The sequence below is a fragment of the Sphingobacterium sp. SYP-B4668 genome (genome assembly GCF_027627455.1).
Lineage (GTDB): Bacteria > Bacteroidota > Bacteroidia > Sphingobacteriales > Sphingobacteriaceae > Sphingobacterium.
Window position 1 is genome coordinate 3,575,630 of record NZ_CP115483.1, and the last position, 230,686, is coordinate 3,806,315.

The 230,686-nt window shown below is 42.7% G+C and carries 179 protein-coding genes and 1 pseudogene (2 of these 180 cut by a window edge); 71 read left to right on the forward strand and 109 right to left on the reverse strand.

The genetic code is table 11. From position 1 onward, the window contains the following. Positions 1-515 carry the beginning of a LuxR C-terminal-related transcriptional regulator gene (locus tag OQ289_RS14755; protein ID WP_270087624.1) on the reverse strand. It extends 898 nt beyond the left edge of the window, so the window shows 515 of its 1,413 coding nt (coding positions 1-515); it begins with the start codon at positions 513-515; its stop codon lies beyond the left edge, outside the window. A 170-nt stretch (positions 516-685) separates the two neighbouring features. Then, positions 686-3,628 carry a M16 family metallopeptidase gene (locus tag OQ289_RS14760; protein ID WP_270087625.1) on the reverse strand — a complete coding sequence of 981 codons (2,943 nt, stop codon included), beginning with the start codon at positions 3,626-3,628 and terminating at the stop codon, positions 686-688. Positions 3,629-4,021: 393 nt separating this feature from the next. On the opposite strand from OQ289_RS14760, the gene OQ289_RS14765 reads away from it, so the two are divergent. Further along, positions 4,022-5,878, forward strand: coding sequence for an OmpA family protein (locus tag OQ289_RS14765; protein ID WP_270087626.1), 1,857 nt, complete (start codon positions 4,022-4,024; stop codon positions 5,876-5,878). Positions 5,879-5,895: 17 nt separating this feature from the next. Here the strand turns inward: OQ289_RS14765 and OQ289_RS14770 are convergent, their stop codons facing one another. From OQ289_RS14770 to OQ289_RS14785, 4 genes are all read right to left on the reverse strand, one after another. Further along, positions 5,896-7,194 (reverse strand): WG repeat-containing protein, encoded by a 1,299-nt coding sequence (locus tag OQ289_RS14770; RefSeq protein WP_270087627.1) that lies wholly within the window; start codon positions 7,192-7,194, stop codon positions 5,896-5,898. 64 nt (positions 7,195-7,258) lie between these two features. Beyond that, positions 7,259-8,953 (reverse strand): GMC oxidoreductase, encoded by a 1,695-nt coding sequence (locus tag OQ289_RS14775; RefSeq protein WP_270087628.1) that lies wholly within the window; start codon positions 8,951-8,953, stop codon positions 7,259-7,261. 53 nt (positions 8,954-9,006) lie between these two features. Next, a complete protein-coding gene (locus OQ289_RS14780; protein ID WP_270087629.1) occupies positions 9,007-10,077 on the reverse strand; it encodes a Gfo/Idh/MocA family protein in 1,071 nt (356 codons plus the stop codon). An 18-nt stretch (positions 10,078-10,095) separates the two neighbouring features. Continuing rightward, the gene (locus OQ289_RS14785; RefSeq protein WP_270087630.1) at positions 10,096-11,367 is read right to left on the reverse strand and encodes a Gfo/Idh/MocA family protein; all 1,272 of its coding nucleotides are present in this window, start codon (positions 11,365-11,367) and stop codon (positions 10,096-10,098) included. A 190-nt stretch (positions 11,368-11,557) separates the two neighbouring features. On the opposite strand from OQ289_RS14785, the gene OQ289_RS14790 reads away from it, so the two are divergent. Together OQ289_RS14790 and OQ289_RS14795 are read left to right on the forward strand one after the other, a co-directional pair. Then, positions 11,558-12,829, forward strand: a complete 1,272-nt coding sequence (locus OQ289_RS14790; RefSeq protein WP_270087631.1) for a DUF819 family protein — start codon at positions 11,558-11,560, stop codon at positions 12,827-12,829. A gap of 333 nt (positions 12,830-13,162) precedes the next feature. Next, the gene (locus tag OQ289_RS14795; protein WP_270087632.1) at positions 13,163-14,419 is read left to right on the forward strand and encodes a DEAD/DEAH box helicase; all 1,257 of its coding nucleotides are present in this window, start codon (positions 13,163-13,165) and stop codon (positions 14,417-14,419) included. Positions 14,420-14,475: 56 nt separating this feature from the next. Here OQ289_RS14795 and OQ289_RS14800 read toward each other — a convergent pair whose 3' ends face one another. Continuing rightward, positions 14,476-15,117, reverse strand: a complete 642-nt coding sequence (locus OQ289_RS14800) for a hypothetical protein (protein WP_270087633.1) — start codon at positions 15,115-15,117, stop codon at positions 14,476-14,478. Continuing rightward, on the reverse strand, positions 15,107-15,577 hold the full coding sequence (locus OQ289_RS14805) for an RNA polymerase sigma factor (protein WP_270087634.1): 471 nt from the start codon (positions 15,575-15,577) through the stop codon (positions 15,107-15,109). Before OQ289_RS14805 ends, OQ289_RS14800 begins: the two co-directional genes overlap by 11 nt. A gap of 259 nt (positions 15,578-15,836) precedes the next feature. Here OQ289_RS14805 and OQ289_RS14810 point away from each other — a divergent pair, with 259 nt between their 5' ends. The 3 genes from OQ289_RS14810 (at position 15,837) to OQ289_RS14820 (ending at position 17,038) form a co-directional block, all read left to right on the forward strand. Beyond that, complete coding sequence (locus OQ289_RS14810) at positions 15,837-16,274, forward strand: acyl-CoA thioesterase (RefSeq protein ID WP_033563258.1); 438 nt, start codon at positions 15,837-15,839, stop codon at positions 16,272-16,274. A 113-nt stretch (positions 16,275-16,387) separates the two neighbouring features. Continuing rightward, positions 16,388-16,741, forward strand: coding sequence for a DUF2085 domain-containing protein (locus OQ289_RS14815; protein ID WP_033562993.1), 354 nt, complete (start codon positions 16,388-16,390; stop codon positions 16,739-16,741). 9 nt (positions 16,742-16,750) lie between these two features. Next, positions 16,751-17,038 carry a hypothetical protein gene (locus OQ289_RS14820; protein WP_033562994.1) on the forward strand — a complete coding sequence of 96 codons (288 nt, stop codon included), beginning with the start codon at positions 16,751-16,753 and terminating at the stop codon, positions 17,036-17,038. 124 nt (positions 17,039-17,162) lie between these two features. On the opposite strand, the gene OQ289_RS14825 is transcribed toward OQ289_RS14820, so the two are convergent. Together OQ289_RS14825 and OQ289_RS14830 are read right to left on the reverse strand one after the other, a co-directional pair. After that, the gene (locus OQ289_RS14825; protein ID WP_270087635.1) at positions 17,163-17,606 is read right to left on the reverse strand and encodes an Hsp20/alpha crystallin family protein; all 444 of its coding nucleotides are present in this window, start codon (positions 17,604-17,606) and stop codon (positions 17,163-17,165) included. 313 nt (positions 17,607-17,919) lie between these two features. After that, positions 17,920-18,288, reverse strand: coding sequence for a dihydroneopterin aldolase (locus tag OQ289_RS14830; protein WP_270087636.1), 369 nt, complete (start codon positions 18,286-18,288; stop codon positions 17,920-17,922). A 79-nt stretch (positions 18,289-18,367) separates the two neighbouring features. On the opposite strand from OQ289_RS14830, the gene OQ289_RS14835 reads away from it, so the two are divergent. Together OQ289_RS14835 and OQ289_RS14840 are read left to right on the forward strand one after the other, a co-directional pair. Continuing rightward, positions 18,368-19,108 (forward strand): 3-keto-disaccharide hydrolase, encoded by a 741-nt coding sequence (locus OQ289_RS14835; protein WP_270087637.1) that lies wholly within the window; start codon positions 18,368-18,370, stop codon positions 19,106-19,108. An 82-nt stretch (positions 19,109-19,190) separates the two neighbouring features. Next, positions 19,191-21,377, forward strand: coding sequence for a S9 family peptidase (locus OQ289_RS14840; protein WP_270087638.1), 2,187 nt, complete (start codon positions 19,191-19,193; stop codon positions 21,375-21,377). A 114-nt stretch (positions 21,378-21,491) separates the two neighbouring features. Here OQ289_RS14840 and asnB read toward each other — a convergent pair whose 3' ends face one another. Continuing rightward, positions 21,492-23,183: an asparagine synthase B gene (gene asnB, locus OQ289_RS14845; RefSeq protein ID WP_270087639.1), complete on the reverse strand. Its 1,692-nt coding sequence runs from the start codon at positions 23,181-23,183 to the stop codon at positions 21,492-21,494. A gap of 315 nt (positions 23,184-23,498) precedes the next feature. Between asnB and OQ289_RS14850 the strand changes: the two genes are divergently transcribed. The 7 genes from OQ289_RS14850 (at position 23,499) to OQ289_RS14880 (ending at position 28,427) form a co-directional block, all read left to right on the forward strand. Then, positions 23,499-24,068: a Crp/Fnr family transcriptional regulator gene (locus OQ289_RS14850; protein WP_033563000.1), complete on the forward strand. Its 570-nt coding sequence runs from the start codon at positions 23,499-23,501 to the stop codon at positions 24,066-24,068. 295 nt (positions 24,069-24,363) lie between these two features. Then, the gene (locus OQ289_RS14855) at positions 24,364-24,807 is read left to right on the forward strand and encodes a VOC family protein (protein WP_270087640.1); all 444 of its coding nucleotides are present in this window, start codon (positions 24,364-24,366) and stop codon (positions 24,805-24,807) included. 131 nt (positions 24,808-24,938) lie between these two features. After that, entirely contained in the window at positions 24,939-25,304 is a 366-nt protein-coding gene (locus OQ289_RS14860; protein WP_270087641.1) for a VOC family protein, read from the forward strand. 76 nt (positions 25,305-25,380) lie between these two features. Then, positions 25,381-26,217: a VOC family protein gene (locus OQ289_RS14865; RefSeq protein WP_270087642.1), complete on the forward strand. Its 837-nt coding sequence runs from the start codon at positions 25,381-25,383 to the stop codon at positions 26,215-26,217. Positions 26,218-26,466: 249 nt separating this feature from the next. After that, positions 26,467-27,000, forward strand: a complete 534-nt coding sequence (idi, locus tag OQ289_RS14870; protein WP_270090878.1) for an isopentenyl-diphosphate Delta-isomerase — start codon at positions 26,467-26,469, stop codon at positions 26,998-27,000. 51 nt (positions 27,001-27,051) lie between these two features. After that, the gene (locus OQ289_RS14875) at positions 27,052-27,609 is read left to right on the forward strand and encodes an RNA polymerase sigma factor (RefSeq protein ID WP_270087643.1); all 558 of its coding nucleotides are present in this window, start codon (positions 27,052-27,054) and stop codon (positions 27,607-27,609) included. A gap of 2 nt (positions 27,610-27,611) precedes the next feature. Then, positions 27,612-28,427, forward strand: a complete 816-nt coding sequence (locus tag OQ289_RS14880) for an anti-sigma factor (protein WP_270087644.1) — start codon at positions 27,612-27,614, stop codon at positions 28,425-28,427. Here the strand turns inward: OQ289_RS14880 and OQ289_RS14885 are convergent. The 3 genes from OQ289_RS14885 to metA form a co-directional block, all read right to left on the reverse strand. Then, a complete protein-coding gene (locus OQ289_RS14885) occupies positions 28,424-29,719 on the reverse strand; it encodes a DUF389 domain-containing protein (RefSeq protein ID WP_270087645.1) in 1,296 nt (431 codons plus the stop codon). The genes OQ289_RS14880 and OQ289_RS14885 overlap by 4 nt on opposite strands. Before the next feature lie 217 nt (positions 29,720-29,936). Continuing rightward, positions 29,937-31,241, reverse strand: a complete 1,305-nt coding sequence (locus tag OQ289_RS14890) for a mechanosensitive ion channel family protein (protein WP_270087646.1) — start codon at positions 31,239-31,241, stop codon at positions 29,937-29,939. Positions 31,242-31,736: 495 nt separating this feature from the next. Then, the gene (metA, locus tag OQ289_RS14895; protein ID WP_270087647.1) at positions 31,737-32,678 is read right to left on the reverse strand and encodes a homoserine O-acetyltransferase MetA; all 942 of its coding nucleotides are present in this window, start codon (positions 32,676-32,678) and stop codon (positions 31,737-31,739) included. Between the two features lie 275 nt (positions 32,679-32,953). Here metA and OQ289_RS14900 point away from each other — a divergent pair, with 275 nt between their 5' ends. After that, positions 32,954-33,619 (forward strand): class I SAM-dependent methyltransferase, encoded by a 666-nt coding sequence (locus OQ289_RS14900; protein ID WP_270087648.1) that lies wholly within the window; start codon positions 32,954-32,956, stop codon positions 33,617-33,619. 129 nt (positions 33,620-33,748) lie between these two features. On the opposite strand, the gene OQ289_RS14905 is transcribed toward OQ289_RS14900, so the two are convergent. Continuing rightward, positions 33,749-34,171 (reverse strand): hypothetical protein, encoded by a 423-nt coding sequence (locus tag OQ289_RS14905; RefSeq protein WP_270087649.1) that lies wholly within the window; start codon positions 34,169-34,171, stop codon positions 33,749-33,751. Positions 34,172-34,232: 61 nt separating this feature from the next. Further along, complete coding sequence (locus tag OQ289_RS14910) at positions 34,233-34,601, reverse strand: DUF1304 domain-containing protein (RefSeq protein ID WP_270087650.1); 369 nt, start codon at positions 34,599-34,601, stop codon at positions 34,233-34,235. Positions 34,602-34,741: 140 nt separating this feature from the next. Here OQ289_RS14910 and OQ289_RS14915 point away from each other — a divergent pair, with 140 nt between their 5' ends. Next, complete coding sequence (locus tag OQ289_RS14915; RefSeq protein WP_270087651.1) at positions 34,742-35,356, forward strand: hypothetical protein; 615 nt, start codon at positions 34,742-34,744, stop codon at positions 35,354-35,356. 79 nt (positions 35,357-35,435) lie between these two features. Here OQ289_RS14915 and OQ289_RS14920 read toward each other — a convergent pair whose 3' ends face one another. After that, entirely contained in the window at positions 35,436-35,894 is a 459-nt protein-coding gene (locus OQ289_RS14920; protein WP_270087652.1) for a MaoC family dehydratase, read from the reverse strand. Between the two features lie 318 nt (positions 35,895-36,212). On the opposite strand from OQ289_RS14920, the gene OQ289_RS14925 reads away from it, so the two are divergent. Continuing rightward, the gene (locus OQ289_RS14925; RefSeq protein WP_270087653.1) at positions 36,213-37,280 is read left to right on the forward strand and encodes a hypothetical protein; all 1,068 of its coding nucleotides are present in this window, start codon (positions 36,213-36,215) and stop codon (positions 37,278-37,280) included. 213 nt (positions 37,281-37,493) lie between these two features. On the opposite strand, the gene OQ289_RS14930 is transcribed toward OQ289_RS14925, so the two are convergent. Genes OQ289_RS14930 through OQ289_RS14940 form a run of 3 tightly spaced genes read right to left on the reverse strand, consistent with a single transcriptional unit; the run spans position 37,494 to position 42,978 of the window. Then, positions 37,494-40,733 carry an error-prone DNA polymerase gene (locus tag OQ289_RS14930; protein WP_270087654.1) on the reverse strand — a complete coding sequence of 1,080 codons (3,240 nt, stop codon included), beginning with the start codon at positions 40,731-40,733 and terminating at the stop codon, positions 37,494-37,496. Positions 40,734-40,736: 3 nt separating this feature from the next. Then, on the reverse strand, positions 40,737-42,242 hold the full coding sequence (locus tag OQ289_RS14935) for a Y-family DNA polymerase (RefSeq protein WP_270087655.1): 1,506 nt from the start codon (positions 42,240-42,242) through the stop codon (positions 40,737-40,739). A gap of 1 nt (position 42,243) precedes the next feature. Beyond that, the gene (locus tag OQ289_RS14940) at positions 42,244-42,978 is read right to left on the reverse strand and encodes an ImuA family protein (protein WP_270087656.1); all 735 of its coding nucleotides are present in this window, start codon (positions 42,976-42,978) and stop codon (positions 42,244-42,246) included. 67 nt (positions 42,979-43,045) lie between these two features. On the opposite strand from OQ289_RS14940, the gene OQ289_RS14945 reads away from it, so the two are divergent. Continuing rightward, a complete protein-coding gene (locus OQ289_RS14945) occupies positions 43,046-43,861 on the forward strand; it encodes an XRE family transcriptional regulator (protein WP_270087657.1) in 816 nt (271 codons plus the stop codon). A gap of 11 nt (positions 43,862-43,872) precedes the next feature. Here the strand turns inward: OQ289_RS14945 and OQ289_RS14950 are convergent, their stop codons facing one another. The 18 genes from OQ289_RS14950 to OQ289_RS15035 all read right to left on the reverse strand — a co-directional run bounded on the left by OQ289_RS14950 (position 43,873) and on the right by OQ289_RS15035 (position 66,498). Next, entirely contained in the window at positions 43,873-44,421 is a 549-nt protein-coding gene (locus OQ289_RS14950) for a chromate transporter (protein ID WP_033563021.1), read from the reverse strand. A gap of 3 nt (positions 44,422-44,424) precedes the next feature. Then, positions 44,425-44,970, reverse strand: coding sequence for a chromate transporter (locus OQ289_RS14955; protein WP_270087658.1), 546 nt, complete (start codon positions 44,968-44,970; stop codon positions 44,425-44,427). 112 nt (positions 44,971-45,082) lie between these two features. Next, complete coding sequence (locus OQ289_RS14960; protein WP_270087659.1) at positions 45,083-45,661, reverse strand: DUF1003 domain-containing protein; 579 nt, start codon at positions 45,659-45,661, stop codon at positions 45,083-45,085. Positions 45,662-45,993: 332 nt separating this feature from the next. After that, a complete protein-coding gene (locus tag OQ289_RS14965) occupies positions 45,994-46,824 on the reverse strand; it encodes a ferritin-like domain-containing protein (RefSeq protein WP_270087660.1) in 831 nt (276 codons plus the stop codon). Positions 46,825-46,835: 11 nt separating this feature from the next. Further along, positions 46,836-47,546 carry a ferritin-like domain-containing protein gene (locus OQ289_RS14970; RefSeq protein WP_270087661.1) on the reverse strand — a complete coding sequence of 237 codons (711 nt, stop codon included), beginning with the start codon at positions 47,544-47,546 and terminating at the stop codon, positions 46,836-46,838. Positions 47,547-47,900: 354 nt separating this feature from the next. Next, positions 47,901-48,431: a hypothetical protein gene (locus OQ289_RS14975; protein WP_270087662.1), complete on the reverse strand. Its 531-nt coding sequence runs from the start codon at positions 48,429-48,431 to the stop codon at positions 47,901-47,903. 32 nt (positions 48,432-48,463) lie between these two features. Then, positions 48,464-51,178: a GH116 family glycosyl hydrolase gene (locus OQ289_RS14980; RefSeq protein WP_270087663.1), complete on the reverse strand. Its 2,715-nt coding sequence runs from the start codon at positions 51,176-51,178 to the stop codon at positions 48,464-48,466. 87 nt (positions 51,179-51,265) lie between these two features. Next, the gene (locus tag OQ289_RS14985) at positions 51,266-51,433 is read right to left on the reverse strand and encodes a hypothetical protein (protein ID WP_270087664.1); all 168 of its coding nucleotides are present in this window, start codon (positions 51,431-51,433) and stop codon (positions 51,266-51,268) included. A 483-nt stretch (positions 51,434-51,916) separates the two neighbouring features. Continuing rightward, positions 51,917-52,558, reverse strand: coding sequence for a hydrolase (locus OQ289_RS14990; RefSeq protein ID WP_270087665.1), 642 nt, complete (start codon positions 52,556-52,558; stop codon positions 51,917-51,919). A gap of 64 nt (positions 52,559-52,622) precedes the next feature. Then, entirely contained in the window at positions 52,623-53,189 is a 567-nt protein-coding gene (locus tag OQ289_RS14995) for an NADPH-dependent FMN reductase (RefSeq protein WP_270087666.1), read from the reverse strand. Continuing rightward, entirely contained in the window at positions 53,186-54,277 is a 1,092-nt protein-coding gene (locus tag OQ289_RS15000) for an LLM class flavin-dependent oxidoreductase (RefSeq protein ID WP_270087667.1), read from the reverse strand. The genes OQ289_RS14995 and OQ289_RS15000 overlap by 4 nt, the downstream gene beginning before the upstream one ends. Positions 54,278-54,582: 305 nt before the next feature. Beyond that, a complete protein-coding gene (locus tag OQ289_RS15005) occupies positions 54,583-56,709 on the reverse strand; it encodes a catalase (RefSeq protein WP_270087668.1) in 2,127 nt (708 codons plus the stop codon). 257 nt (positions 56,710-56,966) lie between these two features. Beyond that, a complete protein-coding gene (locus OQ289_RS15010) occupies positions 56,967-58,103 on the reverse strand; it encodes a LamG-like jellyroll fold domain-containing protein (protein ID WP_270087669.1) in 1,137 nt (378 codons plus the stop codon). Positions 58,104-58,114: 11 nt separating this feature from the next. After that, positions 58,115-59,272: a glycoside hydrolase family 76 protein gene (locus OQ289_RS15015; protein ID WP_270087670.1), complete on the reverse strand. Its 1,158-nt coding sequence runs from the start codon at positions 59,270-59,272 to the stop codon at positions 58,115-58,117. Between the two features lie 29 nt (positions 59,273-59,301). Then, positions 59,302-61,218: a RagB/SusD family nutrient uptake outer membrane protein gene (locus OQ289_RS15020; protein ID WP_270087671.1), complete on the reverse strand. Its 1,917-nt coding sequence runs from the start codon at positions 61,216-61,218 to the stop codon at positions 59,302-59,304. Positions 61,219-61,228: 10 nt separating this feature from the next. Next, a complete protein-coding gene (locus OQ289_RS15025; RefSeq protein ID WP_270087672.1) occupies positions 61,229-64,621 on the reverse strand; it encodes a SusC/RagA family TonB-linked outer membrane protein in 3,393 nt (1,130 codons plus the stop codon). Positions 64,622-64,672: 51 nt separating this feature from the next. Next, entirely contained in the window at positions 64,673-65,875 is a 1,203-nt protein-coding gene (locus tag OQ289_RS15030) for a FecR family protein (protein ID WP_270087673.1), read from the reverse strand. 77 nt (positions 65,876-65,952) lie between these two features. Beyond that, positions 65,953-66,498, reverse strand: a complete 546-nt coding sequence (locus OQ289_RS15035; RefSeq protein WP_270087674.1) for an RNA polymerase sigma factor — start codon at positions 66,496-66,498, stop codon at positions 65,953-65,955. A 170-nt stretch (positions 66,499-66,668) separates the two neighbouring features. On the opposite strand from OQ289_RS15035, the gene OQ289_RS15040 reads away from it, so the two are divergent. From OQ289_RS15040 to OQ289_RS15050, 3 genes are all read left to right on the forward strand, one after another. Further along, a complete protein-coding gene (locus OQ289_RS15040) occupies positions 66,669-66,911 on the forward strand; it encodes a hypothetical protein (protein WP_270087675.1) in 243 nt (80 codons plus the stop codon). Positions 66,912-67,148: 237 nt separating this feature from the next. Beyond that, entirely contained in the window at positions 67,149-70,418 is a 3,270-nt protein-coding gene (locus OQ289_RS15045; RefSeq protein ID WP_270087676.1) for a SusC/RagA family TonB-linked outer membrane protein, read from the forward strand. 19 nt (positions 70,419-70,437) lie between these two features. Further along, the gene (locus OQ289_RS15050) at positions 70,438-72,447 is read left to right on the forward strand and encodes a RagB/SusD family nutrient uptake outer membrane protein (RefSeq protein WP_270087677.1); all 2,010 of its coding nucleotides are present in this window, start codon (positions 70,438-70,440) and stop codon (positions 72,445-72,447) included. A gap of 125 nt (positions 72,448-72,572) precedes the next feature. Here OQ289_RS15050 and OQ289_RS15055 read toward each other — a convergent pair whose 3' ends face one another. The 3 genes from OQ289_RS15055 to OQ289_RS15065 all read right to left on the reverse strand — a co-directional run bounded on the left by OQ289_RS15055 (position 72,573) and on the right by OQ289_RS15065 (position 78,968). Further along, positions 72,573-75,254 carry a DUF7133 domain-containing protein gene (locus tag OQ289_RS15055; protein ID WP_270087678.1) on the reverse strand — a complete coding sequence of 894 codons (2,682 nt, stop codon included), beginning with the start codon at positions 75,252-75,254 and terminating at the stop codon, positions 72,573-72,575. A 249-nt stretch (positions 75,255-75,503) separates the two neighbouring features. Further along, positions 75,504-77,990, reverse strand: coding sequence for a ThuA domain-containing protein (locus OQ289_RS15060; RefSeq protein WP_270087679.1), 2,487 nt, complete (start codon positions 77,988-77,990; stop codon positions 75,504-75,506). Positions 77,991-78,365: 375 nt separating this feature from the next. Next, complete coding sequence (locus OQ289_RS15065; RefSeq protein WP_270087680.1) at positions 78,366-78,968, reverse strand: GrpB family protein; 603 nt, start codon at positions 78,966-78,968, stop codon at positions 78,366-78,368. Between the two features lie 397 nt (positions 78,969-79,365). Between OQ289_RS15065 and OQ289_RS15070 the strand changes: the two genes are divergently transcribed. Beyond that, positions 79,366-80,676, forward strand: a complete 1,311-nt coding sequence (locus tag OQ289_RS15070; RefSeq protein WP_270087681.1) for a hypothetical protein — start codon at positions 79,366-79,368, stop codon at positions 80,674-80,676. Positions 80,677-80,938: 262 nt separating this feature from the next. Here OQ289_RS15070 and OQ289_RS15075 read toward each other — a convergent pair whose 3' ends face one another. From OQ289_RS15075 to OQ289_RS15085, 3 genes are read right to left on the reverse strand one after another with little or no spacing between them, the layout of a single operon-like run. Then, complete coding sequence (locus OQ289_RS15075) at positions 80,939-81,895, reverse strand: LamG domain-containing protein (protein ID WP_270087682.1); 957 nt, start codon at positions 81,893-81,895, stop codon at positions 80,939-80,941. A gap of 25 nt (positions 81,896-81,920) precedes the next feature. Further along, positions 81,921-83,555: a RagB/SusD family nutrient uptake outer membrane protein gene (locus OQ289_RS15080; protein WP_270087683.1), complete on the reverse strand. Its 1,635-nt coding sequence runs from the start codon at positions 83,553-83,555 to the stop codon at positions 81,921-81,923. A gap of 10 nt (positions 83,556-83,565) precedes the next feature. Further along, positions 83,566-86,604 (reverse strand): SusC/RagA family TonB-linked outer membrane protein, encoded by a 3,039-nt coding sequence (locus tag OQ289_RS15085; protein WP_270087684.1) that lies wholly within the window; start codon positions 86,602-86,604, stop codon positions 83,566-83,568. A gap of 235 nt (positions 86,605-86,839) precedes the next feature. Between OQ289_RS15085 and OQ289_RS15090 the strand changes: the two genes are divergently transcribed. Both OQ289_RS15090 and OQ289_RS15095 read left to right on the forward strand, forming a co-directional pair. Beyond that, positions 86,840-89,152 (forward strand): GH92 family glycosyl hydrolase, encoded by a 2,313-nt coding sequence (locus OQ289_RS15090; RefSeq protein ID WP_270087685.1) that lies wholly within the window; start codon positions 86,840-86,842, stop codon positions 89,150-89,152. An 86-nt stretch (positions 89,153-89,238) separates the two neighbouring features. After that, positions 89,239-89,550: a hypothetical protein gene (locus tag OQ289_RS15095; protein WP_270087686.1), complete on the forward strand. Its 312-nt coding sequence runs from the start codon at positions 89,239-89,241 to the stop codon at positions 89,548-89,550. Positions 89,551-89,664: 114 nt separating this feature from the next. On the opposite strand, the gene OQ289_RS15100 is transcribed toward OQ289_RS15095, so the two are convergent. The 7 genes from OQ289_RS15100 to OQ289_RS15130 all read right to left on the reverse strand — a co-directional run bounded on the left by OQ289_RS15100 (position 89,665) and on the right by OQ289_RS15130 (position 98,823). After that, positions 89,665-90,474: an endonuclease/exonuclease/phosphatase family protein gene (locus OQ289_RS15100; RefSeq protein WP_270087687.1), complete on the reverse strand. Its 810-nt coding sequence runs from the start codon at positions 90,472-90,474 to the stop codon at positions 89,665-89,667. 168 nt (positions 90,475-90,642) lie between these two features. Further along, complete coding sequence (locus OQ289_RS15105) at positions 90,643-91,479, reverse strand: endonuclease/exonuclease/phosphatase family protein (RefSeq protein WP_270087689.1); 837 nt, start codon at positions 91,477-91,479, stop codon at positions 90,643-90,645. Between the two features lie 2 nt (positions 91,480-91,481). Continuing rightward, positions 91,482-93,077 carry a RagB/SusD family nutrient uptake outer membrane protein gene (locus tag OQ289_RS15110; RefSeq protein WP_270087690.1) on the reverse strand — a complete coding sequence of 532 codons (1,596 nt, stop codon included), beginning with the start codon at positions 93,075-93,077 and terminating at the stop codon, positions 91,482-91,484. Positions 93,078-93,087: 10 nt separating this feature from the next. Then, positions 93,088-96,375 carry a SusC/RagA family TonB-linked outer membrane protein gene (locus tag OQ289_RS15115; protein ID WP_270087692.1) on the reverse strand — a complete coding sequence of 1,096 codons (3,288 nt, stop codon included), beginning with the start codon at positions 96,373-96,375 and terminating at the stop codon, positions 93,088-93,090. Between the two features lie 89 nt (positions 96,376-96,464). Beyond that, positions 96,465-97,508 carry a FecR family protein gene (locus OQ289_RS15120; RefSeq protein WP_270087693.1) on the reverse strand — a complete coding sequence of 348 codons (1,044 nt, stop codon included), beginning with the start codon at positions 97,506-97,508 and terminating at the stop codon, positions 96,465-96,467. A 52-nt stretch (positions 97,509-97,560) separates the two neighbouring features. Next, complete coding sequence (locus OQ289_RS15125) at positions 97,561-98,118, reverse strand: RNA polymerase sigma factor (protein ID WP_270087694.1); 558 nt, start codon at positions 98,116-98,118, stop codon at positions 97,561-97,563. 246 nt (positions 98,119-98,364) lie between these two features. Next, positions 98,365-98,823: an SgcJ/EcaC family oxidoreductase gene (locus tag OQ289_RS15130; protein ID WP_270087695.1), complete on the reverse strand. Its 459-nt coding sequence runs from the start codon at positions 98,821-98,823 to the stop codon at positions 98,365-98,367. Positions 98,824-99,094: 271 nt separating this feature from the next. On the opposite strand from OQ289_RS15130, the gene OQ289_RS15135 reads away from it, so the two are divergent. The 5 genes from OQ289_RS15135 (at position 99,095) to OQ289_RS15155 (ending at position 103,068) form a co-directional block, all read left to right on the forward strand. Further along, on the forward strand, positions 99,095-99,445 hold the full coding sequence (locus tag OQ289_RS15135; protein WP_270087696.1) for a DUF2200 domain-containing protein: 351 nt from the start codon (positions 99,095-99,097) through the stop codon (positions 99,443-99,445). A 187-nt stretch (positions 99,446-99,632) separates the two neighbouring features. Further along, positions 99,633-100,538, forward strand: a complete 906-nt coding sequence (locus tag OQ289_RS15140; RefSeq protein WP_270087697.1) for a helix-turn-helix domain-containing protein — start codon at positions 99,633-99,635, stop codon at positions 100,536-100,538. A gap of 72 nt (positions 100,539-100,610) precedes the next feature. Beyond that, on the forward strand, positions 100,611-101,462 hold the full coding sequence (locus tag OQ289_RS15145; protein WP_270087698.1) for an alpha/beta fold hydrolase: 852 nt from the start codon (positions 100,611-100,613) through the stop codon (positions 101,460-101,462). A 4-nt stretch (positions 101,463-101,466) separates the two neighbouring features. Then, positions 101,467-102,603: an alkene reductase gene (locus tag OQ289_RS15150; protein ID WP_270087699.1), complete on the forward strand. Its 1,137-nt coding sequence runs from the start codon at positions 101,467-101,469 to the stop codon at positions 102,601-102,603. Positions 102,604-102,624: 21 nt separating this feature from the next. Further along, the gene (locus OQ289_RS15155; protein ID WP_270087700.1) at positions 102,625-103,068 is read left to right on the forward strand and encodes a DMT family transporter; all 444 of its coding nucleotides are present in this window, start codon (positions 102,625-102,627) and stop codon (positions 103,066-103,068) included. Between the two features lie 208 nt (positions 103,069-103,276). Here OQ289_RS15155 and OQ289_RS15160 read toward each other — a convergent pair whose 3' ends face one another. The 10 genes from OQ289_RS15160 to OQ289_RS15205 form a co-directional block, all read right to left on the reverse strand. After that, positions 103,277-105,106 (reverse strand): FAD-dependent oxidoreductase, encoded by a 1,830-nt coding sequence (locus OQ289_RS15160; protein WP_270087701.1) that lies wholly within the window; start codon positions 105,104-105,106, stop codon positions 103,277-103,279. Between the two features lie 41 nt (positions 105,107-105,147). Next, positions 105,148-106,629 (reverse strand): calcineurin-like phosphoesterase C-terminal domain-containing protein, encoded by a 1,482-nt coding sequence (locus OQ289_RS15165; protein WP_270087702.1) that lies wholly within the window; start codon positions 106,627-106,629, stop codon positions 105,148-105,150. Between the two features lie 154 nt (positions 106,630-106,783). Further along, on the reverse strand, positions 106,784-108,088 hold the full coding sequence (locus OQ289_RS15170) for a family 10 glycosylhydrolase (protein WP_270087703.1): 1,305 nt from the start codon (positions 108,086-108,088) through the stop codon (positions 106,784-106,786). A 141-nt stretch (positions 108,089-108,229) separates the two neighbouring features. Further along, the gene (locus tag OQ289_RS15175; protein ID WP_270087704.1) at positions 108,230-109,504 is read right to left on the reverse strand and encodes a family 10 glycosylhydrolase; all 1,275 of its coding nucleotides are present in this window, start codon (positions 109,502-109,504) and stop codon (positions 108,230-108,232) included. 9 nt (positions 109,505-109,513) lie between these two features. Continuing rightward, positions 109,514-110,971: a DUF5018 domain-containing protein gene (locus tag OQ289_RS15180; protein WP_270087705.1), complete on the reverse strand. Its 1,458-nt coding sequence runs from the start codon at positions 110,969-110,971 to the stop codon at positions 109,514-109,516. A 28-nt stretch (positions 110,972-110,999) separates the two neighbouring features. After that, on the reverse strand, positions 111,000-111,446 hold the full coding sequence (locus tag OQ289_RS15185; RefSeq protein ID WP_033563061.1) for a hypothetical protein: 447 nt from the start codon (positions 111,444-111,446) through the stop codon (positions 111,000-111,002). 22 nt (positions 111,447-111,468) lie between these two features. Beyond that, positions 111,469-113,169: a RagB/SusD family nutrient uptake outer membrane protein gene (locus OQ289_RS15190; protein WP_270087706.1), complete on the reverse strand. Its 1,701-nt coding sequence runs from the start codon at positions 113,167-113,169 to the stop codon at positions 111,469-111,471. A gap of 12 nt (positions 113,170-113,181) precedes the next feature. Beyond that, on the reverse strand, positions 113,182-116,541 hold the full coding sequence (locus OQ289_RS15195; RefSeq protein WP_270087707.1) for a TonB-dependent receptor: 3,360 nt from the start codon (positions 116,539-116,541) through the stop codon (positions 113,182-113,184). 186 nt (positions 116,542-116,727) lie between these two features. Next, positions 116,728-117,903, reverse strand: coding sequence for a FecR family protein (locus tag OQ289_RS15200; RefSeq protein WP_270087708.1), 1,176 nt, complete (start codon positions 117,901-117,903; stop codon positions 116,728-116,730). A 237-nt stretch (positions 117,904-118,140) separates the two neighbouring features. Next, the gene (locus OQ289_RS15205) at positions 118,141-118,776 is read right to left on the reverse strand and encodes an RNA polymerase sigma factor (protein WP_270087709.1); all 636 of its coding nucleotides are present in this window, start codon (positions 118,774-118,776) and stop codon (positions 118,141-118,143) included. 431 nt (positions 118,777-119,207) lie between these two features. Between OQ289_RS15205 and OQ289_RS15210 the strand changes: the two genes are divergently transcribed. Further along, positions 119,208-119,636 (forward strand): DUF1801 domain-containing protein, encoded by a 429-nt coding sequence (locus tag OQ289_RS15210; RefSeq protein ID WP_270087710.1) that lies wholly within the window; start codon positions 119,208-119,210, stop codon positions 119,634-119,636. A gap of 232 nt (positions 119,637-119,868) precedes the next feature. Here the strand turns inward: OQ289_RS15210 and OQ289_RS15215 are convergent, their stop codons facing one another. The 5 genes from OQ289_RS15215 to OQ289_RS15235 form a co-directional block, all read right to left on the reverse strand. Beyond that, complete coding sequence (locus tag OQ289_RS15215) at positions 119,869-120,648, reverse strand: hypothetical protein (protein WP_270087711.1); 780 nt, start codon at positions 120,646-120,648, stop codon at positions 119,869-119,871. A gap of 450 nt (positions 120,649-121,098) precedes the next feature. Further along, entirely contained in the window at positions 121,099-122,361 is a 1,263-nt protein-coding gene (locus tag OQ289_RS15220; RefSeq protein WP_270087712.1) for an erythromycin esterase family protein, read from the reverse strand. Between the two features lie 19 nt (positions 122,362-122,380). Then, positions 122,381-122,584, reverse strand: coding sequence for a hypothetical protein (locus OQ289_RS15225; RefSeq protein ID WP_270087713.1), 204 nt, complete (start codon positions 122,582-122,584; stop codon positions 122,381-122,383). A gap of 463 nt (positions 122,585-123,047) precedes the next feature. Continuing rightward, the gene (locus tag OQ289_RS15230) at positions 123,048-123,941 is read right to left on the reverse strand and encodes an SPL family radical SAM protein (RefSeq protein ID WP_270087714.1); all 894 of its coding nucleotides are present in this window, start codon (positions 123,939-123,941) and stop codon (positions 123,048-123,050) included. Further along, positions 123,925-124,647 (reverse strand): DNA alkylation repair protein, encoded by a 723-nt coding sequence (locus OQ289_RS15235; protein ID WP_270087715.1) that lies wholly within the window; start codon positions 124,645-124,647, stop codon positions 123,925-123,927. The genes OQ289_RS15230 and OQ289_RS15235 overlap by 17 nt, the downstream gene beginning before the upstream one ends. 158 nt (positions 124,648-124,805) lie before the next feature. On the opposite strand from OQ289_RS15235, the gene OQ289_RS15240 reads away from it, so the two are divergent. The 10 genes from OQ289_RS15240 to OQ289_RS15285 all read left to right on the forward strand — a co-directional run bounded on the left by OQ289_RS15240 (position 124,806) and on the right by OQ289_RS15285 (position 137,775). Beyond that, positions 124,806-125,363: a hypothetical protein gene (locus tag OQ289_RS15240; protein WP_270087716.1), complete on the forward strand. Its 558-nt coding sequence runs from the start codon at positions 124,806-124,808 to the stop codon at positions 125,361-125,363. A gap of 450 nt (positions 125,364-125,813) precedes the next feature. Further along, the gene (locus OQ289_RS15245; protein WP_270087717.1) at positions 125,814-128,228 is read left to right on the forward strand and encodes a TonB-dependent receptor; all 2,415 of its coding nucleotides are present in this window, start codon (positions 125,814-125,816) and stop codon (positions 128,226-128,228) included. Between the two features lie 10 nt (positions 128,229-128,238). Further along, entirely contained in the window at positions 128,239-128,625 is a 387-nt protein-coding gene (locus OQ289_RS15250) for a transmembrane 220 family protein (protein WP_270087718.1), read from the forward strand. Positions 128,626-128,695: 70 nt separating this feature from the next. Continuing rightward, entirely contained in the window at positions 128,696-131,920 is a 3,225-nt protein-coding gene (locus OQ289_RS15255) for a PVC-type heme-binding CxxCH protein (RefSeq protein WP_270087719.1), read from the forward strand. A gap of 27 nt (positions 131,921-131,947) precedes the next feature. Continuing rightward, entirely contained in the window at positions 131,948-132,823 is an 876-nt protein-coding gene (locus tag OQ289_RS15260) for a ThuA domain-containing protein (protein ID WP_270087720.1), read from the forward strand. Positions 132,824-132,854: 31 nt separating this feature from the next. Beyond that, complete coding sequence (locus OQ289_RS15265; RefSeq protein ID WP_270087721.1) at positions 132,855-133,739, forward strand: sugar phosphate isomerase/epimerase family protein; 885 nt, start codon at positions 132,855-132,857, stop codon at positions 133,737-133,739. A 37-nt stretch (positions 133,740-133,776) separates the two neighbouring features. Further along, on the forward strand, positions 133,777-134,946 hold the full coding sequence (locus tag OQ289_RS15270; RefSeq protein ID WP_270087722.1) for a mandelate racemase/muconate lactonizing enzyme family protein: 1,170 nt from the start codon (positions 133,777-133,779) through the stop codon (positions 134,944-134,946). Position 134,947: 1 nt separating this feature from the next. Then, positions 134,948-135,433, forward strand: coding sequence for a VOC family protein (locus OQ289_RS15275; protein ID WP_270087723.1), 486 nt, complete (start codon positions 134,948-134,950; stop codon positions 135,431-135,433). A gap of 3 nt (positions 135,434-135,436) precedes the next feature. Further along, positions 135,437-136,384: a 2-hydroxyacid dehydrogenase gene (locus OQ289_RS15280; RefSeq protein WP_270087724.1), complete on the forward strand. Its 948-nt coding sequence runs from the start codon at positions 135,437-135,439 to the stop codon at positions 136,382-136,384. A gap of 374 nt (positions 136,385-136,758) precedes the next feature. Then, positions 136,759-137,775, forward strand: coding sequence for an SMP-30/gluconolactonase/LRE family protein (locus tag OQ289_RS15285; protein ID WP_270087725.1), 1,017 nt, complete (start codon positions 136,759-136,761; stop codon positions 137,773-137,775). 37 nt (positions 137,776-137,812) lie between these two features. On the opposite strand, the gene OQ289_RS15290 is transcribed toward OQ289_RS15285, so the two are convergent. From OQ289_RS15290 to OQ289_RS15325, 8 genes are all read right to left on the reverse strand, one after another. After that, positions 137,813-139,342: an AMP-binding protein gene (locus OQ289_RS15290; protein WP_270087726.1), complete on the reverse strand. Its 1,530-nt coding sequence runs from the start codon at positions 139,340-139,342 to the stop codon at positions 137,813-137,815. Beyond that, complete coding sequence (locus OQ289_RS15295) at positions 139,326-140,294, reverse strand: hypothetical protein (RefSeq protein ID WP_270087727.1); 969 nt, start codon at positions 140,292-140,294, stop codon at positions 139,326-139,328. Before OQ289_RS15295 ends, OQ289_RS15290 begins: the two co-directional genes overlap by 17 nt. Next, complete coding sequence (locus tag OQ289_RS15300; protein ID WP_270087728.1) at positions 140,291-140,971, reverse strand: phosphatidate cytidylyltransferase; 681 nt, start codon at positions 140,969-140,971, stop codon at positions 140,291-140,293. Before OQ289_RS15300 ends, OQ289_RS15295 begins: the two co-directional genes overlap by 4 nt. After that, positions 140,968-142,074 carry a DUF3419 family protein gene (locus OQ289_RS15305; protein WP_270087729.1) on the reverse strand — a complete coding sequence of 369 codons (1,107 nt, stop codon included), beginning with the start codon at positions 142,072-142,074 and terminating at the stop codon, positions 140,968-140,970. Before OQ289_RS15305 ends, OQ289_RS15300 begins: the two co-directional genes overlap by 4 nt. Beyond that, positions 142,061-144,673, reverse strand: a complete 2,613-nt coding sequence (locus OQ289_RS15310; protein WP_270087730.1) for a PEP/pyruvate-binding domain-containing protein — start codon at positions 144,671-144,673, stop codon at positions 142,061-142,063. Before OQ289_RS15310 ends, OQ289_RS15305 begins: the two co-directional genes overlap by 14 nt. Positions 144,674-144,781: 108 nt before the next feature. After that, positions 144,782-145,738: a UbiA family prenyltransferase gene (locus OQ289_RS15315; protein ID WP_270087731.1), complete on the reverse strand. Its 957-nt coding sequence runs from the start codon at positions 145,736-145,738 to the stop codon at positions 144,782-144,784. A 31-nt stretch (positions 145,739-145,769) separates the two neighbouring features. Beyond that, positions 145,770-147,050 carry a hydroxymethylglutaryl-CoA reductase gene (locus OQ289_RS15320; RefSeq protein ID WP_270087732.1) on the reverse strand — a complete coding sequence of 427 codons (1,281 nt, stop codon included), beginning with the start codon at positions 147,048-147,050 and terminating at the stop codon, positions 145,770-145,772. Positions 147,051-147,272: 222 nt separating this feature from the next. Next, a complete protein-coding gene (locus tag OQ289_RS15325; protein ID WP_270087733.1) occupies positions 147,273-147,518 on the reverse strand; it encodes a PLDc N-terminal domain-containing protein in 246 nt (81 codons plus the stop codon). 74 nt (positions 147,519-147,592) lie between these two features. Here OQ289_RS15325 and OQ289_RS15330 point away from each other — a divergent pair, with 74 nt between their 5' ends. Continuing rightward, positions 147,593-147,838, forward strand: coding sequence for a hypothetical protein (locus tag OQ289_RS15330; protein WP_270087734.1), 246 nt, complete (start codon positions 147,593-147,595; stop codon positions 147,836-147,838). On the opposite strand, the gene OQ289_RS15335 is transcribed toward OQ289_RS15330, so the two are convergent. The 4 genes from OQ289_RS15335 to OQ289_RS15350 form a co-directional block, all read right to left on the reverse strand. Continuing rightward, positions 147,835-149,325, reverse strand: coding sequence for an acyl-CoA dehydrogenase (locus OQ289_RS15335; RefSeq protein WP_270087735.1), 1,491 nt, complete (start codon positions 149,323-149,325; stop codon positions 147,835-147,837). The two genes, OQ289_RS15330 and OQ289_RS15335, sit on opposite strands and share 4 nt — an antisense overlap. A 216-nt stretch (positions 149,326-149,541) precedes the next feature. Then, entirely contained in the window at positions 149,542-150,504 is a 963-nt protein-coding gene (locus OQ289_RS15340) for a SphA family protein (protein ID WP_270087736.1), read from the reverse strand. 103 nt (positions 150,505-150,607) lie between these two features. Beyond that, the gene (locus tag OQ289_RS15345; RefSeq protein WP_270087737.1) at positions 150,608-152,332 is read right to left on the reverse strand and encodes an amidohydrolase; all 1,725 of its coding nucleotides are present in this window, start codon (positions 152,330-152,332) and stop codon (positions 150,608-150,610) included. Positions 152,333-152,483: 151 nt separating this feature from the next. Further along, complete coding sequence (locus OQ289_RS15350) at positions 152,484-152,969, reverse strand: Lrp/AsnC family transcriptional regulator (protein ID WP_270087738.1); 486 nt, start codon at positions 152,967-152,969, stop codon at positions 152,484-152,486. Positions 152,970-153,100: 131 nt separating this feature from the next. On the opposite strand from OQ289_RS15350, the gene OQ289_RS15355 reads away from it, so the two are divergent. The 7 genes from OQ289_RS15355 to bglX all read left to right on the forward strand — a co-directional run bounded on the left by OQ289_RS15355 (position 153,101) and on the right by bglX (position 166,893). Then, positions 153,101-154,489 carry an MFS transporter gene (locus OQ289_RS15355; protein WP_270087740.1) on the forward strand — a complete coding sequence of 463 codons (1,389 nt, stop codon included), beginning with the start codon at positions 153,101-153,103 and terminating at the stop codon, positions 154,487-154,489. A 128-nt stretch (positions 154,490-154,617) separates the two neighbouring features. Then, positions 154,618-154,908 carry an HU family DNA-binding protein gene (locus OQ289_RS15360; RefSeq protein ID WP_033563088.1) on the forward strand — a complete coding sequence of 97 codons (291 nt, stop codon included), beginning with the start codon at positions 154,618-154,620 and terminating at the stop codon, positions 154,906-154,908. 366 nt (positions 154,909-155,274) lie between these two features. Further along, positions 155,275-158,094, forward strand: coding sequence for a transcriptional regulator (locus OQ289_RS15365; protein WP_270087741.1), 2,820 nt, complete (start codon positions 155,275-155,277; stop codon positions 158,092-158,094). 368 nt (positions 158,095-158,462) lie between these two features. Continuing rightward, positions 158,463-161,480 (forward strand): SusC/RagA family TonB-linked outer membrane protein, encoded by a 3,018-nt coding sequence (locus tag OQ289_RS15370; protein WP_270087742.1) that lies wholly within the window; start codon positions 158,463-158,465, stop codon positions 161,478-161,480. A 12-nt stretch (positions 161,481-161,492) separates the two neighbouring features. Further along, positions 161,493-162,986: a RagB/SusD family nutrient uptake outer membrane protein gene (locus tag OQ289_RS15375; protein ID WP_270087743.1), complete on the forward strand. Its 1,494-nt coding sequence runs from the start codon at positions 161,493-161,495 to the stop codon at positions 162,984-162,986. A gap of 81 nt (positions 162,987-163,067) precedes the next feature. After that, positions 163,068-164,426, forward strand: a complete 1,359-nt coding sequence (locus OQ289_RS15380; RefSeq protein ID WP_270087744.1) for a glucoamylase family protein — start codon at positions 163,068-163,070, stop codon at positions 164,424-164,426. A gap of 172 nt (positions 164,427-164,598) precedes the next feature. Next, positions 164,599-166,893, forward strand: coding sequence for a beta-glucosidase BglX (bglX, locus tag OQ289_RS15385; protein WP_270087745.1), 2,295 nt, complete (start codon positions 164,599-164,601; stop codon positions 166,891-166,893). A 181-nt stretch (positions 166,894-167,074) separates the two neighbouring features. Here bglX and OQ289_RS15390 read toward each other — a convergent pair whose 3' ends face one another. Both OQ289_RS15390 and radC read right to left on the reverse strand, forming a co-directional pair. Then, positions 167,075-167,821, reverse strand: a complete 747-nt coding sequence (locus OQ289_RS15390) for a class I SAM-dependent methyltransferase (RefSeq protein WP_270087746.1) — start codon at positions 167,819-167,821, stop codon at positions 167,075-167,077. Positions 167,822-167,834: 13 nt separating this feature from the next. Next, positions 167,835-168,524, reverse strand: coding sequence for a RadC family protein (radC, locus tag OQ289_RS15395; RefSeq protein WP_270087747.1), 690 nt, complete (start codon positions 168,522-168,524; stop codon positions 167,835-167,837). A 153-nt stretch (positions 168,525-168,677) separates the two neighbouring features. Here radC and OQ289_RS15400 point away from each other — a divergent pair, with 153 nt between their 5' ends. The 3 genes from OQ289_RS15400 (at position 168,678) to OQ289_RS15410 (ending at position 170,306) form a co-directional block, all read left to right on the forward strand. Then, positions 168,678-169,136: a peptidylprolyl isomerase gene (locus OQ289_RS15400; RefSeq protein WP_033563095.1), complete on the forward strand. Its 459-nt coding sequence runs from the start codon at positions 168,678-168,680 to the stop codon at positions 169,134-169,136. Positions 169,137-169,160: 24 nt separating this feature from the next. Next, a complete protein-coding gene (locus OQ289_RS15405; RefSeq protein WP_033563096.1) occupies positions 169,161-169,565 on the forward strand; it encodes a DUF5606 family protein in 405 nt (134 codons plus the stop codon). 303 nt (positions 169,566-169,868) lie between these two features. Next, positions 169,869-170,306 (forward strand): nuclear transport factor 2 family protein, encoded by a 438-nt coding sequence (locus OQ289_RS15410; RefSeq protein ID WP_270087748.1) that lies wholly within the window; start codon positions 169,869-169,871, stop codon positions 170,304-170,306. A 117-nt stretch (positions 170,307-170,423) separates the two neighbouring features. Here the strand turns inward: OQ289_RS15410 and OQ289_RS15415 are convergent, their stop codons facing one another. Together OQ289_RS15415 and OQ289_RS15420 are read right to left on the reverse strand one after the other, a co-directional pair. Next, complete coding sequence (locus OQ289_RS15415) at positions 170,424-171,515, reverse strand: PA0069 family radical SAM protein (RefSeq protein WP_270087749.1); 1,092 nt, start codon at positions 171,513-171,515, stop codon at positions 170,424-170,426. 10 nt (positions 171,516-171,525) lie between these two features. Next, a complete protein-coding gene (locus OQ289_RS15420; protein WP_270087750.1) occupies positions 171,526-172,221 on the reverse strand; it encodes a prolyl oligopeptidase family serine peptidase in 696 nt (231 codons plus the stop codon). Positions 172,222-172,356: 135 nt separating this feature from the next. On the opposite strand from OQ289_RS15420, the gene OQ289_RS15425 reads away from it, so the two are divergent. Beyond that, entirely contained in the window at positions 172,357-172,770 is a 414-nt protein-coding gene (locus tag OQ289_RS15425; protein WP_270087751.1) for a c-type cytochrome, read from the forward strand. A gap of 110 nt (positions 172,771-172,880) precedes the next feature. Here OQ289_RS15425 and OQ289_RS15430 read toward each other — a convergent pair whose 3' ends face one another. After that, complete coding sequence (locus OQ289_RS15430; protein ID WP_270087752.1) at positions 172,881-173,699, reverse strand: alpha/beta hydrolase; 819 nt, start codon at positions 173,697-173,699, stop codon at positions 172,881-172,883. Between the two features lie 99 nt (positions 173,700-173,798). Between OQ289_RS15430 and OQ289_RS15435 the strand changes: the two genes are divergently transcribed. Next, positions 173,799-174,110, forward strand: coding sequence for a SelT/SelW/SelH family protein (locus OQ289_RS15435; RefSeq protein ID WP_270087753.1), 312 nt, complete (start codon positions 173,799-173,801; stop codon positions 174,108-174,110). 106 nt (positions 174,111-174,216) lie between these two features. On the opposite strand, the gene OQ289_RS15440 is transcribed toward OQ289_RS15435, so the two are convergent. Then, a complete protein-coding gene (locus OQ289_RS15440) occupies positions 174,217-174,948 on the reverse strand; it encodes a hypothetical protein (protein ID WP_270087754.1) in 732 nt (243 codons plus the stop codon). Positions 174,949-175,261: 313 nt separating this feature from the next. Here OQ289_RS15440 and OQ289_RS15445 point away from each other — a divergent pair, with 313 nt between their 5' ends. The 4 genes from OQ289_RS15445 to OQ289_RS15460 all read left to right on the forward strand — a co-directional run bounded on the left by OQ289_RS15445 (position 175,262) and on the right by OQ289_RS15460 (position 182,842). Further along, positions 175,262-176,488 carry a metallophosphoesterase family protein gene (locus tag OQ289_RS15445; protein WP_270087755.1) on the forward strand — a complete coding sequence of 409 codons (1,227 nt, stop codon included), beginning with the start codon at positions 175,262-175,264 and terminating at the stop codon, positions 176,486-176,488. A 3-nt stretch (positions 176,489-176,491) separates the two neighbouring features. Then, on the forward strand, positions 176,492-179,530 hold the full coding sequence (locus tag OQ289_RS15450) for an SbcC/MukB-like Walker B domain-containing protein (RefSeq protein WP_270087756.1): 3,039 nt from the start codon (positions 176,492-176,494) through the stop codon (positions 179,528-179,530). Between the two features lie 104 nt (positions 179,531-179,634). Then, the gene (locus tag OQ289_RS15455; RefSeq protein WP_270087757.1) at positions 179,635-180,699 is read left to right on the forward strand and encodes a lipase family protein; all 1,065 of its coding nucleotides are present in this window, start codon (positions 179,635-179,637) and stop codon (positions 180,697-180,699) included. 517 nt (positions 180,700-181,216) lie between these two features. Beyond that, the gene (locus tag OQ289_RS15460) at positions 181,217-182,842 is read left to right on the forward strand and encodes an ABC-F family ATP-binding cassette domain-containing protein (protein WP_033563105.1); all 1,626 of its coding nucleotides are present in this window, start codon (positions 181,217-181,219) and stop codon (positions 182,840-182,842) included. A gap of 324 nt (positions 182,843-183,166) precedes the next feature. Here OQ289_RS15460 and OQ289_RS15465 read toward each other — a convergent pair whose 3' ends face one another. From OQ289_RS15465 to holA, 6 genes are all read right to left on the reverse strand, one after another. Next, complete coding sequence (locus OQ289_RS15465) at positions 183,167-184,747, reverse strand: MDR family MFS transporter (RefSeq protein ID WP_270087758.1); 1,581 nt, start codon at positions 184,745-184,747, stop codon at positions 183,167-183,169. Positions 184,748-184,749: 2 nt separating this feature from the next. Further along, the gene (locus OQ289_RS15470) at positions 184,750-185,841 is read right to left on the reverse strand and encodes an HlyD family secretion protein (RefSeq protein ID WP_270087759.1); all 1,092 of its coding nucleotides are present in this window, start codon (positions 185,839-185,841) and stop codon (positions 184,750-184,752) included. A gap of 5 nt (positions 185,842-185,846) precedes the next feature. Next, positions 185,847-187,151, reverse strand: a complete 1,305-nt coding sequence (locus OQ289_RS15475) for a TolC family protein (RefSeq protein WP_270087760.1) — start codon at positions 187,149-187,151, stop codon at positions 185,847-185,849. Positions 187,152-187,236: 85 nt separating this feature from the next. Further along, positions 187,237-187,869, reverse strand: a complete 633-nt coding sequence (locus tag OQ289_RS15480; RefSeq protein WP_270087761.1) for a TetR family transcriptional regulator — start codon at positions 187,867-187,869, stop codon at positions 187,237-187,239. Between the two features lie 149 nt (positions 187,870-188,018). Beyond that, the gene (locus OQ289_RS15485; RefSeq protein ID WP_270087762.1) at positions 188,019-188,582 is read right to left on the reverse strand and encodes a hypothetical protein; all 564 of its coding nucleotides are present in this window, start codon (positions 188,580-188,582) and stop codon (positions 188,019-188,021) included. 1 nt (position 188,583) lies between these two features. After that, positions 188,584-189,588, reverse strand: a complete 1,005-nt coding sequence (holA, locus tag OQ289_RS15490) for a DNA polymerase III subunit delta (protein ID WP_270087763.1) — start codon at positions 189,586-189,588, stop codon at positions 188,584-188,586. A gap of 88 nt (positions 189,589-189,676) precedes the next feature. Here holA and OQ289_RS15495 point away from each other — a divergent pair, with 88 nt between their 5' ends. The 5 genes from OQ289_RS15495 to OQ289_RS15515 all read left to right on the forward strand — a co-directional run bounded on the left by OQ289_RS15495 (position 189,677) and on the right by OQ289_RS15515 (position 194,933). Continuing rightward, positions 189,677-190,135, forward strand: coding sequence for a type I restriction enzyme HsdR N-terminal domain-containing protein (locus OQ289_RS15495; RefSeq protein ID WP_270087764.1), 459 nt, complete (start codon positions 189,677-189,679; stop codon positions 190,133-190,135). Between the two features lie 92 nt (positions 190,136-190,227). Continuing rightward, positions 190,228-190,926 (forward strand): ATP-dependent Clp endopeptidase proteolytic subunit ClpP, encoded by a 699-nt coding sequence (clpP, locus tag OQ289_RS15500; protein ID WP_033563113.1) that lies wholly within the window; start codon positions 190,228-190,230, stop codon positions 190,924-190,926. Beyond that, positions 190,927-192,177, forward strand: coding sequence for an ATP-dependent Clp protease ATP-binding subunit ClpX (gene clpX / locus OQ289_RS15505; protein ID WP_270087765.1), 1,251 nt, complete (start codon positions 190,927-190,929; stop codon positions 192,175-192,177). A 529-nt stretch (positions 192,178-192,706) separates the two neighbouring features. Further along, positions 192,707-193,522, forward strand: coding sequence for an AMP nucleosidase (locus OQ289_RS15510; protein WP_270087766.1), 816 nt, complete (start codon positions 192,707-192,709; stop codon positions 193,520-193,522). Positions 193,523-193,568: 46 nt separating this feature from the next. Further along, complete coding sequence (locus OQ289_RS15515; RefSeq protein WP_270087767.1) at positions 193,569-194,933, forward strand: pyridoxal-phosphate dependent enzyme; 1,365 nt, start codon at positions 193,569-193,571, stop codon at positions 194,931-194,933. A 276-nt stretch (positions 194,934-195,209) separates the two neighbouring features. On the opposite strand, the gene OQ289_RS15520 is transcribed toward OQ289_RS15515, so the two are convergent. From OQ289_RS15520 to OQ289_RS15565, 10 genes are all read right to left on the reverse strand, one after another. After that, positions 195,210-195,512, reverse strand: a complete 303-nt coding sequence (locus OQ289_RS15520; RefSeq protein WP_270087768.1) for a septum formation initiator family protein — start codon at positions 195,510-195,512, stop codon at positions 195,210-195,212. A 264-nt stretch (positions 195,513-195,776) separates the two neighbouring features. Next, entirely contained in the window at positions 195,777-197,078 is a 1,302-nt protein-coding gene (gene eno, locus OQ289_RS15525) for a phosphopyruvate hydratase (protein ID WP_270087769.1), read from the reverse strand. 339 nt (positions 197,079-197,417) lie between these two features. Then, on the reverse strand, positions 197,418-198,335 hold the full coding sequence (locus tag OQ289_RS15530) for a hypothetical protein (protein ID WP_270087770.1): 918 nt from the start codon (positions 198,333-198,335) through the stop codon (positions 197,418-197,420). Between the two features lie 136 nt (positions 198,336-198,471). Then, positions 198,472-199,569 carry a glutamine-hydrolyzing carbamoyl-phosphate synthase small subunit gene (carA, locus tag OQ289_RS15535; RefSeq protein WP_033563120.1) on the reverse strand — a complete coding sequence of 366 codons (1,098 nt, stop codon included), beginning with the start codon at positions 199,567-199,569 and terminating at the stop codon, positions 198,472-198,474. 248 nt (positions 199,570-199,817) lie between these two features. Then, positions 199,818-200,018: a YwbE family protein gene (locus OQ289_RS15540; RefSeq protein ID WP_033563121.1), complete on the reverse strand. Its 201-nt coding sequence runs from the start codon at positions 200,016-200,018 to the stop codon at positions 199,818-199,820. Between the two features lie 181 nt (positions 200,019-200,199). Beyond that, positions 200,200-201,525: an RIP metalloprotease RseP gene (gene rseP / locus OQ289_RS15545; RefSeq protein WP_033563122.1), complete on the reverse strand. Its 1,326-nt coding sequence runs from the start codon at positions 201,523-201,525 to the stop codon at positions 200,200-200,202. 30 nt (positions 201,526-201,555) lie between these two features. Then, the gene (locus OQ289_RS15550) at positions 201,556-202,707 is read right to left on the reverse strand and encodes a 1-deoxy-D-xylulose-5-phosphate reductoisomerase (protein WP_270087771.1); all 1,152 of its coding nucleotides are present in this window, start codon (positions 202,705-202,707) and stop codon (positions 201,556-201,558) included. 15 nt (positions 202,708-202,722) lie between these two features. Next, a complete protein-coding gene (locus OQ289_RS15555) occupies positions 202,723-203,508 on the reverse strand; it encodes a beta-carotene 15,15'-monooxygenase (RefSeq protein WP_270087772.1) in 786 nt (261 codons plus the stop codon). A 160-nt stretch (positions 203,509-203,668) separates the two neighbouring features. Further along, complete coding sequence (locus tag OQ289_RS15560; RefSeq protein WP_270087773.1) at positions 203,669-205,801, reverse strand: S9 family peptidase; 2,133 nt, start codon at positions 205,799-205,801, stop codon at positions 203,669-203,671. A 231-nt stretch (positions 205,802-206,032) separates the two neighbouring features. Next, positions 206,033-206,371: a DUF3276 family protein gene (locus OQ289_RS15565; RefSeq protein WP_033563126.1), complete on the reverse strand. Its 339-nt coding sequence runs from the start codon at positions 206,369-206,371 to the stop codon at positions 206,033-206,035. A gap of 274 nt (positions 206,372-206,645) precedes the next feature. On the opposite strand from OQ289_RS15565, the gene OQ289_RS15570 reads away from it, so the two are divergent. The 4 genes from OQ289_RS15570 (at position 206,646) to OQ289_RS15585 (ending at position 210,917) form a co-directional block, all read left to right on the forward strand. Continuing rightward, a complete protein-coding gene (locus OQ289_RS15570; RefSeq protein ID WP_270087774.1) occupies positions 206,646-207,521 on the forward strand; it encodes a LiaF transmembrane domain-containing protein in 876 nt (291 codons plus the stop codon). An 11-nt stretch (positions 207,522-207,532) separates the two neighbouring features. After that, on the forward strand, positions 207,533-208,576 hold the full coding sequence (locus OQ289_RS15575; protein ID WP_033563127.1) for a sensor histidine kinase: 1,044 nt from the start codon (positions 207,533-207,535) through the stop codon (positions 208,574-208,576). Beyond that, positions 208,569-209,312, forward strand: a complete 744-nt coding sequence (locus OQ289_RS15580) for a LytR/AlgR family response regulator transcription factor (protein ID WP_270087775.1) — start codon at positions 208,569-208,571, stop codon at positions 209,310-209,312. Before OQ289_RS15575 ends, OQ289_RS15580 begins: the two co-directional genes overlap by 8 nt. A 135-nt stretch (positions 209,313-209,447) precedes the next feature. Further along, on the forward strand, positions 209,448-210,917 hold the full coding sequence (locus OQ289_RS15585; protein WP_270087776.1) for a serine hydrolase: 1,470 nt from the start codon (positions 209,448-209,450) through the stop codon (positions 210,915-210,917). 1 nt (position 210,918) lies between these two features. On the opposite strand, the gene OQ289_RS15590 is transcribed toward OQ289_RS15585, so the two are convergent. Then, the gene (locus OQ289_RS15590) at positions 210,919-211,401 is read right to left on the reverse strand and encodes a TlpA family protein disulfide reductase (RefSeq protein WP_270087777.1); all 483 of its coding nucleotides are present in this window, start codon (positions 211,399-211,401) and stop codon (positions 210,919-210,921) included. 267 nt (positions 211,402-211,668) lie between these two features. Between OQ289_RS15590 and purN the strand changes: the two genes are divergently transcribed. Both purN and purH read left to right on the forward strand, forming a co-directional pair. Beyond that, positions 211,669-212,244, forward strand: a complete 576-nt coding sequence (purN, locus tag OQ289_RS15595) for a phosphoribosylglycinamide formyltransferase (protein WP_033563131.1) — start codon at positions 211,669-211,671, stop codon at positions 212,242-212,244. A 70-nt stretch (positions 212,245-212,314) separates the two neighbouring features. Then, positions 212,315-213,841: a bifunctional phosphoribosylaminoimidazolecarboxamide formyltransferase/IMP cyclohydrolase gene (purH, locus tag OQ289_RS15600; RefSeq protein ID WP_270087778.1), complete on the forward strand. Its 1,527-nt coding sequence runs from the start codon at positions 212,315-212,317 to the stop codon at positions 213,839-213,841. 89 nt (positions 213,842-213,930) lie between these two features. Here the strand turns inward: purH and OQ289_RS15605 are convergent, their stop codons facing one another. Both OQ289_RS15605 and OQ289_RS15610 read right to left on the reverse strand, forming a co-directional pair. Next, positions 213,931-215,334, reverse strand: a complete 1,404-nt coding sequence (locus OQ289_RS15605) for a Gfo/Idh/MocA family protein (RefSeq protein WP_270087779.1) — start codon at positions 215,332-215,334, stop codon at positions 213,931-213,933. A 283-nt stretch (positions 215,335-215,617) separates the two neighbouring features. After that, positions 215,618-217,129, reverse strand: a complete 1,512-nt coding sequence (locus OQ289_RS15610) for a sulfatase family protein (RefSeq protein WP_270087780.1) — start codon at positions 217,127-217,129, stop codon at positions 215,618-215,620. 659 nt (positions 217,130-217,788) lie between these two features. On the opposite strand from OQ289_RS15610, the gene OQ289_RS15615 reads away from it, so the two are divergent. Both OQ289_RS15615 and OQ289_RS15620 read left to right on the forward strand, forming a co-directional pair. Beyond that, complete coding sequence (locus tag OQ289_RS15615) at positions 217,789-218,787, forward strand: beta-ketoacyl-ACP synthase III (RefSeq protein WP_270087781.1); 999 nt, start codon at positions 217,789-217,791, stop codon at positions 218,785-218,787. Positions 218,788-219,246: 459 nt separating this feature from the next. After that, positions 219,247-220,941: a GMC oxidoreductase gene (locus OQ289_RS15620; protein WP_270087782.1), complete on the forward strand. Its 1,695-nt coding sequence runs from the start codon at positions 219,247-219,249 to the stop codon at positions 220,939-220,941. A 69-nt stretch (positions 220,942-221,010) separates the two neighbouring features. Here OQ289_RS15620 and OQ289_RS15625 read toward each other — a convergent pair whose 3' ends face one another. From OQ289_RS15625 to OQ289_RS15650, 6 genes and pseudogenes are all read right to left on the reverse strand, one after another. Next, the gene (locus OQ289_RS15625; RefSeq protein WP_270087783.1) at positions 221,011-222,525 is read right to left on the reverse strand and encodes a RagB/SusD family nutrient uptake outer membrane protein; all 1,515 of its coding nucleotides are present in this window, start codon (positions 222,523-222,525) and stop codon (positions 221,011-221,013) included. A gap of 16 nt (positions 222,526-222,541) precedes the next feature. Further along, complete coding sequence (locus OQ289_RS15630; protein ID WP_270087784.1) at positions 222,542-225,655, reverse strand: SusC/RagA family TonB-linked outer membrane protein; 3,114 nt, start codon at positions 225,653-225,655, stop codon at positions 222,542-222,544. A 33-nt stretch (positions 225,656-225,688) separates the two neighbouring features. Continuing rightward, entirely contained in the window at positions 225,689-226,813 is a 1,125-nt protein-coding gene (locus tag OQ289_RS15635; protein WP_270087785.1) for a sialidase, read from the reverse strand. An 11-nt stretch (positions 226,814-226,824) separates the two neighbouring features. After that, positions 226,825-228,132, reverse strand: a complete 1,308-nt coding sequence (locus OQ289_RS15640; protein WP_333485603.1) for a putative oxidoreductase C-terminal domain-containing protein — start codon at positions 228,130-228,132, stop codon at positions 226,825-226,827. A 63-nt stretch (positions 228,133-228,195) separates the two neighbouring features. After that, a pseudogene (locus OQ289_RS15645) lies at positions 228,196-229,506 on the reverse strand (sugar MFS transporter); the annotation flags it as partial. A gap of 4 nt (positions 229,507-229,510) precedes the next feature. Continuing rightward, positions 229,511-230,686: the 3' portion of a Gfo/Idh/MocA family protein gene (locus OQ289_RS15650; protein ID WP_270087786.1), read on the reverse strand. The gene runs 180 nt beyond the window's last position; only the last 1,176 of its 1,356 coding nucleotides appear in the window; its start codon lies beyond the right edge, outside the window; it ends in the stop codon at positions 229,511-229,513.

Sequence of the window (230,686 nt, forward strand, 5' to 3'; positions counted from 1 at the left end):
ATAGACATCAGACCAAGCCCATAATAAAGTCCTATCCGGAGTAATTTGGTACTTTCCTGTTGATAGAACGTATCCTTGGGGGCCACGATAATCTCCAGTCCCTCAAACATTGAATTTTTGCTTTTTATATAAAATTGGGTACTGTCGGTATCAAACTGAAATTGGTTATACCGCACAAATGACTTTCCTTCGGAATCTTTATTTGCATCAGAAATAGAGATAAGCTTTCCCTCTCGGTACACATATAGCTCCATATCTTGCAAATGTGGAGAGGGGATCTGCATCACCAATGATTGCCCTAGCTGATCCAACGAAAATTGTCCTTTCAACCAGAAAAAACGATGGTCAGAAGATTCCGAATAGTATAGGTTTTCATTTTTATCAAACAACTGGAACTCCAATCCTGCAATCTCCCCCTCGACTTGGCTTGCATTTGCATTTGATAAAAAAATCGAAATAAAAAAGATGTAATATATCAGTTTAACAACAATTGAAGATACGCCCTTTTCTTTCATACTTTTCCTAACAGGTTGATGGATCGATAATCGAAACCAAAAGTAGCATTTTCAAATCGGCTATCCACACATCACGGACAATTTATTATTCCACAGTCCTCTTCACAGTATATTTTTTAAAAATAAGATGGGCGGCCATTAGCCGCCCATTCCTACAGGCTGATGTGGATCTAATAGCCGAAAATCTCTTCTAATGAAAGTTTTTTCACCTCGCCCAACTTCTGTAAGTCTTCGGATTTGAGATTTTCCGTTTGCGCTACAATACAGTATACATACGGTTTGTTGCTCATTTCCTTTGCATGAAAAGCTTTCAAATCCCCGTAGGTTAATCTCGGTGCCTTTTCATAAACATCTTTTCTTATATCTGTTTTATTCCCTAAACGTTCCGCTGCAAGATAGCTACTCAATATCGCAGAGTTAGTGATACGTTCACTCGCTATTGATTTAATCAAACTTACTTTTGCAGTCTCTAGTGCCTGACTTGATTCGGGCAAGTCATTCAACAATTCATTCATTCCAACTACAGCGTCATTGAATTTGTCCGCTTGGGTCCCAATATAGGCACCCACCGAATAATGATTCCCCTTCTTAAACGGCTGTCCAAAAAATGCATAGGTAGAATAGGCGAGTGCTTTCGATTCACGGATAGTCTGGAACACAATACTTCCCATACCTCCTCCAAAGTAGTTATTAAACAAGGATATAGTAGGTGCATAGGCAGAATTGTAGGTTTCCGAATTTCTGAACCAAAAAACCTCGGCCTGTTTCATATTAAAGTTTGCCAACAATACCTTGTTCGCTATTGTCGGAGACTCCTTGAAAGGTTGTGCTTTTTGGATTTCCAGATATACCCCCTCACCGGTTTTCAACGGTTGTAAACTCGTTACCAAGTCCGTTGTGGACTTAGGTCCAAAATACAGTATAGTATGCTTCATGTTCGCAAAATCATGCAACAATTTGACTAAATCCTCCGCCCTTACGGCATCCAATTCTGTGTCCGACAACGTATAGTTGAATGGATTACTTGCGCCATACTTAGCATAAGACTTGAGCCCGTCCATGATAGTCGCTTTATTTTCCTTGGCATTGATTCGTGATTTCTTCAATCGCCCGATATAAGCTTCGAAAGCCGCTTGATCCACCACACAATTCTTAATCAAATCATGAATCAATGTCACTGTATTCGCAAAATTACTACTCAAACCAGAAACGGCAATATTCGTTTCTTCGTTTCCGGAAGAGACACTAAAATCAGAGGCCAATTTATAAAACTCCTTGCTAAAGGCTTCGCTTGATTTATCTTTCGTACCCAAGAATTCTAGATAATTGGCTGCCAGAGACAGTAGTTTATTATTCCATTTGCCAATTTTATATTGATACACCAAGCTAAATAACTCATTATCCTTATTCTGTACTGCAATTATGTCAATATCCTTCAACTTAGCCTTCTCTACATCTTTGCTATAATCGATCCATACAGGCTTGATAGCATTCTCTGGCAGAGCATCTATCCTTTTTAAAAAATCAGATTGATCTTCTCTATTGACAGTGATTGGTGTAATGGACGGTTTAATCACCTTTACTACATTCTCATCTATGCCCTGACGTTTGTACACAGCCACATAATTACGATCGTTTAAATATTTATTGGCAAATTCTATGATATCCTGTTTTGTAATTTTGGATAGATTATCAGAATAACTCAATTCTGATGACCAATCCACTCCAGAAGTAAAGGCATCCATTAGTCCCTCGGCCCGCGCCTTATAGCTGTCATTTCGAGATATTTCACTTTTCTTCTCGTTATTGACGATAGAGGTGATTAAATCCTCTGAAAACTCACCCTTCCTCAACTTGTTCAATTCGGCCAATATCAAATTCTTAACATCATCCAAGGATTGGCCCTGGGTCGGATTACCCTGGAGTATCAACATGGAGTAATCCTTCAAAACATAGGGAAAAGCACCCGCGCCCAATAGTTTTTGGGATTTCACCAAATTCAAATCGATTAGACCTGCTGACCCGTTTGTCAACATATTCGCCAATAGATTGAGCATTTGTGCGTCCTTAGTCGCTGCTCCTGGAAAACGAAATCCCAAAAATAGATATTCAGCATTTGGGCCTTTCACCTCTCGTAGTATAGGTTCTTCGATTACCTTTTCCGGTTCGATTACGTACGGAGGTAATGATTGCTCCTTCATATATCCAAAAGTAGCATCTATTTTTTTTACCATCTCTGTCGGGTCGAAATCACCTGACATGATTACTCCCATATTATTCGGCACATAATAGGTTTCAAAATACTCCCTAATCGCTTTAAGAGAGGGGTTTTTTAAATGCTCTACTGTTCCAATCACCGTTTGTCTCCCATAATTATTATTAGGAAACATCGCTTCAAACATGGCTTCAATAGATTTCCTATTATCATTATCCAATCCTATATTTTTCTCTTCATAAACAGCCTCTAGCTCGGTATGGAATAGTCTGAATATAGGATTGCGGAACCGCTCTCCCTGCACAGCCAAATACTTATCTACCACATTATTCGGTATGTCTTCAATATATACTGTCTGCTCGAATGATGTAAATGCATTGGTACCATCTGCCCCCATACCACTCATCAACTTGTCGTATTCATTAGCAATAGCGTACTTCGCGGCTTCACCCGACACCCGATCTATTTCCTCATAAATTTGCTTACGTTGATTTTCATCCGATGTCGAATTATATTTTTCATAAAGGGCATCGATTTGATCCAATAGTGGCTTTTCCTTGGCCCAATCTTTAGTACCAAACTTGTCCGTACCTTTAAACAATAGATGTTCCAAATAGTGCGCCAGTCCCGTATGATCTTTAGGATCTGTCTTGCTTCCGGCCTTAGTAGCAATATATGTTTGGATACGAGGTTCCTTCTTGCTTGGGCTCAAAATGACTGTCAAGCCATTTTTTAGTGTATAGAAACGGGCTTGCGTCGGGTCATTCGTGACATACTTATAGGTATACCCTCCTTCTGATGATTCCTTCCAGTCGTAGTTTTTCACTTGAGCAACAGTTATTGAAGTTAAAAAAGCAACAAAATATACGACAAAAATCGATTTTAAAAACTTATTCATATGAGTTTGTTTTATTTCTTTCCAAAGAATATAGATGTCATTTTATATGTTAAGACTATTAAATCAGAAACAGTATTCATCAAACCCCACTAATAGACAACCTTCTAAACTGCAACTACTTATAAAAACATAAAGTACTTAAGAATACATCGGAATTACAAACATTACATTTCATTCCGAAAATTTTACTGAAAACATTCTCATAATTGATAATTTTTATCGTACCACGTCTTTCGTAAGTCACTTTTTTAAAAATCGTAAAGCTTCAAAGCCTGGCAATACATTTAATCATGTCCATATTCCATTCCATCTAAAAAACTGATACCTTTAGCTATTAATTATATGGATTGACAAATGACAATACGCTATATTATACTATTACTCATGTGTGCTATGCTAAATCCTGCATCAGGCCAAAAACCTTCTGCTAATTCCAAGGCGCAGCAACAGTACACTGCTGCCAATAGACTGATACAAAAAGGCGAACAGCGCAATGCCATCCCCTTATTATTAGAGGCAATCAGATATGACAAAACATTTGCCTCTGCCTATCAGACTTTAGGTGACGTATATCGCAAATCTGGCAGGTACGAAGACGCCAGACAAGCCTATCAGCAGGTACTTCTCCATGATCCAAATTTAACACCACTCACTTACTTCGGCATAGGTGAGTCAAGTTTATTCACCGGACATTATCCAGAAGCACTTAGTTACCTTACCCAATACAAGGATCAGAGTCGATTATCCGAAAAAAGCATACTGCTTGTCAACAAATACATCGCCGACTGTCAGTTTAGCATTACCTATAGACCAGACCACCAGTTTGTACTGCACAAATTATCCGCAGCTATCAACTCGGTTGATGACGAATATTTCCCAAAACTTACTGCAGATAATAAAACGATCATCTTCACGCGAAAGACCAATAATCAAGAGAACTTTTTTGAAAGCAGCTATATCGACAGCGCATGGACTGAAGCTACAAAACTAGTAGGTTACATCAATTCCGAGGCATTCAATGAAGGTGCCCATTGCATCTCTCCTGACGGTAAGTACCTGTTTTTCACAGGATGTAACTGGCCGAATGGGCTTGGAAGTTGCGACATTTACGTGTCAAAGAAAGAGAATGGGATCTGGAGTGAGCCCTCCAATTTAGGCCATCCCATCAACACTAAAGGCTGGGAATCACAGCCGGCTATTAGTGCCGATGGAAAAACACTATATTTTGTCAGCAATAGAGCTGGTGGCGTAGGTGGGTATGACATATGGAAAAGCACCCTCAATGCCGACAACAAATGGACCACTGCCATCAATCTAGGTACGCAAATCAACACCACATTTGATGAAAGTGCGCCTTATATCCATGCAGACAATAAAAGCCTCTATTTTGCTTCTAACGGATGGCCTGGGTTTGGACGAAAAGATATCTTTATCAGCGAAAGTGACTCAGTCGGTGCTTGGTCCACTCCCCAAAATCTCGGCTCGCCCATCAACAATTGTTACGAGCAGAATGCACTACATGTAAGTATGAATGGTAAAATGGGGTTCCTTTCGACCGAATTGGGTGAAGATGCACAATTAGACCTATATAGCTTTCAGATGCCAGTAGGGACACGTCCCCAGCCCGTCGCTTTTATTAAAGGTCTGGTGTTAAATGCCAATACCAAGCAACCACTCTCCGCAACGATAAGTGTTACCAACACATTGACGAATAAGGTCGTATTTGAAGATGTAAGCGATATTCAAGATGGTTCATTTCTGGCCACTCTACCGATTGGACATCATTATGCAGTACATATCCAAGAAAAAGGTTACCTCTTCGAATCTAAACAATATGCCCTTGATAAACTCCAATATACCAACGAAGAATTTGAAGCCCATATCCTCTTAAAACCGATTGAGACTGGCAAGAATGCAACGCTCAATAACATTTTCTTTGAAGTAAACAAGCATGAACTACTTCCATCCTCCACAAGCGAGCTCAACACTTTGGTCAAATTTCTCACTGACAATCCCAATGTACGAATTGAAATCAGTGGACATACCGACAATACCGGAAATTCACAGCTCAACCAAGCATTATCAACGAGTCGAGCACTCGCCGTTGTAAACTATCTGATTAAGAACGGAGTGACAAGCACAAGATTGATATCTAAAGGATATGGATCGTCTAAACCCATAGCTGACAATCAATCCGAAGAAGGGAAAGCAATGAACCGAAGGACCGAATTTCAAATAATAGGAATTTAATACCCGAGTTGCTACAATTACTTATGGATTTCTTTGAGAAATTCACTTGCGCTGACAGTTTTCATTTCCGCATCTCCATTCTTTTCCAGGAGGTTTAGCTCTCCATTCGAATTCCATTTCACCTTATGATAGGTAGGTGCCAAGACGAAATTTCCTTTGAGATCCATGACCCCATACTGTCCTCCCTTTTTGGCAAATACATAGGTCGAATTAAGCGGTTGTATATCTTCCAGTTGTCCCACTAAGATTTTTCCATCAAGATTTGCCAATCCACATTCAGCATCTGTCTGGTAAGAATAGATAGCATCATCAATAGGCAGAAAATGATTGTATGCCACTTTATTTAACAATTGGCCAGCAGCATTCATCAACCAATAGCGTTGTTCGATGTCAGTGACTGCCACTACATTTTCATTTATTCGTTCGGCACTTTGATAGACTGCAGGGAGCAATATGTCTCCATTTTCGTTCCTTACGCCCACCACACTTAACCCCGCTCGTACATCTTGAAACCACTGGATACCGTCCTCTAATGAAAATGCACTATGAAAACTATTGACCAAAGACTCGTCCCCCTGTCCTGTACCATCACTATCCAAAGGGGTCAATTCTACAACTTCGACTTCATTTGGCAATTCAAAATAGGATCCTAGGGCGGGAAGCTTTTCAGCTTTAGTTACGAAAAAACCGAGGGTACTATCCTCTTTACTGAAATCCAATTGGAAGATGGCTCCTGGAAGATGCCGACCAAAAGGCAATACTTCTGTAGAATAAGCCGGTAATGCTGCAGCACACCATACCGTATACTGGTTCTCTCCCAACCCCATCTCTCCAAATGTGAGCGTATGTTTATTACAAGTATACCCCCGCAACTCCTTGGTTCCTTCTACTGTCCCTATGATTAAATAGGCCTCACCATCCTTCAAATCCGAGATAGCAGAAGGAGCTGTAACCTTATAAATATCTGACAACTGATCTTTCATAATCATATCATCGCCCTCCAAAAAAGAAAAGACAAGCTTCTCTGGATACTGGTAATATGTAAAAGATTTGGTATAAAAATTACTAGCCTTTGTTCTATCTTTCGATAAAATAAGCTGTTCTTGCAACTCTATTTTCTTCCCATTAGGTTGAAACGTCTCCATCACAGCCTGCTCAAAATCTGCGATATAGCCAGATTTACGTTTATTCCACCATTCTACAGGTTTTTCACCACTTGCTTCGAGCTCCAATTGCCACACACCTTCTTGGGCATATAGATAAGAAACAGGACCAAATACACATACACACAGGACCAAGCAAATTTTCAATTTCATAGACAAAGACTTAATGACTTCTAGAAGTCACAAAATAAAGACCAATTGTCGACAATAAGGAAATTTATTTGATATTTTTCTTCTTAATCTCCTCCACAGCATAATTAACAGCTCTTGCCGTTAGCGCCATATAAGTAATAGAAGGGTTTTGAGTGCCCGTAGAAGTCATACATGCACCATCTGTTACAAAAACATTAGGACAGCTGTGAACTTGGTTCCATTTGTTCAGTACCGAGCTTTTAGAATCCCTTCCCATTCTCGCTCCGCCCATCTCGTGAATATCAAGACCAGGATTCTGTTTACTATCATGTTTTACGATGTTTTTGACTCCAGCTACCGTTAGCATCTCCTCCCCTTGGCTCCAAAAATCCGCTTTCGATTTATGATCGTTTTCATCGTAAGAAATGGAGGTCACTAACAGCGGCATACCATATTTATCTCTTTGATCTGCACTCAGCCTCACATGATTGGATTCCTTTGGAATGGTTTCCCCCTGCATCATCATTCCTACACCCCATCCTCCAACCTGCATCAGGCTATCTTTATAAGCCCCGCCTAAAGAATCGCTCTCATTCGCCACTCCTCTTCCTCGCGAAGCGCCAAAGAAAGATGCATATCCTCTCAAAAAATTGGTTTCTTGTTTTTTTACATTTCGAAAATTAGGGATGATGGGTTGCGTAGGACGTCGTCCATAGTAATATTTATCCTCAAATCCCTCCAAAGTCCCCCCCATAGAACCCAAATAATTGTGAAAAGCGATATATTTCCCTAACACACCACTATCATTTCCAAGACCATTGGGAAAACGGCTAGATACCGAATTCATCAAAATCATATTCGAAGCCAATGCAGAAGCATTCAGAAAAATCACGGTTGCAAAAAAATCATGAATCTCCATACTTTCGGCATCTACTACCCGTACACCTGTAGCTTTCCCTGAAGCATCGTCATAAATAATAGATTGCACAACACTATGTGGCCTGACAGTCAAATTACCCGTTTTCATAGCCCATGGAAGGGTTGATGCATTCGAGCTAAAATAGCCCCCAAATGGACAGCCCCTTTGACACAATGAGCGCGCCTGACACTGTGTACGTCCCTGTGCTATATGCACCGGTTGTGGTTTCGTAATATGCGCACATCTTCCCGCAATCACGCGACGATCGGTGTAGTGTGAATGGATTTTATCTTGGATACTCAATTCTACAGCATTCATATCCCAAGCCGGTAAAAATTCACCATCTGGCATTGCCGCCACTCCATCCCTATTTCCAGAGACTCCTATAAATCGTTCGACATGGCTATACCAAGGCGCAATATCCGCGTACCGGATTGGCCAATCTACAGCAAAACCATCGCGCGCCGGCCCTTCAAAATCATACTCACTCCACCGTTGCACTTGTCTAGCCCATATCAACGACTTCCCCCCCACTTGATATCCTCGAATCCAGTCAAAAGGCTGCTCTTGGATATAAGGCTGCTCCTCATCCTTTGTAAAAAAATGAAGCGCATCCTCTTTAAAAGCATAGCATTTCGATGCAATAGGATTTTCGGTTTTCACTTGAAGAGGCAATTGTCCTCGATGATCGAAGCCCCAAGGGTCAACATTTGCTGTAGGATAGTCCTTGATGTGCTTGACATCACGACCACGTTCCAACACTAGTGTTTTGAGCCCTTTTTCACACAGCTCCTTCGCTGCCCATCCTCCAGAAATACCGGAACCGATGACAATCGCGTCAAAATGTATATTTTTTTTCATGAATAATTTAGGTTGGTTAGGGTTAGCAACTTGGTAGAATTGGTCAATTGGGCTTATAATTTAATAATTTGCCCACTCTTGACAGATTCGTCACAAGCTACTGCTATTCGCAGACTATTGATAGCATCCTGCATTTGCTTAGACAAGTCCAAGTCCTCATGTATGGCCTTCAAAAAAAAGCGTTGTTCTCTATTGCACAATTCTTGATGATCGGGCTCATCCTTCAAATTTAACCATTCATCCTGCTTCACAAATCTATTGGCACTATCTATCGTCGCATGATGTATACGAATTGATTCCGTTTGAGTATGCGCAGCTACACTATCCGAATGTCCGGATTTGGAGGCGTCGTCAGCTACGATAGAAACCGAGCCCTTCGGTCCGATTACATCCTTGACAAAAAAAGCAGTCTCGCTAATCATAGGGCCCCACCCTGCTTCATACCAGCCTACACTTCCATCCTCAAATCGTATTTGCAATTGTCCATAATTATAATTGTCCTCAGGAATATCAGCAGTCAATCTAGCTCCAATTGCCGAGACCTGTACCGGTCTAGCATCAGTTAGTTGACACATCACATCAATATAATGAACACCACAATCTACAATAGGACTCAAGCTCTTCATCAAATTACGATGCACATCCCACATATAGCCATGGCTTTGTTGATTCAAGTTCATACGCATCACCAATGGAGAGCCCATCTCTCTTCCTTTTTCAATGAATTTGACCCAAGAAGGATGATAGCGCAGTATATATCCGACAACAAGCTTTCGTTGAGCTAGCACAGCAGCGTCGATCACGCGTTGCGCACCCAAGACAGTATCTGCAAGCGGTTTTTCAATAAACACATGTGCCCCCGCCTCAAATGCCATTATTGCATAGGATTCATGGGTGTCGGGATAGGTAGAAATACAAACAGCATCAGGTCTCGAGATTAGCAATGCTTCCGCATAATCGTCGAATAAAGGATATTGTGCGGCCAATTTCTCATTTAGCACATGCTTACTATTCCCTCTAGACACCAAGCCTACAATTTCAAATCCTTCTAAATCGTGATAGGCCTGCGCATGGGAAGCCCCCATATTGCCGCAGCCAACCACAAGTATTTTTATATTTTGCATGAATCTTACTACCGAAATCTAACCAAAGTTTGTCAATCCTGGACGCGGAATCGGCGATTGATCACCTTGCATATCCCAGCTAAATTCATCCGAATGTGGCCCCAATACCACCTGAGAATTAATAATCTCCTCATAACTTATCGCCTTACCGGTATAGGCCGCTGTACGTCCCCATATACCTAACAAAGTCGATTTGGTCATCGAATCGCCATCGTTGATGACTTGTCCATTCCGGATAGCCGCAAATAATTCATCGTGCTGGGTTTGGTACATATTATTTAAACGTTCAGCATATTTCCAAGGATGTTGGCCTAATATTTCATAGCTTGACATCAGCTTCACGTCAACTTGCCCCTGCGTCCCCATCACATCGACACTGTTACGCGAAGCAGTTCCATTCTGTTGTCGACTAAAATGATAGGATTTTAAGCCTTCAGGATAAGCATACTCCAGCGCATAATGATCATAACCATTTCCAAACTTATCCCATGGTTTGCTCTGGCGCCCGCCAGTACCCGTCACAGTTTTGGGAAGCTCATCATTCATCACCCACGACATAAAATCTACGCTATGGATGGCCTGCTCCACCAACATATCACCCGAATAACGAGTATAGAACACCCAATTACGTAATTGGAATTCCATATCGCTCCAATTCGGCTGTCTTTCCTTAAAGGTCAATTCGCCTCCATATCGTGTAGTAGACAAGCCCTTGATATCACCAATATTTCCAGCTCGAACCTGTTTAATGACTTCTCGATTCGGTAGTGAATAGCGGAAACAAAATCCACACACAATATTCAGTTTCTTCTGTTTAGCTAGCTCCACCGCCTTGCTGACACGGTGAATACCAGGAATATCTACCGCAACAGGTTTTTCACAAAAAATATGCTTTCCGGCCCTAACAGCCTCCTCTAGATGATCAGGCCTAAAATTAGGCGGCGAGCAAAGCAGCACCACGTCCACGCCTGAGTTGATTAACTTCTTATAAGCGTCGAAGCCTACAAATCTATTTTTCTCCTCGACATTTACTCGTTTTGGATCAATTTCCTTCAGAGAGGTCAATGCATTTTCTAGCTGATCTGCAAAAACATCAGCCAATGCCGTGATTTCTACTTGAGGATCAGCAGCCAAAGCCTGAGAAGCCGCACCGGTGCCCCTCCCCCCACATCCAATCAGGCCTACCTTAATCTTTTTCGCTGCCGCACCATACCCAATAGTGGGGATAGCTGCTAGAGAAGCTGCAAAAACTGCGCTTTGTTTCAGAAAAGTTCTTCTATTTTGGTTCATGTCTATATAACTGTAACCATAAAATTAGACTTTTTCATTGACATTCAAAACATAACACTCCATTTGATAAATAGCATCACTAGATTTTTACAATCAATAGTGCGTTTTTATGCACTTTTCAAAATCAATCACTCGATAAGTTACAAATATTACATAACTTCACCCCACCAATCATCAATTTTAAACACAAATGGAAGAAAAGCTACCCATCATCTCCCCCCTTATTACCAACGACGCAGTCGTCTTTGGATTACTAATGGGCATACTCGGTTTTATTTTTTACACTTCTAGTAAAAAAGATGGCTTCTGGGCAAAGTTTTACAAATATTGCCCCTCGCTGGTACTTTGTTATTTTGTACCCGCCATTCTGAATTCATTCAACATCATCAACGGCGAGGTATCACAATTGGATGAAATGGCCTCGACATACCTCCTGCCTACCAGTTTGATATTCTTCACACTTGGCATTGATATACAAGGGCTCAAGCAATTGGGAAGCAAATCGCTTATCATGTTTTTCACAGGCGCTATCGGTATCGTAATTGGCGGCCCCATAGCACTAGCCTTACTAGGTAGCATTTTCCCCTCTATCTTAACCTTTAATGGCGAGGATACCTGGCGAGGGTTTGCCGCTATTGCTGGCAGTTGGATCGGAGGCAGCGCCAATCAAGCAGCCATGTTCAAAGTATTCGGATCATCAGAAGCATTATTTGGACAAATGGTAGCCGTAGATGTGCTGATTTCCAGTATCTGGATGGGACTTCTCATCTATGGGGCACAGAAAGCGGATAAAATTGATAAATTTTTCAAGGCTGACAGTAATGCCCTTTATGATTTACAACGACGGTTAGAATCCGTTCATCTGGCTCAACGAGTCAAAGATGTCTCCGTAGCCCAGTGGTTTACAGTACTTGGAGTCGGATTTGCCGGAACCGGACTCTCCCACCTCCTGGGCAATGAGATAGGCCCATGGTTCAAAGAGGTATGGCCAGGTGCGGAGCAATATTCCTTGACCAGCATTACCTTTTGGGTCATTATCATTGCGACCACCATCGGAATGGTGCTTTCTTTTACCCCTGCACGCAAATTAGAAAATTATGGCGCATCCAATATGGGATCCATACTGCTTTATATTCTTGTAGCAACTATCGGTATGAAAATGGATATCAAAGCCTTATTGGATAATCCCATTTTCTTCCTGGTAGGGGCCGTCTGGATTTTGATTCACATTATCCTCATGTTAGGAGTGGCCAAAATCATAAAAGCCCCCTTTTTCTACGTTGCCGTAGCGAGCCAAGCCAACATTGGTGGAGCTGCATCGGCACCAGTAGTCGCAGCCGCTTTTAACAAATACCTGGCCCCCGTAGGCGTATTGATGGCCGTATTAGGATACGCGGTCGGTACCTATGGAGGTTACATTTGCGGCCTCTTGATGCAATACATCTCCGGGCTCATTAGCTAAGTACAACGGATTGAACAGGTAGATGCAGTATGGATGCACCATATTGCACCTACCCTACTCCACATCCATGTCCCAAATCACAGTAAAATAATCCTTTCCAAAAAAATATCACCTATAGACTTCGACATCCAATTCAACGCGCAAATATGATAGAAATAGAGCTCAGAACACTATCAGCGGTCATCTAGAGTAGATTCAGAGGTTTTGGTAAATGTCAACTTCACAATAGTTTTAGCTAAATAGTTTTCAAAACAAAAAAAACGCTATTCTTTTGACTACCTTTGCGAAAGTTTGACTCAGACATAGAGTCGAATATGATTAAATTTCAACAATTTGCAATTCAAAGATTTAAAACTTATAGCTCCTATCCTCAAGGCTTTAGATGCTTCAGGATACGAAACCCCTACACCTATACAGGAACAGGCTATTCCCATTATTTTTCAAAAAAGGGATTTATTAGGTTGTGCACAGACAGGCACCGGAAAAACAGCTGCATTTGCCATACCTATCTTACAGATGCTGTCCTATTCAAAAGAAAAGACAGCAAAAAAACAGATTCGAGCACTCGTGTTGACTCCAACACGTGAATTGGCCATCCAAATCCACGAAAATTTCAATACCTATTCCAAGGATTTACAAATCCGCAACCTAGTCATATACGGTGGGGTTGGACAGCAACCGCAGCGCGATGCGTTAAAAAAAGGAATTGATGTGCTCATCGCTACTCCAGGAAGACTATTGGATCTTTACAACCAAGGATACATAGACCTTAAGAGTCTAGAATTTTTCGTTCTAGACGAAGCAGATCGTATGCTAGACATGGGTTTTATCCACGATGTAAAGAAGATTATCAATATTATCCCAACAAAAAGGCAAACATTGCTATTCTCGGCAACAATGCCCTCCGAAATTCAAAAATTATCTTCTCACATTCTTAATGACCCTAGCAAAGTAGAGGTGACCCCTGAGTCTACTACCGCTGAAAAAATACAGCAATCAGTATACTTTGTCAGCAAGAACGACAAACGTCATCTGTTGACCCATCTCCTTGAAGTAGAAAACATTGACCACGCACTCGTCTTTTCCAGAACTAAACATGGAGCCGATCGTATCGTGAAAGATTTACAAAAAAAGGGAATCCAAGCAGCCGCCATTCACGGTAATAAGTCCCAATCTGCTAGACAGAATGCACTAAGAAACTTCAAAGATCGCTCCCTAAAGCTACTAGTCGCAACAGATATAGCAGCCAGAGGTATAGATATCGACGAATTGGCAAATGTCATCAACTTTGACCTCCCCAATATACCCGAGTCATATGTACATCGAATAGGTCGTACTGGCCGTGCAGGGAGAGACGGAAGAGCAATATCTTTCTGTGATGACGAAGAATATGCATACTTGATGGATATTGAAAAATCTATCCGCATGGAAATTCCGGTTATAGAAAATCATCCATATTCCTTGAAAATCGTTCCAAAGAAAAATGGGAACACAGCCGGAAAAGCGAAAAACGAACAACAAAAAACAGGCTCCAAATCAAGTCACAACAAGTCTTTCCAGAGAAGACCAAAACCCAAACGAAGAGATTAGTTCCATCTAGCATAGACTAAAAGTCCCGCTATCGTGAAGGTAGCGGGACTTTTAGTCTATGATTCTTCTAGTTGATCCAAGGTTCCCTTTATCTGTTTCAAATATTTACCATAATACTGATAAGCCATCATCTCGATGAAAAACACGACTAGGATGACACTCACTATGGCCGTAGCGACAATCCAAAGCACAAAGTTAGGCTCTTGCGCCAACGTATCCTTCAAATGATACAATTTCTCAAACCATTTATCTGCTTTGCCCACTGAAAACATAATCCCATACATAATAAGTCCCTGAGGAATCATCACGTAGGAAATAGTCTTATAGGAATCTATCGAAAACTTCAGATCATAATACAGCTTCAACAGATTTTCACGTGAATTCAACACCTCAAACTGTTGCGTGCTTTTATAAAAATAGTAGAACCGCCTATAGTATACAAAACTGGCCAATAGCATTTGCACCAGCACAAGATAATAGGCAAATCGGGCAATCCCTTCTATCCGGTACAATCCCACAAGCGGCACTATTGTTAGAAAAATCATCGCGCCAACCCATAGCAAAAATTCATTCCTGATGTTGCGCCTGACCCTATCAAGTACACCATCCACCTGCTGATATCTTTCCAAGTTGGGATCTATCTTCATCTGATCATCAGCTTGATTGTCCCATTGCTTTTGTAATTCATCAAAATTCATGTTCGTATTTTTTAATGATGTGTTGTATTTTTTCTTTTGTACGGTTCAATTTGACCCGTGCATTCACTTCGCTGATTCCAAGATTCTCAGCAATCTCACGATGACTCTGCCCTTCTAAAAAAAGAAATATCAAAGCCTTCTCCACCTGATTCAACTCTTGGACGGCCCTATAAAATATCGCCAATTGTTCCTCTTTCTGTCCTGAGTCGTTATCTTCAGCAACATCATGATAGGCTTCTAAGGACACCTGTTCTCCATACCTCTTCCCCTTTTTTAAATATACGAGCGCGGTGTTAATAGCCACGCGATACATCCACGTAGAAAACTGACTTGCATTCCTAAATGATTCGTAGGACTTCCACAATTGAAAAATAATCTCCTGACAAAGGTCCGCCCTATCATCCGGATCATCCATATACATTTTGGAGACCTTAAAGATGATACCTTTATTTTTTTTCATTAGGTCCAGAAATTCAGTCTCTCTTTCTTTCACTTATTTAGTATTTTATGATACAGCCCTTAATCTGCGCGCAATTGTAATCAATTAGTAACGTAAAGTAAAAAACGTTACAGCCTTTACGAAAAAAAAACTTTTTTTTAACCCCATGCATTACTGACTATGCAACTATTATGTGTAATTTAAATACTCGAACCTTCTACCTCCGTGAGGCAGATAGCGTCGCCGACAAACAAAAAAAACGACAAACAAGAAAAGATACATGGAAAATACATTTTACGAAGGCCAAGTACTATGGTCGCAAATAGATGCCAATCGTCATCTCCGTCACTCCGCCTATGCTGATTTATGCGCACAAGCAAGAAGCAACATGTTAAAAAAAATGGGACTATCGCTTGACGAATTTGCAAAGATGGGAATTGGCCCCATCTTATTTAGGGAAGAGCTCATCTATCACCGCGAAATCAGATTGGACGAATATGTTCACGTAGATATCGAGTTAACCAAATTCAACCTCGCCAATGCTAGATTCTCATTTCGCCATGAAGTATTCAAAGAAGACGGCATTAAGGCTGCCACTGTAATAGTCGATGGCGCATGGCTAGATATACGTCAACGCAAGTTGGTCAACATCCCCGATGAGTGGTATAGCTACATGGCGAAAGTACCCCGTTCAGTAGATTATGAGGAATCCAAGTAATGCACACGCCTACTTTTTTTCCACATTTTAAAACTTTCTGTATCGTGATTGAATAATTTTATTACTTTTAATATAGAAAACACACATTAACAATAGATTCACCCATAATAAGAATGAAAACCAAGCTAGAGTTCACCTTTTGCCACCGCAAGCCCGAGCGTTCTTTTTTTTGGAAAGGAAAGCAGTTTCCAGTTTGCGCACGCTGTACAGGCATCCATCTTGGATATCTCTCGACTTTTCTTTTCATCTTCGGAATCCTGACCATGAATTGGTGGATCGCACTTTTATTCACCCTGCCTACCATAATTGATGGCCTCACACAGGCTTATTGGAATCGAGAAAGCAATAATATACTACGCTTTATTACGGGAATCATGGCCGGTATTGGGATGATGGCCATATGCGCCATAATAGGTAGAGCGATCGGTTCGCTCATACTAGACGGAATCCAATTGATCATTAAATAAATATTAAATATGGAAGAGCAAAACACACCAAACTTTGACCCCAATCAGGGACAAAACCAAAATCAGTTTAACAATCCTTTTAATCAACAAAATCAAGATGACTTATCAACACCTTTAAAAGTCTTGTCATTTTGTATCCCGTTATTTGGAGCAATCTACTACTTCATCAAAAAAGATGAAGCACCTAAGCAAGCAAAGTCGGCCTGTACTTTTGCTATCTATGGAGTAGTTGTTTCCATCGTCCTTAACATCATCGCCGCAATCTTTGGTGGACTGGGCTCCCTAATGGGCAGTTAAAATGTTTACAAAGGGGCAGTAATCCTAAGCAGATACCTGTCCCTTTATTTTTTATTAAAAAAACCGCCATACACTAAAGTATGACGGTTCTCACATAACCTCACCTAAAAAAACTATCTTTTCCTTATTTTACTTCTATAAGTCGTTTAGCTACGATTGACTCTTCCTTCTTACCCACCTTCACGACCAATATACCATTTTCATAAGCCGCATCAATACTGTTGTAATCTACCGTATCAGGCAACGTGAATGATCGGGTAAACGATGTATAGTTAAACTCACGTTTACTGAACAACTTACTAGCTGTCTCTCCCTCATTTACCTTTTCCGCAGAGATAGTCATCATGTTCTTATCCACATTGATCTTAAAATCTGCTTTCTCAAGTCCTGGTGCAGCCAACTCAATCTTGTACGAATCTTCGGCTTCAGAAATATTCACAGCAGGAATACGAGTCACCAAACGATCCGTGATGAATGAATCATTAAATAAGTTGTCAAACACTGAATTCACAAATGGGTTAACTGCATCTGTATTAACCGCTTTAGTTGGAAATTTTAATAATGCCATAATACTGTCCTCCGTTATTTTTTGTTCAATTTTATTTTCAGATATATAATCAATCGGCGTACCAACTCAAAAAAAGAAATAAAACAAGACAAAAAGTCATCACAAAAGCACTCAAAGTGACAATATGTCATTTTAAATATGCGACATCTATGTAAAAAAGACAATCCTCGTACCGGTTCGTTTGCAATATCTCAAATGAAGAAACTAAAAGAAAAATAAAAGGGGACAGAAAAGGCATCCATCCGCCATACCCAATGAGATATCCACCCTTTCAAAAAAAAGATAAAAAAAAGAAACAAACTAGATAGAATCTCTAGCTCCTTTGATAGACCAATCTGATCTTGGATTTGGCATGATCCCCTCCAAAAAGGGGATTCAATTTGACAACTGTAATATCCACATGCTCCAAAAAGTCAAATCTATCCAACACCTTATCCATCATTTCCTCCACTGCAGACTCAATCAAGGCCCTTTTCTGATGCATTACATCTGCTATCACGGCATACAATTGCTCATAGTTAAGCGTATTAGCCAGATCATCCCCAGAGACTTTTTGGTAGATATAGCTCACCTCTACACTCACATAGAATTCATTCCCAACCACCTGCTCTTCCAAGTAATAACCAACTGGAGCATAAAATCTCGCATCATTTATCGCGATAGTCTGCCTAAGGATTGCCATACCGCAAACCTAGAAATATTTATCCGTTTCAAAAAATATCTTTATTATTGTCTTATAAAAAAACCATAACCCCTCAAATATGACACCTCATTTAAGATATCCCTTGGGATTGCTACTAAGTCTTTTGACATGCTCACTATTCGCCCAATCTCACTTCAAACCCGAAGACACCGAATTCTACACCCCTAAACCACCTGTCGTTACAGTCACCAACACCATCCCAAGTGACGCCATAATATTATTTAACGGAGTCGACCTCAGTAAATGGGAATCATCTACAACTCCAGGGGCTGCTGCCCCATGGACAGTAAACAATAACATACTCACTGTAAAACCTAGCTCCGGAAATATTCAGACCAAAGACAAATTCGACGATTTCCAACTCCACATCGAGTGGCAGAGCCCCTTAGTAGTAAAGGGCAACGGACAAGGACGTGGCAACAGCGGAATATTCTTACAAGGTCTCTACGAGTTGCAGGTATTGGACAATCAGGACAACCCCACCTATACCAATGGTCAAGCCGGAAGCATCTACAAACAGCGTCCCCCATTGGTGGAAGCCAGAGTCGCCCCACAAGGATGGCATACCTATGACATCTTATACACCGCGCCACGGTTCAATAAAGACGGGATGTTGATCAGCAAAGCGAGGGTCACAGTGTTACACAATGGCATAGTTGTACAACTCAATACCGAAATCGAAGGAACGACAGAGTACATTGGCCTCCCTCAGCTCAAAGCGCACGGTGCAGGCCCTATTATTCTTCAAGACCACGGCGACCTCGTCAACTACCGCAACATTTGGCTTCGCAGACTCTAGACGAGAACCCCCGCAATAATTCTATTTGTTTTTAGGTTTTTAGGAGGTGAATCTATAATTTTACCTCATTTAACAGATAGAAATGAGAAGAATTGCACTTTTGTTCCTCTTGGCCAGCACAACTGCCTACGGTCAGCGGAATCTGAATCTTGAAGAGACTGTTTTCGGCTCCCGCACCTACGCCCCCACCTCACTTGTCAGTCCAAATTGGATCCCTACGCTAAATAACATCAGCTATTTAGACGCCAGCTACCAAAACCTGGTCAGCAAAGGAGCCGACAAAAATGGACAAGAAGAGATACTGGTCAGTAAGCAGGACCTTGAAAATGCCCTAAAAACCCAATGGCCGCAAGAGACTTTCTCACTACGCATGTTTCCATATGATTACAAATGGAAAGACGACAAGACCATTTTACTTGAAATCGATGGCAAATCAAAAGCTTACACCTTTGATTTTGACACCCGACTCAAGACAATATCCAATGCCATTCTCAGCGACCTCAATGGCAAAAACAAAGAGATATCACCTGACAGGACCAAAGTAGCTTACCTGATAGACAACAATATCTTCCTAGTAGACAGCAATGGCAAGACAATAGCCGTCACCAACGATAAGGACCCCGGCATTGTCAATGGCAGTGACTACACCCACCGCCAAGAGTTCGGGATTAACAAAGGCCTTTGGTGGAGCCCTCAGAATGACCAACTCATATACTATCGTAAAGATGAGACAATGGTTACCAAGTATCCCCTAGTACAATGGTCCACCCGGGTTGCGGAGACTAAGGACATTTACTACCCAATGGCAGGGATGAAATCCGAGGAAGTAACATTAGTCATATACAACCCATCTACTGGTTCCAAAGTCACACTGCTAACAGGCGAACCCAAAGAGCAGTTCCTTACTAGCGTCACTTGGGACCCTAGCGGAGCATTTGTATATGTGGGTGTATTGAATCGGGGTCAGGACCATCTCAAAATGAATAAATATGATGCCAAATCCGGCGCATTGATCAAGACTCTTTTCGAAGAGACCGCCACGACATGGGTTGAACCCCAAAATCCACTAACATTCACCCCCAACAACCCCCAGCACTTCCTCTATCAATCTGACAAAGATGGCTTCAACCAACTTTACCTATATGATACTGACGGCAAGCTCATTCGCAAACTTGGACATAAAGAACTTATTGTCAAGGACCTATTAACCTTTTCATCAAAAGGCGACAAGGTATCTTACATCGGCGTCACAAACGACGGACTAGATAGACAACTCTTCGAAGTAGAACTAAAATCAGGAAAGACCACCCAGTTGACCACCGAATCAGGTACCCACACAGCAAGCCTGAATAGCAATGGAACCTACATTTTGGATCAATACAGTGATTTATCTACCCCCAATGTGATTCAGATCAAAGAAATCAAATCAGGTAAAAAGAATATACTTATCCAAGCCCAAAATCCATTCCAAGGCAAAATAAATACGCCAAAAATCGATTTCGTCCAATTAACTACCGCTGATGGCCAGACACCACTTACCGGGCGCATTATCTATCCAAATGATTTCGACCCAAACAAGAAGTATCCCGTGATGTATTACCTCTATGGAGGCTCGCATTCTCAACTGGTTACCAATAGATGGCTTGGAGGCGCAGGCTATTTCGACATATACATGGCTCAGCAAGGGTATATTGTCTTCACCATGGACAATCGAGGTACAGACGCTCGCGGCCGCGCATTCGCTACTGCCACCCATCGTCAACTCGGACAAGCGGAGATGGCCGATCAAATGAAGGGTATTGAGTTCCTTAAATCCAAGCCCTATGTTGACAAAGAACGAATGGGAATTTTTGGTTGGAGCTTTGGAGGCTTTATGACGACATCTTTCATGCTCCACCACAACGAAATCTTTAAAGCGGCAGTCGCCGGAGGGCCAGTAATAGACTGGAAATACTACGAAGTCATGTATGGCGAACGTTACATGGACACTCCACAAGACAATCCTCAAGGATACAAATTGACATCACTCCTTGATAAAGCCGATCGCCTCAAGGGAGATTTATTAATCATCCACGGCGCCCAAGACCCCGTTGTGGTCCAACAGCACAGCATGGAATTTATTGAGGCCTGCATCAAAGCAGGCAAACAGGTCGACTACTTCTTATATCCAACCCATGAGCACAATGTAATGGGTAAAGACCGTATTCATATGTACGAGAAGATTGCCAAATACTTTGATTTACATCTTCATAGCTCATCCACTAATTAATGCAATGTAGCGACGACACGCTACCAAGATGATGCAGAGAAACAAAGAAATGGCCAGTAACAATCGTTACTGGCCTCTCTATTATATACGTTTTTTTTAGTTAGTGCAAAATCTTTACAATTCAACCGCCGTCTTCGCCTTTTCATAGCTTTCCAAATGCACCGCTGCTACTGCCCGCCCCGAAGGGTCGTTAAGATTTTGGAAGGAAGCATCCCACGCCAGAGCTTCCGGTGTACTGCATGCCACTGATTTTACAGAAGGTACAGTCTGCGCCGCGGCCTCCGATGGAAAATGCGATTCAAAGATAGTCCTATACAAGAATTCCTCTTTGTTCTTAGGTGTATTCACTGGAAATCGCTCCGCCGCTCCCGCAAACTCTGTATCCGACACTTTCTGCTCCGCCTGCTCCTTCAGCGTATCGATCCAGCTATACCCTACACCATCAGAAAATTGCTCTTTCTGCCTCCAGGCGATACTCTCGGGCAGGTAATCTTCAAAAGCCTTGCGCACCACCCATTTCTCCATTCGCCCATCTTTTATCATCTTATCCTTGGGATTGATAGTCATCGCAATATCCATAAATTCCTTATCCAAGAAGGGCACCCTTCCCTCTACACCCCAGGCCGCTAATGACTTGTTGGCACGTAGGCAATCATACAAATACAACTTCTTCAATTTCCGAACAGTCTCCTCGTGAAATTCCTGCGCATTCGGCGCCTTATGGAAATACAGATATCCACCAAACAACTCATCCGATCCCTCTCCAGATAACACCATCTTTATTCCCATTGATTTAATCACACGGGCCAATAAATACATGGGAGTGGATGCCCGTATTGTAGTGACATCATAGGTCTCCAAGTGGTAGATCACATCACGGATGGCATCTATCCCCTCCTGTATAGTAAAGTTGATTTCATGATGGATTGTGCCGATATGATCCGCCGCCTTCTGCGCAGCAATCAAATCCGGAGCCCCTTTTAATCCGACCGCAAATGAATGCAACTGTGGATACCACGCTTCTTCCTTATCACCTGACTCAATACGCTTAGAAGCAAATTTTTTCGTAATCGCGGCAATCACTGATGAATCCAGTCCACCCGAGAGCAACACGCCATACGGTACATCTGACATTAATTGGCGGTGCACAGCATCTTCTAAGCCCTGACGTAGTTTCTCGATATCCGTTTCGGCTTCCTTGACGGCATCAAAAGATTCCCACTCCCGACTATACCATCTTTGGGGGGTTACCCCCTCTCCGCTGTAAACAAAATGCCCTGGAGGAAACTGCTCGATCCGGCCACAAAATCCCTCTAAGGATTTCAATTCAGATGAAACGTAAAACTGCCCAATTTCATCAGTACCATAGTACAACGGGATGATTCCCATATGATCGCGTGCTACTAAAAAAACATCTTTCGTTGCATCATAAAGAGCAAAAGCAAATATTCCATTAAGATCTTCTAAAAAAGAAGCCCCCTTTTTTTGATACAATGCCAATATCACTTCCGAATCGCTATTTGTGGCAAAGTCATAGTCAGCAAGCTGCGCTCTCAACTCTTCATGATTATAAATTTCACCATTTACAGCCAAGACAATCTGGCCATCGGGACTGTACAACGGTTGGCTTCCGGACTTCGGATCCACAATAGCCAATCTTTCATGAGCAAGAATTGCCCTACTCGAGGTAAAAATACCTGACCAATCTGGTCCTCTGTGTCGAATACGCTTTGACATCTCTAATATCTGAGGCCTTAGCTGCTCAGAAGAATACTTCAAATCGAATGCTCCTATAATTCCGCACATATGTTTTTTTATTAATTTCTCAATTACTATTTCAATACTGTCACAAAGTAAAACATTAAAAAACAAAAATCATAACATTTTTTATTTTTTATTGAAAAATTAACAATAATATGGTTGTAATGATAAAATAAAAACAATCAAATAAGCATATTTATAAAAATAACATCAATCACAATATACCATATATTGAATCACCTAAATGCATATTAGAAATTAATTCCCCCCCTACCCATCGCCTTTACCTCTTATAGCACATAGTTTTATCCTTTAAATTCACAGATTTTTATTAACTTCAACGCAAAGAAAAAAACCGATATGTCCGACCCATTCCAAATCTACCGGAAATCCGCCATCAGCCCATCAGATTTAGAGATCATTATTTCGAGACATCAACCGCTTAGCTTTAACAAGGGAGATGTCATCTTGAAAGAAGGCAAACTCGCACATGAGTACTATCTATTAGAAAGCGGATTGATACGATCCTATGTCTACGACTATGAAGGCCAAGAAATCACAACCGAATTTTTTGGCAGCAATGAGGTGGTGATTGAAGTCACTTCTCTGTTTTTAAAAATCCCTTCCCAAGAGAATATGCAATGCCTTACAGACTGCAAGGTTTGGAAATTTGAATACAACGATTTTCAAGAACTTTATCATGCCATCCCCGCCTTCAATGAATGGGGACGTGCCTGGATGACCTACGCACTACATCTAATGAAGAAGCGATCCATTGATATGGTGTCTTTATCAGCTTCGCAGCGATACAATCAATTGATTGCCAACAAACCCCAGATTTTTCAGTTTGCACCGCTTAAGCATATCGCCTCATATCTAGGAGTCACCGACACCTCCCTGAGCCGAATCAGAAAAGAAGCTCTTCAATAAAATAAAAACTTGCCATAAGGCAAGTTTTTTTACTTTACTAGCCCCTAACTTTGACCCTTACGAAAGGAATACAAAGCGTCACATACACCTTTCATTAAAAAAACAATATGCGAGAGAACATTTCACCCTATCGATCTGTTTTTCAACATGCATGCGCAACGACAGATTGCAATTCAAAAAAGAGTTAGGAGTAACGCGTACCAATATTATGCAACACACTCCAAAAAAGCTACTGACAGACTGTTGTCATTCGCTTCTCATACATTTGAACCAATAAACTAAAATATATACCATCATGGCACTATTACACGCTTATTTAAATTTCAATGGCAATTGCGAAGAAGCATTTGATTTCTACAAAACTGTATTCAACAGCCCACTCACAGGAGTATACCGTTTCGGCGATATGCCAGCAGATCCTGAGCACCCAGTTGCTGACGCTGATAAAAACAAAGTCATGCATACCTCACTCAAAATCAACGATTCCGTCATGCTTATGGGGTCGGATTGTTTAGAGAGTTTTGGTCAAAAAGCAACCTATGGCACAGGTAGCTACCTCATGTTAGACACACAGACAGCTGCAGAAGCGCAGGATCTATACAACAAACTATCGGTAGATGCACTGAACATCGAGATGCCACTAGGCGAGCAGTTCTTCGCTGAAATATTCGCATCATTCCAAGACAAATATGGTGTGGCTTGGATGATTCATTTCGAAGGCAATAAAAAAATGGGCTAATGTCACCTGTGGTCTATATCTTGTGATATAGACCACCTCTTGACAAAATTGCTTGCTAGACTACCGCATCCAACATCCCCTTGCAACAAATTATATAAATTCGATTACTACAACTTTTAAAAAACTAAAAAATGAACATCAACGGCGGCAAAAATATAGCACTCAAACTATCCCCCTCCAAATATGAAGAAACCGTAAGATTCTACACTCAAATATTGGGACTACCTGCATCTGAAGTCGAGTCCCCAGACCACCCCACGGTCAAAAAAAGTACAAAAATTCAATTTGGCGAGAACACGCTATGGCTCGACCTCATGATTGCCGAAACACCTCCTCAAGCCTGGCTTGAGCTATTGACCGATGACATGGCCGCTACCGAAGAGCACCTACAGCAGCACGGTATTGAATTTGAAGACCATCTCGAACAAATTCCTGCACACATGCACTGGATTCGCGACCCTGCAGGCAATGTATTCATCTTAAAAGAAGCCAAATAATCCAATTATCATGTCATTCTTTATCACCAATCTCATATTATCTGCTCGCATAAATGAAATATTAAATCCAAGAATCATGACCAAGAATATTTATCCCAGTATCTGGTTTGACAACCAAGCCAAAGAAGCCGCTGAATTTTACATCTCGACTTTCGGTCAAGGGCATATCCTACAGGAGAATCCAATCGTTGTCAGTACCCAATTGTACAACTTTAAATTTATCGGAATCAATGGTGGAGATCAGTTTAGACCCAATGCCTCGATTTCATTTATGCTGATCGGCGAGACCAAGGAAGAGATTGACTCAATTTGGAAACAATTCTCCACCGATGGGTCCATCATGATGCCCCTTGACAGCTATCCTTGGAGTGAATATTACGGTTGGGTTGCCGACCGCTACGGCGTCAATTGGCAGTTATATCTGGGCAAGTTAGATGATGTCAACAATCAAAAAATCGTTCCGACATTGATGTTTGGCCAAAGTCAACAAGGACGTTGCGAAGAGGCCATAAGCTTTTATAAAACCGTATTCCCAGACTTTCAGGGCTACGACTTCCTGAGATACACCGAAGGCCCCTTTTCAGGTCAAATACAACATACCCAGTTCAACATCAAAGAAATGTTACTGATGGCAATGGACAGCGGGGTCCCTCAAGATTTTTCATTTACAGAAGGCGTCTCCTTTGTGTTGGAATGTGCAGATCAAAGCGAAATCGATTACTACTGGGATGCATTTACCAAAGATGGTCAAGAAAGCATGTGCGGTTGGTGCAAAGATCCATTCGGAGTAAGCTGGCAAGTAGTCCCCCACAACTTGAAGGAATTACTATTCGAAGCCAGCAATGCCGCAAATGCCACAAATGCACTGCGACAGATGAAAAAAATCGACCTCGACACCTTAAGAAACGCCTGATTACCACCTGATTTACACACACCAGCATCGACCATAGCTACAAAAATACGCCGTACCCGTTTGTACGTACAGCCGATTCTTCTCAAATAGATCAATACCGCGCCTCTCAGTCGAGGCCCTCCTTCCCCCTATATCACACGACCAAAAAGGCCTCAAATATATTTAATGTAGAGACAGCATCTGGCACAATATTTATCTACCCCTATCTCATGACATTGCGCATTCACCCAAATTTGCCTAAGTTTGAATATGACACCCGCTCAACACGATATTATCCTCGTAACTCCCGAAGATGTTGCTATCGGCACCGCATCCAAGTCCCACACCCACCGTACAGGACTATTGCACCGCGCATTTTCAATCTTGATATTTGATACCCAAGGACGCATGCTGTTACAACAAAGAGCAAAGCACAAGTATCACAGTGGAGGCCTCTGGACCAATGCATGCTGTAGCCACCCACGGCCCGAAGAGCTGGTATCCGATGCCGCACATAGGCGCTTACAGGAAGAGCTAGCTTTTGACTGTCCATTAGCGTACCAATACAAGTTCATTTATAAAGCTGAGTTAGACAATGGTTTGATTGAACATGAGCTAGACTATGTCTTTACTGGATTGTACGAAGGCATCATCACCCCCAATCCAGACGAAGTCCAAGCCTATCAATACATGGACATATCACAAATTGCAGAGCAACTCCACACCCATCCCGAACACTATACAGCTTGGTTTCGAATCATCTTCGAGCAATACAACACTCATACTGAAGAGAATATAAAATAATTACAAAACTTTAGTTCCTAATCTATATCTTTGGTTTCAAAGACCAACTGATTGAGCCCGATACACTACCTCGACGAAGACACCCTAATATCCTTATTACAAAAAAAGGATCAACGGGCCTTTAATTATCTATACGATAATTATGCCGGGGCACTTTATGGAGTAGTGATTCGTATCGTCACCGTCAAAGAATATGCAGACGAGGTGCTCCAAAATGTATTCGTCAAAGTATGGAACCACATCGACGCTTTCGATTCTGAGCGCGGCAAGCTCTACACATGGATGATCAATATAGCCCGTAATACCTCAATTGATTATATCAAGTCCAAGAGCGTTCAAAATGAACAAAAAAACCAATCTCTTCCGAATATCGTAGATGCTAAAGAAAACCATAACTTTACGGTATCCGGACACGTGGATCATATCGGTTTTAAAAATGTATTAAATGATTTAAAAGCCGAATGGAAAGAGCTAATTGAATTGGCTTACTACGAAGGATACACTCAACAAGAAATTGCAGTAAAATTAGACATCCCCTTAGGGACGGTCAAGACACGTACGCGTGGAGCTTTATTAGAGTTAAAAAAAATACTTAAAGATTACCAATAACAGTGGACATTAAAGAATACATATCGTCAGGCATTATAGAAGCTTATGTCATGGGGCTTGCTACCGAAGAAGAGGTCAGCATCCTGATGTGCATACGCAAGCATAATACTGAAGTGGAGCAAGCTATCGTTGAGGCCCAAAAGACCTTGGAGGATTTTGCTACTGTCCATGCTGTACCCCCATCTTCCGACCTCAAAGCAGCTATTTGGAATACATTGAGCGAGCAAAGCATCACTACTGGCTCTGGTATTCCTGAGACCCATGATTCTACCCAAGCCAGTCCGCCGACGACTAGCGCAGCACCTATACGCTCGCTAGCTACACGCAATATCGCCATTGCCGCCTCCATATTATTAGCGCTAAGCTTAGGAGCCAATGCTTTCTTACATTATAAGAACGAAGCCAATCAAGAAGTTCTCGCCCGTACCTTGGCCGAGCAACAGTCTACCCAACTAACATTGGAGACCTTGAAAGAAAAATGGAGTATGTTACAGAATCCCGCAATCAAGACTATCACCTTAGCTGGAGTAGCACAACATCCTGACCTCAAAGCCCATGTCTTCTGGAACACCCAGACGACAGACGTATACCTCAGCCTCGAAAATCTCCCGGCCGCGCCAGAAGGAATGCAATACCAATTATGGGCGATTGTAGATGGCAAACCTGTGGATGCAGGTGTATTTCCATTAGACCAGACTGATCGCATCAACAATATGCGTCAGATACCGAAGGCACAAGCTTTCGCCGTCACACTAGAGACAAAGGGAGGCAACCCAACGCCCAATTTAGCTCAACTCTATGTAATGGGTAATATCTAATCGCCTTTTAGTACCCTCACCTCAGCCCCGCCTAATTTCATCGTCAGCCACCCCTTCAATTTTAGGAGCTCCTTTGCATCGATTTTCGCCGATTCATGGTAATACAAGACCGTCTCCAACTTGGTACTGTCTACCCCGCTCACAGCCACTTGCTTACCGATAGAGAATGGTGTCAATGTTGGAAATAGCAGCGTGATTTCCTGGATAAGCTCGGGATTGTCAAATCTATATTTCGACAATTCGTTTCTTAGGTTTTGGATCGTAATATCTTTCTCCGAAACATTTTCTGAATATTTTGTTATCTCCGCCAAAATATCTTTTTTAATATCAGTACTATCTTGATGAATCAAAAGTTCAGTCTGCCGGATACCATAGTACGCCATCCTCTCCTTTAGACCAGCAATCTCTCCAGCCGTAAATTTCTTATCCAAAAATGCCAGTTCAATCTTCTTAGGTCTCCTATTAAATTGTGTATTCTCGTAGATCAGTGTATATCCCTTTTCAACAAGCTCTGTCTGTATAAAGGCATTCACCTGCTGCGTATATTTCTTCTGTTGCAGCAGTACATAAGCCAGATAAAAACTAGGCACTATCATAATTAGGATCATTAGCGTGATTGTTCTGGTAATCCGCTTCCTCTTTCCCTCATCCAAAAATTCAACACTTGGGTATTTCAGGAATTTGACTATCAAAAATGTTGAAATACAGATAAAGAAGCAATTGATCGTATACAAGTACATCGCTCCACCAAAATAGGATATATTCCCGATAGCCAGTCCATACCCTGCAGTACACAACGGTGGCATTAGCGCTGTCGCTATTGCTACACCCGGTATAGGATTCCCTTTCTCCACCCGCGTGATCGCGATGACCCCTACCAGACCACCGAAGAAAGCAATCAACACATCGTATATATTGGGAGCTGTTCGCGCCAATAACTCCGATTGAGCCTCTTTGAAAGGACTAAGTGAAAAATAGATAAATGACACCAAGAGACTCACCATCGTCGCAATCAGCAAGTTCTTTAATGATTTCTTCAACAAACCAAAGTCATAGGTACCCAACGCAAATCCTGCCCCCACAATAGGACCCATCAAAGGAGATATCAACATCGCTCCAATAATCACCGCCGTCGAATTGACATTTAAGCCTACCGACGCGACCACTATCGCACAGGCCAATATCCAAAGGTTAGCCCCTCGAAAAGAGATATTCGAAATGACATTCTCCAACACTTTTTCCTTTTTATCCTCACCCAGATGAAGGTTAAAAAAATCGCTGATCTTGCCCATAATATTTATATTTGGTGTAATGCCTTCCTTCAACAAAGGAAATAAAATTCCTCAACAAAAAAGCTTATTAATCGACAATTTAATTTAAATACTCCTTCCATTCGATTAGTCCATCCCCCCTTTTTTGATAGCAGGCCGTTCTGCCGGGCAGGACATCAATCTTGATGAGATAAAAAAGTTCACCTTAAAATTCGACTCATCAACCTATTCACATCTACTATGCTGATCGACCCTCCAAAAGGAGACGGACATCATCAGAAGCCGGCAATTCAAATATCTCTAGGTCAAAGTATTTAATAGCGGCAAACAAATGGTCGAAAACATCCGACATCGTATCTTCAAAAAATGCCCACTGTGTTCCCTTTGTGAACATATAGAGCTCCAATGGAAGTCCATGCTCACCAGGAGCCAATTGACGGACCAATAGCGTCAGGCCCTTATGTATATCCGGATTATGAAGCGCATAAGCTTTGATATACGCTCTGAATAGACCAACATTGGTCATCCTACGCCCATTGACAAGCACTTCGGGATCGACCTTGTTCTGTTCATTGTATTCCCGAATTTCCTTTTCGCGTTGCTCGATATACGGTTTCAAAAGTGCAATCTTCCGCAGTTCGTCGATTTCCTCTTTAGTCAAATATCGAATAGTGGATATCTTAATATTAATAGAACGCTTGATTCGTCTACCGCCACTCTCCTGCATACCCCTATAGTTTTTAAAAGAATCACTCAATAACGTATATGTAGGTATCGTAACGATAGTCTTGTCCCAATTCTGGACGCGTACATTATTAAGATTGATTTGAAGGATATCTCCGTCAACACCATACTTAGGCATTTCTATCCAATCACCAACGCGAACGGAATCATTGGCCGACACTTGGATACTCGCCACAAAACCGAGGATTGTATCCTTAAATACCAACATCAGAATGGCCGAAGCAGCCCCCAACGAAACCAGAAATGACCATGGAGAATTTCCAGTCAATATCGAAACAATGAGAGTACCGACTACAAAAATCAAGAATATCTGCAAAACTTGAAGATAGCTATCCACCGGTTTGTCTACAAATGCTTTAGAGGAACGAAGTATGTCCCTACCAGTCTTTAATAAACCATTGGCAACACCATAGACCGCAAAAATCATGAAAATATCCAACACCTTGATCAATACAGCTGTGAAAGATGGAAAACCCATAAATACATCTGGAAGCAACAATTGCGAAATAGCAACCAGGATCAATCGGCTCAGGTGAACCTGCACTTTATTATCAAGTAGATGATTGTCCCAATTGGTCTTGGTTTTCTTTATCAAGCCCGTAACAACAGAATTGAAAAAAAATCGCAAGAGATAGTCGATTAAGACCAAGAGAATGAATGCGGAGATAAGGAGACAGGCCGATGTCAGAATGTGGGCAATACGATCATGAATCCCGATAGTTTCGGCAAGGTTGAATGTCCACTGGTAGATGGAGCTGGTAGTCTGTGCGCTGATGTTAATAATGTTCGTTTTTTCCATATTAACAAGCAAATATACGAAAAACAAATAACTGTCTTTTTAGCGTCTCCACTCCTCATCACCCCATATATAAACACAGCGTTGACACAAATGCTACGGCATACATGTGGCACAAATTGTCACAAAAACGTTAAATCCTGTTAAAAAGTCAAAATTGTCTTGGAAAAATATCCAGTACACCTTATCTTTGACTCATCATAATTTAGGTTTATAATTGGTTATAAAGGTTTCCATTCTCCCCGTTTGGAAACCTTTTCTTTTTACAAACCATTGCCATCCAATATTACTTCCGAGCTCCTATCGTCCGTACTTCCACCTTTGCGCAATAAATAAAATGAGTAGTAAAATAAAATTTGCAATAGTGTACATTATACACTATATTTGTATCATCATAATTTAGGTTTATAATTGGTTATAAAGGATTCCACTCTCCCCGTTTGGAATCCTTTTCTTTTTTACAGTATGCCTAGTTTTTTCACGTTCGTTATCAACTGTCTAGCTCGTCTTGATTTCTCCCAGCTGCTCCACTTCTTTCACATCATATGGTGTCTCTTGATATACAAAATAATTCAACCAGTTATTGAATAACAAGTTGGCATGCCCTGTCCAACGCACCACAGGCGGATTATCCGGGTTATTATCTGTATAATAATTGTGGGGTACCTCTATTGACAGCCCTTTTTCTCGATCTCTTTTATACTCATCATTAAGGGTTAGAGCTGCATATTCAGAGTGGCCGGTCAAATAAAACTCACGACCACCTCTTGAAGAGGCTATAGCAACTCCCGCCTCCGCAGATTCTGACAATATGGATATCTCCTCTTTACGCTCCAGATCCTCCTTCAAAATAGTAGTATGTCTACTGTGCGGGATAAAAAACTCATCATCAAAGCCTCTAAATAATGGATTTGTCTTTTCTGTAGCCGTATGTTTAAAGACACCAAATAGCTTGCCATCCAATGGGACTTTCTCTACTCCATAAAAATGGTACAGCGCCGCTTGCGAGGCCCAGCAGATATAGAGAGAGGAGGTCACATGCTTTCTCGCCCAATCAAAGATCATCGTCACTTCATTCCAATACGTCACTTCTTCAAACTTCATCATCTCCACTGGGGCCCCTGTGATGATCATCCCATCATAAAAATTTTCCCTTATCTCGCCGAAGCCTTTGTAGAACATTTCCAAATGCTCCTCGGGGGTGTTTTTAGATGTATGGGAGTCCAATCGCAAAAACTCAACTTCCACCTGCAAGGGGTTGTTAGACAGCAACCTTACAAAATCAGTCTCAGTAGAAATCTTAAGAGGCATCAGGTTGAGGATAAGCACACGCATGGGTCGAATATCCTGTGTACTGGCCCGAAGGTCGTTCATCACAAATATATTCTCTTTCTTCAACAGTTCTATCGCTGGCAAATTATTGGGTATTTTGACTGGCATATCCTATTTTCCTTATTATTCTTTGTGTATACAAAAATATAAAGAATAAATCGGAACTTAAACATGCGTCACCATACACTTCAACATCAAAGACCTCCATAACCACCTTACCCTAGCGATCTTTTCACTACCGATATCTCCTTCAACGTATCCTTGCGCGCTTCAAAAACCAAAATATTACTTTATTGTGATATCCAAAATACCTACATTGTCTACATCAACCTAGTAATTGTCAATGGCAATAAATCCCTTGAAGCATTAAAAAACTATAGCATATGGCCAGTAATGAAGAATTAAAAGCATTGGCATCACAACTCAAAGACCCCAAAGGAGCCAAAGGTATCGAGATTGCGGAAATGATGGATGCCACCAATATCAAAATGACCCTACACGCCATCGATTACCTTCAGATACAAGCCAATCAGCACATCCTCGAATTGGGACATGGCAATTGTGGTCACTTGCACAATCTCCTTGCTCGACAACAAGGTCTCCGCTATTCTGGTCTTGAGACTTCCGAACTCATGTATACCGAAGCCCAGCGAAAGAATAAAGCCTATACAGACGCAAAACAAGCTGCCTTTTTCCTATATGACGGACTCCACATTCCTTTTCCCGAGCACACATTCGACCGCATATTTACCGTCAACACCATCTATTTCTGGTCCGAACCACATCAACTTCTATCCGAATTGGCCCGTATCCTCCAACCGGAAGGCGTTTTGAATATTACCTTTGCGCAGGAAAGATTTATGCAACAACTGCCCTTTACTACATTTGGCTTTAATCTTTACGATGAAAACAAAGCTGCCGATCTCATCAACGGAACCACATTCTATATCCAACAATCCAATACCCAGACAGAAACCATAGAAAGCAAGACAGGTGAGCTTGTCAATCGGGAATTTACGACCCTGACATTGAAAAAAAGAGGTCATTAGAATTTTTCATAAAGAAAGAATATGCATGTAGCGCTATTCACAATAATGAATAGCGCTACATGTTCGGTATTAGGAATTTTTCGAAAACGCATAAAATAGCTGAATCCCTTTAAGCAATACAGATTGCCATCACTTCACTTCGTTCGGCAAGAATTTTAAAATCACTCCTTTAAACCGAGCAATTATATCCCAGAATTTGCGATTGCTATCAATCTCACTTTCACCACAGTCAATAATATCACTTCTTTTGAGAACGAAATCAGCAACGTTATCGACCATATTCAACTGAATAAGGTTCTTTACCCCTTTAGCAAGGTAACTTGCATACACATGTCCCCATATTTCGACAATCATCGAATCATCCGTAATATCCAACTCTTGCTTCATCAAGTGGGCATAATCCATCTTAATATGCTTTACAAGATTTTCCGACCGGTTTACAAGGTCGGTAGACAAGTACCTTTCCAAAGCTTCCGGTTCATGTATACGGATAAGTTTATCCATAAAATCAACCCCAATTCGACAATCACTCCATTCATATATCTTCTTCATCTACCCATTTTCTTATTGTTCGCAAGTGTCTCCCCCATCCATAGCAAAGAGATTCCCAAGCCTACCGACATAGCCATATTAGCACAATACCGATTATAGCAGGCAATGCTTGCACAAAAAATATTTTCTTACTAGCTGTCCAAGCTCCATAGCTTCCCGCTACAGCTACACATATCAAAAAAAATAGTGCTACATTGGCCTGCCAAATAGGGTCCTGAATAAACAACGACCAAATCAGACCCGAAGCCAGAAAACCGTTATACAGCCCTTGGTTGGCGGCAAGTCCTTTCGTAGGCGTAAATAATTCAGAAGGCAATGCTCCCTTAAATATCTTCCTTCCTTTGGTTTCCCAGGCAAACATCTCAAACCAAAGGATATACAGATGCTCCACCGCTACTAGACCGACGACAATTTTAGCTAACATTTCCATATAATCTTATTTTATCTAGTCCAACCATCCATCCTATCCACAACACTATCCCTCTAATTTATAAAAAAAACAGGATTATAATGACAGCAATTATTCCCCTTTAATCATCCAAATCTTCTACAGCACCTTAGAGCATGCCAATGATTCTTATAATTTTCGTAATTTGTACTATGTTGTTCAAAGAGAAACATTTACATGGCATCAAAGCTGGCACTGTCCAATACGCATTCCGCAAGTGGGACAAAGCTGCCGTAAAAGAGGGTAGTGAAATCAATACCACGATAGGCCTACTGCGTATTGATAGCATCACAGAAGTCTCTGCAGATTCAATCACAACAGCAGATAGTCTAAAAGCAGGATTTACCAACAAACAAGATTTGCTCGACTCCTTTCGACCAATAGCCTCGGGAAAGATATTCAAGATGGAAATTCGTTACCTATCCGAAGATCCTCGAATCAAGCTTCGTGAACGCGTCCATCTACACGAAGAAGAACTACACCAATTAAGCAAACGTTTAGCTAATTTAGACCTGCACGGTGCTCAAGGTCCCTGGACACGAAAGATACTATCCACTATAGCAGCACATCCGCACTTGCGGGCTGTAGACCTAGCATCACTCACCGGCTTTGAAAAAGAATGGTTAAAGCTCCATATCCGAAAACTGAAAAATCTTGGATTGACCATCAGCCATCCTGTCGGATATGAAATCTCCCCATTGGGCAAGCACTATTTACAAGGGGAGAGCAACAGCTAAATATCGTCAAGCTGCTCCAATAAACAAAAAAAACAGCAAACTACCCCGACCAGAGCAGATTGCTGTTTTTTGAAAAGACTTATATAAAATGATATAGAAAGACTACATCACCCACATAAGCAGGTTTTGGCTGGTCCTTGATGACAAGGGTTGCCTCTATTATGACCTTGGTAGTACCTCTCAGATTGACGATAGATTTAAGTTTGGCCTGCAGTTGGACTTCATTATCGACCAACACTGCCTGTCCAAATTTCAAACTTTCAATCCCGTAGTTTATTTCCATCTTAAGGTTCCGGACATCCGCAATCTGTTTCCATAAATATGGAATCAGCGATAGGGTCAAATAACCATGGGCAATCGTCGATTTAAATGGACCCTCACGTTCAGCCCTTTCTGTATCGACATGTATCCATTGATGGTCCAATGTCGCGTCCGCAAATGCATTGATTTGCTTTTGATCGATTTTATGCCATTCCGATACACCTAATTCTTTGCCCAAATGCGAATGAAACTCTTCAAAATTGTTTATTACTACCATATATTTTTATTTAACCATTTAAAATAGCGATAACCACCTCACTTTCTTTCCATTACATCAAATCCCGCATCAACCATTTTATCCCCTCCTGAACGTGATTAATCCAAATTAATAAATTTCCATCTAAACTCCGGGAAAAATATTTTAATATACGCTAAATACCCCGATATTCCCCCTATACAGAAGCAACTATTCCCCCATGGCAAGACCTTTCCAAGGATACAAATCCCTGCTTTCAGGGACGGCCGCTACACTTCAAAATTTGTAAATTGCAAACGCAAAATGAACAAGAAATAAACATCTGTCAATAGCCCATACATGAAATCCATATTCTTTTTCTGCATATCCGTCCTATTCCTTAACAGCTGCCACCAGCAAGTAAACAATCAAACACCAACATTCATAAACGACTCCCTCCCCGAAGGCAGCTTGGCAGATATATCCGATTTTGACAGCACCGCACCAGTTGACAATGTCAATGACGTCCACTTTTTTGTCTATACTAAATTAGACAGTGTCACTTTATATACCCAGCCACAAGCTCAGGCCAAAAGCCTAAGAATCGTCAACGATAGATTCAACAATTACTATGGTTTTGAAGATTTAGGAGATTTTTTCAAACTGCATTATCAAATAAAAAACAATCCTCCGACAACAATTGTTGCCTATGTCTCGAAACAGGAATTTACCAAAGATTCCCAACTATCCCTACAAGGTATAGATTTGAATGTCATTCGTTCCAGCGCTCAAAATGGAGTTGACGATCACACAACCAAATCATTCTCCAAGTTAGGGACTATTTCCCTCATTGATGAAGCCACTTACCTCCAAGCAAAAAAACAGACCAACACAGAGCCCCTCATTCCCAATCCCGAAATGAAATTTGATGGGTCCGCTTGGTCGCTTTCTTCAAGCGGCGCTAAAGATTTTCAAGTGGTGAAACATTTGGTCGGTGCAGAGGAAAATACAGAGTACACTTACAGAGGGCGCTCCTCCACTATCAATAGAGAGATTTTCCTAGAGCAAGACCATATGTCTGGCATGGACCACTACGTCGGTTATGATCCCGATGCTCCTGATGAGACACCAACCTATTTCAGTAGCCCACCCATCATCCTTCCTACCCACGGACTAGTCGCTACAATCCGTACCAATACCGATCAAATGACCGATTTTGTACTCACAGGCTACGACCATCAGGCCAATACCCTTACCATCTTGTTGTATGCCAACTTTACTAATTTTAAAGTTCCAGATACAAGTTCTCTCTTTTGGGTGGATTCGCGGACGCTATATTTTAAAGCTACCCATTCCAATACACGCACATCCGATCCTACTTACAAATCCGAATATCTCAAATTACAACTTTCAACAGCAATCGACTGATAGGACATCCATTATCCAGTCTTTCCATCACCCCTCACCTCCATACTTGTTTTTTTTATCCATCGGTATTCCAATCCCGCAAGGATAAGGTAGAATCTCGAAAAGAACAGTCATTTTCCATATAAAATAGGGGGTATTAGGCATGGAAAGTTTGGAATTTATCATATTAGTTTATGCCGCTAAAGATAATAAAATCAACACCTCCAATAGCATCTATTTAAAATCACGCGCAGCAGGAAAGATTTCGCCCTGTATACCTACAGTCCTTTTATTTCTTTTCGGCTTTGCCGCCCCTATCACCTCCTCTTTTTCAATAGCTTTTGGGGGCTCTTGTTCCGTCGACCTTTCTTCCCCTATAGCCGTCAACCCCTGCAACAGTCCAGACATATCATGACAAGCCGCTGCAATGACATGCGTCACTTCCCCTTCCCGCTGGATCTTTCCCTCCACCATCAATAATTTAGCCCGCACAATATCCCTTCTGGACTTATCAAATAGTTTTTTGAAAACCACCAAGTTGGCAGTCCCCGTCTCATCCTCTATCGTTATGAAGCATATGCCCGTAGCCGTCCCCGGACGTTGCCTTACCAGTACCAACCCCGCCACCCTTACTAGTGTACCGTCCGGCCACAGGTTCAATTCGCGTATCGCCAAGATGCGGGCAGCGAATAGCTTTCGGCGCACAAAGAGTACTGGATGCGCCTTTAAGGAAAGAGAAGTCGCACTATAGTCATGCAATACATGTTCAGCGGCCGTCATCTTTGGGAGAGCGACCGATGGTTCGAGGGCACTTTCGGATACCTCCCCTTCAAAGAGACCTATTGGTCGATCGGCCAATGCCGAGATTTCCCACAAAGCCTGCCTCCTATCCATACCCATCGACCGAAAAGCATCCGCATCTGCCAGTCGTTCCAAAGCAGCCATAGAGATGCCTACATCCAATAGCATAGCCATACTCGTATACCCCTTCCCTCTTCCAGCGACCAGGACCTGCATCTCCTCCTCCTTCAATCCTTTGACCTGCCTAAAGCCTAGACGGATTTTACAATACCCACCCTGAGGTCCGATCGATCCGACTAATGTATTGTTCCATTCCGATCGGTTTACATCTACAGGAAGGACTTTCACCCCATGTTTTTGGGCATCGATGATCAATTGTGCCGGTTGATAGAATCCCATCGGCATACTATTGAGCAAAGCCGTGGCAAATACATCCGGATAATGATATTTGATCCATGAAGATACATATACCAATAGCGCAAAGCTTGCCGCATGGCTTTCCGGAAAGCCATAGCTTCCAAACCCCTCCAATTGCTTAAATATCCTTTGCGCAAATTCTTCCGTATAGCCATTTTGCACCATCCCCCCCACCAACTTCTGTTTATACTGGCTGACCAAGCCCTTCGATTTGAAGGTCGCCATACTCCGTCGTAGTCCATCCGCCTCCGCCGGGGTAAACCCTGCAGCTACGATCGCAATCTCCATCGCCTGCTCTTGAAATAAGGGTACACCACAAGTTCGTTCCAAGATCTCTCTCAATTCTTCAGAGGGATATTCTATTGGCTCCTCTCCATTACGCCTTCTTAGATAGGGGTGCACCATATCCCCTTGAATCGGACCGGGTCGTACGATTGCCACTTCGATTACCAAATCATAAAATTTCTCGGGCCTCAACCGTGGGAGCATGGACATTTGTGCACGGCTCTCCACCTGAAAAACCCCAATCGTATCCGCATGGCTGATCATCTCATAGACCTCTGGTTCATCTTGTGGGACATTCGCTAACGTCATCTCGCGCCCATGGTACTCCTTGATCAGATCGAAAGCTTTACGAATACACGTTAGCATCCCTAAGGCCAATACATCCACTTTCAAAAATCCTAAAGCTTCGATATCATCCTTATTCCATTCAATATTGGTCCGATCGGCCATACGGGCATGGAGGATTGGGCATAAATCCGAAAGTTGGCCCTGAGTAATCACGAAGCCTCCCGTATGCTGCCCCAATTGTCTCGGAAATCCCCTATATTCTTCCGTCAGCTGCAACACCTTGATCAGATGCTTATCGTTCGGATCAAATCCCTCACTCATTCCCGACTTGCCTTCCAACCACTCAGGCGTCAGCTCAAACTTAGACTTCGACAGCTTGTCTACTGTATCTACCGACAGTCCCATGGCTTTACCCACATCCCGGATTGCGCCCTTCCAATGTACCTGTGTCACCGTAGCCACCACACCTGCTCGATTCCGTCCGTACTTATTATAAATATATTGCATCACCTCCTCCCTTCTTTCATGTTCAAAGTCCACATCAATATCCGGTGGCTCATCCCTAGCATCCGACATAAATCGGGCAAATAGCAGCTTTACTTTCGTCGGGTCTACAGCCGTGATCCCCAAACAATAGCAGACCACCGAATTCGCCGCAGACCCCCGACCTTGGCAAAGGATATTTTGTTCCTTGGCAAAGCGTACATAATCATATACCGTTAGAAAATAGGATGCATAGTTCTTGCGTTCCATAAATTCCAATTCCATTTCAATCGTCTTCCGGATATGATTGGGAATATGACCATCGAAGCGCTCCTCAGCACCGGCCCAAGTCAATCTGCTCAGCTCCTCCTGTGGCGTACGTCCGCCAGTCGTAATCTCTTCCGGATATACATACGCCAGACTGTCCAAGTTAAATCGACATGCTTCAGCAATCTCTTCTGCATGCAAAATAGCCGTCGGATAGCCCCTAAACAACCGATGCATTTCAGCAATGGGCTTCATATATCGTTCTGCATTTTGAAAAAGACGAAAACCCGCCTCTTGGATGGTACATTTCTCCCGTATGCAAGTCAGGATATCCTGTAGCTCACGCCTATCCCGATCATGATAATATACATCATTCACGGCCACCATCCCCATATCAAGTGCAGTAGCCAACTGTTCTATTCTAAATAAACGCTTACCGTCATCCCCTTGATAAGAACGCATAGCCCCGATATAAAGTTCCTTTCCAAGCTTCTGTCTATATTCCTTGACCGCCGCTTTAAAAAGCTCATCAAAGTCATAATCAGCATTTAACCCATCAGGAGGCAGTACGACCAGCTTCAATCCCTCCGCATGTGCATACACATCCGTTTTATACAAGTGACACTGCCCCTTCTCCGCGCGCATATTACCTTTCGTCAACAGTCCAGATAAGCGAGCATAAGCCGCTATATCGGTAGGATAGGCCAACAAACTCGGCCCATCCAACAATTCCAATCGACAAGCCGGTATCAACCTTATCCCACTCGTCTTTGCCGCTACATGTGCCCGTACGATACCCGCCAATGTATTCCGATCGGCAATAGCCAAGGCGGTATAGCCCAATGCTGCAGCCTGTTCGACCATTTCTTCCGGATGGGATCCCCCCCGTAGAAAACTGAAATTCGTCGTCACCTGTAATTCTGAATATGTCATCCCCTACGCAAAAAATCCGTGAATAAACCATTGAGGGTCATCTTCCCCATAATTCCCCAACCTAAAGATCCAATAACGAGCCCCCCGCTCATCCTCCACACAATAATAATCCCTATGCAGTCCCTGCTCTTGCCACCATTCCTGTTCGATGCGTTCGGGACCATCAGCCTTACGGACTTGATGGATATGCCCTTTATATCGAAACACCATAGGCGGATAGTCAGGTATGGGCGCCGTCACTTCGATCCGGTGTGGTGTCCCCAAAAGATTGACCGGTCGTTTCAGATCATTTCGCCAAGCCGTAGTCGCTTTCTCTTCAAAAGAACAAGCTCTTTTGATAGACCGTTCGGGCCAATAATGCTCCGCCGGTAAGTATCGATGTATTGCCCCCATCCCCACTCTCACCCCTACTCGATCCAATAAATTCAGGATGGCTTTATGATCTGCCCCCTGTGCCATATTCCACAGAGTCTCCTGCGTGGGTGACAGGTCCTCGACCACAGGCACCTCCAATATAAACAGTTCAATCCCCAATCCAGGCCTCATGGTCGCTATCTTCAATTCAAACAGTTTAAATAGATGTTTGACATGCCGTACCGGTTGATTCGTTCCGATAGCTATCTCCTGTTTTTTGCCATCTATACGGTACCCCCTAAAAATAGCGTTACGCAACCCCTTTCCCTCTTTCGATAGGCGCTGGCAGACCATCTCCAACAGCTTCTCCAATGCCATTCCTATTCCCACAGCCGTACGGATAGGCTCTAAGCAGGGCAAGCGCTCTTGGTAAGGCTGAGGGGGCTGTATGGGCACAAGAGCCTCCTCTACCTCACCTAGGGCCTGTGCCATCCGGTCCAATAAGGGTTGGCCAAAGCGTCTTCGCAATACCGATCGAGGTATCTGCACAAAATCCTTGATTTGATAGAAACCTAGCTTCTGCATCCGGTCCAGCACCACCGGATCAAGTCGGAGCGCCGCAGGTGGCCAGCTCAACAAAGCCTCTAACTGCCCCCCTGGCTTGACAATATCAGCATCCTTCCCAAAATGGGCACTAGCCCAAGCCGTACCCACCGTGTCAGCAATTGCTGCACGAACGTGGTAGCCCGCTTTTTTGAACTTGCTCAACACCTCGATCAAGTATTTCCCTTCACCTCCCCACAAGTGTGCGCAGCCACTAATATCCAGTATCAGACCATCTGTAGCAATAGCATCAATAGCCACTAACGGACTATAGCGGATACACCATTCAGCTATGGCTTTCAACAGCATTGCCCCCCGTCCTGCTTCTTCCTCCAAAACCTCCATATCTGGAAAAAGTGCCCGCACATCTGCCACTACCATACCCTGCTCCACCCCCATCCGGTGCGCATCGATACTGACCGACTTAATGCACATCCTTCCACGTTCGGGAGCTGCCAACACAAAAGGAATCCCCCTTAAAGTCGGCTTCCGTATTGCCAACCAATCCGTCAGCAGATGACAGAACCATATACTCATAAATCGCTTTCCCATACTATCCCGTGTATGACAATATCCCTCCCTGGGGTTGTTTCACTTTATCCATATGGCAAAACTGCCCGCTCTTCCATTGCAGCTGCCAGCTACCTAATCGACCATTTCGTACCTTGAGGAGCTCCACGTTCCAACAAGGAGGCCCTACACCTGGCAGCCCTGCTTCAAGCACGCTGGCTATCGGCGAGATTTTCCATCGCGCCACACTCGTCGTATTTCCGACTTTATGAGGTTGATAACAATGCATCAGTCCCGTCACCCCACTTTGCTCCACTGCAAGTTGGAGACGCCGCGATTGCATAAAACTGATTTCCTTCAATTCTGCCACCACCACCGTAAGTGCCTCACATTTGAGAGCTTCCTCTACCGTCCACAACACATCTTTCTCCTGTACCAAATCAATAAAAATAATACGGTCCGGATCGATGCCAAAGATTTTCAAACCTGCCGGGAACAACGTCCTTCTAGTCCCGATCCAGAGACACATCCCGCCCTGAGGAATCAAATTCCCCAACAGGCCCGCAACAAAGCCGCCTGTTGCCGCAGCCTCCTCTGCGTCATGGCTCATAAACTCATGAATGACCCCCGTAGGGAAGATTCCATTTGGGAATACCTGCTCCAATGACCCCAATCCAACAGTGCAATGCTGTGATGAAGGTTCCTTAAACCCTTCCAAAGAAAGAATCTCCTTTTGGAGTCTTTCCACAATCTCACTTTTCGAACCTCCATGATACATGATAATTAAAATTAAATTCGTATTATTGTCACTAATAATAACAAAATAGTGTTACCAATAATAACAAATGAAAACTGAATCCCCAAAAATATTTTTCGGTCCGAATATTAAATTCCTGCGCGAGCGCAGAAAGATAAGTCAAGAAAGCCTCGCCGAAAAACTCCATGTAACAAGGGCCAAGCTTGCCGCTCTTGAGATTGGACAGACCAAGGCACCTCAGCCTGAGGATTACATTCGTTTCTCAGACTTCTTTACCATCAGCATAGATAGCCTGATAAAAGCTGATCTATCCAAGCTCGGCGAATTAAAGTTACGGGAATTGGAAGCCGGCAATGATGTCTATATTATGGGAGGCAAGATTAGGGTACTGGCTATCACAGTAGACAAAGCACAAAAAGAAAATACCGAATATGTGCCCGTACATGCTAAAGCTGGATATACCTCAGGCTACAATGACCCGCAGTTCATTGCCCAATTACCCAAATTTTCTTTACCTAATCTTCCTACAGACAAAAGCTTCCGCATGTTTCCCATTGCCGGCGACTCTATGCTCCCCATTGTTCAAGGAAGCGAAATCATTGCCGAGTATGTAGAAGATTGGAAGAATTTAAAGCCACAGACGCCCTGTGTTGTCATCTTGAACGGACAGCAGGATTTTGTATTCAAAATGGTCACTTTACAACAACGGACATTTTTATTAGAATCCCTTAATACGGCCTACAAACCTTATGAGGTCGGGATTGCAGATGTATTGGAAATTTGGCAATTTTATAGCTATCATTCCCGTCACATGCCCGATGGCCCCACCGAAATGAAAGAAGTAAAAGTCTTGATCGATCAAATATTGGCCGATATGCAAATATTGAAGAAGAAAAAACAGTAGATATGCCCGCCTCAATACACCAACAATCCTACGGCAGCCGAGATAAAAATAATATATACCGGATGCATTTTATACTTGATAGACAATAGCAGTGCCCCAACAAAAAAAACGGGACTCAAATAGTCAATAAAATTATCACTATTCATTAAAGAAAGGGCGGCTATTCCAATAAGCGCTATACTCAACGGTTTGATTCCCGCAAGCGCAGCTGCAAAGTATGTATTTGTCCTAAATTTGGTGTAGAAATAAGAAATCAGGACAATCAATATAAACGAAGGGAGACATAGTGAAAGCGTAGCCACCACCGACCCTAGGACAGCCACGGAGGACGAATAACCAGCATGCACTAGCGCAGTGTAACCCGCATAGGTAGCCGTATTAATGCCAATGGGGCCAGGTGTCATCTGCGAAATAGCGATAAGGTCCGTAAATTCCTGAGCCGTCATCCATCCATTCTGTACCACCACCTCGTCCTGAATCAACGACAGCATAGCATATCCACCACCAAAGCCCAATGTTCCTATCTTAATAAATACCCAAAATAATTTCAAAAATATCATATCTTACCCCAATCGTTGCACCATCAATTTTTTCACTGCATAATAAAGCACTCCCCCTATACAACCGCCCAATACAATATATACCGGCGAGACATGACACCACCACATCAGCACCAATGCACCCACAGGTATCATCGCCGTCTTATAGGTCAGTTTATTAGCTTTTATAGCCGTATAGCAAGGAGCCACAATCAGTGCAACCACAGTAGGGCGGAGTGCTTTAAAAGCCTTCGCCACCCACACATTCTCTTGAAAACGATTGAAAAAAGAAGCTATTAACACAATAATCAAGAACGGTGCAACAATTGTCCCCAATGCAGCGACTATCCCACCCTTTAATCCGTAGATTTTGTATCCCACAAGGGCTGCAATATTAGTCGCAAATACGCCTGGCAGCGACTCGGTAATAGCCAGCAGTTCGTAAAATTCGTCCTGGCTGAGCCAGCCTCGAGAAATAATCTCCTGTTCAATAAGAGGGATAACAGCATAACCACCGCCAATAGTAAATACACCTATCTTTGTAAAAAGATAAAATAATTTAAAAAACATATAACATCATTAAATGCCTTTGAACAAAAAGCAGTAAAGAACCTAAGCCTTAAATATACCAAAAATATGCCTTCAAATCTAAGATAAAAGCAAATTTAACACCCCTATTTCATCAATCCTTAGCCTGTCTTTTCTCCAGATTATCTATCTTAACCGCCAGTCTCTTCAATAGTTCGATTTGCATTTCCTGCGATTCGTACAATTCTTTGATCTGCTCCTCCAATAAAATATCCAGTTTCTGGTGTAAGCTTCTAATTTCCAATTCCGCTTTCAGATTGACCAAGTAATCATTCTCCCCCCTTTTACGATCCTTTTCCTCTTGTCGATTCTGGCTCATCATAATAATAGGTGCTTGAAATGCCGCGATACAAGAAAGCACAAGATTCATCAGTATAAAAGGAAACGGATCAAATTGATCGCCCTTTGGCGTCAACACATTAAAAGCAATCCAGGCCAACAATATAACACTAAAGAGGATGATGAACTTCCAGCTCCCCCCAAATCGAGCAACCTTATCCGATATCCGTTGACCCCGACTCAGCATCTCCTTTGGCGGATTGAGCAGATTATTCACGATCAGGGCCTCTTCCGCTATCGCCTTTTTCACGATATCGTGTAGTTTACGAATATGTGCATTGCTTTGCTCTAGCATCGCAATATGCTCATCTTGGACAGGTGTTTTCTTTTTCATAAGAGACAGGGTTTATTAACCACACAAGGCATTATACACATCCCAATGTAAGCAAAATTCATTCCCGTTCAAAGTGACAAATAAGGCGACAGCTTACAGCGTCTCTGCGACTACTATATAGACATACCCATTGTCCATATCCCATGCGCCCAACATATCCATCCCGCCCAAAGAACAATCAACAACAAAAAAAATAGCGAGACCCAATAATCTCGCTATTAAAACCGTGTTAACTCATACAGTAAGCCCATTTGGGATGCACTTACTATATACTATGTTAGAATATTCCTATACCAAAAGGTTTAATAAAAATAGTTAGTGCACATCCAGTATTACGATTTGATGAATAACTTGGCAATATCCAATACCGCTGTCGCTGTAAGAGGTTCATCAAAAGATTGGGTTGCTGCATTCGCAGATATTTTTCCCCCTATACCATTGAGCGTCGTAATATCTACCGTCGCTTGCATTTTATTATCCTCACCTGCATATACCGGATCTACCACCGCTCCTATTCCACTGTCGTTGGCTCCCGTAATCCAAGGTTTCTGATTAGCAGCACCTCCACCTCTAGCCCTTCTCATCTGCCGAATATGGGAAGCGTGTCTAGCCTCCACCGAATGGATCTGCAATGCCGCTGTCAAGACCACCTTATTCCCTTTCAATAGTGCAGCCTGCCCTTTATAGGCCCTCACCCCCGTATCTTCAAAAGCCTGTGCCAAAGCCAGGAAGGTATCATAGTCACTGAATACATTGCCAAATGTACCCCCCGCCGTGAAATCAAACGTAGGTTTGGATACAGCCTTATCTCCCAATACCTGCTTCAAAAATTGGACATGCGCCACCTCGTGATCTCGGATCGTCGTGATAGCACCCATCGGCTTGCCTGCAGGTACCAAGCCAGCTGCCGCTGCTCCCAAGGTATAGTATTCAGCCTCTAGATATTCCAATGTCAAGGCATAGTTGAGCACACTATTGACATCTGTAGGAGTCTGCCCATACGCTTTCTTGAAAAGATCGCCCAATACAAATGGCATCGCCGCAATCGTGACTTTCTTTCCAAAAGATGCCATATTCTTAATGGCCTCCCGGCGTGGACTTACGCGTTCGTTGAACTCTGGGTCAACCTGCGTGATTGTTTCGAAAATATTAAATAGATTCATGGCTTTAGAGATTAATAGGTAGGCAAATCTGTTACATTAATTTTGGACTTGATGAAAGGTGCTGCAGCCTGCAAGACCTGTGTAGGGCTTTTCGATACATCCAGCCCGTTACTATCCACGACTTCCTGATTGGCAAATGTGCCATTATCGATCAAATCACGGACCAGTGCCGCATGTCTGGCCTCTACCGAGACAATCTTGCCCGCCAATAGCAGGTATGCTGGCTCCTTAATCAACCAACCGGCACCGTTATAGGCCGATACTCCCAAATCCTCGAAAGCCTTTGCCGTAGATAGCACGCTATCCCGATTTGAAAAATTAATTCCTGAAAAGTTAAACTCCAGGTTGCTGATTGCCTTCGCACCTAGCGCTGCCTTAAAAAATTCACGGTGTGCTATTTCATGATCTCGAATATCTGTAAAGAGTGTTTTCTCCCAATCGGATATACCACCATAAGGCGTGTTGGCTACCTGTATATAGAATGCAGCCTCCAATTGTTCCAGCGCATAAGCATAGTTGAGTATCGCAATATCGCCACTTCCGAAATAGAAGTCCTTCCCACCCATATCGATGGGATCGTCATCATCATCGTTGCAGCTGCTCATGCCGAGGACTGCTAGACCTGCTGCACTGGCGCCAGCAAACTTTAAGAAGTCACGTCTTCTCAACCGACCATCAGCCTGTACAGCTATATCCGGATTTTTAGGGGTTAGATTTTTCATAGCAAAAAGTATTTATCGTTTATAATTTAATTGCCGTTTTACATCATATACGACAAAACCTTCTCGCTGGATTTCATATTTTTACTTTTTTTTCAAAACCTCCAAATCCATAGATATAAAAACAAGGAGGCGCAGAAAATCTGACTAAAATTTCCCTACTATCGAGCTACGCTAGCTAAAAAAAAACACCCAGAGTGGGGAACTCTGAGTGTTTTATACTAACCAATTATTAACCTAAATTATGAAAATTACTGATATAACGCCATAAAGTACACCAATGTTATATCCAGTTTAAAAATTACCCCCTTTATCCACACAAATGTTACACAATAAGGGAATAATGCTCCTTTACCACTACTTATTGAGCCGCGAACGCAGGGTCTCCTCCCGTTTCGCATCCCAATACCCACAGTCCAATTCCAGGAACACCGAGGTATACGGCAGCAGTGATTCCGTCTTCAGCACCACCACCTTGAAGAGCTGCGATGCCTCATCTATCTTCTTAAAAATCTCCCCGTGCGGAATTTCCTGGACAGTCCGTCCCCCCCATAGGGCTTTGATATCTTTTCGGTATGCTTCGATCCCGCCGACCAGCCCTTCGTCCAGATAGTTAAACTCGGCATCCTGATAGACGATCGGTCGGATATGGGATTGCCCCCGTAGCATGCTGTCTACCCCTCGTACCACATCGATCATCGATGCGCCGGTATTGATCACGGTAATATCCGGGTTGTTTGGTGCCGGATAGGCCTTATCCACGATCAGGATCCAATTGCGGTGCCCCAAAAGCGGAAGCTCCGCTCGTATCTCCTCCTGCCAGCCTTCATTATCAGATCCTACCGGGCCTTGCCCGCTAGGTTGTGCACATGCTGCCAACATCCCCATTAGCAGCAGTATGATATACCTTATCCCCCTTCTCATGACCACGAAATCCGTAATGTATCCCCCTTTTTCATCTTCAGGTCCTGCTCGAAAGAGACCGATACCTTTCCATCGATGTCTGCGACCCTTGCTATCTCCACTGCACGACCGTTCAACTCGGCCTTCACCCGATCCTCTTTCACCGTGTTACCCTCGGCCTTCCCAACGGCAAACTCCCGCAATTGCAGACTACCGTATACCACCGACAGGTTGCTTTCTTGGGCCTTACCTTTCTGTTCCTGCTCATAGCTACCCCAGGCACCGGCCGTCGTATACGGGGCCTTGAAACGTGCTGGACTTAGTTTCGGAGAGAAAGCCAGATATTTGTTCGGGCCATGGTGTTCATAGCCACAGGCATTCACAAAGGTGCCGTAGCTGGCCATAGCGCGCGCATAGTGATCGCTGCATTCGATCTCGTTGAAGGGGTTCCGCTTGGCCGCATGGTACCGATCGTGGATCGCACGGGTCAGGACCAGGCTTTCATCGATCATCCCCTCGGCCATCATATGCGCCGCCACCTGGTGTTCAAATCCGCTCATGCATTCATGGAAATAGCCCAATTGCCAGGTCTCGTTATCCCCGTATGCCTTTGCCTCGTTCTTGGGGTTGGTATTCATCACCATCCCCCCTTCACCAGCTAATGCATAGGGCCGCCCGTTGAGATGGGTCTTGATATAAGGCCCCACGTCCATCGTAAAGTTGTATTTCCACAGGGCCTTCAGTGCCGCCAAGGTCTGCGCACGATCGTTGACCCGAGGCATCCCCACTTGGAATGTCCAAGCCTGCCCATACACTTGATCGATATGGCAGGTATTGTAGGAGCCCAGTTTTTTACGCCCGGACGCTTTGTTGGGCCGATGGATATAATATTCACCGTTGAACAGCTCCTTGTCCATGTTCGTCTTTCCCTTGTGGACATAGTCCGCACACAGCTTCTGGAAGGCCTTATCCCCTACCTCACCTGCCATTGCTCCCCCGGCCTGCACCGCTGCTAGGCATAGCCCCACTATCCACGCTATCTCTCCCTCCCATACCGCATCCAGTGTGTTTTCCATCGGTGTGTCCGTCATGCCATCTCCGTTCTTGTCCTGGTCGATGACAAACTGTATCGCTTTTTTAAGATTAATCCAGTTCTTCTTCAGGAATGCCCCATCCGCAGACATCTGATGGTCCCGGTAAAACCGAAGGATTACTCCCGCCTGACCATCTATCGCCGGGCGTCCTTCATATTCCGCGCGGAAGATGATCGCGCCTGTATCCGGTTTAAAGGCGATGTCCAAGTCGGTCACCTCCCGAAGGTTGCGTTCCAGCTCCGGAAAGATACGGCCCATGGCCTGCCCATACTGCCATACGTGCGTACAGGTCCCCGCGCAGGCCCCTATACCTTCCCAGCCCCAGAAGCGTCCCGTCGCAAATCGATAGGTATTGGCCGTGGCCAGCGTCCCAATGTTCACGAAGGTACGGTCCAGGAACCAATATGGCAGCGTCGAGTCATTCCATGTTGCGGCCCATTGGAGGGTCTCCCTATCCAGGTAGTCCCTCTTCTGGTTATAATAGGCCAATACCTCATGGGCATTCGCAAATTTGGTCCCGTACCAATAGCCATTCTGGGCATCTTTGAGGTGCTCCCGGAGTTTGGGATGGGGATTATTGAAGTGCCAGCCGATCGCATAAGATACCTGGGCCTGCCCGCGGGCAGCTATCGTCCTTTGTACGCTGAGGCTACCTACCTGTAGCTCGCCAAAGCCGATATCGCTCCCAGATATGTCAGCCATCAAATCTACGGGGCTTATGGGCCAACCTTTCACTTGCGCTACTGCTACAGCTGTCGCATCCTGGCAGGAGATGGCCATGGAGCCATGGTCACTGGCCTTGAGATCTTGATCGGGAACCTGTCCACACTCAAAAAAGATCGCCTTTGCACCGACAAGGTCCTTGCTGCTGGCCACTTTACGCACCGCACCGAAGTCTTTCCTGTTTTTGTGCACCCCATTCTCCATCCACCCACTGACCAATACCTCCTGCGGTTGGTTGGTCTTGTTGACGATTTCCAGGTGCAGGCTGGTCATGGGCAGTGAGGAGCTCTCCGCATCCAGTGGGATGAACGGCGAGTAGGCCGTCAATATCATTTCGACGGGATAGTCGGCACTGCTATAGGTGACCTTACAAGTCGGATATGACGGTTCGAATACGACCTCATCCCAATGATTTTCGCGAAGTTCCTTCACCCACGGTGTTCCCTGATGGGACACCGACACGGCAAATCCCTGCTCCAGCACCCGTAGATTGTCCGCGATTGCCGGCTCGATATAAGCCGCACCGTCCCTTACCCGGATCCGTACCTGCTCTTTACCGTTGTTCCATTGCACGACTTTGGGTTCCACCCCTTCCATGGCACCATCATAGGAGTTGTTGTAGACCTGCCAGAGCCATAGCCGCCCATCTCCGCCAATATACACCGTCCCAGCATGCAAGCCGCCCACAGGCATACCGATGTACCGCAGCTCGTTTCGGCTCTTGCGGTACTGGATCTTGTCACCTCGCTCGTACAGCGAGGCCAGCCATTTGGCATCGATAGCCTTGTCCACGGGAATATTGTGCAAAGGTTGCTCCCAAGCAAAGATACTTCGGGACCAAGCCGGGAATTGGGTAGCCAATACCCCTAGACTTATCAGACTCGAATTCTTTAAAAAATTTCTTCTGTTCATCATTAACAGGTTATAACTTTACAATTTAATAATTAATCGGTTACAATTCCCCCTTACTGGAAAGAATAAATAACGTAATCTTTCGATTATTTATTCTTCATCTATAGGTAACCAATAGGTATATCCTGACTGTCTGACATGTTCCCAATTATGAGGACCAGATTGTGTATTAGCATCTCGGATATTCAGATTATCATCCACGAAGGTCAATACGTCTGTATAATCCGAGCCAATGATATTTTTATACTGAAGCGTCAATGTCTTAGTCTTGGGGTATCACAGTCAAGGGCAGCTATAAGCTACATCAACGGGCTCTTCATATCTTGCGTCAACAGCTTGGCGATAGGAGTAATTTTCTATTTTAGCTGATTGCCCTATACTTTCATTTCGAGAAATGACCTCAGGTCCTGGTATGCTGCATATATCCCAATAGCCGCGAGCTGCTGGACAACTGCCTGGCTAATATCTACATGTTCCACCGGCCGCAGCACCTAATCCTCATCATCACTATCGATTGTATAGCTATACAATCCGGGCACCTCCCGCATAATAGAATGTGCTTGCTCCCGCCTCTCCTCTGATATATTTGATGTAAAATACTGCAATTTTCATCTGCATACTACATTTACATACCTCCAAAACTACTATCTCCGAACTATGAAGAAAGTAAAATAGGTTGTAACCTGACGTCACAACCTATTCTAGATTATCGAAATCTACAATTCCTTCCTCCACGATAGCCTATTCAGCATCATCATAGGAGAATTGAATACCCGCTGTGCCACCTGTCTCGACAAACAGTTTCATAAACCCTTGTGCAGTATCCGAGCGGTTCCAGTCGCGCTGCAGCTCGCAGAATAGTTGGGCAACACTGATCGACACCGCACCAGCTTGTTCCATTCGACGGATTGCTGCATCATGGGCCGCCAAGGAAGTACCTCCCACCGCATCTACAACGATATACACTTCATAGCCTTCCTTCAGCGCATCCAATACTGGGAATGTGAGACATGCTTCGGTCCACAGAGCGGTCATAATCAATTTTTTCCGTCTAGTAACCTTCACCGCTTGTACAAACTCTTTGTCTTCCCATGAATTGATCGTCGTCCGATCATAAGAAGGCAAATGTTTCAATACGGACTTCAGTTGAGGAATCGTCTCCTTATTAAAGCCCGTCTGCACATTCACCGTAGACAGTACAGTAGGTATTTGATACAATTGGGCAGCCTTGGCCACACCTACGATATTATTAATCAATAGCTGCCTATCCATAGAGGCAATCGAATTGACTTGCACAGGTTGATAGTCGATGACGATCAATGCTGAATTTCCAGGCGTAAGCAAGTGATCCTCCACTTGGTTACGAATCGGTAATGAACTCATTTTTTTTCAATTAAATGTAAATGGATATATGTAGTAAACACGTTGTATGCTATTCGCGACAAGGTTAAAAATCATACGCATCGTCCTTAGCCTTCAGGAGCAATTCTGTTGCTTGCATGGTATCCAAGGTATCCTGTGCTAATCTGTCCAATCGATAAGCAATATCATCTGCCACAATTTCGCCATTGTGAAAATGCTTCTCCTCTACAAACACATATTTCTGGACTACGACAGCCTTCATGTACTGCAAAATAGGCTTCAACTGATATTCAGCAACCAAATAGTGCTTTTCCGACCCCGCAGTAGATACGATCCCGATGACCTTATCCTTAAAACTATCCACCGGAAGTAGGTCGAATACATTCTTCAAGACCCCAGGTATAGACGATTGGTAGGTCGGACTCCCTATGATATAGGCATCCGCCGTCATTATCTTCTCAATAAGCGTCCGTGTATCACCATTATAGTCCCTAAAATCCCTTCCATCACTAAATTCGACCTGGAATGCAGCCAAGTCCACCAGCTCCACCTCTACATCCGGCAACTTTTCCTTTATTTTTGACAAGGTATACATCACCGCAACTCTTGTCCTGGATCCGACTATAGATCCTGATATACCGATTATTTTCATGATTTATCTTCCTTATTCTGTTGTGATGTCTCTTTTGGTTGTGTTGCTTTTTTCACCACAGGCAATACCTCCGTAGCCAATAATTCAATGGTATTGGCGACCATTTCATAAGGCACCCCTCCAAAGTCGATTTGTAAAAGCACGCGATCATGCCGATAAAGCTCATGTTGGTACAGCATTTTGTCTATAATCTGCTGCGGGCTGCCCACCATCATCGCATTTTGGGTACTTGCCGTCTCCGCAAAGGCAGATTTTGGATACGCTCCCCCCCGGATATTTTGCCATGCATGGTTGAGATAAGGATAGTACTCCCGCATTGCCTGCTGCGAGTCCTTGCTGATATGCGCCAGCGTAGTCGTACCTACCGGCAATCCAGCAGGGTCAAATCCCGACTCTTTGGCCACTTGTCTGTAGATATCCACCGACTCCTTGAATACTGCCGAGTGGCCTCCCAAGGTTGTCAGCATCATAGGCACGCCTTGATAACCGGCTTTGATAGCACTTGTGGGCGGCCCTCCCACTCCTCGCCATATGGGGAGCGAGCCATTGAGTGGTTTTGGAAATATTTCCGCATTTTCCAAAGCCGGACGATATTTGCCCTTCCAATTGACAATACGTTCAGAATTGAGTTTGATCAAGAGTTCCATCTTCTCTTCAAACAATTCCTCATAATCCCTGACATTGTAGCCCAATAGCTCAAATGCGCCTAAGCGAGAAGCTCGACCAGCGACGATTTCGGCCCGCCCACCCGACAAGAGGTCGATAGTCGCATACTCTTCGTACACGCGTACAGGATCGGCCGTACTCAATACGGTCACGGAGCTAGCAATCTTGATTTTTTCGGTCGCCTGTGCTATTGCCCCCAAGACGACTTGATTGGCCGATGTAATAAAGTATTCTTGATGGCTCTCGCCCACACCAATTACGTCCAATCCCGCTTGCTCTGCCAATATAGCTGCATCCACGATTTCCTTTAGCCGTTGTCCTTCACTGACATTCTTATCAGACTGTGCATGTGGAAAATGATCGCCCAATGAATACAATCCAATTTCAATTCCTTTACTTTTATCTATTCTAAATTTTTCCATGTTATATTTTCCTTTCTTTGAATATCTACCCCCGATACCCTGTTTATACATACAAATGTAGAGCACCCAAATCCGCTGTGCATTGACCTATGGTAAGAACCGCCAGATGCTTTAAAGACCCACTTAATCAGGTGAGTATAGCGACCGGTGGCCATATAGTTGTTTGCACTGCAATATCCAAGCCCCATTTCTATTCACTACCCATCATTTATATGCTATGGGGCTCGCCCCACGAAAACAAAAAAAGGAGACACTCACATGAGCGACTCCCTTTTCTTATTATTTATTTCTCTAAATAAATGACCTTACGAGGGCACTTTTCGTGCCTTCTCTCTATCCCATATTCGGTGACCCTTCATAGCTGTGACGAAATCGGCTGTCAACTGGTCCTGTGATTCGAAGACCACCCCTTCGTCTTTTTCATGCTTGGCAATGTACGACTGCTCTACGAGTTTTTCGGCACCTTTTGCAAATGCCAATGCCTTACAGTGTCTATACCCCTCATTGATAAAATGGAAGTAATCCGGCTCATCTTCCAGCTTTGCTATCGAATTGCCCTCTGGTGTATAGAAAGCATCATAACATACCGACGCCTCCGTGAGATAGGTATGTTGGATAGCTGCCTCATCGCCCTCCTTGAATTTAACTTTACCCACATGGGTCGATATCAATACAGCAGTTGCTCCCTCCGCCTCCAACGCTTTTTTCATCACATCCACCGAGGCCTTGCTCACACCATCAGCGACCAAGAAGGCCACTTTTCGCGTTGCGATAGTGCCTTCCCCCGGAGCAGTTTGCATGCTCAGCGCTGCTGATTTCTCTACTTCTGGCTTAGGGGCTTGGATAGGGTATTCCGGGTGATTTTGGCGGGCAAACTGCAAAGTCAATTCATCCAATTGCTCAGGTGGTGTTAGTCCTAGATTGTCCCCTACCCGTGCTGCCAGCTCCTTATCGATTTGATGGAGTATCGCCAGCTCTCTTCTACGTACATCTACCGAATTGACTTTAGACAGCTCAAAGCTGTAACCATTGATGATGTGTTCCTGCTCTGCTGTAGATTGTGAATTGAAAAACAGGCGCGCCTGCGTAAAGTGATCGGCAAATGATGTTGACCGCCGCCTGACTTTGTATCCATCCACTTTTTCTTCATGGCTTTTGAATCCCGTTTCGCCTTTGAGCATCGCATGATACGGGCAGCCACCCCCCAAGCTGTTTGGAAAATAACTAACATTACCTTTCAAGATATCCTGCCTTCCAAAGCCATCTTTTTGATTGTTGAACTTCCCATTAATCGGCCTATTGATTGGGAGTTCATGAAAATTAGGGCCGCCCAAGCGATAGTTTTGTGTATCAGCATATGAGAATATCCGTCCCTGCAACAAAGGGTCGTTGGTCAAATCTATACCAGGTACTAGACGTCCGGGATCAAATGCCACCTGCTCCGTCTCCGCAAAGAAATTTTCTGGATTACGATTAAGTGTCATTGTACCAATGATGGTAACCGGCACCACCTCCTCCGGAATGATTTTCGTGGCATCCAATAGGTCAAACGAATACTTAAGTTCATCCTCCTCCGGTACAAGTTGCACCCCCAAGTCCCATTGCGGAAAATTACCTTGCTCTATATTCTCCCACAAATCCCTCCTATGGAAATCCGAATCAAATCCCGATATCTTTTGTGCCTCGTTCCACGCGACTGAGTGCACGCCCAATTTGGGCTTCCAGTGGAATTTTACAAATGTACCCTTACCGGCTGCATTCACAAACTTGAATGTGTGCACACCAAAGCCCTCCATCATCCTAAACGACCGCGGAATAGCCCGATCCGACATTGCCCACATCAGCATATGAGCAGATTCCGGCATCAGCGATATGAAATCCCAGAAGGTGTCATGCGCCGAGGCCGCCTGTGGCATCTCATTATTGGGTTCGGGCTTTACCGCATGTACCAAGTCCGGAAAATTCATCGCATCTTGGATAAAGAATACCGGGATATTATTACCTACCAAGTCATAGTTCCCCTCTTGGGTAAAAAATTTGACCGAAAATCCCCGTACATCACGGGCCAGATCGGTAGACCCCTTAAATCCCGCCACCGTTGAAAATCGTATAAAAAGCGGCGTCACTGTTCCTTTCTTCAAAAAAGCGGCACTTGTATATTCAGATACATCGGCCGTCGCTTCAAATACACCATGTGCACCAGAACCCCTTGCATGTACTACACGTTCGGGTATACGCTCCCGATCGAAGTGGGCCAGCTTATCCTGATAAATGAAATCCTCGATCAGTGCCGGCCCTCGTTCGCCGGCTTTCAACATATTATTGTTGTCATTGACCGGTACCCCATCATTCGTAGTCAACACCTTGTTGGCATTGTCTATCGTATGATCCTGGATCTGTTGCACTTTTTTGTTTGCTTCTTGCTTAGCCATGTTTATACTGATTAGTGGTTACTTCCACCCGCCTTCTATTGAGACTCGATGATCAGGTGTACCCTTATCAACAATCCAATCGCTATTTTGTTTACACCAGTGGCATTATTTAAGGATGTAACGCGTGGATATCCAATTACCACCCGTGTTGCCGTCTGTATGTAAAAAAACACCAATCAGCTCTCAAATGTCAAAAAAACAAGCCCCATCGGGTATACCGATAGGGCTTTGCTGTACACGTCATGGACGGCTTATACCTAGTTGATCAGATCCCAACGATAAGCTCCTTTCAGCTTAGCCGTGTGGCGTCCTGTCAGATCCGGGATCTGCTGGTCATCTTTTACCGTCATGCTAAAGTCCCATGCCGCAGCAAGATCGGCCTCATCCCCCTTGACGACTTTAGCCTTGGTCATCAACGCCGTAATTTCTTGCTGGTCCTTGATCGATTTCCAAATCCGCAAGTCTTTCATATATCCCGATATCCGTCGATCTAGACTACCATTGCTCTTTATTTCGGCAAAGGCCGTCATGCTCAACTTGATGGCACTGGCCGAGTAGACATCCCCACTGTTGCGCTTGGTAAACGTAGACTCCAGGACCCCATTTTTATACACCTTACCGACGATCAATGTCCCATTGCCATCCTTTTCCCCGTTAAAACCATCGTCGCTATATACCGTCGCAAAATGCACCCATGTATTAGCGCTCTGCGGCATATCCACCCGTACTCCAGGCTCTAGCATGTTATGATACGAACTCATCGAATACGACATCCGTAGGTTTCGATTGTCAAAGTGATTGATCATCCAGCCTTGTCTTATATTTTGGCCACCATCCTCATGAAAGGTCGTCAACACCGCCCCAAATCCGTTGATTTGCGTCAGCTTTATCCAAGTTTCTACCGTAAATCGCTGCTTTCCTCTCTCGCCAAACGAAGCATATTCCGGACTTGATCCGAAATCAATGTAACCATCCCGTAGCCCGTCCACAAAGAGCTCGGCGGGCATCTGCAGATCTTCTGTCAATCGCGAGGCCAAAAACTGTGTTTTGGCATTATCCATTTCCTGGTAAGCAGCTGCGACGCTTTGGTCTTCCGGTATTGGACCATATTTAAATAGCAAGTAGTACTTATTGCCCAGACTGATGGCCTTCTTCAATATTTCCTTACTGCCCGTCGGGTACATCCCCGCTCGGGTACCATATGTCGCCTCTTTGTCCAGCGTCACCAACTGTTGTACCACTTGATCCACCTCCAGCATCCGCCCATCATTGATCGGTGGTTCCAATTTGATGGGTTCGTTGTCCGAGCAGGCCGTAAGCAACAGCACGAAGCAACCGATAACGAGGTTCAAATATCCCCGTGTTATTTTCTCTAGATTTAATGTATGTATCATGATTATGTCTATTATTGGTCGGCAATGGATGGAATCAACAACATCAAGGCCGGGATACCGCTCGCATCATAGCAGGAGACGACCTCGTCCGTACCCACTTTCTTAAGATAATTTTTCGACGTCAGCTTACGCGCTTGATCCCGGTTGCTCCAACCATAGTCTATCGTTCGTCTCAACCAAGGCAAGTACTCCGTCTTGCCACCCACTTCTATCAATCGGATCATATACTGCGCAAATATGGCCGTATAGATTCCTTTCTCCTCGCTCGGCTCCGAGGGGAGGATAGCATAGGGGGCCGACATGACATCCCGTGTATAATTGGCCATCAGTACCGCTTGGTCCAAATATTTGGCATCCTTCGTAATCGCATACAATTCCGTTGCTGCACCTATGGCACTCCCTTGATTGTAAACATGGAGGGTCCAATTGGGGCTCCCATTTCCATGTTTTGAATCCGCGATACGTCCCGTAAGCGGATCGTAGATATTGTCAGAAGACCACTGGTAGATCTCCTTTGCCTTGTTGAGGTAATCTTCCTTCTTGGTGATATTATACAGCGTCGCTGCCGCTACTACTGTTGGGTAGTTGATGCAGGACATCTTGCCCACACGACCAAAAGTCCAATCCCAAAACATACCACCATGCTCGGTATCATAAGAGCCGGGATCCAATCCCGGTACCCCATACCATACCCGGTCAAAACCCGATTCAGCATGCGCCAGGTACTTCGGGTCACCCGTCACCTCATACGCGCGAGCCATCGAGATGACCCACCACATGATGTCATCATAGATAAACCATTCTTTGTCATTCGTCCAATCGTAGTTGGCATACTGCTTTCCATTGCCCTCATACAGGTCTTCGATACGTTTGAGGTTTTCAGGGGTTTTATTCCGCTTATAGGCATTCATGGCCATATCCCAATACACCGCTTGTGTCCATATGGCACCTACCGCCTGTGGCTTATTCGAGTCGCGGAGGTAGATCTTGCGAACAGGGTCGTACAGATGCTCGTTAAAAGCCTTGTAGGCCTCGTCGATATCCGTATTCGTATATTTCGGAACGACGTCATAATCCGGCACAAAATTTCCGTCGTCAAACTCCTTGTTGCACGATATGTTGACCAAGGCTCCTAACAAGAAGAAGCCATGGAGGATATATGAGGTCATATTTTTAAATAAATGCATATTCTTAAGTGTTAATATCCAGGATTTTGTTGCAATGCTTTGTCTATATCAATCTCCTTTTGTGGAATCGGGAAGAAGTACTGTCGCTTCGCGAATACCCGATCCTCAACTTTGGTCCGTTGTAGAAAAGCCGTACCATCAGCTTCTACATTCATACCGTAGATGGCTTTATTTTGATTTTGCTCGGCTGTACCCCATCTTCTCACATCAAAGAACCGGCTATTCTCAAACGAGAGCTCCACCCTCCGCTCTGCGCGGATAGCGGCAGTCATCTCGGCCTCCGAACTGGGCACCGGTAGCGCGTCCACACCCGCTCCATACAAAGGTATCCCCGCACGCTGCCTGATCAGGTTGAGATATTTCACCACCTCCGAATTTCCGGGATCTGATTCATGCAATGCCTCTGCATAGTTGAGGTATACCTGCGCCAGACGCAATAATATGCAGACCCTATCTTCGGTATTACGAGGTCCTTCTGGTGCAGATTTGCGCACCACATAGCCCGTCTTGGAGTAATCGTTGACCCCTTGCAATTTACCGGCATTGCCCGAATAGCTCAAATCCGTGTAGATAGCGCCATCCCGATCAAACAACCACTTTTGGCCACTAAAGGTGATATCCGAGTAAAATCGGGGTTCCCTATTCACGTACATCATGCCCACATTGGCAGGTGCGAAGATGCGGCTATTGTTGGCCGGATCTCTATAATCCGAGGGATTTAAGCCCGTTTCGGCATAATTGGCCGCTGCCTGCACGATAGGGGTCTTCCCATCCGCCTGATAGCCTGTGATCGGCAATCGTCCATTTTTCATGAAATATGCGTCCACCATTTCTTGGGTAGCTCCTAAAGCCCCACCTCCCTTATATTGATCGGTGGTCCCTTTATGATTGGGGGTACGGTCGTACTGCATCGTCCCGGCCGAGGTGCTTATCCTATAAAATACAAGCTCCTTATAGGAGGAAAGCTCCGAAAAGGCTCCCCGAGTCGCACGCCTAATAGAGGCATAGGGATCCAGCACGCCATTTGTCATACTGCGCTCCAGATCGTAGAAACGGGGGACAAAATCTTGTATAAATGCGCGTGTCTCATCAGCAGCAGCCTTCCACTTTGCTTTTATTTCAGCAGCATTTGCTGTTGGAAATAGTTTCTTACCGTCTGCATTGACCAGACCAGCATAATAGCTGTTGCTTCCGTTGAAAAGGTGGCTGGCACGCAGCATCATGGCCTCGATTATAAATGCCCGTGCGATCGTTTGATCGATGCGTCCATACCCGTCGCTACTCGGATTGCTCTCCAAGGATACATGTAGTATCAAACCCGTATTGACCGCCGCACGCAGCTCGGCGATGATGTAATCAAAGCACTCGTCTACCGAGTTCCTAGGTATCTGCAATTGATCCAAAGGTGTATCTTGGCCCACAATCTTTTCAATGATCGGCACCGGACCATACGCACGGACCAAGTAGAAGTAATACATTGCCCGCAGTGCTCGAGCCTCTGCCGCCCATTGGGCCTTCAGATTGGCCGGCACTTCTGGGTTGCCATTGACCCGCTCCATAAAAATCGTGGCTTCGTGTATCCCTACATACCAGCTTTTCCAACGGCGGGCGATCAAGCCATCATTGGCATTGATGGTATTGTTGTTCCACATGTGGGATTGCACATGTGCCCAGGTGTATTCGGCCTCATCACTTGCCGCCGTCCAAGGTCCATAGGTTTTATAAAGCTCGCCCTCGTGCAATTGACGTTGATTGTACTCGTCCGGAATATAGGTGTATATCCCGGCCAGATACTTTTGCGTATCCTCCCGATTGGTAAATATCTTATCCAGTGACAATCGATCTTGCGGCACCTGCTCCAGATATTTTGAACATCCCGTCAACATCCACACACAGGCCAGCATCCATATTAATGTATTGCAGTTCATATCGTTTATTTTAAAAAGAGAAATTAATACCGAATGAATAAGACTTCATATTCGGATAGCTTGTTCCATTATTCGTATTGAGCTCTGGGTCCCACAGTTTGAATTTGCTCCAAGTCAATAGATTGGTCCCCATCAGATAGAGATCGACCTTATCTATCCCCACCCGTGCAAACCATTCTTTGGGCAGGTTGTAGTTGACCTGCAAGGTCTTCAAGCGTAGAAAGCTCACATCTTTTTGCCACCACGTACTGCTTTGAAAATTGTTGATATTACTCGTTTGGTCCGATCCATAGGCCAAGCGTGGGTAAAATGCATCTTGCCGAGGGTTGTCGGCAGTCCATCTATCCGTAATATTGGAAAAAAGGTTGCCACCACCGCCATCACCCACAAACGGATGGATACTGGTCCCTTGGAGCATACGATCGGCCCCCTCTATCCCTTGAAAGAGCACCCCCAATGAGAGTCTTTTGTAGGTGGTATTAATCCCAAATCCATAAACCATCCGAGGCACATCTCCACGACCAATATAGACTTGATCGTAGGCATCGATGACACCGTCACCATTTTGGTCTTTATACTTAATATCTCCAGCCTTTACCTCGCCAAATTGGGTCGGAAAAGGGCGATTTACCCCTTCTTTATCAACAGCCGAAAGGGATTCATAACGTTGTATATCTAGGATTTCGTCCTGGGTATACAGCCCTGCGGCCTCATAGCCCCTTCTGGCGTTGACATTCGTACCTCTCTTGTTCATCCAGGCATAGCGCTGATCGGGCTGGTCGCTATCCACCCACTTATCCTTATTAAAGGTCAGATTACCCCGAAGGTAGATTTGCCAATCCTCATTGATACGCTTGTTGTATTCCAATGTCCCATCGATACCCTTGTTTTCGATCACCCCCACATTGCCATACGGATCGGACATGTAGCCCAAGAAGGAGGGGATGGACTCGTTGCGCTGCAACAAGATACCCGAGCGGCGCTCTTTAAACAAGTCTACGATGACCGAAAGGCTGCTGTTCAGTACTTTAAACTCGATTCCCAAATCTTGCTTATGCGATTCCTCCCAACCGATATTCACGGCATTGTTGTTCACTTTCACGCCAGGTCTACGTCCGCCTGCACTCCCCCAATTGTATCCAAATCCATTGTCAAATTGCATCTGTTCGAGGTACATAAATCTTCTACCCGACACATTCGAGTTGCCGATGATACCATTGGTGTAGCGCAATTTGAGGAAATTGATTGTCGACGCCAATGGCTGCCAGAAGCGCTCATTGGACGGTACCCATCCTATCCCAAATGCCGGGAATACCCCAAATCTGCGCTCCGGGGTAAAGTTTTCCGAACCATTGTATCCAACATTGAATTCGGCAAAATACCGGTCGTCATATGAATAAATCGCCCGTCCCGCTACACCTAGCGTGCGATAAGGGATAGCATCTTCCAAGCTCCCTACCGGATACAACAAGCGACTCTGTTGATTATACAGGAATAATCCCCCTACACGATGTTTGCCAAAAGCCCGGTCATAGTTCAAGGAAGCCTCCAAGTAGGTCTTCTTCTCGTTACCATCCGAGCGCTGCTCAAATCCGAGCACATCCGATCCGGCGTAGGTCTGCACCAGAATAGGGCGACCATCCATATCATAGGGCACATCCCTATTGGCAAAGTAATAGGTCGATTCGCGCTTGCTCTGCATGATGTTCACACTGTTGTACACATCATAGGCAAACATACCCGAGAGCTTCAACCCTTCGGTCAGCATGCCCAGATCCTGATTCACCCGTAGATTGGAATAGACCTGGTTGCGCGTCTGGTTACTGTAGCCCCTACGGGTAGCGTCAGCATACGGATTGCGAAATCCGCCATTGGGATTGATCCCGGGGACATAGGCTTTGCCATCCACAAAAAACATGCGCGGATAGTCTACAGGCGTTATTTCCATCGAAGCCGAATAAATCGACGAAGAGCTGATCGCTGGATAATTCCCCTCGCCCAGATAGCCCTGCGCTCCGATTTCAACGGTGGTGGTTGGTGTCACCTTCAAGTTTAGATTCGTTGTAAAATTGTATCGATTGAAACTCATCTTCGAATTGTACGATTCAAGAGACTCCGTCCGCATCAATCCCTTTTCGTTGAAATAACTCACCGAAGCGTAGTAATTGGCTGATTCACTCCCACCACGTACATTGACATTCGCACGTCTATTCTGACCGAAATCATTAAAAATACTCGATAGCCAATCGACATTCGGGTACAGATAAGGGTCGAAGTTGGCACGTGTACGTTCGATATATTGTTCGGAGTACTTCGGCTGTTGATTTCCATTTGCTAGCGCTTCGTTGGCCGTGGCCATATAATCCAACCCGTCGATCAATTCGGCCCGTTGCGTAAATTGGGTAATGGTCTCATAATAATCCACACTTACCACGGGCTTTCCGATCCTCCCGGGCTTGGTCTTCACGATAATGACCCCATTGGCCCCACGCACCCCGTATACCGCTGTAGCCGAAGCATCTTTCAGGACGGTCAGAGACTCTACATCTTCCGGATCGATATCGTTAAAAGACCGTTCGACCCCATCGACCAGCACCAGCGGGCGCGATGCATTGGGCGTCGCAATACCCCGTATCCAGATATCCGCGGCATCACGCCCCGGCTCACCGGTGCGTTGCACAGCCACTACCCCCGCCAGTCGACCGGCCAGCACTGTAGACAGACTGGACGAAGGCGTCTTGATATCGGTCATCTTCAGATTGGATTGCGCACCGATATTGCTGATACGCCGCTGCTGTCCAAATCCCACAATGACGAGCTCATCCAGCTCGTTCACGATCGGTGTCAGCACCACATCCAAGATGTTGCTCCCCGATGTGAACTTTTCTTCACGCGCCACATAGCCCACCTTGCTAAAGACCAGTTGGTCATCTGCCTGACCGAGCATGATTTCGTAGCGCCCGTCATCATCCGTCTGGGTGACGGTATTGGATTTGCTTGCCGTGACCGTAGCCCCAGCTACGGCTCCCCCCTGTTCGTCCCGCACCACGCCCGTCACTTTACGTTGCTGCAGGCGCGCACCCGGTGTAGCCGCCCTCCGGGATGCCTGCTGTGCGATCAGCACCTGACTCCCCTCAATGGAATACGAAAAATTGGCCTCATCTGACAATTCGCCGAGCACCTCCGGAAGGCGCTTATTTTTTGCGGCAATGTTCACGCGTTTTTGCTCCAGTTCAGTTCCCGTAGGATAAAAAAAGACATATGGACTTTGTTTTTCAATCTCTTGAAAAACCTGTTTCAATGTCCCATTATGAACCTGTACAGAAAGCATGGGCTGTGGATATGCGGAATAGGCCAGCAATAATCCTCCCCCAATAAGCATTGATCTTTTTAAGAAATTCATGAAATGGTTTAGTTAGTATATTCGGTATGTAAGTTGATTGGTATAGCGCGGTTAAATCGGTTTTTTAGAAATATGGATTTCATTTCCCTGGATCTGGTGACGGAATGCGACCGAAAACGAGAGACCTTTCAGGAGTTTATCCAAATTCTCTTCCAGATGGAGCTTACCACTGAATGTCCGCGTAGACACTTCCGGATCGCAGTTGATTTTCACCCCGTAGTAGCGGGACAGCTGCTCCGCTATCTCCCCAAATGGGGTAGCCTCGAATGAGTAGTAGCCATGTATCCAGCTGGTCAGCCTTGTGGCATCTACCTGGGTCTTGCGGGCTTGGCCATTGGCCTGTTCAAACATTTGGTTAGGCGCTAGATAAGCCATTTTTAGACCCGCATTGACCTGCACCTTGCCCGACTGCAGGATCACTTGCTGCACTTTTACATCCGCGTAGCCCGACACCGAAAAACGTGTCCCTAAGACCTGTACCGAGAGGTCGCGAGTGGTCACGATAAATGGGCGTTCCGGTTGATGTGCAACATCTAAGAACACCTCCCCATCGACATATATCTCCCTTTTGTCTTTCGCAAATACCACCGGATAGGTAATGGTTGTCCCCGAGTTGACCCACACTTTGGTCCCGTCTTCCAACTCCAGCATCGAGCGTTTGCCGTGCGGGGTAATCAGCTGATTGAAAGGCGTGAGCACCTGCTGTGCTTCTTTGTCATTCGAGGTCAGTACATGGCCATCCTTGTAAACAATCTCTGGATTCTTGCCTTCCAAATACGTCTTCTCCGTACCCGAAAGCACCAAGGAGACCTGCTCCGGCTTTTCATCGCTAACCACTTGGCTACGTTGCACAAATTGAGCGAGGGACATATTTTCGGTATCCGGGAGGGCATCCCGCTGTGCGACTCGCACCCCTACAAATAACAGGACGATAGCGGCCACGGCGGCAGCATACCATAGCTGGGGCCGCAGGCGGCGTATATGTTGGGTTGGCGCCACAGGCTGTGCAGCAGTGATGGCCTGCCAAAGGTCTTCTTCCTCCACCGTAGACAAATGGGGCTGGTTATCGTGTAGCAGATCCATATATTGACAGGCCTGCTTATAGTCGTCCGATACCGCGCCTTGGCTATATGCGTCCCAAAATAGACGTATTTCCGACGTGGGACTCGTCCACTTTGCGATGAAGTAGTCGTCCTGAAGAAAATCTTCAAATGTAAATGCATTGTACTGTTCAACAGTCCTTCCTAAAGACATAGATTTATTGGTTATTTAAGGAAGGACAATCTTGCGGAAATTATATACTCACTATTTTCACTTTTTTTGAAAAAAAATCACTTAAGCTCCATTTTCAACCGTGACAGCGAGCGATACAGCACATTCGAGACCGATTGCGGATTCATGTCCATCAAAATGCCAATATCGGGGATAGACATCCCCTCTACAAAACGGCAATGCACGATTTCGCGCTGCCGGGCGGTGAGCAATGCCGTTAGCCTATCAAAACGTTGGGACGATGCCAATGCTTCCTCTGCTCGCTCCAGCGTATTCTCTTCCACAGAGGTCTCCGATGCCTTGTACAAGTTGTCCACATGCCGAGCATAGTTTATCTTGCGCTTCTCCTGGTTCAGGAGCGCATTTTTGAGGGATATGAAGAGATAGATCTTGATATTGTCCACCTGTCTTAAGGAATGGCTATGCTGGTGTAATCGCAGAAACAAATCCTGGATGCAGTCCTTAATAAGCTCCTCGTCCGTCGAAAACTGACGGCCATAACGGAACAATGACTGTAAGTGGCTTTGATAGATGTATTTGAATACCATCTCATCCCCCATCTTCAATCGCTCCCATAATTCCTTATCAGATCTTTCAGCAGACATTACTTCATGGCTTGTATTATTGGTTCGTTTCGTTACCCAGAAACCTCAAATCACGTGCTCCTAGTATAGGTTTGTATATACAAAAAACGTTTTAGCAACGATAATCGGCTAAATTAAAAAAAAGACACAACATTTTATGTTTTTCTATAATTATCTCATAACCGGCGAATATGGAGGGGATTTGCGCGGGTTATGCGGTAATTGATGCCTCTGGCGATATGAGCCCATTATCTACCCAGGTCACCATTGCGAGACTACAGCTTGCGGGTGTGACCCCAATTACCACCACGGCCGTCATCAGCGAAATCCTAAAAAGTTGGGGACATCAAAATGCATTGACCTATGCTCAAGCGCTATCAGCCGTCATGCCCAACTATCAAACGCTAATCGAAAGCTATAACAAGGCAAGATAGCAGACCTCCTTTTTCTAAAAAACCGGTTTTCCAGTTTTAGCAAGAGCCGTTTACCCCTATACGTTAAATGCCACTGACAATGTTCAAGTATTTACGCAAAAGAGAGGAAGGGTATCGCGGTGGAGATTTGCCAGTTGCATAGCAGATAAACAAAAACCAATCAGCTCACCTTCTGATTATTGGTTTTTAACCAAAAGTAAATAAAACAACTAGATTAGACATCCAAAATTTAAATCTATGGTAATCAATAACTATCTCCATTCACTTATTGATAAAATACTGGGCAAACCAGCATTTATCTTATTGTTGTGGACCCTAGTAGCACCATTGCTGGTATTAGGACAACAGAAATCCATCACGGGTACCGTGACGGATGCCACGACCAACCAACCTATCCAAGGTGTAGCGGTACAGCTGCAAAATAGCTCCTCAGGTACAAGTACAAAGGCCGATGGAACCTTCTCGCTCCAAGTGCCCGCGAACGCTGTATTGCAAATTTCGTCTGTGGGGTATACATCACAGACCATTACAGTTGGAAACAAAAACGAATTTCGAATTCAACTGACGTCAACCAACGAGTCTTTAGAAGAGGTTGTCGTGGTGGGATACGGTACTATGCGGAAAAAGGACCTTACCGGCTCCATCATTCAAATCCGCCCAGACCGAATCGCAAATGAAAACCCGCGTACCGTACAGGATATCTTGCGGGGTACACCAGGCTTGAACGTAGGCTTCAGCTCGTCGGCAAAGGGAGGCGGCTCGCTGCAAATCCGCGGACAGCGCTCAGTATATACTGATGGAAATCACAATAGCCCACTGATCGTGATGGATGGCATGTTTTTCTATGGCGAGCTATCCGAGATCAATCCTGACGATATCGAACAGATAGATGTACTAAAAGATGCATCGGCAGCTGCTGTCTATGGCTCGAAAGCGGCCAATGGCGTCATCATTATCTCAACCAAGAAGGGTAAAGTGGGCAAACCGGTCATCAACGTGACGGCAAATTTTGGAGCTACTGGCCCCAGTGATTTTCGCAAAAGATGGGACAAGGATGCCTATATGCAACATCGCCAGGATTGGTTTACCAAGAGTACCTATGGCGTGAATCAAGAGACGGGTGCATATGAAGCGTATCAAACGGGTCTGCATAGTCAGCAACCTGGATTTTTTATGCGACCAGATCAATTGCCCGCTAACATTTCTCTCGACAGCTGGCGCGCGTACAGCGCCAATAGTGCCAACGAATCAGATCTGAGCATCTGGGCACGACGACTGGGATTCACCGGGAATGCTCTACAAAATTTTGTCAATGGAAAAACTGTTGATTGGACAGACAAAACCTTTAGAACAGGCTTTGACCAAGACTATAATGCCAGTATAAGTGGTGCGAGCGATCGGACGAATTACTACCTCTCGATGGGCTATCTGAAGAACCAAGGCGCGGTGGTGAGCGACAATTACCGGGCAGTGCGTGCCAACATGAAAGTGAATTCGAAGGTAACTGACTGGTTTGAAATCGGTGCCAACGTCAACTTCCAGGATCGCTCCGATGGCAATGTAGACATCGATATGGATCAAATGATGCGCAACAGCCCCTACGCCGACTATGCGGACGAAATGGGCAACCCGCTGCAATTCCCATTGAATGATGAATTCAGCCAACGCGGATACAACTACGATTTCCAACGGAAGTATTTGGAACTGGACAAGGGATTCACGGTGTTCAACACGATATTGCAGGCTAAGCTTAAACTGCCTTTCAATATCACGTACTCCTTCAATGCATCACCGCGCTATCAGTTCTTCTACGACCGCTATTTTATGTCTGCAAATCTACCCGGATCTGACCCGAAAGTACGTGGTGCTAACCGGGAGTCGGCCAAACGCTTTGATTGGTCTTTGAACAATACCATCACTTGGGAACACACCTTTGCCGAGAAGCACCGCCTGAATGTGACCCTTGTCCAAGAAGCGGAACAGCTGCGATCCTGGCAAGAACGGATCGAGGCACGCAATATTTTGCCCTCCGATGTACTGGGATACCACAACGTAGGAATGGGAAATAAAGAAGAAAGTAATTATTCCAGTAGCGATACACATGAAACAGCGGATGCGCTAATGGCCCGCTTGTTTTACAATTACGATGATCGCTATATGGTGACGGGGACCATCCGACGGGATGGATACTCGGCCTTCGGCTCGACTGATCCGTACGGCATATTTCCGTCCCTGGGCGGCGCGTGGACATTTACCAACGAAAAATTCTTCAAATGGAAAGACATCATGAGCTCCGGTAAACTGCGGGTCTCTTATGGTAAAAATGGTAATCGATCACTGGGTTCGCCCTATTTGGCATTAGCCAACCTTTCTAGGGGTGGTGGAAAGATGCAAGGCTATCTTAACGCCACAGGCCAGCTGCAACTGTACCGTTACCTGATGATGGACCGATTGGCAAGTCCTAATCTGGAGTGGGAAAAGACAGCTGCATGGAACGTGGGATTGGATTTTGGATTTCTGAACGACCGCATATCAGGTACCATTGAATATTACAATATGCAGACCCACGACATGATCATGGATCAACGTATAGCCGGCTTCTCAGGTTTTAAAAGTATTACAACCAATCTCGGTCTGGTAGAAAATAAGGGTATCGAAGTTGCATTGAATACCCAAAATTTTGACCGTGAAAATTTCCGCTGGTCCACGACATTTGGATTTTCCTACAATAAGAATCGGATTAAACACCTGTACTATGATTATGAAAACGTGCTCGATGCAGCGGGTAACATAACGGGACAAAAAGAGAAAGACGACACTACAAACAAATGGTTTATTGGGCAATCCATCAATACTATCTGGGATTACCAGGTGACGGGCATATGGCAAACACATGAAATTGACGAAGCGGACCAATACGGCCAAGAACCGGGCGACCCTAAGGTAACCAATCATTATACAGGTGATGATGTCGTGAATGCGGACGGCTCGGTCACACATGTCTATAATAATCAGGATAAAGTATTTCTCGGAGAGAGCGTCGCGCCTTACCATTGGTCTTTGCGTAACGAATTTGTGCTTTGGAAAGACTTGAGCGTATCCTTCCAAATCTATTCGTACATGGGACACAAAAGCTTGTCGGGTAATTACCTCAACAACGACGATGATGGAGGACGTGTGCAATATGCACTGGCCAACTTGCCACAAAAAGAATACTGGACCCCGGATAACCCCACAAATAAATTTGGTCGGATAGAAGCTAAGGGACCACAAGGTGCAAATGGCGCCCAAAAATTGTATAACCGGTCCTTCATCCGATTGGATAATATCTCCGCCGGATATACACTACCGCAGCGATGGACATCCATGTACAATATAAACCGGGTCAAGGTATTTGGCGCCGTGCGGAATACCGCGACTTGGGCACAGGAATGGATCTACGGGGACCCAGAGACTGGATCGTGGGCTTCACGGACATTTACCCTAGGATTGAATTTAACTTTTTAGACGACTAAGAACCGACAAGATGAAGAATATAACACGACAACTAAACCGTACAGCATTTGCCTTGCTGATGGGTGCCACCTTATTGGGCAGCAGCTGTTCGCGGGATTTTTTAAATCCGGATCCCCTATCATTCTATGAGCCCGGGTCCACTTTCAACACCAAATCTGGATTGGAGGCAGCTATGGCGATCAACGATCGTCACCTCAAATTGTATTGGATGACCGATCATAATGAAATGCTCTCATTGGGTACAGAATATATCTTTTCCGAATTGATGGTGGCTTCGGCGACAGATAAGCGGACTATGCTTGCCGATGTGGCCAATATGCTGACGCCTACCAGCGATGACGGTACGGCTAACAATCTGGACAGGACCAACAGCCTGTGGTATTTTTGGGACGAAACCTACAACGGTATTCGAAATGCAAATACCATCCTCCACTATGTGGACCAGGTGCAGGGTCTGGACGAGGTGACCAAAAATAGATTTAAGGGACAGGCCTATTTCCATCGCTCATTTCGCTATTTGGCCTTAGTCTTTCAATATGGTGATGTCCCACTAGTCACCAAATTACTGGAAGTACCTAAGCAAAATTACCGCACGACCGAACGGGAGGCTATTCTAAAAATGATCACTCGTGATATGGAGCTTGCCGTAGAATGGGTTCCAAATCAAAGTGAAATAGGCCTGATCGGAATGGTGAATAAGGGAGCCTGTCGTATGTTGCTCGCAAAATGTTATCTAGCGACTGGCGAATATGAAAAAGCGAAGGAACAAACCGACATCTTGATCAATCAGTCTGGCTATGCACTGATGCAGAATACCTTCGGTACCTTTAACGACGGTGGTGAGCCGCAAACTTGGCCGATTACTAGAAATGTAATCTGGGATTTGCATCGCGCCGAGAATAAATTGATCTCGACAAATAAAGAAGTGATTATGGGGATGCCCAACAGGGGGTCGGATGCGGAATCTTTTGTCAAAATGCTGACGATGCGCGTCCTGTATCCCTTCGTTTTTGACAATAGGCTGCAGGCGAAAGATGGAAGGCAGGCCTTGCTCAATATCCGTCGTAATACGACAGACTACAATGCCAAATACGATTATATGCGGGCTTTCGGACGGGGAATAGCGACCTTTCGCCCCACTCGTTTTCATATGACCAACTTATGGCGTGTCAATGGGGTAATGGATGAAACCGACTTGCGCCATAGCTCTTCGACGGGCAACTGGATCCGTATGGAAGACTACAAGGTGAACAACAAGGCATCGACCGAATTTGGCAAACCGCTCGCGCTTTTCAATCCTGACAATGGAAACTTACTGTGCAGCGACACCATTCGCCGTTGGTTTGATGTACCGCATTACAAACTGTATATGGATGACCCCATCGCGGAAGCCAATATAGTGGGTTCTGACGGACATCGTGGTGCTACAAACGGAGGGAATGCAGACTGGTACCTCTACCGCCTGGCAGAAGCATACCTTTTAAGGGCGGAAGCAAAATTTTACATCAACCCTAGCGATCCTACGATTAAAGATGACCTGAATGCCATAAGGCAGCGCGCGCAATGTAGCCAGCTGTACCAAGGTGCTGTCACGATTGGAGATATCATGAACGAGCGGGCCCGCGAGCTGTATTGGGAAGAATGGCGCAATGTGGAATTGAAACGCGTATCGTTGTGCTTAGCCCGTAGTGGCAGACCTGATGAATGGGGAAATACCTACTCGTTGGCAACTTTTGACAAACAAACGGGTACAGACCCAGCTGGTGGAAGCTATTGGTACCAACGTATCGTACATTACAGCATGTACAACAAAGGGCCGGTCGAAATCAATGCTCCAGGGATCAGTAAACCCAACTACACAATGGATAAAAAGAATATGTACTGGCCTATCCCCAATGCTGCCATTACCTCTAACATAAACGGACAACTCAGTCAAAACTACGGCTATACGGGCTATAATGCTGCTACTCCAAAATGGGATAACTGGGAGGATGCTGTCGCTGATGAAAGCACATTTTAGAGAACAGGAACAGCTGGATGAAGCTTCCTAAAAATACCTATTCAAAAATAGCCGCTTGGGGACACCAAGCGGCTATTCTTTTATTGATGGGTCTCCTACCCATCTATTATGGAGCATTCAGCTTCTTACTTTTGCTTCTCTAAAAAGGCGACGAGGGCTGCAAATTCATCAATGGACAATGAATTGGCCAAGCCAGTAGGCATCATAGAGTTGGGCATCTCTTTTCGAGACGCAATATTACTTTTTTTGATGGTCGTGACCGATCCCGCAATATCTCTCATGACCACCTTGTCTGCCGTCTCTTGTGTGATAAAGCCCATATAGCTTTTCTTGTCTTTCGTTCCGATATATACGGTCGAAAAGCCTTGCGAAATGGACGCATTCGGTTTTAAGATAGACTCGGCAATCTGTTCGCGATTCATGATTGCACCAATCTGCCCCATAAAAGGTCCTTTCATTTCTTCACCTTTCTTGATGCTATGGCAAGCATAACATCCCTGCTTGGTAAAGAGTGCCTTTCCTTTGACGGGGTCGCCTTTGATTTTGGCGAGTGCTAACATGATATCCTCTATTGACGTCTTGCCGACTTGGCCTTTTTGATTGGTAATCTTGGCCAAATCCACTTTTTTCTCTTTCCCCTCATTTACGGGTGTTTCTTTTTTCACCACATCGAAAGCTGTAATTTCCATCCGGAACTTGGCATTCAAATCGGTAAAGAACTGCCTTTTGGCGGCTCCAGCTTTTGCGCTCTCGGCTTTCAGGAATTTTTCGATAACCGGGGAAGATTCCCACACAACGCCTTTATAATAGGGGCCATGCGAATCTGGACGGGTGCCCCACCACCATGAAGCATCATAGGCCGCCTCCTGCTTGTACAAACGAGCTAGAGTCACCAATATCTTATCTTTCATTTTTTGGTCCTTTGTCTTGGTATAGGCGGCAATAAGCCCATCAACAGCGCGAGTATCATGCATGTAGCGCATGGCCCACAGCGCGAGATCGGGATTTTCGGTCCCTAAAAACCCGACGCTTGCATTCACGGCGTTCAATCGAACCAAAGCTTTGACCGCCAAATGAGCTGGGATAATAGCCGAATTGGGTACATGATGCGGGCCTTCGACCCCTTTGGCAGGTGCCACAAAAGAAACTGGCACCTTGGTCTGCAACAGTGCATTGGCTGCTTCAACGCGACCTAAACGCCCCAAGCCTACCATAGAAACGGTCTGCACACGTACTGCGGGATCCTTTAATCCATCGATAAAGGGGTCGATAGGAACCTGATCCAGACTGCCCATTCGATCGGTCAAGGCGCGCAAGGCAAACTCGCGAAGCAGATCTTCTTTGGCGAGCTCGACCAACGCTGGTATCGCCTTTGCCCCCTCGACTTGCGCATAGGTGTAGAGGGCGGCTACGCGGACAGTCAAGTCCAAATTCTTGTCCTTGGCAATACTTAATGCAGCACTGGCGGCTTCTTCAACAGGTCTGGCCAAAAGCTCTTGTGATGCATAGAGCCTAGCGGTCGCACTGCCGGATTTCAATAATTTTGTTAGTTCGGAGATGGATGCTTTCTTGGTATTCGGGAATGCCTTATACTGCCAGCCTTTAGGGACAGCACGTACCACGTAGCCCTTATCTGGATTGCCTGAATAACCGGCGCCATCCCAAGCAGCCAAATACAACCTACCGGAACCATCTACATCCAAGTCGGTAATCTGAGGCAATTTGATAAACTCTTCTTCTTTCTGCAGAAAACTTGGTCCATCTGGAGTGACATGATGTAGATATAAGTAGCTACGTCCCCAATCGGCCATCATCGGCACCTTATTATACTTTGCAGGCCAGGTATCTTCATCCATATACAAAGATCCTGTACCAGATCCCCCTCCTAGCATGGCCAAGGCAGGGATGATCTCTTCTGTGAAATTTTGGAACAATAGTGGGTAGCCATATTCCCCAGATTGAATCTGATGGGAGAATCGGATATCCCAACCGCCACCGTCATTGGTATTGTCGCGAGTGAATATGTTCATATAGGGATCGATGGCTACGTCATAGATATTGCGCAAACCGTGGGTATAGACCTCCAGCTCTTTGCCATCCGGACGCACCCGCAGGATCCCCCCTCCTAGCATGGTCAATTTCTTACCATCCGTACCGGAGGCATTGTGAAACCCGAAATCGCCGACAGCAATGTAGATCCACCCATCAATCCCCATTCTAATGCCATTGGTAGCATGGTCTGTGCCTCGTTCTTGGATGTACTTGGTATTGCTCAACCCAACAACAAGTGGCTTGGCCGCGCCATCAGCAATGCCGTCTTGATTCTTATCCTCAAAAACGACCAAATCCATCCCCGTCGCTTTTCCGCTGGTAGCATCGAATGTGGTATGTAAGACAAAGACTTGATCGCCCAGGACGAAAATACCGCGAGGATTGTCCACACGCGCGAAATCGGTATGTGTATCCATTTTTCCATCATTGTCGGTATCGACAAATCGGCGAATAAACCCTTTGCCCATATCCTTGCCTAATGATCCGATCATATCTACACCAACATACACTTCGCCAGTGGGTGCTACCGCCAGACAGGCGGGACTCGGAGTAAGGTCAGGCCCGGTGAAGGACGTCATCAGGAGGTCTGCCGGAGCTCCAGGCAAGGTCTTTAGACTATCCTGAACGTGCAATACCGCCGTGGGGGAATAAAGTTTATTGTGTGTTGGTACATGATGTTGTGCTGGCTTTTCTATATTATTGGCAAATCCTAATAATACAGGAAAGAGAAACAATAGGTTGAGTGTCCTCTTCATACTATGGTGTTAAACTGATTAGATTTATCGATTGTACAGCAAATTACAACTATTAAGCTAAATTCTTACAACAATAGCAAGATTATTACGTATGCTGGGCGAGCATTTATTTTTAGAGATCTACTTGTGTTGAAAACAGGGCAACTCATCGCCAACAATCGACTTATTACACCGAAGGTTAAATAAAAAAGAGATCATACGTTGACGTATGATCTCTTTTACAAGGGATTTGCATGATTGGGTGATCATCTATAAGGACAATATCCAATTGACCATCTCATGTGCATCTTCCTTCTTTAAAGAGGGGTGTGCAGGCATGGCTACCTCGCCCCATACACCACTGCCGCCCTTGATGATTTTCTCGGACAATAGCGATACTGCATCTTTTTTGTCTTTATAGCGCTTGGCTACTTCCTTATAACTCGGGCCGACGGACTTTGCTTCTGCTGCGTGGCAGGCCTTACAGTCTGATGCGAGTATCAAAGCTTCACCCTTTGGGGTGTCGGTCCCTTCTTTATGTCCCAACGATCCATCAGCCTTGTCCATGTCTTTGTAATCGGTATCACCAGATGCCTTTTTTGCTGCTGTAGCCTTACGAGCACGTTGTGAAGCAAGTTCGCCGCCATTATAGTCAATCCGGGATAAAGCAGCATCGGGATTTTTACTGAACCAACCGCTACCATACTCTAATACATATAACTTGCCATCAGGTCCCAATTCCATATCAATCGGTGAGGCCCATTTGACATGTGGCATAAAAGGTTCCATTTTATCAAAATCACCATTAGGCAACATCGTCACCGCTTTGATCCATCCTCGGATCCAATCATAGATAAATAGCTTGCCATCATAGTAATCCGAGTAGCCGGTTTCCTTGGGCACCATATCCGAATGATATACAGGGCCGGTCATCGCATTGCGTCCACCCGAACCTACTTGTGGAAAGTCTGGGGAATCGCCATATGGATACCAAATAAAGGCCGGCTGTGCTGGCGGAAGGGTGCTAATACCGGTATTATTGCGAGAGCTGTTGATTGGCTTTTGGGCATCAAAAGCCTGCCCACTCTCCCCTGTCTGATAATTGTAGGGGTGGTAAGCATAATTGTTGCCAACGAAAAATGGCCATCCAAAAAAACCTGCCACACGGGCTTGATTCACCTCATCATAGCCTTTGGGGCCTCTGCCCAAACTATCTATATTGGCATCAGGGCCGACCTCTCCCCAATATAGAAAATCGGTCTTCTTGTCAATGGAGATACGATATGGATTTCGATTGCCCATGACATAGATCTCGGGCTTGGTATTCGCCTGACCCTTTGCAAATAAATTACCTTTTGGAATCGTATAAGAACCATCCTTATTCATTTTGATCCGCAATATTTTACCCCGTAAGTCATTCGTATTCCCAGCACTCCGAGCGGCGTCATACTGCTCATGTCCGGGACGATCGTCCCGAGGAGAGTAGCCATTGCTCACGAATTGCTGGCCTTTTTCGTCGAATGGTGTCGAATTGTCGCCTGTCGATACATACAGATTCCTGTCTTTACCAAAAGTGAGGGAACCACCTGTGTGGCAACAAATATTACGTTGGGAATAAAATTCAAGCACAATCTTCTCGGATGCGAGATTCAGCTTATTGTCGGTAAACTCAAACCGGGATAAGCGATTAACAGAGGTATCTTTAGGGCTATAAAAAGCATAGATGTAATGATTTTTCTCGAAATCAGGATCTAGGGTAAGCCCCATAAATCCTTCCTCTGCATTCACATTGGGTACTTCCGTTTTATGATAGACATCCAAAAGGCCTACCTGCTCTACTTTTTTTGTCGTTTGATTATATAACAACAACTCGCCGCGACGTTGTGCAACCAAAATATCCAGATTGGGCAGGATAGCCATTTCTGTGGGTTCAGAGAATTCGCCTACACCAAGCGACACTTTCGTAAATCTTTCTTCTTCAGGAACTCGTTTTGTTTTAGCTTTATTGTAGTCCAATTCGTAGTTGCTTCCAATGGCATATTCGATGCCACCCAATAGGTGTTTCAGAAATAGCGAATCGGTATAATCCTCTTCTTGGTGTCCTAATCCAGTATAAAAAGAACGGCCTCCGTCAAAATCATGGTACCAAGCCATAGGCGTTTCGGTCATTTGCTCGGGGTTGGCATAGACATTCTTATCGATAGTCATCAGGACACGGATAGGTTGGTACAATTTTTTAAAGACATACCATTCATCGGTATGTAACCAAGTATCCGGTAAGGGCTTTGTCGCAGGGTGCTTTTTGTCCACTATCGTCAATTCGCCTTCCTTGACCTCCGGATGGGTAGCAAAATATCCACCCACCAGTCGTCCATACCATCCCCAATCGTATTCGGCGTCGGCCGCCCCATGTATCCCGACAAAACCTCCTCCGGCTTGGATATAACGCTCAAAATCGGCTTCCTGATAATGATTCAACAAATCGCCCGTGGTATTGAGGAAAACGACCGCTGAGTAGTGCTTTAAGGAATCCTCGGTAATCCAATCTGCATTGGTCGTCGTATCTACATCAAAATTGTTTTCGAGTCCCAATTTCTGAAGAGCGGTATTCCCTTTTTCAATGGAACTGTGATGGAAACCTGCGGTTTTACTAAAAACCAAGACACGAGGTTTGCCTGATCGCTTTTTATTGCAAGAACTTAGAACCGATACCAAAATCAGTAAAAGAAAAAGCTTTGATAAAATTGCTTTATTCATAATTTTTATACTCTTATCGTTGTACTATTTAGGTTGTAATTTTGGATTTAAAGATGCCATTATAATTCCATCCAAACTAATTCTATTTTACCCAAAATGTATATTCTCTTGATAGCTCATTTTTAGGACAAGGAGATATGGAAATCGTAAGCAGAACCGTCGTGACGAAAGCATAAAAAACACGGCCTAAAACTTGTAACAGCTTCGTTATACAGCACAACGCTTCCTTTAGGAGAATATACGACTACTTATTGCATCCTTACTGGCGTATATGAATCGAGTGTGTAGAGGCTTTTGGAAAACATGGGATAGGTAGCCTGTGGTCGAGTGTGTGCTGGATATGAGTGGAATGGATAATGCAGCCAAACATGCCTGTCACAGGTGCTGTTGCTCCTTATACCAATCAATGGCATGCTGTTCCTCCGTCTTGATAAACTCGTTCTTCGAGGCGTTGTATTCGTTTCCGTCGCTCCATTCCTGCCTGCTCAATTGCGCCTTCAATGCCTGATACTGCGCTGTAACGACCGGATGCACGCGAAGGTAGTCCCTAAAGGCAATATGCCTGATCCAATGTTCGGAATTGTAGGGTAGGATGTGTATGTGTGCTAAGCGATGATTGTGTTCCTCGGTACTTTTTGGAATCTGGACTTCTTCCGAAATGATAGGTGCTATCGAAAGATGCTCCGGTGATACACGATGCTTTACAAAAAATCGTCTGTAGGGCATCATGCTGTTGTATATCGGATAATAGACGTAGCCATTATTGACAAGGGGAACGATTATCTTCTCCAATGCCTCTTCATCTCGCACTCCGATCAATATATCGATGATAGGTTTGGCGGATAGGCCTTCGACAGCTGTACTACCGATGTGTTCGATGACTGGATCCACTGCCCCTATCGTATCCAAGAGCGCAATCTTTATTGCTTCAAAATCCGTTGACCAGCTCGGATTATAATCTTCAAATTTGAGTTTCATCTCTTTGACTGCTATTGCTATTCATCTCTAAACTTATATAAACCCTAGCCCCGAATATAGAAAATAAAAAGACCTCCGCGCAACCGAAAACAAAAAAAACGCAATCATGCCCTACCACAGCATCTAATATCATCTTGGATATCATCTCCGAAATCCTATCCTTATCGATCTTAATGAACAGAATTTGGATAGTTAAATTCTAATAGGGACTATTGGCCTATCGCCTCTGATTTTCATCTGCAAAAACACTGGGATTAAACGATATCGTTAAATGATTATACCACCCTTTCAACCAAGCGTTTACTCCTAGAAATATCCTAGTCAAAATTTTGCTATTTATCATGAGTTTAGTACATTTGTATGAATGTATATACATATAAATGTAAACCCAAACACTATGATTAAATTAAAACATGCATTAAGCTGTGCAATAGCCCTATCGCTATTGTCATGCGCTAGTAACAAAAGTACAATCGACAAGCAGCTAGCTGATCGAATAAGTAAAGACGATCGTCTTCAAAAAATAGAAAAAATGGCTGAGGACTTGGTTTCCACTGGACTGACTGCCGGGGACGGCTATGGTGAAGTATGGATACGTGATTTAAATTCATTTATTGAATTAGCGACCAAGGTTAATGGTAAAAAAGCTACTTCCGATGCACTGGTAATGTTCTTTAACTTTCAGGGGAAAGATGGAAACATCCCTGATGGATACATACCCAAAGATAAGGCGAACATTGGATACAAATATCAAAATTCGGAATTGGCTCCCACGCTACTGGCTCACAAAAACACGGTAGAAACAGACCAAGAATCATCATTGATACAAGCGATAAGTCGCTACGTCAAGTATACTGGAGAGAGAGAATTGCTAGACCGAGTTGTCGATGGAAAAACGGTTATGAATCGCATGCATGACGCACTACAATATTTACTTGACCACCGCTATAATAAACAATATGGTCTACTTTGGGGAGCTACCACTGTAGATTGGGGAGATGTACAACCTGAACATCCATGGGGAGTCGAATTAGACAGCTCGTCCCACCCTGCAATTGACATATACGACAATGCAATGTTTGTAATCGCCATCAACGACTACCTCTCCCTTTTGGATGAAAGTGATAAAACAGCGTACTGGACGACAATAAAGGAAGATATTACAAAAAACACAAAGAAACACTTATGGGACGTGCAACGAAAAAAATATAAACCGCATGTCTATCTGGATAAGGGATCTCCATTTCCGGCAAGCCTAGATGAAGATGCAATCTACTATCATGGTGGAACATTTACAGCCATAGAGGCGGGCTTTTTGACAAAAGAAGAGATAAAAGAAGCTTATGCAACTATGCAAGAAAATGTCAAAAAATCAGGTGCTCCATCAATAGGGCTCACGGTATACCCTCCATATCCGAATGGAACATTCCTCAACAAAGGTCTGGGAGAATATAGTTACCAAAATGGTGGGGACTGGACGTGGTTCGGAGCTCGAATGGTACAACAATTGATCAAAAACGAAATGTATCAAGAGGCATATGAATCGCTGGAGCCGATGATGGATTTAGTCTTAAAACATAATGGATTCTATGAGTGGTGGAAAATAGATGGGGAACCTGCAGGATCTGGCATGTTTAGGGGGGCAGCGGGGGTCCTATGGAAGAGCGTCAAAATGTTTGAACAGCAAATCAAAGACGATAAAAAATAAAAGGCCACAATCTCTTGACATGTAAATGGACAAGCAGCACAGATATACATCGACGCTGCTTGTCTTCATAAGGTCGACATCATCACCTCGTAACGAAAATTCCCCTCTTCCAAAGCATCGACTTGACAAGTGGTTAGTCCAAAAAACAAGGACAAATCCTTGTAAGGAACAACACGGGGGCTGCCCCTTTGCCTTTGAAGTATAGGCACAAAAAAATAGAGACCGAATTTCTCCTGTCTCTATTTCAAATCAAAAGCACCAATTACTTATCTTGCCAATTGATAGCAGTACCCTTTGCCGTATATTTCCCAGTGCGATCAAGAATGGAGTTTCCGAGATTCACGTCTAGGGGCCAATGCGCAACCAGACCTTCACTCCCTAACTCAACCCCATTTTCGAAATCTCCTTGAACTTGCATAGGCGACCTAACCACATTCCAAATACTAACATCAATAATATTGCCCAACATAAATCGGGAGGGATAACCGGGATTAACACCACTCTGAACGAAGAAATTAGAAGCTACGGCCAGGGGGTTACCATTACCCTTCAGATTCAGGACGATATCTCCATCCAAATAGGCTACCAAATCCTTGCCACTGTAGGTTAAGGACAAATGATACCACTTATCAAGCTGAAGAGGAGCACTATCTAATCCTCCTCCCAACCAACCTCCGTTGTTTATATACGCTTCAATTTTCCCGTCTTTGGTATATCTTAGGATAACCGCTTCAGCTCCATCCAAACCGACCACAAAGATATTACCCAGAGCGTCTGAACCAAAGCTACTAAAGCGCACCCTACAAGAAATACTAAACTGTCCCGTAATGTTAAAATCACCAAAGGTTCCATAACGGAAATAGGCTCCCTTACCATATAACGGTACACCGCTTTTGACAACATTGGTATGGAATGTTTCAATAGCCTTGGCCAATATCTCTTCTGCATTGACAATAGCCTCTTCACGAACAGCAGTGGTCAAGATCATCCGAGCCCAGTCAACTCTGTCTTTCAGAATCTGTTTTGCTCCTGGCGCAAAATCCCCTTCCTCGACACCTTCCTCTGAAGTTGACAAGATCAACTCCGCATCAACGATACGCTCCTCCAAGCGTGTGCCATCTACTATACCTTCTTTATCTTTGGAACAAGATAATAGTGTCAAAACGAAAAACATCAACACATATCTAGACATCGTTCTATTCAAAAAAATCGTTTTCATATATTCAGTTTGTAAAAATAAAAAACTAATATCCAGGGTTTTGACCCAACGTGCTTGGATCGGGCATTCCATCAAACTGCTCTTGTGGAATAGGACGGTACTGGTGAAAATCCTTGATAAAGGCCGAAGCGTCTGGATTGGCCATCTTAACTCGCTCAAGCAATTTACCTGTACGACGGAGGTCAAACCAACGCTGAAACTCTCCTGTGAGCTCTCTACCACGTTCATCCAATAAAAAATCAATATCCATATTTGCAGCTTGTACCTTCATTCTGTCTTCAAAACCTGGTTTTACTATTCGCCTACGCAAAAAATTGATATCATCCGCTGCTGCCTGGCGATCTGGAGCTGCCTTGCGCATATTTGCTTCGGCACGGATTAAATAAAGCTCAGCAAGTCTGATAACGGGATAATTTCGACTGGAGAGTGTCGACATTGAACTTGGTCGAGTATGATCGTCAAACTTACTGACCCCCACAAAAGTAAACCGATCTTTAGGGACGCCCCTCTCGTCGTATTGATCCGAAATATCAAATGCCGTATACCTTTTTTTGGTATATTCTCGTTGTTCTGGCGTAAAAACCCCATTATACAGGAACAAGGCTGTATCGCTGTACATTGTTTTCATCAATGGAAATTCAGAAGTATTGTCATTGGGATCATTATAGTACCAAACCCACTGATGCCCTTGCTCCCACCTCAAATCAGCCTCCTTGTCAAAAAGATCAAGATAGAACTTGCTGGGTAACATCCGACATCCACCATAGCCCGTCCACCCCAACTCAGTCTGTACTCCGGCGAATCTATCAATAAACATTTGACTGGCCTGCCACCAAACACCACTGCCACCACCAAAAGCTTCATCAGATGAAAATTCGGAAGTCCAGATAAACTCCGAATTGGTTTTGGAAGCATCCCAAAGATCTTTCCAATTCGGAGATAATACGTACCCCCCATTCAAAATAACATCGGATGATGCATCGATAGCCTTTTGCCAATCCTCTGCATATAGGTACATTCGAGCTAGAAATGATTTAATCACCCAATAATCGACACGCCCTCGCTCCACGGCCTTGTCTACCGAGACCAATGTAAGGGCGGTTTCCAAATTGCCTATTATGCGTTCATAAAATGCCTGTCTATCGGAACGCCTTGCTGCCAAACCCTCCTCTACCGCGGTAGTCTGCGGAAGATATGCTCCACCCCATGTCTCGGTAATAATCCACAAAAACATGGCTTGTAAGGTCAACACTTCGGCCTTGCGGTATTTTTTTGTAGCCTCGTTCTCATACGGGACATTGTCTATTGTCTCTAAAAACAAATTGCTATTCCAAACCGCTTTATAACAATGGTTCCATAACCAGGCTAAATTTCCTTCATAGCCATCCAGACCCTTATAATCTGTTAATTCAATTGCTCCATTATTATTGCCCCGTAACCAAATATCAGTACCGCTCTCTGACAAAATACCGAAAGTAAACCCGCCCCCATATAAATTGTTTATTTTTGAATACAATAGATGTACTAGGGCATCACTCCCCTCCTCGGTATCGAATACTCCTACCGTAGCTCCGTAGGACTCTTCTTCCAAATAACTGCATCGAACCAATCCTATGACAAGAACTGCTATCAGACAGATTTTTATTAGTATGCTTTTCATAAAAAACTATTTAAAATTGAATATTTGCTCCGACCAAAAAGACGCGTTCGCCAAAAGAGATGCCACGCTGACGGCTAAATTGCATGTATCGATAGGGATCATTAGACGTTAAATAAAATCGTGCACGTTTGACAAACTTACCCATAGCTTGAGTCCCAAGCGTATACCCTACGGTAACATTGCGCAGGGTCACAAAATCATTGTCCTTGTAACCAATCGCATTTATATAGCGAGCACCTTGGCCCGCAATTGGACGAGGATGTAGATTTTCGGGATTCTCCGGTGTCCAATAGTCCACTTTCACCGTATTCCAACGCCCCATCTGATTGGCCCAGGTCGACGTACTAAGGTTGTCAAAAACCATGGCTCCAAACTCTCCATATAAATCCATTGCGATATCGAACCCCTTCCAATGGCCAGTGAGTTGTACTGAACCAGACCATTCGGGACGATCCGTACCTAAAATAACTCGGTCTTCGCCATCGATGACACCGTTGCCATCCCTATCTCGAACACGAATCTCACCGGGACGTTGCCCATAAAGCTCCGCAACGCCAGCCTCACTCTCTTGCCAGATTCCTAAGTATTCTAAATCATAGTGTACACCATTGATCGGATAACCTATCCACCACCTATTTTGAATATCCGCCACCAACTTAGGGTCGTAAAGCTCGACAAGCTTTTCTTTATTCCGATAAGCGGTAAAATTCAGTCCTAATTCATAGTCGTCCTTCTGAAGTGGCTTGGTATTCAGGGTCAATTCGAATCCCTGATTCTGTGTCTTGCCAATATTTTCCCATGCATAATTAAATCCACTCGTATAGGGGAGTTTGCGTTGGTTCAATAAATTGTCCGTCTTGGACATATAATAATCAAATACCCCTGAAATACGTCCTTTTAGGAAGGCATAATCCAAACCTATGTTCAACATTCGGTTCCTTTCCCATTTGAGACCAGGAGTAGGCCTAACACTGGCCTCCAATCCGACATAATGCACCTCACCAGTAGGATTGTAAAAGGTAGCATAGCTGCTGTGAAGACTTCCTAAGGTAGCATAAGGCGCAATGGAGTGATTGCCCGTGGTTCCATAACTGACCCGGAGCTTCAGGTTGTCGACAAAAGAGAGCTCTTTGAATAATTCTTCGTCGGATATTCGCCATCCAAGAGCATAGGAATCGAACAGTTGCCACTTATTTTCGTCCGATAGTTGGGACGCCCCGTCCTGTCTAACAGATACTGTAGCAAGATAACGACCCAAGAAGCTATATTGAGCTCGTCCTACATATGACAGCATCTGAGATCGACTAAACCCGGAAGAAAGCGTTTTACTATCCATAAGCCGTCCCATATTATGCCAAAGGTAAAGCGGAAGCTCTTGGTCTTTGCCTGACATCAAAGCACTATTGCGCGTATTATTTTGCAATTCGAATACTGCTGTCAAGTCAAGTTCGTGCTTATCTGAAAAGCTTCGCTTATAGTTTAGAATATTGTTCCAGACAAGCCCCATCTGCCTACGATTTTCATTCCCAGCTACATTGCGGACATCGTGATAACCCGTAGACCTATTATCATAGTAGTAGCCTCTAGCAGAAAATGTCGGATTATATGAAAAGTTGGTTTTAAACGTCAACCCCTCTGCTATATTGACGTTTGCGTAAAAACGGAGAAATGCTTTCCATTCTTCTGATTTGTCGAGATAGAAATCATCATTCTCATTTAGAAAGGGATTTTTAACAAAAGGATCTCCTGTAGGGGTAATATTCAACATACCGTCCTCTCCATAAATAGGCACCAGAGGAGACATGTTTATCAGACCGCCTAGGGGATCTGGCTTGTTGTATCCCTTATAGTAGAATAACCTGGTAGAAAGACCAATTTTCAATTTATCAAAAACCTGATGATCAACATCCGCTGTCAATGTAAAATTGTCACGATTGGTACCTTTCAGTCTACCATTGTCATTTTTGTAATTAAATGAAATTTTGTGTTGCGTTTTTTCTTTTCCAGCAGATAAAGTAAGGGTTTGACTGGTCCAGAACCTATTCTTTCCTAAATATCGACCGACCCAGTCCTCGTCAACAGTTCCCATATTGGCTATCTCATTGCCTAAAAAAATCTTACTGTCGTCGGCTTCGGTCTTCCAAGTTCCAGCCGCACGGTAAGCTTCACGCAAGAAACGAGTATATTCATCGGCGTTCATGACCTCAAAATTTCTCCAATCTGTAACAGCAAATCCAGCAAATGCATCATAATAAATATCTGTGGCTCCAACTTTCCCTTTTTTGGTATTGACAACTATGACACCATTAGCGCCTTGAGATCCATACAGCGCCGTAGAGGACGCATCTTTGAGGATCTCCATTGACTCGATATCATTAAGATCGATAGTCTGTATTCCCTCGTAATATGGTATACCATCAAGGATAATCAAGGGTTCATTAGAAGCATGAACAGAACGGTTGCCTCGGATGCGTATCTGTCCATTACTCACCCTCACCCCCGGAACGGAAACTAAGGCCGACCGAAGATCATTGGCAGGAATGCGAGTAATCTGCTCTTTTGAAAGCGACGATACCGCCCCTGTCATATCCTTCTTTTTCAAACTGACATAGCCAATGGCCGTTACCTCTTCCAAACCGACCACATCATCCTCAAGCAAAATTTGAATTTTACCTTGCCCTTTCACCATGAGCTCTTTTGGCTTTTTTCCAGAAAAACTAACCGATAGCACTGCATCATCAGCGATATCATTTAATAAAAATTCTCCATTTGCATCTGTCGCAACCCTAATTTGAGTCCCTTTGACGTGAACAGTAGCCCCTTGAAGGGGACGCTGCTGACTATCAACGACCTTACCGCTGACTGATACTCGGGGGAATAAGGTGAATTTCGAGGTGCGCGTTTCCACACTTAACGTGCGCATGTGGGCGTGAACTTCGCTACTTTGTAGTAAAGTCCCCACAATCGTCGTCATTAGCACCTGTCGACCGTAATGACCATTCAATAGGGCACAAAGTTTTCGTTTCCATAGCTTTTTTTCCGTGTTCATAATATCATTAGTTATTTAGATTTTATATATACATACAGATGCATGTACACACATTAGTTATATTCCAAATATATAAAAAATGATTAAATAGTGTAATAATATTTTTATTACACCAAAAAAGTCTAATAATCAAACGGAAACGAAATTAAAAAAAATTATAAGCAGTTCTTAAATAACTAAACAATGTTCGTACATTTAACAAAATTATTAAAGTTAAATACCTAAACTGAAACCAATGCATCGTTATTTAAACGTTCCTGTGCTATTCTTCATGCTATTACACCTGGTATATTTTGTTGGACCGTCATTAGCACAAACCAAACCGCCCACAGCCTATGTGGATTGCTTCATTGGAACTTCTAATTCGAGATGGATGTTAGGACCATATGCGCAGGCTCCCTTTGGAATGGTACAAATTGGCCCTGACAATCAAGGGAATCATTGGATGGGCGGGTACGAATATGCGATCAACAGCGTATCTGGATTCAGTCACATTCATGCATGGACCATGGGTGGCTTGATGATGATGCCTACAACTGCAGACTTAGCACTTTCAAATCCTGGCCCAGATGCGCCCTACAAAGGTGCAAATGCAGGATATCACTCCAGAATCCTAAAGGAGACCGAAAAAGCTTTCCCAGGTTATTATGAGGTTGAGCTCTTTGACCATAAAGTGAAAGCGGCCATGACTGCAACAACGCGTTGTAGTTTTCAAAAATATACCTATCCAAAATCTACAGAAGCTAGAATACTCTTTGACCTTCATTTTCCCACTGAATGGGATTATGGTTTTTCGGTCGAAGACGCAACAATCACGAACGTAAACACCAGAAATATAGAGGGATATGTCAAGAGCAAATCAGGTCCCTGGAGTCAATGGAATGATTGGACACTCTACTTTGTCATCAAGCTTAGCAAAGATTTTGAGCATTTCAATGGATGGCAAAACGAAAACACGTACTCCAATATAGATACGATAAAAGGCAAAGGTGATATCGGAGCCTACATCACCTTTTCGACCACAGCGGGTGAAAGCGTTTATATTCAGACTGGTCTATCGTTAGTCAGTATCGAAGGGGCTCGCAAAAATTTAAACGAGGAAATTGAAAAACCCTTCGGTTGGGATTTCGACAAAACTGTGGCACACAATAAAAAGCAGTGGAATGATTTACTGGAAAAAATCCAAGTAGAAGGTGGGACAGAAGATGACAAAACCAAATTCTACACCAACTTATACCGTTCATTCACAGGAAAGCAAACTTGGAATGACATCGACGGCAAGTACAGAGATGCTTGTGAAAATATACAACAATTACCTCCAGAGAGTGATATATATGGTGGTGATGCACTCTGGAATACGTATTGGAATCTGAATGGACTCTGGTCGTTAATAAGTCCTAAAACAGTAGATAATTGGGTAACCACCCAGTTGGAAATGTTCCATCATACTGGTTGGACATCTAAAGGGCCAGCAGGTATTGAATATTCGGGTATCATGGAGGGTTCGCATGAAATTGCACTGATGGTCGCAGCTTTTCAGAAAGGGATCCGAAAAGATGGTGAAGAAATCTATCGAGCCATCAGAAAAATGGTGACCGAACCAGGTGGTAATCATCCTTGTGGGGGTTCATACGGTCAAACCAACTTACAGCAATATATTAAATTTGGTTATATGCCGAGTGAATATGGTGTGGTTTCAAAAACCCTTGACTATGCATATGATGACTATTGCGTAGGTCAGATGGCAAAGGCTTTAAATAAAAAATCTGACGCTAAATTATTTGAAGACAGATCAAAAAATTACAAAAATGTATTCAATCCGGTTCACAAATTTGTAAGTAGTAGAGATTCTTCTGGAAATTGGGACCCTAATTTTGATGAGTTTTCCAATCGAGGATTCATCGAAGGGAACTCATGGCAATATTCTTGGTATGTGCCACATGACATAAACGGAATGTTGGGTATACTGGGGAAAGAATTGGCTACAGAAAGACTAACGCAGGGCTTCGAGCGTTCACGTCAGCATAATTTTGCTGCACATGCTTTTGACCGAACAATGGGGCAACGAGCTGAATTCTACATCAATCAAGGTAATGAAGTAAACATGAGTGCTGCCTTTTTGTTCAATTACCTAGAAAAGCCCTCACTTACACAGAAATATAGCCGAGAAATAATGGATTACTATTACGGAACATCTCCTTACCACGGTTGGGAAGGAGATGAAGATGAAGGGCAAATGGGAGCATGGCTTGTCATGTCTGCCTTGGGACTTTTTGAAATGAATGGCGGGACAAGTCAAAATCCAGAATTGGAACTATCATCTCCACTATTCAACCGTATTACAATCCACTTAGACAACCGCTATTATTGCGGAAAAAGCTTTACGATCGAAGCGAAGGGAAATAGTAAAGAAAACATCTATATTCAATCCGCAGAATTGAATGGCAAAAAATTAAAAAAGCCAAGAATCTCCTTTTCAGAAGTTGTGAATGGCGGCACCCTAGTACTAAAAATGGGCAGCACGCCCAATGATAGGGCCTTTAATTAAACGCTGATTACCTCGTTACAAAAGTCTTTCGAGTCATGAAAAAAACAGAACGATGCGATCGTTTGTTATCATATAAATGAAAGATTATGGAGACTAAGCATCATTACGAAACAGCAGACGTAGCACTGACGAAACTACAGGAAATGGGATATACCATTGACTTCAACATCGCATTCGAAGAAATATTCTCTCAAGCAGAGAATTATCAGATTGACTATCTCTACCGCTATGAGGGACCTTCCAATCCGGATGATGAGTCGACCGTATACGGCATATCCAATCAAAGTAACGGAAAAAAGGGGGTATTCGTGGCTGGAAATCTATCTCTCATAGAAGGGAAGAAACGTGACATACTCCTAAACTTGGAAATGAAGCATAAGAACAGGGATAAAAGATAGGGATTGAATTGCTCGGACAACATGGGGACAAAACAACAGGAGATTGGTACATATACCGCAAGGGGAATCGTCCAATCTCCTGTTAAAGAGCGCACCAATAAGAATGTCTCCCGACTAATAGTTATATACAACCAGTACAGGTAAATGATCGGAAGCATAGCTACCGGTCAATGCTACAGCTGACATCAGTCCAAAGGTATCACTTGATTTTTTATTAGAAGCAACCAAGTCAATGGCTTTCGTAGGATTACGGACCGGGAACGAGTTAGGACAACCATTCTTACACGAAAACGAAAATACTTTTTGCATCTCTTGGAGTTCGGAAGTATTAACCTCGGCATTGTAATCTGCAGCTATCATCATCGGCTTATTAGCCTCCATCCCCAGAGCATTGAGTTGTATGGCCTGCGCGGTACGATTAGGCACATTGAGGTCGAGATGCGTGGAGCCAAACTCCAACGAAACTCCTTCTCCCAGATTGACAGACACTAGTGCGACAGAGCGCTTCTCACCTGAAGTAGGCATCGGCAATTCAATCCTTCTCTTGTTTGAAATTGGGAATTTACTCAACACAGCAACGCCATACTCCCCTCCTTGATAATCTATTGATTTGGAGAAAAAATACTCCATCCCTAAGAGCTCTGCTAGCTTCTGCGCTTGATTCACCTTACCCGATCGAGGCACATTGACATCGACCTCTTGCAGGGCAATCAGATCGGGATTCTTGGCCTTAAGTGTATTGGCTATATTTTCTAAATTCACAACTTCCGAACCCTCGGGAGCGCCGTGATGGATGTTGTAGGTCATCACGGTCAGTTTCTTTTTTTCAACCTGCAATGTAGGCACTTCTTTGCCCTTACCATCACAAGCAAATACCGTACTGCAGAGACAAAGGATGAGTAAGAGTATTTGATTTTTTTTCATTTGTAACATGGCTATTTGTTTATTTTATATTTATCGTTAAGGCATTGATATTACCTTTGGCAATATTCGTATTCTTCGATATCACGAACGCGTAAGATTTGCTTCATCTTGATTATTGGTAATAAATGGATCCTACTAGCTCATCACCAAGTAGGATCTATTGTGCAGTTACTGCTTGAGCTTCAGCCGCACCTCGGCTACCATAGGCAGGAATGTGTTTTGGGATTTAGGATAAGCTGCGTACTTATCTAAAATAAACTCATCAACAGCTTTATATGTGATATAGTCATATACCTTACCACCACTATTGGTTGGACAACCTGTCCCTAAGCATCCAAATGTAAATACGTCTTTGATATAGTTGATCACTACACCCCCTTCTTGTTCATTAAAATTGCCCACCAATAACTGGGGGGCTTGGAACTTGGCCGTTTCATTCAAAATATCGATGACCTGCAGATTGCGGTTGTTGGCGGCAGGATCGAGCTCGGTACCCGTAAAATGGATTTCGTTCTTATCATCGATTTTGGCCTTTAAAGAAGCTAAACTACGAAGTTCGGCCGTGTTTCCCTCCTCCCGACTTAGAATCTTGGCCTTTGTTTCCAATATTGGAAACTTGGATAATACAGCATTGCCAAATCCGCCAGTCTGATAATCAAAGTTTTTGACAAAAAAGCTTTTCATACCTAATCGTTGGGCAATGACACCTGGTCTATCAACTTTTTCAGCTCTTGTAGTAGCACTATCTACCTGACGAAGGAAGAGGAAATCAGGATTGTATTCTTCGATAATCTTTACCGTCTCTTCAAAACTCGTCAACCTATTCATATTGATCGACATGATCTTGAGCGACTTGGTAGGTCCTTTATATTCTTGATCTGGGGGAGTAGGCAAGTCGGGTTTAACATCCCAATCTCCTGGAGAATAGGACTTGCGACATCCTCCTAACAGTACCAACATGAGTACTATCAGTGTTATTATAGGCAATAATTTTACGCTTTTCATTTCTAATAATTTGGATTTTGTGTCATATTTGGATTGGCCAACAACTCGGTTTCGGGAATAGGCCACCAGCCTTCTCTATCTTTGTTAAAACTACGCGTCTGAACCCTTACCTTTTCGCCAGTAGTGGGGTTGGTTGCTCCAAAAACCTCTCCATTCATCACTATCACGTCAATACCCCATCTACGGATATCATGGTAACGTCCGCCCTCAAAAGCCAGTTCTGCCTGCCGCTCACGGCGCAGCAAAGTCCGAACACGATCTTGAGAATTGTACTTATCAGCCGAGGCTGCTGGCATATTGGCGCGCGAACGAAGTTGATTGATCGAAAGCAATACATCTGGATTATTCCAATCTCCAGATTCGATCAGTGCTTCAGCATAATTCAATAAAATCTCGGCATAGCGGATAATCATAAAATCCAAGGTTCCGCTTTTCGATTGCCTATCACGTGCATCGACGTATTTCTTTATCCAATAGCCAGTTGCTGTAGATTTGGTAAGCCCAATCTTGTCACTAGGATTGTAGAATGGATCTAGGGTATATTGCCCTTGGAACTTCTCATAGGGAATGAATACAGAAGCGGCCAATCGCGGATCCCTGTTATTATTATAATTGGGATTTTTCTGATAAATCAAAGTAGAATCTGACCCCAATTCTTGCAATGTCTTTCCCTGACGGGTCTCAAAGTTATCAACGACAAGATTGGTCGGTGACAAGTAGGTCTCTCCTCCAATACCGAATGGTGCAAATGTAGTCCAGGCATTGCTACAACCATTTTCCTTGAAAAATATACGTTCATCGTTCAATTCACCTGCATAACTAAATAATTCGCTGTAGCTAGCTTCTTTGGTCTTGGTATTGACCCATAGCTTGTATACTCCGGAGTCTATTATTTTTTTAGAAGAGGATTTGACCAAATCAAAATCCTTTTTATACAACCCCAATCTAGATAGTAAGGCCTGACACACGCCGCTCGTCACCCGCCACCTATCGGCATTGACATAAGTAGCTGGCAGACCCTCGGCGCAGGCTTTCAACTCATCGACGATAAAAGCATACACTTCGTCCTTATTTGTCCTAGGTTGATTGTTCTCCAGAGGGGTCAAAGATTTGGTCAACAAGGGTATATCTCCAAAAAGCATCATTAGCTCCATGTGATAGTAAGCGCGTAAGGCTCTTGCTTCCAATTTCATCCGTGTTTTCAGCTCGGCGTCCACGAAAGTCCGGTCTACATTTTCCAAAAAACGATTGGATCGGCGAATACAGGTATAATCATCTTGCCATATCGAATTGGAAACTCCCCACCTACTAGTGGCGAGGCCCCTCGTAAAACCATCATAGTCACCTTTGAAATCACCACGATGTACAGACTCATCCGTAAGTCCGGAATAGTACATGATATTACGTCCACTAGAGCCGCCAGGGATTCCCACATACACAGATGCCAATGCATTGTAGGCATCGGTCTCAGTCTTCCACCACTGCTCATCGGAAACTCCTGTGGGGCTATCAATGGTCAGAAATTTTTCACAAGATGTTTGCAACATAAGCGTTGCTGCCAACGCGTTGAATATATAAAATTTGATGTTTCTTATCATGGTAATAATATTAAAAATTAGCAGTAACACCAACAGAGAATGTTTTCATGATCGGATGTGTATAAGATCCGCCCTGCGATTCTGGATCTGCCATCTTCAACCCGGTAATGAGCAAAGGATTTTGGGCATTGAGATAGATTCGGCTAGATTTAATTCCGTACTTATTCATAGCCTTTGAATTCAAGCGATAACCCAACTGTATAAATTTAACACGCATGTACTTGGCATTGAACAACCAAAAATCACTACGTAAAACATTGGCTGCCGGATTTGCCAAAAGACGCGGATAGATGGCATCTTGGTTATTCTCGTTCCACGTATTGGCTGCTCTATAAGTCGTAGGTACGCCTCCAGATGCACTCAAATTGAGCGGATGCCATAAGTAGCCTGCAGACTTTCCACCTAGATTACCTGAATAATCATGATTGCCCGCTCCCTGTAGTAGGAATTCAAGGTCCAGATTTTTATATGTGAAGTTGAAATTCGCAAAATAATTAATCCGTGGAGTAGGATCTCCCATCACTCGCTGATCATTTTCATCGATAATACCGTCTGCATTCAAATCCACATATTTGATATCACCGGGCCCCTGCTTGCCTGCTAAAGGAACCTTAGCAGTCAACCGATCCTCTTCAAAATCGCTGTACTGCAAGATGCCATCGGAAAGGTAACCATAGTAGCTCTTTATTGCGGACCCTTTCTCATTGACTTCTATCCCGCTGATGTATGGCCCGCCTAATATATCTGTTATTTTATTTTTATTGTAGGTTATCCCGGGTTTCACAGAAAACAAGAAATCTTCTGAAAAATTACCATTGTAATTGAATGAGAATTCATACCCTCTATTCATCACTTCACCAGCGTTGATGGGAGCGGAACCTACCGCACCTGACGGAGCAACGGCAGGCATAAGTAAGACGTCAGAGGTGCGCTTATCATAGTAATCAAAGGTCATACTAAGCTTACTATTGAACAAAGCGAGGTCGAATCCCAAATCAAGGATATTTACTTTCTCCCAGCTCACATTTGGATTGCCCCAGACACTCTCTGTACCATTGGACGTATTAATCAGGTTCTGATACTTATAGAGTCCAATATTCTCATTGCCCAATTGTCCATACGAAGCCCGAATCTTGAAATTATTGATGGCATCAATCTCAAAAAACTTTTCATTGTGCAAATTCCAGCCAAGGGCTAGAGATGGGAAATATCCAAATTTATTTCCTGGACCAAACTTAGAAGATCCATCTGCACGGAAAGAGATTTCGGCCAGATACCTATCATCAAAGGAGTAATTGACCTTGGTATAAGCGGAAACCAGTGCAGACATATTCCAATATCCATTATTGAATTTTTCACTCGAGAAACCACCCATTGCAAATACACTATGCCGACCAAAATCCTTGTTATAATCTAGGGCGCCGCTGAGGAAAAAATAAGTATCTCGCAGCTCAGAGTATGCATCACGCTGTACACCCCATGTCTGCACGAGCTGTTTGGTATAATAATCGAAGAAATAGAAATTATCCCGTTTCTGTTTATAGACATCATTGTTAAGTCTGTAGCTAAACTGACCACGTAAACTCAGATTGTCTGTAATAGTCCATTTAGGCTGCATATTAATAGTGGCTTGATCATATTGATAGCCTATAGTACCTCCTACCTCTTTATAAGCGATAGGATTGACGATATCGGCATATCTTCCATAGATAGTTGGCCACCCCTCTTCTTGTGGATACTTAGGAAGGATGGTCGGCTCCAAGCGATACAAATCATCCAACATCCGGCTACCACCATTGCTAATGGGCCGATTGGGATACATGGTATTCCTGCGAATCCCTAATACATCCAAATTAATCAGGAATTTCTTAGATAAGGACACAGAAGTATTGGCCCTAATATTAAATCGATCGGTATTATTCAGGGGCAACATCCCCTTTTGGGACATATAATTACCCGTTACGGCAAATCTCGCCACATCATTTCCACCGCTCACGGCAAGGGAGTGTGAGGTAATGGGCGAATACTCGTCGATAAGTTCTTTAGTCCAATTGGTATTTGGATAATTGATAGGGTCATCCCCAGCAATGGTCTTACTGATCTGCTCGTCAGTATAAAACTCTTGACCTCCAGAAGCGACTACTGCATAATTATACATTTTCATGTAAGTTGGAGCGTCTACGAACTCTGGCAGTATAGTGGGAGTCTGCATGCCGTAGTACCCATCATATAAGATATTAATCTGTCCAGCCTTACCCCTTTTGGTCGTAACCAAAATAACCCCATTGGCCGCTCGAGCACCATATATAGCTGCTGCGGCAGCATCTTTTAGTATGGTGACACTTTCCACAGTTACCGGATCGATATGGTTCATATCCATAGGGACACCATCGACCAATACCAAGGGTTCGGCATTATTGAGTGTAGAAATACCACGAATCTTGATACTAGCAGCATCTCCACCCGGTAGTCCAGATCCCTGCTGCACCTGCAATCCGGTGACCCCACCTTGCAACGATTGAGACAGATTGGTGATGGGTTTTCCTGCTATATTGGATTTAACGTCCAAGCTTGCAACCGAGCTCGCGATATGCTTACGCTGCATCTCTGTCATCCCCACAACAACAACTTCCTCTAATTCAGAAACATCCAATTCCAAGGAAACGGTTAGATTGGTCTCGGCCTTGGAGACCACAACCTGCTTTGAGGCATATCCTACCATCGTGAAGACTAGGGTTTGCCCCTTTTGGAGCGCTATTTCATAATAACCGGCTTCGTCAGTCAAGACTCCTTTAGAAGTACCCAATACCGCTACAGAAGCATGTGCTAATGCTTGGGGTGGTTCAGTATTCGTAAAAACCCGCCCCTTGATTTTTATTTCTTCTTGTATGACAGGATTCCTGACGGGAATGCTTTCAATAACTGCCACTCCCTCGATTTTGTGGGGAACAATCGTTATTTGGTTATTTTTTCGAGAATAGGATAATCCATGCTTTGGAAGTTCGGTCTTTAGTAGATCCTCTAACAATATTCCTTCCACTCTCAGGGATATTCGTTTGTCTTTAATAAGGTTGTCGTTATACATAAGCGCAACCCTTGTTTGCTTTTGAAGGACCGTCAAAAAGGCCCTAAAAGAGGCATTTTGAAGGTCAACTGATATTTTTTGGGAGAATGCCTGCGAAGACAAGCTCAGCAGCATCAATGTCCACAACACGCCGGAAACTTTCATATAATAAGCCAGTTTAGCAGAAATAGGTATTAGCCCGGCCCTGAATTGCCGAGGTTGATTTTTTTTCATAAATTTAAAAGATTTTAAAAGTGTAATAAGATCAATAGTAAATGACAAGAAGGAGTTGCCGCTCTTTCTTGTCTATTCTTTCAATGGTTTCATTTTTTTCGAATAATAACCTCCTTTTCTTTAAGTTCTATTTGGTAGTCTCTCAATTCATAAATGTCGTTAATGATGGATACCACGTCGTCTCGCAAATCCAATCGTCCAGAATACGAAAGTTGAACGTGAGCAAGCTGTGGTGGAGCCTGTATCCGGATATTATAAAATCTTTCTAGTTTCTTGAATAAATCAGATAATGGCAGACGATCTAAAACCAATTGCTTTTCGCGCCACAAGATATCTTGCCCTCCCCCTGATCTCTCCATCTTGACCTGTGCAGTAGCACGTTCTACGGTAACCCGCTGCCCCGGCTCCATTTTTATCTTTTCAAATCGATCCGCATTGTCTTTCAAAAGTATAGAACCTGATATCAATTCCACGACAGTAGCGCGATTATCGTCGTAATTGTTGATATTGAAGGAAGTTCCCATTACATGAACAGCATTCTCACGCATTTCAACGTAGAAGGGTGTCCCGGTGTGAGCAACGTCAAAATAGGCCTCTCCATTCAGAAAAACACGCCTTTCGCCCTCACCCAAATTATTAGCCATCGTCAAAAATGACCCTGCGTTCAACCAAACTTTGGTACCATCTACCAACGTTACTTCTTGTCGCTTACCATAGGGTACATAGATGGTAGTAAATTGGGATTTGTTATCACTATTAGCAATGTATATAACGCTATCTGAGGTATAGGATTTATCAGACCTGCCATGGAATCCATCTCTTGATTTATTAGAATTTTCATTTTCGGACTGTATTAATTGGATGTGGTCCGAATGGTCCATTTGCCCGCGATGCATTTGGGCAATCTGTTGGAGATCTACAGGTGAAGACATCGATTTAAAGAAATAAAAAGATAATGTCAGAATCAGGGGTATAGCAGCGGCCACAGAAAGCTGTACTATACGTTTTCTAAAATGAACGGTCCTACCGCTACGCAATATATCTGCGAGAAGAGTTTGCTTTTCCTCCTCAAGTAGTTGATCTTTCTCTCGAATGTCGAATAGCTGTCTAAGTTTTTCCTTATTCTTTTCCAATTTTTTGCTCTTTTACATACATAGAGCAAAAAGCTATGGAAGCATAGACATTTTATTTGGAAAAAATTAGAATTAATATGGAAGTCAGTTCAAATGCTGGTATCTGTGTTTTTAAAGACCTTACCGCTCTGTAGGAAAGGGTGCGGCAAGATTCAACGCTCACCCCCATGATTTCGGCAATATTTTCGTAACTAAAGTCCATGTAGTATTTGAGATACAGGATCTCTTGCTGGCGTTTGGGAAGTCGCTCGATTTCTTCTTTCACCCTGATACTCAACAGCCTTTGATCTTCTTGTAGAATAAAATTCAATTCATGTGAGCCGACGGCCAGCAAGTCTTCTTGGACCGTCTCCAATGATTCACCTGCTTGCTGCCTCCGAGTCTTAAGGATCCGTCTCCGTAATGAAGAAAACAAATAGAATTTGACATTCACCTGTTGGGCTATACGTGTATTGCCGTATAAATCTACGAAGAGATCATGGATACAATCGACAACCAGAGCTTTGTCGGCATGAAATCGAATACCGTAGCGAACCAAATCATCGATATAGTTGTTATATAACAAAGCAAATGCATCCGAATCACCCTTCAAAAATTTTGTCCAAGACATGGTTTTAGTTAGTAAATGCTGTTCTGTCGGCATTCTGCTAATATGAACAAAGCATATTAACAAATTACCTAATCTACTTTAATTCGATGTTAATAAAAATCGAATGGCGGTATACTAGATTTATACATGGATGTATAAAGATAGAATTCTGAAAACATTTAGCAAAAGATAATACAAATTATCCAAACCAGTTATGGCAATAAGATGCCGTCCAAGCATTTGGTCATATATAGCAAGTAACATTTTTCATCGTCCCCTATAGTCCACCGGAGATAACTTTCCGTCTTCTTCTCGAATATGTGTTTCAGCACCGATGACGATATCTGTATTCTGAGCAGATACACATAACCAATGACTATCATATCTACGCAGCACAAAAATAAATAGATTTTGCCGGAGCCCTGCAGTCACATCATGTGCCGTCTGCCCGCTCAATCGCATTCGAGCATGGACAATAGCGTAATCACTCCCTAATAGCTTGACCTTTACTGTTCCCAATTTTAAAGTAGAGTCTTTGAAAATGACCGACAGGCCATAATCATGTGCCTTGAAAATTGCATCACGGCTGTGCCACCAGATTCCGACAACATTTACAAAATCAGCATCTTCTTCAAAGAGACTCGCTAGGTCATCTACTCGGCGGTCATTCCAAGCCTCGATGAATAGCCGTGGGATATCTGCAGGTATCAGTGCTTTGGTTTCCATTTCTTAACTTCGTCTTAAAATTAATAATTTACTTGGCATGTCGACAAATATAACCTTATCATTCTCTTATGCTATCGCGGTAACCATAGCTCAAGAGCCATTGCTGTGCCATGACCAGCAATGATATGTAAACACCACCTAATAAACTAAGCCATTCCGTAAATTTTGCTAAATTTAGACTAGTAAACTAGTCTGGCTGCCTACCGATGTAGCACCACCGGTAGATGTATAGCACGGGAATAGTAAAAGTTGAGGATTAAAATCAAATAAAATGGACAATACAAGAGTATACAAGATGTCGTTTGCGAGTGTATACCCACACTATATCACCAAAGCGGAGAAGAAAGGACGTAGTAAAGAAGAGGTACATGAGATTATCCATTGGTTAACAGGCTATGACGAACAAGCGTTGCAACAGCATATTGAACGCAAGACGGACTTTGAACATTTTTTTGCCCAGGCCCCTCAACTCAATCCCAATGTTTCTAAGATTACTGGAGTCATTTGCGGGTATCGCATCGAGGAGATTGAAGATCAATTGATGCGAAAAGTTAGGTATTTGGACAAATTGATAGACGAGTTGTCCAAGGGCAGGGCCATGGAAAAGATCTTGAGGAAGTAGTTGTCCAGCATCCATCCATTGCATGTTATTTATTTTGCTAAACATGTGATTGAGAAGACAATATTTTGGGTTAATACATTTATTTTAGATTTACTCAACAACAATTCAAATACAGCGAAGAAGAGCCCCTAAGTGTGATTCTGTCTTTTATTTGTTGATATATATACGCTTATCAATATATAATTTAATGAAAACTAGAATATCGGTTAAGGAATTTTTTGATGAACATGGTCTATCAAACATTCCAAAAGAACAGTTTAATGTGTACAAACGGGAGGAGTTTGCCTGCCATACCACCTTTTTAAAAAACAATAGGCGCGATTTCTACAAAATCACCCTAATTGTTGAAGGCGAAGGTATACTTTCGACTGCAAATAAGGCTATCCATATTAATGGAAGTGCTCTTACATTTCGAAATCCAATGATTCCATATTCTTGGGAGCCCATTTCTGAACGACAAACTGGATACTTCTGTTTATTTACCGATGATTTCATTAATAACTCATTAAAGAAGGATACATTAATCCAAACTCCATTGTTTCAAGTGGGGGCGAATCAAATATATTTACTGGATGATAATCAAAGAGGATTTCTACAAGAAATCTTCAAAAATATGTCCCGGGAGGTCAATTCAAAATACACAAACAAGTACGACTTGCTGCGAAACTATGTACAGATAGTGATGCACGAAGCATTAAAAATGACACCTCCGACAGAATTTTACAAACCAACGAATGCCGGAGAACGGTTGACTTCATTGTTCGTAGAACTATTGGAACAGCAATTTCGGATAGATTTTGCGGACCAAGCAATTCGTCTAAAAAATGCCAATGAATACGCCAATCATCTAATGGTTCATGTCAATCATCTCAATAAAACACTGAAGGAAACGACTGGAAAGACGACTTCGGAATTAATTGCTGCTAGGATTGCGAATGAAGCGAGATCGCTCTTGCTATCAACAAATTGGGATATTTCGGAAATAGCGTACTGCTTAGGATTCGAACATGCCTCCAATTTCAACACTTTCTTCAAACGGAACTTTGGAAGTTCTCCAAGTTCATTTCGCAATGCTACACTTTCAATTGAATAAGCATTTGATTGATACGAATAAATAGGTCAATCGTTTATTTTCCAATTTTGCTTCTATAAGAAATTAAATATTATGGAAGCAAAAACAGTAAACAAAAGCCCAATCATCTCTCCCCTCGGAATAGAGGTAGCACCAGGCGTATCCATAGACTATTCCGACACTGGAAGTGGACTCCCAATACTTCTGATACATGGATGGCCATTAAATAAGCAGATGTTTGAGTACCAAGCTCAATATCTAAACAAACAGGGGTATCGCGTCATCACTGTCAGCCTCAGGGGCTTTGGCAAATCCAGCAAACCATACGGTAATTACAACTACGATCAATTCGCAGAAGATCTACATCTTGTGATTGAATCGCTGGGTCTTCAAAACATTGTCCTAGGGGGATTTTCAATGGGTGCCGCAGTAGCAATAAAATACATCGCCAAGTATGGCGATAGTAATATATACAAGCTTTGGATGATTGGAGCGGCGGTTCCGCTTTACACCAAACGAGACGACTATACATACGCCGGCCCCACCGTTCAAGATGTAGATGCTCTACTCGTTCAACTCAATCGTAACCGTCCCTCAGTAATCCAATCTGTCGGCTTGGCACTTGGTGCAAAGGACAGCCTCATTATTAAAGAGTACCTTTCTTGGATATTTTCAATGGGTATAGAAGCCTCGCTCTATGCAACCGAACAAAGCTTAATCGCTTTACGTGATACTGACTTGAGGGACGAAATAGCCAAGGTCCAAATCCCTGTCACGATATTCCACGGAAAGAAAGACCAAATATGTCCCTATCTACTTGCAGAACAAATGCAACAAACCTTTTCCAAGAGTACGCTGATTCCATTTGAAAATAGTGGCCATGCATTGCTATGGGAAGAGATGGATAGATTTCACGAAGAATTATTGATATCATTAAAATCATAGAAAAATGAAACTTTTTAATCCCTACAAGTTCATGGAAGCCCCTTTACTCAATAGAGTAGTAATGTCTCCAATGACCCGTGCAAGAAATACAGACGGAGTACCCAATGCAACAAACTCATTATATTATAGCCAACGTTCAGGAAGTAGTGGCGCAGGTCTGATTGTTACAGAGGGTCTTATCATATCTCCTACAGCTTCTGGCGTTTTATTTGTACCCGGAATATATACCGATGAGCAAGTGGCGGGCTGGAAATCTGTGGTCGACCAAGTTCATCAAGCTGGCAGTAAAATTTATGCACAACTTTGGCATGTAGGTAGAGTATCGCACTATTCTACCCAACCTAATGGAAATGCTCCCCTATCTTCATCAGCAATACGCGCTGCAAACACAAATGCCTACGGATATACTAAGGACGGAATCCCTGGGTTTGTAGAAGCATCGCGACCAGTCTCCATGGACAGACAACAGCTATTATCCACTATCGCAGATTATGTCCATGCCGCAAAGAATGCGATCATCGCGGGCTTTGATGGAATAGAGATTCATGCTGCAAATGGATACCTAATGGAGCAATTTTTAAATCCACATGTCAATATGCGTCAAGATGAATATGGTGGTAACATTGAAAATCGAAGCCGATTTTTACTTGAGGTGGTAGAAGCTATAAGTGAAGCAATTGGAGCATCTCGGGTAGGTGTTCGTTTAAGTCCGTTTAGCACCTTGAATGATATGAAACACTATGATGAAATTGAGGCAACTTACTACAATATCACAGAAAAACTGAATAATCTAACTATCAACTACATTCATCTTATGAACATGCGCAATTTAGATTTCAGTGATGCGTGGCCAAATGGCTTTCTCGCCCAATTGAGATCTCGATTTAAGGGTACGCTGATACTTGCTGGCGGGATGACGGCTACAATTGCGAATGAATTATTGGACAATAATCTAATAGACTTAGCTGCATTTGGGCGTCCATTCATATCCAATCCAGATCTGACGGACAGAATGTATCATAACTGGCCACTGGCGGAAGGTGATAGGACCTCATTCTATGGTGGTAATCATCAGGGCTACACGGATTATCCTACCTACCACATGGAAACAAAAGAAGATGCTAATTCTGGAAAAATATAACACTCTTTTAAACTAAAAAAAATGGAAAAAACAATATGGATAGTGCTTGCTCTATTGGCTGGAGCTGTATTACCGCTACAAGGTGGACTCAATACCAAACTGGGTAAAATAGTAGAAAGTCCAATACACGCTTCCACGATCTCGTTTATCATCGGCGCTCTAGGCTTAATCATATATATGTTGATTACGCAACAGCATGCCGTAATGCAAAACCTACGATCGGCTCCAGCGGCAGTATGGAGCGGGGGAATACTTGGAGCTTTCTACGTTACAATAGTCGTTTTGGCTTTTCCTAAACTTGGGCCAGGTTTGACATTTGGGCTAGTGGTTGCGGGACAGATGGTCATTTCGTTAGCACTTGAACACTTTAACATATTGGTCGCTCAACAACAATCGCTGTCATGGGGGCGAATTGCAGGTATTTGTGTTGTCATACTGGGGGTCATTCTCATAAAGAAAATGTAAGCTCTCAATTTGTATCCGAAGTCAAAAAAAGTAATTGAGGCATGTAGCGACACACCAACGGAATATTATCGACAACATTCCGCTGGTGCGTCGTCGCACCTGCTCCTCGTAACGACTTTAACAGTCTACTGATACACCTTCTTTTTATTCGGAATGGAATAAAGAATTTTCGATATAGAGGATTTGAATAAAAAGAGATAATTTACAATCATTCGACATAATGCCCCTGATGATCTATTTGTTTTGCAAAGGGGTTTAGAAACTTCATCAGCAACTTGGTCAGCTCGCGCTTCGAAATCGGGATATCTGCATATTCCATAGGCTTGGGAATCTCTTTAACCTCGCAGATTCTAGCAATTAAAGTCACTGCCTCACGACTAGTCAACACCTGCGTATCTGTCATAATAGGTATGCGACTATCGAAATCATGCAAGCCTTTTGAAAACTCTGCTACAGTCAGCATGCTATCAGGATAAAACCACGTGCGATTTGCCCATTGCCAAGGCTCGCCATATGTCCTAAGAATACCTGTCGCGGCTATTTTTTGGATATTATTAAAATCAGAATCTGTCACTGGCACATCATACAGCGGCATGATATAAGCTTTTGCTTGTAACAACAACTCCTGTACCTCCCGAATGGATACGGCACGCGGAGCCCTACCCTGCTTCACCGACAAGGCCGCCAATATCCCCGCCGCTTGTCCAGTCAGAAGCACCACTGGCTGTAATCGTGTCGATCCGTTCATCAAATTAGAAACCGAAATTGCTTTGTCGGCTACAATCAATCCATTAACAGATTCTGGGATAAGTGACCCTAGGGGAATGCTAAACGATGGTACCGGATCAAAACCGATCTTCGGTGCATCGGCATGTTTAGCATGATGGTGATCTACCGGATAATCACCTACAGAGATACCTGTTCTATAAAGATGTGTAGCCTGCCCATAGGGTTTCTCCACATCATTATATGTCAAGAAAGAGATTCCTTTTACCCGTCTGCCTTCTCGATGATAAGGCTTATAAGCCAATAAGTCGCTCGTTTCGAATTCATCATCCGCCAAGCCTAAATGCTTAAAGCCCAATTCATGCTGTAAATAGTACACAAATCTAAGCGTTTGTTCCTTTGCTTTTTTCAGTTCTTTGTCTCGTTTGTTGCGTGACATTTCCACCACGTTCAGATAAATATCGTTCCCGTATTTGGGCCAATTGATCATGTATTTATTATGAGGCATTCGCCCATACTGAATCATATACGCACAATCAATTTTCACCTGATCCACCGTCTCAGCACAGCATCCTTTAAATTCTTCAGGGTCGTAGCCGTTCGGCCGTGCTATGGTTTTATCCGCATGCACACCATAGTCTTTCAAGATCGCGACCCAAGTCAGGTCCTGCACAATGTCATTTGCTTTGTCGGGAGCTCCCGACTCATGAGTTTCCTCTTGTGCATCCATCCCCAATCGGTAAGCCGCCCCAGCCATCTTAAGACTCTCCCCGATGTCGGTTGCGTCAATAGTGACCGCTGCATGCACAACAAGCTTTTCGTCATTGGCATTCCGAAAAACGGCCCCCTTTATGATGTTTCCCTTTTTTATTAACTTATCCAAATAGTACCCATAAATGATACGTAGGTCCTTCTCTTTGTGCGCCATCGCTTTGAACACGCTATCCGCCACATGGGGCTCAAATAGGGTATTGCTCACCCACCCCGTATGGACCGCCCCAGCACCTCCATAGTGCTTCCTTATCTCTTCTCTAAATTCATTCCAGATGCCCGAAGGTAAATGATGGTTACCGTCTACGGCGCCAACCCCTTGAGCAGAAAACATCCCGCCTATCCATGGCGTCTCCTCCACAACTAATGTATTCACACCTGCTCTAGCCGACGATAGACCAGCAGATATGCCACTAGTCGTTCCTCCGACCACCAATACCTCTACAGACAGCCGTTGCTGGGCCAAAGTCAATTCGGGGCAACAATACGACAGCAAAAAAGTGATAACAACAGCTTTTAAAGTTATAAATTGTATTTTCATTGGTTTCAATCTTCATTATTGATGTTGGTTTATTTTATGTTTTATAGATGAGCAGCACGTGGCTCAGCGGTATATACCCTACCAAAACGATCGATTACCTCAATCTTAAATTGGGCATTCTTATTGGTGGGTACTGCATAAAATATATGTTCTGTTGGTCCTGCGCCAACATATGTATACCGAAACTGTTGCTGGTGGGCGGTCACATATTTCACGATATCAGGATCCCATCCCTGAGCCTGCTTCATCTCTCCCACTTTGACTCCATCTTCGTACCAGTATACCTTCCATTCGGGGTCGTAATTCCAGACGTTAGCGATCAGCGCATCTGGATGCTGTCGATCCGTTCCCGGTAAATAAGCGGAAAACTGTATGTCCTTAGGAAGGCCAGCTGCTTTAAAATACCAAGAAACCTCATCTCCAACTATTTCGTAAACCGTATACCCCAGTGGGGTACCATCACTATTATAGGGTGCTTGCCAAAAGATTCCGCAGAGTGCACCATGCACGTGTTCAAGAAGATTGGGGACCACAACATAGTTCTCTTGATAATGCTCATGTCCCGAGAGTATATGAGCCTTATAAGGAGCCAATAGCTTGTACAATGCTCGACGATTCTGCAGCACCTTCTTGATTTCCTCTTTTCCAAATTCGCCTTTTCGAGCGGCTACCGAATATGTTGGGATATGCATACTCACCATTACCGTACTACCCTCGGGCACCTGAGCCAAGTCCTGTTCCAACCAATGCAATTGCTTTTCCTCCAAATATCCGATATAGCCATATGCCCGTCCGGTGCTAAATACGTCATCCAATACTACATAGTGGATCTTTCCCCGATTAAACGAATAGTAGGACGGACCAAAAACAGCTTCATACCGAGACTTCGAACGATGGTTCGATCGCATGTCGAGGTCCATATCATGATTCCCCGCGACATAAAAAAACGGGATTCCTGTAGCTGTAAAACGCTGTCGGATATCCTGAAAGGTAGGCGACACCTGATCTATATTTTCGACAATGTCACCACACATGATTCCATAGACCGCTTGATCAGCAAAATAGTCGCGAACATGTCCCTTCATATCTGTTAAAATAGCTTCCAATTTGGGGACATCTTCGTCAAATCCAACCTGCGGGTCTGCACAGACTACCAGAGTATGCCGATATTCATCTTTATCATTCCTTTCCAATTCGAAATCAAAGCGTTGTTTGACCGTTGTCCGATTGCTCACGCGTCTAAAAAAATCAGGAACCCCATTGGTGATAGTTGTCGTAAAACCAGCCGGCGTACTGATGAATACAAACTCCACATTCTCTATACTAGACAACTTATAGTTTCCCTTTTTATCCGTGTAGGTTATCTGAACACCATCGCTGACGGCCACCGCTGGAATTCCTTTACCTTGAACCGATACTTTCCCGAAGAATGTCCTCTTCAATGCATGCTGCTGAGCCAACAGTTGTTGGGATGCACAGAGCATCAATAAGAACAAGCATATAGCTAGTCTGTTTTTTTTCATCACTGTATTCCATATTAGGCACTTCACCTTCACTTTCTACAGATATACACCACCTATCGATAAGAAAACGAAGCACTCCGCTATTTGCAGCCATGCTTACCCCTACGGATAGGCATGGCCGTTTTAACGCAAATAACGTACTTCTGAAGGTTGATTATTTCTTATAAACGCGATCGATTCCTGCTTTGATGGCGCTCCATTGATTGTTATTGATGACATGCGAGATTTCAAACGTCATCAGTCCCTCGGTATTTTTCAGGCATAGGTACACCGCATCCGACACCTTGGCTGCATTTGTACCGTAGGCATATGATGCAAACGAACCGTAGACTTTACAGTCTTTTTGGATAAATTTATCGTATGTCGTGACAAAATTTTCGACTGACCACACCGAACCTGGATTCTCCGAGGTATAGATATTTTCGGTATAGGCACCTAATGAAAATACATCAATTTGATCAGCAAAACCGGTCTTACTATAGGTATCCGTATAGATGGAACTAGGCGTAGGCTTATAGTCTTTGCTTGCCCAATTCTGTCCAACTCCATAGCGCGAAGCCCAATCAGCCGAAGCCCAAAGGTGCAACTCCAATTTCGGATTAATAGCCTTCACTTTCGTCCGTATATTGGTAATGAGGTTGGTCACTGACATGGAGCGAAATTCAATCCAATCTTTATAAATCGGACCAATACCCCCGGTGCTGGTGATAATGTCATTATTACTGTTCACCGATTTGCCACTATAAGTCTTGAAGGCAGAAATGGTCGCATCGCCAAATCCGTAGTCAGCACTCCACCAGCGGCAGTAGTCCAGCGCGATACCTTTCAGCTTCGGATATTTGGTCGCTACCTCTGCAATGACTGACGTTACAAACTCCTGTACCTCCGGAAGCGCTGGATTCAGCATTGCTCCATCCGCTTCCCTATCGTTGCGGATGTCGGTCAACACAGTAGGCTTCGAAGCATCCAACATCCCCAACTGGGTTTTCCCATCCCACTTGTTAGTATCGTATACCAATCCTTCTTTAGTTTTGGTATACCCGTAGCCCATCACCGAAAGACTAGCGATTACCGACATGTCCAGCCGTTCGGCTTCTTCCAACCAGAAAGCCAGGTAATCCCAGTCCCTATTAATCGTAATATTATCCCATTTGGTCAGCTGTGGGAGTATATCGCTATCATACATTGCATAGCCTATACCAGGCTTCACATCTACGTACACTTCTGTAAAACCTGTAGCTTTCATCTTTTCCATATAGGCCGTGATATTGGCCTTATCCGCAAAAAGGCTTAAGTTAGCATGCGCGTCTATCCACATTTGGATAGGTTTGGCCGCTACATGGTCCCGTTCGATATCTAAGGGAATCTCCTGCTCTATATATTCGGGATCGTTCTTTGTTTTGCTGCAAGCAAGCAAAACGATAAGGACACTTATCAGTAAAAATGAATATTTTTTCATGTGTATAATCTGTTTTTAAATTGTCATCCGCCAGCTGGCAGATTCAAATTATGTTCATTCGTGTTTGTACAATCTGAGCTACATGGATATTTCGCATATAATCACTTTGTGAGCACATGAGCTTCGCTTATCTCTAATAGGCTATTGTCCTATTTTCTCTTCTGCCTCGGCACGGTTTATTCCCTTCTTGATGTCGGCCCACAAATCAAAGTCAATGACTTGCACAATATCGAACACCATCAGTCCAGCGCTCTTTTGCATCGTCAGATATACCGCTTCCTCCATTGTATCCTTATTGCTAAGACCATATAGCGATCCGTACACTTTCGTACTCTTTCCAATCAGTTTATTTGCCCGATCTAATGCGTATTCGATAGATTCGTTGTTATCCAGACCATACAGATCGGTGAGGTATGCACCTACGATGAAGGCGTCCAATTCATCCGCAAAACCAGCATTCTTATAGTTGTCGGTTGCCCATTCAGGATAGGATTTGGCCGCATCAAAAGATCCTTTACTGGCCCAATTCTGTCCATTGACATAGGTCGCATTAATCCAAGAAGCCGCCCAATAGGTAAGGTTCACGTTAGGCTTTCTCGCTTTTACGGTGTGCCGCAGCTCGTGCACGATATCCCGAACAGTCATCGCTCGAAATTCCCACCATTCTTTGTAATACTTTCCGGGTACACGTTCCTTCTTACTGTTGTAACTAAAGATATCCTCTGGAAATTTTTCGACACTTTTGCCAATATATTTTTCAAAGGCTACCCGTGAAGAGTCCGAAAAATCAAAGCGTACATCTGCAAAACGACAGTAGTCCAACGCGAAACTGTCAAACTCGTAGTTCGAAACGATCTCATCTACATATGACTTGACCAAGCTCCTGACCGAAGCCAGATTAGGATTGAGGAATACGCCCATGTAGTCTGTTTCTTTCATATTCTTCAAACCTTCGGGCGTATTGCCGATAGCAATCTTATCATCCCAGAATGAGCTCCTATATGCAGGACCACTTTTAGTATGCAGGATGCCTACAGGCATGATACTCGCCGAAACCGTAATTTTTAAAGATCTCTTACGCGCTTCGTCGATAAAAAATTGGAGGTAATCCCAATCCCGCTTATACGTGTATCCATCTCCAAAACTGGTCAACGGTTCCAAAATCTTACTCTTATAGAGTACGTCCCCCTGCACGGGGCGCACGTCGACTACAATTTCATTGAACCCAGTGGCCTTGGCCTTATCCAGATAATATCGGATGCTGTCCTTCGAAGAAAATCGTTTAAAATTGGCTTCCGAATCAAACCAAAGCATCTTAGGTTTCTCGGTAGCCCCCGTTTCCATTTTTTTTACACTTGAGCAAGCCGTAAAAAGTAAAGGAACTAGGATATATATCAAAATTGTTAAAAATCTCATGAGGGGTGATTATTCAAAACAGGTTAATTTATACGTCTTCAATCCGTCACGACCAAACCACACAGCCAGGTGTGCTTCCTTCGCTACTTCGTCATAGTACCAATCAGCCCAAGCCCCGTAGCTCCAGCCACGATTTATATTGCTTGTAATATTCAGGTTGGGATGGGCCAAGGTCTGCAAATCGGCATTGAGCACAGCTGCAGCATGCCACCATGACGTACCACTTGTCACCAGTACATAGCTCTTCCCATTGATTACCAGTGCCGATACAAAAGGAGATTTGCCCCCTATCCGTGCGGTGGAGAATCCTGTTCCTACCCACCAAGCCTGCAGGATATTCTGCCACAATCCTGGCATCACGGTAGTGGTCGATCCGGCAAATGTATTCAGGTATACCTTGTTGCTATTTGCCGTATTGGGTGTACCCTGCGTGTCACCGACCACATAACTCGGGCTGTCCGAATCATTCATAGGCGCTATCATTTGAAAACCGGTACAATCTGTGCTCGAATATCCGGTCTCTAACGTCGAATAGGTCGAGGCCAACTGCCCATTAGATACCTTCACCCGATAATGAGGCCCCTTCGCACCGCGCGGCGCCATTGCTGTTATCCAAGCATTGCCTGAAATATCTCCTGCTACCTGAAAATTACTCGAACCATCCGTAGTTGATGCCATATCTGCCCCAATTTTACCGATAGATTTCGGGGCATCCGTTGGCGTGGCCCAATAAAAGAATTCAGTTTCTCCATTTCTGACCACTGCCCCTACACATTTACCCTTATAGTCCGAAGAAATCATTTTTAGATCCTCAAGGGCTATTGTTCCGAGGTTAAAAGCAACAGAAGGATTTAAAGTCGTTTTATCCACTACTTTGATACCATATGGAGAATTGGCATCGCTGGCCACATATTGACGCGATAAAAGCACGATATGTGATCCACAATATGCATGGTACATACTCAGGTCGCCATATAGCTTCGAATCCGGTAGATTAAAGTTATTGTGCTCGCCAGGGTAGCCAAGCTGCACAAAGTTCTTTGCCGTCTTCACTTCTGCATAGCTAAACCCTGCTCCATCTGGCAAATGATCGGACACGCCCCAGACGACGGTGTAGTCCCGCTTGGTCACCTTGTCTTCGGCTGTGACCGTGTACTTCACGCCACCTTCCTGCGCAAAATTCTGAGGTATAGCCGGGTCTGGAGATACCGTCGCCCCCTTCGCTAGGTAAAATGTAGGCACCGCAGCTGCCAGTACTTCCTCTGCATCCAGATAAGGTGATACCTTGATTGTAATGGTATTGTCCTCATTTATTTTTCCTTTATAAAAAGCATCGTCTTTCCCGACCACCGAAAAGGAGGTTACGATAGCAGGTTCGCTATTGAGGTCTTCTTCCTTACACCCGCCCAAACTCAACAGGAATGAAAAGAAAAGAATAGCGTACAATTTCATATTTAAAGTCTTCATAATCTATATATCAATAACTTAAGACATTCTATTCAAAATAACCCCTGACCCGATATTGGCGCTTCGTCCGCTCGCCCGATGTCACGGTAATAATCATTCCGTCTCCGGAGATATCATGCCTTCCAGATAAGGAAGGTGTGATGATTTCGTCATAGGTCACGGTAGCTCGCAGATATATCTTGCTCAGGTCGACATCATCTTGCAAAGTTGCCGAAATTGGGAAGAGAATCAATCCATAGCCTCCCTCGACATCTTCTTGTTTAAATCCTGCCTCCATCATCTCACCTGCTTTGTTGAATTCATAAATCTCTCCCCTGAATTCGCCTCCCGAGTGGGATGCCTTGCCAATCATCTGGGTAATCAAGTTGGAGTCATGCACGAAAATAAATTCCTCGTTCTCCTTTGCACAGCTGCCGAATACAAAAGCTATTAGCAGGCCGAGCAGCCATGGGTTCATTATATGTACTAATTTCATGTTCAAAATCTAAAATTTACAATTACCAATTCGGATTATTATCCGCTAAATTGTTGTTGGCAGTTTCGGCAGTTGGCAAGGAAAAATAATAGTACTTCGTCAAGAATATCCGTGGACTGCCCCCATCTACAGCTACCGTCTCATAGGAGAGACTGCCATTAGCGGCCTTTGTAATCTTGGTACCATGTGCATTTTTCCCATTGATTACCGCTTCGGCCCGCTTCCAACGGCGTAAATCCCAATAGCGAAGTCCCTCACCCGCCAATTCAACCGCTCGCTCCTTACGTAGGTATTCCATAAAGACTTCCTTAGTGGGGGTGTCTGCAGGGGTGCGTGAAGGAAGCCCCACTCGATTGCGCACTTCATTGAGCGCATCCAAAGCTTGACTTCTGTAACCTCCGAAGTCCAATTCGGCATACGCTTCGGCTTTGTTCAACAAGACTTCGGCATAACGCAATACCGCATCATATTGCGAACTGCCTTGAGTCACAAAATCAGCATTTCCTTCTTGTAGATACTTGCGTAGATAGTATCCCGTACAGGTATGACCTGCCGTCGCACCCGCTTGCGTAAAGGCCTGAAAACCGTCCGCACCACCCACAAAAGTTTCGATCGTACGATTCTCCCATTTGGCACCGTTGTATAGAATTGTTGCGTGAAATCTTGGTTCTCTATCTGTATATGGGTCGGCATGGGTATTACCATAAGTGGTCCATGAGAAATTCGTTCCATCTTTAAATTCATACAAATCAGCCAGCTCAGCGGTAGGGACATGTTCAGCATATACGTCTGTCGAATGCACATCTTTATCCCCGAATGGACGATTGTACTTATCGTAGTTGTGCATCACACTCCCACTTAAGAAATTGAGTTTAAACAAGATTTCTCCTGTATTGTCTTGCCCACCATCTACTTGAAAGACTTTACTATAGTCGGCCGCCAAGCGCCCTCCCAGTTGTTTGACTTTTTCTGCCGCATCAACTGCGATTTGCCATTCCTTGGCATGTAAAGCCATACGAGAGAGCAAGCCATAGGCTGTTTTTTTGGTGGCTCTTCCCTCCCAGGCACTGGGCCATGATTCAGGAAGATGTTCGGCACTCCATTGCAACTCCTTCAATACATAGTCCCAACTTTCTGCCTCCGTAGCGCGAGCACGGTGTACATCAGATGCGTTGGCACCGTCATCTACTCCCCCTGAAGCTCCCGACACATCTGTACGGAGCACCACACCCCCATATACCCGAATCAATCGGTAATACGAGAATGCCCGGCAAAGCCTCGCCTCAGCACGCCGGATATCACACCATTCTTCGCCAAACTTTGAGACACCGTAGCGCTTGATATCATCCAATAGCACATTCGCTCGCCTTATGCGGTCACTATATACCGAAGACCAAGCATCCAGAGGGCCTGCACTGCCTACTACAAAAGCACTTGATTGCAACAGCGCCTTGTTATATCCATGGCTATATTGGTCCCAAGAAGTGGATTTCATCAAATCCGAGTAACTGTCAAAATATTGGTTACGGCTGTTGGCTACCTGTGATACATCGGTAAATGTCTTGTAGACCGCTGTTATATACATCTCCGCAGCACTCTCGGTACTCCATACCGCTAGGTCAGACAGATTCTGTGTATTTTCTATCTCCAAAGCATCGTTGCATGCTTGCATCCCACATCCCATGAGGGCGATTGAAAATAGGGTTAAAATTCTCTTTTTCATTTGAGTGTCTCCTTAGAATGTTACGTTAAGACCGAAACTGTATGTTTTCTGCTGTGGATAATAACCATTACTCACCGACGGGCTTTCGGGATCCACATATTTAAAGTGACTAAAGGTCAATAGATTGGTACCTGCAATAAAGACATTCACTTTGCTGAACGGTGTCTTGCGTAAAAGGTTTGCCGGTACATCATATCCAATATTGAGATTCTTCAGGCGCAAATACTCACCATTCACGACCCACCATGATGATTGCCAAGCATTATTTCCATTGGCCACCGTGGACAATCTAGGATAGCGGGCATCTGTATTATCTGGAGTCCATGCCTGCTCCACCAAATAGGCCGGAGCATTGCCATTTCCACTAAATGGAGCGGTATACATCGTAGAAGACATTACACCAGAATCGTATACCCCCGATAGTTCATAATCTACTCGGGAGGCACCTTGCCACAACATCGATAAGAAGAAGTTCTTGTAGGAAACATCCATGTTTAGCGCAAAGTTGATTTCGGGAACCTGTCCATAACCTGTCTTCACAAAATCAAACTCAGAGCTGATTAAGCCATCGCCATTCACATCCTCGTATTTCAGATCTCCCACCCGCAAAAAACCTGACGGCGCAGCGGGGTAATTGTCGATTTCGGCTGCTGATTGGAATAATCCCACAGCACGTAGACCATATCTTGCTCCCATAGATTCGCCAATAGCTGCCCGATAATTAGGTCTATTGTCGGCAATAATTCGGGACAATACCCGATTCTGCGCAAAAGCAAAAGATCCTTTCAAAGCATAGTTCCAGTCCTTATTGAGTTGGTTAAAGTGCTTCAATACAACTTCGAATCCCTTGTTCTCCACTTTGCCCGAATTTTTGTATGCGGGATAGTAGCCTCCCAATGAAGGGGGGTAATTACCGCCCTGCGATTCCAGGATATCTTTTGTCAGTTTATAGAATACATCCACTTCGATGCCCAGTTTACGTCCCCAGAGGTCCACATCCAATCCCATATTGTAATTGTCTGTGGTTGCCCATCTCAGGTTACGGTATAGATAGGGACTTATTGAATAGAATTGCGATATAGCCTCTCCTCCGAAGACCATGCTATTGCTGGCAAGCGCGAATAAAGAGTTGTGCTGGAAAGGGCTCACCGCATCATTTCCAGATCGACCATAGCTAGCACGCAATTTCAGGAGTTCGACCTGCGGTAGTGCCTTCGCAAAAAAGTCTTCCTTAGAGATCACCCATCCTACAGATGTCGACGGGAAGAATCCCCATTGATTGCCTGGTGCGAAAATATAGGAACCGTCGTATCGAAATGCCGCTTCGGCCAAGTACTTACCGTCATAGCCGTAATTCATTCGACCTACATAAGAAGCTTGTCCTCCAGAATACACATGAGAGCCGGATACAGGTGTTGTCCCAAATGTCGAACCTAGAGATAGGTCCACCGGATTGTCGGTCACATATCCGCGCTTGGTACCGGTCATCGTATCAGAATAGCCTTTTTTGGTTTCAAACAAGAACATTGCCCCTACATAGTGCTTATTAAATTCGCGAAAGTAGTCAATCTGCGGACGCCACAAGTAAGTATCGCCCCAGGATGCCGACTTGGAGAAGGTATTGTCCGGTGTAAAGCCACTCGCGCCCACAAGCCCTTCGTCGAGGCTGCTGTTTAGGCTGTACAACTCATAATATTTGCTGTAGGCCGCATCTGTCGTATTGCTATAATTGTAGGAGCCAAACATGGATATTCTCAAATTCTTCAACGCGTCAGACAACTCCGAAAAATCGTATTCCAGCTTGAAGTTGGTATCCATCACCCATCGGGTCTGCTTGATAAAGCCTGACTCGGTCAATGCAGCATAGCCATTGGAATTATAGAGCGATCCATTCCAAGCAGTCGGAAATCCATTGTATTCACTCTTGATAATAGGTATGGCCGTCATCGCCTGCCGAATGGGACTAAATTCTGTCTGATTACCAATAGCTGTTCCTGGCCAGTTTCTATCCGATCGCATGCCCGCCAAATTGGCCGTGAACTTTAGATTTTTAGCAACCTGTAGGTCCAAATTTGTTCGCACATTGTAACGCGTGAAATCCGTATTGATTAGGGTTCCTTCTTGGTCCATAATACCCAAACTGGCAAAGTATTTCGATTTCTCGGTACCTCCCGAAGCGGAGACATTGTGTTGTTGCATGGTACCCGTCCGGAACACTTTGTCCAGCCAATCCGTTTGACCATAGATGCTATTAGGATCATTGCTGAGCACCTTGTTTTGTATGGCAGCATCCCACATTGGAGTGAGACCATCCATCTCTTTCGCCTTGTTGTTCCAATACATATACTCCGAAGCATTCAAAAAATCAGGCATGGCGGTATTTTGGGTGATGACCCGAGCGCCATCGTAAAATATTTTCGTGGCACCAGCGGAGCCTTTCTTTGTCGTGATCAGGATGACCCCATTCGCGCCCTGCACACCATATATAGCCGCTGCTGCGTCTTTCAACACAGATATGGACTCCACGTCATTGGGATTGATATAGTCTATTGGACGTGGCACGCCATCGACCAAAATCATGGGACCATTGCTGCCCGCGAAAGAATTAAGCCCACGTACATATAGTGCGGTACCGTCTTCTCCTGGTTTACCTGAGCTTTGGATACTTGTCAAACCAGGCAACTTGCCTGTCAACATATTCGATACGTTTTGCATGGGTGCCCGTGTCAACTCCTTTGCAGTGACTTGCGACACAGCGCCTGTCATGTGCACACGCTTCTGTGTACCGTAGCCCACGACAATGACCTCATCCAAATCGCTGACATCATTTTGCAAACGGACATTTATTACTGCCGATTGCCCAATACTGATTTCCTGCTTTTGAAACCCCAACATGGAAAATATTAAGGTCTGCCCCTCAGTGGCGTCTAATTGAAAATGTCCCTCCGCATCGGTAGTGGTGACGACATTGGTTCCGCGGACCACGACTGTTGCTCCGAGCAAGGGCTTGTTTTCTACATCCGTTACTTTCCCCGAGACCTGCCGCTGCAGCACATCCTCAACCGGAACTGTCATTGTAGTCGAGGGTCGTTTTTCTTTGATGAGCACTGTATTTTTATCGACTTCAAAGTACAGGCTATTGGGGGTCAATACTTGGTCCAGTACCGTTTTGAAGTCGCTGTCTTGCACGTTCAACGTAAAAAGCTGACCTCGATTGATCGTGCGGCTGTTGTAAAGAAAGTCGTAGCCTGTCTGGCGCCGAATCTCGTCTAGCACTTTTCGTAAGGGTGCCTTTTTGACATTGAGGCTTACCTTTTGGGCGAAGGTGCTCGCTTGCACATTCACCAGCGAAATCACCAACAGGAACATCATAATTTTCATTCTAAATACGAATCTAGAGAGGACACACCGCAGTGGACTGCGGGTTTCGCCGTAAAATTTATACATTTGTTAAATGTTTGGTAAATAATGGATTATTTGGATTAGTTTATTTTTTTTCCGAACATACTTTGTCGGGAGTGTTGGTCGCACTTCCGACTCTTTGTCCTTTTATACTATTTATTTCATAACCAGGACCTCCCCATCCTTTATCTTGAATTTATAATTGGATATTTTTTCCAGCTGACCGAGTAGGTCCGAAAGCTTTTTGGTCCTTTGGAGTGCCCCCGTAAATAAATCAGGTGTTACTTCTTCCACTTGATACCCCTTTATGTCGTACCAAGATGCAATCTGTTCCATCACACTGTGGATATCATCATCATCAAAGCGAAAATAGCCCGCCTTCCAGGCCAACTCATCATCCAAATTGACCAACCGACTATCGATGGTCCCGTTCTCCTTTGCAATGGCCTGTTGGCCGGGGACAAGAATAAGTTTCTTCAGATGGCTTGCCACTTGGACCGACCCATTGAAGAGTGTGGTATACACCGCTTTTGCCCCTTCCATAGCCTTTACATTAAAATGTGTACCCAGCACCTTTATCTCTGAAGAAGCTGCTTTGACGACAAATGGTCGCGTTCTTTCATGCGTGACTTCAAAGTACGCTTCTCCTGTTACCGTTATTTTTCGAAGATTAGTATCAAATCGAGAAGGATATTGTACTGTTGAACCGGAGTTGAGCCATACCCGTGTACCATCGGCCAATATCAGTTGGGCGGTCCCGCCTTTGGGATTGATAAAAGTTTTCATCTCGACAGGGCCCTCGCCTTCCAATACAGCAAAGACAATCTGATTCGCAGCATCTTTTTTAATGGTCACCCCTTGGCTATGCAGGATGTTATCATCAACCTTCAGCAGATCATAAGTAGTGCCATCTGCCAAGCTAATTCGAGCATTATTTTCATCCGATAAGAGGATGTCCTGCTGCTTTACAACAACTGTTGGCTCCTCCCAATCAACATACTGGACGGCCCAAAACAAGCCAAAACCCAGTATAAGCAGGGCGGCTACTGCTGTAGCAAACCATTTGCGCCATGGAAAGACAGCAAATGGGGCGCCATCCACCACATCTACAGTAAAGATTTCAGCTTTTAGCCTTGCGAGTCCTTTCTCCACTTCGAAATTCGGCACATCCTCCTCCAAGATGCCGCATGTATCGATAAGTCGATCAATTTCACGGTCTACGTGGGCTGGATCATCCGATGACAAAATATCCAAAAGCTCCTTCAATTCATCTTGCGCGATACTCCGGTTGGCATATCGCCACAATAAATACTTCAATCTATAATTAGCCATGTCTGGTTACATTCAAGTGTTGACACAAGATTTTTCGACTTGTTGACTATAGAACACCACAAACCTATACATGAACTAGTCCATTACTATATTTTTTTAGTATCCACGCAGATACACCATTAAAACACTACCGGTCGACACGGCACAAATATTTACTAATCAATGGAATACCCACCAATTGGATGATAAATATAAATATACAGATTAGCAAAGCTTAAAAGTAGCCATTTGATATCCCTAGAAGTGGACAGCTGGGGAGAGCGGGAGTGCAGAAGAATATATGGAATACGCCTCCCACACTGTTGGAAGAATCATATACAGGATTAGATCGTTGGAAGAGGTATACTGTCTAAAGCTTTTCAGTACTTGCACAATATGATTTCTAACGGTATTGGGTGAAATGCCCAATTGTTCGGCAATTTCTTGATGGGAGAAACCTCCAATACGGCTCAAGGTAAATATTTTCTGCTGCTGTGGTGGTAATTGTGCGACAAATCGGTCTATTTGATCGGCTAATTCCTTCGCTAAGATATGATCTTCAACCTCATTGTTGACATCCGAGATATTGGACCATAGCTGTTGAAAGCACGTATTCGATCGTTTGATACTTCTCAGCTTATTGAGGGAAGCTCTTTTGGTGAGCACATATAGATAAGACCATAGATTTTGTTCACGTTGCAATTTCATCCTATTCTCCCATAGTTTGATGAAGACCTCCTGTACTACATCATCACTCCAACCGTTATCTTGTAGCAGGAAGTAGGCTACCTTATATACCTTCGGTGCAAAGCTTTTGTAGATGTGATCCAATGCACTTTCACTACCATCTATAAAATCGACCAGCATCAGGTTAGTAAAAACATCATCTTCCATATACGATTTAGGTTTAATGCGTGCTCCAAATATAAACAATTTATGCTAATCTGTGTCTTACCGCTCAGATGCGCCCTGCTAAAGTCTAGTCAAGTGTAGCACTCCGTCGATAGTCTTTCCGTAGCGCGTAGAAAAGAGCATCTTGGTCGCGCACTGATTTCGGACCCATATCGCATACAGCCATCACGGATTCTTCAAATACGAACTTCGATTAAAAAGCATTTGTAAACAAATACAAATTTACCTAAGTTTAAGAGCCGGTTTAAATTGATATGACGAAAATTTTATACGCGATTTTTGAGAGAGGTGCGCATCTACCTTAAAAACAACATAACGAAGTCGCAGCCAAAAAGAGACCTCGAGAACTTTACTTCGATGAATTTTAAACAGGCACTAACTAGTTTCAAACATTTTATACAAAGGAGCGCTTAATGCCAACAAATAAAACAACCTTTACGGACGAGTCTGTCATTACCTTTATCAATCAAGTAGATAATGAGCAGAAAAGAGCAGACAGCCTACGCTTGATCGACCTTATGCAACATGTGTCGGGCGAGGAGGCTAAGATGTATGGTCCCTCCATTATTGGCTTTGGCCATTATCACTATAAATACGCTTCAGGGCACGAGGGAGATGCTCCTTTGATCGGTTTTTCACCCCGCAAGGCTGCGATATCCTTATATGTCCATACGGGATGTGCCGAGCAAGAGCATATGTTGGAGGGTCTAGGCAAGTTCAAGATTGCCAAAGCTTGCATTTACATCAAGAAGCTGGCTGATATTGACGAAAACGTACTCATGGCCCTTATGCAAGGCACCATAGATTTCATCAGTCAAAAATATACCCGTATCAGATCCTAGAATTGTAGATACAAAGGCGGACCAATAGATAGAAGGGTCCATCGACGGCATATCTTGATGAAATTGTCTGTCGGGCTTCACAAATAGTCATTCAATAAACTTGTGGACTACCCAAGTGTCAATATCCGTTACATAATATAACGGCGTAGATAATCGAAAAATCTCAACAAATGGCATGCGCTCCTCAGTTCAATACTTTTTTAAAGGTCTTTGCACTTACTATCAAATATGATCACTCCATTAGATTCACTTTGTAATATTCATATTCATTGCCTCCTTCTTTATATTGGGTCACCAAACCAAAGAAAAGGGTGAGGTCGTCCGTCCAAAATTCCTTTTCTATCGTACAAAGCCATTTATTGGTTTTCTTTTCAAATATTTCATTTAATTCGACTACTTTTTGAAATTTCTGGCCCTTCTTCTCTTGGATGAAATGGTAAAAACACGCCTGACCTTCAAAAACTTTGTTCAGCCTATATTTCCCACTGGGTGAGGTCGTCGTAAACGCTGGATTACCTATATCATAGGTCCCCTTGGCGGTCCCCAAGTCGAAGCTTACATCTATCGTATGGCCTCCTTCACATAAAAGAATATCCTCCTTAGGAAAATAGGCGACGAATGCGTATTCTTCAAAGTCTTTCTGCTCGTCCGAAGAGGTCCCGTTCCTGAAGTTTATTCTTTTGACACCTAAGTACCCCTCCATTTCGTTGAAATCAACAATTCCGGACAATCGCTCTTGTACGATTTTAAAATCTGTTATCTTCTCCACCGGCTTACTTACTTTATCGGCGTGTTTGGCTGCGTAAAACTGTGCCCTATCTATTTTCTCTATTTCTATCTCAATAGTGTGCACACTTGATGTATTGCTAGATTCAGATCCTATGCGCTTTGGTGCTATACGTTTATCGGATTGTTGATTAACCTCGGCGGGCTTTAGCTTTTGTCCACAGGAAATCAAAACAACAAATAGCAAAGCAATTGCCGATGTATTTCTAAACGATTTTCTTTTCATCTATTTGTTTCTCTTATTGCGTGTATAAATTTAACGGTACAAAATGAACTGCGTTCATTTGTTGATGAACATTTGAGTCAACTGAAGAACCCTTGGAATCAGGTTTGTTTTATTTTTTCAAAGATTTTGCATCTGTTTTAACTTCGATACGGCTTTACAAACGTCATAAATGGTTTTGCAAATAGATATTCACTTGTGCAACATCCTCGAAGCTATGTTGTGGGGCGGATGGATGACCATAGAATTTATCGTAGAAAAAAAACTTGTATGGGATACCCCTGCTCTCGAAATTCAATCGCTCGACCCAGCCAATATCGGCATTGTTTTAACAAAATAGCTACCACCGCATAACATGCAATTAGATAGCTCAAATAATAAAATACAAAAGATAGTATACGCATATTATAGTACATTCCTTTTTAGTCCTCGACTAGCATCCGAATTAGTTGGCTATTGGGCTATGTTTGTTTTTACCATTTCCGTATTAAAGATGATACCGTCAAAAATATTAGGCCATACCTTAGCTTCTTCAACATATCCAAAGGGCCGTGCCACTTGTTCGGTCAGTAACCACGAACCTCTATTTAAATTTCTTATGTTTAGAAATACATCTTGTTTGCCGGTCTCAAAAAATAGATTTTCCAATGTATGCTCTTTTGCTGGAGGTATATTCCTACTGTTTTTCATTCCAATGGTACCCCAAGTGCCTTGATTAGCCATGAATACGATGGAATACATCTTATCCCTATATTTTTGATACAAGTAATCACCAACAGATTTTTCGGGGGAAGGTTGATAATTTCGTGCAATGTGCCGGCTTGCCGCCCAAACAATTATCTTTTTTCCCGGATATCGCTTTTCTTTTAACCAGATAATATTCTCGGCCATAATGGAATCCCTGGTATTCTTAGAAAAGTCTTTATCCCTGAATTTTCGAGATACCAATACAGGAGCGACCGTCGCCTTGTTCCGCAATACCTGCTTAAGCAATTCGATATCTGCTGTACTATGGTTGTCCAATAGGCTTAAAAATCGTTGTGAAGTGCTGACGAACTTATCAGAGAGAGCATTCAACTCATTTTCTTGGATATTCTTCGGCAAATTGTCAAAGTAATTAGCCAAATACGAGTAAAATGTAAAATAATCATTTTGTTCATCTTGATTGATAAATGTAATATTTAGCTTTTTTAATGCCATAAACAAATCAATGGGAAAACCCTCTCTATCAATTTTGGAGATCTCCTGATAATCCATCCCAGAAACAAACAGGGGGTCACTAGACTTTGTCGATTTGCCTATATATTCCAATAAGGGTTGTACCTCCTTCGTCCAAGACCAATGCGGATACGTGGCGCCTCTAAGTTCTTTGATTGGATTGTCGGATACCTTGCTATTTTGGAAAGATTTTTCGGCTAAATAAAGACTGCTTTCAAAGACGAGAACTTCAAAACCCAATTGTTCATGCAAAAACTTGATGAACTGTCCCTTTGTTTTAAACGCCGTTCCGTCTCCATGCGTCTGTTCGCCCAACAGGACAATCTGGGCTTCACCAATAGACTCCCTTAAGGCTTGTGGTGTACTTGTGAGCGTCCCATTTGTATCGATATGGAGATCGATTACTTCTTTTTTCAACCAACTTACTTCCTTTTTCTGTGCCAGAAGAACAGTGCCGAACAGTAATATAAATAGAATAACAATAAAATACTTTATCATAACGAGATAATTGATTAGGCTAAAATAAGGAATATTCTACCAGAGCCACTTTCCCACCTTCGTCTACCTTAAATTTAAAAGTATAATAATTTTGGCTGACCATACGTCCATTTTGCGATTTTCCTCCACCTTCATTTTGCGGATACACAGTTTCATTACTACAGGAAGCCATCAATAACAGACCTGCTGCAATAGCTAAGAATATGACTTGGGTTCTTATCATTTTTCAAGTAATTTATGTAGTGCTATAATTTAAGCAAAGACCTGTTGTATCAACACGTCTTGAGGTCAGTCTCACATACACAATAATTCTGCCACAAATTATTGGGAAATCGCTCCTACCACCCAAACAATTTACTTTCTACTAACAGAGATATTTTTGAAAAGATGTTGCCGGATACTTTTCAAAATGAACGAAAATAGAGGCTAGTACGCATTTGCAGAACTCCTGTTATTGGTACCTAAAGAAATGGAATTTGACAAAACCTTTCCGAGCGATGACAAGAGTGTATGGTTAATAGGTATGATGAAGGATATGGCAAGATTCCCGCACCATCAGAGCACTTTTTTGACATAAGGACATACCCTGCAAACGAGAGCGATATCGCAGAACCTTGTGACCACACAATCAATTTCACCAGTTGTATTAGGGACAACCATATGCAATTAATTGACTTCTCACGGATCTAAACACACATCAAGGTATTTGGAAGCTCATACTTCAAATGTAATTCCGCCATTTTTTTGGCGAAAGCCTTTCGATAATACAGCGGCATCTGTGTACCATTGGCAAAAAAACGCTGATATTTTTCCAATAAATGAGGGTAGTGCTTAGCGACCGCGTCCAGAGTTAGGGATTTACTATCGTAAGGTGCAGCCCCGAACAAGGTAAGTGTTGCCGGAAATATATAAGATGCCCCTGCAGCCTTGAACGTTCCAAACATTTGATCCAAATGGGTTGATGTATCGGTAATAAAGGGCAACAAGGGCATCATGCTAACACCACTGTGTAGCCCGTATTGAGAGGCAAGCGCCAAGGTCTCTAATCGTGTCGACGGTGGCGTGGCTCCTGGTTCAAAAACACGTGCAATACCATCTGTAATCGTTGAGAAGGAAAATGTCACAAAGGCCCCATGCGAAAGTTGCCCTTGAAGGTCATGTGGAAGTATAGCCGCCTTATCGATGGCCTGTATCAAATCGAAATCCCTACGGACCAACTCCGATTTGGTAATAACATGTAACGGAAACCGATACCGAAGGATGACTTCTAATATTTGACGGGTAAGAAGTTGCGTCCTTTCTATGTGCAGATAAGGATCGGTAGCGGAAGACAATACGATGATACCATACTGTTTTTTACGAGCTCTTAAGGACAGTTGTCTATCCAGCAGGTCCACTGCATTGTTTTTCAGACTGAGTTTGTCCGTCATGTTTACCCCGTACTTACTCCCTCTGATGTAACAATACAAGCAATTAAAGGAGCAGCCGCTGTAGGGGTTGATTGTATAGTCATCTAGGAACCAAGAATCACGCCGCTTGGTCTTGTTCAATATGGATTTGACTTCAACGCTCCGTGCCATTGCCTCTACTGCGATTAAGTCCGATATTGATTTTAGTTCGAAACCATTGCTTGGTCTCGATTGACACAATCTGGTCCTGATAACAATCGATAAGTGCAGGATGAAATCGGGCGACGGTCTTGGCTCCCCACCCAATCCCCTTTTTACTATGAAAGTCTGTAGCAGTCGAAAGTTGCAGTAATATCCTAAATACCTGCTCCACAAAAGGTGGTTGGAGTTTCTTTTTGACGGCATAGTGTGTTGCTACTCCCACCGTCCGGACCAACCATTTGTCAGGATGTAGTGCTAATCGGTCTAGGATTGGAATCGTCATTTCGGGCTTGGTCAATAACGCGTAACCCAATACCCGCTCGCCAATGATATCACACACATACCATTCGTTACCAAAGCTGATATAATCACAAGCCTTGTTGATCGTTCGTTCATAATCCGTGTCCAACCGAAGTCGCAACATGATACCTACCAATACCTGTCCACCCATTGCACGTAAGTAGACAATACGATCCGCCAAATCAAGCTGTATGTCCTCCGGAATGACGGTCATTAATTCCATAGCTGCATACTCCAATAGCGGAAACTTCACTTTCTTATTGAGCAAGCCTTCTTGGAGTGAAATGATAAAAGCATCGGCACCCTTATGCTGTAGCTGGCGCAAAGCCTCCGCCACCTTGTCTTTTATAACCGCCTTACTACTTATACTTTCCATTTTGGATGATTGATCAAGAGATAAAGATAGAAATTCCGTTAAATTTTTATCTTTACAGGGATGGAAATATTTTGGGCAATGTAGCGGTATGTCCCACGGACAATCCATCTACTAGCTGTAGTATGAGCATCGGAATGCTATATTAAATTTAACCAGATATGAACGAAAACAAAGAGCTCACGATACAATACCCACTTCACAAAGAAGACTTTCTTCAATACCAGCTTTTTTACATCGACCAGTCAGGTATGGCAAAACGAAGTGCCAATATAGGGCGATTTTTATTACTAGCCATCTTTACAATATTGGCGTTGATTTTTTATAAATTCGAAAAACACATCGCTATTTATTTTGTCATATCCGCTATTATCTGCTTCCTTCTCTATCCGCTCTTTCAAAAATGGTATTATAAGCGTTTTTTTAACAAGTTTGTAGAAAAGCAGATGAGCAAACGGTTTGGACAACCCATTACCCTTACTTTCACTGCTACAGACTTCCACCTACAAGATATTACTGGGGAAGCCCATATCCTATTCACCAATATTGAAGAAATCACAGAGACAAACAGCTATATCTTTCCAAAGCTAAAAACCGGTGGGCATATCATCATTTCAAAATCTAAGTTGCCTCAAGAAGAGGAAGTCCGCACGTGGCTAGCCAAGTGCTGTGAAAATCTTGGGATTGCCTACCACCGATTAGATTGGAAAGGGCAATAAAAAATATTCAAAAAGCTAAGTATCTTAGCGTATATAAGCCATATGTAGCGAATTAGCTTCAATATTCCGTTAGTGAATAACCACATCCCCTACAGCAAAGGTAACTTTAACCAGCACCTTCAGCCTCAGTACATTTACAGTATGTTGTGATACCTTTTCAGCAATCTTTAGCTAATACCTCTTACTGCGATTGATTATTTCCTTCCGTGGAGGGAGACATTCATTTTGCTATCAATTCTGGGTTTTAGTAAGAAATGTGTTCCCTACAAAAAGCGGTGGAGCAAGGCCTCACTTGTCCTTCAAACGGCCCTCTCGGCATTGTAACCAATACTTTACATTTTTTTGAGAGACAATCCGTCGTCCCAACCGATAACCTATTTAAAAATGTGTATTTTTAGTACCACCTATTGCAAAGTGATGGCTTTGCGTAACCGATATAAACTCAAGCTAATGACCTATAAAAAAGTATCTATTACCCTTAAACCAATTGCATATACCATGTATAGACCCCTAATTTTTCTATTTATTTTTCTCATTCATAATTTTTCACTTTTGGCCCAGCAGAAAGGCCATATTGACGGCCGTGTAACCGACAGTGGATCTAAGGCCATTCCACACGCTACCGTGTACATCTTAAACAGCAACCGCAGCACAATGAGCAACGTAAATGGTGATTTTCACTTCGACTTGCTAAACCCCGGTATATACAGTATCCGGGTATCTGCTGTAGGATATGCCACCCAAATCAAAGAAATAAATACAAATGAAGCCGGTACCTTTCACATAACGTTGCCAATTTCGGACACACAGTTGGAAGATGTCATCGTATCGGCCCAAAAGCGTGACGAATCGCTACAAAAGCTACCGTTCAGCATCTCGGCCTTTTCGGCCAAGGATGTGCAAGCGTACCGTTTATGGAATATTCGGGACCTAACCGCCCTAGTCCCCAACCTATATAGTGCAAACCCTGGCGATGACCGCAACGTCACGGCGATACGAGGAATCACCTCGACATCGTACGACCCGGCGGTGGCAACTTATATCGACGGGGTCAACCAGTTCAATCTGGACACCTACATCCCTCAGCTATTCGACATCGAGCGGATAGAGGTACTCCGTGGACCGCAGGGCACATTATATGGTCGAAATGCGATGGGTGGAGCCATCAATATCATCACCAAAGCACCAAGTAACGAGGCTAGTGGAACAATGGAGGTAAATGTGGGCAACTATGGTCAACAGCGGTACAACATAGCGTGGAGACAGCCTTTGGTCAAGGATAAATTGTTCTTGGGTGTGGCGGGTATGTACGGTCGCCAGGCCGGATTTTTCATCAACGACTTTACCGGGGATCGTCACGATAAGCAAAATAGTATTGCAGGCAATTATTACCTAAAATATATCGTATCACCTCAATGGACCATTACCGCCAATGTCAAGCATCGGAATGGCCGCAACCATGGCCCATTCACCCTCTTGGGTAGTTTAGCGGATTTTGCCACTGACCCCTACCGTCTCAACCAGAATGCGACCACAAAGATGTTGGATAATAGCTTTAACACCTCACTGTCCATAAACTATGCAGGACAGCATATCAACTTCAGTTCGCAGACGGCATGGCAATCCAACCATCGCTACTACGACCAGCCGATAGATGGTGATTTTTCACCTATTGATGGCGTGACAATCAAGAACAACTATGGACGGGATTGGAACAATGTAAAGGTATGGACACAGGAATTTAAATTTAGCTCACCTGCGCATGTCCAATCCGCTTTGAACTGGACAGCGGGGGCCTACCTCTTCCATCAGGATGTGCCGAACAAACAGGCCACTCATTTTGGAGAACAGGCCGATCTAATGGGGTCACCGGAAAAGAATTTTTCAATCATTACCACGGCTAATGGCAAGGCGCTGGGCGCTGCACTCTTCGGACAACTGAGCTATGCGCTCACCGACCGACTGGCTTTGACGGCAGGCGTACGCTACGATTATGAACATAAAGAACAACGCGTGCTAGGTGAATACCAGCTAGACGGTGATTCGGAACCTGTATTCCAAACCCAACCCGACACCAGTGCATCGGCCAGTTTTAAGGCCTTCTCACCCAAAGTGAGTATCCACTACGAACTTTCGGATGTGCATCTGCTATACGGGAGCTACAGCCGAGGCTACCGCTCGGGAGGATTTACGTCCTTATCGTCTGATCCCTCACAACCACCGCTACATAAGTTCAAGCCAGAATATAGCAACAACTATGAAATCGGCATCAAAAACCAATTTATGGACAATCGCCTGCGGTTGAATATGGCGATCTTCTATACCACCGTGACGGATGTACAAGTACCTACGCTGGTATTGCCCGATGCTATGACGATAACCCGCAACACGGGCAATTTACACAGCCGAGGGGTGGAATTGGAGCTAGCCTTTAACCCTATCAAAGACTTGACCTTCAGCAATAATCTAGGCTATACAGATGCCAAATACAAAGCACTCAAAATAGCACAGCAAGGAGCAGAAGTTGACCTAAATGGCAATCGACAACTGTATACTCCTCAAATGACGAACACCTTCACCGGGCAGTACAGCTATACGTTGGTGAAGCAAAAAAACATAAAACTAACGGGCCGAGGTGAATGGGTGGCCCTGGGCAAACAATACTTTGACCTATCCAATACTATTAGCCAATCGGGCTACAGCTTGTTCAATGCCCAGCTAGGGGTAAGCTGTCCACATATAGGAATATCGGTCTGGAGAAGAAATCTGGGTGGTAAAAAGTATATCGCCTACGCGTATGATTTCGGTGCCGTGCGGACAGGTGACCCGAAAACCTATGGTGTGACGTTAACGGGTAGATTTTAAATAAAATCAGATGAAAATTTTCAATAGTATATGGGGTATTCTTTTTGTGGTATGTGCCTGGCTGCAATACAACGACCCGGATCCTTTGCTATGGATACTTCTTTATCTATGGGTGGCTTTACTGTGCTTTGGTGCAGCTGCAAACCGCTTTAACAATGGTCTCGTCCTGTTGACAATCGTCGTATATTCGGGTTATGCGATATTCAAGATGGTACATCAAGATGGGGTACTGGATTGGATTTATGATCATCATGCCGAAAATATAGCGGGGCAAATGAAGGCCGAAAAACCGTGGATAGAAGAGACACGTGAATTCTTTGGGCTACTGATTGCTATCGTGGCCTTAGCGATAAACTTAATCTATTATCGAAAACCAAAACAACCAGAAAAAAATTAGCATCTCGACGGTAGTACATAGCAAACTTCTACCCGAGTAATCTATTATAAACATAGATAAAAATTAAATTATGACAAAACGATCACCTGATATCAACCGTTGGGTTCCTATCCTTCGAAGCCGATTTTGGGGTTTTGACGGAATCAAACTGCAATTCGTATTGCTGATGGGTATAATCGCTACCTGCGTAACAAGTTGTTCATTTTTTGAGTCCGACAAACTCGAGCTTCACAAAGGGGCGCATATCATCTTGATTGGCAACAACCTAGGGTCACGGATGTTGAACTATGGGCATTTGGAAACAGAGCTTCAACTCCGATATCCAGACAGCATCCTCTACATTCGTAATTTGAGCGATGGCGGCAATACTCCCGGATTCAGACCCCATGCTGGCGTACCTTCTCCATGGGCCTTCCCCGGTGCCGAAAAATTTTACGAGGGGACTGAACTGGCGAATGATGCCAACGCAAAGGGCTTTTTCGAAACACCGGATCAATGGATCACGCGCCATAAAGCAGATATCATCATTGCCTTCTTTGGCTTCGACGAGTCCTATAGAGGTAAGGCTGGTTTGGAAAATTACAAAGCCGAATTGGATGCTTTTATCAAACATACCTTAGCTCAAAAGTATAACGGTACTACTGCCCCCCAACTGGCGTTGGTCTCTCCTATCGCTTTTGAGGACCTCTCCAAAGAAAGGGACCTGCCTAGTGGGAAGGTCGAGAATGAAAATCTAGCCCTATATGCTGACGCCATGGAGGAGGTCGCTAAAGCAAATAAGGTGGTTTTTGTAGATGTATTCTCCAAGACCAAGAAATGGTTCAAAGGTGCGGATGAGCCCTTGACTATAGACGGGATACAGCTTTCAGAGGCAGGCTATGCCAAATTGGCCCCAACGCTGGCAGACGGACTCTTTGGAAAGGCTCCTGCCATCGCTGAAGCGCATCGTACATTGGTACACGCTGCTGTACAGGAAAAAAACTGGATGTGGCACAACGACTATAAGATGCCGAACGGAGTCCATGTCTTTGGACAACGATATGAGCCATTTGGTCCTGATAACTTTCCATCGGAAATTATCAAACTACGTGAACTTACGGCTATTCGCGATACTGCGATCTGGAAGGCGACAAAGGGGGAAAAGATGGATTTGACAGCGGCCGATAAAAACACAACGCAGCTGCCCGAAATCAAAACAAACTATACCAACAACGGTAAAAATGGGTCTCCGAAATATCTGTACGGCGAAGAAGCGCTTGATAAGTTCAAAATGGCTCCAGGTTATAAAATAGAGCTATTCGCTTCGGAGCAAGAGTTTCCAGATTTGGAAAAACCGGTGCAAATGACCTTCGATAACAAGGGGCGGCTATGGGTGGCGGTGATGCCCACCTACCCCCAATGGAAACCAGGAGACCCCAAACCAAACGATAAGCTGATTATCTTGGAGGATACCGACCAGGATGGCAAGGCAGACAAGCAGACTATTTTTGCGGATGGCCTACAGCTACCGCTGGGATTTGAACTATCGGCCGAAGGGGTATATCTTTCACAAGGTACGGACATGATCCTGCTCACCGATACAGACGGGGACGACAAAGCCGATAAACGGGAAATCCTATTGAGCGGCTTTGACGACCATGACACGCACCATGCGCACCACGCCTACACCTATGACCCTACAGGCGGCATATATATGGGGCAAGGTGTCTTCCTATTGACAGATGTAGAGACCGCTTATGGTACAGTACGTGCCACGGGAGGGGGCTTCTATCGATACGATCCTAAAAGACGTAAACTGGACTTTATTGCACAGTTGAATGTACCCAATCCCTGGGGTATTACCTTTGACGGGTGGGGACAGGATTTCTATGCCGAGACCTCAGGTCCTGCAGTGAGCTGGATGTTGCCGGGATCGGTCAAGCCAACATATGCCAAATTTATACAAAAACCTAAAGACCTGATTGAAGATGCGCATAAAGTGCGACCTACCTCAGGGCTTGAGATTGTCTCCAGCCGGCACTTCCCTGATGAAGTACAGGGTGATATTTTGATCAATAACACAATTGGATTCTTGGGTACAAAACAACATGTATTGGAAGATGATGGCTCGGGGTACAAAAGTCGCCATCGACAGGACCTGCTGCAATCATCGGATATGAACTTCCGACCAGTAGATCTGGAATTTGCGCCGGATGGATCACTATTTGTCATTGACTGGCATAATGTACTGATCGGCCATATGCAGCACAACCAACGGGATCCGATGCGGGATCACACGCATGGACGTATCTACCGTGTGACCTACCCTAGCCGTCCGCTGGTACAACCTTCCAAAATTGCGGGAGAGCCTATAGCTGTGTTGTTGGAAAACCTTAAACTACCGGAGTACCGTACCCGCTACCGCACACGTCGTGAACTACGCGACAGAAAGACCGAAGAAGTGCTGGCGCATGTCAAGACCTGGGTCGCCAAACTCGATAAGCAGGACCCTAAGCTGGAACACCATCAATTGGAAGCCCTTTGGGTGACAGCAGGGACGGGCAAAGTGGATCAACAGTTGTTACAGCAATTGCTAAAAGCCAAGGATTATCATGTACGATCGGCAGCTGTACGCATACTCCGAAATGAGGGGAGCCATATCGCCAACCAGGCCGAGCTGCTTCGCCAAATGGCAGGAGATACCCATCCGCGAGTACGCCTGGAGGCTATCGTAGCAGCCTCTTGGCTTCCGAACGAAGGGGGGCTACCCGTGATTACAGAAGCAGGTAAAAGTCCGCTAGATGATTGGATGAAGCCGCCGTATGAATGGACCTTAGCCCGTTTCAAAGGCAAAGAGGACGTGAAAGTGGACGAAAAAGAAGTCGCCATACCCAAAGGCATCAACAAAGAGACCTTCTTGGCTGGGAAGGCAGTGTATTTGCGTGAGGGGCTATGCGTCACCTGCCATCAAGAAAATGGAAAAGGACTTGAAGTATCCGGTTTCCCGCCATTAACACCGAATGAATGGATTGCCGGAGATGAAGACCGACTAATCAAACTGGTACTAAAAGGTCTGCAAGGCCCCATGGAAGTAAATGGTAAAAAATATCCCGGCCAAGTACCGATGATGTCTTTTGGACGGATGTTGAAAGATGACGAAATAGCGGCCGTATTGACTTATGTCCGTAATTCCTTTGGCAATACATCGTCGGCGATTTCAGTAGAAAAAGTCAAGGCTATACGACAGGCCACAAACAATAAAGAGGGATTTTATACCGTTGATGAACTACTGAAGGAACATCCGCTCAAGAAATAACCAATATAACACCCATATACAAAAGACATGCAAATATTACATCTCAAGAGAATCATTGGCCTATTGCTTATCGGGACTATGTTTTCCTGCGGGGCCAGCCCGAAGCAACAGAGCACGACCGATGTGGACAAAAAACCATTGGTCGTATTCGTCACGGGCGACCACGAGTATAGTAGCGAGGCTACAATGCCTATCCTTGCAGCGGAATTAGAGAAGAACTACAATATGCGGGCCGTGGTGCTAAAATCGGCCCCTGACCACAATTCCGAAGAGAACATCCCTGGGCTGGAGATACTGAAAGATGCGGACCTAGTGGTGTTCTATCTGCGCTGGAGAAGGCTACCGACAGACCAGTTGAAGCCTATTGACGATTATCTCAAATCGGGTAAACCTGCTATAGGCTTCAGGACGACCACGCACGGCTTCAACTTTCCGGCTGGGCATCCATCCGAAAGCTGGAATGCGTTTGGTGAGTTTGCATTTGGAACTCCTCCGGGCTGGGGTAAATCGGGACATACACATTACGGCCATAATTCCAGTACGGATGTATCGGTAATCGAGGCTCAAAAATCAAACCCTATCTTAACGGGCGTACCAACGGCTTTCCATGTGCGATCATGGCTGTACCATGTGGTACCGGACTTTCCACCAAAAGGAGCTACAGCTTTGTTGATGGGTAAAGCAGTGGATCCGGACAAAACGGCGGTGGACAACCCTGTTGCTTGGACCTGGAAGACAAATTGGGGCGGCAAGAGCTTCTTCACTACACTTGGACATCCCGATGATTTTAAAGAAGAAGGTCTACAAAGATTGGTCATCAATGCCATTCACTGGACGTTGGACAAGGAGGTGCCAAAGCAATGGGCCGGGAAGATGAACATCAACGTACCTTACCGTCAATAGTCATTAGAAAACCCGATAAATAACATAATAGATGGAATTATCAATTCACAATTGGATGCGCGCAGAAACATTGGAGACGACCATCCGAAGGATAGCTGGACTCGGTTATACCAAATTAGAGATTGCGGGAACCCCCGAACAATATGATACAAAACAGGTACGGCAACTGCTTCAACAATACAACATATCGTGCTGGGGATCGGTGACATTGATGCTCGGCGAGCGCAACCTACTGGCCAAAGATGAAGCCCAACGGGCTCGATCGGTGCAATATGTTAAAGACGTAGTGCGCATGGTCAAAGAACTGGAGGGCACCATGGTATCGGTAGTACCTGGCACAGTGGGCAAGATTGTTGCTGAAGCACGTCCAGAGGAAGAGTGGCAATGGGCGGTAGATTCTCTAAAAGAGATTTATGACTATGCTGAAGAATCGGATATCTTACTGGGGATAGAACCTATTAATCGCTTCGAGACCTATTTCATCAATCGAGGTGACCAAGCTTTGGTATTGGCGGAAGCTGTAGGCCCCAAATGTGGCGTGTGCTTAGACTCCTTCCATATGAACATGGAAGAGTCGGATATCTACGAAGCTATTCGAAGGACAAAGGGCCGACTGGTGGGATTCCATGTGGCCGACAATAATCGTATGGCACCGGGAATGGGTCATCTGGATTGGGCGCGGATAGTGAATACGCTTCGCGAAATCGGTTATGATGAGGTGCTATCGGTAGAATTTTGCTCACCATTGGACCGTACACCGGCAAATCCCTATCCTAATTCATTGGATGAAAATCCCCAAAACTTGTCACCCGAGCAACGCAAGTTTTTGGAAGACCATGGTAGCACAGCGGTCACGGAAGAATTCTATACGATGCTGACTCGTAAGTCCTATGAAACTTTATCAACCTTATTGTAGTACAGATATATAGGATAGACTAAATAATTATATAGAGATGAAAATAACAAATGTAGAAGCGTATTGGTTACAGTGTCCCATTGCCGAAGCCAAACAACATATCTCGGACTACGGATTACTCACCCACTTTGACATGACCCTAGTGGTCATCACAACCGACAGTGGCCTGCAGGGCTATGGCGAGGCAAAAGCGGCCGTAGGATCCTCAGGTGGTTGCGCCGCTATTGTAAGCTGCATCGAGAACGACCTAAAACCATTACTGATTGGAAAAGATGCGCGCTACATCACCCGTATCTGGGAGGAGTTGTACAATGGCACACGTGATCACTATGCACTGTCTCGAGGTCGCAAGTTTCCAATTTTGGGTCGCCGAGGATTGACTATATCCGCCCTAAGTGGTGTAGACACCGCTTTATGGGATTTAAAGGGCAAAGCCTTACAGATACCGGTGGTCGAACTACTGGGTGGCGCCTGTCGTGATCGCATGGAGGCCTATGCTAGTGGCGGTTGGGCGGATGTGGACCATATTGGTGAACAATTGAATGGATATGTAGCTAAAGGATTCAAGGGTGTAAAAATGCGGGTAGGTGTCATGGACAAAACCGTTGAACTAAGTATCGCACGGGTAAAGGCGGCAAGGAAGGCCTTGGGGCCGGATATCAAATTGATGGCAGATGCACATGGAACATTCAGCGTACCAGAAGCTAAGTATTTCTGTCGTGGTGTAGAAGACTGTCACCTCTACTGGTTTGAGGAACCTATTAATCCGGACAACAAACAGGGTACTGCTGAGGTGAGGGCCATGACCACGATTCCGATTGCGGCAGGAGAAAGTGAATTTACCGCATTTGATATTCGCGATCTGATGGATGTACGTGCTCTGGACGTCGTACAGCCTGATTCGGCCATTATTGGTGGAATCTCGGAGGCGGTGCGGGTAGCCCATCTGGCGAATACACAGCAGATTGAATTGGCACCACATTGCTGGGGATCGGCATTTTCATTCATGGCAGGCGTGAATGTAGCCTTCGCTTCTCCTTCGGCGACGGTCATCGAATTTTCATTGGGCGGCAACCCGATGATGTATGACCTAGTAAAAGAGCAGATAAGTGTTACTGATGGCTATTTGGATGCCCCTACCGCACCCGGACTTGGCCTCACCCCCAACTGGGACTTTATACAGGAATTCAAACAAAAAATCAACTAATATGGCACGTGTACTCCGTATCAATCACGTCACCGTGATTGTCGACAATCTCGAAAAAGCAACCCAATTCTACGAACAGGAATTGGGCTTGGAACCTCTCTCGGCTTTCCGATTCGACTATCCCGTTATGTTTTTCCGTGTCAATGCCGAACAGCAATTGCATATCTCCGAATGGGAAGATACTCCTTCTTTCCGGGGTCATATCTGCTTTGTGACGGATGACTTCAACGCTATATTTTTTCGGATGAAAGAGCTGAATGCTATTGACATCAAGCCTTGGGGCAAGGTGAGGCAGCTACCCGATGGGGCCATGCAAATGTTTTTACGTGACCCTAGCGGCAATCTATTGGAGATATCTTCTAGCCCAGATGCCGAAATAGACCCACAAATCTTCAAAGACGAGCTGTACGAAGAAGGACTGTATGTATCCAATCGGAATGACTTTAGGGGCAACAAATCGGATGATGCCACGCTATATCATAAATAGCATATGAAGAAGACTGTTTTATTGTTGGAAACCATTGCCGACGAAGCCATGGCTCTACTGATGGATCGGACAAACGTAGTTGTTGGATATGATCAGAGACGCCTTCAAGATACCGCAGCATATGAACATGTACACGCGATCATCACAAGAGGCAAGGGTCTAGTAGACCAGACCTTGATACGGGCTTGTCCTAATTTGGAAGTCATCGCCCGATGTGGCGTGGGTTTGGACAATGTCGATGTGGCAGCAGCAACGGCTCGAGGGATTAAAGTAGTGAACACTCCCGGCGCAAATGCAGGGACCGTGGCCGAGCATACCCTGTCTTTGATGTTGATGTCTATCCGCGACCTATACCGCACAATAGAGCAAGTCAAGCAAGGCAATTGGGCTTGGCGAAACGTGTATAACGGTGACGAGCTGACGGGCAAGACATTAGGAATTCTGGGCATGGGCAATATCGGTAAGCGAGTGGCCCGTCTAGCCGAAGCATTTGAGATGCGGGTAATCTATTGGAACCGTAGTAAACAGGATGTGTCCTACCCCTATTTGCCCTTGGAGGAGGTATTGAGCCAAGCAGATATCGTAAGCCTACACCTCCCCTATACCCCAGGTGATGCTCCCTTAATCGGTGTGGACGAGCTGACCTTAATGAAACCTGCGGCACGTTTGATCAATACTGCCCGCGGAGCACTAATCGACCATGAAGCGCTTTTAAATGCATTGCATACCCAGCAATTGTCTGGATTTGCGGCTGACGTATTGCCCGACTTGACTCCAGCTATCAGTAAGGCCTTAGTATCCAATCCACAGGTATTGGTGACACCACATGCGAGCAGCCTGACTGCAACAACCTATCGTCAAATGTGCTTACTTGCCGTAGGCAATGTACTGGAAATCCTCTTGGATGGAAAACCTGATATAAGAAGTATTTTTAATTATAGTGAGCTTTAACTGCCCCTTCCCTACATGGAGCTGTAGTGGAAGAAATTTGCAAAATATGTTGTTAAAAAAAAGCCGCTAGAATCTAAAATTCGTAGCGGCCATCACACTCACCATTGTAAAATAAACCTACCAAATCTATAAACCTACCAGATATATGCTCTAGCACATACCCCTTATCCAGGGTCATATATTAAGTATACGATATATTAGGTATACGATCAAAGGATAGGATTGTCCCGAAGAAAAAATAATCTTATCTTTATATGTTCCCGTAACCTGTCAGCCCTAAATGTATACCTGCACATGCTATTTTATACCAAAGGGTAAGCATATATTGCCGACAGGTGTAACCAATCACATACTGAAATTTAAAATCAAAAATAATGACCGCTTATACAAACAGAAAACTTGCCGTACTCGTCCTGATGCTCCTACTGTCTCCGCTAGTGATATTTGGACAGACTTCCCCAAAAATATTTGAGGGTGCTACAATCCAAGTGATGCATCCCGATTTCAAAAAAATAATAGCCCCCACGGCTAAAGTCGAGCTGCTAGCAGACGGTATGCAATGGACAGAGGGCCCGGTATGGGTCAAGCAAGGAAACTATTTATTATTCAGCGATCCGAGACTCAACACGGTGTATAAATGGTCGTTGAACAATGGTCTAGAAAAGTTCCTCACACCAGCAGGCTACCAAGGGACTGATTTTTATAGTGAGGAACCTGGAACAAATGGGCTACTGATCAATAAAGATGGGCATTTAGTAGCTTGTGACCACGGAAATAGACGGATAGTAGAGATTGATTTGGCTACTAAAGAGATGAATCCATTAAGTACACATTGGCAACAACAACGGTTTAACTCGCCTAATGATATCTGTCAACATCAACGTGGCGACTATTTTTTTACGGACCCACCTTATGGTCTCCCAAATAGAGAGCGAGATACGATAAATAGAGAAATTCAAGCCAATGGAGTCTATCGATTAGACCGATCGGGAAAAACGACACAACTCATTTCGAATCTAACGAGACCTAATGGTATAGCCTTATCCTCCCGACAAGACAAATTATATGTAGCCATCAGTGATGGTAAAAATCCTTATATCATGGAGTATCCGCTAAAGGATAATTTGGAAGTTGGAGAGGGAAGAATTTTTGTTGATTTCAAATCAAAATTTCCTACTGAACATGTAGCAGCTGATGGCATCAAGGTACATTCGGACGGGTATGTATTTGCTGCTGCGGGCAATGGAATTATCGTCATGAATAGCAAAGGTGAATTATTAGGTCGGATCAAGCTTGGCACCGCTACCGCCAACTGCAATTTTGGTGGAGACGGTCATCTATATATCACGGCATCGGATAAACTATTGCGTGTGCCATTATTAAACTTGTAAGAAAACGAACCCGTGCCTATTTTAGGGTGTTAACAGTCTAAGACAATCCGGCTTCTCGTAGCCGATGATAGTCAATCTTGGAGTGGTGGCGGGGATCGCGAGGCAAGGTGCAAAATCTCACCTCTGTGATTGTCAAGGGCAATGAAAGAACTCTAGCCCTGATCCGTTCGAAGTCGGAGATACCTTTGCTACATTCAATAAAAGCTACTAACGCGCCATCAATATGAAGGATGGTACCTATTTCTACACCTTGGATGCTGAGGATATAATTCTCAAATACAAATGGAGAAATCCACGTCCCTTGCTGTGGAATCAGGGTCTGGCAGCGTCCTGTCAAAAACAAATGCCCGTCCTGTAGATAGCCACTATCACCAGTGCGGTGCCAATATACACCATCGATAAGGATTTTATTGGCCTTCATAGCTGCCTCATTTTTATAATAATGGGCCAATACATGGGGGCCAGAAACGACAATCTCTCCCCACTGCCCTTCTGAACATGTAATCTGATCAAAATACTGCCCCGAAATATCGAATAGCTTATCCTCGGTGATGTGTATAATACGTACAGCGGTCTTGTGATAAGGAATACCCACGGCCAGTCCTCGATGGGGCTGGTAGATAATGGGGTCGGTGGCCAAAGCTGTAGCTTCTATAGAACTAATGGGCTCGGCCTCGGTAGAACCGTAAACGACCTGTACTTGTTGGTGCGGAAATGCTTGTGTAAATAAGAGAGCTTCACGCTGAAAAACAGGAGCTCCTCCGGTGAAGATAGTGGCGAGCTGCGGTATTTGGATATTTTGGGAAAGCACATGCTGGGCCAACCGCTTGATAAAATAAGGAGATGCCACAATCCGGGTGACTTGATGATCCAGCAACTGCCGAACAATCAAACGGGCATCCATTTGAGTGGGTTTACTAGGCTTGAAAGCTGCGATTACCGAAGTGGAGCCAACGGCAAGGTTGATCAGCAACACAATGGGCAACACCGACATGTCTACATCTGTAGGGTGGGCACTTATCTTATCTTCTAAAGCTCGAAATTGCTCAAGCAAGAAACCATGGGTGCGGACTGCTGCTTTGGGAGCTGCGGTACTTCCTGTGGTAAGGGTGATGAGGGCTGCATCCTGCATGTGGGTAGCGACCTGGGGAGCCATGCGCTCTTTACTGTACCCTAAGCTGAGCTTAATGGGTATGCGTCGGATTCCGGTGGAGAGTAGACGGAGCAAATGTGCTTTCCAATGACCTATAAAGGCTTTACAATCGGCAACCTTACAGCAAGTGTCCAAGCGCTTGCGATCAGACCATTCGTCTAAAAACACAGCGGTGGCCCCCATATAGAACAAAGCAAGTACGATCCTATACAGGGGTATCCCCATAGGAACAAAAACAAGCACACGGTCGCCTCGTACAATGCCTCTTTTCTCGAAGTAAGCCGCTGTATATCGAACATCTGCTTCCAATTGCCGATACGAAATAACCCTATCCTGCTCAACAATAGCCAACTTATCGGGATATTGGGCCGCGGCAGCCAAAAACAACTCGGTAATGTTAAAGGACTTTTCCATATAACGAGTAAGTTTGGAAGGGAATACCGTTAAAATGTTGGGAAATAGGCGTAGAAGTTCCCTCTTCCTTTAAAAAGGCGTGTATGATACGGTTAAACTGCTGTTGATGTGCTTGTTTATACACCTGTGCGGCCATGACATGCCCCAGCCCTCTATATAAAGATGCAGAATCTCGAGCAATAGTCTTAATAATCAAGGTCCTATTTTTGGTATCCAATGCATCGGCTAGGCACAAAAACACCCCTACGACCTTGTCGCCATGCTCAGCAATCAGCACAAAGTCTGCTTGTAAATAGTGCTTTAAAGGAAGGTATTTTTCGATAAAAATAGATTCAGCGATTGTAGAATATAACAAATTAGTAGAAAAGGCTTGTGTCAGAAAAGGATAAATATGCCTTAATTCGGATTCATAGTCCTCCAAATCTAACGGTCGGATACGGACGCCTTCATCTTGGAGACGGAGGGCGTTGGATGCGATGGTGGGATCGGCTATCTGAAGCTGATAGGATTCAGAAGAGTAATATCGAGCAATAGTTTCAAAGCCACAGCGCTCCCACTGCTCGGAATAGTATGAGGGGTGTACCTTTTCCATCAGGAATGGTGCTCGATCTGAATAATCGGCAAACCGATAGTCTTCCCATGTAGAACCATTCATAGGTCCCAAAAGCATGTCCAATCCCAAGCTACTGGCGATGTCTGATAATGTACCAAACAACAGTTGGCATGCTCTAATATGCTCCATGGCAGCATAGGCACCTACCAAACCAACCTTATAGTGTTGATACACAAGCTGAGGATTGATGTACAATGCGGCCTTAGCCAAGGCCTGCCCGTCTTCTCGGACAACTATACCGGTATGGAAATGTTCGACGGGAACGGATCCAGAAGATATAAAGGTCTGGAATAAATCAAGGTCCGCCTCTTGATGACCGAAATATTGAATCTCCATCATGCTAGTAAGGATTGGGTAAGCAGGAGTCCAAGGATTACCGAAAAGGGAATGCTGACATTGTCATAGCCATCCCGACTCACGGCCTCGGCTAATGTAGCTAGGACAGCAATAATCAAAATGGAGGCTATAGCTGGTGCTGTCAAGGGATGTCCCGCAACAAAAATATAGCTGCCGACTAATAAAAGAGCGCTCAACAGAAACATAGCTGAGCCCATCAGTGTCTTATGTGCTCCGGCAATAGTATATGGGCCGATGGGCCACTTGCGCCCGGCTAGCCCCGCCACTGGATCGCATACAGCCAAGACCAAGATAGGGAGATAATAATAGTGATATTGATGTGCGCTGAATAAGAAGGCTAAATAACAGCCATATACAGCTACTGGATAAGCCAAGCTGCCAATGGATTTGCGCTCTACAGCATTGATAGAGGGTAAAAAACCGAAACGCAGGCTAACGACGAGTATGATGGCGAATGCTGCACACAAGATCAAAACAAGCCAATGGTTGTCCAGTAAAAGAGGAAAAAGTAAGGCCAATAATCCCGTGCCGATGTGTACCACTTTACGGCTAATCTCGACCTTGACCTTGCACTTGTGATACAATACCTCACCAACGGCAAATAGGACCAGATAGGCTGCGGACAATAAAAATGTATTCAACAGACTGGTATGGCTCATTTTTGATCGACAATAAATTGGTTATAAAAAAAGCCATTATCCACAGCACTTAGCTTGTTGGACAAGGCGCTCAGGTACTCTGCTTCGGCGGGGAAGATGCCGGAGACGCGACGTGGCACCATCAGATTCCAATAGGCCATGCGCCCCTCAGGATGGAGACTACGCAATAGCGCGCTGGCTGTCTGGGCAAATACCGGCTTGCTCATATACTCAAATATATTGGAAAGATTCATGGCATCAAAATTTCCAAATATAGTGGCGACCTGCTCCGCATAGCCTTGTTGAATCTCGAGCCTATCAATATTGGACTTGATGGCATTAAAATGGGATTCTTGTAGATAATGGGGGCGTAAATCGCCGAAAGTCCCCGTAAGATTGTACCTTAAAAAGGGATTGCACTGAGCTTGTTGTTTTTGGAGATGTCGCGCGGCCTTTTTAAAGATATAATCACCCACGTGCACATCTACTTCCTTGAGAAACTGCGGATCACGCCCCAAACGTCCCATGACGACTTTGCTAAAGAAAATCTTAAAGAAAAGACGCCAACGCCAGGTATTCCAATGACGCTGGTAGTGTTGCTGCTGTGACAACTCCTCCTTGGGGGACAATAGTGCTTCGATTGTCTTATGGCTGTGTATGAAAGGGAGCACGCGCTTAGCAAAGGTTTGAAAATATTTTTCGAATTTCCCTTGATGGATAATGCCTTTGTCCAACAAAGAGGTTTGCGATGCCCAATAATGTCTTGCTTCGGTGCTTAACTGTTTTTTTATAGACTGGAACATATGAATTCGCTTTGCAGTGCTGGTATACCCTAAAAACGCCAAAAGATCGGGATACTCCATATATTTGATAGCGACCTTCTTGAGCTCGACGAGATAGAGTTGCACAACATTGACGTCAACGGCAACAACGAGAGCGGGATCGGCAGTCAGAAGCGAAAAACTATTATCGCCAGCAGAGGCAATGGATAAAATCCTTGCTTGCGGTCGAGGGGATAGACCTTCTAGTAGAATGACAGGGTCTTCCCAACAATTGGCATATCGAATAAAGTTAAAGTCTACTTCTTTTTGGATATCTGTCATAGTGGGTTTAGGCTTCTTCACATATTTTTATTTCACCTGTACTGCCATCCATTTCAATGACATCACCCGACTTCAAAGTTTTCAATAACCCCGTGACACCTACAATACAGGGGATACCCATTTCTCGGGACACAATAGCGGAGTGACTCAATAGGCTCCCGCGTTCTACAACAATACCTGCGGCGCTAGGGAATAGGGTTACCCAGCCTGGATCGGTACTAGAAGTCACGAGGATATCGCCGTCCAGGGTCTTGACCTCACCCGGATGTACAACAACACGCACCCTGGCTTTTATCCTTCCAGGACAGCAGCCTACACCCTTCAACTCGCCTTCCAAAGGCTCCAGCTTACTTTTACTATAAAAATCATTGCTTTGATATACGACGCCATAGGTGGCTATACGTTCAGAAGGTGCCTCCATATGTTCAAAATGTTCGAATTCCTCTTTGCGCACCGCAACTAGGGACTTGAGATCACGCGTGACGCTTCGTCCTTCAATATAGGCGAAAATTTCATCCTTGGTGAGAAAGAAAATATCACGTTCAAACTCGAGTATCCCCTCTTCGTAAAAACGGATACCAATATAGGTGAACAATTGGCGTACGATGCCAAATGCACGGGTACGTTCGTACCGCAGATTTTCGCGTGCACTGACCAGTTCTCGAGCCCGATTGACGGTCTTTTTGAAAAGCCATTTCTTAATAGGTTTGCGACGCAGAGCTTTCTTCATGGTCTGCTCTGCTTGCGAACGGACCTCATCTTCCATACGATTGGAAGTTCGAGCCGTGGTGATACCCGCTTCGACATAGGACTTTAATACCTGGATGAACTTGGTAGGATCTTGTGCGTATGAAATGGTCTCCAATTTGAGCTCTCCAACACAGCGCTCACCAAAATCATCCAAATAGGCCCGAATCTGCAACACTAATTGCTGACTTTCAGGCCTTTCATCCTGACAAAGTGTGCTCCATATAGCGATAGGCTCTTCGCCTACAAAGAGATGTTTGAGGAAGGGAATCTCGCTGATGATGGTGGAAAGGGCAATACTGCGGTGTATAGGCTGCGTAGAAATGATATCAGCACTACCGCATAAAAGGTCATTGTGGATATTGGGATGCTCACCTTTGGTGTATTCGTCGCACTTCTTCTGCAATAAACCGAACCAAACCATGGCAAAGAAATCATTGAGTAAAGGAGCCTTCCATTGATTCAAAAGGGTACGCTCAAAATGCAGATAGAGCTTCATCAGCTCGTTAGCATTCTTCTGTTGAAAATCCATTTGCTTATAGGTCGCAATAGTACGGTCTAGCAGATTTTTGAACACCTTGCGCCGGTGGGGTAAGCTCCGGAAGCGCTGATACATCTTGACAGCCATGCGTAATATACTGCGCCAGGCTTGGCCAGTAGAGAGTTGGTAGCTCTTGGGGACGTCAAAGGTCTCCTTAACTCCCATCATATTCTCCATAAAACGAGCATTGAGACTATATCCAGGCAGCATGGCCAACATGTGGTACCAGGTTTTGAGATTGTAGTATACACGGCCATTGATCAACCCTAAGGTATTGGCAAATACCCGCTCATGTCTACGGATAGTAGCATCATCTACTCCCAAGAAGGAACAGAACATTTTGTAGGCGCCTTCGTAAGACTGGCTGATAAAAGAGAAAGTCAAGGGAGTGGTAACACCGGGATAAGATTCTACAATATTGCTATTGTCCCAGACTACATAGTCTCCTGAGCTATCAGGTGTGTGCGCAAGTGTCGTGATGGGCCGTGTCTGTAGGATATAAAACTGATCGTCCTTGACGGCAAACTCTACATCTTGAAAAGTGACAAAGTGCGCACGCAGATCGTCCAAAAGGGTATCTAGCTTTAATATGATGTCATCGGAAATGGCTTGATCATGCTGATGTACTCGGGGTATCTCCACCTTGATGGTTCCCCTCTTTGTGTCAGGTGCAATAACATATTTTTCCTTTTTACGAACCACCTCTCGATTGATTTTATGCTTCTGTACAATATAGTTATCTGCATCCAATGCACCTGATACCAGCCCCTCACCTACACCAAAAACACCTGCGATCAACTTCTCTTTGCGGTTGCCTGAAACTGGGTTGACGCCAAAAGCTACACCAGAGGCGTCGGCATCAACCATCTGTTGGACTATGACGCCTATTCCAAAGATGGGCCCGAGATTATTGGCCGATCGATAAGCCAGCACACGGTCAGCATAAAGGGACCGCCAGACATCTTTGATTCGAGCCAAGATATCTTCCTTACACACGTATAAGTATGATTCAAACTGTCCTGCAAAGGAATGCTTTGTCCCGTCTTCATCCAACGCTGATGATCTCACAGCAAAGTAGGTGGTATCTCCAAAATATGTTTCGATCTCCTTAAGAAAATAGGTGGGAAATCGATAGGTATCAATGGCATACAACATATCCTGTGTATGTTCTATGGAAGAAAGATCTTTAAATACCTCCGCAAGATAATCTGCTGGCAATACCATCCATTTGGGAACGGGAAGACCTAATTGAGTCAGCTTAAATAGATTTTTGGCTTTCCCGCCAATGGCAGGATTTTTTATATATTGGTGTTGATAGTCTCTAATAAACATCTTTAATAATAAAGCTTTTCAAATGTAATGACAACTCTATAAATAGGAGCTCCCTAATTCAGATAGTATATAAACGCATATACTGATCCAAACGCGTCAAAGTACATGTCAAATTTCCGTCCACAATTGTTCTAACATGGGTACTCCTCCCAAAATGAGGTACATAGCGATGGTCCAAATGGCGGATGCTACTTCAATGGCTTTGGCTGCTCCCCTAGTCTGGGACTTTAGGAAAAGTGCTGCAGGAATACAACAGCCCATGAAAATGATGCCCAAACTCAAATAGGTTAACCCGCCGTGACCAGCATAATAGGAAGCGGCTATGGTCAGGGATAGGGTAATGGCGAGCACAAATACCCAACTGTATACGGACCGGTGAAGCCCTAACATCGCAGAATAGGTCAATACGCCTTCTTTTTCATCGTGAGGAGCACGTATCTTACGTCCGATTTCCAATACAATGCCATTCATATAGGACACCGCAAAGAAGTAAAGCAACCCCAGGGGTGCAGCCACATCAGCGCGCAACCAATCGAGCCCACTGGCATAGATATCGATGAGTGGAATGATGAGCATATGAGAAGTAACATACCAAAATTGATGCTTTTTCAACCATTCGGGTATGAAAAATTCCTTTCCCATCAAACACAGGTAGATAATGACCACTGCATACAACAGCAGCATCTTAGGAAAAAACAGCAGATTGAGTGCAAGCTGCAGCATTACGATACCAATACCTACCTTCTTTAGCTCAGATAAGGACACGAGCCCTCTGGGGACGGGCAGCTCCCGTCTGTAGCGGGCATCGTCCTCGGCATCCTTAAATTCGTCAAAAATGCGAACCAACAAAAACAAGGAAACGGTCGTGAAGATACCGACGAGAAAAGTCTTGGTATCGACAAACCCTTCAGCCCCTCTACATATACGGCTGTAAGCTATTGCAGAAAAACTGAATGCTGCAACGAGCAAACCATGCCCAAGCAGTGGAAAACGCTCCTTCTGATAGATCCAGAGACGTTTCCAAAACGAAGCATTGTTTTCTACTGGGTTACTAAATTCATTCATATGCTTACTATAATCGCCATCCATGAATCTTCTATTTTTTACGCCCGAATTTCTGATGGGCTTGTGTAAAGTGACCAGCCGATAAAGCTGCTGCAATGGATAATTCGCCTGCTAATACTAACGCACCACATATTTCCGCATATTTGCGCGCTTTACCTTGACCATAACAATCCATCAATTCTAAACATTCGCGCTGTGTAGGAAGATGGGTGCCCCCTCCTACGGTGCCAACAATCAGATTGGGCAGGGTGACACTGGCATACAAAGATCCATCTTTATTCATTTCCATACGGGTGATACCAGTTGCAGCTTCGGCCACGCAAGCTACATCTTGACCAGTAGCCAAAAATAATGCAGCGAGCCCATTAGCATAATGACCATGGGCGCCAATTGCGCCACTCTGAATGACTCCTACTGTGGAAGAACGCCAATATTCGGCCATCAATTCGGGTGTGGTCTTCAATACTTTATGGACAATCTCCTCGGATATGACAATTTCAGCAGTTACCTTCTTGCCGCGGACATTGGTAAAAGAAAGTGCCGTTGCCTTTTTGTCACCAGAGTAGTTGCCTTCTATAAACCAAAGCTTAGGTTTGGTAGGGCACTCCTGTACCACATACTGGCAGACAGCATCGGTACAGATAGTCACCATATTCTGACCGGCAGCATCACCTGTATGGTACTCCATGGTGACAATAAGATGATTGCCTTCTATCTGTATCTTGATATCCATCAACTTGGCAAAGCGACTCGTCTGACTAACGATATCTTTTAACTTGTCCACTTGTGGAAGCAACCAAGCGACAAAGAGGCCGAGATCGGCCACATTCTCGAACTTGAATACAGGACTTCGTTGGACGCCCTCCATCAAACAGATAGAAGTGGCCCCACCCGCTAAATAACAAGCCTTGGCTCCCCGGTGATAGGACGCAACAAGAGCTCCTTCACTGGTGGCCAAAGGTACGTAAAAGTCCCCCTGAGCCGATGACCCGATGACGCGAAGAGGTCCAATGATGCCGGTAGGGATTTGGCTCATGCCGATAAAATTCTCTATGTTACCATCCAACATACCCCAATCCTCAATAGCGATACCCTCCGTCAATTGCGGTAAGGTATTCCCGGTCTTTCGGAGCAAGAACTCTTTTCGCTGCCGGATGCCTTCGGTAGTGACTTGAGGTTCGAATGGCAACACTTCTTCATCGGCGAGAAATACCAATTGTTTTGCACGTATGCTCTCAATAATCTTTTCCATCTGCCTTACCGTATTGATAATATACAGTGCTGTACTTGCCTTCTCTAGTGATGATGCCATTTAAATAAATTAGATATGTCTAAAACTAGATAAATTTGCCTTTATGTGCAATACAAAAGACAACTATTAGTCACCTTTGATAACAGAAGAATGGAAGAAAAGCGATTTTTGGCTGTTGCGGAAACCTGATTTTTTGACCTACATCTCCCAATAGAGGAACATGAGTATCACGGGCCTAAAAAATGAAAACGAGAGTGGAATCTTGGATTGCGTCACCCCTCTTTATTGGGTAGCATTCTCCATCTCTTTCTCTTCCTTCCACATCGTATGAGGATTGTGCTTAAAACTCTTGATGAGATAGTAGATGGACCCTATGAATGGAAAGACAAGCATGACAAGAAAATACAGTAGACGCTCATTATTGCCTAATTGCTCTCGAAAGGTCAATCTATAGAGTGCTATAAATTGTAGAACAAAATTAGTGATAATCAACAATTGCCAAATGGAAAATAAGCCTGATAACTCCATATCAATCGATTTAATGAAACAAAAATACAAAATAAATCACTACATGGTGACACTATGGAAATATTTTTATTTCTATGACATTTATAACACTAAACTTGAGCACAAATCTTGCTTACGCTATTTACTTGTCTTTGAAAATTGGAGGTATTGGCAAGATGAAGATTATTGTGACCATGGGCGACGGGTCGGAATCAGTAAGCTATGCTGCCGAATCTTTTAAAATACAAAGCCCCGCTCCTGTACTTCCAATGAAAGATGAGGAGCGGGACCGTGATATATGTGGAATCAGATTTATTTTAAAACCGAGCAGCTTCTTTTAAATAAAGTCCATCCAGTTAGAATCTAGTTGGTATTCTACAATCGGCTTTGCATTATTATAGTCCAAAAAGTCAGATAGTAATTTTTTGACATCCATTTCCATATGTTTGGTACAATTGTCCAATAAATCTTTGCGGAAACCTTTGTCGGTCATGACGTCTACATATTGAAGACATACCAATCGAGCAATAATCTTACCCAATACAACCATTTGGCGTTGAACCAGTCCATCAACAACGGTAAAGTCCAAATGCTTTCTAAACAATGGGGTCACTCTATTGGCGTAAGCTGTCGTTAGCATGAAATTCGCCAAATTGCTCTCTTTGCTTTTCTTCATCTGTTTAATGACAATCTCAGCAATCTGCGTGTATAGCATCTCGTTAGAACCTTCAAAAATCTGGAAGGGTCTACTATCTACAATACCTCTACCGGCAACATGATCAATTTTATAACCGCTAGAACCGGACAACTGCACACAAATCTGTGCTGACTCTTGCATGAGGTCAGTAACCAGGGCTTTCATGCTATTGGCTTCCAACCCTTCTCCAGAAAGATCGTTCTCAATGCCGCTCATTGTTGAACTATGAGCGCACATTCCTGAACATAGGCTATAAGAAGACTGTATACGAGATAATTGGTATTGAACAGAATCCAAATTAAGCAATTGCTGGCCGCCTACTTTACGATTGATACAGTGTGACATGGCTTCATCTAACATACGTTGTATGAACCCCATACCCATACCCGGAAACTGTAAACGACTCCTGTGCAAGATATCTAGCATCATTTTGATCCCCGTACTTTTCTGAAGTAATTTTTGATTACGTGGCACTGTCAAATCGATGGTGTTCAAACCGTATGGAATCATGTACAATCCGAGGTTGTTGAAATAATTTTCAACTTGGATTTGTTGCTCTTTCTTACTGTTGTCGGTAACGAAAAATTCAACATCACGAGCCAAATCACCGCTGACCAACTTTTTACGAGCGGCTATGATCCAAAAATCAGCCATCCCCGTAAGACCTTGCCAGTGCTTCTGACCTTCCAATTGATAATCATGCTCTTGCTCGACATACTGAGTACGCATATTCAAAGCATCACTTCCAAAATCGGGCTCGGTAATCATCAATCCTCCCATAGCTTGGTGATTGATAAATCTGTCGAAGATGGAATTCTGTATTTCAGGATTCCCATATTTGGCCAATGGCTCCAAAAATAGAGCAATATTGATTCCGAAAGTCAAGGACAAGGGTAGTGACTCGTAAGAAGCTGCTGAAAGAATTCCGAGACATTCTTTTACCTGGGCCCCACGTCCTCCAAATTCTTCTGGAATAGCTACGGATAGCGGTTTTAACTCCATAATCTTATTCCAAACCTCATCTGGCAACCCTCTACTGATGCTCAGTTCGTTAATATTGGATTCATAATGGAATAAATCATGTAATCGTTTCCCAAACCGATCTATAAATGCGCTATAGCTCTCCTTCATGTATTTGCTAATTTACTATGTATTGTGAAGTTATGTATTGCAGTAAATATAAGACAATATTCCTCTTTCTCCCTTATTCTACCTCGAATTAGTCAATAAATGATGCATTTCAACCTCAAAAAGGCGCTAAAGTAAAGTTAAATCCGCAAGATCCCAAAGAAAATCAGCATTTATAAGTATACGCATGGGTATGGAATATGTCTACCTACGCCCGTGTTAATGTGTAGAAGTACTCGGAATCAGGAAATTCACACCCGTCTGTACTGCAGTACCTGCAAATCTATTTTTAGCTCCAAAATTCTGCGTGACCCTCAACATCAGGCCCACGCGCATGGGTTTCAACCAATATGATCCAAAAGCACCTATTCCAGCAATACGATCGGACGCAAACCCTCCATTGGTACCTTTGTCATCACTGACCTGTGTCAAATAATGTCCAAATACTCCTATTTCATCACCTCTTTTATCCAACAAATAAGATCCACCAACATCCACGGAAAAGTGGCTTCCTTCTTTAAAATCAGTATCTTTTTGCCATTGGTTGACCTCCAACGTCGTCGCAACACTGACGCTTACTTTTGGAATAGGCTTCATTTTTCCGGCGACACGCATATTATGGGACCAGTACCCATGTCCTCCATTATCTAAATCATGTGGCTTATAGCGCCCTGTGGGTGCCCAAACTCCATAATTGACAGCATAACTAAACTTACCCTTGGTCCAGGATAACCATACCGGTTGAATATACATATCACCAATGCCAAGACTTTTGTTCGTAAATACATAGTTACCAGACCCGGTCTGGCTAGCGTAATAATCCAAAGCAATGTTAGCCGTAGGGCTATTCAGGGTGGGAATAATCATCATCCCCCAGTCTGCGCCCAGGATCTTGCCTTTACCACCATAAATAGCCATAAGAATAAAAGAATGGGTCTTGACATTCTGCTTTATATTCAATTCGGTCGGGTTGTCTGGAGCTGGATTTATTAATTGGTCCGAACGATCCCCGGCTGCATTGTAATAATTCATATCAGCAAAGCCGTACCATACGGGGATAATCCACCCTGGATGTGGAGCAAAATAGTCATTAGGGTTAAGCGAAGAACCTGTATAATGACCTTGCGCAAATAGCTGCGAGTTGCATAATAAAGCAACTACAAAGAAGTATATTTTTTTCATCTGTAAATATTTTTTTTGATGAGTCTGTGATCGTTAATATTCGAAGTTGCCTTGTATTATAAACTGGAGATTTTAAACATGGATCGTTTTCATTAGATTACATTTAGTTACGAAGATAGACCGTCTTACCTTCTTTGATCGTCTCCAATACTTTAATATCCCTCATTTTTAAAGGGTCGATAGTGAGGGGATTCTGATCTAAAACAACAAGATCAGCAAGCTTACCGGCCTTGAGTGACCCTTTGGAATCTTCCTCATGATACTGATATGCGGCATTGATGGTAATGGCCTTAAGCGCATTCATTGCGCTTATTCGTTCATCTGGCCCGAGAATTCGACCGGAGCGAGTCTTCCGATTAACTGCTGAATACATAGCCGTAATCAAATCTGGCGGAGTGACTGGAGAATCGTGATGCATAGTAAACAAGATACCTGCCTTGATTGCAGATTGAGCAGGGCTTATAAAGGCTGCACGCTCTGGTCCAAACACACTCGAGTAATGCCAGTCCCCCCATAGGTAGACATGCGTTGAAAAATAGGAAGGGATAACACCGATATCCTTAATCTTTTGGATATGATCGGGACGACTATTCTGTACATGGATCAGCGTAGCGCGCAATTCGGGTCTATATATCCCTTCATCCTTAAGTTGCTTTATCACACGAATGGCTTGATCGATAGCCGCATCGCCATTGACATGCATCTGCGCGGTGATATTATTACTAAAAAGGGTTTTCAAATCGTTATACAAGGTAGTGTCTTCAAAAATAGGAAAACCTTTGTAGTCAGCCCCTTTTCCCTCAGGAGGGACCAAGTAGGGTTGCGTGAGCCACGCAGTCTTCCCTTGCGGGGATCCATCATCCGAAAACTTGAAACCTCCTAATTTCAATCGATCTTTATAAACCATGTACTCAGGCTTAAAATCATCAAAACTCTTTTTGAAGTATTCGTAATCTGGAAAATAGACGATATCAGCCTTAAGAAGACCTTTAGCAGCAGCTTCCTTTAGCAAATCTACACTCGCTCCCATAGTCCGCCCATCACAGATTGTAGTCTGCCCATAACTAAGCCACTCTTCCTGTGCTTTTTCCAAATCTCGTAAGGCCTGACTATTATCGTTGCCAGACTCGTGCGGAGCCATTTTCTTGGTTAAGGTAAGTAATGCCGTGAAACTAGCATTTTCCTCCAATTTACCATTCAGCTTTTTTGTCAAAGGGTCTCGACCGAAATGGCCTCCAGAGGGTTCTTTGGTCGATTCATCGATCCCAACCAAAGCCAGCATAGGCGAATTGGCCACACTCGCATGTCCAGATGCATGAATGGCAATAATAGGTACAGTGCTGCTAATGGCATCTAATTCGGCACGTGTGGGATGCCGATGTTCGACCATAATGGCATCGTCGTAGCCATTAGAGATAATAGGTTGGCCCGATTTAATCTTATGGGTGTCGATATAATCTCGTAAAACGTGCTGCAAATCATTTATAGAATTGACAGCCCCATAAGGTGATGGAGACAAGTCCACAGCTTGCATCATTCCTGCGCGTGAAGTCAAGTGTCCATGTGCATCTATGAAACCTGGCAGCAATGTTTTTCCCTTCAAATCGTATTGTTTGGTCGAATCAGATAGATATTGATAGGCGTCAGCTTTACTGCCCACAAATAATATCTTACCATCTCTGATGGCAACAGCCTCTACAGAATCTATTCCCTCCTCCATCGTGATAATATGACCACCAAAGTAAATAGTGTCTGCCACTTCGGACTGCCGTATCTGCTTACAGCTCAAAAAAGACAGCAGTAGAAAATATAAAAAGTAATACTTCATGGTTAGAAAATTAGTCTAAGATTAATAATCAATGAAAATACAATCGAACGTAGGTATTGTTTTAAGTTTTCAACTTGAAATATAAAACTCTTAAATAATCAATACCCCAAACTTTGCCAAGAATCAAAAAAGTAACCCTTAAATGGATATTTTAAAATAAGCAATGCGTCTCCTTAATGCTATTCATCACGAAAATACTCTTGGTCTGTCCAATACCGTCCACTTCAGAAAGTTGATTGACAAAAAAATCATGAAACTCATCCATACTGGAGGCTACAATTTTTAGCATAAAATCAAAATCACCTGAGATATTGTAAAATTCCAAAACTTCATCAAATCGCTTGACTTGATCGATGAACTGTGCAGCAGCTTTTTTGTTGTGAACACTCAGTGCAATCATACAAAGGACCATTATCCCACGATTTACCTGTTTTCTATCTATAATAGCGGTATACTCCTTAATAACTCCCTCTCGCTCTAGGCGTTTGATACGCTCATGCGTTGGAGTAGTGCTCAAACTAATACCTTGGGCCACTTCCCGTACGGTCATTTTCGCATTTCGCTGGAGTAGTGCGAGAATTTCATAATCCTTAGCGTCTAAATTGGATGGAGAGATGAGCGATTGTTCTCTTTTCATATCTTTGATGAGATTAAAACAGTAATAATATTCCAAATTTAACACAATTATCACCCACTTGTTCTAAATATTATTATTTTGTTTACTACACGTTCTACAAAACATACCTTTGCGGACTTAATTTCCGTAACATGACTATTAAAAAGAATATAGTTCTCATTCTTGCCTCCATGGGAACATTTGTGGAAGCTCTGGATATCGCAATTATCAATCTTACGATTCCTTCCATCCAGAGTCAATTCAACGTAGACAACGACACGGTACAGTGGCTACAAACACTTTATGTATTGTGTTTTGGTGGATTCATTATCATTGGAGGCAAACTCTCGGACAGTATAGGCCGAAAAAAGGTATTCATCGTAGGTTCCTTGATTTTCTTACTTTCGTCCCTAGGAGCTGGAGTAAGTGATCGTTTCGATTTCTTGGCCATATGCAGAGCCATCCAAGGTTTGGGTGCAGCCCTTATCATGCCATCAGCACTGTCGCTAGTAACCCATACGTTTACTGAGCCACGAGAAAGGAGTCGTGCAATAGGTATATTTAGCTCGTTTGCGGCAATTGGTTCGGGTAGTGGGCTTTCGTTCGGTGGCATCATCAGCACTTATTGGAGCTGGCACTGGGTCTTTCTCATCAATGTTCCTATCCTACTGCTGGTCGTTATTTCTGCTACGATATTTCTAGATAAAGATGTAAAAAATCTAGAAAACGAAAAACCGGACATTTTAACGGCAATTTTGTTAATAGCTGCCCCTTTATTGCTCACATATGGCATTCACAGTCTAACAGAGTTCGCTGAACACCCTATGCGTATCATCGTATCACTGACAACTTCCGCTGTATTGTTGTTTACATTATACCATCGTTTGAAAAAATCTGCCACCCCTCTGTTGGATCTCGAACTCTTCAAAGTGAAATCGCTAATGGTTTCGAATATGGCATTTTTCCTTCTGGGAGCCTTTTTCATTGGATTTTTATTCTTGATATCCATCATGTTTCAGAAAGATATGGGGCTTAGTGCAGCGACTTCGGGACTGCTATTGGTGCCATTCAGCATTCTATCTGCATTGGTGGCCAAATTTGCGCTACCACAAATATTAAAAGTGCTAGACTCTCAGAGATTGGGCATCTTGGGAATGGGATTCATGTTAACAGGTGGCATTTTATTGAGCATTTCCATTGTATCGCAACATCCTTTGGGTCTAATCCTATTGGCAGCCGCCTGTATTTCGGGAGTTGGAATGACGCTATGTTTTACGAGTTTGTCGGTACTCTCCATCACAGATGTCGATCCGCAGCACTATGGAATGGCTTCCAGCCTCACGAGTACCACCTACTTCTTAGGTGCCGGGATTGGACTATCGATACTTACTTTGATTATGAAAATATTTCCTTCTGCTTATTCGGTTAGTTTACTCAGCACTTCTGTGCTTTCTACCTACGGATTACTGGGTCTATTACTCATGATATACTATGTTAAAAGCAGAAAGCAAGTCTCTGACTTAGCATTAAAATCAGAATAACGATTCTAAAAACGAATATTCCAAGAGTGATTTGGACTCCGATAATAAATATTTATTATCGGAGTTCTTTTTTTTACTCTATTTTTTTTTGTATAATAGCTAACTAATAATCATTAAATAAACAAGTTATGAACAAAGCAGACCTTATTGGCAAAATTGCTGAAGAAGTTGGCATCACAAAATCCCAAGCGGAGAAAGCTATTAACAGCTTTACAGGTGCAGTATCAGGATCGTTAAAAAAAGGAGAACCGGTAATTTTAATCGGCTTCGGTACATTTTCAGTTTCTCAGCGTTCGGCAAGAACCGGTAGACACCCGCAGACTGGTGTAGCGCTGAAGATAAAAGCAAAGAAAGTTCCAAAATTCTCTCCAGGAAAGACATTAAAAGAAGTCGTTGCAAAGGCCAAATTACCGAAATAACCTGCCTGGCTCCTCAGCTTAGCCATAAATTGACTAGTTGAATAGCCCATAAGACGATTATGAAAAAGTATTATAGTTGAAAAAGAGCTCCTGTATGAGCACGTAGCGTGTGGCATACAGGGGTCTTTTTCCGCCCCCCCTCTTCCATGAACCAACTCCGTTTTTGAGAATATAGATTTACTTAAACTTGCTTCTCCACACTTCAAGTAAAAGATACGACACCACTCAAAAGTAGATTAAATAGGGATATACCGACACCTTAGTCTGAATTCTGTATCTTTGAGGCACGAGAATCATTACATGCAAAAAAGTATTACATCCACGATAATAAGTGTCTTTCTTTTACTGAGTTTCGCAACAAAACTAATGGGGCAACAGCTCCCTAGGGTGGGGCATCCTTGGGTACAGCAATATACCAAATTCAATTATAACGCCGGTAACCAAAATTGGTCTTTGGCGACTGATTCAATGGGCATTATCTATGTAGGCAATGGAGACGGACTGTTACAATTTGACGGACAGAGCTGGAGTCTACACACTTTGCCCAATAAATCTACCGTGAGAGCGGTGACTATAGGTCTGGATCAAAAGATATATACGGGTGGGCTGGCCGAATTTGGCTATTGGGAAAAGTCGAAAGCTGGAAAACTGCATTACAAAAGCCTGACCCCACTTGTGGATAAGGAAGCAATAAGCAAAGATGAAATCTGGAAAATCATCCTGGATGGCAAAAGAGTAATCTTTCAATCATTTGCTAGTTTGTATTGCTATGAAAATGGGAAAATGTCCCGGATTAGTGAACAAGGTAAACCCTTTCTATTCGCCTTCAAAGCAAATAATAGAATTTTCACCGAAATAATCCCTGACGGCTTATTTGAATTAAAAGGTAGCACTTTGGTACCCTTACCGGGTAAGGAAAAACTAATTGGCCAAAATATACTATCTATACTTCCCCTTACGGAGCACTCGTTCTTAATAGGAACGGCCAAAGATGGATTGTATCAATATGATAATCAAAATGGAATACGAAAATGGGAGAATGAAATCGATAATAGACTTAAAAACGCGCAACTCAACAATGGAATTAAGCTTTTAAATGACTATTATGCCTATGGAACCATCTTAGATGGAATATTCATTCTGAATAAAAACGGACAGCTCATCCAGCATATCAATAGACAAAATGGCCTGCAAAATAATACGATACTCTCGTTAGCGATCGACCATCAACATCAAATCTGGGCCGGGTTGGACAATGGGATAGCCAGAATAGATGTGCAATCACCCCTGTATTTTTACAGCGACAATTCTGGGAGTATTGGAATGATATACAGTGCCAAGATATACAAAGGGAACTTGTACTTAGGAACCAACCAAGGATTGTTCTATAGCCAATGGTCGGACAATCACACACAACGACCTCTGAATTTTAAACTAATCAATGGCTCGCAGGGGCAAGTTTGGGATTTAACAATCATCAATGGCGACCTGATTTGCGGTCATAATGACGGTACCTTTGCCGTATCGGGCGAGCAATTCCGTAAAATATCAGACCTAACGGGTGGATGGACGACGAAGCAGATAAAAGGGCATCCGGCACTTTTGATCCAGGGAAACTATACTGGTATTGCGATTTTCAAAAACCAAGATAACAACTGGAAACTATCCTGGAAAGTTCCAGATTTTGACCTACCGATCAATACGATAGAGCAGAAGTCTGAATTCCAATTCTGGATCAGTGGACCTCAGGGGCTCAGTTTGATCAAGATGGACACTGCCTACCGTCACATCTTGCAAAAAAAATCTTACGGGACGAAAGAAGGTCTTCCTTCCAATATGGGCAATTATGCCGCTAACCTCGATAATACAACCCTATTTTCAACGGATTCAGGCTTTTACAAATATGATGAGATTGCTGACAGCTTCTCCCCACATCAATTCTTAAACAAAGAGCTCGGGCCGTATGCTTACTCCAATAAGATAATACAGGCTTACCCAAGACAATATTGGTTCATCAACCAAACAAATATTGCGTATGTAGGTTTTCTTCCCAACGGAAAGTTGAAAATCGATTCGGCGAGTTTTGCGATTCTGAAAAACCAGATGATCAAATACTATGAAAACATCAATAAGGTAAGCGCCGATTTATTTCTGATCAGCTTGGACAACGGCTTTGCCCTTTACAATACACAATCCACTCTTCTAAAAAGGAATACGACTCCTTCGCCTATAATTCAAGGAATCTTTAATACCACCAAAGAGGTCACACAATTAGACCTTGTCGATGACGAACTGGAGATACCTTACACATCCAATAATATACGGATACGCTTCGCCCTTCCCTGGTATAGCCAGAAAGCCATTAAATTTCAATATTTTCTAGATGGTTACTCAGAAGAGTGGTCCCACTGGTCTGAAGAATTTCAAAAGGATTTCACTAATCTACGAAATAGGAGTTATGTCTTTAAGGTAAGGGCTTTGTTACCTGACGGCACCATTACGGGTGAAACGGAGCTAGCTTTCACTATCCTTCCTCCCTGGTATCTGAGCTGGTGGGCGCTCTTTATATATTTCTTGATGCTACTGGCCGCTGCACATTATACAAAAGTATGGTATGAGAGAAAACTGGAAAAACATAGGGTATTGCTTCGAGACAAGTTGACGAGGCAACAAGAAGAAGCCATAAAAAGGGAAATAGAACAAACTGATAAGCAATTGGTGCAATTGAAAAACGAGCAATTGGAGCACGAGCTGGCCAGCAAAAACCGAGAATTGGCCAACTCGGCCATGAACATCGTTTATAAAAACGAACTTCTAAACAACATCCACAACGAGTTGGTGGAACTAAAGGATAATGATGGTAAAAAATTGTCTAGCGAACATGTTAAAAAAATAAGTAAGATTATCGACGAAGCATACAATGATGAGAGGGACTGGAATATTTTTGAAAAAAGCTTCAATGAAGCACATGAAAACTTCTTCAAGAAATTGAAGAAAAACTATCCAGCTTTGATACCCAATGACCTCAAATTGTGCGCGTACCTCCGAATGAATATGAGCAGTAAAGAGATCGCTTCGCTCTTGAATATTACCACTCGCGGAGTAGAAATTAGACGTTATAGATTGCGAAAAAAACTAAACATTCCAACTGAAAAGAACCTTTCCGAATTCTTAATGGAGGTCTAACGAACCTCCCAAAAAACTACAACACTTCATAAAAAAAGATATTATCACTACATCATTACCTCACATCTCCATATGTGTAAAAACAACACTATGTCATGTTATGCACATTGCCCCATAACACACATATAAAATTGACTATCAAAACATTAATAACTTTTTTCTGTTAATATAGTAACACACTAATAATTGGGTGTATTAATGTAGAGGTATACAACATTGCATTTACACCCCATACATCACATCTTTGTGAGATGTTTAGTGCAGCCCGAATGATTATAACAACCAGTTATGATGAGGAAAATTCGAAAAACAAAAGGACTGACTAGGCATTAATTAAAACACATTTCATTATTTAACTAAACAAGCACATGAGGAACTTTTTTACTTATCTCATACTGGTCATTAGTTTGACACTGTCCTCACCCCTATTTGGACAGCAGACATCAGTACGAGGAAACGTCAAAGACGGCAGCACAGGACTAGCTATTGCGGGGGTGACAATTGCGGTCAAAGGGGGGACAACTGCTGCTCAAAGTAGCGATCAAGGAGACTTCACCATCCAGGCCAACCCTACAGATGTATTACAAATCAGATACCTGGGATACATTACACAAGACATACCTATCAATAACCAGACTTCAATCAATATCAGTTTGCTGCCCGATAGCGAAGCTTTGGAAGAAGTTGTAGTCATTGGTTACGGAACAGCTGCTAAACGAGACCTAACAGGATCTATCGCATCTGTGAGCGGTAAGGATGTTGCTGACAAACCATCACCTAATCCGATTTCTTCTATTCAAGGAAAAGTGGCCGGTGTCCAAATCACAAACAGTGGTGAGCCAGGCGCAGCTCCCAACGTCAAAATAAGAGGAACGAACTCCATCAATGGGGCATCTCCTTTATATGTAGTCGACGGGATCCTGAATGATAACATCAATTTCTTGAATCCATCTGATATCGAATCCATGGAAATCTTGAAAGACCCTTCTTCTCTGGCCATATTCGGGGTACGGGGCGCCAACGGTGTAATCATTATTTCCACTAAATCGGCAAAACAGGGTGATCTAAATTTCAACTTCAACTCTACTTTGGGATTCAAAGATGTGAATCACCGCATGAAAATGACAGATGCTGAAGGCTTTAAAACGTTATATAATGAGCAAAGACAGAACGAGGGGGCACAATCTTTTGACTATACAGATTGGAATGGAAATACCAACTGGCAAGACCAGATCTTCCAAAAGGGCATCTTAAACTACAACAACTTAAGTGTAAGCGGAGCTACAGAAAAGAACAAGTTTTACATGGGCTTGGGCTACACAACAGAAGACGGGGTAGTCAAACATGAGGAATACAAGAAACTCACGATCAACATCAATGACGAATTGAAGATTACAAATAACTTCAAAGTAGGAATGAATTTCAGTGGCTACAAGGCCAGTTTACCACAGATTCAAAGTGGACTCATCAATACGGCCATTATTGCATCTCCTGTCACGCCGATCTACAATGACCAATATGGCCTATACTATAATACCCCACCATTTCAAACGCCACAGATCTATTCACCAATGGTAGGGCTCGAACTCCGGAAGAATACACGGATCAGTGACGAATACAGAGCGGTAGGAAGTGTATTTGCCGAATTGACCTTCCTAGAGCATTTCACAGCAAAAGCCTCCTTCTTGTATGACTATGGGTTCAACGGCATCAGAAGCTATACGCCAATCGTGGATGTGTATGATCCCAATATACAAGGTGATGATAAGACAAGTAGGTTAGTGCGAACAACAGGTGTATCTCAAGAGCAAAATACATTCAAAAAAGCACAGAGCGATTGGCTTTTGACCTATAAGAATGCTTGGGGCAATCATAACCTAACGGCAACAGCAGGTTTTACGACCTATTACAGAGGATATGAAGGTATTATCACAAATGTAGGCCAAGGAAATGGAGAACCCATTCCAAACGATCCGCGTTTCTTTTACACAACGATGGGAGATCAAACCACAAGGTCTATTGGGGGAACCCAATGGGAGCGTGCCACCCTATCATACCTCGTCAGAGGACTCTACAATTATAAAGGGAGATATTTACTGAACGGATCATTTAGAAGAGATGGATCATCTGCATTTTTGGGATCGAATAGATGGCAAAACTCTGGAGCTATTGGTGCAGGTTGGATAGTATCTGAAGAATCCTTTATGCAGGACCAACAATTATTTGATAATTTGAAAATTAAAGGTTCTTGGGGTATTTTGGGCAATGAAAACACCGGCGATGGATACCGTTACCCAGTCTATCCGACCCTAGTGACTGGAAGTTCTACGTCTTTTGGCAACAATATCTATCCTGCGCTATCACCGGCCTATTCTCCAGACCCTAACCTACGTTGGGAGTCCGTACATTCTTGGGAAGCAGGCTTTGAAGCTAAGATGTTAAGAAATAGATTGAGTCTAGAGGCTGTCTATTACGACAAAAAAACCAAAGATATATTAGTAGAAGTACCGGGTGTAAATGGTTTCCTTCCGATTTTGCGCAATGCTGGTGAAATCCAAAACAAAGGGTTCGAGTTTTCGGCAGGTTGGAATCAAGACCTTACAGAAGATTTAAAATTAGGTGTGAATGCCAACTTGACCACACTTAACAACAAAGTACTGAATTTGGTCGATCAGGATTTTGCGATCTTGGCGGGTAACGGGGTATCTCGTACGATGTCGGGACAACCGGTGGGATATTTTTATGGCTTAAGGACAAATGGAGTGTATCAAAACCAGGCTGAAATCGACGCAGGACCGAAATCCGGTCTAGGTCAAGCTTTCAAACCTGGGGATATCAAATACATCGACATCAACAACGATGGCACCATCAATACCCAGGATAGAACGATTATTGGCAACCCTACTCCGGATTTCATCTACGGGTTTTCCGTCAACTTGAGTTACAAAAACTTTGATTTAGGAACGGAATTCATGGGCGTATCGGGCAATGAAATTATTCGTACTTGGAACAGAAACCAATATTCCACTTTCAACTTCTTAGAAGATCGCTTAGGAAGGTGGCATGGAGAAGGAACCTCTAACTTTGAACCCATCATGGACTCCAAACGAACTAACAACCGAGAGTTCTCTTCTTATTTTATTGAAGATGGAAGTTTCTTCCGGGTACGGAATATCCAATTAGGCTATAACTTCAGGAAAGAATCCCTCGAGAGGATAAAACTAAAATCCTTGCGATTGTTCCTGAATGCACAGAACCCATTTACGTTTTCTAACAATACCGGATTTACTCCTGAAATTGGCGGAAGTGCAATAGCTGTAGGTGTGGACAACGGAACGTATCCGCTTCCGGCTATTTATACTGTAGGTGTCAATGTTAACTTTTAAAAATAGAACGTGATGAAAATGAATATCTCAACATATATATCGGCAACCCTACTGGCCCTACTGGTGTTCAGCAGTTGCTCAAAAGATTTTTTGGACCGTAAGCCACTGGGACAATTGAAAGAAGATGAACTTCCAGCCGGCTCCCTAGAAGGGCAGGTGCTTGCCATCTATGCAGGATTGAGAAGTGAGGGGACCAGCGGCCTACCCTATGTAGGAGTACATAATATGCGCTCGGATGATGCCGAGATTGGGTCAAGCGTCGGAGACGAAGCAGGATCGGCTCCAAATACGGACGATTTTCAATATACCACCAACTTTTGGTTGTGGGGCAACTATTGGACCGATCACTATAAATTAATTGCATTGACCAATATTGCAATTGAAACGGCCGACTCTATCGTTACCAAGGATGACCTAACGATGAGTTTGGAAGCGGAGGCAAAGTTCTTCAGAGCATGGGCCTATTTCAACTTAGTACGGGCTTTTGGCGAAGTACCGAAGATTGACTTTAGAGTACGCGATCAAAAAGAAGGCATCTTGCCTAAATCACCTATTGCTGACATCTATGCATTGATAGACGCTGATTTGGAATATGCAACCCAGTATTTACCCCTAAATTGGGAAGCAAGATATATAGGACGAATTACAAAAGGAGCGGCTTTTGCTGTGCAAGCTAAATCCTTCCTGGCTAGACAACAATATAGCAAAGCACTTGCTGCTAGCCGTATGGTCATCAATTCAGAACAGTACAACCTGAACGTACCTTATAATCAAATTTTTAGAGAAAGCTCCGAAAACAGTAAAGAATCAATCTTTGAAATACAAGCGTACTATGAACAAGGACAAACTAACTTGGGTATCACCTATGCGAGTAGACAGGGAGTAAGAGGATCTGGAGATATGAACCTAGGGTGGGGTTGGAATGTACCACATGAAAGATTGGAAAAAGCCTTTGAACCTGGAGATCCTAGAAAGGATGAAACCCTCCTGTATGCCGGAAGGGAAAATACCCCGTATGGCGAACGGATTCCATCGGCATCAGCAGATGTCCCAAGGCCATATTGGAATAAAAAAGTGTACACCGACCCCGCTATTCGACTGAGAACAGGCAGCTTGGGTGGTGATTGGTTTAACTTCCGCGTAATCCGGTACGCAGATGTCGTATTAATGGCTGCAGAGGCTGCCAATGAAGTGGGTGAACGTACTGATGCGCTTAAATACCTCGAAATGGTCAGAAAAAGAGCTAGAGGAAACAATAACAGTATACTGCCAGAGGTAACAACTACAGACCAACAAAAACTTAGACTGGCCATCAGACATGAGAGACAAGTGGAACTGGGTATGGAAAACGAAAGATTTTTTGACTTAATTCGTTGGAATATAGATGTAGAGACATTCAAAGATGCTGGCAAAACAAATTACCAGATTAGAAATAGATTTCTTCCTATTCCTCAAAATGAAATAGACCGTTCTGGGGGTATTCTAATCCAAAATCCAAACTATTAATGTGAGCGAGAAGAGTATGGACTTCCTGTCCGTACTCTTTTTTAACAATATTGTATTATAAAAATTAACTCCTTTCTTATCTTGAAAACACTTGTTTATACTTTTTTTATTCCGCTACTGATATTACAATCTTGTTTTTCCAACAAAGAACAGAAGACGGACACGCAAAATGAGGCGAAAGACACATTGGCAACGGATTCCCTTCTGACGTTAATTCAGAAACAGACCTTCCAATATTTCTGGGATGGTGCCGAACCGACTTCTGGAATGGCGCGCGAACGTATCCATATCGACGGGCACTACCCTCAAAATGATGAAAGTGTTATCACTGTTGGAGGAAGCGGATTTGGGATAATGGCTATCATCACCGGAATAGAACGTCAATTCATATCAAAAGACGAAGGTGCCCAGCGTTTAGGTCACATCATGGATTATTTAAGCAAAATGGATCGCTTTAAAGGCGCCTGGTCACATTGGTATTTTGGAGAGACTGGTAAAGCCAAATCTTTCAGCCAACAGGATGACGGAGCAGATATTGTCGAAACTGCATTCATGGCACAATCCTTAATCGTCGTCAGAGAATACTACAAGAACGGTAATACTGCTGAAAAAGCTATTGCCAACAAAGCTGACCAACTTTGGAAAGACATTGATTGGAATTTTTTCAGGAACGGCAAAGATGTGCTGTATTGGCATTGGAGTCCAAAATATGGCTGGGGTATGAATCATTCTATTCAAGGGTATGATGAGTGTCTCATTGCTTATGTATTAGGTGCGTCCTCTCCTACTCACCCTATACCTGCCTCCACGTATCACAAAGGATGGGCAAGAGACGGTGCGATTGTCACCGACACAAAAAAATATGAAATTCCGTTGATACTGAAGCATAATGCTCCTAATAACGGCGTAGGTCCACTCTTTTGGGAGCACTATTCCTATTTGGGATTGGACCCTAAAGGATTGAAAGATCAGTATGCAAACTATTGGGACGTAGTAGTCAACCATACCAAGATAAACATCGCACACGCTCAGCAAAACCCAAAACAATATAAAGGATATGGAGAAGACAAAGGCTGGGGATTGACAGCTAGCTATTCCGTAAAAGGATATGATGCCCATCACCCAGACAATGATCATGGTGTTATCAGCCCTACTGCCGGACTTTCTTCGATGCCATATGCGCCAAAGGAAAGTATTGCCTTGGCAAACTATCTTTATGGTCCCCTTCACGATAAAGTATGGGGGAAATATGGCTTTTATGATGCATATAGCGAATCAGCGGATTGGTATCCGCAACGTTATCTAGCTATTGACCAAGGTCCGATAGTCGTCATGATTGAAAATTATAGAACAGGACTGTTTTGGAAATTGTTCATGGGTGCTCCTGATGTCCAAAAAGGGCTCAAAGACCTTGGCTTCGCAAGCCCTCATTTTCAGTAGACTTTTTAGTTTTCTAAGATTTCAAGGAGACAGACTTATGGAATATCCCTAGAATATAAGTTGCTCAAATGAAAGGGATAATGAAGCATATTGGACAGCCGCCAAAATAAAAATTGGCTAATAATATGGTTTAGATATTCCATACATCCATAAAAAAAACAGATTACAACATATGAATATAAGCAGATACAGTCGACTGGTGCTCTCAATATGTACTTTGTACGTCACGAGCGCCGTTACAGCGCAGCCGAATAAGCAAAAGATGGATAGTTTTATTTCCGAACTAATGTCCAAAATGACAATAGAGGAAAAAATAGGACAACTTAATCTTGTGACCGGAGGTGAGGCTACTACCGGTAGCACAGTGAGTACAGGTGTAGAGACCAAGATCAAGTCCGGTGCTATTGGTGGTGTATTCAGCATGACTAGCCCACAGCGTATTCGTGCCGCACAAGATTTGGCCGTCAAACATTCACGTTTAGGTATTCCTTTAATTTTTGGAATGGACGTGATACACGGCTACAAAACCATGTTTCCAATACCGATTGGTTTGGCATCCTCATGGGATATGAACCTTATCCGACAAACGGCTCAAATTGCAGCTACCGAAGCAACTGCAGATGGAATCAATTGGACCTTTTCGCCGATGGTAGATATCTCCAGAGACCCACGTTGGGGAAGATTTTCCGAAGGTAGTGGTGAAGACCCTTATTTAGGGTCTCGAATCGCGATAGAAATGGTCAAAGGATACCAAGGTGATGACCTAGCAGCACATAATACACTGATGGCATGCGTGAAACACTTTGCTCTATATGGAGCTTCTGAAGCTGGAAGAGATTATAACAGCACAGATATGAGCCTGCATCGTATGTACAATGAATATTTCCCCCCATACAAAGCAGCGATTGACGCCGGCGCAGGTACTGTAATGACATCCTTCAATGATATCAACGGGATGCCTGCTACGGCCAATAAATGGCTAATGACAGATGTACTACGTCAACAATGGGGATTCCAAGGAATGGTCGTGACAGACTATACGGCTATCAATGAACTCATCGATCACGGTCTGGGAGATTTGCAACAAGTGTCAGCGCTATCGTTAAAGGCCGGAGTAGATATGGATATGGTGGGAGAAGGATACTTGACAACATTGAAAAAATCACTAAGCGAAGGAAAAGTAAGCCAAGCCGATATCGATAGATCATGTAGACTGATATTAGAGACTAAATATAAATTAGGCCTATTTGAAGATCCTTATAAATACTGTGATGTAAATCGTGCTAAAAATAACATCCTGACTCCTGCGCATCTTGCGAAGGCGAGAGAAGTGGCTGGAAAATCATTTGTATTACTTAAAAACGAACAGCAAATACTTCCATTAGCGAAAACCGGAAAAATTGCGCTGATAGGTCCGTTGGCCAATTCTGGATCCAACATGCCTGGAACGTGGAGCGTTAGTGCCGACTTGAACAACACACAGTCTCTAATGGCCGGAATGAAAGAGGTATTGGGGACAAAAGTCGCGATTAACTATGCTTTAGGCAGCAACTTATTGGATGACCCCATCTATCAGGAACGCGCGACAATGTTTGGCCGTACTATACCAAGGGATAATCGTAGCGAAGACGAGCTCATCGCTGAAGCATTAAAAGCTACAGAAGGAACAGATGCCATCATAGCAGCTCTAGGTGAAAGCTCAGAAATGAGTGGAGAGAGCTCAAGCCGTACTGAAATAGGAATCCCAGGAAATCAACAACGACTTTTGAAAGCGCTATTGAAAACAGGAAAACCAATTGTACTGGTTCTTTTTACGGGCAGACCCTTGACATTGACCTGGGAGCAGGAAAATGTACCTGCCATTCTAAATACTTGGTTTGGTGGCACAGAAACAGGAAAAGCCGTGGCTGATGTACTTTTTGGAGACGTAAATCCTTCAGGAAAGCTTCCAGCCACATTCCCAAAAAATGTAGGCCAAATCCCTCTTTATTACGGTGCTAAAAATACCGGACGTCCATTGGCAAATGGCAAATGGTTTGAGAAGTTCAGATCTAATTATTTAGATGTGGACAATGAGCCTCTTTATCCTTTCGGCTATGGGTTGAGTTACTCCACATTTAAGTATGAGAATTTGAAATTGAACACAGCCGTACTGCAAGCGTCAGAAACGTTACAAGTAAAGGTAGAAGTGCAAAATACGGGGAAGTATGACGGAGAAGAAGTGGTCCAATTGTACATACGTGATATCGTAGGATCCTTGACCCGCCCAGTAAAAGAACTAAAAGGTTTTCAAAAAGTGGCTTTCAAAGCTGGCGAGAAAAAGACAATCACGTTTGAAATCAAAGAAGCTGATCTCAAGTTCTACAATGAAAATCTAGAATTTGTTTCAGAACCGGGCGAGTTTGAAATATTCGTCGGAACGAACTCTAGAGATGTATTAAGTTCAAAATTTGAGTTAAAAAAATAAAAATTGGAGGCTGTCTAAAGGTGTCCATGATGTCCCTCTAGGCTTGGTCAGGACCCATATTTACCTCACCAAGGACATTTTATACAGAGATGCAATGTGGCCAGCATAGTGGCATTTTTTAGACAGCTTCTTTTTTTTTCCTATGATACCCCGAATCGAAAAACGGAGATTCGGAGATACCTTACGCAATATATAAGTCAGTCTGATATTTGAACAACAGCTTATTTCCGACAGCATACTCCTCAAAAAGGGCACTAAGACCATGGAAGAGTTTTTTACTCGTACTCTCCTCGTTCGGAAAATAGGAAGAAGATCTCGCCCTACCAAAGAAAGCCTTGAGGTCAAAAGTCTGTTCATTTTGTATCGATATACGCTGAAATGTTCTCGGTTCGAAAAACTTTCCAATTTGATTGTCGGTAATATTTTTTTGCGTCACCGTTTTATATTCAGGTATATGTTTCATGAGGAAGTTTTCGTAATCATTCTGAAAAGCATCTTCAGGATCTCGCTGATTCCAGACCAAAACAATATGTCCGTCGTCTTTAAGAATACGGTTGAACTCAAGTTTCGATCGCTCCATATCAAACCAATGAAAAGCCTGCCCCGCAAATACCAAATCCACACAATCCTCATCTATCTTGGTATCTTCTGCAGACGCATTAACTGCTATAAAATTCCTGTTCTTTTTAAAATGATGAATTGAAGCTTCTCGCATAGCTCGGTTTGGCTCGACTCCAAAGATATTATTTCCATTGTCAACAAACAATTTCGAAGACAATCCCGTACCACTTCCTATATCGGCTACAAGCCAATCTTTGTTGAATCCAATAGTCTCGCTTAAGATCTTAAGTATTTGGTGGGGATAATTAGGTCTATATTTTTCATAGTCCACTACACGATCTGTAAATCTATCAACGGATTTCTTCATTTGTCTAATTCTTTTAATCTAGTAACCCAGCATCTCGAAAGCTAAAGTAGCCATTATCCGTAAAAATAATATGGTCATTTACATGTATATCCATCATTGACGCCCCATTGACAATTTTCTTAGTCAATTGTTCATCCGCTTTACTAGGTTTCAACGTTCCAGATGGATGATTATGGATTAGAATAATGGAATAGGCACCGCATGTCAACGCATTTCGAAGAACACTACGAACATCGACAGGAGTAAAGTCATTCCCCCCCTTACCTATTAACTGTTGTTCTAGCACCTTACATCCTTTCGTCAAATACAATACCCAGAACTCCTCGTGCATCAAATCTTGCAGTTGAGACCTAAAAAAATCATAAACTCGCTTACTGCTATTCAAAACAGGTTTGGCTGGTTGCACTACGTCTTTTCTTCGACGACCCAATTCCATCGCTGCGATAATGGAAATCGCCTTAGCCTCGCCTATTCCTTTATATTTACAAAGGTCTCGGATTTCCATTCGAGATAAGGAAGTCAAATCATTATTTAGGTCTGCAAGCACCCGCTTGCAAAGTTCGACAGAGGTTTCATCTCTCGAACCCGAGCCAATTAATATAGCTAATAACTCGGCATCCGTAAGAAATCGTCTTCCTTTCTCGAGCAATTTTTCACGAGGGCGGTCAGCCACCGCCCAATCTTTTATAACCAACTTATTCATAATCCAGGTTTACTTCGATTAATAAAGATAAATATACCTTAAAATTCTCTCCTTCTAAAATATTTAAAATCGAATATCCAAGAAGAAGTTCTTTGCGCTTTTCCAAGTCGCTACAAAATCTTATCTTTGTAATCCAAAAAATATATCACTGATATGAGTAAAGCGATTATTAAAACAGAAAAAGGCGACATGACTGTGCAATTTTACACAGCGGATGCTCCAAATACAGTTGCAAATTTTGTAAAATTAGCTAAATCTGGCTATTATGATGGATTGGCTTTCCATCGCGTTTTACCTGATTTTGTAATTCAGGGAGGATGTCCTAATTCTAAAGAAGGTGCTTCCGGAATCCCGGGTACTGGTGGTCCAGGCTATAAAATTGACTGTGAACTTACGGGAGAAAATCAATACCACGATCGTGGAGTCCTTTCCATGGCACATGCGGGACGCAACACTGGAGGTTCACAATTCTTCATCTGCCATAGCCGCAACAATACTGCACATTTAGACCGCAATCATACCTGCTTTGGTAAAGTCATCGAGAATGTTGATGTTGTAGACGATATCCGTCAAGGCGATCGCATTCTGAGTATTGAAGTAATTGAAGATTAATTTTTCAGAACGAACACTATCAAAATGAATTTAAGAGCATTAGTATCTGTAACAGGAAAACCAGGATTATTCAAGTTAATCGGACAAAATAAAGGTGGATTTATTCTAGAAACACTAGACAACGCGAAAATTAAATCGGTTGTAAACCTGTCTACTACTAAAATGGCGACTTTGGAAGATATCACCATTTATGGAGAAGAGGAAGAAATAAGATTACTTGATGTTTTCGAGAATATTAAGGCAAAAGGAAGCAACACACCTGATGGGAAAGCAAGTGGTGATACATTACGTGAATTTTTCCGTGAAGTGGCCCCTGGACATGACGAATCAAGGGTTTACACCTCAGATATCAAAAAAATCATTAGTTGGTATACCATCATCAAAGAACTTCCCTTATTTGAAGAAGAAGCTCCGGCTCCCTTGGCATAGCCTATTTGAAGCACCTCTGAGCTGTAAAGGCGATCTATTGTCCATAGATCGCCTTTATTTATTTATTTATAGAAAATAAATAAATCCGATTATTCTCCAGGAATAAACATGTTAATGTAGCCCCTCCTCTCCAGATATTGCCCTTAAAGCCCCAAGAGTCTACCCTATCTTAATTTTCTACCGACTACTTCCCATAGTTTACCGAGTTTTCGACAGGACTCACCCAATAACTATGGTATGAAATTGCTATGCACCCTACTTTTGAATCAAACAATTAACAACAACATCCAAAAATCTAATACTATGAAAAATCTAATCAAGACCCTAGCTTTATTCTTATGCTTAGCCATATCATCAAGCGCATGGGCTACGCCAAAAAAGAAGCCTCTAAAAAATCACAGTGCGAACGATGCAATCAATAGCTACATTGAAAGTACAACCCAAGGCAATACTGTAGGCATTGAAAATCTATTCACCGATCATTTCTTCCAAACGATATCCACTCCAGCTAAAGTCGAAACCCACAAAAGACAAGATTTGATTACATATCTAAAAAGTCAAAAAGGGTATATCCAAAACTGCCAAACCAATTATAGCATATTGGAAAAAAACGATAACTGCGCAATTGCCAAAATCACGCTGCAATACAAGAATTTCTCAAAAGTGGAATATGTGACCATATGCAGTGTTGGGGAAACATGGAAAGTTAGCCAAGTTGTGACTTCCTATCCTAAAAAATAATTAGATAAAAGATTGATAAACAGAAAAAATAAATCTATACACATTCAACCAGGAAAAAATAAATGTCCAAAACAAAAAATTTTGGACATTTATTATGAGAATAGATGAGAACCGCATCTAGAAAAGCCCTAGCTGCTTCCCTTTATTCGGAATACAAAATAAATCGGTCCGTAGTTTAGGCATATTTGCTTCCCCCATATGTCTTTTTACACTAAGAGCAAAGAGACCTCGTATGCTTTCCGCTAAATTCCCCTCGCCCTTTATTCTTCTACCGAATTCACTATCGCTGATTTTACCTCCATGGCATTCAGTTATTCCGCGGAGTACCTTCTCTGCACGATCTGGATAATTTTTCACCAACCAATCTTTAAATATGTCACCTATTGCACCATTCAACCGGACAATAGTATAACTGGCAGATTTGGCCCCGACCTCTGCCGCACTTTTGATAAGAGCAGGCATCTCTTCACTGTTAATCCCTGGCACTATCGGGGCAATCATCAGCATCACGGGTACATTTATCTTCGACAGCGAGGCTATCAGTCCAAGCCTCGCTTGAGCTGTCACCGTCCGAGGTTCCATTTTCTGCCTCACCTCTTCACGTAGTGAATTAATGGTTACAGCCACAGATATAAGCTTCAATTTGGCCAATTGCTGGATAATATCCAAGTCCCGCATCATCAACACATTTTTACTAATAATGGATACAGGATGTCTATACTTTAACATGACCTCCAGAATGGACCTGGTGATTTTAAGCTTTCGCTCAATAGGTTGGTAGCAGTCTGTATTTCCAGATAACATGATGGTTGACGGAATATAATGAGGTTTATTAAATTCTCGTTCCAAAAGATTCGCAGCATCATACTTCACTAATATCTTGCGCTCAAAATCTAGTCCCGGGCTGTAACCCCAATACTGATGTGCATTGCGCGCATAGCAATAAATACAGCCGTGTTCACAACCTTGATATGGATTAATTGACCTCAAAAAACGTAAATCTGGACTATCGGTTGTCGAGATGATAGATTTAGGATATGTAGGAATAAGCTGCGTATCCGCACTTTCCAAAAAAGGTTCGTCAAGCCCTTCAATATGCTCTTGGACGTACGTATTTTGAAAGAATCTGTTATGTGGATTAATCTGCGCGCCCCGCCCCTTGAAATAGTTATTCTTTTCCATGCATAAAAATACTAAAATAATTAGCATTTTTATACATCTATTCTTTCACATGCTTAAACATCCAGTCGTAAATATCATCTGCATGAAAGAGTCGCTCTACACTGCCATGATTACCGCCTGAAATAATGGTGAGTGTGACGTCTGCATCAGGATCGGCCTTTTTTATAGCATTAACAATTTTTTTGGACTCTGACATCGGTACAATCCTATCCTTATTGCCATGCTGTATCCATAGAGGTACTTTTGTTAGATTCTGGGCGTAGCTCAATGTTCCTCCTCCACATATCGCAACTGCAGCAGCGACCCTATCCGGATACTTTCCGGCAACGTCCATCGTGCCATACCCGCCCATACTCATCCCTGCAACATACACTCTCGAGCTGTCTGCTTTGTATTTTTCAATGGTATAGTCCACTACTTCCATTACTTTATCAGGATCCCACCCTCCTTTGGACTGGGGAGCAATGACAATTGCTGGTACTTGTTGTCCTTTTGCCATTGCATACAACACGCCATATCTCGTGACACGATTAAGATTGGTACCAGACAAACTCCTTCCATGCAGAAAAACCAAAATCGGTGGATTATTGTCCAAAATCTCTTGACTAGGCAGTTGAATCATAAAAGGATAATCGGTCTCTCCTGTGACTGGGGTGGGTTGTGCATGGCAGTAAAGACCAGTAACAACAATTAGACATAATAAAGAAATAGCAGATCGAATTCCTGTTTGCATATGTATCATATTGGATTGCTAAAATACAAACTCTCGCACATTATTAATACAAGTTCTAAATAGATTTTTTTCGAACGTAATACAGATAGCATCGTTTATTTTTACATTAATATTACAATCAAAACAAACCTCAATATGATACGATTTAAAAAGACAATAATTGTAGTTGCTGTTTTCATAACAGCAATAACCCTCTTAGCCTTTATTCCAACTCAACACCCAACGCAGGAAAAAAAAGCAACTAACCTTAAAGTATTGCCAAAAAACATTAGCAATGAAGAACTGGACAAGGTTATGGATGAATTTAAAGTAGCTCTAGGTGTCAAATGCAACTTCTGCCATGCAAAAAGCGTTACCGACCCCAAACGAATGGATTTTGCAAGTGATGAAAACCCACATAAGGAAGTAGCTCGATCGATGATGAAAATGACCATGCAGATTAACAAAAAACATTTCAAACATAGGGACGAGAAAACCGGTCAGATTGCTCAAATTTCATGCATGACCTGTCACAACGGTAAAGAACACCCTTATTTAGTCTCCAAATAAAAAAATCTTGCCACCATAGCTATATGGGTATACAAATAGATATTCTTTAAAAACATCGAGCGAATATACATTAAAGTAACGAGAGGAGCTCCCAAGTCTTCTCGTCTACTTTAATGTTTTAAAATTTTATCAGATCGACTATTGACCTCTTTCAACAGCAAGGGAAAAGCAGGGAATTGCATATCATGCCCATATCCCTGTAGCTCCAACAACCGTGTTTCAGCATGACCAACAATCTTTAACATTCTAGCTAAATAAGCATTTTCCTCATACCGACCCAACATCTCAAGCTCTCGGTCTCCAGTCAATAGCAAGATGGGAGGGGCCTCCTTTCTAACATGAAACAAAGGTGAAAACCGATCAATAGTGGGTTGTGTCTCTCCAACCCCTACTTCTTTACGCTTTGTAAAATGTGTGATGGCCTGTCCACTGAAAGGGATTAGACCTGCAATTTCGTCGGAATTTATACCAAATTTCTGTAAATAACGCTTATCTAAAACCGTCATCATACCTAGATATCCACCTGCGGAATGTCCAGATACAAAAATTAGTTTCTCCGAACCACCATACTCGCCAATATGCTTCCTTACCCAAGCAATGGCTGCAGCAGCATCTTCGATAATCTCTTCGACCTTGGCATCTGGAGATAACCGATACCCCACCCCCACTACCGCCACACCCTGTGCTTTAAGCGCCTGGGGTATCTCTTTATTTCCTCCGGTCAAACCACCACCATGAAACCAAATGATAGTCGCATAGTCTTTTTCAACAGTTGGATAGTACACATCTAATTTACAGCGGGTATATGCGGTGGATTGCGTTTCATTTTGGTGTTCGTAATAAGATATATTCGATTTTGTTTCATACTGGCCAAACACAGTGCCGGATAGTGCAAACAAAAAGTAACACAACAGGATATAGTACTTCATGATTTGTGATATAATTAGATGTGATAGTAAATCTAAAAATACAAAAAAACGCTAGACTTCCTTATTTAATATCTAAATTAGATAGATAAAATGCGACTAATGACAAAACCGACCATTACGATAGAATATTGTCCCAAATGCGGCTGGATGCTCCGAGCAGCTTATATGGCGCAAGAATTGCTCACCACGTTTACGGAAGATATCAATGGTGTTACATTGAAGCCGAGTGAGGTTTCAGGACGCTATACTGTCAGTGTAGACAATATGGCGATTTTTGACCGAAAGCGAATGGAAAGATTTCCAGAAGTAAAAGAATTAAAACAATTGGTAAGAGACCTAGTAGCGGTGGGAAAAAATTTAGGTCATTCGGATAAGAAAACAACAGATCTAAACGAAAACAACTCTAATTAACTAGTAGTCTATCTCAAAATAAGTGAGGATGTCGGATGGAAATCTACATCTAAATTTTTAAAATGCGTATAAGCCGATGTGGTCAATACGCATTTTAAAAATTTCATTAGAAAGAAGCTCCAAATCTTACTCCTGTCGAGAACAACGTACTACTAAAAGGTTCAAGATAAAAATCATCATATTGATCATTATACCTATCGCCCCGTGCATAACGTTGAAAATCTATAAATGGCCCTACACGAATCTGATTTTTCCCGGTTCTTACCGCAAGTCCAACTGTAGAGTTGAACATAAAACCACCATCGATATCCCCTTCTACCTTAAAAGCATGCCCTGTATTGAAGTCAATAAATGGGCTTAACTTCATGGTCAATATATTTGCTCTAAAATGAAAGAACAACGGGACATAAGTCTGATCAAAACGAACCGTCCGCATACCACTTCCTACACCCAGTGCAATATTGGGATTGATTTGATAATTTCCAGTTAATGTGGCCGAAAAGAAAAACTCTTCATCATTGGTCACCCCCAACATAACGTTAGGTTCCAAATTGAAGCCCGCCTGCAGTCCGTTAAACCGTGGTGCTTTCTCTCTCGCATTTGATTTGACAGGTTTTACATTTTCCTCTTTTGTAATCTTCTCTATTTCGTCTATTTTTAATGCGATGATACTGCTTTTGTCCAGCGTCTCAATCTTGATACTCTGATTGGGTACCTGTTCGATGATTATCCCCCTTATGATTGAACCATTCTTAAGATATACCACATCCATTAGTTTTTGGGCATAGGAAGCCACACTCCACACAACTAGAATAAAAAGTAAAATTATTTTTCTCATAAAGCAGTTAATAGTAAATGACAAATCTAGTTGAAATCGAGTTGATTCTGGAATTTTTTCATAAATAATCCAATCAGCACGATTTCGACCTTATCGAGATTAAAGGTATATTAGCCTATCGATTAAAGAAGTCCAGAATGATGCTCAAAACAATCCTCTTAAGGATCAAATAAATATACTCAGCATATGTGGTGGTCTCTTCGTTAAGTAAGCGCAGAAAAACCGATTGACTACTGTGCAAATCAAGAAGTAACCGAGTGTAACAAGTTCATTTATAACAAATGAACACACACTTATAAAAAATTATTTATATATGAAAATACTGCACACAGGAGACTGGCATCTGGGAAAGAAACTGGATTTCTTTTCTAGAATGGAAGAGCAGAAATCTGTCCTAGAGGAAATCTGTAACATTGCTGAAGAAGAACAGGTAGATGCCGTGATTGTTGCTGGAGACCTTTTCGACGCCTTCAACCCTCCTGTTGAAGCAATAGATTTATTGTACAAAACCCTAAAAAAACTATCAAATAATGGTTTAAGGCCAGTCCTCGCCATTGCGGGCAATCACGATAGTCCTGACCGAATTGATGCCCCAGATTCACTTGCCCGAGAGTGCGGCATCATATTCATGGGCTATCCTAATACGACCATTGAGCCCATTCAAGTCGAAAATGGCTTTGCTATTACAAAGTCTGACCTCGGTTTTATAGAATTGAGGCTACCAAAGTATTCTACTCCCCTCCGTATCCTGACTACTCCATTTGCAAATGAAATTAGATTGAAGCAATATTTAGGCATCACCGAAAAAGAACAACAATTAAATGAAGTACTAAAAAACAACTGGCGGACGTCAGCGGACAAATATGCGGACAAATATGGTGTGAATCTTCTTGTCACCCACCTCTACATGCTTAATCGTGGAGGCGACATCCTCGAAGAACCCGATGGAGAGAAACCAATAAAAATAGGCCATGCGGACATTGTCTATTCAGATGGAATCCCCTTGCAAATTCAATATACCGCACTGGGCCACCTCCACCGTTTTCAAAATATCGGTGGACACCATGCACCTGTTATTTACAGCGGTAGTCCCCTAGCGTATTCCTTTTCAGAAGCCGGACAGGAAAAAAAAGTGGTTATAATTGAAGCCGAAGCAAATCGTCAAGTTCAAATAAAGTCACGAACACTACAATCAGGACGTCGGCTATACCGTAAGCGATTCGAACAGATAGATGAAGCCGTGATGTGGCTGCAATCGCATCCAAACGCATTGGTAGAATTGACTCTCCTCAGTGACACTTTTATTTCCTCTCAAGACCTTAAGCGAATACATGCTGCCCATGATGGTATCATTCACATTATTCCCATTGTCAAACAGCAGGAGATGTTGCTGGCTTCGGCACAACATATCAATCTGGAACAGGATATAGAGGACCTTTTCAAAGATTATTTTAAATCGAAATATGGACAAGAGGTCAATAAAGAATTGTTTTCGTTATTCAACGAAGTTTTGCACAACACCAATGAATCAGAAGATTAAGACATGCTGCCATTATTTTTAAGTATAGAGGGCCTATATTCCTACCAAGCTAAGCAAGAGGTAGATTTCACCAAGCTGACAGAAGCTGGACTCTTTGGTATATTTGGAAGTGTTGGATCGGGTAAATCTTCAATTTTGGAAGCTATCGGATTTGCATTGTACGGAAATACCGAAAGGCTAAACAGCAAGGAAAATAGAAGCTACAATATGCTGAATCTCAAATCGGATTCAGCCACTATTATCTTTGATTTCTTAAATTTCGAAAACCGTAAATTTCGCTTTACCGTACATTGGAGAAGACGCAAAAAATTTGACCAGACCTCCACAATAGAGCGGGTCGCATATGAATGGGAGAATGGCAGTTGGACACCACTTGAATCAGTAGATGCATCCGCCATCACTAATCTGACTTATCAAAATTTCAAACGAACTATTATCATTCCACAGGGACAATTCAAGGAATTTCTTGACCTCAAAGGAAAAGACCGCTCGGATATGATGAAGGAAATTTTCAACCTTGACAAATATGACCTTGGCCCCAAAGTCTCTACTTTGCAAATTGAGAACAACCGTAAAATAGAGAATCTCCAGGGCGTATTGTCTGGATTCGAAGGAATTACGACAGATGTACTCCAACTAAAAAAAATCAACTTACAGGAAGAACATAGCCTACTAAGGCAAAAAAAAGACCAATACCAACATCTCGAACACCAGTATCGATTACTCACAGAAGCGAAATCCAACCGTCAAAATCTCGTCGAAAAGCAACAGCTCTTTGGTAATTTGTCAAGCCGTAAAGCCGATATAGACCGTCTAGAAAAAGAGCTTGATGAATATGAAAATTTTGTCACCTTATTCAAGGATACCATTCAGCAAATTGATGTACTACAAAAAGAGCAAGCACAACAGGAGGTGAAAATCCAAAACCTATTAGTAGACAAACAACAAACTGCGGCCAGTTTAAAAGAGAAAGAACTGGCTTATGAAAAAATCCACATTGCATACCAAGCTATTGATATTCAAAAAACAAGAATTACTGACCTCAAGAATTTAATACAGATTAATCTCCAGCAAGATGAAAAATCAACACTAACGACACGGTTGGCAAAGGGTACCCCAATTTTGGAGCAGACGAAAGCAGAAGAACTAGTCCTCAAGGAAGATATCGAGGAACAGGAGCAGCTACTGGAACAATTAAAATCAGTAAAGATAGACACATCAGAATTAATAGAGATAGATAATTGGTATAGGCAGTACGATGTGCTATTACGAGACCAAACTACCTGCATAGCAAATATAAGCAATCTGAAGCTCCAACAAGAAGAACTGACTACAGCTTTCAAAAAGAACAGATACTCACTCGAAAAGTGGGAATCAGAGCTAGCTATCCAAAATCAGAGTGTTAATACAGAACTAGACGAACTAAACAGACAAGAAACCGCACTAGAAGTACAAAGAGAGCTCAGCCGTTTTGTAGACAATCTACAAAACGATTATCCTTGTCCACTTTGCGGTTCGTTAGAACATCCTGCACCTATGCACCTGCAAGATGTTGGTCAACAAATAACGGATATCTTAGCGACTAAAGCAACGCTTAAAAAGCAGCTGGAACACTTAGCAACATTTTCTAAACAAATGACCCAGTGGAGCACGTCCTATCTTGAACGGAAGGCGAGACTGGAAACCGCAACAAAAGAACTGCAAAGCTTGAATCTAGCGTTGGCTGACCACAAAAATCAATTCTCTTGGGAAGATTTCAAGTGGGATAATCGTGAATCATTTGAAAAAAAGAAAGCAACAGTAAGACAGAGCGAAATTCAGATAAAGGAAGTTGAATTATTGATTAAATCCTTAAGGGTTCAGCTTGGTGAGTCCCAACAAAAGATTTCTAAATTCGAAAAGACACTCAACGATTTTGCACGACAGATAGCCGTAATCCAAGGAATTATTGCACAGCATAGTGCCCAAATCCAAATATTGGATGTCCAACAATATAAAGAGCGTCCCACACCTACCCTCGAAAACGAAATTCAAAGTTTGGAAGAACACATACGTTCTATAACCAACCAACAGCAAGAACTACAAACAAGCCTACATCAATTACAGACACAATTGGCAGCTTTGAATGGGAAGCACAGCGAATCTTTAGAAAACTACCAGAAAATAATAACCTCAATAGATGATTTAAATGGTATTCTGATAGAACGAATAGAGTCACATCATGCTCCTGGAATGGCTGCAATTCAAATAGTGCTCCATAAAAATCTGCCAATACAGGATAATAGAAGAGCGATTAAAGAATTTCATATCGAATATGAAACCCTGCAAAAACAGATTCACGAGCTTGAACAAGCTTGCATAAATCAAGTGTTTAATGAACACATGTATGACGAGACAGCAGCAAATCTCGAAAACACGAAGCTGGATCTCGAGCAACAGATTGCTAAATATGGAGCACTTGAGCAGGAACTGCGACGCCTTGAAGACGAATTCGCAAAAAAAGGCAAGCTTCTAGAGCAATACGAACAGTTAAACCAGAGAAAAAACAATCTTAGGACATTGGACAATATGTTTAAAGGATCAGGGTTTGTCAATTATGTATCCAGCATACATTTACAAAGACTTTGCGACATTGCCAATCAGAGATTCCACAGATTGACCAAAAACCAATTGAGCTTGATTATCAATGAAGCAAACGAATTTGAAGTAATTGACTATCTCAACAATGGGTACCACCGTTCTGTAAAAACGCTTTCCGGGGGACAGGGGTTTCAAGCTTCTCTCTGCCTTGCGCTGGCCTTGGCTGAAAATATCCAATCCCTAAATAAAGCAGACAAAAATTTCTTCTTTATAGACGAGGGCTTTGGAACTCAAGATGCAGAAAGCATGAATACTGTATTCGAAACCCTTCAATACCTCAACAAAGAAAATCGAATCGTAGGCATTATTTCACATGTAGAAGAATTAAAAGAAAGAATTCCGATATCTATAACAGTTGTAAAAGATTTAGAAAAAGGCAGTATTCTAAAACTAAGTTCTTAAAAATGGGTTTATGATAATGATTATATGTATCCTAAAAACATCAAACAATTAGTTTAATTAAGCGTAAATATTCAATACACTACAAAATATCACATTTTTCATCCATGAAACGTTTCATCCTACTATCTTTTTTTGTATTCGCAGTTACTACGGCTAGCGCCCAGTCCCTACACCCAGGGTTTGAAAAGGACGAATACAAGACTATGCTTTCATTGATGGAAAATCTATCCAATGGAGCATCAGACCCGTATTTCGCCCTCAAGTACACCTCACCAGTCATGGGATTCGAGAATAAATGGTGGCTTTGGACCAATGAAGAAAAAAAACAAGCTATCATCGGAATTCGGGGTACGACATCTAGTCCTGAGAGTTGGTTGGCCAATTTTTTTGCAGCAATGATTCCAGCTAAGGGTGTACTTCAACTTGATTCTGTCCAATCTTTCGAATACAATTTCTCGGACAATCCTCGGGCCGCAGTCCATGTCGGATGGACCTTCTGCACAGGCTACCTCTCGGCAGATATTCTACCAAAGATAGACTCCTGCTATCGTTCCGGAATTAGAGATTTTTATATTACCGGACATAGCCAGGGCGGAGCTATAACCTATCTACTAACCTCTCATTTACTCCACCTCAAAACTATCGGAAAAATAGCAAATGATGTACAATTCAAGACCTACAGCTCTGCGGCACCTAAAGTCGGAAACCTCTACTATGCATACGAATATGAAGCCGCTACTCAGATGGGCTGGGCCTACAATGTGGTAAATGGTTTAGATTGGGTACCTGAGACTCCATTCACTGTCCAAAAATTGGACGATTTTAATGAACAAAATCCATTTCCACAACTAGAAGCTACGATAAAGAAACAATCTTTCGGAAAAAAAATAGTTATCAAACACTATTTAAATAAGGTAAAAAAGCCAACTGAGAAAAGTCAAAAAAACATAGAAAAGTTGCTGGGACACAAAGTATTCGAATTTCTTAAGAAAAAATATCCAACGATTTCGGAACCCACTTATTATCCGTCATCCAACTATAGCCGTGCTGGACATCATATTGTTCTCAAGGCTGATAGTGCTTATCTAACACAATATCCTATGGACATCAACAAACCATTTATGCATCATAGTCTTCAATCATACCTCTATTTATTAGATAAACTATAGAGACCTAAACCCTTTAGTCAAAAGCTAAAGTCAATTTTAGGTACGATATTTGCAACTGAATAAAGCACTGTTGATTTTTTAACTAACTAATCATGAAAAGAACACCTTTTACTACTTTCGCTATTTTGCTCGTCGTAGCAATTGTTCTCATATTTGCTACCACCTGCTCCAGTGTTTTATAGCAGTATTACTTCCCTCGTTTTTTCTTACTAAACTAGGCATGCTCGACATGTCCAACAATATAAAAAATACTACCCCTTACTTTCCTGACCAACTACATCGGCACTCTTTTCCCCTCAAATGTTGCAAACTTTAAACGACGGTCTTGCCAACAACAAAATATTTCTAGCTAAATAGTACCATTACTTCCTTGTCGTGCAATTATGTGATTGGTATAATTGCAGAAGAAAATCCATAAAATTGGATGGTACATCCGTCCCATTCAAGAGCATAATCCACACCAGGTTATCCTCTTTTTGTTGTCCATATTTCAGGAAATAAACCGTATCTTTGCGCCATGATTAATGTGTCCAATCTTTCTCTTCGTTTCGGCAAGCGTGTGCTGTTCGAAGATGTCAATTTAAAGTTTACATCAGGAAATTGCTACGGTATAATTGGTGCAAACGGTGCCGGAAAATCAACCTTTTTAAAGATAGTTTCAGGCGAGATAGACCCTTCAACGGGATCTGTTGCTTTCACTCCCGGGGAGAGAATGTCAGTATTAAAGCAAAATCACTATGAGTTTGATAAATTTTCCGTTATCGAGACCATTCTAATAGGCAACCAGGAGCTTTACAAAATAATGAAAGAAAAGGATGCCATCTACATGAAAGAAGACTTTACGGATGCAGATGGAGAAAGAGCTGGCGAGCTGGAAAGTTTATTTGCGGAAATGGACGGATGGAATGCAGAAAGCAATGCCGCAACTTTGCTTAGCAATCTTGGAATTTCCGAAGAGCTTCATTATAAGCTCTTAGAAGAGCTGGATGGTAATCAAAAAGTACGTGTTTTATTGGCACAGGCATTGTTTGGAAAGCCTGACATCCTTATTCTAGATGAGCCCACCAACGATTTGGACATCAATACCATCGCTTGGTTAGAAGATTTCTTAGCTAGCTATGAAGCCATTGTACTTGTAGTCTCTCACGACCGTCACTTCCTTGATGCTGTGTGTACCCACATCGTAGACATTGACTTTAGCAAGATGACTATCTACACCGGTAACTACTCATTCTGGTACGAATCATCTCAGTTGGTATTAAAACAACGCACCGATCAAAATAAAAAGATGGAAGACAAAGTTAAAGAGCTGCAAGAATTTATACGCCGCTTCTCCGCTAATGCTTCCAAATCCAAACAAGCTACCTCTCGTAAAAAAGCACTTGACAAGATTAATATAGAAGAAATCAAAGCCTCCAATCGTAAATACCCGGCCATTATGTTTAATCAAATGAACCGCGAGCCGGGAGATCAGACATTATCCGTTGAAGGGTTAGGAAAGACAGTTGCTGGTGAGGTGTTCTTTAAGGATATCAATTTCATGATCAACAAAGGAGATAAAATTGCCGTTCTCGGGCGCAACTCTCTTATAACGTCAGCCTTCTACGACGTTATAACAGGACGCGATAAGGATTTTCAAGGTGAGTTCAAATGGGGTATTACGATTACTCCAGCAGATATGCCTATCGAAAACGCCGAATTCTTCGAAGGAAGAACTGAAAATCTAGTTGATTGGTTAAGAGAATATACTACAAATCCAGAAGCTGACGAACAATTCTTACGCGGCTTTTTAGGCAAGATGCTTTTCTCGGGAGAAGAGGTTCTCAAAAAAGCTTCTGTTTTATCTGGAGGTGAAAAAATGCGCTGCATGTTCTCTAGGATGATGCTTCAGGGAGCCAACTTCCTAATTTTCGATGAACCGACCAATCACTTGGACTTAGAGTCTATTACCGCACTCAACAATGGAATGAAAGATTTCAAAGGTTCAATGCTCTTCACCTCTCGTGACCACGAATTGACAGAGACAGTGGCCAATCGCATTATCGAACTTACACCAAAAGGTATTATCGATAAGTTAATGACCTATGACGAATATATCAATAGCGAAGTCGTACAAGCACAACGTGCTGAAATGTATAGTTAATACAACCATTGACGAAAAAACACCTTATCTCCATAAGGTGTTTTTTTGTGCTTTTTTTTTAACAAAATGATATTTAAAATATCGTCACTCGATAATAACACGAATTTAAAACAACTGATATACAACACATTAAAATCATTACAAAGATAAAACTTGCAGAAATTAGATTATTGAAATATATTTGACTACTTATTCTATAGACTTTATAATGATTAAATTATCATTACTCTAAAAATTATTCTTTAACACTTAAGGGGCTCCCCATAATTGGTTTATTCAGAGAAAAGGACTTCCTCTCTCCGAGGAAGGACCTTTTTATATTAATCAATGGACGCTGGACATATCAATTTTGTTTTTGCCCTGTTTAATGGTCAGTACAAATGGGACACATATGAGAAATACCAATCCTAGATACAAAAATACATCCATGTAAGAGAGTACTGCCGCCTGCTTTGTAACCGAAAGATCTAAAAGCTGATGGGCCTTAGCAAGTGCCTCATTAGAACTGAATCCCTTCGACATGAAATTCATTTGCATCTGCTCCACCCGTTGTTGAACCTCAAAACTAGTAGCGTCCAAATGCGAAATCAGGTTAACCCGGTGCTTTTGTGAATCTCTAGAGATAAAGGTAGTAATCAGTGCAATACCAAATGACCCACCCAATTGACGCATCATCCCTGTGAAGGCAGCCCCCTCTCCTATAGATTTTCCCTGTAAAGTTGACAGTGACAAGGTCATCACAGGCACGAATAGTAATCCCAAACCTACCCCACGAACAATCAAAGGCCAAAACATATGCTCAGAGCCTGTATCATTAGTCAAGATACCATACATGAAAAATGAAAAGCCAAAAAAGATACACAACCCCAGAGCCACCATATATTTCTGTGGTACACCAGCTTGAATCATCTTACCAATAAATGGCATCATCAATCCGGTCATTATAGAACTAGGAATCAACAGTAATCCAGCATCCGTAGCGGACCAACCTAGAATCGATTGAGTGTATATCGGAATAATAAAGGTGGAGCCAAACAATCCAAACCCTAATATAAAACTCATGATTGTCCCCACTTGTAAATTCTTATCCTTCAATACCCGAAGATTAACAATCGGATTTTTATAGGTCAACTCACGCCAGATGAAGAAAAACAGGCCAAAGAAAGACAGCACCGACAATGTCAGAATCGTATTGTTCTCAAACCAATCATCTTGTTGGCCATGCTCCAATACATATTGCAAGGACCCAATAAACATGATCAAAAATACCACGCCCCACCAATCCACTTCACTAGCTGACTGCTTTTTGCCATACTTCGGACTTCTAACAAAAGAAAGCGTCAAAAGAGTTGCAATAATTCCCAAAGGTACATTAATATAAAAGATATAAGGCCAAGAGTATTCATCCACAATATATCCTCCCAACGGCGGCCCCAAAGTTGGCCCAACAATGACCCCCATACCATAAATAGCCTGCGCCATACTTCTTTTTTCCGGTGGATAACTCTCAGTGATAATCGTTTGTGCGGTCACTAATAGAGCCCCGCCCCCCATCCCTTGAATAAATCTAAAAAATACTAATTCCCAGATATTGGTTGCATTACCGCACAAAAAAGAAGCGACCGTAAAGAGAATGATAGAAGCTGCAAAATAATTCCGTCTCCCAAACTGTTGCGACAACCAACTGGTCATAGGAATGACAATTACATTAGCGATAGCATATGCTGTAATAACCCACGCCACATCAGTCAAGGTTGCTCCCAAAGAACCTTTCATGTCATTCAGCGCAACATTGACAATGGTGGTATCCACGATTTCCAATAAGGCACACAACACGGCTGTTATGGTAATGACTACGCGACGGAAACCATATTCAACCAGACTATCCTGCTGTATTATTTCCATAACTATTGTACATGAACATCCACATCTGCATTCAACCCCGGACGCAGCAATGCTATTTTATCTTTTGGATTTTTCTCCGTTAATTTAATCTTGACAGGGAGACGTTGCACCGTTTTCACAAAGTTACCAGTAGCATTGTCTGGGGGCAATAATGAGAAGCGCGAACCCGTAGCCGGAGAGAACGAGTTAATCTCCCCTTCAAATTCCATATCTGGAAAAGCATCCACCCTAATGCTCACAAGCTGCCCTGTGCGCATTTTATTCAATTGCGTTTCTTTAAAATTTGCAACCACCCACGTTTCCGTATTATCAACTATATAGAACAAGGATTGACCTGGATTAATCATCTGACCAGGTTGTATTTTGATATTTGATACCTGACCGTCTACGGACGCCAATACCGCTGCATATGACAAATTTAGCTTTGCTGCATCCAACACCGCTTTAGCCCGCCCTATATTTGCTTGAGCTACGGAAGTTTGCTTAGAAGCCACAGTTGTCTTACTGATCACAGCATGACGTTGCGAAGTACTGGCGTTGCGCTGTTCCTGTAAGATTTCAACTTGCTTTTCGGCTTCCAATTTAGCCGTCAATGCCTGTTCATATTGCTGCTTAGTAATAGAATGATTTTTGTATAGATTCTCATAGCGAGCAAAATCATTATTGGCCTGCTCTGCGCGTATCTCAGCAGCATCCACGCTACCAACGCTAGATTTAATACTCGCATCCGATATGGCAACATTTGCTGAAGAAGCAAACACATCTGCCTTTGAAACCTCCAAAGAACTCTCAGCCGCAAGCAATGCAGCCTGCGCTTCCTGCACCTTTACCATAAAATCTTGAGGTTCGATAGTAAATAACGTGTCTCCCTTCTTCACTATATCATTGTCATGAACAAACACCTTGGATACATACCCACCTACACGAGAAATGATTGGATTCATATTTTTATCCACTTGGGCATCATCCGTACGTTCATGCGCCTGACCATGAATGTATTTGTAAGTACCATAGCCTCCACCCAAAACGACTAGAGCCGTTAGAATGATGACAAACTTCTTGTTTGATTTTTTGACTTCTTTATTATTTTCCATAACTATTATTTCTGAATTAGTTGACCATTGGTAAAAAGCAGATCATAGTACCTCTCGACCGTATTCGCCTTACCAATAGCTTGGTTGATTCTGCTTTGTAACTGTTGTACATCTGCTTCCAATAAATCATCGGTATCAGCTACCCCATTATCATACTTATCTTTTACGATCCTAAAGTTTTCATTCGCTTGGTTCACGGCCTCCCCATACACCATATCCTGTGCCTTAGCTAATTTGTAATTTTCATTGGCCTGTTGCACCTCGACCTTTATTTGATCATTTAGTAGCCTCATATTATCCTCCACCTCGCGCACCCTGTTTCTGGCTACATTTACATCACGCTTATTTTTGTACAATGCGCTCAAGTTATAAGACACTCCTACTCCAATGTTCATCGCGTTTTTAACCGTAATGACATTTTTAACGTCCATAGCTGTATAACCGCCTGTCGCAAACAGCGTGGGATAATTGGCAGCCTGTATGATTTTTACATGATTGAGTGCAACGTCGTGCTGTGCTTCTACGGCCTTCAAATCCGAACGATGTGTAATCGCATTGTCCTCGGAGGCGGGCAAAATAGGGGAATTTATCTCCGCTAGGTCTACTCGGTCAAATTCAGTTCCATCTTCCAATTTCAAAAAATTGACTAACTGATAATTCATCACCTTCACGTTTTTCCGCGCTTCCTGCTGAGCCACTAAATAATTGGATAGTTGTAATTCCGCTTTTAATAAATCATTTCGTGCTATCACACCATTAGTCTCCATCGCCTTAAAGTCCATCACACGCTGAGTGGCCCGCTTGATATTCTCTTCGATAAGCAAAGTGGTCTGCTGGGCTTTGTACAGATTAAGATACAGGGACAATGCTCTTTTAGCTAGTTGTTCTTTAGTAGCCTGTGCAGTCCATTGCTCAGCTTTAAGAGCATTTTCAGAAGCGTGTATGCTCTCCATGATTTTCCCCCCAGTATAAATTGGCATATTGACCGTCGCCCTTCCCAGTATCAACTGGTTGGCTTTAATATCTGGAGCCTCGCCAGATTCGCTTAGCGGTATCTTAAAATTGATATCCGGAGTAGTCATCAACATGTATTGACCACTGATTTGCGCCTCTGGAAGTTGACTGTTCTTTGCAGACTTTACTTCCAGTCTGCGACTTTCAATTTTAGTGTCAGACAAACGCGCCTCTGTACTCTGCGTACTGGCCAAGCGAATGATTTCTTCCAATGCAATCTTCCGCCTTTCTTGCGAATGGCCTACCAAATGGGTAAACAACATAAGTGTGCCTAGCCCTAGTAATTTGTATTTCATCTACTTTGATTTTCTTTTGATAGTTGATGAGCACTTCCGTTATTCAACAGCTCAGCTTCATCTACTTTTTGGGTGCTCCCTCTTTTTATACACTGTTTGGGTCAGATGTATAGGTGAGCAATGCTCTAATATTTTTTTGTAAATAACAAACTACCTCGTTTTCGATGTAATTGGAATACTCTTCATCGGAAGTCAATCCCAACATTGTTTTAAGAAATAAACTGTTCATTTGAAAATTCATAAAAGTCCCCATTAGTGTCGCATGGATGTGAATACAACTATTTCCACCTTGAAATATTCCTTGGTTCACTCCCTCTTGGACAATATCTTCAATGACCTTAAGATTATGATATTTGAGTTCCTTGAATGATTCGGAAAGAAGCAATTTTCGCTTAATAGTTGATTCAACAGCGATTACCTGGTATAACCCCCGGTTTGAATTCATGGATTTAACGTATAGCTCAATCATCTTCTCCAGCTTTTCCAGCGGAGATGCTATCCCAATAAGGACGGCTGCATTCATTTTAAAATTTTCAACCCTGACATTAATCAAGGTATCTAACAATCCTTCCTTCGAACCAAAGTAGTAATTAATCATCGCAACATTTACGTTGGCCTCACTGGCAATATCTCGTACTGAAGTACCATCAAACCCCTTTATAGAAAATAGATTCTCGGCGACATTCAGTATTTCCAGTTGCTTGTCATTAATATCCATATCGCGATTATTTTTTTACGGGACAAAATTAAACAAACGTTTAATTTAAACAAACGTTTAAATACTTTTTTTCAAAACTCCTTACATTGAAATGAAAAAGGGCACCTCTAAAATATAGAGATGCCCTTTTTCTCAATAACCTAATATGATTAATTCAGTAGGATACCCACAGAGACGTTAAATGCTTGGTGCTGAAAATCTATCGCTCTTTTTTTTAGTTGTTGATAAGCATATGTAGCGGAAACGGTAAACTTTGGGGCCCCACCTAAGTCAAGCACGTAAAAAAAGCCGCCTTTAAACATAACTCCTTGATGGTACCGCAGAGCAATACTAGGTGCATAGCCAAAATTGGCTAACAGTCCTATAGAAGACTGCTCTCCAACGACCCCAAAAGGAAGTCTACCATCTATGAATATAGGAAAAGTATTGGTCTCGAATGGATAGCTACGCTGATCGGCATTATGCGGATCATTTGTTTGATAGTCTCCTTTAAAGGTCTCATTGCCCACACCTAAGCCAAGATAAGCCTTTTGGTTAAAATTCTTGCCCATAATAAAATGAAGCGAGTAACCATTAAATGCACCTTTATAGCCTTCGTTACTAAACCCAAAAGTACCACCTCCTTGTAGCACCGTGTATAAGGAAGATTGTGCTGAAGCGGCATAGACGACAAAAAAAGTGCAAACCAATAGCAAAAGAAATCTCTTATTCATCTTAATTTAAAATTTTGAAAACCATCTCTCTCAATACGTCCTCTGTCGACGTATTGCTACCAACGTTCATACCTTTCGAGCATAAATCAGCATTCTTGAGACAATTGATAATGTCAAATGTTTTTCTGCGATTATAGTTTCGCGCGGCCAATTCGTACTCCTTCAAAAAAAACGGATGAATGCCTAGTTCCTTCGCTGCAGAAGACTTGTCTGTGAGGTAATGATATTTCAATATCTTTGTAAAATACCCTCCCATAGCACCTAATACCACCACGAGCGGATTATTTTTAGGATTGGCAGCAAAATAATCAACAATTTGATAAGCTTTTAGTGCATTCCGCTTAGCAAGTGCCGTATTCAATTCGAATACATTAAAATCTTTGGATATTCCGATATTTCGCTCTATATCCATAGCGCCGATTTCCTGCGTTTTGGGCACATTGAGCATCAATTTATCTAACTCATTGGATATTTTGGATAAATCTGTCCCCAAATATTCTGCCATCATTGCTGCAGCCTGAGGATGTATATTCCACCCCTTATCCTTAACATACCCATTAATCCACGCTCCTATCTTATCCTCGTACAATTTACTGGATTCAACAACCTCGCCAACCTTTTCAATAAGCTTGTATAATTTTTTTCGTTTATCAAACTTACCATACTTATAGTTCAATACGAGTATAGTACTAGGTGTTACGTGCTCCACATATTGTTGCAAGAGCTCCTCTCCTTGTTTCCATTTTAGATCTTGCGCTTCCTTGACAATAATCACTTGATAATCGCTTAACATAGGATAGCGTTTGGCAGCATTTACCATAGTGACGATATCAGCATCTTTCCCATAAAGAATCGTCTGATCAAACCCCTTTTGGGCGTCATCTAGTACATTATTCTCGATAGCATCGCTGATCAAATCAATAAAATAGGGCTCTTCCCCATGTAGCAAGTAGATAGGTTTGAGCTTTTTATTCCTGATGTCTGAAAGAATAGGATTTACATTCATGTTCTACAAAAATACAATTTATTAGTACAGGAGACAGTACAGTTTTTTATCAAATTCACTATGTTCAGGAGTTTTCTTATCTTTGTATATGTTTACGCCTATCCAGTTAAACTTGCCCCCATATCCCGCGAAATTGACCAAGGAAAATGAGACTGTCTTTATTTTCGATGAATTGCGCAAGAAAAGATTGGTATTGACTCCTGAGGAGTGGGTGAGACAACATTGGATACATTATCTACACCAACAAAAGAAGTACCCCAAGTCGTTAATGAAAACTGAGGGAAGTCTCAAGCTGAATACCCTACAAAAAAGAAGCGACCTTCTCATATACAACAGTTTGGGCAAAAAGATAATACTAGCAGAATTCAAGGCGCCCAACGTAAAAATTACACAAGCCGTATTTGAGCAAATCGCCAACTACAATACCATCCATCAAATTCCGTTATTATTGGTAAGCAATGGTTTAGAACATTTTTATTGTAAAATCTCATTTGATTCACATTCTTATGAGTTTTTAAAGGAATTGCCAGACTATGACGTCTCCTGAAGTATTGTTTGCTACATGTAAAACATGCGCAACAAAGTATACAACATTTAAAATATAATTTTATATTCGTCCTGTAAAAGAAAGTAAGTATTATGAACATAGATAAAAACGAATTCAGAAAATACGCGATTAAGCATCATAGAATTGGAAGTCAACATGTCGATAGTTTTATTTCACGTGTTCAACAAAATATGCCGACCAATTTAACGCCCTACATTGTTGAGGAGCGTCAATTGAACGTCGCCCAGATGGATGTATTCTCGAGACTGATGATGGACCGCATTATCTTCTTGGGGGATGCTGTCACCGATCAAGTCGCAAATATTATTCAGGCTCAGCTTCTATTTCTACAGTCGACAGATGCCCAACGTGATATCCAGATCTATATCAACTCACCTGGAGGAAGCGTATATGCAGGTCTAGGTATATATGACACCATGCAATATATCGCTCCTGATGTAGCGACTATTTGTACCGGCATAGCAGCTTCCATGGGGGCGGTATTATTGGTAGCAGGAGCCAAAGGAAAACGTGCAGCTTTAAAACACTCACGTGTCATGATTCACCAACCTTCCGGAGGAGCACAAGGTGTTGCTGCAGACATGGAAATCAATTTACGTGAAATGTTGAAGCTGAAAGAAGAGCTTTACACCATCATTGCCGAACATTCTGGACAATCATATGAATGGGTAGAGAAATCTTCTGATCGTGATTATTGGATGCGTGCTGCTGAAGCAAAAGAATTTGGTATGGTGGATGAAGTATTGTCCTCCAAAAAAGAAATAAAATAAATGAGCAAAATCAATAACAAAGATACACGCTGTTCATTCTGTGGCATCAGCAAAAATGATGCACAGATGCTGATTGCCGGTGATGGAGCACATATCTGTGACCGCTGCGTGATGCAGGCGAACGAGATATTAGCCGAAGAGCTCAAACAGCGAAAAAGCAAATCTTTACAAACTACTTTAAAGCTCATTCGTCCTCTTGAAATCAAAGAACATCTGGACCAATATGTCATTGGGCAGGACGATGCTAAAAAAGTAATATCCGTAGCAGTTTATAATCACTATAAGCGCCTCAACCAGAAAGTAGAGAAAGATGATATCGAAATTGAGAAATCAAACCTCATAGTTGTCGGCGAAACAGGTACAGGAAAGACGCTATTGGCCAAGACAGTTGCCAAAATACTCAATGTCCCCTTTAGTATTGTTGATGCAACAGTCCTGACAGAAGCAGGATATGTGGGTGAAGATGTTGAAAGCATATTAACCCGTCTACTCCAAGCAGCTGATTATGACGTGGCTTCTGCCGAGAGAGGTATCATCTATATTGATGAAATTGACAAAATAGCGCGTAAAAGCGATAACCCTTCGATTACGCGTGATGTTTCAGGCGAGGGCGTACAGCAAGCATTGCTCAAAATCTTAGAAGGCACGGTAGTCAATGTTCCACCACAAGGCGGTCGCAAACATCCCGACCAAAAAATGATTGCTGTTAATACCAGCAACATTCTGTTTATATGCGGAGGAGCATTTGATGGTATACAGAAAAAAATCGCGAACCGTCTTAGAACACAGACTGTAGGTTACAAGATGCGTGAAGATGACCAAGAGATTGACATGAACAATCTGTACAAGTATATCACGCCTCAGGATCTAAAAACATTCGGATTAATTCCCGAATTAATTGGCCGTCTTCCTGTCTTGACTTATTTGAATCCGCTAGACAAAGAGACGCTATTGAGCATTTTGACGGAACCAAAAAATGCGTTGATCAAGCAATATAAAAAACTCTTTCACTACGAAGGTATTGAGCTGAAGTTCGACAAGGATGTTTATCAATTCATTGTAGACAAAGCTGACGAATTTAAACTTGGAGCTCGAGGTCTTCGATCCATCTGTGAAGGTATTATGCTTGACGCTATGTTTGAGATTCCGACTCAAAAGGATTTAGTAGTCGACAATATTTTACACATTACCTTGGATTATGCCAAGCAAAAATTCGAAAAATCGGATATTAAAAAATTACACGTCGCTTAGATAAAAGCCCTCCCAAAAAGAGGGCTTTTTTTATCCAACAATCCTACTCTAGAAAAAAGCAGACAGCCTGACCTGCAGAGATTCCATCTCCAAGCCCGATTATTCCCAACTTGGACATCATACCTAATGTTCATTATACAACAACAATCACTTGACCTTATATTAACCTAATGGTCACAAAAAATCTGTAACTTGAAATAAAATCTCAATATAAAACCATTGATACTCAAAAATACATCTATCGGCGTCAGATATATAATTATTATTAAGTACGAAAAGAAATAACTAAATTAAACAAAAAAGTAGATGAGCTAGCAAGGCTAAACGGTAGTGTAAAAAATCACAACCCGAGTTCAAATGAACCGTTCATATCTAAAATTTGATTTTTATCACGCAGGTAAGGGTTATTTTTCGATAGAGACAGCTCATCTCTGCCTTGACGAAAAAATTGTAGAGTTATGAAAGAACGAAGTTTTACGAGATAAACGATACATTGAGAGCTAGCATTCATTATTAAAAATATTTACGGATGAAAAAAAACAAAGAAGAGAACAGTCCAATTACACCTGGCCTAAAATCAAAGGAAGATATTGTACACAATTGGTTGCCAAGATATACAGGAAGACCATTGGAAGAATTTGGTGAGTATATATTATTGACCAACTTTTCCAAGTATATCCACCTATTTTCAGAAATGCATGACAACGCTCCTATCTATGGTGAGGACAAACCAATGCAATCTGTTACCGCCGCTGGTATCACAATCATCAATTTCGGAATGGGTAGCCCCATGGCAGCCACCATTATGGACCTTTTATCGGCCATTGCACCTAAAGCCGCACTTTTTTTGGGTAAAGCAGGTGGATTAAAGAAGAAAAATAAGATTGGAGACTTGGTACTTCCCATAGCAGCGATTCGGGGAGAAGGCACATCCAATGACTACTTCCCTGCTGAAGTGCCAGCATTACCCGCATTTGCTCTTCAAAAGGCGATTTCCACCACTATACGAGACCATTCGCGAGATTACTGGACTGGCACTGTATACACAACCAATAGAAGGGTTTGGGAACATGACAAATCATTTAAGAAATACCTCAAGTCCATACGTGCGATGTGCGTAGATATGGAGACGGCTACCATATTTAGTGTTGGATTTGCAAATAAAATACCAACAGGAGCTTTGCTCCTTGTATCAGATCAACCAATGATACCAGAGGGTGTCAAAACCGTGGAGAGTGACCTCTCAGTAACAGCTCAATTTGTAGAAACCCATTTGATGATCGGAATAGAGTCATTGAAACAACTGATAAACAACGGATTGACCGTAAAGCATCTTAAATTCTAATAATCCTGAACCAAAACAATGTATTTAGAGAGATAAACTGAAAGGTATGTGGTACAATAACATTTTGGAGACGATAGGCAATACTCCCCTAGTCCGACTAAATAAAGTAACCCGCAAGCTAAAAGGAACCATACTTGCCAAGATTGAGACGACCAACCCTGGTAATTCGATCAAAGATCGGATGGCGATTAAAATGATTGAGGATGCAGAGCAGGCCGGATTGCTAAAGCCAGGTGGTACCATCATTGAGGGTACATCTGGAAATACAGGTATGGGGCTCGCTATGGCTGCAGTTATTAAAGGTTACCGCTGTATATTTACCACTACTGATAAACAATCCAAGGAGAAAGTGGATGCCTTAAGGGCATTTGGAGCAGAGGTAATCGTCTGTCCTACAAATGTCGACCCACAAGACCCTCGCTCCTACTATTCCGTATCCAGCAGATTACAAAATGAAATCCCCAATGCATGGAAAGCCAACCAATATGATAATCCTTCCAATGCACAAGCACACTACGAGACTACAGGACCGGAGATTTGGGCACAAACAGAAGGAAAAATTACACATCTCGTGGTTGGTGTAGGCACAGGCGGCACCATTTCAGGCACAGCTAAATATCTGCGAGAGCAAAATCCCAATATTAAGATATGGGGTATTGATACATATGGCTCTATCTTCAAAAAATATAAAGAAACCGGTATTTTTGATAAAAATGAAATCTACCCCTACATTACCGAAGGTATCGGTGAAGATTTCTTACCACAGAATGTAGACTTCGATGTGATAGATCTATTTGAAAAAGTGTCAGATAAAGATGCCGCATTGATGACCCGTGAGCTAGCTCGTAAAGAAGGTATATTTGCTGGAAATTCAGCCGGAGCAGCTGTTGCAGGGCTGTTGCAGCTAGGCCGCAATTTGAGAGACCAAGACCTTGTCGTCGTTATATTCCATGATCATGGCTCCCGTTATATGGGTAAAATGTACAACGAAGATTGGCTTCGCGAAAGAGGTTTCTTAAAAGATGAAAAATTGACCGCAAACACTATTTTGAAAAAACGAAGCACACAAGAAATCGTAACAGCCGATGTGAATCAAACGGTTTTAGAAACCTTCAATATTATGAAGACGCTCAATATCTCCCAAATACCAGTAACCCAATTGGGTATGGTAGTTGGTAAAATTACGGAATCCGATATTCTATCAGCACTACTTGACAATCCTTCATTGAAGTCTGCGAAAGTACAAAGCATCAGCACCAAGCCATTTCCTTTTGTCAACCTAAATGCTTCTATAGACAAAATATCTGCTCTTATCAACAGAGAGACACAAGCTGTGCTCGTCGAGGATGAGTATGGAAGAATCAACATCATTACACAATATGACATTATCAATGCCATTTCGGAAAGCTAACCCTTTTTTGTATCTCCTCGTATGAACCGAGAATCCTAAGGTTTCGGAATAAGCAACGCATGACTATACCACCCTCGTCAAATAGTATTAAATTGCAACCAACAGGCATTCCAAAATCTTTAAAATAGCGATTTGCAGATTGTTAGATAGCTTTGGTGAAAATTTTATAACGCCGTTCCGTTCAATTCTTTAAACCTAACACTGTACCAGACAATTACAACCTTTCTTGTCAAAGAAGCTAAAAAAAAGCCCGATATGACATATACGGGCGATTTTTTATTTATCTTCTGGGACTTTTTCTACTATGACATAGACATCTTCTTGATCCCTTTTCATCTGGTATTTTTCTCTAGCGATACGTTGTATTTCACTAGGGTTGTTTTGTACATTCTTGATAGACTGCTTAATATTCGCTATTTCCTCTTCATAGTAGACTTTTTCTCTTTCAAGGTTTGATTTCTCACGTTGATATCCATATTGTGTACTTACATCGTTGCGATCAAAAAACAGCATCCAAACAACAAACGCAACGCTTGCCAGTAAATACTTGTTTCGAATAGCGTACAAGAATCTTTCCATATATCAAAAATACAAACAATTCAACGTTAATTCCTAATACTTTAAAACTAAAAAACATTTGAAACAGAAGCATTGTGAAACGACTTCCATTAGCATTCATCCAAATATCCCCAAATTATAAAAAGGTTCCTTATGCATACAAACACACAAGCTTAGACGTTGCTTTTCAAACACACGAGGCTATTCGATTTGAGTAAGATACCTCCTAGGCAAAAAAAAAGAGGCTATCGGAATAGCCTCTTTCATTATCAACAGGAATAATAATTATTTTTTCTTCGGTGCGAATTTAAAATCTTTTCCGATGAAACGGGCATTTGCACCCAGTTCTTCTTCAATACGCAATAATTGATTGTATTTTGCAATCCTGTCCGAACGTGAAGCCGAACCAGTCTTAATCTGACCACAATTCAATGCAACCGCTAAATCGGCAATCGTTGTATCTTCAGTTTCTCCAGAACGATGCGACATTACAGAAGTATAGCCATTCGTTTGTGCCAAGCTAACGGCATTAATTGTTTCTGTCAATGAACCAATTTGATTAACTTTTACCAAAATAGAATTTCCGACATGTTGGTCAATACCTTGTTGAAGACGAACAGTGTTCGTTACAAAAAGGTCATCCCCCACCAATTGCACACGGTCACCAATCTTGTCAGTTAATAATTTCCATCCTTTCCAGTCATCTTCTGCCATACCATCTTCAATAGAGATAATTGGATATTTTTCCGTCAACTCTACAAGATAATCGACCTGCTGTTCTACTGTACGTACAACACCTGTTTTTCCTTCAAATTTAGTATAGTCATACTTGTCATCTTTGAAAAATTCCGAAGAAGCACAGTCTAATGCCAAATAAATATCTTTACCTGGTTTATACCCCGCTGCAGTTATCGCTTGTAAAACCGTTTCTACAGCATCTTCCGTACCATCGAATGTAGGAGCAAATCCACCTTCATCACCTACGGCAGTAGATAAACCTCTATCGTGCAGAATTTTCTTCAAACTGTGGAATACCTCGGTACCCCAACGCAACGCTTCTGAAAAAGTAGGAGCACCCACAGGCATAATCATAAACTCTTGGAATGCAATAGGCGCGTCAGAGTGAGACCCGCCATTAATGATATTCATCATCGGGATTGGTAAAGTGTTAGCATTTACTCCACCTACATAACGGTAAAGTGGTTGTCCACTTTCCTGAGCTGCGGCCTTAGCAACAGCCAGGGAAACACCAAGAATAGCATTAGCGCCCAATTTACCTTTATTCTCTGTACCGTCAAGATCAATCATAATCTTGTCAATAGCATTTTGCTCAAATACATCAACACCTTCTAATGCTTTCGCAATTTTGGTATTAACATTTTCAACAGCTTTCAAGACTCCTTTACCCAAATATTTTTTCTTGTCACCATCACGTAATTCTACAGCCTCGTGCGCTCCAGTAGAAGCCCCCGAAGGTACCGCTGCACGGCCTGTAAAACCATTCTGTGTAGTTACATCTACTTCAATCGTAGGATTACCGCGCGAATCCAAAATCTGACGCGCTCTAACATCAATAATTAAACTCATTGTTATTGTTTTCTGGTTGTATGATTATCTTATAACACTAATCATGTAAGTGTACAAAATACACATTAATGATTTTGCTACATATACACAATCAAATATAAGTAAAAGAAGCGGTTATTAAAAGTATTTACGATAAAACCTTCACGAAAAACTAACGGGCAGCCAAGAAGCTTCTAATAGTCCCACCTCTACTGACTCCGATTCAAAAAAAAGCAAGATAGCTAGCTATCTTGCTTTAACATTGATTACCATTTTAAATCATAAACCTCATTATGACCTACCTATAAGACGAGTTCCATCTTGTTAATGCGACATCGCCTTCGCAATTTATTTCAATACTTACAACTGCTCGAGAAATTGGTCTATATCTTGTTGCGTAGCAGGATTTACAGGGATATCTACATGCATATTTTCAGCAACTACCGTTGACCGCGTACCAAAGTAAGTTCTATTTCTGTTATCGAATGCAATAGCCACCATGTACACTGATTTTCCTATTGGCAGCGAATTTAAGTACGATTGATAATGATGGACACTATTTGAATAAGGCAGGGAAACAATGATATTTTCATCTTTAAAAACTAGCATAATACTCTGTGACAATATTGCGGCTCCATTGTAACCACTGCCGTTGGGATTGAAATTGGCTGTTATAGTGGTCTTAGGCGAGGGATTATTATAAAAATAATCACAATTGATCCATCCAAACCCAGGAAGATCGAATGTATAATAGTTATTCTGCGGCTGCCTAGGTTTACCTTCAACCCATGCCCAAGTACTATCACCTGTTTCAATCTTTTCATACACAAACAGGTCCATCGGTTCTTCACTGAAAGTCGTAGGTACATTTACCTCTATATACTTGGAAGGATTCCGACGCAAGACCTTGCCTGCCTGTGTCGCTTGAATCAAAACCTGCCCCCCAGACACCAATAATGCACCTTCAGATTCTGTCATCTTACCCGAGAACAAGACGTCCGATTTAGAAAGTAACTCAACAAGATGCACCGACACATCTCCCGAAACAGGATTATTGTTTTCATCTAGAAATGCGTCTACAGGAAATTTAACTTTTGTGCCTTTTTTCCCCTGAATAGCAAATCCATCCTGTGCTTTACCTGTAAAATTCTCTCCTCGAATAGCATACTTAGCAGCGAATTCTTGTGGAGACAAGGCCAATTCATTATAGTCTATTGGATCCCTCTTACATGATCCCAAGACAATTATCAAAGTCAGCAGTAAAAATAAATTTTTCATAACATTGTTTTTAGTAATAGTGAATACTTAGTTTGTATCATCATATACACCATTTCTTTAAAATGTTACCCCCCTGAAATAAAAAAGTCGAACAATCTGGATTGTTCGACTTTTTTCTCCTTAAAACTTTAAATACCTACTTAAGCATCGCAATAAAGTCATCAAATAAATACCTTGAGTCATGTGGACCAGGAGACGATTCAGGGTGATATTGTACAGAGAATGCCTTCTTGCCCTTCAGGCGAATCCCTTCGATGGACTCGTCGTTCAAGTTCACGTGAGTAATTTCTACTTTATCCGAATTTTTGATATCCTCTGCTACCACTCCAAATCCGTGGTTCTGGGATGTAATTTCACATCTGTTGGCAACGATATTTTTAACAGGGTGATTGATTCCACGGTGCCCATTGTGCATCTTACTAGTACGGATACCATTAGCCAAAGCCAAGATTTGATGACCTAAGCATATTCCAAACATTGGCTTCTCTGCATCAACAATTTGCTTTACCGTATCGATGGCATAAGCCATTGCCGACGGATCACCAGGCCCATTAGAAATAAAATACCCGTCCGGTTTCCAAGATTCCATTTCTGCAAATGTAGTCTTTGCAGGAAATACCTTGGCATATACCTGACGGTGATCAAAATTTCGTAGAATGTTACGTTTGATACCAAGATCTAACACGGCAATGCGAGTTGGAGCATCCTCATCGCCATAGAAATATGGTTCTTTGGTGGTGACTTTAGAAGACAATTCCAATCCATCCATAGAAGGCACCTGTGCCAATTGCGCTTTAAGTGATTCTGCATCTAGATTTTCAGAAGAGATAATCGCGTTCATAGCACCTTTGCTGCGGATATGTCTCACCAATGAACGGGTATCGATATCTGAAATACCGACAAGATTCTCCTCCTCAAAGTAATTCTGGATAGACGAGTCTGCCATTTTACGGCTATAATTAATATTATAGTTTTTACATACCAACCCCGCAATCTGTATTTGTTCAGACTCAGATTCTTCAGTGGCGATACCATAGTTCCCAATATGGGCATTGGTAGTCACCATGATCTGTCCAAAATAAGAAGGATCGGTAAAAATTTCTTGATATCCAGTAGTGCCGGTATTGAAACAGATCTCCCCAGTGGTCGTTCCTATTTTACCAGCCGCTTTACCGTGATAAACAGTACCGTCTTCTAAAACTAAAATTGCAGGCAATTTGCTGTAGTTGGTCATTATTAACTTTTATTATTTTGAATGTTTAAGCTCTTCTCTCTCTCCGTAAATTTTCTGATAAGACACAAAAAAAGCCCTAAACGGGCTACATATCAATTAACAAAATATCCATCAATGAAAACATTGCTGTCTTTTGCGCTCACCTTGAATAGATTTACTTCAATTTTCACGAGGGACAAAGGTACATATTATTCATTAAAATCATATAAAAATTTTAATAAGTTTTCAACATGCTCCCTATAAAAGAACTAATCCTCGTCTATCACCTCTGTCACGCGCCCCACCTGTCCATCTGTCAATCGAACTTTAATACCTCTAGAATGATATGAAGAGGACGTCAAGATATCTTTTACAATTCCCTCCGTCAGTACTCCAGACCGTTGGTCTTTTTTCAGAATAATATTAACCAGCACCCCAGGTCTAATATTAGCACGATTCGTTCCGTCCATATGTATATAATTTAAGGAAGAAGGTCTCTCATAAGAAAGACCTTCTAAAGATTTAATAAACAAATTTATTGCTTTTTTCTGGAATTCTCACTGATGAGCATCCCCTACCGAAATATCTATCCATCACTTTCACATCTACTACCCCCACATATTGGGGCACAGACTATGAGAGCGCAAACTATTATTTAAACAACTTAAAAATATCATTCCCAAACACAAAAACCATCAATGCCAAAAGAATGAAAAACCCAATCATCTGTGCCTTCTCCAAAAACTTTTCACTCAATGGTTTTCCTTGTATCATCTCCACAAGCAGGAAGATAACATGACCACCATCTAGAGCCGGTATAGGAAGTAAATTCATGAAGGCGAGTGCCATAGAAAGCATCCCTACTAGACTCCAGAACCGCACCCAATCCACTTCTGTCCCGAACATTGTCGCAATGCCTACAGGTCCAGAAAGTGCCTTATCGGCCCTTATTTCACCCTTAAAAATCTTCCCAAACCCTTTGATATTATCTGTAATTACTGAAAATGCCTGCTTTGCTCCTACCGGAAAAGCCTCAGCCAACGTGTATTCAGTCGTCACGACAGGGAGCGAGTAATCAAAATTAAACCCAAAACCCAATGTACCATCCGTATCTACTTTACCCTTCAACGTCTCCTCCTTACCATCTCTGATTACGGTGAGCTCCACCGGTTTAGAAGCCAGTTGAGCAATCGCTCCTTTGAACTCATCAAAAAAGTGAACAGGTGTACCATTTACATTAATGATACTATCTCCTTTCTCCAAGCCCATTTTATCAGCTTCAGATCCTTTGACGACCTGTACCACTGACGTCATTTTAGTTCGAATCTGTACAAATTCAGCTACTTTATGATCCGCTACTGCATTCAAGATATCGGCAGGTACATGGATATCTTTCAGTTCCCCGTTTCTTTCAATGGTAAGATTGGTATTTCCCATCAAGACCTTTGAACTCAATAATTCTCTAAAGTATACGACTTTTTGACCGTCTATAGCTATAATCTTATCTCCAGTTTGAATGCCAATCTCTTTGCCTATGATACCTGGAACTACCCCATTCACCAATTTTTGATTATCAAAATTCGTCTCACCTTGGCTAAACGCCAACATCCAATACACGACTACACCGACAACAATATTGACTATAATACCACCGAGCATCACGATTAAACGCTGCCAAGCTGGCTTGGACCGAAATTCCCATGGTTGGGGATCACCTTTCAATTGTTCAGTATCCATTGATTCATCAATCATACCTGCAATCTTTACATATCCCCCTAATGGCAACCAACCAATACCATATTCACATCCCTTAAAATTGAACTTGAAAAGCTTGACACCCCAGGCGTCAAAAAACAAATAAAATTTTTCGACTTTTATTCCAAAAGCACGAGCGGCCAAAAAATGTCCCAACTCATGCAAGACAATTAAAATCGACAGGCCTAATACAACCTGTCCAATCATTATTAAAACTCCCATTTAACTTTCTAGTTCTTTAACGTTTAATTCTTAAATCAATCCTTTTGCTATTTTCCGGCTCTCTTGATCCGCTGCCAGATAATCTGACAACGTCGGAGTTGTAATATGCGATACTTGTGTCAATGTCTGTTCTATGATTTCACTCATCCCTAAAAAAGACACCTTCTCTTCCAGAAAAGCAGCCACGACAACCTCATTCGCGGCATTCATGACACATGGACTTATCCCCCCCCTACGCAAAGCTTCATAAGCGATTGCCAAATTACGAAATGTTTTTGTATCAGCGGGTTCAAATGTAAGCGTTGAAAAATTGGCGAAATCAAATCTCTCAAAGCTATTCGCCCATCGGTCAGGATAGGTAAGAGCATATTGTATGGGAAGCTTCATGTCAGGCACACCCATCTGCGCTTTCATCGATCCATCTTGAAATTGAACCAAGGAATGGACAATCGATTGTGGATGGACTATAACGTCCACTTGATCGACTTCCAAATCAAAAAGCCATTTCGCTTCTATTACTTCCAAACCTTTATTCATCAAAGAAGCCGAATCGATTGTAATCTTGGCTCCCATTACCCAATTGGGATGCTTCAATGCTTGATGCTTGGTAGCGGATTTGAGAAAATCCAAACTTCTACCTCTAAATGGTCCTCCTGAAGCCGTCAAATATATTTTTTCAATCGGGTTATGTTCTTCCCCCGCCAAACACTGAAAGATGGCTGAGTGCTCGGAGTCTACGGGTAACATCTTGACACCATGTTTTCTTACGAGTCCCATGACGAGTTCACCTGCTACCACAAGTGTTTCCTTATTTGCAAGAGCGATATCCTTTCCATGCTGAATTGCTTCTATAGTAGAGCGGAGTCCGGCAGAGCCTACAATTGCATTCAACACAATTTCAATATCAGTGCGCTGGACCACCTCCACCAGAGCTTCCTCACCTGCTTTAACCTCTATAGGAAGCGCTTGGAGAGCCTCTTTCACCTTGAGATATTTACTCGGGTCCACAATGACCACGCTCTGCGGTTTGAACATCAAAGCTTGTTCAATCAACAAATCGGAATTGGACCCTGCGGTCAACACTGTAGCCTTTAACCGTTCAGGAAAAGACGCAATGACCTCTAGCGCCTGTGTTCCAACACTACCAGTGGAGCCTAATATGGCTATATTTTTATACTTCAATTTCCTTAATTCTTCTTAAATGATATTCTTCAAAATATGTGGATTTTCTCCACCACGGTAATCTCCCATCATGTTTCTATACGCAACTGTCACTACAATACTGGACAACGGCACCACCAAGAATGAATTGATAACGCTTAAAAATATAGAAAAAAAAGTATAACCTGCAAAATTGAAATATACCTGCAATACATGTAACAAGGCAAAACAAGACATGATTAACAAAAGCTTGGTTACATTACCTTTGGTCAACGCAAGACTCAACAATATAGATCGATAGGCATTTGCATGTTTATCCATAATGAAAAACGGATAAAAAGCAACACGGATGATAAACAAAAATGTCAATATAGCAGAAATTACCAAAACGACACTTGCCATCGTGCTCACCTCTTTTGTGATATAGATCACCGGCCAACAAATTAGAGAAATAATCAACAGGAGCACAACCGAGGCCCCAATGATCAAAAACATAGAAGTGAAGAAAAACGCAAGCTCTTTGGTCGTTGGAATAGACGATGACAATTTCGCTTTGTCTTCCTTGTCAATTATCTCCATGATGTATTTGAACAAGGTCAGATTCACCCCAAAATAGAAAACCATAAATACAAATGCCATAAACCCACTCAATACTTGATTGTACTCCCGGATATAACTTGCAAGTGTACTGGACAAATTGGAGGTAACGAATAGTAAAAAACACAAGCCCGCAACTGAAAAATAATTATTTTTCAGAATAGCCACAGACTTTGCAAACACTTCGTTAACAGCAAATGTGCTCTCTTTTAAAAATTGAATCATCGAACTCATAGAATTACGCAAAGATGTGATTTATTTTTGTGCACATCAATATTTTCGGCCCGTTTTTACCTAAAAAATACAGAATTGTCGATCCTGAACGACAAAGAGGCTTTGAACATTGAAATCCAAAGCCTCTTCTACCTTCAAGACCTACATTAGACTATTTAAAATCCTGAGGAACTGGCTTTTCCAATAAATATTGGTAATAGAACCTTACACGCTCTTTAAAATCATATTTACTTTTAGATTTATCAAAACCGTGACGGCTTCCAGGGTAGATCATGAGTTCAAATGGTTTGTCCCTATCGGTCAGCTTATCCACAAGCTGTATAGTATTCTGCATATGTACATTATCGTCCATATCACCATGCATAATGCGCAACACACCCTTGTATTGATCAACGTATGTCAGCACCGAACCATCCCTATACCCATCTGGATTCTCCTGAGGAGTATCCATCCATCGCTCCGTATAATGAGTATCGTATAGCTCCCAGCCGGTCACGGGTGCACCTGCAATCCCATAATCAAAATAGTCAGCGCCTTTTGTCAAAGCCAGACAGGTCATATAGCCGCCATAGCTATGCCCTGTAATCAACAGCTTATTTTTACGCACCCAAGGCTTAGCTTTAAACCACTTGGCTACCGTTATATAGTCAATTAACTCCCAATGGCCAAGGTTGCGGTGCATGAGTGCCACTCCTTGTTTACCAAAGTGACCAGAAGCACGGTGATCCGCGGTAATCTGTATGACTCCTTCGTTTGCCCAATACTGAGCGCCCATCCCTTTCCATGTATTTTTAACAGAACCGGCATCTGGCCCTCCATATATACTCATAATGACAGGATACTCTTTTGTCTCATCAAAATCTGTCGGATAGGTAATGATGACAGGCAATTGATATTTACCATCCTCTGATGGTATTGTAAAGTATTCGGTTTTCCCAATTTTATACGTTTCAAAATCCGGACTTTTACTATCTGCCAATTCCTTTACCTTCTTACCAGTAGTTGTCAATAGAGATACCTTAGGAGGCGTACTTACATTGGAGTATGTGGTAATGAAGTGCTTGCCGTTGGGAGAAACGGATACTTGATGGGTATAATCACCAAAGGTCAATCTTTTAAAGTTCTTTCCAGAGAAATCCACTCTGTATAAATCAACTGTCGCCGAGTTTTCTTTACGTGCCGTTAAATACAATATCTTTTCTTTCTCATCTATATGAGCAATACCCGTTACCTGCCAATTTCCTGAGGTCATGGCATTGATTAATTTACCATCAAGTGTATATAAATAGTAGTGAGCCCATCCTGTCTTGTCCGATTTGAGTATATAATGTTTATTATCCGCCAAATAAGTAATACGTTCGTCATGATCAAGATTAATCCATGAAGGCTGCTTTTCATCGTATATTTCTATTTTGGCCCCATCCAAAGGATCCACCTGATAAAACTTCAGGTTTTCTTGGCCTCTATTCATCCACTGCACCATTATATTCTGACTATCAAAAGCCCAATAAGGCTGTCCAAAATATTGATCATCTTGCTCATTGAAATCTGCCCATATTACCGCTCCTCCTTCAGATTTAACAATTCCTACTTTAACAAGTGGATTTCTGTCACCCGCCTTTGGATATCGTGTCTCTTCTAAGTAGCCATGTTGCCCTTTAGAAACATATATTGGAAACATGGGGACCTCTGTATCATCAAATCGCATAAAGGCTAACCTTTTACTATCTGGAGACCACCAAAAGGCTTTATAATTGGTAGATCGACCAAGAATTTCTTCATAATATACCCATGACGAATATCCATTATAGATAACATCCGTCCCGTCCGTCGTATACTGGATCTCTTTCCCTGAGGTTATATCTACTGCATATAAATTGCTTTTCCGAGTAAAGGCTACATACTGTCCATTTGGAGACAAGGTAGGATTTTGCTCTTCTACATCAGGGGAGCTGGTCAATCTTTTAGAGGTTCCATCGATGTATCTAATAACAACATCATTGTCCTTTATATACACTGCAGTACCGACAGCTTTCGGAGGATTATACGGCGCCCTATCACCCGTTCTAACGTCCACTTGATAGGTTCTTTGGACAGCAGGATCAAACTCCAGGTAATGATCACCATCCGCCCAACCTTGCATAAAATTACCGATTGACTGGGTAATAGATGGCTGTCTTCCCCATGCCTGTTCAAAGCTCAGGCGCTGGGTCTGTGCATCACTGCTTTGGCTAAAAAGCAAAAAAAGGCCAAAAAATACTATGCTATATCTTCTTACTTTCATTTAAAATAGAATTTGGGCTTCACTCAAAAAATTAAAAACTCGAAAATAGTATATTAACTCATACTTTAACAACCCGCTTCTGTAACAAGTTTATAAAAAATCTAAACTGATATACTGTGACAAACAGCTTAGAAAAGATCCTAAGAATTTCTTTTAGTTATGTGCAGGTCCGTATTATACAGAAAAAAGCCACTATGGGAATAGTGGCTCTTATTCTAGGCTAGACACACCTTAGAATGAAAAATCGTCTCTTTGAGCAACTTTATTATCTTCGCTATAACCTGCATCCTCGAAATTAGGTTCATAGCGTTTCTCAACAACTTCCTGATTTGACTTGATGTACTCAACCACATCCTTCAATCCCTCAGCAAATTTCTCAAAATCCTCTTTGTACAAGAAAATCTTGTGTTTGATAAACTGCCCATCTTCAAAACGCTTCTTACTCTCGGTGATCGTCACGTAATAATCGTCTGAACGAGTCGCCTTTACATCAAAAAAATAAGTACGTTTTCCCGCTCTCACTTTTTTTGAAAATACCTCTTCGCGCTCTTTGTTTTCAAAATCTCCCATTATTAACTATTTAAGTTTAAGTTCCATTTTCCGTCATAAATATATAATAATTATATTCTTTTCTCCAAATTTTCTAACGAAAAAAACTGATTTTTTTTATTACTCGATACATTAAGCCTTTTTTTTCGACCAGAAAGATGATGCGACAAGAAGAATTCACCGATAAAAAAGCGAGCTTTACCGAGTTTTTGAAACATGTGACCTAAATAATATTTTGCAGTCCTTATATTAGCAATACATTTGATCTATCAAACATGATAAACAAATAAAACAGATGAAAGATAAAACACAACATTCGGATCCATTCAACATGCCACCACAACATAATAATAAGCGAAATATAATTGGCGCTATCGTTATCTTAGGTGGTCTGTTGCTCTTGCTTAGAAATCTTGACTTCGGCATACTATTCCCAGATTGGCTTTTCAGTTGGCCCATGATTCTGATAATTGTCGGTTTGGTAATTGGTGTAAACTCTAAATTTGAGCAAAAAGCTTCTATAGTCTTATTGATTTTGGGTGTTTTGTTTCTTTTCAGAGAAATAACCCACTTGCCTATTGGTGGAGTAATCTTTCCTCTTGGAATTATTATAGTTGGCTTTTTTCTGATTACCAGACATAACAATAATCAAATCCCGCCCATCCCACCCTACAAGGATGACTATGATTGGGACAAACGTGTAGAAGATCCTGCATCCCCCTCTCCGGAATCCAATCTAGGTGAAGCAGGACCAAATCAAGATCCAAATTATCAGTCCTCGTATCAGCAAAGTACGGGGCAACCTAATTATGGAAACTATAGTTATCAATCAGAAAACTATCTGAACGTCAATTCGGCATTCAGTTCGATGAAAAAATTAATCTTATCTAAAACATTTCTAGGTGGAAGGGTATCCAATATATTCGGCTCGGTAGAAATCAATCTATTACAGGCAGACTTACAGCAACCTGTTGTAATAGATGTGTTTCAATTGTTTGGCAGCACCCAGATTATTCTTCCTAGCCACTGGCAAGCCTCTTCGGACATCTCTTCGCTTTTGGGCGACGTAGACGATCGACGCTACCCTTCGGGTGCAGCTATGGACCCGAGCAAACGTATCTATATAACTGGAACTACTCTGTTTGGAGGAATCACACTTAAAAACGCATAGACAATCCATTTATGTTGATTTTCAAGTTACCCACCAACAAAAACTATCTGATTCATCTATCGGCTTGGACTATATGTGTACTATATTTTTGCGTCATCTTCGGACTACTTCTCTGGACAGGAGTATCCAAAGATGTGGCACTTTATGATGCCGGAATCAGTGCATTGAGCATCACCCTTTGTTGTTACATCCTCTCCAGCACCATCAATTTTTTCCTACCCAAAAGAGGACAAATGCTACGCCTATCGATTACTGGGCTTGTTGTCGTTGCATTAGGCATCACCATTAGCCGATTTTCAATGTTGCAGATCTTTACAGATCAAGAACTGCTTTATTTTGATTTTAGCATCCCCTATCGTATACTCATTAATTTTCTAGTCTTATTTAGCATAGCTATATTACAAATTGTCTGGAACATACAGGAAGAGTATGAAGAAAATAAGAAACGAAAAGAGGAGTCAGAAAAAATGGTTAGAGAAGCCGAACTCTACAATCTCCGGCAACAACTCCAACCTCATTTTTTATTCAATAGTCTCAATTCTATTATCGCTTTAATCGGTAGCAAACCCGATCAAGCCCGAGAGATGACTTTTCAATTGTCAGATTTTTTGCGAGGCACTTTGCGAAAAGATAACTTGAGTCTCATTTCCTTAAAAGATGAACTCTCACACTTACAACTCTATCTGGACATTGAAAAAGTCAGGTTTGGCCATCGGCTTAATACAGAAGTAACCTTTCCTGAAGAGCTCTCTGATAAAAAACTACCCACTATGATTATCCAACCTCTTTTAGAGAATGCCATAAAATTTGGTCTCTATAATATCACAGGCGAGGTATTGATTAAAGTAGAAGTCTCCTTTGTTGACCATTTACTTTGGATTAGGATTACCAACCCCATAGAAAATGACCAATTTGAAAATACAAAAGGAACAGGATTTGGGCTCAGCAGTGTGCAACGAAGACTATTCTTAATATTTGGTCGTACGGACTTGCTTACAACTGAGACAATCGCAAAAAGCTTCATATCCACCCTAAAAATCCCTCAATATGATTAAGACTATAATTATCGATGACGAGCCTCTTGCCCGATCCATCATTTCGGAGTATCTACAACACCACCCAGATTATGAGGTTGTGGCCGAATGCAATGATGGTTTTGAGGGAATCAAAGCCATACAAATTCATAAACCTGACTTAGTATTTTTAGACATACAGATGCCCAAGTTGAATGGCTTCGAGTTACTTGAAATCCTCGACGAGCAACCCCAACTTATTTTTACAACGGCATTTGACGAATTTGCAATTAAAGCTTTTGAGAAAAATGCCATTGATTACCTACTCAAACCAATCAGTAGACCCCGATTTGATCAAGCTATTCTCAAATTTGGCACAGGTTACCAACAAGCTCTGCCAAATTCGACACCAGCCAAGATAACGGAATCTATAGAGGCCGAAGAGCAAAATTTGGAACGTATCGTTGTTAAGAATGGAGCACAAATCAAGATTATTCCTGTACAACAAGTCATCTTTTTGGAGGCCTACGATGACTATGTCAAAATACACACCAAAGACGGTATGTTTCTAAAAAACAAAACCATGTCCTCTTTTGAGAAACAACTTGACCCTAAAAACTTCATCCGCGTACACCGTTCTTTTATGATAAGAGTGGACCAATTGTCTAAAATCGAACCTTTAGAAAAAGAAAACTATATTGCTACGCTAGTGTCTGGAGACAAAATCAACGTAAGCAAATCAGGATATGCTCGTCTGAAGCAGACCATAGGGATGTAATTCCTACGCATCTGATAAATATCTACATTCGCTTTCCCTTATATACACATATATTAGGAAAGCGAATTTATTTTTGGAGAAGCTGAATCGGCAATCTTGCATTTAAAACCAACTTTATCTAAGTTTGTATCTGCAATGATAAAATACATACCACTCTTACTGATTGCGCTGATTTCAAATTCGCTTACCGCGCAACAATCAAATACCAACGAACAGCAAAATAAGGCTGCCTTCAATAAAATTGAATTCTTTCTGAACAGCCAACAAATAGACTCTATCTATAATATGGCAGATGATAGCTTTAAAAAAGCAATCACCCATAGCAAATTGGCAAGTATCCTCTCAGAGAGTATTTTCCCAAAAGGAAGAATCAAGTCCGCTACGCTGGAAAGTTTTGAAAGTGGAATCGGGGCCTATCGCCTGGATTATTCAGATGGCCCTATGCAGCTACTATTGGTTGTTGATGAAACCTTGCACTACAATACGCTTTTAATCAAGCCCTACCCTAAAAGCGAACGCATAGCTGACGTCAACGAGGAGGTGGATGGAGCGACAAACGAACAGACTTCGGAAGTCATTGCAATAACCTCGCCATTGGATTTCTTTACCGACTCCGTCGCTAAGGTTTATCTAAAAGACCCTCATACAGCATCCTTATCCATTGGTCTGATCAAAAACAATCAGGTAAAAACCTATTTCTTTGGAGAGACAGCAAAGGGTAATACCACCCTTCCAAACCAAGACTCTCAATATGAAATAGGTTCCATTACAAAAGTATTCACGGCTACTTTATTGGCAGATTTGAGTCTAAAGGGACTATTATCATTGGATGACCCTATCACCAAATACCTACCAGACTCACTGAAGAGTAATACTGATCTGCAAAAGATCACACTCAAATCCCTAGCTAATCACACTTCAGGATTACCACGTCTTCCAGACAACCTGACAACCACAAAAGGTTACAGCGCTCTAGACCCTTATAAAGATTACGACCGTGTTGCACTGTATGCTTATTTAAAGCTTTATAAAGCTACTTCGGCTGTAGGCGAAAAATACGAATATAGCAATCTGGGATTTGGATTGTTGGGTGATCTGATTACCGTCATCACAAAGAAATCATATAGTCAAAATATACAAGAGCTCATTACTACACCTCTTGGCCTCACTGCAACCCTCGACAAGGTTGACCCCAAAAACAATCAGCTTTTACAGGTATACAATACCAAAGGTGAGCAAGTACCCACATGGAATTTTAGCTCCTTGGCTGGCGCCGGTGCATTGAAATCAAGCATCAATGATCTTCTGCAATTTGCAAAATCCCAGTTCAAGATGCCTGAGACAGATACAGAAAAGGCGATGGCCCAAACCAAACAATTTACTTTTTTCCTTCAACCGGATACCGATTTAGGTCTAGCTTGGCATGTTAATATGCTGGAAGGCATTACCTATTATTGGCATAATGGCGGCACAAATGGTAGTCGCTCATTCATTGGCATTGCATCTGATGAAAAATCAGCCGTAATTGTGCTTTCCAATTCGGCTCACGACGTGGACGGTACGGCACGCAAATTATTAGACTATATATTGACACATCGGGATTAATCTATTTCAAATACGGTAGTAGTTTCTGTACATTCTCTTCTCCATCTAGATGTTTGATGAGCTTCCTAGTCTTAGCATCATAGACATAGAGAGATGGATACTGCGTTGGGTTGAATTTAGGAATAAAAGTAATGTCCTTATCATGCAGAAAGTGCACGTTTTTCTTGGACTTCAATGATGGTATGTACATTTCTATGAATCCTTCGACATAAGGCTTATCATTAATAGAGATGAAATAAATAGTCGAATTCGAAAATCGGCTGTAATTTTTAGCTATGCCCGAGGCCATTTTTTGACAATGCCCACATCCCGGATCATAGTAATTGAAGATGATATACCCTGTTGTTGGTAATTTATCCGGATTATAAGGTTGCGCATCTTGCACGCTGTAAAAAGTGAATGCAGGGATAGTGACTGGTGCTTGTTGTCCAAGAGCGTTCAACATGACCATTAATGCTATACACGTCGTATACAAGTACTTCATAGTGATATTATTATTAAAAGATTACTCCAGTATATCTCGCTAAGTATTACAAGACCAAGGCAACTCCAGTCGAGGCAATTACTTAAGCTTTAAAGATACAATAATTATACGCAAGTGTTGACAACATTGAATTCTCTCATTTATTATTAGATTTACTGATACTATAGGCCATATACGCTTTCTTGCCACATATTACAATATCTTAACAAAAAAATAAGTAAATTTGGCTAATTTTAGTTTATCATTATTCAAAAAAGAAGAAAGTCTGTGAAAAAACGAATTGCTATTTTTGCTTCAGGTTCAGGTTCAAATGCTCAAAAAATAATGGAGCACTTTAAATATTCAGATACAGCAGAGGTGGCCCTGGTACTCAGTAATAATCCAGAGTCTTATGTGTTACAACGCGCTGACAACTTTGAGATTCCCTCGCATGTTTTTGACAAACAGGATTTTTTCCAGACCGATGATGTTGTTAAACTTTTAAAAAACCTAGAAATAGATTTAATCGTCCTAGCCGGATTTCTATGGTTGGTACCCGACAATCTATTAAAAGCGTTCCCTAATAAAATCATTAACATACATCCAGCGCTCTTACCAAAGTACGGTGGCAAAGGGATGTATGGAGATCGTGTTCATAAAGCCGTGCTAGCAGCAAAAGAAAGTGAACATGGAGTTACTATCCATTTCGCCAATGAGCATTTCGATGAGGGTGAAATTATCTATCAAGCTCGTTTCAAAGTGGAACCAGAAGATACATTGGAAATTATCAAATTCAAAGGGCAGCAATTGGAACACTTACATTACCCTAAAGTCATAGAGAATCTATTGAAAAAATACAATTGATTTTTACGAAAAATAGACCCTTGAACATTTTGTAATAATTTGTATCTTTGCGGCTCCAAACAAATAGATAATGAGCCATCCTGTAAAGATTAAAAATGCTTTAGTGTCAGTATACTACAAAGACAATTTAGCACCTCTAATTCAGCTACTCCACAAATATGGTGTCACTTTCTACTCCACAGGAGGGACTGAGGCATTCATCAAGGATTTAGGAATCGACGTTGTTCCTGTAGAAGACCTGACCAGCTATCCTTCCATATTGGGTGGTCGAGTGAAGACCCTACATCCTAAAGTATTCGGGGGCATCCTTGCCAGACGCCCATTGGAAAGCGACCAACAACAATTAGCACAATACGAGATTCCAGAAATTGATTTGGTTATTGTGGATCTTTACCCATTCGAGGAAACCCTAGCTTCGGGTGCCTCTGAACAAGATATCATTGAGAAAATTGATATCGGCGGGATTTCTCTTATTCGCGCGGCAGCGAAGAATTTCAACGATGTCGTTATCCTATCTTCCAAGAATGACTATCAAGAGTTAGCGCAAATTTTAGCGTCACAAGAAGGTACAACAACATTAGAACAACGTAAATCATTCGCTAAAAAGGCATTTAATACTTCTTCACATTATGACACAGCCATCTTCAATTATTTCAATGAAGAAGAACCATTAGATGTCTTCAAACAATCCCAACAGACCGCACAAGTATTGCGCTACGGGGAAAATCCACATCAAAAAGGGGTTTTCTATGGTGATTTGAATGCAATGTTTGACAAATTGAATGGTAAAGAATTGTCTTACAACAACCTTGTAGACGTTGATGCCGCAGTCGCTATTATCGATGAATTTGAAGAGCCCACGTTTGCTATCTTAAAGCACACCAATGCCTGTGGTGTCGCATCACGCCCTACAGTCAAACAGGCTTGGCTAGACGCACTTGCTTGTGACCCAGTATCTGCATTTGGAGGGGTACTAATCACCAACCGCGAAGTAGATGGTGAGACAGCGCAAGAAATAAACAATTTGTTTTTTGAAGTACTGATTGCTCCATCTTATTCAGAAGAAGCCGTGGCGATCCTTACAGCGAAGAAAAACCGAATTATATTAGTTCGTAAAGAAGTCCAATTACCGAGTCAACAATTCAAGACATTATTGAATGGTGTGATTCAACAAGATAAAGACAATACAGTTGAGAGCCCAGATCAAATGACTTCAGTGACCAATACGGTTCCTACTGAAGCACAATTAAACGATCTTTATTTTGCTAATAAAATTGTAAAACATACCAAATCCAATACGATTGTCTTCGCCAAAGCAGGACAATTATTAGCTTCAGGGGTTGGGCAGACATCGCGTGTCGACGCGCTTAAGCAAGCAATCGACAAAGCAAAATCATTTGGTTTTGATTTAAACGGTTGTGCTATGGCGTCTGACGCTTTCTTTCCTTTCCCAGACTGTGTAGAGATTGCTTCGGAAGCAGGCATTGCAGCTGTTCTTCAACCTGGTGGATCTATCAAGGATCAATTGTCCATCGATATGGCCAATCAGAAGGGAATCGCAATGGTAACTACCGGTGTACGCCATTTCAAACACTAATCTGCTTACAGGTTGATACAACAAGCAAAAGCCTCGGAATGTCATGTTCCGAGGCTTTTGTGTTATTCACGACAGATTGCCAAAAGGAGTTAGGCCTTCACGCCGGTACTACCGCCTCCTTTAAGTGTCAATTCTAACAACGGATTGCTTTTCCACGCTCCTCTTGTAAAGTCTGGAACATCCACTGAATTTGACCTATTTTTAACTGATTTTTCACTCAACGGGGCTATAGCACTCCACAGCGCAGCATCATAGACATCCTGGTCCAAAGAAAGCCCATTGCGAAGACAATCGACTAGCCGCCAGTCCATCATAAAATCCATACCACCATGACCGCCAACCTTCTTCGCCATCTCCCCCACTTTAAGAACAATCTCCGGTGTATATTGCTCCTCCAACTTTTTCATTTCATCAGCAGAAATCCAATCGTGACCAAAGGCAATCTTACCAGGTTCAGGCCACTTCTGCGCGTATCCTTTCGTTCCACTGACAATGTGGATACGTGAGTATGGCCGAGGGCTAGACACATCATGTTGCAACATTATCGTACGACCTTTATGCGTACGGATAGTGGTCGTATTCATATTACCCCTGAAACCTTTGTTGGCAAATTGTTGATAAAAATCATCCTTCGCCGCCAATTCCTTTGCTTTAGCTGACATGCTGAAATCATTACCGGACATCGATGTTAGATAATCCATCTGATCACCCCGATTCACTCCCATAATCTGACATACGGGACCAAGCCCATGGGTAGGATATAGATTTCCATCTCTGTAGTTTTCTTTCAAACGCCACATGTCGTAATAAGAAGTTTTACCAAAGTTATCGTTCAATAAATCATGAATATAAGCCCCTTCTCCATGTAATATTTCGCCAAAAACACCCTGCCTTGCCATATTTAATGTCATCAACTCAAAGAAATCATAGCAGCAATTTTCCAACATCATACAGTGCTTCTTCGTTGCTTCTGAAGTCTCTACCAATTGCCAACATTCTTCCATAGTAGTCGCTGCTGGCACTTCAATCGCAACATGCTTCCCAGCCTTCATCGCATAGACTGCCATTGGTGTATGCAAGTGCCAAGGAGTACAGATGTATACCAAATCGATGTCGTCCCGATCACATAGCTTCTTCCATTCATCTTCCTTATCAGCATATATTGTAGGGGCTGGTCCGGACACGTTCTTTAGAGATTTTTCGGCTACATTTCGACGAATATCTGCAATCGCCTTAATCTCTACCCCATCAATGTGGTTCATTCGGTACACGGCACCCGAACCACGATTTCCCACCCCTATAAAACCTATTCTCACTTTATCAATCTTCGGGGCGCGATATCCGCACATATTGAATTTTTGACGACCGCTTTGTATCCTAGTGGTTTCAATAGAATCGCTAACATGATCCGCTCTAACCATCAGCCCACCGCCTAATATCCCTAGACTTGTCAGACCTGCTGCCTTTAGAAAATCTCTTCTTTTAGTACTCATAAAATATGCTTTTTTTAGGTTATTTAGTTTATAAAAAGCTGACATAATGAATGTTAAGACACAAATCACAATCATCTCAACTACAATAATAAACATAAATAGAAGCACTGGCAAGTAGATACAGTATGCAATCGATTGTCCAACTTTTATGTTATAAATCACAAAAAAATCAGCACATCACACATCTCATTAGAACTAACAATCAATTAACTTCCGTCAATTCCAAAATTGGTTCTATAGTATACTCCGTCTACACCTAATCCAATCGTTGACTTCTTTCCACTTATTTATCTAACAGCTCTAGCGCTTCCTTATCATCCACTTTTTTGATTTCCAATACTAGCTTAGCTTTCATTTTCTCAATTTGTTTTTTAAACTTAGGGTCTTCGTATCGATTTATCATCTCCTGTGGATCAGCCTTAAGATCATAAAATTCCCATCCTTCGACTTTATGGTACAATCGGATCAACTTATACCTTCCGTCACTGATTCCGAAATGTGGAGACACAGCATGCTCACCTTTCTCGTAGTAGTGGTAGTACAATACATCCCGAATCTTCTTCTTGTCACCTCGCAATAGGGGCAAGAAAGATTTACCCTGCATATCCTGAGGCACATCTACTTGAGCAATTTGTAATAAGGTGGGGGCGATGTCGACATTCATGACCTGTTGATCGATACGACTGTGGGCTTTGATTAGTGTCGGCATTTTAGCAATCATCGGGGTACGGAAAGACTCTTCGTACATCCATCTTTTATCGAACCAACCGTGCTCGCCCATGTAAAACCCTTGATCTGATAGATAGATAACAAGCGTATTGTCTTCCAGTCCACTATCGCGAAGATAATCTGTCACCCGACCAATATTCCGATCCATGGATCGGGCCGTATTCTGATAATCAATCATATATCTTCGATACTTCCATTCCGCCAACTCCTTTCCCTTAAGTTTTCTTTTTTGGAGATCATCATATATAGGACGGTAATATTCAATATATTTCTGAAATTGTTCATCATCCATACGTGCAAAATTTCCATCCTTTCTCATATCCGCCACAGTAGGATACATTTTTAAATCATAGCCCATCTGCATATCCTTGTCAATACTCATTTCTTGTAGCTTTGCTGCCTCGCGAGTCCGATAATCATCGTAAAATGTTTCTGGCAATTCAAACTCCTCTTCGTCGTTGACTCCAAAGTCTTGCGGGTCAGGCATCCAAGTTCGATGTGTAGCTTTGTGGCCGATGACTACACAAAAGGGTTGATCTCGGTGTTCCTTCATCCAATCGATTGCCTTGTCGGTTACTATATCGGACACATATCCTTGTTGACGATGCCGTCCATCGGGTGAAATAAAATCAGGATTGAAGTAATGCCCTTGTCCGACTAAAATGTCATAATCGGTGAAGCCTTCCAATTTATACCCCAAATGTATTTTGCCAATCCAACTAGTTTTGTATCCAGAGTTAGTCAATTGTTTAATGAACGAGTCCTGACTAAAATCAAACGTAGAAGTCTCATTGTCTTTAAAGCCATTCTTATGGCTATATTTTCCAGTCAACAGTACAGCCCTGCTCGGCCCACATATAGAGTTCGATACATAAGCTTTTGAAAAAATAGCGCCTTCTGCGGCAAGTTTATCCAGATTGGGTGTATTTTTAAGTGCTGGTTGATAAGCTCCTATTGCCTGATAAGCATGATCGTCCGATATAATAATTACGATATTAGGTTTTTTCTGTCCATAAGTACCCATCATCACTCCCAATAGGAGCATCAGCAAAATAATTTTTTTCATTGGTATGTCATTATTATAAGTGCGAGTTTTCATCACCTTCTCTAAGCTCGTTGCCCTTGGTTTATCCATTCATACTTGTGTACTTTCAAAGGCATTCTCACCGCTTTCGGTTGTTTCCAGAACGATGACGCCATCAGGGGTATTATATGTCTGTTTGTAAATAGTATGTTCACGACATTTTCATCAGCATATATTTACGCGTTCAGTTTGGTTGTTTCGTCTGTGGAATTACGGCTCTTTGCTACTATCAGCCATCCAAATGTACGACATAAAGCACATAAAATGCAAACGCCTAATTTTCCATATGAGCATACGCATTCCCCAGCAATGATGGTTACCGAATAATTATAGTGTATTAGATGATAAAACTATTCATTTTGGTAATTATATTGTCACAATATTTACCACATCTTATACTTACCTCACTAAATTATCCTATTTTTGTACGATTAAAATGAAGATAAATTTGAGAGCGAGATTAATATCCACCCGTTTATTCCAATACACCAATAAGCTTACCCATTTTGTTTTTCGAAACACTATGGTTAAAATAGGTCTAATCACAGACTCTTTTTGCCTCCACTGTTCTACATCTTCATTTCACGGAATACTGATTAGCACTAACTGATAGCTGACAGAATAATAGCGTACCCAATTATATGAATACAAGCTTACAGACTAGACTATTTGCCGCCATTACAGCCATTGGAGGATATGTACCTCAGAATAGAAGAACAAATAACGATCTAGAAAAAGTATGTGATACTTCGAACGAGTGGATCATCAAACGTACTGGCATCAAAGAACGTCGCATACTAGAGGAAGATCTAGCGACTTCGGACATGGCGGTGCGAGCCATACTCAATATGGTACAAGCATACAATAAGGATCTTCAAGACATCGATGCACTTATCGTAGCTACCTCTACACCCGATATGTTGATGCCAGCCACAGCCAATATCATTGCTGAAAAACTTGGTCTTAAAAGTGTTTGGGCATTTGATATGAACGCTGCATGTTCTGGTTTCTTGTATGCATTGGATATGGGAGCTTCCCTCATCGAGACTAAACGCTATCAAAATGTATTGGTCGTAGGTGCGGATAATATCAGCACCTATGTTAATGAACAGGATCGATCCACAAATATCCTATTCGGCGACGGAGCGGGTGTGGTCTGGTTAGAAGCTTCATTAGAAGGGGGTATTATGGATGCCTACTTGCGCAGCAATGGTAGCGGTCGCGAATTTCTCAACATCGAAGCTGGCGGCTCTTTATACCCATTGGACAAAGAATTGATGTCTAGTGAACGACGCTATTTGAGACAGGACGGTAAGGCTGTATTTAAGCAAGCGGTGCAGTCCATGAGCGATGCATGTCTACATGTTCTTGAAAAAAACAATTTGACTATAGATGATGTTAGTTGGTTAGTACCACATCAGGCCAATCAGCGCATCATTGATGCCGTAGGTCGATCCATCAATATAGCTGAAGGCAAGACTTTAAGTAACATCGAATACCTCGGTAATACAATTGCTGCAACTATCCCGCTTTGTATATGGGAAAATATAAAACGTATGAAAACCGGCGACTTAGTCATGCTGACTGCTTTCGGAGCTGGATTCTCATGGGGAGCGAGTCTATTGCGCTGGATGGCATAAGCCATCGCTACTAGTTGACTGTTGCATCCTCCTAGCTATTTCGACTGTGCAACAGTCACTATAAAAGCAGCTCATTTCTTAGCTGTTAGTTGCCTACAACTTAAGTAAATCCCCCCATACAGCTAAACAACGGTCCCCATCCCCACACCAATCTATGGGACCTACGACCTAATGTGTAACTTTTGCATATAGGATATGCGTTATCCGTCTTAATACCGGGCGTGTTACACAAAATAATCGTATATTAAATGCATATTATAAGAACCTGTTTAAATTCATACTATGAAATTTTTTATACGCTATTTTTGAGAGACCAAGCATTTTTTTTAAAGACAGCCGCGCTTTGGCCTCGAAAAAACATAAAGAGGTAGCAGTCAAAAAGAGACATAAAAAATTATTTCATAAATTTCAAACAGGCTCTAAAACCGAATTCCTTGTTTTTACTAACGACGTAATAGCATGCACGAAACTTTTGACGCAATAATAATAGGATCTGGCATTTCAGGAAGCTGGGCAGCGAAAGAATTTACAGAAAAAGGTTTAAAGACATTGCTAATAGAAAGAGGTAGGATGGTAAAACATATTGAGGATTACCCCACAGCTTTTTTAGACCCTTGGGAACTTCCTCATGCCAATGCCAAAACAGAAGACGATTTAACCAAGAATCCACTCATATCCAAGCATTACCAATTCAACGAGGCCACTAAGCATTTCTATATCCAAGATGGAGATCAAGAATACATCCAGGAGAAACCCTTTGACTGGATTAGAGGGTACCAACTGGGCGGCAAATCACTCTTATGGGCCCGTCAAACACAGCGCTGGAGCGATTTCGAGTTCAATGCGCCTAAGCGATTTGGATATGGCATAGATTGGCCTATTCGATATACAGATGTAGCTCCTTGGTATACGCATGTTGAAAAATTCATTGGTATTTCCGGCAAGAAGGACGGAATTGAAAACATGCCTGACTGTGAGGTCGTCGGATCTTTTGAGATGAATGCCGTAGAACAGTATATTTCAAAAAACATCGCGACCAACTACAACGACAGAAAAGCCATTATTGGGCGTTCGGCCAACTTGGCCGAAATCACAGATACACAGATCCATCAAGGCAGGTCTAAGTGTATGGCGCGTTCTCTATGTGAGCGTGGATGTCCGTTTGGAGGCTATTTTAGTGCCAATGCATCCACGATTCCTTATGCATTAAAAACCGGCAACCTTACTATTCTTACCGACAGCATCGTCGAATCCATATCGTATAATGATACAACAAAACGAGCTACAGGGGTACGAATTATCCATATCCATTCTGGAAAACGACAGGAAATAAATGCTCGCATCATTTTCTTGAATGCTTCGACTCTCAATTCCAATCTCATCCTTCTTAACTCCCGATCCTCGAGATTTCCAAATGGCCTAGGAAATGACAATGGCACACTTGGAAAATATATTGTATTCCATAATTACAGAGGCAAGATAAGTGCTGATTTCCCTGGTTTCGAGGACTCATATTACTATGGACGTAGACCAACACAAGTCTTCATCCCTGCTTTCAAAAACATCAACTTTCCCTCAAACTCATTTTTGGGATCATATCTTATCGCCTTCAGTGCAAATCGAGACAACTGGAAAGGCATGAATAAAGATGGTGTGGGGGCAGCCTATAAGGATAGTCTTTTGGAACCTGGAGCTTGGAAGGTTTCCATGATGATGCAAGGTGAAGTCATCCCCTCCATCCATAATCACGTGCGAATCAGTCAAGACAAGGACAAATATGGCCTTCCTAAACTCATCACATCCGTGGGATATACCGAAAATGACGTTACGATGATGCGCGACTTTTTTACAGAGGGGACCGAAATGTTGAAAAGTTCGAATTGTGAAAACATAAAAACCTTGGATCAACATGAGCTTTTCAATAGACAACCAGGACTTGAAGTCCATGAGATGGGAGGTGTGCGCATGGGCAATGATCCCCAACAATCCATGTTGAATGCCTACAACCAAGTTCATGCTTGTAGAAATGTTTTTGTCACAGATGGTGCCTGTATGATCAGCGCCGGTAATCAAAATCCTTCTTTAACTTTTATGGCATTGACAGCAAGAGCGGCAAATTATGCTATACAAGCGCTAAAAGATCATACTCTTTAGTATAAAAAAGGAGGTGCCCATGCGCCAAAGCATGAACACCTCCGTAAAGAATACGAGCTATGCTCGTAACTAGAAAGTATAATGTGGATTTTGTTCTAAAGCCTTATTTCTATCCCACGCGTCGCGCGGAATTGGGAATAGTATAGGCTGCGTATTCAACCAGGGCTTTTGATCGACATTGAGATCGGCATAATTTGGCCTTTCTTTTTTGATGAATTCCAAAAATCTTCCCCGTCTATTCAAGTCAGAAAAACCTCCGGATGGCTCCCAAATAAATTCCATACGTCTTTCCTGAAAAACAGCATCTAATGTCGCGTCTTTACCTAAACTATTAGCAAGTAGAGACAGCCCCGCACGTTCGCGTATCTCGTTGATGTAGTCTATTGCCTTCGATGTTTGGTTCGTCTCATTCAAAGCCTCGGCATAGTTCAATAAAATCTCGGCATATCGTATAATAGGCATATTCACTCCTGAATTATTTAATGTGGGTTTTTGCCAATATTTGGTCATGATATAACCTGATTTGGACCAGCCTGCTGGTACTGAAGCAGGCATCACGAAGGTGGGCATATTTTGATGTGCTTCCCCTGGACCAATTATCGTAGACCAATACCTCTTGTCCTTTATTTTACCCTGAGCATCTTTTTCATGACCGTCCACCCAGTGCTGTTGTGGGACAAAGTTACTCCAAGCCGCTCCCCCTGTAAACTCAGCTGGAGCGCCCCTAGGTGCAGTCCGTTTGACAATATTATTTCCCTCAGCATCCGTGCCTTCTCTAAATTGGGTTGAAAATAGAATCTCTTTATTATTCTCGTTTGTTTCTAGAAAAATAGATCTATAATCCGTTAATAGCCCATAGACTCCTTCTGTAAAAAGTGCTTCCGTAATCTTCACTACATCTCCATATTTACCTTGCCAGAGATAGCTTTTATTCAGTAACGCTTTGCATGACCCTGAAGTGGCTTTACCAACATTTGCCGGATCCCAAGATTTAGGAAGTACCTCATTCGCACTGATGAGATCATTTTCAATGGACTTCCACACATCTTCAACCTTTGCTCTCGGTATCTGCAATTCAGAATTGGCATTCAATGGATCCAAAATCAAAGGCACACCTCCAAAATAAGTTACCAGACGATAATAGTAGAGCGCTCTTATAAATTTAGCTTGACCAATAATCCTATCCTTCACTCCTTGATCACCTTCTCCCATGTCCTGCACTTTTTTGATAACCAGATTTGCACGTGCTATCCCATTGTATGCCGCAGTATATACATCTCGCAAAATGGTATTAGTAGAAGGCAATGTCAAGGAATGCAATTCTATTCTATTAGCACTTCCGTCCATCTCGTACATATCTCCAGATATGGCCCATTCAATGTCTGCTGCATCTCTTACATTTGAAAAAGTCTCTTCCCTTTGAAGGGTACTATACACACCTAATAGTGCGGCTTCGGCATCAGATGTATTTTTAAAAAACTCTTCTTCAATCACTATATCTGTAGGCTTCAGCGACAAAAAACTATCCGAGCACCCTACGGTTACTCCAGCGAGTAACAACGCAATTAACTTCAATTTTTTCATTTTCAATTCGTTAAATTTAAAAAGCCATTTTAAGTCCAAACATGTAGGTCCTTGGAACAGGATACACGCCGTCATCTACCCCACTAGCCAGTGGATTGGTCGCTCCAATTTCAGGATCAAACCCCGAATATTTCGTGAGGGTAAATAGGTTTTGAGCGGACACATACATTCTCAGCTTTTTTAGCACCTTTGTTTTCTCAATAATATGCCCAGGAAGTGTATATCCCAAAGTAAGATTTCGCAACCGTACATAAGAGCCGTCTTCAATATAGAAAGAAGATAGGTTGGCGTAGTTTCCATTCAAATCCGTATATTTCAATATAGGAGTACTGTTGCCTCCGTTTTCAGGAGTCCACCTGTTCATGATATCCTCAGAGGCATTTATTACACCACTGCCGCCGAAGTATTTCATAGGATAAGTCGTGAATTTGGCAACGTGAAATATTTCGTTTCCTGACACTCCCTGCACCAGCATATTGAGGTCAAACCCCTTATACGAAAAATCCATATTGAGCCCATAGGTCATATCTGGCCAAGGATTACCTAGCATTATTCGGTCTGCATCCGATAAAACATTGTCACCATTGATATCCTTAAATCTAAAATCACCGGCTGATGCATTCGGTTGGAAAGATTTGTTCACCTCTGCATCAGTCTGATAAATTCCATCAACCACATAACCTCTAAAGTATCCAATAGGTTGCCCGACTTGCGTATACGAACTATTCATACTCGTAAAGCCAACTATAGGGCCACTGATCGGATTTCCAGCGCCCAATGATAGGACTTCGTTACGCAATGTCGACATATTGATACTGACATCATACTTGAACTCGCCCCCACTAGCATATCCAACTAAAAATTCAAAACCCGAATTTCTTATCTTGCCCCCATTTACTGATGGTGCACTTTCAAACCCAGCTTCCAAAGACACAGGCAAGCTCACCAACATATCTCGAGTGTCTTTTATGTAATATTCCAATGTCGCATACCCCTTGCTTTTTAGAAAAGTAAAATCAGCTCCAAAATTCAACTGTTCACTGGTTTCCCATTTTAAGCTTTCGTTTCCAGGTCGAATCATACCAGCACCAGTTACTAAGCCCTGACCTGTTCCCAGGATGTAATTGTCCACCACACGGCCAATCCCTAGCGTACTCGAATATCCGAATGCTCCAATAGCATCGTTACCTAATTGCCCCCAACTCGACCTTAATTTTAAACTATTGACAAATCCAGTATTGTCAAAAAATGACTCATCCGAAATATTCCAACCGGCAGATACGGAAGGGAAGTTACCCCACTTTCTTGCCGGACCAAAATTTGAAGAACCATCTCTTCGAATACTTGCCGAAAATAGATAACGGTCTCTATAATTGTAATTGACCCTACCCAGATAGGACGCCAAGGAATAAACCGAGCCTGTCCCAGTCGCTTTACGATTAGCATCCGAACTCCCATTAATGACCTGTAAAGATTCATTCTGGAAACCTCGTGCCACTACTGTCATCCAATCATTTGTATTCTTCTGAGCGGATTGCCCCACAACAGCCGAAATGCGATGATCTCCAAAATCTTTATTATAGTTCAGCGTATTTTCAATCAACCAATTCAGCCCTTGTGATTGATTTTCGGTCAAGGATGCTTCAGGATTACTATAAAATCCACGTTGCACTTTCGGTTCCCAAGAGTGATTTCGTACGGAAGCGAAGTCCAAGCCCAAGCTCGACCTAAACTTCAAACCATGGACAATTTCGTATTCTGCAAAAGCATTACCATACAACCGCATATTACGCACAAAATTATCTAGTGATTTAGCCCTTAGATAAGGATTATCTCCCTGTGTGGAATAATAGGCAGAGGAGCCAGACACCACATCTTCTCTTCCCAAGGTCGGATAAAACTGTTGCGCCAAATTAAATATTCCCAATCGAAAATCTTCATTACGTTGTCCCTTACCGTCAATATAAGAGAAAGCCATGCTCCCACCCACTTTCAACTTTTCATTGACATTTACATCCACGTTGGCACGCCCTGTGTATCGACGATTGCGCGTTTCGATGATAGTTCCTTGTTGATCCCGGTATCCTAAGGACAGCGCACTTTTCACCTTCTGGTTGCCACCGGTTATCGACAAATCGATATTGTGTATGGGTGCCGAACGAAAAACCTCGTCAATCCAATTCGTACCTACACCCAATCCCGCCGGATTTGACCATTCTGGATTCGGTGCCATTTTGGAGTTTGTATATAGTTCGTTGGCCAAAGTTGCAAATTGCTCCGCATTCAAAAATTTTGGTTGTTTCCACAAACTCTGAATTCCTGTGTAAGCATTGACCTCTGCAGTCGCTACTCCATCCTTACCTCTTTTTGTGGTAATGAGTATCACACCATTCGCCGCCCTAGCCCCGTATATAGAGGCTGCTGCTGCATCTTTCAAAATCTCTACAGACTCAATATCATTAGGATTGACGATTGCCATTCCATCTACGTTATCCGAACTTCCATTAATCGCAACTCCACCCCCACCCACTGGAAATCCATCAATAACGTAAAGCGGTTGATTCCCCCCCGTGGTTCCAACCCCTCTTATCCGGACTGAAGCAGCTCCACCAGGAGCACCCGTAGTCTGCGTTATAGTCACCCCTGGAACCTTCCCTTGTATCGCTCCCGTAAAAGAAGTAGCAGCCACCTTCTCCAAATCTGTTGATTTGATAGAAGAAATAGAACCCGTGAGTTCCTTTTTCTTTTGCGTACCATAGCCCACCACCACGACCTCATCCAATGCATCCTGTTTGACAAGTAACACAATAGATTTAGGCGTATAATCTTGAATCACGACCTCCTGTGTCACATATCCCAAATACGAGATATCCAATACCGCTCCCCGCGCTACATTGTTCAGCTCAAAATTACCTTGATTGTCGGAAGATGTACCCAGATTCGAATTTTTCACTTTAATGGACACCCCAGCTAGTGGAGCCCCTGCTTCATCGACTACATTACCCCGTAGCTGTTGCTGAGCATGCCCTATCCGTCCGTCGGGAGCACTAGCATGACTTAATGACACAAAAGCTGGAGTAACCAAAAGTGAAAGCAAAAAACAGGTTGTTTTAAACAGTTTTGTCTTCATAATTTAGTATCTATTTGTTTATAAAATGTTGGATTATTTTTGTTGAAGGAAGAAAGAAAAGAAGTTGTATATCAATTCATTCGATTCGTCTGTCGGTTCATGTGTAGGACGATTGGACATTGCTACCCGATTATGCTGCCCTAAAAGCTCGTTAACTTGAATACTATGATTCAATACCCGCCAACGTGCCACAGGATCCTCAGACCCTCCAGATACAAGGAAGGGTCTCGGTGCCATCAAAACCTGTAGCTCGTGGAGATCACGTCCTTTGCTACGCATATCTAAATAGGGCCCAAAAGCTGGATTATCAGGAGTTATCAAGCCTCTACTACGCCAAGGTTTAGGATGGAATCCCAAATACCAAGGCTCCCAATAATTGACAGACTCCCTATCTTCTTGAAAGGCAATTCCGGGATCCGACCATGCGGCCGCCGCAAAGTTGTCCGTCAAACACGATGCAAACATGGCCCATTTACCGCCAAACGAATGTCCCACGATGCCAATCCTATCCCGATCTACATTCGCTTGATTCGCCAATGCAAAAAAAGCATTATTTGCTGCATAGGCCAGCATAGAAAGAGGCTGCACACTGACCTTATCGATACTCGGGTAGTACAGGGAAAACTCTTGTCTTGCTGAAGCTTCTTTAGTTCCAATAGATAGGGTCACAAAACCTCGTTGAACCAATTGCAATGCAAAATCCCGTCTTGGCTTTCCCTCCCCTATACTGGTCTCTGGTTCATAAAAGACTGTCACCACTGCGGGTAGCTTTCCCTTCTTATGAGGAGAGAGCAAATAGCCTATAGTTTGCTCATTAGGTGTCCAATAAAATCTAACTGTCGATTTAGTATACGTACCTTTATCTTCGGTAGCGAGTACTTCGAATTTTTGATCCTTCCATATCGAAGGCCATTCTCCTAAATATGACACCCAATCTTTCCGAATCTCTAGTCTTCTTTTCTGCCAATCATTAGCGTTCGCTACTAGGCTACCATCCTTAAACTTCAGGACGGAAGTCAATCGACCAAAATCCCCTTTAAAGGCCGCGGGTACATCAAAATAACTGGAAATACCATTCCATAGTTGATTTTCTTGTGCAAAAATACGTGCACAAAAAATGAGGAAGACTAGCGTCATCCCTATCGATTTAGACTTCATGATCAGTGGTTTTACAGGTTTATATGCTTGGCTTTCGAAAGAGCTAATGTGGTGAGATAATATTTTGAAAGCATAAAAGATTGCTCCCAATCAGGTAATTTACGCAGTTTTACATAGGCTAGGAATTGCTCGACTACTTTTGCAAAGTGCTCTTCGTGATTAAGCATATGTTTTTCAGGAATGACAATTTTCAGAAGACCTTCGTTATTCTCCAAACTAAGTCCATCCCATCCAGTTTCATTTAAAGCCTTTTGCAAGTCCCTTTCAAATGTAAGGGTTGTGTTATTCGGTTTGATAAAAATGTTGCTCCGTCCATTTTCATCAGGTTGAACAGTTAAAGTAAAATTATTCGTTCGATAAGTCGCCAGTAGTTCGTCTCCTTCTCCATGTTGGGATTCGGCATGCCATTGTATTTTGATTTCTACTGGTACTCCTTTGAGGGAATATTCAAGTATTCCATTCGAAGCGACGTTCAATCTATCCCCATCCGAGACCTGAGGTCTCAGAAAATAAGCAAATTCTTTTTCTCCGGTTATTTTTTGATACTGTGACAAAGACAAAACCGTATTCCAGCGACTTGACTCCTTAAACAAAATGTCCTTCTGAGGATCTAAAGTTTCTTGATGACAGACCAGCCACTGTACCAAATCAATGTAGTGCGTGCTCACATCTACCAATCCCTCTCCTTGTTGAGCGGTATCAAAGACCCAATTGGGTCTTATCAAAGGAGCCCCCGATACTGTTTTTAGAAAATAATGTGTGCTGTTGAACTTAATAGCGGGCTCGCCATCATCCAATTTCCATCCTCCAGATAGATTCTTATTTTGTATAAGCCTCTGAATAATTTGGTTTTTCGTTTCGAATCGCTCAGTCATCATGTCGTAGACGATTAGATTATTTAAACTCGTCTGATGAAAGATATCCACTAGTTTGTCATACCCTTCAGCATTGATGACCAAAGGTTTGTCAGCAAACACATGCAACCCGTTATTGACTGACTTTTCGATATATGTTATTTTCGCTCCATTATTGCCTGCTAAGATAACTGCATCCGCTTTCGGACCTCGCTCAAAGGCGGTTATAAAATCTGCACCGTAGTGGGGCTTTATTTTCCAAGAAGTAGGTTGCAGTAATCTATCATTATATTGGTTGATTAACCGCAAGTAACCCTCCACATCATTTTGACTCGCTGCATAGAGGTATATATTTTCATCCACGCCTGGAGGCATACTTTTCTGCGTCAGCGCTGCATGAAAATGCTGAGGCTGTACCACTATAAATGTTATTTTTTTTTCCTGCGCGTGGGAAGAAAGGCTCATAACAATCAAAACAATACCAATAATATGCTCCGGTTTCTTCAACTGGGCTTTAACTCGTTTTTTCCACGACCGGTATTTGTGCCCCTGTGTCGCATAGAAAATCAAATACAAATAGCAAGGGGCTAATACCCAATAGGCACTACGGAGGTCAACTTTATCAGCAAAGTATCCATATATCATCGGCATGATTGCATTTCCACATAAGCCCATGATCAATAGTGCACCACCTTGCTTCGTAAATTTACCAAGATCACTCAATGCCAAAGGCCATATTCCCGCCCATATCAATGAGTTGGCAAGACCGAGAAGAACGACGAACCAAATGGAGAGGTCTACGGAATGCCCCAATATATTGGATTGCCCTTTGACAAAAATAATGGAAAGTGTGAACACCAATCCCAATACTGTACATATTCGCAATGCAGTCACTTGACTAATCACTTTTGGAATAAGGACAATGCCCATTAAGTACCCTACAATGGTCAAGAATAGGGTGTATGACGGAAAGGTCTTTGCCTCTAATAGGTCTATCCCCATAGATCCAGCATATCCAATTACCGTATCAATCGAAATGACCTGCGTTCCCACATGCAGGAAGATAGCAATAGCACCGAGCACCAAATGCGGAAACTGCAATACACCGGTTTTCTTTACATTATCACGCATTACGGTGTCTTCCTCATGTTCCGTATCTATATCCGGAAGCGGAGAATATCTGACAAATATCCCTAGAATGAATAATACCATTCCTACTACGGCATAGGGTACCATCACTCTTCTGATAAACATATCGAGCTCCGCTGCTCTCTGCGCTGGATCCATGTGTTCCAATAAAGCAAACAACTCACTATCAGACGCTCTCAACACCACGGTAGCAAATAGAATTGGTGCTAATATTCCAGCGGCTTTGTTACATATCCCCATTATGGAGATCCGTTGTGCAGCACTTTCTTTGGGTCCCAATATAGTAATATAAGGATTGGCCGCAGTTTGCAAAATCGCAAGTCCAGATCCCAAAGAGAATAATCCAATCAAAAAAAGATGATAGGTTCGGGTATATGCTGCTGGGACAAACATGAATGCCCCAAATGCCATCACCCAAAATCCAATCAACATCCCTTTTTTGAATCCTTTGCGCCGCAGGATATAGGAAGCGGGCATAGACATAACCAAATAAGAGATATAGAAAGCAAATGCAACAAGATAGGCTTGAAAATTGGTCAACTCACATGCAATCTTGAAATAAGGTATCAATATTGCATTAATCCAACTGACAAATCCAAAAGTGAAAAATAGTACGCCGATTATTCCAATAGAAATGATTCTATCTTTTCTCGGAATAGCTTCAGCATGGGTTACGGTCTTGTTATCCATCATCTTAAACTTTAACTTCCCAACCGGCTTGATAAGTCCTAGACCAATAGCTGTCCATAGCCGGCTGATCTCCAAGTATATGTCCATTCGTGGGATCGATATTCAATACCCTTCCTGCACGCTGGGCAATATTGCCCAGTTGTACTAACAGTGTACTTTGGTGCCCACTAACAATATCCGAGTGCAAAACTTCCTTGTTCTTGATCGCCGAAAACAAATTTTGGATATGAATAGCATCTAATCTTTGTGAGGGACTAGTCAGACTAGCAGTATTCACCGGCATATCATCTTTCACTTCCCTGACCAACACTCCCTTGAGATCATATACTTTATAGGAGTTGGCACCATCGATTTGCAATGACCCATTCTTTCCATAAAACATCACGCCAACTGTGGAACCTTCTATCGGATACCCATTACAACTTCTCCCTTCCCAACTAATGAGCTTGTCTTCACCAAATTCAATATTGATAACCTGTGTATCCGGAGTCTCCCAATCATCTTTATAAGCATAACGCCCACCTAACGAGCTCACCTTAGTCGGATAGTTGACTTGCAGCCCCCAACGTGCCAAATCCACCATATGTGTACCATTGTTTAACGCTTCACCCGTACCCCAATGCCAGAACCAGTGCCAGTTATAATGCAGTAAGTTATCTTTCAATTTCATTCTTGGTGCTGGGCCTTGCCACAGGTCAAAATTTAACCAAGAAGGTACCACTATTTCTTTACCTATTCCTATTGATGGTCTATTATTGGTGTACCAGGTTTTGGCAAAGTATACTTCACCTATACTACCCGCGTGCAGCTCTCCTATCGCTTTCACGACATTGGGCCAAGACCTTCTCTGATTACCCATCTGGATAACGTTTCCATAGCGTTGTACGGCCTGGATCAAGAGTTCACCTTCATTTGGATTATGACTACAGGGTTTCTCTAAGTAAACATGTTTACCCGCTTGGGAAGCCATAATAGCCGCTGGGGCATGCCAATGATCCGGAGCGGCTACAACCAAGATATCAATATCCTTACTCTCAAGAGATTTTCTAAAATCCCCATATTCCTTTGGTATTGATTTTTGAAATTTGGACAGTGCCTTTGTACATTTCTGAAGGGCACGAGAATCTACATCACAAATATGGGCTACCTCACTATTGGGTTGGGAAGCAAAATTTTCAGC

Coding starts and splice junctions, on each gene's coding strand:
- clpP (WP_033563113.1), top strand. CDS start 190,228: ATGAACATAGATAAAAACGAATTCAGAAAATACGCGATTAAGCATCAT.
- OQ289_RS15470 (WP_270087759.1), bottom strand. CDS start 185,841: ATGGAAAATAATAAAGAAGTCAAAAAATCAAACAAGAAGTTTGTCATC.
- OQ289_RS15270 (WP_270087722.1), top strand. CDS start 133,777: ATGAAAATAACAAATGTAGAAGCGTATTGGTTACAGTGTCCCATTGCC.
- OQ289_RS15340 (WP_270087736.1), bottom strand. CDS start 150,504: ATGAAAAAAATATACTTCTTTGTAGTTGCTTTATTATGCAACTCGCAG.
- OQ289_RS15010 (WP_270087669.1), bottom strand. CDS start 58,103: ATGATACATACATTAAATCTAGAGAAAATAACACGGGGATATTTGAAC.
- OQ289_RS15300 (WP_270087728.1), bottom strand. CDS start 140,971: ATGAGCCATACCAGTCTGTTGAATACATTTTTATTGTCCGCAGCCTAT.
- OQ289_RS15190 (WP_270087706.1), bottom strand. CDS start 113,169: ATGAAAAAGAGAATTTTAACCCTATTTTCAATCGCCCTCATGGGATGT.
- OQ289_RS15480 (WP_270087761.1), bottom strand. CDS start 187,869: ATGGATATTAATGACAAGCAACTGGAAATACTGAATGTCGCCGAGAAT.
- OQ289_RS15095 (WP_270087686.1), top strand. CDS start 89,239: ATGGAGACTAAGCATCATTACGAAACAGCAGACGTAGCACTGACGAAA.
- OQ289_RS15170 (WP_270087703.1), bottom strand. CDS start 108,088: ATGAAAAAATATTCATTTTTACTGATAAGTGTCCTTATCGTTTTGCTT.
- OQ289_RS15455 (WP_270087757.1), top strand. CDS start 179,635: ATGAAACGTTTCATCCTACTATCTTTTTTTGTATTCGCAGTTACTACG.
- OQ289_RS15515 (WP_270087767.1), top strand. CDS start 193,569: ATGTGGTACAATAACATTTTGGAGACGATAGGCAATACTCCCCTAGTC.
- OQ289_RS15425 (WP_270087751.1), top strand. CDS start 172,357: ATGATACGATTTAAAAAGACAATAATTGTAGTTGCTGTTTTCATAACA.
- OQ289_RS15150 (WP_270087699.1), top strand. CDS start 101,467: ATGAAACTTTTTAATCCCTACAAGTTCATGGAAGCCCCTTTACTCAAT.
- OQ289_RS15115 (WP_270087692.1), bottom strand. CDS start 96,375: ATGAAAAAAAATCAACCTCGGCAATTCAGGGCCGGGCTAATACCTATT.
- OQ289_RS15025 (WP_270087672.1), bottom strand. CDS start 64,621: ATGAATTTCTTAAAAAGATCAATGCTTATTGGGGGAGGATTATTGCTG.
- OQ289_RS15245 (WP_270087717.1), top strand. CDS start 125,814: ATGACCTATAAAAAAGTATCTATTACCCTTAAACCAATTGCATATACC.
- OQ289_RS15295 (WP_270087727.1), bottom strand. CDS start 140,294: ATGATGGAGATTCAATATTTCGGTCATCAAGAGGCGGACCTTGATTTA.
- OQ289_RS15205 (WP_270087709.1), bottom strand. CDS start 118,776: ATGGAAGATGATGTTTTTACTAACCTGATGCTGGTCGATTTTATAGAT.
- clpX (WP_270087765.1), top strand. CDS start 190,927: ATGAGCAAAATCAATAACAAAGATACACGCTGTTCATTCTGTGGCATC.
- OQ289_RS14780 (WP_270087629.1), bottom strand. CDS start 10,077: ATGCAAAATATAAAAATACTTGTGGTTGGCTGCGGCAATATGGGGGCT.
- OQ289_RS15420 (WP_270087750.1), bottom strand. CDS start 172,221: ATGCAAACAGGAATTCGATCTGCTATTTCTTTATTATGTCTAATTGTT.
- OQ289_RS15615 (WP_270087781.1), top strand. CDS start 217,789: ATGAATACAAGCTTACAGACTAGACTATTTGCCGCCATTACAGCCATT.
- OQ289_RS15080 (WP_270087683.1), bottom strand. CDS start 83,555: ATGAAAAGCATACTAATAAAAATCTGTCTGATAGCAGTTCTTGTCATA.
- OQ289_RS15440 (WP_270087754.1), bottom strand. CDS start 174,948: ATGAGAAAAATAATTTTACTTTTTATTCTAGTTGTGTGGAGTGTGGCT.
- OQ289_RS15355 (WP_270087740.1), top strand. CDS start 153,101: ATGACTATTAAAAAGAATATAGTTCTCATTCTTGCCTCCATGGGAACA.
- OQ289_RS14770 (WP_270087627.1), bottom strand. CDS start 7,194: ATGAAATTGAAAATTTGCTTGGTCCTGTGTGTATGTGTATTTGGTCCT.
- OQ289_RS15035 (WP_270087674.1), bottom strand. CDS start 66,498: ATGTCTGCTGAAAGATCTGATAAGGAATTATGGGAGCGATTGAAGATG.
- OQ289_RS15320 (WP_270087732.1), bottom strand. CDS start 147,050: ATGGCATCATCACTAGAGAAGGCAAGTACAGCACTGTATATTATCAAT.
- OQ289_RS15360 (WP_033563088.1), top strand. CDS start 154,618: ATGAACAAAGCAGACCTTATTGGCAAAATTGCTGAAGAAGTTGGCATC.
- OQ289_RS14790 (WP_270087631.1), top strand. CDS start 11,558: ATGGAAGAAAAGCTACCCATCATCTCCCCCCTTATTACCAACGACGCA.
- OQ289_RS14890 (WP_270087646.1), bottom strand. CDS start 31,241: ATGGAAAAAACGAACATTATTAACATCAGCGCACAGACTACCAGCTCC.
- OQ289_RS15375 (WP_270087743.1), top strand. CDS start 161,493: ATGAAAATGAATATCTCAACATATATATCGGCAACCCTACTGGCCCTA.
- OQ289_RS15450 (WP_270087756.1), top strand. CDS start 176,492: ATGCTGCCATTATTTTTAAGTATAGAGGGCCTATATTCCTACCAAGCT.
- OQ289_RS15290 (WP_270087726.1), bottom strand. CDS start 139,342: ATGGAAAAGTCCTTTAACATTACCGAGTTGTTTTTGGCTGCCGCGGCC.
- OQ289_RS15070 (WP_270087681.1), top strand. CDS start 79,366: ATGATTAAATTAAAACATGCATTAAGCTGTGCAATAGCCCTATCGCTA.
- OQ289_RS14925 (WP_270087653.1), top strand. CDS start 36,213: ATGAAATCCATATTCTTTTTCTGCATATCCGTCCTATTCCTTAACAGC.
- OQ289_RS15185 (WP_033563061.1), bottom strand. CDS start 111,446: ATGAAATTAGTACATATAATGAACCCATGGCTGCTCGGCCTGCTAATA.
- OQ289_RS14785 (WP_270087630.1), bottom strand. CDS start 11,367: ATGAACCAAAATAGAAGAACTTTTCTGAAACAAAGCGCAGTTTTTGCA.
- OQ289_RS14840 (WP_270087638.1), top strand. CDS start 19,191: ATGAGAAGAATTGCACTTTTGTTCCTCTTGGCCAGCACAACTGCCTAC.
- OQ289_RS15125 (WP_270087694.1), bottom strand. CDS start 98,118: ATGTCTTGGACAAAATTTTTGAAGGGTGATTCGGATGCATTTGCTTTG.
- OQ289_RS15570 (WP_270087774.1), top strand. CDS start 206,646: ATGAAAGATAAAACACAACATTCGGATCCATTCAACATGCCACCACAA.
- OQ289_RS15215 (WP_270087711.1), bottom strand. CDS start 120,648: ATGAAAAGAAAATCGTTTAGAAATACATCGGCAATTGCTTTGCTATTT.
- OQ289_RS15265 (WP_270087721.1), top strand. CDS start 132,855: ATGGAATTATCAATTCACAATTGGATGCGCGCAGAAACATTGGAGACG.
- OQ289_RS15085 (WP_270087684.1), bottom strand. CDS start 86,604: ATGAACACGGAAAAAAAGCTATGGAAACGAAAACTTTGTGCCCTATTG.
- OQ289_RS15140 (WP_270087697.1), top strand. CDS start 99,633: ATGAAAACTAGAATATCGGTTAAGGAATTTTTTGATGAACATGGTCTA.
- OQ289_RS15020 (WP_270087671.1), bottom strand. CDS start 61,218: ATGAACTGCAATACATTAATATGGATGCTGGCCTGTGTGTGGATGTTG.
- OQ289_RS15055 (WP_270087678.1), bottom strand. CDS start 75,254: ATGAAGAGGACACTCAACCTATTGTTTCTCTTTCCTGTATTATTAGGA.
- OQ289_RS14955 (WP_270087658.1), bottom strand. CDS start 44,970: ATGTTTTTTAAATTATTTTATCTTTTTACAAAGATAGGTGTATTTACT.
- OQ289_RS15520 (WP_270087768.1), bottom strand. CDS start 195,512: ATGGAAAGATTCTTGTACGCTATTCGAAACAAGTATTTACTGGCAAGC.
- OQ289_RS15410 (WP_270087748.1), top strand. CDS start 169,869: ATGAAAAATCTAATCAAGACCCTAGCTTTATTCTTATGCTTAGCCATA.
- OQ289_RS14815 (WP_033562993.1), top strand. CDS start 16,388: ATGAAAACCAAGCTAGAGTTCACCTTTTGCCACCGCAAGCCCGAGCGT.
- carA (WP_033563120.1), bottom strand. CDS start 199,569: ATGACCAACTACAGCAAATTGCCTGCAATTTTAGTTTTAGAAGACGGT.
- OQ289_RS15090 (WP_270087685.1), top strand. CDS start 86,840: ATGCATCGTTATTTAAACGTTCCTGTGCTATTCTTCATGCTATTACAC.
- OQ289_RS14940 (WP_270087656.1), bottom strand. CDS start 42,978: ATGTATCATGGAGGTTCGAAAAGTGAGATTGTGGAAAGACTCCAAAAG.
- OQ289_RS14760 (WP_270087625.1), bottom strand. CDS start 3,628: ATGAATAAGTTTTTAAAATCGATTTTTGTCGTATATTTTGTTGCTTTT.
- OQ289_RS15590 (WP_270087777.1), bottom strand. CDS start 211,401: ATGAAGTACTTGTATACGACGTGTATAGCATTAATGGTCATGTTGAAC.
- OQ289_RS15405 (WP_033563096.1), top strand. CDS start 169,161: ATGAATTTAAGAGCATTAGTATCTGTAACAGGAAAACCAGGATTATTC.
- OQ289_RS14900 (WP_270087648.1), top strand. CDS start 32,954: ATGGCCAGTAATGAAGAATTAAAAGCATTGGCATCACAACTCAAAGAC.
- OQ289_RS15335 (WP_270087735.1), bottom strand. CDS start 149,325: ATGAAGGAGAGCTATAGCGCATTTATAGATCGGTTTGGGAAACGATTA.
- OQ289_RS15105 (WP_270087689.1), bottom strand. CDS start 91,479: ATGAAAAGCGTAAAATTATTGCCTATAATAACACTGATAGTACTCATG.
- OQ289_RS15475 (WP_270087760.1), bottom strand. CDS start 187,151: ATGAAATACAAATTACTAGGGCTAGGCACACTTATGTTGTTTACCCAT.
- OQ289_RS15345 (WP_270087737.1), bottom strand. CDS start 152,332: ATGAAGTATTACTTTTTATATTTTCTACTGCTGTCTTTTTTGAGCTGT.
- OQ289_RS14905 (WP_270087649.1), bottom strand. CDS start 34,171: ATGAAGAAGATATATGAATGGAGTGATTGTCGAATTGGGGTTGATTTT.
- OQ289_RS14855 (WP_270087640.1), top strand. CDS start 24,364: ATGGCACTATTACACGCTTATTTAAATTTCAATGGCAATTGCGAAGAA.
- OQ289_RS15350 (WP_270087738.1), bottom strand. CDS start 152,969: ATGAAAAGAGAACAATCGCTCATCTCTCCATCCAATTTAGACGCTAAG.
- OQ289_RS14970 (WP_270087661.1), bottom strand. CDS start 47,546: ATGAAAAATCTAACCCCTAAAAATCCGGATATAGCTGTACAGGCTGAT.
- OQ289_RS14820 (WP_033562994.1), top strand. CDS start 16,751: ATGGAAGAGCAAAACACACCAAACTTTGACCCCAATCAGGGACAAAAC.
- OQ289_RS15240 (WP_270087716.1), top strand. CDS start 124,806: ATGAACGAAAACAAAGAGCTCACGATACAATACCCACTTCACAAAGAA.
- OQ289_RS15555 (WP_270087772.1), bottom strand. CDS start 203,508: ATGATTCAATTTTTAAAAGAGAGCACATTTGCTGTTAACGAAGTGTTT.
- OQ289_RS15045 (WP_270087676.1), top strand. CDS start 67,149: ATGGTAATCAATAACTATCTCCATTCACTTATTGATAAAATACTGGGC.
- OQ289_RS15065 (WP_270087680.1), bottom strand. CDS start 78,968: ATGAAACTCAAATTTGAAGATTATAATCCGAGCTGGTCAACGGATTTT.
- OQ289_RS15220 (WP_270087712.1), bottom strand. CDS start 122,361: ATGATAAAGTATTTTATTGTTATTCTATTTATATTACTGTTCGGCACT.
- OQ289_RS15460 (WP_033563105.1), top strand. CDS start 181,217: ATGATTAATGTGTCCAATCTTTCTCTTCGTTTCGGCAAGCGTGTGCTG.
- OQ289_RS15005 (WP_270087668.1), bottom strand. CDS start 56,709: ATGGCTAAGCAAGAAGCAAACAAAAAAGTGCAACAGATCCAGGATCAT.
- OQ289_RS15145 (WP_270087698.1), top strand. CDS start 100,611: ATGGAAGCAAAAACAGTAAACAAAAGCCCAATCATCTCTCCCCTCGGA.
- OQ289_RS15100 (WP_270087687.1), bottom strand. CDS start 90,474: ATGAAAAAAAATCAAATACTCTTACTCATCCTTTGTCTCTGCAGTACG.
- OQ289_RS15130 (WP_270087695.1), bottom strand. CDS start 98,823: ATGGAAACCAAAGCACTGATACCTGCAGATATCCCACGGCTATTCATC.
- OQ289_RS15180 (WP_270087705.1), bottom strand. CDS start 110,971: ATGAAGACTTTAAATATGAAATTGTACGCTATTCTTTTCTTTTCATTC.
- OQ289_RS14825 (WP_270087635.1), bottom strand. CDS start 17,606: ATGGCATTATTAAAATTTCCAACTAAAGCGGTTAATACAGATGCAGTT.
- OQ289_RS15625 (WP_270087783.1), bottom strand. CDS start 222,525: ATGAAAAAATTGAAGTTAATTGCGTTGTTACTCGCTGGAGTAACCGTA.
- OQ289_RS14910 (WP_270087650.1), bottom strand. CDS start 34,601: ATGGAAATGTTAGCTAAAATTGTCGTCGGTCTAGTAGCGGTGGAGCAT.
- metA (WP_270087647.1), bottom strand. CDS start 32,678: ATGCCAGTCAAAATACCCAATAATTTGCCAGCGATAGAACTGTTGAAG.
- OQ289_RS14995 (WP_270087666.1), bottom strand. CDS start 53,189: ATGAAAATAATCGGTATATCAGGATCTATAGTCGGATCCAGGACAAGA.
- OQ289_RS15630 (WP_270087784.1), bottom strand. CDS start 225,655: ATGAAGACAAAACTGTTTAAAACAACCTGTTTTTTGCTTTCACTTTTG.
- OQ289_RS15260 (WP_270087720.1), top strand. CDS start 131,948: ATGCAAATATTACATCTCAAGAGAATCATTGGCCTATTGCTTATCGGG.
- OQ289_RS15030 (WP_270087673.1), bottom strand. CDS start 65,875: ATGTCTTTAGGAAGGACTGTTGAACAGTACAATGCATTTACATTTGAA.
- OQ289_RS15430 (WP_270087752.1), bottom strand. CDS start 173,699: ATGAAGTACTATATCCTGTTGTGTTACTTTTTGTTTGCACTATCCGGC.
- OQ289_RS15235 (WP_270087715.1), bottom strand. CDS start 124,647: ATGGAAAGTATAAGTAGTAAGGCGGTTATAAAAGACAAGGTGGCGGAG.
- OQ289_RS15135 (WP_270087696.1), top strand. CDS start 99,095: ATGGACAATACAAGAGTATACAAGATGTCGTTTGCGAGTGTATACCCA.
- OQ289_RS15015 (WP_270087670.1), bottom strand. CDS start 59,272: ATGACCTCATATATCCTCCATGGCTTCTTCTTGTTAGGAGCCTTGGTC.
- OQ289_RS14935 (WP_270087655.1), bottom strand. CDS start 42,242: ATGGGAAAGCGATTTATGAGTATATGGTTCTGTCATCTGCTGACGGAT.
- OQ289_RS14850 (WP_033563000.1), top strand. CDS start 23,499: ATGTCCGACCCATTCCAAATCTACCGGAAATCCGCCATCAGCCCATCA.
- OQ289_RS14915 (WP_270087651.1), top strand. CDS start 34,742: ATGATTCTTATAATTTTCGTAATTTGTACTATGTTGTTCAAAGAGAAA.
- OQ289_RS14765 (WP_270087626.1), top strand. CDS start 4,022: ATGCTAAATCCTGCATCAGGCCAAAAACCTTCTGCTAATTCCAAGGCG.
- purH (WP_270087778.1), top strand. CDS start 212,315: ATGAGCCATCCTGTAAAGATTAAAAATGCTTTAGTGTCAGTATACTAC.
- OQ289_RS15365 (WP_270087741.1), top strand. CDS start 155,275: ATGGGGCAACAGCTCCCTAGGGTGGGGCATCCTTGGGTACAGCAATAT.
- bglX (WP_270087745.1), top strand. CDS start 164,599: ATGAATATAAGCAGATACAGTCGACTGGTGCTCTCAATATGTACTTTG.
- OQ289_RS15400 (WP_033563095.1), top strand. CDS start 168,678: ATGAGTAAAGCGATTATTAAAACAGAAAAAGGCGACATGACTGTGCAA.
- OQ289_RS15620 (WP_270087782.1), top strand. CDS start 219,247: ATGCACGAAACTTTTGACGCAATAATAATAGGATCTGGCATTTCAGGA.
- OQ289_RS15575 (WP_033563127.1), top strand. CDS start 207,533: ATGTTGATTTTCAAGTTACCCACCAACAAAAACTATCTGATTCATCTA.
- OQ289_RS15250 (WP_270087718.1), top strand. CDS start 128,239: ATGAAAATTTTCAATAGTATATGGGGTATTCTTTTTGTGGTATGTGCC.
- OQ289_RS15465 (WP_270087758.1), bottom strand. CDS start 184,747: ATGGAAATAATACAGCAGGATAGTCTGGTTGAATATGGTTTCCGTCGC.
- OQ289_RS15585 (WP_270087776.1), top strand. CDS start 209,448: ATGATAAAATACATACCACTCTTACTGATTGCGCTGATTTCAAATTCG.
- OQ289_RS15255 (WP_270087719.1), top strand. CDS start 128,696: ATGACAAAACGATCACCTGATATCAACCGTTGGGTTCCTATCCTTCGA.
- OQ289_RS15415 (WP_270087749.1), bottom strand. CDS start 171,515: ATGCTAATTATTTTAGTATTTTTATGCATGGAAAAGAATAACTATTTC.
- OQ289_RS15225 (WP_270087713.1), bottom strand. CDS start 122,584: ATGATAAGAACCCAAGTCATATTCTTAGCTATTGCAGCAGGTCTGTTA.
- idi (WP_270090878.1), top strand. CDS start 26,467: ATGACACCCGCTCAACACGATATTATCCTCGTAACTCCCGAAGATGTT.
- OQ289_RS14810 (WP_033563258.1), top strand. CDS start 15,837: ATGGAAAATACATTTTACGAAGGCCAAGTACTATGGTCGCAAATAGAT.
- OQ289_RS15210 (WP_270087710.1), top strand. CDS start 119,208: ATGCCAACAAATAAAACAACCTTTACGGACGAGTCTGTCATTACCTTT.
- OQ289_RS14865 (WP_270087642.1), top strand. CDS start 25,381: ATGACCAAGAATATTTATCCCAGTATCTGGTTTGACAACCAAGCCAAA.
- OQ289_RS15155 (WP_270087700.1), top strand. CDS start 102,625: ATGGAAAAAACAATATGGATAGTGCTTGCTCTATTGGCTGGAGCTGTA.
- eno (WP_270087769.1), bottom strand. CDS start 197,078: ATGAGTTTAATTATTGATGTTAGAGCGCGTCAGATTTTGGATTCGCGC.
- rseP (WP_033563122.1), bottom strand. CDS start 201,525: ATGGGAGTTTTAATAATGATTGGACAGGTTGTATTAGGCCTGTCGATT.
- OQ289_RS15485 (WP_270087762.1), bottom strand. CDS start 188,582: ATGAATAAGAGATTTCTTTTGCTATTGGTTTGCACTTTTTTTGTCGTC.
- OQ289_RS15195 (WP_270087707.1), bottom strand. CDS start 116,541: ATGATGTTCCTGTTGGTGATTTCGCTGGTGAATGTGCAAGCGAGCACC.
- OQ289_RS15605 (WP_270087779.1), bottom strand. CDS start 215,334: ATGAGTACTAAAAGAAGAGATTTTCTAAAGGCAGCAGGTCTGACAAGT.
- OQ289_RS15285 (WP_270087725.1), top strand. CDS start 136,759: ATGACCGCTTATACAAACAGAAAACTTGCCGTACTCGTCCTGATGCTC.
- OQ289_RS15075 (WP_270087682.1), bottom strand. CDS start 81,895: ATGAAAACGATTTTTTTGAATAGAACGATGTCTAGATATGTGTTGATG.
- OQ289_RS14930 (WP_270087654.1), bottom strand. CDS start 40,733: ATGACATATTCAGAATTACAGGTGACGACGAATTTCAGTTTTCTACGG.
- OQ289_RS14945 (WP_270087657.1), top strand. CDS start 43,046: ATGAAAACTGAATCCCCAAAAATATTTTTCGGTCCGAATATTAAATTC.
- OQ289_RS15510 (WP_270087766.1), top strand. CDS start 192,707: ATGAAAAAAAACAAAGAAGAGAACAGTCCAATTACACCTGGCCTAAAA.
- OQ289_RS15560 (WP_270087773.1), bottom strand. CDS start 205,801: ATGAAAGTAAGAAGATATAGCATAGTATTTTTTGGCCTTTTTTTGCTT.
- OQ289_RS14835 (WP_270087637.1), top strand. CDS start 18,368: ATGACACCTCATTTAAGATATCCCTTGGGATTGCTACTAAGTCTTTTG.
- OQ289_RS14975 (WP_270087662.1), bottom strand. CDS start 48,431: ATGGGGATGTTGGCAGCATGTGCACAACCTAGCGGGCAAGGCCCGGTA.
- OQ289_RS14960 (WP_270087659.1), bottom strand. CDS start 45,661: ATGAAAAAGAAAACACCTGTCCAAGATGAGCATATTGCGATGCTAGAG.
- OQ289_RS15635 (WP_270087785.1), bottom strand. CDS start 226,813: ATGAAGTCTAAATCGATAGGGATGACGCTAGTCTTCCTCATTTTTTGT.
- OQ289_RS15435 (WP_270087753.1), top strand. CDS start 173,799: ATGACAAAACCGACCATTACGATAGAATATTGTCCCAAATGCGGCTGG.
- OQ289_RS15390 (WP_270087746.1), bottom strand. CDS start 167,821: ATGAAGAAATCCGTTGATAGATTTACAGATCGTGTAGTGGACTATGAA.
- OQ289_RS15330 (WP_270087734.1), top strand. CDS start 147,593: ATGACATTTATAACACTAAACTTGAGCACAAATCTTGCTTACGCTATT.
- OQ289_RS15445 (WP_270087755.1), top strand. CDS start 175,262: ATGAAAATACTGCACACAGGAGACTGGCATCTGGGAAAGAAACTGGAT.
- OQ289_RS15275 (WP_270087723.1), top strand. CDS start 134,948: ATGGCACGTGTACTCCGTATCAATCACGTCACCGTGATTGTCGACAAT.
- OQ289_RS14860 (WP_270087641.1), top strand. CDS start 24,939: ATGAACATCAACGGCGGCAAAAATATAGCACTCAAACTATCCCCCTCC.
- OQ289_RS15315 (WP_270087731.1), bottom strand. CDS start 145,738: ATGAATGAATTTAGTAACCCAGTAGAAAACAATGCTTCGTTTTGGAAA.
- OQ289_RS15060 (WP_270087679.1), bottom strand. CDS start 77,990: ATGAATAAAGCAATTTTATCAAAGCTTTTTCTTTTACTGATTTTGGTA.
- OQ289_RS15230 (WP_270087714.1), bottom strand. CDS start 123,941: ATGGCACGGAGCGTTGAAGTCAAATCCATATTGAACAAGACCAAGCGG.
- OQ289_RS15110 (WP_270087690.1), bottom strand. CDS start 93,077: ATGATAAGAAACATCAAATTTTATATATTCAACGCGTTGGCAGCAACG.
- radC (WP_270087747.1), bottom strand. CDS start 168,524: ATGAATAAGTTGGTTATAAAAGATTGGGCGGTGGCTGACCGCCCTCGT.
- OQ289_RS14980 (WP_270087663.1), bottom strand. CDS start 51,178: ATGATGAACAGAAGAAATTTTTTAAAGAATTCGAGTCTGATAAGTCTA.
- OQ289_RS14885 (WP_270087645.1), bottom strand. CDS start 29,719: ATGGGCAAGATCAGCGATTTTTTTAACCTTCATCTGGGTGAGGATAAA.
- asnB (WP_270087639.1), bottom strand. CDS start 23,183: ATGTGCGGAATTATAGGAGCATTCGATTTGAAGTATTCTTCTGAGCAG.
- OQ289_RS15175 (WP_270087704.1), bottom strand. CDS start 109,504: ATGAGATTTTTAACAATTTTGATATATATCCTAGTTCCTTTACTTTTT.
- OQ289_RS14965 (WP_270087660.1), bottom strand. CDS start 46,824: ATGAATCTATTTAATATTTTCGAAACAATCACGCAGGTTGACCCAGAG.
- OQ289_RS14775 (WP_270087628.1), bottom strand. CDS start 8,953: ATGAAAAAAAATATACATTTTGACGCGATTGTCATCGGTTCCGGTATT.
- OQ289_RS15310 (WP_270087730.1), bottom strand. CDS start 144,673: ATGTTTATTAGAGACTATCAACACCAATATATAAAAAATCCTGCCATT.
- OQ289_RS15160 (WP_270087701.1), bottom strand. CDS start 105,106: ATGAAAATACAATTTATAACTTTAAAAGCTGTTGTTATCACTTTTTTG.
- OQ289_RS15050 (WP_270087677.1), top strand. CDS start 70,438: ATGAAGAATATAACACGACAACTAAACCGTACAGCATTTGCCTTGCTG.
- OQ289_RS15040 (WP_270087675.1), top strand. CDS start 66,669: ATGGAGGGGATTTGCGCGGGTTATGCGGTAATTGATGCCTCTGGCGAT.
- OQ289_RS15000 (WP_270087667.1), bottom strand. CDS start 54,277: ATGGAAAAATTTAGAATAGATAAAAGTAAAGGAATTGAAATTGGATTG.
- OQ289_RS15370 (WP_270087742.1), top strand. CDS start 158,463: ATGAGGAACTTTTTTACTTATCTCATACTGGTCATTAGTTTGACACTG.
- holA (WP_270087763.1), bottom strand. CDS start 189,588: ATGAATGTAAATCCTATTCTTTCAGACATCAGGAATAAAAAGCTCAAA.
- OQ289_RS14800 (WP_270087633.1), bottom strand. CDS start 15,117: ATGAATTTTGATGAATTACAAAAGCAATGGGACAATCAAGCTGATGAT.
- OQ289_RS15495 (WP_270087764.1), top strand. CDS start 189,677: ATGTTTACGCCTATCCAGTTAAACTTGCCCCCATATCCCGCGAAATTG.
- OQ289_RS15200 (WP_270087708.1), bottom strand. CDS start 117,903: ATGGCTAATTATAGATTGAAGTATTTATTGTGGCGATATGCCAACCGG.
- OQ289_RS15280 (WP_270087724.1), top strand. CDS start 135,437: ATGAAGAAGACTGTTTTATTGTTGGAAACCATTGCCGACGAAGCCATG.
- OQ289_RS14950 (WP_033563021.1), bottom strand. CDS start 44,421: ATGATATTTTTGAAATTATTTTGGGTATTTATTAAGATAGGAACATTG.
- OQ289_RS15165 (WP_270087702.1), bottom strand. CDS start 106,629: ATGAAAAAAAACAGACTAGCTATATGCTTGTTCTTATTGATGCTCTGT.
- OQ289_RS15530 (WP_270087770.1), bottom strand. CDS start 198,335: ATGAAAAATTTATTTTTACTGCTGACTTTGATAATTGTCTTGGGATCA.
- OQ289_RS15325 (WP_270087733.1), bottom strand. CDS start 147,518: ATGGAGTTATCAGGCTTATTTTCCATTTGGCAATTGTTGATTATCACT.
- OQ289_RS14805 (WP_270087634.1), bottom strand. CDS start 15,577: ATGAAAAAAAATAAAGGTATCATCTTTAAGGTCTCCAAAATGTATATG.
- OQ289_RS14830 (WP_270087636.1), bottom strand. CDS start 18,288: ATGGCAATCCTTAGGCAGACTATCGCGATAAATGATGCGAGATTTTAT.
- OQ289_RS15610 (WP_270087780.1), bottom strand. CDS start 217,129: ATGAAAAAAATTATTTTGCTGATGCTCCTATTGGGAGTGATGATGGGT.
- OQ289_RS14920 (WP_270087652.1), bottom strand. CDS start 35,894: ATGGTAGTAATAAACAATTTTGAAGAGTTTCATTCGCATTTGGGCAAA.
- OQ289_RS15640 (WP_333485603.1), bottom strand. CDS start 228,132: ATGAGCCTTTCTTCCCACGCGCAGGAAAAAAAAATAACATTTATAGTG.
- OQ289_RS14990 (WP_270087665.1), bottom strand. CDS start 52,558: ATGAGTTCATTACCGATTCGTAACCAAGTGGAGGATCACTTGCTTACG.
- OQ289_RS15540 (WP_033563121.1), bottom strand. CDS start 200,018: ATGGACGGAACGAATCGTGCTAATATTAGACCTGGGGTGCTGGTTAAT.
- OQ289_RS15580 (WP_270087775.1), top strand. CDS start 208,569: ATGATTAAGACTATAATTATCGATGACGAGCCTCTTGCCCGATCCATC.
- OQ289_RS15565 (WP_033563126.1), bottom strand. CDS start 206,371: ATGGGAGATTTTGAAAACAAAGAGCGCGAAGAGGTATTTTCAAAAAAA.